We start from the raw sequence: 230,686 nt of genomic DNA on the forward strand, positions 1-230,686 counted from the left end.
TTCCTTTGCTGTTTTAATCGGGTTTCCTCCGCACGTTTCCTCACCGTCTGTCAGCAGATACACCACTTTTTCTCCTTTTGCATCAAGCTGGTCAAAAGAAGATTTCGCCTCGTTCAGCGCTTTGGCAATTGGCGTCCAGCCAGTCGGCCCAATTGTATTGAGAGAATTGAGGAAGCTTTGCTCATTAAAGCTTTGGAAGCCGTATACGTTGCGAATGGCTTCACATGACTGAACTTTTCCGGAATTTTTATTGTTTCCTTCAGAGCCAAACACGCTCATTTTCACCTGAGTTCCTTCTGGCAGTGAGCTCGCAAACTTTGAAATTTCTTTTTTGGCTGAATTAAATTTAGATACACCGTCTATTCTTTTCGCCATACTTCCGCTGGCATCAAGCAAGACCGCCACGTTCGCCGGCGCTTTAGCCTCCGTTTCTGTCTTTTCAGCTGCAAAAGCAGGTGAAGTTAATCCAAATAGCAATCCTGTCATCATGATCAGTGAAAATCTTTTCTTCATGTTCGTACCCCTTTACCAATTTGTTTCTGCGTGCAGATGTTCAACGCTGAACATAATCTATCGTAATCAACAAAAACCGAGAAATAAATAGGGCGGGCTTCCCCATTGCTGTTGTTTACTTTTGCATAGAAACCTATGTTTTTATTAGTGATTTCCACCTAACGCCCCTATGAAAAGAGAAGATTGTCCGCCTTTCGGCTTTCGTTATATGAGTCTGTCGAAGTCTGTCGACAAATGTGGATGACTTTACCACAATCTCAAAGCCTGAAATCAGGAAAAAAGGACTGATCCTTAAAGACGGTCAGAAGCTCCTCTAAACCGTTTCAGCTGCTCTTAGATAAAAGATATTCAGGAACAGAAAAAGACGCCCAATGAGCGTCTTTTTCTACTTTTTCGCCATATATTTATTCAAAAACGAATCTGCCTCAGAAATTTGTGTGCCTTGGTAATAGTACTTTACAATGTCATCAACCGTTTTGCCTTCTTTGGCCATAAAATTCGCTCCGTATTGGCTCATCCCCACACCGTGGCCAAATCCTCTCGTCGTGACTGTAATTGTGTCTCCATTTCGCTTCCATTCAAAATCGGCGGAGTTGAGACCCAGCTTTTCACGTATGTCTCTTCCTTTCAGCGTCTTGCCGTTAATGACGGCAGTTGCGACCTGGTGGCCCGGTGTCTCGCCGGTAATCTTCCCTACTGCGCTAGATCCATCCAGCTTGACGCCAAGCTTTTGCTGAAATTCTGCCGCTGTAAAGGTTTTCGTTGCCTTATATTTCGGAGACTTTTTATCCCATGGGCTTTTGACGCTTTTTAAATATGGGATAGCACTTGTCCAATAAGCTTCTGCATTCTCTGTGTAGCCGTTGCTTGTGGAGAAAAAGGAGGCTTCAATCGGCTGGTTGTTGTACGTTAAGATTTTGCCTTGCGTACTGGCTACCGCAGCTGTGATTTTCTTCAGTTTTGTCTCATAGCTTGTGCCCCACTGTTTTTTCAGCTCCGCTTTGTTTTTATACACCTGGAACATTTGTGTATCATCCACCAGTGAGCCTTTAGGAGCCTCAACCGCTGAATTTGACACCATCAGTCTGACAATAAATGTTCTGGCGGCGAGGGCCTGGGCTTTCAGTGCTTCAGATTCAAAGGTTGCCGGCATTTCGGAGGCGACGACTCCAATCACATACTCTTCAAGCGGAATGTTTTCTACGGATTGATTTGCGGTTCGATAGACGGGAATAGAAACAGGTGATGCTTTCAATGTTTCTGCTCCTTTCGATGCTGGTTTCGTGCTGACTGCTGTCTTTTCTGATTCTACGCTGGCCCCCGCTTCCTTATTATGCTGGAATGGTATAACCAAGAGTGTGGGAACCAAGAGAATCAATGCACATAGTACGGATAGTGTGATTGCGAATTGTTTCATATTCAGCTGCCTCCTGCTCGGGATTCGACTCTAGTCTAGTCTATGGGCAGGGACAAGCTAATATGACTCTCGTTTTGGACAGAAACTTTATTTGTCATTTACGTATTCTTTTTTGCTATTTTGCGCATAATGATGATAATACACAAAAAATAAAAAACCAGTATGCCAGAGTGACATACTGATTTTCAAGTAAGTTTATGCATTTAAGTCAGAAACGACTTCTTTATTCTCTTGCCCAGAAGCAGACTCATCATTTACACGTTCGATGTCTGCGCCCAGAGCGGCAAGCTTCTGATGGAAATCAACGTAACCGCGGTCTAAGTGCTTCAATTCAGTAACACGTGTGTGACCTTCAGCCACTAACCCCGCAAGAATCAGCGCTGCACCTGCACGCAAATCAGTCGCTGCAACTTCAGCTCCCTGAAGCTGTACAGGACCGTTAATGATGACAGAACGTCCTTCAATCTTGATATCACCATTCATACGGCGGAATTCTTCCGCATGCATAAAACGGTTTTCAAAAACGGTTTCTGTAATCATGCTTGTGCCGCTTGCACGAAGCAGAAGCGCCATCATTTGTGACTGCATATCAGTCGGGAAGCCCGGGTGAGGCATTGTTTTGATGTCAATCGGTTTAAGTTCTTTCGGACCGATGACACGCAGACCTTCACCTTCATCCTTAATTGTTACACCCATCTCTTCCATTTTTGCAATTAAAGAGGTGAGGTGTTCAGGAACCGCTCCTTTTACTAATACGTTTCCTTCAGTGATTGCAGCAGCAACCATAAATGTGCCCGCTTCAATGCGGTCAGGAATAATATGATGTTTTACGCCGTGAAGCTTTTCGACTCCTTCAATTTTGATGGTGCCGGTGCCAGCTCCGCGGATTTTTCCGCCCATGCCGTTGATATAGTTTGCTAAATCAACGATTTCGGGTTCTTTTGCCACGTTTTCCAGCGTTGTTGTTCCTTCAGCTAGAGCGGCTGCCATAATCAGGTTCTCTGTAGCTCCTACACTTGGGAAGTCCAGATAAATTTTTGCGCCTTGCAGTCGGCCTTTTACTTCAGCTTCAATGAAGCCATTACCGACTTTGATTTCTGCGCCCATTGCTTCAAAACCTTTTAAATGCTGATCAATCGGTCTGGAACCAATTGCGCATCCGCCCGGAAGTGCAACTCTTGCATGACCTGTACGCGCAAGAAGCGGCCCCATGACAAGCACAGACGCACGCATTTTACGAACATATTCAAAAGGTGCTTCAGTTTGCAAAGCGTATGAAGCATTTACAGTCACTTCATTATTTTCAAAATGCACATCTGCTCCTAAATGACGCAACACTTCGTTAATTGTATATACATCGGAGAGCGTAGGTACATCACAAATTACGCTTTTTTCTTCACTTGCTAATAAAGATGCAGCGATAACAGGTAAAACGGCATTTTTAGCGCCTTCAACTTTGACTGTGCCGTTTAACTTCTGACCGCCGCGGACGATGATTTTTTCCAAGGTATTCCCCTCCGCGTCCCTAAATTCTCTATATTAATATTCAGTCGTAACGATTGGTGTGCCAACCGTAACGGTATGTTTTCCGCCCATTCCTGCACTTCTAAGTGCAATTTGCAAATTCATTTTATGTTTCGAGGTCATAATGTACTCTTCCCACTCATCTGTAAACGCAGAAATAGAAACGAAATTTGGCTCAACTACATGTTCTACTGATCTTGCTTGAAATTCATTTAATAACTGATTTGCTTTTTTTTGCAAAACAATATTCATATTATCATCTAAGTGACCATTTAGACAAGTAAAAATAACTACTTTTTCTTGGAATATCCCAAGTGTCTCCCGTTCAAACTGTTCATATGTATCATTCCAGCTATCCGGTGTCTCTAGACTCATTTGCTCATATAATAAATACGAAGTTGGATTGTGTTTTTTGAGGGTTGTGACAAGCTGCAGTCTAAAAGAAGTACGATTTTTTTTGTCAGTATATGTGCCAATTGCCTTTACGACTTTATCTTCCCGTGCAATCACCCAATCATATTGACGATACTCTGATTTTAAACGTTGCACTTTTTGATAAAATTCTTTTTCGGTCAGTGACATGTTTTGTTTTGCATGCAATGTCCACTTATCTATTGACACATCTTGGCGTTCCATCCCCTCTGCCATTTGTGCTAACGGCGTTAATTCACTCGCATGAATGGTATGGAAAACAGCAATGACGAAGCTTAACATGACGGAAATGATAATAGCGTGGCTTACTTGTTTTTTCTTCATGTTCATCTCTCCCCCTTATCCCCAGTTTTACCGGAGGCAAGAGTCGCCATACGTAAAAATCTTCGTCAAAACTCGAGCTATTCGCCTTAACCCGCTTCTCCCAACCATTTAATGATAATAATGTTCAAAACCTATTAAAATAGATAGGGAAGCTGCTGTGAATAATTGAGGTAATCTAAAAAGAAATTGGCAACGGCCGTTCCAATGGCGATTGTCAGCAAAATCATCAGGAGTCTTGCCTGCACGACTTTGCCTTTTTTGATTAACGGATCTATATTGACGGCTTGCAACGCCCACCAAGTCACTGCTATAAAAATCAGGTGAACGACAATGCCGATTGCAGCCTGCTGTCCCAATACACTCATCTATTACACTCCTTTCTCTGCGTTCATACCCTTTCTTATTATATAAGAAGCACAGATAAAGATGATACATTTTATACAGAACGGAATATTCACCCAAATCTAGGGCTAATCCCCGCTTAAAGTGCGATTCTTTTACATGGTATACTTTATTGGAAAGGAGCTGGCAAATGTGAATCATTCTTTTTTTCAGCCTGAAAAGCAATATGGTGAGGACCTGCCAATTTTTGATCAGGAATGGGAAGCAATTGCATTCTATTATGATTATAGACAGTCACAGATTGAAGAACTGAATGAATTGTGTCAGTTTTTTAACATTTCTCTTACTTATACGAGAGAAAGCCTTGAAGAGCTTGAAAACCTCTATTTTCAAAGTATACAAGAACTTTTGCTTGCTGATTGGAATCTTCCTATTGAAGAATTCGAGAAAATGATCAGTGTTTATCTTATAGATTGCGTGATTGCCCGCCATGAAGATGCTGAATGGGTTGTAAAACCTTATCCCTATAAAGACGGCGCTTATACACTTGGCTTTAGAAGACATCGCAAATCGTGGCATACAATGAATGCCTGTGATGGTTTATACCTGCGCCAAAAAGAGGATCGCCCGCTGCTGTCGCTGTTTGATTCTCTTGTTCGTTCATAAAAAAATCCTTCTCATAAAGAGAAGGATTTTTTCTTATTTCCCTGCTACATCCAATCTGTTCAAAGCCCGCTGTAACGCAAGCTCAGCCCGACGAATGTCAGTATCATCTGATTGAGTATTCAAACGCTCCTGCGCCCGCTGGCGTGCAGCTTCAGCGCGCTCTTTATCGATGCCTTCCGCTGTCTCGGCAGCCTGGGCAAGGATGGTGACCTGATCAGGACGGACTTCTACAAAACCGCCGCTGACGGCAACCATTTCAGTCTGCCCGTCTTTTTTCAGACGGACAGCGCCGATTTTAAGAGGAGCCACGGTTGGAATATGGCCTGGCAAAATACCGAGATCGCCGCTTTCGGCTCTCACACTCACCATTTCGATATCCGCATCGTATACTGGGCCGTCGGGAGTAACGATATTGACTTTAACGGTCTTCATGCTTTTACCCTCCTAGGACCAGATTAAACTTCTACACCCATTTCTTTTGCTTTCTCAACAACTTCTTCGATACGGCCTACAAGACGGAACGCATCTTCTGGAAGATGGTCGTATTTACCGGCTAAGATTTCTTTGAAGCCTTGTACCGTCTCTTTTACAGGCACGTAAGAACCTTTTTGTCCAGTGAACTGTTCAGCCACGTGGAAGTTCTGAGAAAGGAAGAACTGGATACGGCGTGCGCGGTGAACGACAAGTTTGTCTTCCTCGCCTAATTCATCCATACCGAGAATCGCAATGATATCTTGAAGCTCTTTGTAACGCTGAAGCGTTGACTGTACTTCACGCGCAACTGCATAATGCTCTTCTCCGACAATTTCAGGAGCAAGGGCGCGTGATGTAGATGCCAACGGATCAACCGCAGGGTAAATACCCATTTCAGTTAATTTACGCTCAAGGTTTGTTGTCGCATCCAAGTGAGCGAACGTTGTCGCCGGCGCCGGGTCAGTGTAGTCATCGGCAGGCACGTAGATCGCCTGGATAGATGTAACTGATCCAACGTTCGTAGACGTGATACGCTCTTGGAGCTGACCCATCTCAGTTGCAAGCGTCGGCTGATAACCAACCGCTGAAGGCATACGGCCAAGAAGGGCTGAAACCTCTGAACCCGCTTGTGTGAAACGGAAAATGTTATCGATGAAGAACAGTACGTCCTGTCCTTGTACATCACGGAAGTGCTCAGCCATTGTAAGGCCTGTCAAAGCAACACGCATACGTGCGCCCGGCGGCTCGTTCATTTGTCCGAATACCATGGCTGTTTTGTTGATTACGCCAGAGTCACTCATTTCGTAGAAAAGGTCGTTCCCTTCACGAGTACGCTCTCCTACGCCGGCGAATACAGAGATACCGCCGTGCTCTTGCGCGATGTTGTTGATTAATTCCTGGATTAATACGGTTTTACCTACACCGGCACCACCGAACAATCCGATTTTACCGCCCTTAATGTAAGGAGCAAGCAAATCAACAACTTTAATACCTGTTTCAAGAATTTCAACTTCTGTTGAAAGCTGATCGAATGAAGGCGCCTGTCTGTGAATCGGATCCTTTTTCGCATCCGCAGGAACCGGCTCATTCAAATCAATATTTTCTCCGAGAACGTTAAATACACGTCCAAGTGTTACATCACCAACCGGTACTGAGATTGGCGCTCCTGTATCTACAGCTTCCATACCGCGCTGAACACCATCCGTAGATGCCATTGCGATTGTACGGACTGTATCATCACCTAAATGAAGAGCGACCTCAAGCGTTAAATCAATACCTACTTCGTTTTCACTTGCAGCTGGCTGTGAAATTTTAATCGCATTATAAATTTCAGGCAAGTGACCGTCTTCAAAACGCACGTCGACGACCGGTCCTAATACCTGGCTAACGCGTCCTTTCTTCATCGCTATCCCTCCTGACAAAATCTTTCTATTCTAAAGCGGCTGCTCCGCCGACAATTTCCGTAATTTCTTGTGTGATGGCTGCTTGGCGAGCGCGGTTGTAAGAAAGCGAAAGTGAATCGATAAGTTCCTTCGCGTTGTCTGTCGCGTTTTTCATCGCCGTCATTCTTGCAGCGTGCTCACTTGCTTTACTGTCAAGAAGCGCACCGAAGATTAAGCTTTCTGCATATTGAGGAAGCAAAACCTCCAGAACCTCCTCTTCAGATGGTTCAAATTCATAAGACGCCGTTCTTTTTCCGCCGCCGCTGCCCAAATCAGATAACGGCAGAAGTTTTTTCTCCGTTACTTCTTGAGTAATGGCGCTGACAAAATGGTTATAAACAAGGTGCAATTCATCAAACGCACCGTCTATAAACATTTGGATCGTTTGACGGGCAAGATCTTTAATTTCTGTAAACGTTACTTCATCCCCAAGTCCTGTTAACTCGGAAATGATCGGAATCTCCCGTTTCTTAAAGAAATCACGGCCCACTCTTCCGATGGCAATCACCGCATACTCATCCTTAGACTGATGACGTTCTTGCATGGCCTGATAAGCACTCCGTAAAACCGAACTGTTAAAAGCGCCGGCAAGACCGCGGTCAGACGTAATGACAAGGTATGCCGTTTTTTTCACTTCTCTGCTGAGAAGCATCGGATGCTTTACGTTGCCGGAAACTCTTCCGACGTTTGACACAACCTCTTGGATTTTATCCATATATGGCACAAATGATTTTGCATTGTTTTCAGCACGATTCAGCTTAGCCGCAGATACCATCTGCATGGCTTTTGTAATCTGACTTGTTTTTTTCGTTGACGTGATCCTTGACTTAATATCGCGTAATGAGGCCAAAGATTTCACCACCTTTTCTCTTCATCTGCGTAAAAAGAGAGAAAAAGAGAACCTTTTTCTCTCATCAGCATTCGAGTTAGTTGCTTGGTGCAAATGTGCGTTTGAAGCCTTCGATTGCAGCTTTGAAGTCTTCATCAGCAGGAAGGTTTCCTGTTTTCGCAATTCCGTCAAGCAGGTCTTTATGGTTTTGGTCAAGGTACATGTAGTACTCATCTTCAAAACGTCTGATATCCGCCACAGGAATATCATCGAGATATCCTTTTGTCAGCGCATAAAGAATGGCTACTTGCTTTTCAACCGGAAGCGGCTTGTTCAGATCCTGCTTCAGCACTTCAACTGTACGTGCACCGCGGTTCAGTTTTGCCTGAGTCGCTTGGTCGAGGTCAGAACCGAATTGAGCGAATGCTTCCAGCTCACGGTATGACGCAAGGTCAAGACGCAAAGTACCTGATACTTTTTTCATCGCTTTGATTTGCGCTGAGCCGCCGACACGGGATACAGACAATCCGGCGTTGATCGCTGGACGTACGCCTGAGAAGAACAAATCAGATTGCAGGAAGATCTGTCCGTCGGTGATGGAAATGACGTTCGTCGGAATATAAGCAGAGATATCTCCGGCTTGTGTTTCTACGAACGGCAGAGCTGTAATTGATCCTGCGCCTTTCGCGTCGCTAAGCTTTGCTGCACGCTCAAGCAGACGGGAATGAAGATAGAATACATCCCCAGGGAACGCTTCACGGCCTGGCGGACGGCGAAGAAGCAAGGACAGCTCACGGTAAGCAGCCGCTTGTTTAGAAAGATCATCGTATACAACAAGAACGTGCTTGCCGCTGTACATAAATTCTTCTGCCATTGTAACCCCAGCATACGGTGCCAGGTACAGAAGCGGTGCCGGCTGTGACGCAGACGCCGTTACAACAATTGTATAATCAAGCGCGCCGTGTTTACGCAATGTTTCTACTACGCCGCGGACTGTTGATTCTTTTTGACCGATCGCAACATATACGCAGATCATGTCTTGGTCTTTTTGGTTCAGGATCGCATCGATCGCAACAGATGTTTTACCTGTTTGACGGTCACCGATGATCAGCTCACGCTGGCCGCGGCCGATTGGAATCAGTGCATCGATCGCTTTGATACCGGTTTGAAGCGGTTCATGAACGGATTTACGGTCCATAACGCCTGGTGCAGGGCTTTCGATCGGACGAGTTTTGCTTGTCAGAATCGGGCCTAGTCCGTCAACCGGCTGGCCTAGCGGGTTTACAATACGGCCGATTAACTCTTCACCAACAGGAACCTCCATGATGCGGCCTGTTCTTTTTACTTCGTCTCCCTCACGGATCTCACTGAAAGGTCCTAAGATGACGATACCTACGTTTGATTCCTCAAGGTTTTGAGCCATACCCAAAACACCGTTTGAAAATTCGACAAGTTCACCGGCCATACAGTTGTCAAGGCCGTGCACACGTGCAATACCGTCACCGACTTGGATGACTGTACCTACGTCTTGAACTTCAATATCAGATTGATAATTTTGTATTTGCTGTTTTATCAGCGTGCTAATCTCTTCAGCTTTGATGCTCACTTAGGTTTCACCCCTTCTATCGATTTTCCCCGGCTAATTGACGTTCAATGCGCTGAAGCTTCCCGCTTACGCTGCCGTCATAAATCCGGTTTCCAATGCGGACTTTAATGCCGCCTATTAAATCCGTCTGCACTTCATTTCTGATTCTCAGTGAAGCGACTCCGGCTTTTTTTGCAAACACTTGTGATAATGGTAAAATTTCAGCATCCGTCAGCGGTTTCACTGAATATACGATTGCGTCTTCTGTTTGACGGGCCTCATTTGCGAGTTTGATAAACTCATCTGTGAGCTCAGGCACAATCGCGGCACGATGGCGGTCAATCAAAAGAAAAATCGTATTAAGCACGGACTGTGACAAAGAGCCAAATGCATTTTGGATCAGCTCTTTTTTCTTCGCAGCCGGCACCTTCGGATGGTTCAACACATCATTAAGCGCTTTTTCATTTTGAAATACTTGTTTTACAACAGTTAGCTCTTCTTCTACTTGATTCAGCTGAGCGGACTCATTGGCTATATCAAAAAGAGCTGATGCATATCGTTTAGAGACAGCTGATCCACTCATCGGCTTTCTCCTACCTCTTTAAGATAGTCCTGGATCAATTTCTCTTGCGCTTGTTCATCCAGTTCTTTTTCGATCACTTTCGATGCAATCATGACAGAAAGAGACGCTACTTGCTCACGGAGAGCAGAAACCGCCTGTTCTTTTTCCTTCACGATTTCAGTTCTTGCTGCTTCTTTCAGACGTTCAGATTCTGCACGTGCAGCCTGAATAATCTCTTCTTTTTGCTTCTCTCCCAGTTTCTTTGCGTTTTCGATAAGAGTTTGGGATTCCTGTCTTGCTTCTTTTAAAAGAACGCGCTGCTCTTCAATCAGCTGCTGCGCTTCTTTATTTTTTTCTTCAGCAGACGTAATTTCTCCAGCGATGTGGTCTTCACGCTGTTTCATTATGTTTAATAGCGGCCCTAAAGCGTATTTCTTCAGAAGCGCTAATAAGATTAACATAGCTAACAGTTGGAACAGGATATCTCCGCCGTTAAACGACAATCCTAGTTCAAGTGGTAATTGAGACATCTACTACGGCAACTCCCTTCTGCAGGTTTTTCTTTGCTGATCCAGCAGCCGCACTTGTCTCTTTTCAGCCGGCAAGGCGGGATGCTTATCAGACATAAAGCAATGGCGAAGGTTCTCTTGGAATGATCTTCGCCATTTTTAGTTCATATAAGGCTTTTATGCTTAGCCAAAGAACGCTAAGAATGCGATAACGACAGCGATAATAGGAAGGGCTTCAACTAATGCGATACCCATGAACATAAGAGTTCTCAGTTCTTTACCTGCTTCCGGCTGACGGGCAATCCCCTCTACCGTACGTGAAACAATCAAACCGTTACCAATACCTGCACCAAGTGCGCCTAAACCAATTGCAATCGCAGCTGCTATTAAATTCATGAAAAAGTTCCTCCTTTAAAATGTTATCCGTTTGGATATAATGTTTTAATGATCATGACTGATTTTATGAGACATGTACACCATCGTCAGCATTGTAAAGATAAATGCCTGGATAGCACCAATAAATAAACTGAATGCTTGCCATGCCAGCATCGGCAGAATGGCACCGATTGTACCGACAAGACCGAGAGCCACGCTTTGCGAATAATGGCTTGTTGCTAATCCCGCAAGCAGGCCCAGAAGAATCTCACCGGCGAAGATGTTACCATACAGCCGCAAACCTAGAGTCAGCGTATTCGCAAACTCTTCGATGATTTTCATCGGGAGCATGAATGGAACAGGTCTTAAATAGTCTTTGGAATATTCCTTGAGCCCTTTCATCTTCACACCATAGTAGTGGGTTAAAGCAACAACCATCACGGCTAGCGTTAATGTAATGGCAGGATCGGCTGTCGGAGACTTCCACCAGAGCTCATGTCCGATTGTAATAGAGAACGGCAGCCCCAGCATATTCGACACAAATATGTACATCAGCAATGTGACACCAAGTGCCAAGAAGTTAGCCCCTGTTTTTAAATCCATTGTACTGCCAATAATATTGCGGACGAAATCAACAATCCATTCCATAAAGTTCTGGGCTTTTCCGGGACGGATCGAAAGCGTTCTTGTCGTCAATATAGCAATCAATAAAACAATCACACTCGCCACAGTAATCATCAGAATGTTTGTCAGATTAAAAGTAAGACCTAGAAATTCTATAGTTCTGTAACCATGATTCAAAGGGTTTTCACCTCTCTTCCATTGATGAACGTTTAAGCTGGATAAAGGAATCTATCATAATGACAGGGTATATTGTCATTAATCCAATAACTGTACTTGCCATATGAAAGTATTCGGGATTTTTATAGGCAACAGCCACAGCAAGAATCGCATTGCACCACCGCGCTGCGCTCCCGAGAGATCGTATGGACTTTCCTTTCTCAACAGCTCTGTCAAAAGCATTCATTCTTCTGACGAGCAGTAAAAAATTAAACAAACTGAAAACAGTTCCCAGAATAAGGCCTAAAAAAACGGTTTTATACGCTGTTAAACCATAACCCAGTACATACACTGCCAAAATGAACAATAAATATTTGCGTTGTCTGCTAAATGTAAGCTTGGGATCGTCCATCAATTATCTGTCTCCTGATGAAAAAATAATGTATAGCTTGGATACGGCAAAAATCAGCGGTTAACCCTTAGTAGAAGACCTTTTTTGACCGGCAAAACGGGCCTGTTCGAAAAAATCATTCATCCGCAAGCCTTGCAGGGATGCTGTTTCATTCGCTTAAATAAATCCTCATAATACGGGTTTGCTGAGAGGATTTACATTGAGGATGAGGACTATAATGAAAGCTATGAAAACCTTCTCATAATACCCTCGTTTAGCATACAATAGCCCCTAACATGTGTCAATCTGTTTAAAGTTAAAAAACTTTTTATACTTTACGTCTCCACAGAATGTTCACATTTTCACCTATAATTGTATACAGATTCACCGAATAGCAAAAAACTGGATAAAAAAATGAAACCCCCTTTTGGGGATTTCATTTTTTATTTTGTTCCAAACATGCGGTCACCCGCATCTCCGAGACCTGGAACAATATATCCTTTTTCATTTAATTTTTCATCTAGCGCCGCAATGTAAATATCAACGTCCGAATGATGCTTCTGCAATTCTTCCACACCCTCCGGCGCTGCTACAAGACACATGAAACGGATATTTTTCGCACCGCGTTTTTTAAGGCTGTGAATGGCTTCAACTGCGGAACCGCCTGTAGCGAGCATCGGGTCAACCACGATGAATTCACGCTCTTCCACATCAGAAGGAAGCTTGACATAGTATTCCACGGGTTTTAAGGTTTCTGGATCACGGTAAAGGCCGACATGTCCCACTTTTGCCGCAGGAATCAGCTTTAAAATGCCGTCAACCATTCCCAATCCTGCTCTGAGGATAGGAACCACTCCGAGTTTTTTCCCTGAGATGACTTTCGATTTCGCAGCCTGAACCGGTGTATTGATATCCACTTCTTCCAGAGGAAGATCGCGGGTAATTTCAAATGCCATGAGTGTAGCCACTTCATCTACTAGCTCTCTAAAATCCTTCGTACCTGTATTTTCATTCCGTATATATGTCAGCTTGTGCTGAATTAAAGGATGATCAAATACATAAACCTTTCCCATACTGTGTTTCAGCTCCTTTTTTATTGTCCCATCAACAATTACACACTTCTATTGATTCTACAAAAAAAGACATTGAGTTTCAAGAACATCGTCAAAAAACCCGCCGGGCATAAGCCCCAGCGGGTTTTAGGATCTTAATAATCTAATTCTTTATATAAAGGAAATTTATCAGTCAGAGCAGCTACACGCTGTCTTGCTTCTTCAAGTTTTCCTTCATCTTCGTGGTTTTTCAATGCAAGCGCAATGATAGCACCGACTTCTTCTAATGCGTCACCGTCAAAACCGCGGCTGGTTACAGCAGCTGTACCAAGACGGATGCCGCTTGTTACGAAAGGTTTTTCAGGATCATATGGAATCGCGTTTTTGTTAGACGTAATACCGATTTCATCAAGTACATGCTCCGCAACCTTACCAGTCAGTCCGAGCGAACGAAGATCAACAAGGATAAGGTGGTTGTCTGTTCCGCCTGAAACGAGCTGGATGCCCTCTTTCGTTAAGGCTTCAGCCAGACGTTTCGCGTTTGAAATGACGTTTTGTGCATATGTTTTGAAATCGTCCTGCAATACTTCACCGAATGAAACAGCTTTTGCGGCAATAACGTGCATCAGCGGGCCGCCTTGAATTCCAGGGAAAATCGATTTATCAATTTTCTTGCCAAACTCTTCACGGCAAAGGATCATACCGCCTCGAGGACCGCGAAGTGTTTTATGTGTTGTTGTTGTAACGAAATCAGCGTAAGGAACCGGGTTTGGATGAAGGCCTGCCGCAACAAGTCCTGCGATATGTGCCATATCCACCATGAAGTAAGCGCCGACTTCATCAGCAATTTCACGGAATTTCTTAAAGTCGATTGTACGAGGATACGCACTTGCTCCTGCTACGATAAGCTTCGGTTTATGAGCGAGGGCTTTTTCACGCACGTCATCGTAATCAATATATTGAGTTTCTTTATCTACGCCGTACTCAACAAAGTTATATTGAACACCGCTGAAGTTGACTGGGCTTCCGTGTGTTAAATGGCCGCCGTGGGAGAGGTTCATCCCAAGTACAGTATCGCCTTGCTCCAAAATCGTGAAGTACACTGCCATGTTTGCTTGTGCGCCTGAATGAGGCTGAACGTTTACATGCTCCGCTCCAAAGATTTCCTTCGCGCGGTCACGGGCGATATCTTCAACGACATCGACGTGCTCGCATCCGCCGTAGTAGCGTTTGCCCGGATATCCTTCTGCGTACTTATTTGTCAAAACAGATCCTTGTGCTTCCATAACCGCTTCACTTACAAAGTTCTCAGAAGCAATCAATTCGATCTTAGTCTGTTGGCGTTCACGCTCATTTTTAATGGCGTTAAACACTTGTTCGTCTTGCGCAGGTAAATGTTTCATCAGCGAGATCCTCTCCTATCCGTATCCTGTTCTTTGTTTTTACCATCACTATTGTACATGGTTTTTAAGGCCGATGTAAAAGATTATTTTTAAAAAATCTAAATTTTTATTGGTAAAAACGAATATTAATAACTTAAATTTAATTTAAAGTTCGGAATTTATTTCACTGTCTTAAAATAAAAGAAAAGACTGGCTATGCAGTCCTTTCATTCGCACTCATAAACCGCCCGCACTCCGCCGATTAGTTTCGGCCGTGTACGCGCCAATGTCACATGAGCTGAACCGAGGCTGTTTTGAGAGACACGCACAGGGACAGCCACCGGCTTCAGATGCATGCCGATAAACGTATCGCCTATATCAATTCCGGCGTCAGCCTGAATGGTTTCAACAAGAACAGGAGACTTCATCTGCTTAAACGCATAAGACGCCATCGCTCCGCCCGCTTTTGGAACGGGCACGGCAGAAACGGTTGGAAGCCTGAACAGCTTGGCTGTTTCTGCTTCGACGACAAGCGCTCTGTTTAAATGCTCGCAGCATTGAAACGCCAGATGGATTCCCGTTTTTTCCCGGAGCTCAGCAAGTCCGCTGTAGATGCTTTCAGCGATATCTCCACTGCCCGATGTGCCGATCCGGCTGCCGGCCACTTCGCTCGTGCTGCATCCAAGGACGAAGAGCTGATCTTGTTTCAATTCCGCTTGGTCCTGAAACTCAGACAGCATCGTCTTCCACGTTTGTTTCAACTCATTCATTAAACAGCACCCCTACAGGTTTTTCTCTTCATAATCTGAGATTTTTCCAATACGCGTTTGGTGTCTTCCCCCGGTAAACTCAGTAGTCAGCCAGATTTTTGCGATTTCCCGAGCCAAACCAGGTCCGATCACCCGTTCACCCATCGCAAGGATGTTTGTGTCATTATGCTCCCTCGTCGCCTTCGCGCTGAAGGTATCGTGCGCCAGCGCGCAGCGAATCCCTTTTACTTTATTAGCGGAAATGCTCATGCCGATGCCTGTCCCGCAAATTAAAATGCCTCTGTCAACTTCGCCGCTAACCACTTTTTCGGCCACCGGAAAAGCATAATCCGGATAATCGACAGAGCCGCTGCCGCAGTCACAGCCCATATCAATATATTCAATTTGCAATTCGTCCATTAACTCTTTGATTTCATTTCGAATGTGAACGCCGCCATGATCCGATGCAATGGCTACTTTCATCTGCTTTTCCTCCCAGCGTGTGTGATGCGGCCCGCCCGCTTTATTGACCGCGCAGCCTGTCCGCTCTTTGATTCACACCATATGATGTGCTTTTCACTATATTCTACTCCTTCACGCAGGATTTGCAAATGACCTGTTTACAGATTTTCTGACAACTTATCTGCGGTCTTTTTTCAGCTGTTTTGCCAGCTGCCGAAGAAGCTCTTCAAGCTCATCTCGCGTTTGTTTATAGATGTCAATTGAGCCGCCGAACGGATCGATGACATCACCATGGCTGCCTGTGACATATTCTTTTAACGTAAACACTTTATCACGATAACGTCCAAATTGGCTGGCAATGATCTGCTTGTGCTGATGGGTCATAGCCAGAACCAAATCAGCCGACTCCATATGTTCTTCAGTTAATGGAGAAGACACATGATTAAGGGCAATGTGTTTTTCAAACAGCGCTTCGACTGCATGAGGCGTCGCTTTCCCATTAGGTGAAGCAAACACGCCTGCCGAGCGGACATTGACATTCAGCCCTTCCATTTCTGCAATTGATTTAAAAAGCGCCTCAGCCATTGGGCTGCGGCACGTATTTCCAGTACAGACAAAAATAATATCCATGTCAGTCACCCCTTATTTTTCTCTATTATATATGAAGAAAAAAGAAACGGCGACTTCGTTTCTTTTATTGGTATATTAAATTGGCAAAAGCAGCTTTAATCCAAACACGATTAATATGATGCCCCCGAGCGCTTCGCTGTATGTGCCAAGCCATGACTGCACTTGTTTTCCGACCAGCAGGCCCAGCCATGTCAACATCATGCTGAACAGCCCGAACAGGGTAATTGTGAGGAGCGGATGCGAGCCGTATATCCCCAAGCTCAAGCCGACGGAAAAGCTGTCAAGGCTGACGCCGATGGCAAACAGCAATAAGCCCGGCCCTGCCGGTGACATGAATCGTTCTTCTGACTGTTTAAAAGAGGCCATAAGCATTTGAACCCCAAGAACAAAAAGCAGCGCCCCACCGATATAAACCGCTAACACGCCGAGGAGCCCTGACAGCATGTTACCGGCCGCCATCCCTGCGAGAGGCATGATGACGTGAAAGAGGCCGATGATGAAACCAATATAGAATATCTGCTTCTTTCTAAGTTTGACCATGCCCATTCCAAGGCCGACAGAAAAAGCATCCATCCCTAAAGCAAACGCCATGATGCTTAATGTAATCAGTTCGCCTATAAACAAATCCGACATACATAAATAACCCCCTTGGACACGCCCCGCTTTTTTAGCCTATGCGTGTCCAAAAAGGGTTAGAACATCTGACTGCTTTCAGCGAATCACTCTTCCTCCGGCGGCTTTCATCAGCCTGTTCATAATAGCAAGACCGACACCTGTGTCCGGAAAGGATTCCGCAATAATGAAATCCACCTTATTCTCATCAAAGCTGCGCAAAGCATCATACAGCCCTGCCGCAACAGTCTCAAGCTGAGCCCGTCTTCCGCAGCTCTTCACATAATCAGCGGAATAAACGCCCGCGTTTTCTTCTGTCGTCAGGACACCGACCCGTCTTCCGCCCTGTTGATATTCTTGAATGAGGTGCTGAATGCGCTCTGGGCTGCCTTCGCAAATGGCAAGAGGCGCTGTCGGCGCATAATGTGTATATTTCATCCCTGGAGAAATCGGCTTCTCGTTTTGGTCGCTGAGCCCTTTATCCACATGGATCGGCCCGATCACCGCTTCAATTTGTTCCTTCGTAATGCCGCCAGGACGCAAGAGAACAGGGATGTCGTCCGCACATGAAAGCACGGTTGATTCGACCCCGATTCCGGTAGGGCCTCCATCCATAATACCGGCTATGCGGCCATCCAAGTCGTGAGCCACATGCTCTGCTTTTGTGGGACTTGGCTTGCCTGATAGATTGGCGCTCGGTGCTGCAATCGGCAGTCCCGATTCGCGAATCAATGCAAGGGCAAGCGGATGATCCGGCATTCTAATGGCAACCGTTTCAAGACCTGCCGTTACACGAGGTGAAAGCGCATCAGGTTTGCAAGGCAGAATGAGCGTAAGTGCTCCCGGCCAAAACCGTTTCATCAATGTTTTCGCCTTTTCCGGCGCCGGGCCCGTTAAATCCTCAAGCTGGCTGATATCCGCAATGTGGACAATCAGGGGATTATCGCTCGGCCGCCCTTTCGCCTCATATATTTTTTTGACGGCATCCGTATTTTTTGCGTTTGCGCCTAGGCCATATACTGTTTCTGTCGGAAAGGCAACGATCTCATTTTCTCGGAGCAAAGCGGCTGCTTGTGCAATTTGTGGATCATTTGTGGATAACTCGTCAGTTACATCCACAAACCATCTTTTCGTTTTCATTTCTGACCAAACTCCTTATTCACAACAATAAAACGATTGTTTTACGCGTGTAATCCTTTTGAAAGTATAAAAGATGTCCTGTAATAAAACAAGCGTTATCCACAAATTGTGGACAACGCTAATAAAGAAGTGGATAAGTATGTGTATAAACTGCACTTATCCAGACGCTTTTTTCATTAAAACGGCTCCTTCTGTTTGCCGCGATTCACAGAAGTGATCAGAAGAAAACAGCTCCTCCGGTACACTCTCAGCTCTTTCAAAACCCATAGCCGTCAGAAAGTCCGCAGAGGAATGCTGATTTGCTACTAGGTACACGGTTTTGATCTGATGCTTTTCGCACAGCACCTCCATGCTTTGAAAAAGCGTGACAATGTGGCCTTGGTGAAGCTTGTCCGATATGACAAGTGATCGCAGCAGCCCCTGGTCACAGCTTATTTTTTCAATACCGAGGCATCCGGCAATGTTTTTCTCACTGTCCTCCAGCATAAGAAATTGAGTGAAGCCTTCTTTCACGCCTTCATAGCTGGTTTTTGCCTGTTTTAAAAATGCCTCGAGCACATCTCCGTCTTTTTCCCTTGCCACCCGCAGTTGATAAAACATCCGTTCACCCCGTTTTTGCGTTCTTTCTTCCAATCTATGAGGCAAATCTATTTTTAGACCAGAGAATTAGGAAAAAAGGTCGGAAATCCATTCGACTAAAAAGAATTTCACTTCTGTGCCGTCTTCTTTTTCTTCGTTCTCTTCTTTTTTGGCTTTTTCCGCTTTAGCGGTTACGTCCTCAAGCACTTTTTCAGTCTGCTTTTTTGAGGCTTCTTTATCTTCTTGTTCTTTGACGGCTTCCCCGTTAGAAAAATCGAGAAAGCAGAGGGGCGGGAACAGCACACACCACCAGTTGGCGCCGTCTCCTTTTCCAAGCGTAATCAAAATCGCTTCATACTCACCAGCGGGATATACCATGTTGCCGTAAAGCTTTGTCGGAAACGAGATTTTGTCAAAATCAACGGATATCGACTGATTCGCTCCTTCTTTCTCCATTGTTTCCTTTGCAATTGCTTTGATTTCAGGCAGCTTTGAACGAATCACGCGACGCGCTTCTTCAATAGAAGTAATATCCTTTACCCAAGTTGTGATTTCTTTATTCACCGCGTCTCTTATATGACGTTTTAATTGCTGATCTTGGTCACTATCGCTGTTTGCCAATATTCTCAGACGAATCGCCTGATCCGGTATGACCACCGGCTGATTTTCCGATTTCTGTGCCGTCTCTTCTTTTGCCAGCCCTACGAGCGCTCCAGATAGTAAAAGAAAGATATATATACAAATGATTACTGTTTTTTTCATCGGTCCCCACCGTTCCTCTCCGTGCTTTGTTTCTAGCCCTATTATGGACAAGTAGAGCCAGGGGTAAACGTGCAGGGTGAAAAAAATCTAGCAAGCTGTTAATCTTATTTATGGTACGATAGTGTTTTAGGAGGTTTAAGATGAAATACAATTATACAGTGCTGTTATCAGCATTCACGATGTCCGTTCTTTATTCAGTAATTTATATTCATTCATTTATCATTGCCGCTCTCATCACAATGGCATTTTATTTTCTGTTTCCTTATTTGATCTTCGCACTGCCGCTTCAAATCATGATGAATAAAAAGCCGAAACGGTTCAGCCCTTTGTATCTGCTGTATTACCTTGCCGCTGCTTTTATTGCCAACGCGATCATTTTCGGCGTGCTTCAGCCTTCGGGACAATCTTTGTTTCAAAATACAGCCTTCTATCTTTTCGCTGTATTAACAGCTCTTATCTATTGGATATGGGACTCTGTTTTACTGCAAAAAAAGGAAGCCTAAGAGGCTTCCTTTTTTATTAAAACAAAATCGTCAGCAAATAACATAGAATGGAAGGTATCGCCGCAACAAAGAAAGCGGCCGCCATTTTCATGCGAGATGTACGGCCTTCTTTGGTTTCTGAATGGTAGTTTGCCCGCTGATCGCTTCCGCTTACAGCCAAACCCGATGTAATGATCGCGAGCCCCACTAAAACGAGAGACGCAACGCCAAAAATCGCTTCATATGAAAGAGCCTGCGGAAAAATGGTGCCAATCATGCTCTCAATCGCAATGAGCAGGATTCCTGCTGTCAGGGCCTTTTTCATGTTTACATCCCCTTTGCTGGTGTTAAACAGCTTGATCCATTCACTCGCCAGCAAGCTGCTTATTTATTTTTATGAATCAGAGCGCATATGGTTCTGTCTTTTCCATTAATATCTTTCAGCACTTCCACTTCCGCTCCCTTAAACGCCTTGAGGATCAGGTCTTTGACCGCCGCTCCCTGTTTCCACCCGATTTCAAAAACAACAAATACTTTATCCTTCATGACAAGCGGAATGTCTTCCATAAACCGCTTATAAAATTTCAGCCCGTCTCCGCCATCAGTGAGCGCGTGCAGCGGCTCATGAAAACGGACAATTTCCGATAGATCAGCCATTTCTTCCTCTGATATATATGGCGGGTTTGAGACAATGATATCCGCTTTTTTTCCCGCCTTAATAAAAGGCTCAAGCAGATCGCCCTGATAAAAGCGCACATTTGCTCCGAGTTTTTCTGCATTGGCAGAGGCGACTTGCAGCGCCTCTTTCGAAATATCGACCGCCGACACAGAAAAGTTTTGGTTTTCAAGCGCAAGCGTGACGGCTATTGCGCCGCTCCCTGTACCAACGTCAACAACTTCGAGCTTGCCGTCTTCAGAAAAGACACTCCGATATTTTTCAAGCAAATGAAAGACAACTTCTTCAGTTTCCGGCCGCGGGATCAGCACATCATCATTCACCATAAATTCCCGTCCATAAAAAAACTCTTTTCCTATAATGTATTGAACCGGCACGCCCTCTTTATGCATCTCAACGTGACGCTTAAAGCGATACAGCTCGTCTTCACCAATCGGTTCCTGTAAGCTTGCGAGCAGTTTGCTTCTCTCCATTCCGGTATCATAAAGCAATAGGAGCTCGGCAGCATTTTCTTCTCTTCCCGCTTCGGTTAAATAAGAAGAAGCCCATTTCAGGGCTTCGAATATCGTCTTCATCTTAACCTTCCGACTGCTGAAGCTTGCTTGCCTGATCTTCAACAATCAGCGCTTCAACCACTTCGTCAAGTTTTCCTTCAAGAATCTGATCAAGCTTTTGAATCGTCAAACCGATTCTGTGATCCGTCACACGGTTTTGCGGGAAGTTGTATGTGCGGATACGTTCAGAGCGGTCACCAGATCCGACTGCTGATTTCCGTGTTTGATCATATTCAGCCTGGGCTTCCTGCTGAAATTTATCATAGATTCTGGCACGGAGAACCTTCATTGCTTTTTCTTTGTTCTTAATTTGAGATTTTTCATCCTGGCATGATACAACTACACCTGTCGGCAAGTGAGTCAGACGAACCGCAGACATTGTTGTGTTAACGCTTTGTCCGCCCGGTCCGCTTGAAGCAAACGTATCGACACGGATATCCTTCTCATGGATGTCAACCTCTACCTCTTCTGCCTCAGGAAGACATGCTACTGTTGCAGTGGATGTATGGATGCGTCCGCCTGATTCTGTTTCCGGAACACGCTGTACGCGGTGGGCGCCGTTTTCATATTTGAGTTTAGAATACGCGCCGCTTCCCGTAATCATAAAGATGATCTCTTTGTAGCCGCCTGTTCCGGTTACATTCGCTTCCATGACCTCTGTTTTCCAGCCCTGAAGCTCGGCATAACGGGAATACATTCTGTACAGGTTGCCCGCGAATAAAGCGGCTTCCTCGCCTCCCGCGGCTCCGCGGATCTCCATAATAACGTTTTTGTCATCATTAGGATCTTTCGGGATCAAGAGCACTTTCAGCCGTTCTGACAGTGTTTCCGTTTCCTTCTGAAGTTCAGAAATCTCTTCCTTCACCATGTCGCGCATCTCAGCGTCCAGCTTCTCTTCAAGCATCGCTTTTGCATCAGCCAGCTGTTCTGACGCATCTCTGTATTGTCTATATACGTCAACTGTTTCTTGTATATCAGATTGCTCTTTTGAATATTCTCTCAGCTTTTTCGGATCGTTGACTACTTCTGGATCGCTCAAAAGCTCATTTAATTTCTCGTATCGTTCTTCAATTGATTTTAAACGGTCTAACACGGTCTTCACCTCTGTTTTCCTGTGCGTAACATTCTCATTATAGTATAGTGATTAACCCCAGTCAAAAGCATTTCAATCCCAGCTGGAAAAGCCCCCTCTGCTATACTGGAATTCGAGGAGGGATGATGTTGCTGAAATCCATACATCATATTGCAATCATATGTTCAGATTACGAAAAGTCGAAAGCTTTCTACGTACATAAGCTTGGTTTTCAGGTGATTCAAGAAACGTACCGCGAAGAGCGCGACTCCTATAAGCTTGATTTGTCGCTTAACGGCTCGTATGTCATTGAGCTGTTCTCGTTTCCCGATCCGCCCGAACGACAAACCCGGCCTGAAGCCGCAGGCCTGCGCCACCTCGCCTTTACAGTCAGCAGCTTGGATAAAGCGGTTCAGGAGCTTCATGAAAAAGGAATCGAAACAGAGCCAATCAGAACAGACCCGCTGACCGGCAAGCGTTTCACCTTCTTTTTTGATCCTGACCAGCTTCCATTAGAACTGTATGAACAATAACAGTTTTTGAAGAAAAAAAGGAGATACCCACTTTCTTTGCCGAATCTTTTCTTGTTTTGTCTAACGGGAAGGGAACCTCATTCTATGGTCGAATACCTAGCTTAAAAGGAGGTATGGGATCATGAATACAAATATGGTAGCAAGTGAACTCGGCGTCTCCGCAAAAACGGTGCAGCGGTGGGTGAAGCAGCTGAATCTTCCGGCCGAACGCAATGAGCTCGGACACTATTCGTTCACGGCAGAAGACGTGAAGGTTCTAAAATCCGTTCAAAAACAAATCTCTGAAGGCACGGCGATTCAGGATATTCATCTGCCGAAAAGCGCTAAAAAGCGCACAGGCTTCCTTGTCCAAAAAACAAATAGCGACACAGAACGAAGAATCGAGCAGCTTGAACAAAAGCTGGACACCCTTTTACAGCAAAGGCAGGACGAAAGCGAATTGATGGCAAGGTTGTCGGAACTGGAACGCCAGCTGAAACAAAAAGCCGATGAAGGTGTATCTTACCAGCTGCTTCAGCACCGCAGAGAAATTGACGATATTCTTGCAGATCTGCAATCACTGACCTCACAAATGAAAGAATTCACCGCTCAGCCGATCCCCGAGACCGCTGCTGCTTCTGAAAAAAACAAAACAAGAAAAAAACCGCTGCTGTCACTGTTCAAATTTCAAACCTAAAGCAAAAAGCTCCCCGTAAAGGGAGCTTTTTTTGTTACGCAGTAAGCGCGATAATGATTGGAAGTGAAATCAATGACAGAATCGCACTGACCACAAACGCAGTTGCAGTTTCTTCTTCTTGTTTCTCGAAACGAGTCGCAATCATGGCTGCAACGGCAGAACCAGGGAATGCAACAAGAAGGATTGCTTTTGTTGTTTGGTCAGCCGGAAGTCCGATAGCAAGAGCAATCAAGAACATTAATGCAGGCTGAACCGCAACTTTTAGTAACGCAATACCGATAGCCGGCATACTGAGTTTAATTTTACGAATACCAACGGTAACACCGACAGCAAAGAGAGCAACACCAGATGTTGTGCTTCCAAGCTGATCAAGCATTTTAACACCCAGCTCAGGAAGAGTGAAATTGAAAACCAGCACTAAAATCATACTGATTAACGGAGCAGCTGCAAGCGGCTCACAAAGACCATGCAGGATTGATTTTCCTGTCATCTTCCAGAAGCTGTCGCCACTCTCTTCGTTTTTCTTAGAAGACTCACCAACAGTAGCGATAATGATCGCGAGCGGATCAAGAATCGCGTTAACCACGATACCTGTGACCGCGATCGGAATCGCAACTTCATTCGCTCCGAATAAGCTTCCCAATACCGGGATACCCATAAATGCGAATGTCGGCTGTGCAGAGTTCAAAGAAAATACAGATGAGTTCGTTAAATCATACTTGAAAATAAATCTGCAAACCAAAAGAATGATGATATAGAAACCAACAATCCCAATAATTAAAGAAATCATTAAAGGTACTTGTGATAAAAATTCACTTCTGGAAGTTGTCAAAATACCAGCGATAAAGTGAGCTGGAAGTGCGTATTTCGTTACTAACGTACTTACCCCTTTTGCCGACTTGGCATCATAACTTCCAAAATGTCCTGCAAACCAACCCAGCACGATAACAAAGAAGATCGGCGCCAGGAGGATTAAGATATCTAAGATGCTCAAAATATTCTCCTCCAAATCCTATGTCCGTATACTTTAGCTTTACAAAAAGCTTTCCCTCGGACAGAAAAATTTACTCGCTAATTATTTCGCGATGACTTTTTTGTATTCAGGTGTCCACATTGCATCAAGTACCGCTTGTTTCACATCTTCAGGCTGACGATTTGCCACGCCGTCTTTAATTGCTGCTTCAGCAACGGCAATCGCAACTTGGATAGAAACCTCTTGAAGCTTATCAATGCTTGGAAGCAATCCTGCTCCAGGTGTTTCAAGATCAACCATTTCAGCAATCGCATCAGCAGTTGCAGCAAACATAGCAGGTGTAATGATACGCGCTTCAGCTACAATTGAACCAAGTCCAAGGCCAGGGAACGCGAATGCGTTGTTAGATTGTCCGATTTCATAAGAAACACCGTTGTATTCTACATTGTCAAATGGGCTTCCTGTTGCAATAAGCACTTTTCCGTCAGTCCATTTGAACAGATCTTCAGGAACAGCTTCAGCAAGGTGAGTCGGGTTAGACATCGGCATGATAACCGGACGGTCTACGTGAGATGCCATTTCTTTTACAATTTCCTCTGTGAATGCACCTGAAACCCCTGAAGTACCAATCAAGATTGTTGGTTTCGCTTGACGAACCACTTCATCGAATGGAATTTGACCTTTTTCATCGCGCTTCCAGTCTTTCACTTCATCCGCATTGCGAAGGTAAGGTTTTTGGAAATCAAGGATGCCTTCGATGTCTTCAGTCAGCAAGCCTCTGTAATCAAGTGTGTAGAAACGTTTGTTAGCTTCTTCTTCAGATAATCCGGCTAGCACCATTGTGTCACGGATTTGGTCAGCAATACCGATACCAGCAGAACCAGCACCGAAGATAACAACACGCTGATCTTTAATAGAAGCGCCGGTTTTCTTCATAGCGGCAAGCACACCTGCAAGTGTAATCGCGCCAGTACCTTGAATATCATCATTAAATGTCAAGATTTCATGATTGTATTTTTTCATGATGTTGCGTGCATTCTTGTTGCCAAGGTCTTCCCAGTGAAGAAGCGCTTTAGGGAAGAATTTCAATGCAGCTTTTACATAAGCGTCAATGAAAGCTTCGTAGCGTTCACCTTGAACACGTTCATGCTTGTTACCAATATATAAAGGATCGTTTAGAAGTTTTTCGTTGTTCGTACCGACATCAAGCACAACCGGGATAACACGGCTAGGGTCAATACCAGCTGCAGCAGTGTAAACAGCCAATTTACCGATTGCGATATTAATACCGCCTACACCCCAGTCACCGATACCGAGAATGCTTTCGGAGTCAGTAGCAACGATAAGATCAATATCGCCTGCTGTCGCATGAAGGTTTTCAAACGCTTTTTCAATACCGTCAATGTTATCGATTGACAAGTAGATTCCTTGAGGTCTTCTATATTCATGGCTGTATTCCTGAATCGCTTCACCAACTGTTGGCGTGTACACAACAGGAAGCATTTCGCGAAGATGGTTTTTCAGCAATTTATAGAAAAGAACTTCGTTACGGTTTGCAAGATCACTTAAGTAAACATTTTGACGAAGGCGGTCAGGCTGCGCTTGGAATTGCTCGTACGCGCGTTGTGCTTGTTGATCAAGAGAAAGTACAGTTGGCGGCAGAAGCCCTTCTAAGCCGAGTTCTTGTCTTTCTTCTAGTGAAAAAGCAACGCCTTTATTTAAAGTAGGAATAGATAAAACTTCTTTTCCTCTAAGAGTTGTTTCTAAGTGGCCTTCTTTCGTTTTTTTTATGTTATTCAAGCAAATCTCCTTCTTTCTTGAAATAGTTAACCAAGTTAAGTAATAACCCATCTAAAATATGACCGATCATGATCTTTATGCGACTTTGTGACAATTATTCGAACAATGTCTCAAAACTATTTACATTACGTAAGCTATTGTATGCCTGTCAAAATCAAAATTCAAGGGAAGAAAATTACTTAATTTTTTAATATACTTATTTAAATTTTTTAATTGAATATTATCAGAATATAAAAAAAACACCGGTGTTTTTAGCCGGTGCATTCTATCTTTATACCCATGTTTTGGACTATTTTTTAGATTTACCTGGGACTTCGTGATGATGTCTGCATCTTGCTTCATATGATTCAGATGCACCAACCAAAATGACCGGATCATCGTAAGAAGCAGGTTTGCCGTCAATGAGGCGCTGTGTTCTGCTCGCCGGTGATCCACAAACAGAACAGACGGCTTGCAGCTTTGTCACACTTTCCGCAATCGCCATGATATTCGGGACGACACCGAACGGCTCTCCCCTAAAATCCATATCAAGGCCTGCTGCTATCACACGGTAGCCTTTATCGGCAAGAGATGATAAAACCTCAACAATTTCCTGATCAAAAAACTGCACTTCATCAACCGCAATCACATCTGTACTTTCACTGATGTGATCCCAAATGTCCGCAGCAGACGAAATGGCATAGCTCGTCATCGATGTTCCATTATGGGAGACAACAGCAGCTTCGCTGTATCGGTTATCAATTACAGGCTTAAATACCCTGACTTCCTGCTTGGCATAAGTTGCTCTCTTCACTCTTCTGATCAGCTCTTCAGATTTCCCCGAGAACATGCTGCCGCAAATCAGCTCAAGCCACCCGCTTTGTTTCATTATGTACATAGGCTTCGCTCCCCTCTCTCTGCCAGCTGTGTTTTAGACAATATAAAAAACAGGCAAGACTGCTGCTTGCCTGTTGAGAAATCTATTATTACTTAAGACCGTATTTTTTGTTAAAGCGATCAACACGACCATCAGCAGAAGCGAATTTTTGACGGCCAGTGTAGAATGGGTGGCATTCAGAGCAAATCTCAACGCGTACCTCTTCTTTTACTGAGCCTGTTTCAAATTCATTTCCGCAAGCGCATTTAACTGTTGCTTTTTTGAAATTAGGATGAATTCCTGCTTTCATTGTATCCATCTCCTTCCGCCCTGAATCCCGTGTGGAAACAGAGTTATTATTTCGGAGCATTGTCCGAAACGCATATGAGAAAATTATATCAGTGATTTACTTCTTTTGCAAATACAATTTACCTTCTTGCAGATGATAGATTTGCCTGTTTCCATTCTTGATTGAGAATATCGAAAAATTCCTGGTTTGTTTTGGTTTTTTTCATTTTTCTCATGAACTTTTCTGCGAAATCAGGTGAATCAGACATCGTTTTGCGGATAGACCATAAACGATCAAGATGCTCTTTAGGCACAAGCAGTTCTTCTTTGCGCGTTCCTGAACGGCGGATATCGATGGCAGGGAAGATGCGGCGCTCGGCAAGAGAGCGGTCAAGATGGAGTTCCATGTTGCCTGTTCCCTTGAATTCTTCATAAATGACATCATCCATACGTGAACCTGTATCAACCAGAGCCGTAGCAAGGATGGTTAAGCTGCCGCCCTCTTCGATATTTCTCGCAGCCCCAAAGAAGCGTTTCGGACGGTGGAACGCCGCTGGGTCAATCCCCCCGGAAAGCGTTCTTCCACTTGGCGGAATCACTAAGTTGTAGGCGCGGGCAAGCCGTGTGATGCTGTCCATCAGGATAATGACGTCTTTTTTGTGTTCCACGAGACGCATCGCACGTTCAAGCACAAGCTCGGCCACTTTGATATGGTTTTCCGGCACTTCATCAAACGTTGAGCTGACGACATCCCCAGCTACAGAGCGCTCGATATCGGTTACTTCCTCAGGTCTTTCGTCAATTAAAAGCACGATCAGCTCTGCTTCAGGCTGGTTCGCTGTAATGCTGTTGGCAATTTCCTTCAGCAGCATCGTTTTTCCGGCTTTCGGCGGCGCAACAATCAATCCGCGCTGCCCAAATCCAACCGGCGCCATCATGTCCATAATTCTTGTAGACAAGAAGTTCGGCTTTGTTTCAAGCACCATTTGACGATCCGGATAAAGGGGCGTAAGAGCCGGGAAATGCACACGCTCTTTTGCAGATTCGGGATCATCCCCGTTTACTGCTTCAACGTGCAAAAGTCCATAGTAACGCTCATTTTCTTTTGGCGGGCGAACCTTGCCAGATACTTTGTCTCCGTTCCGCAAATCGAAACGGCGGATTTGTGAAGCTGAGATGTAAATGTCTTCTGAGCTTGGAGAGTAGTTGATCGGTCTCAGGAAGCCGAAACCTTCAGACTGGATGATCTCAAGAACGCCTTCCATAAACAGCAGATCTTCCTGTTCTGCATTCGCTTTCAGAATGGCGAAAATGAGTTCTTTTTTTGTCAGTTTGCTGTAATAGGAGATTTTATAATGTCTTGCAAGTTCATAAAGCTCTTTCAATTTCATATTTTCCAAAGAGGAAATAGATACGTCTTTCATAAAAACACCACGCTTTTCATAGTCAATATCTTACTCTGAACATGTCATCTGCTGCTTTTGCACAACATCCGCCAAAGCACATTCTTTTTTTAACATAAAGGAACTTCTATCGGTAACACTTCCACCCATGATCGGCGCTTTTGTTAAAAGGATTGTCTTAATGAGTTTTGAAGGAAGCGAGGACAAAAACATGAGAAGATCAATACTTATATCGTCTGTATGCGGTAGAAATTGAAACTTTCCTAGTGCTTAAAAGAAGGTATTACGCAGAAAAATTCGCAGCACTCTTTATTTTTACCTTATTTCAAAAAATTATTCAACTGAAATAAGGTTTTGACACGGAATTGATAGAGTTGACGCTTTTCTGCAAAAGTTAAAGCGGGCTCACACCCGCTTTTTCTGTTTGTTATGGACGGATTACAAGATTTGGTTTCTTTTTCAAGCTGTGTCTGCCGTCAACGAAACGAACAGTGCCTGATTTTGCACGGATAACTAAGCTTTCAGTTGTACCGACAGAGCCTTTGAATTGAACTCCTTTTAACAGCTCGCCGTCAGTAACCCCTGTAGCTGCAAAAATCGCGTCATCACCCTTCACAAGGTCTTCCATGCGAAGGACTTTGCTTAAATCAAGGCCCATTTTGTGACAGCGAGTGATTTCTTCTTCGCTTTGCGGAAGAAGTTTACCAATGATTTCTCCGCCGAGTGCTTTTAGCGCAACAGCGGAAAGCACACCCTCAGGAGCGCCGCCTGATCCGAACAGGATATCAACGCCCGTGTGGTCGAAAGCCGTGTTGATGGCGCCTGCGACATCGCCGTCATTGATCAATTTGATTCTGGCGCCGGCCTCACGAAGCTCGGAAATGATTTTTGCGTGTCTTTCACGGTTTAAAATTGTGGCAACGACGTCCTCAACGTCCTTGTTTTTCGCTTTTGCCACCGCTTTAAGGTTGTCAATGACAGGTGCTTCGATGTCAATGCAGCCCACCGCTTCCGGACCGACTGCGATTTTTTGCATATACATGTCAGGAGCATTCAGAAGCGTGCCGTGGTCTGCGACCGCGATCACCGTCAGCGCGTTCCAGCCGCCGCTTGCTAAGATGTTTGTGCCTTCAAGAGGGTCAACTGCGACATCCACGCGAGGGCCGTACCCGTTTCCGAGTTTTTCCCCGATATACAGCATCGGCGCTTCGTCCATTTCCCCTTCACCGATTACAACGGTCCCTTTCATCGGCACTGTATCAAAAACGTCTCTCATTGCACTTGTTGCCGCTTCATCAGCCTCATCTTTTTTTCCCCGGCCCATCCATCTTGCTGATGCCAATGCCGCAGCCTCGGTTACACGTACCAATTCCATTGATAAACTTCTTTCCATTTCAACACGATCTCCTCTCACAAGAAACCATTATGAATTTTGAAGCTGTTCTATTTCTTCGTCAGTCATTTTTTCACGCCAAATTGTCGCTCCAAGCCCCTCAAGCTTCTTCTCAAGGCTGCTGTATCCGCGGTCAATATGCTCCAGTCCCGTAATTTCCGTGACGCCATCAGCCATCAGTCCGGCTACCACCAAGCAGGCTCCGGCACGCAGATCACTCGCCTTCACTTTTGCGCCTTGAAGCTCGACAGGACCTGTGATGATGGCAGATCTGCCTTCTACTTTCATATTGGCACCCATTCGTCTCAGCTCATCAATGTGCTTGAATCTTGCCGAGTAGATGGTGTCTGTGACGACACTCGTCCCTTTCGCCCTTGTCAGTAGCGCCGTCATCGGCTGCTGTAAATCAGTCGGAAACCCCGGGTATACGAGGGTTTTAACGTCAACCGGCTTTAAGTTCTTCTGCCCGCCGACAATGAGGAGCTGGTCGTCGCTTGTTTCGATATGATAGCCCATTTCTCTCAGCTTTGCCGTTAACGACTCTAGATGAGTGGGAATGACGTTATCGATAATGACTTCCTTGCCCATTGCAGCCCCTGCAATCATAAATGTCCCGGCCTCAATTCTGTCCGGAATGATCGTATGCTTGCAGCCGTGCAGTTCCTTCACGCCGTCGATTCGAATCACATTGGTGCCCGCACCTTTGATTTTGGCGCCCATGCTGGTAAGCAATGTCGCGACGTCAATGATCTCAGGCTCCTTGGCAGCGTTTTCGATGATCGTTTTCCCTTCTGCCAAAACAGCGGCGAGCATAATGTTAATCGTTGCCCCAACGCTTACGACATCTAAATAAATCCGTGCGCCTCTCAGCCTTTCAGCTCGCAAATAAATGGCGCCTTGTTCATTGGTTACTTCAGCTCCGAGTGCTTCAAAGCCTTTGATATGCTGATCAATCGGACGGGGCCCTAAGTGACAGCCGCCAGGCAATCCAATGACCGCCTGCTTGAAGCGGCCGAGCATCGCCCCCATTAAATAATATGACGCGCGAAGCTTTTTTACTTTCCCGTTAGGAAGCGGCATGCTGATCATCGACGTAGGGTCAACAACCATTTCCCCATTCTCAAAATGCACGTTGCCGCCGATTTCCTTTAACAGGTCACGCAGCGTTTCAATATCTGAAATCTCTGGAAGCCCTTCAATTGTCACCTCGGAATTTGCCAAAATGGTTGCAGGTATTAACGCAACAGCGCTGTTTTTAGCGCCGCTGATATGTACTGTACCGTTTAACGAGTCACCGCCGGCAATATTCAACTTTTCCATGATAGTCTCCTTCCATAAGAAGATAGCTGCGGAGCTAAATAAAATGTCATTTTATTCTGTCTCTGCAAATAAAGCTCATGTCCAAAATCTAGCCAATTCGAAGAGAAAGAATACAACACATTGTAAAATATCAGGAAGAAAATAGCGAAGCTTTGGGGGGTACAGGTTTCAAAAGATGCACAGAGACCCGCCGGCTCGAGAGACATCGTCGTCATCCGGCAAAAGCAGTACGCATACCCTTCATTCCGATATCAGCTTCTGCAGCCCAATGATTCCTTCTCTGTAAAGCGGCGTCAGCATCTGAAGATCCGCTGTATCAGGTCGGTGAAATACAAAGGCCGCGGCAAACAGGCATAAAGCTGTTTGCCGCCCCTTTCATTATTTGTTCCAGTCTGCCAGGAATTGTTCGATTCCTTTGTCTGTTAACGGGTGTTTAGTGAGCGCATGAATGACTTTCAGCGGCATTGTGCCGATATGAGCCCCTCTAAGAGCAGCTTCTGTCACGTGCTGCGGATGGCGGATTGACGCTGCAATGATTTGCGTGTCAAGGCCGTGAATATCAAAAATCTGTTTAACTTCTGAAATCAGGTCAAGCCCGTTGTGGCCGATGTCATCTAAACGTCCCAGGAATGGAGATACATATGTTGCCCCCGCTCTGGCAGCAAGAAGCGCCTGGTTGGCATTGAAGATCAATGTAACGTTTGTTTTGATGCCTAAGTCAGTAAGTGCTCTTACCGCTTTTAAACCGTCAGACGTCATTGGGATTTTCACCGTAATGTTCGGAGCGATCTTCGCCAGTTCTTTTCCTTCCTCGATCATTTCCTCAGCTTTCAAAGAAATAACCTCTGCGCTTACAGACCCTTTCACGACGTCTGTGATCTCGCGAAGACGGTCGTGGAATGATACGTTAGCTTCCTTTGCTACTAAACTAGGATTCGTCGTTACACCGGCGAGAATTCCTAATTCATTCGCTTCTCTAATTTCATCGATATTGGCTGTATCAACAAAGAATAACATTTTCAAAAAGCCTCCCTGATTAAGAAATTTTCTGAACTGCGAATATGATTGCGCTTTCTAAAGATAGACGGAAAACCGCCTGTCAAGCTGTCAGGCGGCTATAAAAAGTTCCAATTGAATTAAGCTTGGTTTGAAGAACCAAATTCACGCATTTTACCGATAACTGTTTCTTTGATCGCTTCACGAGCTGGTCCAAGGTATTTACGTGGATCGTACTCGTCAGGCTTAGCTGCCAATGTTTCGCGAACAGCTTTTGCAGAAGAAATTTGGTTTTCAGTATTCACGTTGATTTTAGCTGTACCAAGTGAAATTGATTTTTTGATGTCAGCAGTCGGAATTCCAGTACCGCCGTGAAGAACTAGCGGAAGACCAGTTGATTTTCCGATCTCTTCCATTTCTTTGAAGCCAAGGTTTGGCTCACCTTTGTAAGGGCCGTGAACAGAACCTAATGCAGGTGCAAGGCAGTCGATGCCAGTGCGCTCAACAAGCTCTTGGCACTCTTTAGGATCAGCGTAGATTACGCCTTCAGCGATAACGTCATCTTCTTGTCCGCCTACTGTTCCAAGCTCAGCTTCTACAGATACTCCGTGGAAATGAGCAAGCTCAACAACTTTAGCAGTTGTTGCTACGTTTTCTTCAAATGGATGGTGAGAAGCGTCGATCATTACAGATGTGAAACCTGCATGAATCGCTTTCGCACAAGATTCAAAGCTTGAACCGTGGTCTAAGTGAATCGCAACAGGAACTGTCACTTTGTACTCTTCCATAAGTGCTTTTACCATAGCAACGACTGTTTTGAAGCCGCCCATGTAGCGTCCCGCACCTTCGGAAACACCAAGGATCACTGGAGATTTTTCTTCTTCAGCTGCTTGTAAAATCGCTTGAGTAAACTCAAGGTTGTTTAAGTTAAATTGTCCTACAGCGTACCCTTTTTCTTTAGCTGTATTCAACATTTCCGTCATAGAAACTAAAGGCATGTCGAATGTCCTCCTTATGTAGCCTGATTGTCTTCTAGCGAAAAAAGCTTTCCACCCTAGCATGACCCATATATTGCTGTCATATGTAAATACTCAGATCGCTTTTTCTCCATAACTAGGATACCAACTTTTCGACAAATCGGCAACATAATGACATGATTCATTTGTTTCTTCTTTTTGTCAGTTAGACTTCAGGGGCAGATATTTTTTGACGGCGTCTCTGATTTCGTCGATGTCAAACGGCTTGGCAAAGTGCGTCAGGGCGCCCAATTCCTTCGATTCTTGGATCATGTCGAGCTCTCCGTATGCCGTCATGATAATGACCCGGATGTTTTCGTCAATGACCTTCATCCGTTTTAAGATTTCGATTCCGTCCATGCCGGGAATTTTCATGTCCAAGAGCACAAGGTCGGGCCGTTCTTTTGTCACAATGTCAAGCGCCTGCAGGCCGTTCGCAGCCTGAAACGTCTGGTAGCCTTCTTTATTGAACACTTCATTTAGCAAAATACGAATGCCGTATTGATCATCAACGATTAAAATTTTTTCATTCATCATTTTACACCCCAATATTATGATTTTCGTCAAAAGTAAGCAGTATTGTATGTATTCTGTTTGATTTTCCTATTTCCTTTAATTATAATAGTCTACTTTACGACATTTTCTGAGCATTTTCTCTTTTGTTGTATACTGATATTGTACGTTATAAAGGAGGATTCACTTATGTTGAAAATATTCACGACGCAGTTAACAGGTATTTTTTCCCGCATTCAGGATAAGGAATCTGACGCGATTGAAGATGGGGCGCGGCTGCTTGCTCAAGCGGTGATCAGCGGGCATTCCATTTATTTATACGGAGCGAATGAGCTTCAGGGCGTCTTTTTTGAGGCCACCGAAAGCAAAGAACCCTTCCCATCTGTCAAAGCCTTTCCAGAAAGCGCTGAGGAAGTGACAGAAAGCGACAGGGTGCTGATGTTTTGCTCAGGGACGGGCACAGCCGAAGAACAGGCCCTCGCAAAAGAGCTTTATGAAAAAGGTGCGGGAGTCGTATGCGTATCGCCCGCAGCCAAAGACAGTGCTGGAATAGAACAGTATTGTGATGTGCATATTGATTCTAAATTAAAAATGCCGCTTGTTCCCGATGAAGACGGCACCCGTTACGGGTTTCCCTCTTTAATGACAGCACTGTATGTCTATCACGCTTTATCGTTTACACTAAAAGAAATTCTGCAAGAGTATGCATAATATCTTATTGTACATGCTGGAACTTGCCGGAAACAAATAAAAAAGACTTGCCCGCTTTTGAAAAACGGCAAGTCTTTTTTATTACTTCTGATTTGCAGCTTCGACAGACGCTCCGATAAAGCCTTTGAATAGAGGCTGAGGTCTTGTCGGTCTTGACTTGAACTCTGGATGGAACTGAGAAGCCACGAACCAAGGGTGGTCTTTTAGCTCGATGATTTCAACAAGGCGTCCATCAGGGCTTGTGCCTGAGAATACGAAGCCTTGCTCTTCCATTTGCTGTCTGAATTCATTGTTAAACTCATAGCGGTGGCGGTGGCGCTCGTACACCACTTCATCCTGATACACTTCAAAGGCTTTCGTGCCTTCTTCAAGCTTACAAGGGTAAAGGCCGAGACGAAGCGTTCCCCCGAGATCCTCCACATCCTTTTGTTCAGGAAGAAGATCAATGATCGGGTATTGAGTTGACGGATCAATTTCCGCTGAGTGAGCGCCTTTTAAGCCCAATACGTTTCGTGCGTATTCAATAGATGCCACCTGCATGCCCAAGCAAATGCCCAAGAACGGAATGTTGTTTTCGCGCGCGTATTTTGTCGCGACGATTTTGCCTTCAACACCGCGGTCTCCGAATCCGCCCGGCACAATGATGCCGTCTGTTCCGCTTGTGAGTTCTGCGATATTGTTTTCTGTCACTTCTTCTGCGTTGATCCACTTCACTTTTACATCTGTGTCAAACGCATAGCCCGCATGGCGGAGAGACTCGACAACAGAAATGTATGCGTCAGGAAGCTCAACGTATTTGCCGACAAGGCCGATTGTAATCGTTTGAGACAGGTTGCTGACTTTGTTAACAAGCTCTTTCCACTCGGACATTTCCGCTTCTTTGCATGCCAATTTCATGTGCTCGCAAACAAGCTTATCAAGCCCTTGTTTTTGAAGCTCCAGCGGAATGGAGTAAAGGTTGTCCGCATCTTCACATTCAATAACCGCTTTTGTATCGATGTCGCAGAAAAGCGCGATTTTATCTTTCATATCTTGGGAAATCGGCATTTCTGTACGAACGACGATGATGTTTGGCTGAATGCCCAAGCTGCGCAATTCTTTTACGCTGTGCTGTGTCGGTTTTGTTTTTAATTCGCCAGCAGCTTTAATGTAAGGCACGAGCGTACAGTGGATGTACATTACGTTTTCACGGCCGATGTCGCTCTTCATTTGGCGGATCGCTTCAAGGAATGGCAGTGATTCGATGTCTCCGACAGTACCGCCGATTTCTGTAATGACAACATCTGCGTTTGTCTCTTTCCCTGCGCGGTAAACACGGTCTTTCAATTCGTTTGTGATGTGCGGAATGACCTGTACGGTTCCTCCAAGGTAATCTCCGCGGCGTTCTTTTTTAAGAACTGTTGAATAGATTTTACCTGTTGTCACGTTGCTGAATTTATTCAGGTTAATGTCGATAAAACGCTCATAGTGACCAAGGTCCAAGTCTGTTTCAGCGCCGTCATCCGTTACGAATACTTCACCGTGCTGGTACGGGCTCATTGTTCCCGGGTCAACGTTGATGTATGGATCGAATTTTTGAATCGTCACGTTCAGTCCGCGGTTTTTCAGCAAACGCCCTAATGAAGCTGCTACAATACCCTTTCCAAGTGAGGATACAACTCCCCCGGTTACAAAAATATATTTCGTCATTTCGTTTGCTCCTCTCTTCGCTCTTAGCTACATTTTTAAAATGTACTATTTTATAAAAAATCATTTAGCCTTTTAAATGATTTATAAGAAAAATGAGGGGTGAAAATAAGAAAGCTCCCTTTCAATTTCTTGAAAGGGAGCATAACGTACTATGTTCTCTCTTCGTTTTTGAAGAGCCCAAAATACATACTACATAGTTCGACTATGAAAGTCAAGATCGTTTTGAAGATGAAATCTGATACTATTTAATTTCCTCTTCTTCATCATCATAGTCTTCATCATCTTCATCAACAATATCTTCTTCGATCTCAAGATCGTCGTCGTCTTCGTCAAGATCTTCATCGTCAAAATCGTCGGCTTCAAGATCGAGTTCTTCCTCAACTTCATCCAAATCAAGGTCGTCTTCGTCGATCTCTTCAAACTCGTCAAGATCAAGATCTTCTTCGACTGCTTTCTTCGCTTTTTTCTTTTTCGCCTTGACTGTCGGCTGAGTTTCTTCATCAAGCTGATCATACGGATACCAGCTGCGAAGCCCCCACGTCTGGTCAGAAAGCGCCAGGAAGCGGCCGTCAATGTTTAAATCTGTATAAAATTGAGCGATGCGGTCTCCAAGCTCTTCTTTTTTCACGCCGAGCAAAGATGCGATTTCATTTAAAAGCTCCTGAAAAGGAACTGGTTTTTTATGTTCTTCAAATAATTCGTGAGCGATTTCAACTAAAGCCATTTCCTTTAGCTCTTCCTGTGAATATTGTTTGATACCCAAGGTCGGACACTCCCTTTCTATTACTTATATGTATCTGTTTTATCAATAATGAAAGCGATTTTGTATCGTTCTTATACAAACCATACCTCTCATTATAAACAAAATAAAACAGAATATGCTACCCTTAACAGCGTTAATTTAAATAATTTTACAAGAGTGATCCGACTGAGAGATGTTTTCCGTTAATCCGCGAGCATTCTGGAGATGACCAGTCTTTGAATTTCTTGAGTGCCTTCATAGATTTGCGTGATTTTTGCATCACGCATATAGCGTTCTACCGGATAATCTTTTGTATAGCCGTAGCCGCCGAAAATCTGCACGGCTTCGGTCGTTACCTTCATCGCCGTATCCCCAGCCATCAGTTTGGACATGGCGGAAGCTTTTCCATATGGAAGGCCCGATGATTCTAACCACGCAGCCTGATAGGTCAATAGCCTTGAAGCTTCTATCATTGTCGCCATATCCGCGAGTTTAAAAGCGATGCCCTGCTGCTCGGCGATCGATTTTCCGAATTGCTTTCGCTCTTTTGCATATTGAAGCGCCGCATCAAGCGCTCCTTGAGCGATGCCTACGGCTTGTGCAGCTATGCCGTTTCTGCCTCCGTCAAGCGTCTTCATCGCGATTTTGAAGCCTTCTCCTTCTTCTCCGAGACGCTTTGATGCGGGCACCACACAATCTTCGAACATGATTTCCGTTGTCGGTGAAGAACGGATGCCCAGCTTCTTTTCTTTCTTGCCTGTAAAAAATCCTTCAAAATCCTTTTCTACTATAAAAGCGGTAATGCCTCTTTTCTTTTTCTCGGGATCGGTGACGGCAAAAACAATGTAAATATCAGCAACACCGCCGTTTGTGATAAACACTTTGGAACCATTTAACACATAGTCATCGCCGATTCGTTCAGCAGTTGTTTTCATGCTGCCGGCGTCAGAGCCAGACCCTGCTTCGGTCAAAGCGAATGCGCCGATTTTCTCTCCGAGGGCCAGCTGTGTTAAGTACTCTGTCTTCTGTTCCTCCGTCCCAAAGGCAAACAGCGGCCAGCTGCAAAGAGAGATATGGGCGGAAAGCGTCACTCCGGTGGAGGCGCACACTTTTGACAGCTCCTCCACCGCGATGACGTAGGCCAAATAGTCACTTCCGATTCCGCCGTAATCTTCAGGCCATGGAATTCCCGTCAGCCCCAGATTTGCCATTTCCCGAAACAGCTCGCGATCGAAGCGTTCTTGTTCGTCCCGTTCTGCCGCTGTCGGGGCCACCTCATGCTTCGCAAAATCGCGCACCAATTTTCGTATCATCTGGTGTTCTTCTGATAATGAAAAATTCATTGCTTCTCCCCCATTTTCAGATCAGCGCCTAAAACGGATTGAGCCAGAAGCTCGACGACGTCGTACGTTTTGACTTGGTCTTCAGCTTCCTTCGCCTTTGTGCCGTCCCCAAGCATTGTGAGACAGTACGGACAGCCGGAACTGATCACCGATGGGTTGACTGCGAGCGCTTGCTCTGTCCTGGCGACGTTAATCCTGTTGCCTGTTTCTTCCTCCATCCACATTAATCCCCCGCCGGCTCCGCAGCACATGCCGGTTTCCCGGTTTCTCTCCATTTCAACAAGCTGCACGCCCGGAATGGCTTTCAAAATCTCTCTCGGCGGATCATAGACTTCATTGTACCGGCCCAAATAGCATGAATCATGGAAGGTAATCGTCTCATGAAGCGGGTGCTGCGGCTTTAATTTTCCGTTTTTCACAAGCTCGGCCAGCACTTCTGTATGATGATAAACCTCGCCTTCAAATCCGAAATCCGGATATTCGTTTTTAAATAAATTGTATGCATGGGGATCGATCGTAACGATTTTTTTGACATCATTTTTTTCAAATTCAGAAATATTCTTCTCAGCCAGCTCTTGGAACAAAAATTCATTTCCGAGGCGGCGCGGCGTGTCTCCTGAATTTTTTTCTTTATTGCCGAGGATCGCGAAGGACACGCCCGCGTGATTGAGCAGCTTGGCAAAGGAAATTGCGATTTTCTGACTTCTGTTGTCGTAAGACCCCATGGAGCCTACCCAGAAAAGGTACTCAAATTCTTTTCCTTCTTTTTTCATTTCTTTTACAGTCGGAATCTCAGCATCCGGCGCCTCGTCACGCCAATTTTCACGTTCCTTGCGGTTGAGTCCCCACGGATTCCCCTGCCGCTCAATACTTGTCATTGCGCGCTGGGCGTCACTGTCCATTTTTCCTTCTGTCAGTACGAGGTAGCGGCGGAGGTCGATGATTTTATCCACGTGCTCATTCATGACCGGGCATTGATCCTCACAGTTTCGGCAAGTGGTGCATGCCCAAATTTCTTCCTCTGTGATGACGTCGCCGATCAAGCTTGGATTGTAATCAAGCGCCGCTGCGGCTTCCTGCGATCCGCTGCCCGCTGACGCCGCAGCCAGCTGATTGCCTCTCGTATGCCGAAACGCTGCTGCGGGCACCCATGGGGAGCGCGAGGTGACGGCAGCGCCTTTTTCCGTGAGATGGTCTCTGAGACGCAAAATCAAGTCCATCGGAGAAAGCATTTTTCCGGTGCCTGTTGCAGGACACATATTGGTACAGCGGCCGCACTCGACACACGCATATAGATCAAGCAGCTGAGACTGTCTGAAATCCTCAATTTTTCCCGCTCCGTAGCTTTCTTTCGTTTCGTCGGTAAAATCAATTTTTTCAAGTTTTCCGGCAGATTCCATTCGATTGAAAAAGACGTTTGCCGGGCCGGCGATTAAATGGGCATGCTTCGACTGAGGCACGTACACTAAAAAGCTAAGCAAGAACAGAAGATGGATCCACCAAGCGATATAGAAAATCACCGCCGCGCCTGTTTTCCCGACACCGCTAAGCATAAACGCAATACCTGAGGCAATTGGCTCGCTCCAAGAAAGCCCATGCTCATGCCAAATCAGATTCATCCCGTTCCCAAGCAGAACGGTCAGCATTAATCCTCCGATAAAAATGAGAACGAGTCCGGCTTTGAAACCGCGTTTCAGCCTCACGAGCTTTTCGATATAACGTCTGTAGAATGCCCACCCAACAGCAATTAAAATGAGAAACGTAACAATTTCCTGAAAAAAGGTGAAGGCGGGATAGACAGGGCCAAGCGGCAGATTCCGGCCGGGAGCCAGTCCTTTGATGATAAAGTCAATTGCTCCGAACTGAACCAATATAAATCCGTAGAAAAACATGACGTGAATGATTCCGCTTTTCTTGTCCTTGAGCAGTTTTTTCTGTCCGAATACATTCACCCATATGGCGTGAAGCCGTTCCTTGAACCGTTGATCAAATTGTTCTTTCTGGCCGAGCTTGATGTAGGCCAGTCTCGTTTTGACCAAGTACACAAACAAATAGACAGCGTAAGCGGTTACAATCAGAAATAATAATGCATTTGCAATGAGAAAGCCGCTCATTCCAATTCCCCCTTTTTACTGATAAAGACCGCGATCCCCTACCCCCGAATCTGTATAAGATTATCTTTATGATAAATAATGAATGAGTGTTCAGTCAATAATTAAATTCCTGCTGTTCGGGCACACTACCTTTACTACGGAAAGGAGTGCCGGTATGAAGGTATTTATCGTGATTATGATCATTGTCATTATTTTCTTTGCCTTGATTCTGCTTGATATCTTCATGGGCCGTACCAGATACAGAAAAAAGGCGTACGAGCCTGTTTTTTCAAAAAAGAAGAGTGACATCGAATTGATCCACTGCGGCGCTGATCTCGTTGAGCGGATGATGAATGATATTCGCCAGTCCGCCTCTTCTGTTCACATGATGTTTTTTATTATGAAAAATGATGAGGTCAGCCACAATATGTATACCTTGCTGAAAACAAAAGCCCAAGCTGGCGTCTCCGTTTATTTGCTTCTGGATTGGGCTGGCTGCCGGGCAATTAAAAAAACGGCGCTGCAGACGATGAAAAATGCCGGCGTCCATGTCCATGTGATGAATCGTCCCCGTTTTCCTTTTTTCTTTTTTCACATGCAAAAACGGAATCACCGGAAGATTACAGTGATAGACGGAAAAATTGGTTATATCGGCGGGTTTAATATCGCCGAAGAATATCTTGGAAAGAAGGCGAAGTTCGGCAATTGGGAGGATTATCATCTGCGCATGATGGGAGAAGGCGTACATGATCTTCAAACGCTTTTTGCTTCTGATCTAAAACGAAATACCGGAATCCAACTGGGTTCGGATGTTTGGCCAAAGCTTCAGCAAGGGACTATTTCTCACAAGATATATGCGACCGACGGTTATTCCCTTGAAAACAAATACTTGGCCAATATTACCCAAGCGAAGAATCGCCTTACGGTTTGCACGCCTTATTACATTCCATCAAAACCGCTTCAAGAGGCCCTCATTAACGCAAGAAAAAACGGCGTATCCGTGAGAATCATTGTACCGATGAAATCAGACCATCCGCTGGTACGAGAAGCAGCTTTTACGTATTATTCGGAGCTCTTGGATGCCGGCTGTCTTATTTATCGGTATTATCAAGGGTTTTATCATGTAAAAGCCCTCATCATAGACGACCATCTCAGCATTATCGGAACAGCCAACTTCGATAAACGAAGCCTGTTTTTAAATGAAGAGGTGAATGTCGAAATTGATGACGAAGCGTTTACAAGTGAAGTCTATGCCACGATTGAGGAGGATATGAAAAAGTCGGAGCGGCTGACGATGGAGGATTTCAGCAAGCGCACATTCAGGCAGCGCCCGGCGGAATGGCTCGGCAGGGCATTATCTTATTTCTTATAAAGGAGAGTTCCTATGATTTTCAGATTCGGGTTCGTTTCAAATGCGATGAGCCTTTGGGATGCGTCTCCCGCTAAAACATTGACATTCGCGCGTTATTCAAAGCTTTCAAAGACTGAAAGAAAAGAAGCGCTTCTGACTGTGACAAAAGCCAATTTGCGCAATACGATGAGAACCCTTCACTATATCATCGGACACGGCATCCCTTTGTACCGTTTTTCCAGTTCGATTGTGCCGCTGGCTACGCATCCCGACGTGATGTGGGATTTTGTAACACCGTTTCAAAAAGAGTTTCGGGAGATTGGAGAGCTTGTTAAAACCCATCAACTGCGAACAAGCTTTCATCCAAATCAATTCACTCTGTTTACGAGCCCGAAGGAATCCCTCACAAAAAATGCGGTAACCGATATGGCGTATCACTACCGCATGCTTGAAGCCATGGGCATTGCTGATCGCTCCGTTATCAACATTCATATTGGCGGCGCTTACGGAAATAAAGACACCGCCACTGCGCAATTTCATCAAAATATAAAACAGCTGCCGCAGGAGATCAAAGAGCGGATGACACTTGAAAATGATGATAAAACATATACAACGGAAGAAACGCTTCAGGTCTGTGAGCAGGAGGATGTTCCGTTTGTCTTTGACTTTCATCATTTTTACGCCAATCCAGACGATCACGCCGACCTGAATGTAGCACTGCCCCGCATGATCAAAACGTGGGAGCGGATCGGCCTTCAGCCAAAGGTTCACTTGTCTTCCCCAAAATCGGAGCAAGCGATACGCAGCCATGCCGATTATGTTGACGCCAACTTTTTGCTGCCGCTGTTGGAACGCTTTAGGCAATGGGGAACGAATATTGATTTCATGATTGAAGCAAAGCAGAAAGACAAGGCGCTTCTCCGCTTGATGGATGAATTAAGCTCCATCCGTGGTGTCAAACGCCTCGGGGGCGGTGCGCTGCAATGGAAATCATAAATGTGCAAAAATAGGTTTACGACTTGTCAGCTTTGGGAACTTAGGCTATATAAGACAACAATCGATGGAGGAGAAAGATCATGAAAAATATCAAGTCTCTGAAAGTAGCCGCACAGGCCTTTACTTTAAGAAATTTGATTCATCTTTATAAAATGTGCCATTCCGGAAGTCACGAGGTTTATATTTATTCAAAGAAAACGATGTGCAAAATCAAAAGCTTAATTGAGCTTGAAACGTTCCGCATGGCTCATAATGAAAAGGAATATTTGATCGTAGTTGAAGGAACAAAAGCATCACAGCTCATTGAAAAATTCCAAAATCTCATCGAGCCTGCTGAGAGAGAAGCGCTCTAACTTACATACAAAAAAGGATAGACATCTGTCTATCCTTTTTCTTATGCTCTTACATAATGGAGCTGAACCGCTTGTCCAAATTGTTTTGTCCCTTTTAACCGCAGTTTTGTTTCATTTGTTAGTTCGTGAAACAGCGGGATGCCGCTTCCTAAAACGACGGGAATAACAGTGATGATGAATTCGTCGATGGCATCTTCTTTCATAAAGTCATTCACAAGCTCTGCCCCGCCAGCTATCCAGATGTTTGAGCCTTTTTCCTGTTTCAAACGGGCAGTGAAAGCTCTGGCTCCCTCATTGATAAACGTCACATGTTCATCTTGATAACTGTCGGGCGATCCTGTAAAAACATAGCAGGTTTTATCCTGATACGGGAAAACCGGTGTTAGCACTTTAACGTGCTCATATGTGCTCCGCCCTAGAATGACTGTATCAACAGTCTGATAAAAATCACTGTAGCCGTTGTCACCTTCACCTTCAAATTCATCCAGCCAATCGATGCTTCCATCTTCTTTTGCGATCATCCCGTCCAATGAAACAGCAATGTACAGCACAGTTTTTCTTTCCATGTTCTCCTCCTATCGATGCACCATTTGCCCGAATTGCGCTTGATGCAGCCTGCTGTATAGGCCTCCGGCTTCGATCAGGTCTTGATGACGGCCTTGTTCTTCAATACCGTTGTTTGTGACGACTACAATTCTGTCCGCGTCTTTGATTGTTGCCAGCCTGTGGGCGATGACAAGCGTCGTGCGCCCCTCAGACAACTCTTGAAGCGCCTTTTGGATCGCCGCTTCCGTCTCTGTATCAAGGGCTGAGGTGGCTTCGTCGAGAATCAAGATCGACGGATTTTTCAAGAACATCCTTGCAATTGACAGACGCTGTTTTTGCCCGCCGGAAAGCTTCACGCCGCGTTCGCCAATCATAGTATCCAACCCATCGGGCATGTTATGGACGAGTTCTTCCAGATGCGCCTGCTTCACAGCTTGCCAAATGTCTTCTTCTGATGCGCCTAATCGGCCGTAGGCGATATTTTCTCTAAGCGTGCCCGAGAATAAGAAAACGTCCTGCTGCACGACGCCAATCTGCCCGCGCAATGAAGAAAGCGTCATGTCTTTTATACTGATGCCGTCAATCGTAATGTCGCCCTCCGATGCTTCATAAAAACGCGGAAGCAGACTGCAAAGCGTTGATTTCCCCGCACCTGACGGACCGACGAACGCCACCGTTTCCCCCGCTTGAATGGATAGGTTGATGTCATTGAGGACATTGTGATGGTCATCATAGCCAAACGAAACATGTTTATAGCGGATATTGCCCTTCAGGCCGGAAACATCTCTCGCATCAGGTGAATCCTGAATGTCCGGCTCTGTCTCCATGAGCTCCATATAGCTTTTGAAACCCGCGATCCCCCTCGGATACATTTCGATAATGGCATTAATTTTGTCAATAGGCCTGAACAGCACATTCGTCAGGAGCACAAACGCCACAAATTCCCCGTACGATAAGGAGCCGCGAATGACAAACCACGTCCCGCACAAAAGGACAAACAGCGTGACAAACCGGGTCAGCATATAGCTGATTGAACCGTTTTTCGCCATGATTTTGTAGGAAGAAAGCTTTGTGGCACGGAAACGCTGGTTATTGACGGCGAAACGTTCTTTTTCAAACGCTTCATTTCCGAACGCCTGCACAAGCCGGATGCCGCCGATGTTATTTTCTACACGCGCGCTGAAGTCTCCGATATCCTTGTTCAGCGTGGTAAATGCTTTGGTCATTTTTTTGTTGAAATAAAGCGCTAGCCAAATGACGATCGGCATAATGATAAACGTTAATAAAGCAAGCTGCCAGTTAATAAACAGCATCACTCCGAACGCCCCGAGAATGGTCATGACCGCAATGAATAAGTCTTCCGGTCCGTGATGGGCGACTTCACCGATATACATTAAATCGTTCGTGAGCTTCGACATCAGCGTTCCCGTCTTGTTGTTGTCGTAAAATTTGAACGAGAGCTTTTGCAAATGGTCAAAAAGCGACTTTCTCATATCAGTCTCAATATTGATACCAAGCATGTGTCCCCAGTAGGTCACGATATACTGAAGAGCTGAGCTGAGCGCGTACACCGCAAATAACCCGATTGAGGTCGCGATGATCAGCCCCCAGTCCCTGCCCGGCAGCAAGGTATCAATAAAATAATTGACGATCAAAGGAAAACTCAGCTCCATTAAACCTCCCGCGATCGCTGAGAAAAAGTCGAGAAAGAACAACGTTTTATATGGTTTATAATATGAAAAAAATTGCCTCAGCACCCTATCTTCCCCCAATGTATAAATAACTGATAATATTTCTCAATTATACTATACACGGGCTGTTTTGAAAGATCAGATTTCTTTTTTCTTACAGAACACCTGAAAACAGGCGGGCAAATGACTCTTTTGTCCGGTCAGCCACGCCTCTTTTATAAAAGCCGACAGGGCTGAGCTTTTCACTTTCCTGCATATCCTCTTCAAAATGGGTCTCAAGGATTCGGATCGCTTCGGCATCCGTGAAGAACACATTCACTTCAAAGTTGAGCTGAAAGCTGCGCATGTCCATATTCGCGGTGCCGACGGAGGCGAGATCACCATCAATGATCATGACTTTTTGATGCATGAAGCCTTTTTGGTAGGAGTACACTTCAATGCCCTCAAGAAGCAGCTCCGGGAAATAGGACCTCGACGCGTATTGGGTCAAAAAGCTGTCGTTCTTCTCCGGCACCATAACCCTTACCTCTACCCCCTTTGTCGCCGCTGCTTTTAGCGCCGTGCGAATGGATTCATTGGGGACAAAATAGGGCGTGGCGATCCATATTGATTTCTGCGCTGAAGAAATCATTTCATAATAAAGGTCGCTCATGCTTTCCTTCATGTCAGGGCCTGTCGCGACAATTTGATAAATGCCTCCTCCTTCCACAGGAACCGGGGTATTGTACTCCTCTTGATCAATTAGCACTTCATTGGAGACGTATTCCCAATCCAGCATAAAGATAGCGTGGAGCGTTTGCACAATTTCCCCCTCAAGCCGCAGGTGTGTATCTCTCCAAAATCCGATGTACGGATCTCTGCTGATATATTCCTTCCCAACATTTAATCCGCCCACAAAACCGGTTTTCCCATCGATGATCACGATTTTCCGGTGATTTCTGAAATTCAGCTTCTGGTTGAAAAACCCGTATTTCAGCGGAGAAAACGGGACGATGTCCACCCCCGCTTGTTTCATTCTCATAATATCTCTTCTTGCCAGCTTCATGCTTCCTGCCGCATCGTATAAAAACCTCACCTCGACACCCTGGCGCGCTTTCTCCATCATAATGTCCATCATGCCGCGTCCGAGCATGTCTGATTTAAACATGTAGTATTCAATATGTATGTAAGATTCCGCTTTTCTCATCGCTTTGAAAATGTCCGGGAAGGTTTCTTCGCCGTTTTTCAGCACTTTGATGTTGCTTTTCGTATTGATATTCATATGGGCAGCCCTGATGGAATATGTAAAGAACCTCTCTTGATTGTCCTTCAGCCCTGTCACTTCGGGCGTTTCCTCCTTGTCAAACAGCTTCCTGAGCTTTTCCCTGTTGTACATTCGTTTTGTCTTAAACAGCTTTCCCTTTACATAAAGCTGTCCCGAAAACAGATAAAACACGTAGCCGGCGATTGGAAAAAAGACAAGAATATGGATCCATAGCAGCGTGTGCTGCGAGGTGCGGTTTTCAAGAATTAATGAATAGATGCTGAACAAAATAATGCTTATATAGCAAAGCAATCCTCCGTAAAACTCAAGCCTGGAAACCGGAAAAAACCAAATGACATATGCCCCGATGAGCATCATATATAAAAAGAAAAATTCCAGTCTCCTTTTCAGCATCCTGATTCTCTCCAATCTGATTCAATTACCTCTGTATTACCTCTTTTTTCTAATCGATAAACCTTGTAAGTAAATAACCTCTCCGCCAAAGGAGGAGAGGTTTAGAGAAAACTAACTGTCAAGGGGTTCATCCGCATCGTTTCTGCAGAAATAAAGCAAGACTATTGGCAACGCCGAGTGAAGCCTGATGCTACAACATGAACGGCAGGCCGAACCCGCTCAGCACTCCGGCAAGCGCCGAAAAAGAGGCGGCGCTGTGACTGCAAATACGGTGGATAGAGTGAATTTGATACCCATTCTGATGAGAGAAAATATATAAAACGGGAAATTGATCAGAAAGATATAAGGAGTTAGTCAGGCTGAGTCATAATCTGCTGTTCCGCCGGTTTAAAATGAATAAAATCCTTGATGTTATTTCCATATACAAACATAACAGGATTCCCAGCCGCCCAGCCATTACCTTTGCAGAAGATATCTTATGTTTTCATCAAGAAAAAAATCCCCCTCTTTCAAGGGGGATTTTCACGAGCGTTTCCGATATACAACGTAGCTGCGGGTCAGATACTTGAGCGGCAGACTGAACACATGAACCAATCTCGTAAACGGCCACAGGATAAAAACGACGTATCCTATCACAATATGAAACTTAAACCATAGCGGGACACTCTCCATCAAAGAGGCGTCAGGCCTGAACAAAACGATTTCCCTGAACCAGGGCCCGACTGTGGTCCGGTAATCAAATCCTTTCGAATCAATGTTGAGAAACGTGGCCGCAACGCCTGACAGCATCATGAACAGCAGCAGGAGGAGCGTAAGGATATCGGATGGCGAGCTCGTTTTGCGGATTCTTTTGTCAAACAGCCTTCTGTACGTCAGGATGACAAGTCCGGTACATGCCGCAATGCCCGCTGGCAAGCCAGCGCCAATCGCCATTTTGTGATACATATGCTCTGAAATGCCAAGGGAAGCATACACGCCTTCCGGGATCAGAATCCCCATGACATGCCCGCCGACAACGCACAGCAGTCCCCAGTGAAAAAGTGTGCTGCCCGCCGCAAGTTTTTTCTTTTCTAACAGCTCGCTTGATTTCGCCGTCCAGCCAAATTGGTCATGCTGGTAGCGGTAAATATGGCCGCCGATAAAGATCGTCAATACAATGTATGGCATAATACCCCAGAGGATCTGCCCGCTCATGCCTGAACAGCCCCTTCAACGCTTTCACGTACGCCGATGTTTTCAAGCGCGGCCAGCAGCACGTGCAGCAGTTCAGCGTATATACTGTCATTTTTTTCGAGACGGGATGCCAGCTCCCTCACATTGGACAGATATTTCTCAAACACGCTTCTCGCTGCTTCAATTTCTGCAGCCGCAGCAAATTCCAGCATCAGCGGCAGATAATCAGGCAGCTCTTTCTCTGTCGGCAGGAAACCGGATTGCTCGTATGTGTTTTTTAAATGCAGCAATTCAATGCCGCGTTCCCTTTGCTCGCCCGAGTTAAAGTAGGTGACATACATATTTGTTTTTTTCCCAAAGTCGAACGTATAGACATAGTGTTCAATCAGCTCTTCCGGTGAAAAGCTGGCTGACGCCTCGAAAAAGTGCAGCAGCTTCTCCCGGATTTGCCGGTTGCTGATTTCATGGATAAGAGCCTTCCAATCGGGAATCTCGGCTCTCCACTCTTCATCCGGATAAGAGAGAAGAGAGGAAAGAGCGGAGAACGTAATTTGCCGGTCTGTGGTGTTCATCTTGTTACACCTCATTTATCAAAAGTTAGAAACAGGAGCCGGGGCCGCCTGAAAATGATAAGCCGCAGCTCCCTTGTTCAGCATATAAATCTGAAACTTCTTCTCGATGACTGCTCGGTATCACAAAGCGGTCATCATATTTGGCAATCGCAAGCAGCCGATACATATCTTCAATTTGCTGTTCTGTTAAGCCGACACTGGAGATCAGTTCCGGGTCGATTGATTTATTCGTCTGGATCGCTCTCATATACTGGCGCATGACAGACATTTTCTTTAACGTTGACCGAATATGATCCGTATCACCGGCTGTTAACAGCTGCGCCAAATAATCTATCGGGATTCTCATTTGGTCGATAGCCGGAAAAATATCTTCCGCGGATTGCCGGCTGCCTTTTCCTTCAAAGAGATTCATAATCGGACTGAGCGGCGGAATGTACCACACCATTGGCAGCGTGCGGTACTCAGGATGAAGCGGCAGCGCAATCTTCCAGTCAATGATCATTTTATAGATCGGCGATTGCTGCGCAGCCTCTATCCATTCAGCCGGAATGCCTTGTTCTTTTGCCAGTTTGGCAACCTCAGGATCATTTGGATCAAGAAAAACGTCCAATTGGGAATGGTAGAGATCCTTTTCATTTTCAACAGATGCCGCTTCCTCCACTTTGTCCGCATCGTAAAGCATGACGCCGAGGTAGCGGATTCTGCCAACACACGTCTCAGAGCAGATGGTCGGCAGTCCCGCCTCCAAACGCGGAAAGCAGAGTGTGCATTTTTCCGCTTTGTTCGTTTGCCAGTTAAAATAGACTTTTTTATAAGGACAGGATGAGACGCAATATCTCCATGAACGGCATGCGTTTTGATCCACAAGCACAATGCCATCCTCCTCGCGTTTATACATGGCGCCGGATGGACAGGAGGAAACGCACGCCGGGTTGATGCAGTGCTCGCAAATACGGGGCAAATACATCATAAAGACCTCATCGAATTCTGTTTTGATCGATTCCTCCATCTTTTGTACGTTGGGATCTTCAAGTCCCGTTATGTGGCCGCCCGCGAGATCATCCTCCCAGTTCGGTCCCCATTCGATATTCATAAAATCCCCCGTCAAGGACGATTTCGGGCGTGCTACCGGCTGGTGTTTTTTCTGCGGGCTGTTCGTTAATGTTTCATAATCATAGTTCCAGGGCTCATAGTAATCATCAATCGACGGCTGATTCGGATTATAGAAAAGGCCTGCAAGCCGATTGGTTTTCGAGCCCGATTTCAGCTCGAGCTTTCCTTTTTTCAATGTCCAGCCGCCTTTATATTTGTCCTGGTCCTCCCATTGCTTCGGGTAGCCGATGCCCGGCTTTGTTTCTACATTATTGAAGTACATATATTCCGCACCGGAACGGTTTGTCCACGTGTTTTTGCAAGTGACGCTGCACGTGTGGCAGCCGATGCATTTATCCAAGTTCATGACCATACCGATTTGCGCTTTAATCTTCAAGCCAATCGACCTCCTTCAGCTTGCGGATGACGACGTTCAGGTCGCGCTGATTCCCCGTTGGACCGTAATAATTAAAGCCGTAGCTGAGCTGGGCGTAGCCACCGATCATCTGTGTCGGCTTGACGTGAATCCTTGTCGGGCTGTTATGGGTGCCTCCGCGGTTATTCGTCAGCTTTGTGCCGGGCACGTTGATGTGGCGGTCCTGGGCATGGTGCATAAACGCCATTCCTTTAGGAATCCGATGAGACAAAACGGCTCTCGCGACGACAACACCGTTTCGGTTAAAGCATTCAATCCAATCGTTGTCTTTGATATCCGTGTCCTCTGCATCATCTTTATTCATCCACACGGTTGGCCCGCCGCGGAACAGCGTCAGCATTGGCAGAGAATCAAAATACATGCTGTGGACAGACCATTTATTATGCGGCGTCAAATAATTGAGGACGATTTCTTTTCCCTCTTGATCAGGCCGCTTGCTCAGAAACGGGCGATGCTGGAGGATCGGTTTGAATGTCGCCATCGTTTCACCGAATTCCATCATCAGTTCATGATCGACATAATAGGATTGTCTGCCTGTCAGCGTCCGCCACGGAATTAATTTTTCAACATTTGTTGTAAACGGCGAATACCTGCGTCCTCCTTTTTCAGAGCCGGAAAACGCTGGAGACGTGATCACCGTTTTCGGCTGGGCTGTAATTTGTTCGAACGTAAAGCATTCTTCCTCGCGTTCTTCCGCCAGGTCTTTCAGCTTCAGGTTCGTGATGTTTTCAAGTGATTCCCATGCTTTTACTGCGACCTTTCCATTCGAAGTGGATGATAGGGTTAAAATCGCTTCTGCTGCCTGCTTTGCTTCACTTATATTTGGACATCCCTTTGCGACACTGTCCGAGGTGATTTCTCCCAATCTCTGTTTGAGTGATTCATATTCATCGGCTATTGACCAGCTCATCCCTTTTGTTCCGCTCGGCTTTAAAGCAACGTTCGGACCAAGTGCAGTCATTTTATGAAAAATGTGTTTGTAATCCCGTTCAACGACTTGGATGTTCGGCATCGTTTTTCCCGGAATGGCTTCACATTCGCCTTTGCTCCAGTCATTGATTTTGCCGAATGGCTGGGCCAATTCCTGCATGGTGTCATGGAGGAGCGGCGTCGCAACCACTTCTTTCACGGGCTCCATATCGACTTCTTCTGCCAGATCGGAAACGGCTTTTGACAGCGCCTTGAAAATATCCCAGTCTGACTTCGATTCCCACGGAGCCGAGATCGCAGGAGCAAATGGATGAATGAACGGATGCATATCTGTGCTGCTGAGATCGTGTTTTTCATACCATGTCGCCGCCGGCAGCACGATATCGGAATACAGCGCCGTACCGGCCATTCGGAAGTCAAGATTGATTAACAAGTCGAGCTTTCCTTCCGGCGCCTGCTCCCGCCATTTAATTTCTTCAGGGCGGATGCTGTCGCTGTCGTCATTCATCAAGCCGTTTGTCGTCCCCAACAAATGCTTGAGAAAATATTCATGCCCTTTTCCTGAGCTCGAGATCAGATTTGCCCGCCATACGAAGAGATTTCTTGGGAAATTCACTTCATTATCAGGATCTTCAATCGCGAATTTCAGTTTTTTCTCTTGGAGCTGTGAGGCCACGTACGCACCAACGTCTTCAGGTGTTTCTGCCCCTGCTTTTTCAGCTTCTTTATACAGATCGATGCCATTTTGATTGAAAGTCGGGTAAGACGGAAGCCACCCCAGCCGCGCGGCCAGCACATTGTAATCAGCGTGGTGCTTGTAGCGGGATGACGCAGCAATCGGTGATGCCAAATCACTGATCGGCTGGTCCTCATAACGCCACTGATCTGTCGCAAAGTAGAAAAATGAGGTGCCGTTTTGCAGCTTGGGCACGCCCTCCCAGTCCTTTGCAGTTGCAATCGTCTGCCACCCTTCAGCAGGTCGGAGCTTTTCCTGCCCCACGTAATGGGCCCAGCCTCCGCCGTTTACGCCTTGGGCGCCTACAAGTAAAACAAGATTTAACACCGCTCGGTAGATCGTGTCGGAGTTGAACCAGTGGTTAATGCCGGCCCCTACGATAATCATGGACCGGCCGTCTGTATCGATCGCATTTTGAGCAAACTCTCTGGCAATCTTAACGACAGCTTCTTTTTTGATTCCCGTCATTTGTTCCTGCCAGGCAGGCGTAAACGGCTCAGGATCATCATAGGAGACAGCCGATCGTTCGCCGATACCCCGGTTCACGCCGTAGTTAGCCAGTATCAAGTCAAACACGGTCGTGATGTACGTTTCTTCACCGTTCAGGTTCATTTTTTTAATAGGAAGATCCCGCTCGAGCACTTTGTTTCCGTCATTTGAAAAATACGGGATGCGCACCGTGCCGATTTCGTCCTCTATTCCCAGCACAGAGAGACGGGGTTGAATCGGTTCCCCGGTTTCTTCATCAATCATGTGCAGGTTCCATTTCTGCTGCCCGTCCCAGCGCGAGCCCATTGTCCCTTGGGGTATGGCAAATGAACTTGTCTGTTCATCCCAAACCGCAGGCTTCCACTGATCATGCTTTGTCTTCCGCCCGATGTCCTTCGCATGCAGAAACCGTCCCGCTGTGTATACGCCATTTTCTTTTGACAGGGTGACGAGAAATGGAAAATCAGTGTATTGCTTCGCGTACTCAATAAAACGTTCAGTTTCTTGGTTCACGTAAAATTCCTGCAGAATGACATGACCCATCGCCATCGCAAGTGCCCCGTCAGTCCCTTGGCGAATACTCAGCCAGTCATCCGCGAACTTTGAGGATTCCGCAAAATCCGGACTGATCGAAATGACCTTAGCGCCTTTATAGCGGGCCTCCGCCAAAAAATGCGCGTCAGGCGTTCTCGTTAACGGAACGTTGGAGCCCCATGTGATAATATAGCCGGAATTGTACCAATCACTGCTTTCCGGAACGTCCGTCTGGTCACCCCAAATTTGCGGGGATGCTGGTGGAAGATCCGCATACCAGTCATAAAAACTGAGCATAGGGCCTCCGATTAACGACATAAACCGGGAGCCTGATGCATGGCTGATCATGGACATGGCCGGAATCGGAGAAAAACCGACGTTTCGGTCAGGCCCGTATTTCATCACTGTATACAGCAGAGAGGCTGAAATCAGCTTCAGCACCTCCGGCCATTCAGCGCGCACAAACCCGCCTTTCCCTCTCGCCTGTTTATAGGACTTCGCTTTTTCAGGGTTTTCGACGATCGATTTCCAGGCTTCCAATGGATTTTGATGTTCTTGCAGTGCCTCCCGCCATAAATTAATCAGTACACCGCGCACGTATGGATATTTCACACGCAGCGGGCTGTAGATATACCATGAAAAACTGGCCCCCCGCGGGCAGCCTCTCGGTTCAAAATCAGGCATATCCGGGCCTGTTGATGGATAATTCAAATTTTGCCCTTCCCACGTGACAATTCCGTTTTTCACATAAATATTCCAGCTGCAAGACCCTGTACAGTTGACACCGTGGGTGGAGCGAACGACTTTGTCGTACTGCCATCTGTTTCTGTATACATTCTCCCAATCGCGATCTTCGCGGGTGGTTTGGCTATGTTTATTTGAATGGTGTTCGATAGGAGAGAAATAATTCAATCTCCTAAACAACGGACTCCTTTTCTTTTTCTTCATGAGAGTTCACTCCTTCCGAGTCAGGTGATGCTAAGTTCACTATAAACAGAGACAGCGTGTTTCCTTGTGAACTATGTCACACACTCTGCTTTTTTCACAAAATGTTCACACAAAGGAGAAGGAAGGCTGCGTTCAGGCAGAACGCTTGGGTCATTAGCCGCCTTTCATTCAAAGATCAAAAAAACCGGCTCTATTTAAGAACCGGGCTCAGCGTTTTCATCCTGTGATGTATGCAGATACCGCAAAAATAATTGATAGGAACAAAAAACATTTTGCTGAAGCATAGCCAAAAAGTTCATTTGCAGCTGCGGATGGTAAGACATCATTTTCTTAAATATGTAATATGGGATATTGAGAATCAGAATGTCTGAAGTGGCATTGACTGAGATAAAGGGCGATAAATAAAGCCCGCCTTTTTCATCAATCGGAAACACATCGCCTTTTTCCCACAGCGCAACGGTTTTCGACCCTTCAGGGAGCCTGCTGTCCACGAAACGGACACTGCCTTTTAATACAATATAGACAGATTGAGAATGAAGAAAAGATGGAGACTGATCACATGAGCCGCGGATAAACGTGCCGTTTTTCAGCAAGGTTTCGACAATGGATAGAGGCACTTCATTAAACATAGGAAGTTGTTTCAGAAATAATAAATAGTCACACTGATTCATAGGAAAACCTCCTGTGCTAAGGATAGCTTTAGTGTAGCTCGACTGAGCCTGTACAGCAGTGATGTATTTCACAGCCTGTATGATGAATGTCACTTATCAGGAGGGTGACTGCATTTATAATGAAAGAAAAAAGGAGGATTTCGATGAAGGCGCTGATTCCGAAGCAGCACGGCGCGTGGGCGATGCTGCTGATCCCATTTTTACTCGGCATGGCCAAGGGAGGCCCCGTTATTTGGCATATTCCGCTCTTCCTAGGCTGGCTTTTCCTATACTTAGCGGTTTATCCCTTTACGCTTGCCTTAAAAAAGAAACAAAGCAAACCATATCAAAAGTGGATGTGTTATTACGGTTTTCCCGCCTGCTGCTTTTTGATGATCTCGGTCTTTCATAAGCCGCCTCTCATCTGGGTGGGCGTTTCTTTACTGCCGCTGTTTCTCATACATATGTATTTTGCCCGCCGAAAAAACGAACGAGCCCTATTGAATGATGTTGCAGGTGTCTTGTTCTTTTGTTCGGGCGGGTTTGCGAGCTGCTGGCTGGGGATGGGAACCCTCGACGGCTGGGCTTGGTTTATTTTCTTGCAGTCTGCTTTATTTTTTATCGGGAGTTCCTTTTATGTGAAATCGGTGATTCGTGAAAGAAAAAACAGGACATTTGCATACTGGTCATGGGGATATCACCTGCTGCTCCCCTTTTTATCCGCTCTTTTCGGAGCAGGATGGGCGTTTCTCGCTTTTATCCCGAGCAGCTTGCGGGCATGGTTTTTTCATGGAAGAGATTGGCCCGTAAAAACGATTGGCATTCTGGAAATCGTGAATGCCTGCTTCTTTTTTGCCGTCATGTGCCTCTTTATGACAAGGTAAAAAAACAAGGACACCGCTGTCCTTGTTTTTTTCAGTCAATATTGCAAATCTCCAGCGGGCAATTTTCACACTCAATCTCACATCGTAAATAGTCCCGCTTATGCAAAATAATTTTTCCGGATTCGTCTATCGAAATAACCCCTTTTTTGCGGAGATCTCCCAGCATACGGTTGATGCTTTCCCGTGCAGCCGCGCAAAACTTTGCCAAATCCTGATTTGTCAGGACAATGTTAATCAGAATGCCGTCGCTTCGCTCCACTCCGTAGCTGTTTGATAAGCGGATAAGGGTAGAATAGAGCGCCCCCTTTTTGCCATGAAGAAGCAGATCCCTGATTTTGGACTGAATCTTCCGGAGGTGCGTGCTCATCCATTTCATGAACTCAAATGTCAAAGCGCCGTTTTGGATTAATTCTTTTTCCAGCTTATTTTTATTAATGACGAGCACCTCGCCATCCTCTAGCACTTTTGCACTGAGCATATACCTTGGTTCTTCAGTGAAAAGTGTTAATTCTCCGACGATATCATGCTTTTGGCAGATTCTAAGCGTCAGGTCTTTTCCGTCAGATGTCAGCTTGCCGATTTCAATGAGTCCTGATTGAATCAGATAAAGCTCTTCTGCATCCATTCCTTCTCGAAACAAATACGTGTGTTTTTCCATTTTTCTTTTCGTGCTGATCGATTCCAGCAATTCATGCAGATCGCTGGAAATAAGATCACTATCAGATGGTCGAACAGAGAGAAAATTCATGAGCTCACCTCGAAGAAAGTCACGTTGTGTGTTTATTGTAACGTGAATTGATTTGTACCCATCGAGAAAAAAATAACAATCTTGTGAATGCCCCAGTGTTAGTTGATGCTCTGGCTGTTTCTCTCCGTGTGTGTTTTCATTCTTTCCTGCCAATACATCCATATGACAAGGACAAAACTGGCTAACGCCACCTCTGAAAGCGCCATAAACCCGATCGCGTACTGGCCTGTTGCCTGAAACACACTCGCCAATATGAGCGGAGGAAAAAAGCCGCCTAATCCGCCCATGGCAGACACAATCCCATTGGCAATCCCCGCTTGCTTGGAAAAATAGAAAGGCACCAGTTTAAAAACAGTCCCGTTTCCTATGCCTGAGCAGACGGCCACGGTTAATGATCCAAACGTATAAAGGCCAATTGTCGGCGAGAACGATAGGATAATTCCTGATAATGTAAGCCCGGCAAAAACAAACATTAAGATGCGGAGCGGGCTCATTTTATCAGCCAGGAATCCGCCCGCAGGCCTGAGCAGCGTAGAAACCGCAATAAAGCCAGCCGTCCGCAAGCCGGCATCTGCAGGATTCAGCCCAAAATGCTCGACCAGAAAGTTCGGCAGATAGATAGTGAAGGCGACAAAGGCACCGAACGTAATAAAATAAAACAGGCTCAGAAACCATAGCACATGATTTCGGTAAACGGCTTTGATTTGAGTCTTAACAGAAACTTTGACCTTCTTCTCATGCCTGTCGCCGAACAAAACGTGCAGTAAGGCAAAGACAGCCAGCAAAACCAGATACATCTGCACGGTTGTTTTCCACCCGACGGCTTGAGCGATAACCGGCGCTGCAAATGTCGTAACGGCTGTCCCGATATTTCCTGCACCGTAAATCCCATTGACGACACCGTGCTTTTCTTTCGGATAATATTTCGGGAGGGAGGTCACTCCAATGGAAAACACCGCTCCCCCGATCCCTAAGAAAAAGCCGCCTGCGATTAAATCAAACAGAGAGTCCGCGATACTGATCCAAAATACAGGAAATAAAAGCAGGATGAAGCTGACCATAAACATGAGCCGCGCGCCAAACCTGTTCGTTAAATACCCTAAAGGAATGCGGAGAAGCGACCCGAGGATAACGGGAATCGCCGTCACCAAAGAAATCTCGCCCTTGCTTAAATGAATATCTAATGTGATTTGGGAAATGAGTGATGAAATCAGCACCCAAACCATAAACCCTGCCACCAAGCTTAATGACTGTAACGATAATTGAATGTGTTGACGGTTGATCATTTGGCTTGCCCCTTTCAATGATTCAATAATCAGTCTTATCATACAAAAACTCGCCAAACAGGATTGTGAATTACATCACACGTTTTTCTCATAAAAAAAGGACAAAGCCCGAAGACTTTGTCCTTTTGATCGTGATTACATTTTTTCCGGAGCCGATACGCCGATCAGCTGAAGCGCATTGTTCAGCGTAATTTGCGTTGCCTTCATTAAAGCCAGGCGCGCGCGGCTTTTCTCTTCATTTTCAGGGTCGATGACTTTCTCTGCGTTGTAGAAGCTGTGCAGAGCAGAAGCCAGATCATAAATATAGTTTGTGACACGGTGCGGAATTCGTTTTTCTGCTGCTTCCGCCACTGCCTCTGGGAAGCCGCCGATCGTTTTCAGCAGATCGTATTCTTTTTCTGATTGAATATGGCTGAAATCAAGATCTGCCGCCGGTTTAAGTCCCTGCTCTTCCCCTTGGCGAAGCATGCTGCAAATACGGGCATGCGCGTATTGTGCATAATACACAGGGTTTTCGTTAGATGTTGATACAGCAAGATCTAAGTCAAAATCCATATGGGTGTCCGCACTTCGCATTGCAAAGAAGTAACGAACAGCATCCAAGCCGACTTCTTCAATCAGGTCACGCATCGTTACGGCTTTACCGGTCCGTTTGCTCATTTTCATTTTCTCGCCGTTTTTGTAAAGGTGAACGAGCTGAATGATTTCTACTTCAAGCGTTCCTTTTTCATAGCCCAGTGCTTCGATTGCCGCTTTCATACGCGGGATGTAGCCGTGGTGATCGGCGCCCCAAACATTGATCAGCTTATCAAAGCCGCGGTCAAGCTTGTCCTTATGATACGCGATATCAGGAAGCAGGTACGTGTACGTGCCGTCCTTCTTGATCAATACGCGGTCTTTATCATCGCCGAACGTCGTGGAACGGAACCAAGTCGCGCCGTCTTCTTCATAGACATGGCCTTTTTCGCGGAGCGCTTCAAGCGCCGTGTCGATTTTTCCATTTTGGTACAGTGATGTTTCTGAATACCACACATCAAACGGCACACGGAAGTTTTCCAAGTCCTTGCGAAGCTTTTCCAGCTCGTATTTCAGGCCGTATTCACGGAAAAACGCGAGGCGTTCACTTTCCTCTTCGTTAACGAAACGGTCACCGTATTCCTCAGCGAGACGCTTTCCGATCGCAATGATATCCTCGCCGCGGTAGCCATCCTCCGGCATCGGTTTTTCCAATCCGAGTGCTTCAAAGTAACGGACTTCAACAGAAAGCGCCAGATTGTTGATTTGGTTTCCCGCATCGTTAATGTAGTATTCGCGGCTTACATCGTAACCCGCTTTTGAAAGCACGTTGCACAAGGAATCGCCGACAGCCGCCCCGCGCGCATGCCCGAGGTGAAGGTCTCCCGTCGGATTCGCTGATACGAATTCTACCTGAACTCGTTCACCGTTTCCGATGTTTGTTTCCCCGTATGCTTCCCCTGCTTCCAGTACAGACGGAATCAGCTTTGTTAAATACTGATTGTTCATATAGAAATTGATAAAACCCGGGCCGGCGATATCCAGTTTTTCAATCGAAGCCTTTCCTTTATCAAAATGGGCGACAATCTCTTCAGCGATTTGACGCGGCGCTTTTTTTGCCACTCTTGCCAGCTGCATCGCCATATTCGTTGAGTAGTCGCCGTGTGTTTTATCTTTCGGTGTTTCTAAAACAACATTGGGAATCTGGCTTTCTTCAGCCAGTCCCGCTTTCAGAACGGCCGCTTTAATTTCTTCTTTCAGCACGTCCTTCATTTGTTCCGCAATGTTCATGCGTGAGTTCCTCCCTCATACGTGATCGTCATATTATGTAAATGCTCCTGCTCGTCTCCGACATGCATGTCATATGCGATGCTGATACGGCCTTTTTCTTCATCGAGATCAGATTGAATCGATTTTGTGCTTGTTTTCAGCTCAAGCTCACCAAATGACATTTTATATTTAGCAATTGTGGAAGCTCCCGTTACGAAACGCTGATTCATTTTGACAGCGCCTGACCTCATGACCAGGACTTCGCCTTCGCTTACTTTCACAATCGTTTTGACTTTGCCTAAGTCGTGTTCTTCATAATAAGATAGATACACTTTATTTTGTTTTACATAGTAAAATCCGGTGGTGCGGAATTCGATGACTTCTTGGTTTCCGTCATCCTCGATCACAGACTTCACATGGAGTGTTATCGGTGTCTCTTGCTTCATTCTGACACGTCCTTTTCATCATTCCACTTTGACTTGAATAGTATAATCATTCGGTTTGTAAACTTCAACTGCTTCTATCTTACCATCATTGCTCATCAGATTTGAAGATAAACCTCATAAAAAGCATTTCCTTATATAGAAGAGAAAATCATATCACTAATTACCCTTAGGAAATGTTACATTTTTCCGAAATCTATCATTTGCTTTTCACATTTTTTTCAAATTATATGTATTGAATTAGTAATTTGATAGTTTTAAGATAAAAGTACAACATAGATCTGCTAGAAAAACAAAAAAAAGGGAGGATTCAATTATGAAAAAAGCTGTCATTGTAGAAAACAAAGGTTGTGCAACATGCTCGATCGGAGCCGCTTGTCTAGTGGACGGTCCTATCCCTGATTTTGAAATTGCCGGTGCAACAGGTCTATTCGGTCTATGGGGGTAAGGATCTCCCAAAAGGGCATAGTCATTCTACTATGCCCTTTTTAAGTAAATTACAATTTTTAACTAAAATCTACCTCTTGGATATACATACACAACCGTTTTTCATTTGAATCATATGTATAGGGGATGGTATTTTGTTTATAGAGCAGATGTTTCCATTTATTAATGAAAGTGTAAGAGTTCACCAGCTTCCTGAGGGCGGCGTGTTAGAAATCGACTACTTGCGCGATAATGTCTCCATTTCTGACTTTGAGTATTTGGATCTCAACAAAACGGCTTACGAGCTCTGCATGCGCATGGATGGCCAAAAAACAGCTGAGCAGATTTTAGCTGAGCAATGTGCAGTGTATGATGAATCACCGGAAGACCATAAAGATTGGTATTACGACATGCTCAACATGCTCCAGAACAAGCAGGTTATTCAGCTTGGAAACCGGGCCAGCCGCCATACAATCACCACGAGCGGAAGCAATGAATTTCCGATGCCGCTCCACGCCACCTTTGAACTGACGCACCGCTGTAATTTGAAATGCGCCCACTGTTATTTGGAAAGCTCACCTGAAGCGCTCGGCACCGTGTCGATTGAGCAATTCAAAAAAACAGCTGATATGCTGTTTGATAACGGTGTATTGACATGCGAAATCACAGGCGGAGAAATTTTTGTCCATCCAAACGCCAATGAGATTCTTGACTATGTGTGTAAAAAGTTCAAAAAAGTCGCTGTCTTAACAAACGGAACACTCATGCGAAAAGAGAGTTTGGAGCTTTTGAAGGCTTACAAGCAAAAAATCATCGTCGGCATTTCTCTTGATAGTGTCAATTCCGAGGTCCATGACTCCTTTAGAGGGAGAAAAGGCTCTTTTGCCCAAACTTGTAAAACGATAAAATTGTTGAGTGACCACGGTATATTTGTCAGAGTCGCCATGTCTGTCTTCGAAAAAAACATGTGGGAAATCCACGATATGGCCCAAAAGGTTCGGGATCTCGGGGCGAAGGCGTTCTCTTACAATTGGGTTGACGATTTCGGAAGAGGCAGGGATATTGTCCATCCAACGAAAGACGCCGAGCAGCACCGCAAGTTTATGGAATACGAGCAAAATGTGATTGATGAGTTTAAAGATCTGATTCCGATTATTCCTTATGAACGAAAACGCGCGGCAAATTGCGGCGCTGGCTGGAAGTCCATTGTGATCAGCCCGTTCGGCGAAGTACGTCCTTGCGCCCTCTTTCCAAAGGAATTTTCATTGGGAAATATTTTTCATGATTCCTATGAAAGCATCTTTAACTCCCCTCTCGTCCATAAACTGTGGCAAGCGCAAGCGCCGCGGTTCAGCGAACATTGCATGAAAGACAAATGCCCGTTCAGCGGCTATTGCGGAGGCTGTTACTTAAAAGGGCTGAACTCTAACAAATATCACCGGAAAAACATTTGCTCTTGGGCGAAAAATGAACAATTAGAAGACGTGGTCCAGCTTATTTAGGAGGGAAACGATTTGTCACCAGCACAAAGAAGAATTTTACTGTATATCCTTTCATTTATCTTTGTCATCGGCGCAGTCGTCTATTTTGTCAAAAGCGATTATCTGTTTACGCTGATTTTCATTGCCATTGCCATTCTGTTCGGGATGCGCGCGCGGAAGGCTGACTCGCGATGAGCATTTTGGATATACACGATGTATCCGTTTGGTATGAACGGGACAACGTCATCTTAGAACAAGTGGATTTACATTTAGAAAAAGGTGCCGTTTACGGGTTGCTTGGGGTAAACGGCGCCGGAAAAACGACACTGATTAATACGCTGACAGGCGTGAACCGCAATTTCAGCGGGCGCTTTACACTGTGCGGAATTGAAGCGGAGGCCGGCATGCCGCAGAAAACATCAGATCAGCTGAAGACTCACCGTTACTTCGCCGCCGATTATCCGCTGCTATTTACAGAAATTACGGCGAAGGACTATGTGTCTTTCGTCCATTCGCTTTATCAAAAGGATTTTTCAGAGCAGCAGTTTGCCAGTTTGGCCGAGGCCTTTCATTTTTCGAAATACATCAACAGGAGAATTTCGGAGCTGTCCTTGGGGAACAGGCAAAAGGTTGTATTGATGACAGGCTTATTGCTGCGCGCTCCCCTGTTTATTTTGGATGAGCCGCTCGTCGGTTTGGATGTGGAATCGATAGAGGTTTTTTATCAGAAAATGCGCGAGTACTGTGAAGCAGGCGGGACCATTTTGTTTTCTTCTCATCTGCTCGATGTCGTGCAAAGATTTTGTGATTATGCGGCTATTCTTCACAACAAACAGATCCAAAAGGTCATTCCGATTGGAGAGGAGACCGATCTGCGGCGGGAATTTTTTGAGGTGATCGGCCATGAATAACATAATCCCTATCATGTCTTTGCTGTTCAAACAGCTTTACAGCCGGCAAGGGAAAAAGGACGCCATCCGCATTGCCGCAGGCCTTGTCATTCTGGCCGTGTTTGAAATCGGGCTGATCCGCCAGGCCGGCATTGATGAATCGGTGTTGCGCAAAACGTATATCATACTCGCGCTTCTTTTGATGAACACATATATGGTGTTTCTTTCCGTGACATCTCAATGGAAGGAATCTTATATGAAACTGAGCTGCCTGCTGCCGATTTCTTCACGGAGCTTTTGGCTCGCCCAGAGTGTCGTTTTGTTTGTCGATACCTGTTTGAGAAGAACTTTATTCTTTTTTATTTTACCGCTGTTCTTATTTGGAAACGGAACGCTGTCAGGGGCGCAAACATTGTTTTGGCTCGGCAGGTTTTCGTTTTTTACCGTTTACTCCATTATTTTCGGAGTTGTGCTAAGCAACCACTTCGTCAAAAAGAAGAACTTGATGTTTCTGCTGCATGCGGCGATATTCGCCTGTGTATGTCTCAGCGCCGCTTTGATGCCGGCCGCCACGCTTCCGCTTTGCGCGGTGCATATGCTGTGGGCGGTGATCATTGACTTTCCTGTCTTTCTGCAGGCGCCTCCGCAGCAGGGCAAGATGCATTCATTTATGCGGCGATCTGAATTTTCGTTTTACAAAAGAGAATGGAACCGATTTATCTCTTCTAAAGCGATGCTGTTAAATTACGCGGTAATGGCGGTATTCAGCGGCTTCTTTTCGTTCCAGATGATGAATACCGGCATCTTCAATCAGCAAGTGATTTATATCGTGATTTCCGCGCTTTTGCTCATCTGCTCGCCGATCGCCCTTTTGTACTCGATTGAAAAAAATGACCGGATGTTGCTCATCACGCTTCCGATCAAGCGGAAAATGATGTTTTGGGCGAAATATCGCTTTTATTCAGGCCTATTGGCAGGCGGATTTCTCCTTGTCGTGATGATTGTGGGTTTCATCAGCGGCCGTCCGATTTCAGTTCTCACTTTTTTGCAGTGTATTGAGTTGCTGCTGGCGGGAGCTTTTATCAGGTTAACTGCGGATGAAAAAAGGCCCTCCTTCAGCTGGCAGACGGAGCAGCAGCTATGGAGCGGTTTCTCAAAATATCGGTCTTATCTGTTTTGTCTTCCCCTATTCTTAGCCACATTAGCCGGCACCGCTGTATCCTTGGCGGTCATTCCGATAGCCGGTCTGGTCATAGTCTATTACCTGCAAAAACAGGAAGGTGGTTTCTTTGATACAAGCAAAAGAGAACGGCTTGGAAGTTAACCTGCTGAAGACTCATCAATTTTCAACTATTTCAATCGCCGCGAGCTTTCTGAAACCAATCGAAAGCGCGGTGGAACCTGAGGAAGAAACAATTTATTTTTACGGCGCCGCCGCATACCTGAAGGAGCAAATCATTGACGCTTTTGGTTGTGCTGCCGGCAGCCGTTTCATGTACTCAGCGAATCTCTTTTTTGATCAGCAGCTGAAAACCTGCGGGACCCGTTTGATTCACCCATTATATAACGGGAATCTTCATGTTGACGCCCTGCTGAAAACTTTTGCAGACTTGTCTTTCCCTTCTTCTCTTTCATTCGAAGCAGTTGAAAAGGCCAGGAATGAGCTGCTGCTGAGAATCGAAAAGAAATTCACTGATCCTTTCTCCTACTCGGCGGCGCGCTTGGCTGAGGAGGTCTTCGGAAACCCGATGTACGGCACAGGCATGTTTGGCCGGAAAGACAGGATAAAGGCGATTCATCCTAAACGGTTTCTCGACGCAACGGACTTTATCGTTGATTTAGTGTCCCAACAAAAACAGCTGAACATATTGGGACAAGTACAAGCATGTGATGTTCGGGGACATGCCCCGCAAACGTCCGCTGTAACGTCCGGAAGAATACCCGTAAACCGGCATGTTTTTGAAACAGAGACACGCAGCGCTGCAGGTCCTTCCGTCTTGACACTCGGATTTGACTGCGGAGAGATGAAAGATGCCAGCGATTATATCAAAATACAGCTAATAGACGGATTACTGGGAAAGTACGGCCATTCCGCTTTATTCAAGCACTTCAGAGAGAAGGATCTGGCAGTCTATCACGTTATCACCCGTTACGATGTCATGAACAATTTGCTGCTTGTTTCAATATGTACAGATCAGCTTCATGAGATAGACATTCCCCCGCGCGTTTTGGAAGCTGTCTCAGCTTTTCATACAGATGAGCGGGAACTAGAACAGGCAAAGCAGTTTTTACGCAATGAATTGCTGCTGCAATTCGATTCTCCCGAAGGTCTATTGGCCTATATGGGGATCCTGCGCCGCTTCTCCTGCACGAAAGAAGCCTTGCTGGATGGCATCTCAGCGGTTACATGCCGTGATGTATTGCAATTCATAGCGACCATCAATTATATCGGAGCTCATGTAGTAAGGGGATGAAGAGATGGAAAAGAAAGCCTTTTTTCAACAACTGGATGAACGAACCGATATCAGATACACAGACAGCGGACTAAAAATATTCAGATTTAAATTCCCCCGCACCCACCTGCGGCTGTGCAATTTAAAAATCGATTTTGGAAGCCGGGATGTATGTATACGGGCAGAATCCGGTGATACACTGCTTCCGTATGGCACAGCGCATTTTTTAGAGCATCTTCTCTTCTGGCATAACGGCCGCAATCTGTACAGTGATTTTTTTGCGCATGGCGCGCTTTTAAACGCATTCACTACCTACACCGATACCAATTTCATGTTTACCTCATTACCGGATCGGCTCAGACAAACGATCCCCATCCTGCTTGATGCTTTATGGAACCACTCATTTGACAAGAAGATTGTCGCTCAGGAAAAAGCTGTGATTACAAGCGAAATTCAAACAGCACACCTTAACCATCAGCTCTCATATCATTATCAGCTGATCAGCATGCTTTCTCCCTCCTCACCAGCTGCCGTTTTCCCCGCAGGCAGAATCGAAGATATTGAGGCGCTGGACATCAATGATTTACAAAAAGCCTATAAGGCTGCCTACCAAGCCCATCGGATGACACTGTTTTTGATTGGGGGCTCAGAAAATACAGAAACGCTTTTGCCTCCTCACCTCCAGCTGGAAAAGCGTCCGGATTATCATGCTGAAAGAAAAATCATCCCGGCATGCCCTCCAGCCCTCTCACAAAAAATGGTGCTGGGTGATGAGGAGCGGATGGAAGATACCTGGACCGGATTACAGATCGGCGCACTTCCCGGGCAAAACGATCTGTTGTCGATAAAGCTTTATTGGGATATCGCGGCTCGTATTCTATTTCAATTAGATTCACCATTTTTTCAAGAGATTCAGCAAACGTACCGTCTGGAAATCGATCGCTTGTCAGCCGAGACTTATATATATGAGGATGGCGGTTTCTTGATCCTTCACAGTCAAGGGACCCATTCTTCAGCTTATATCGATGTGGCTTCATACTATGTCACACAGAAGAAAGAACAGGTTGCCGCCTGGCTTCAATACGGCAAGGACTCTTTGACAGACGCGATCATTTATGACAGCGATTATGTGCGTAAATGCTTCGAGTGGGCAGCCGAGTGTGACAGGTGCGATTGCTCGTTTCTTGACATGTACCACATCATTCAAGATATGGATGCGCAGGTTTTCTTGTCTCTCATTGATGCAATTGCATCTTCTAACAAAGCGATCATTCACGTTTCTCAGAAAGAGGCGATCAGACAATGAAAAAAAACACTGTCTTTACCCTTTTATTGCTGCTTATAGGTATGGCGGCTTATTCCTTCGGCTGGGTTCAGGCCGTTGCCGAAGCCGCCGCCCAATATGTACAGATGATCAACAATGATGCTGTGCGGCTCGGACTGCTGGCTTGTACCGCTGCCCTCCTGATGCTGCCTGCTTTTCTCTATCTTCATTATGTCACCCAATCCGTGAAAAACATGACAGCAGCTTTTCAGAAACTCACACAGTCTCATCAAAGCTGCTGTGACTTTCAGCAACACAACTTGTGCAGCCGATATGCAGAAGACGTCAAATCGCTGCGTGACAGCTATAAAAACGTCCGCCAAACATACGTGATGGCTGCCGTGTTGTGCCAAGTCTTCATATTCGGCTGCATGTTCGAAATCGTTAAAGCCGTCCCTTTCCGCCTTCATACGCCCCCTGCCCTTTCAATGGGACTTGCGATGCTACTGATCCTGTATTTATTGTTTTGCATGCGAACGTATTTGCGGCAGCTTTTCCGGCACGGCAGCCTGTTCAGAAAAGTGTTTGCGGGAGTGCTGGCAGCAGCCGGGATTTGGTGGATGCTCAGTTTCTCTATAAGTGAACTGCTGTTTCTTATTATCCTGGCTGCCATTCAGCAAATCGGATCATTTATTTATAAACGATTCTCTTATCGCAGCACCGCTTCTCTTGATCTATAAAATAGCTACATCGCAATCGCAGACGGACCCGCGCCAACCGGAATCACCGTCACGGCTGTATAATCACTTGTGCGGTACACGGTCACAGCATTGTCGTTGGGCTGTGCCGCATAAATATACTGTTTGTCCGGCGTTACGGCGAGGTCAAAGGCGCCGGGGAGAGACACGTTTGCAATGATCCTCTGTCTGGCTGTATTAACTACATATAAGTTATTAATGAGAAACGGTTCACTATATGGCTCTAGAAAATAAGCTCTAGTACTATCGAGAGAAAATACAATCGCCATCAGCGTTTCAAATAAACGGCTGAAGTCCCCTCCCCTGCTTAATGGAGACAAACTAATCTCCGTTACACCTTTCGGCCACAACTCACCATTCAACACGTACGCAAAATTTCCAGCGTAAGGAGTTGCAATTAAACTGGGAAATTCAAATGAATCTATGATACTTTCTACCAACTGCCCAGTATTTACATCATATTTATCAACCGACCAACTGCTTCCATTAGCGGTATAGACATACTGTCCATTCGGATCAAGAGCAAAGTCTAAAGCGCCGGGTATCGGAATGACATCAATGACCGATTGAGAGGCCGTGTTAATCACATATATAGATCCGGCGGCCATCACGTATGCGAACTCATCTGTTGGATCAAATTCGATTTTTCTCGGCCCTCCTCCAACAGTAATGGTATTTATGATAGTTAATGTTTTATTATCAATCACTGAGACAAGGTTGGTATTTCCATGGAGGATATACGTGAATGCTTTATCGAAAGTAACGCCTAGATTAGTTGGCACAGCAGAAAACGGGATTGTTTTTACAACAGTGTTTAAATCTGCATCAATGACCGAAACCGTGCTGTCTCCAGTATTGGCAGTAAACACATATGATTGAGGGTCTGGCGATGGCGGTAAAACAAGTGTCCCGGCCACCGTAAGCGGACTGCCGTAGAAAGGCGGTACAATGAGAAGATCTTCCACTGTCATTTGACTAAAATCAGGACAGCGGTCAGACTGTGCTGCATAATAAACAACTTGATCAATCTCTTCGGTATGAATCACCGAAACAGCCCCGTCTCCTTGTCCATATTGATTTCGTACAGGCGACACACTGACAAGAAGCGTAATGGTCCCTTGTACTCTCACGGCATATCGAACACCGATACCTTCTGGTTCCGGCCCAGTCTGGATTAAGCAAGGCTCACTGATACAGGACAAATTGTCTGTACTCCATGTAACAGCCGCTGACGCTTCTGCCGAATCAACCTTGAAGCCCTCAGGGATATCTATCGGCACTTGAAACGGCGCTTCCCGGCTAATTTCCTCATCACAAAAACAGAAACAATTTTCCTGTAAAGCAGAAAGATCATTCTTTTTCATGATTTCACGTCCTTTTAGAAATGCACAACATGCAGCGGTTAAATCGTAATGGCACCCGGTGAAACCCCAAGAGATATCACAGTTTCCTCAGAATAATCATCTGTGTTGTAAACAATGATGCTCTGCTCTATAAAACGAGTTGCATACAGAAAATCGCCATTCGGGGTAAACGCATAGTCTGTTGCTGATTGCGGAAGATTTCCAATTACACCTGCTCCATTCGGACTGACAGAATATAAATTGCCAGTGAAGCTGTCATGTAAATACACCTCTGATCCACTCGTAAACATTACATATAGCCCGTCAGGCTCCAGCTCTTGGGTATCCCTGATCGTAAACGTATTTAAATCAATAACCGTCAAATAATTGAATAAGAATTCTTGTTCTAATACATACGCATACCGCTCCGTAGAATCTGTTTCTATGGATGATACGATAAGCTCTCGTTCAATCGTTCCTAAGACTTCACCGGTAGATAAGTCCACTTTTTGCACTAACCCAAAATTAAGAACATAGGCGAACAACCCATTGGGGTCAATTGCAATATCAAAACCTTCTACAGGAATAGACCTCTCAACAGTCAACGTATCAATTCCAATCACATAAATGGCAGTACCGGTGAAAACATAAGCAAACTCATGATTAGGGATAAATCTAATCAATCGAGGCGGCTGATCCAGCAATATAGTTGCTGTCACTGTTAATGTGTCATAATCGATGACAGAAATCACATTATTGTTGGGATGTAAGACAAACACAGCGCTTTTATCTGGCGTAATTTCAATACCTGCCGGATTGTACGGAAGAGCAATCGTTGTCACAACAGTATGGGTGTTTGTATCAATCACAGAAACTGATTGATCATTTGGATTCGCTGTAAACGCGTAGACGGGTTCCGGCTCCGGTACAAGCACAATCGTCCCCGTCACCGATAAAGGACTGCCGTAAAACGGCGGAACAACAACAAGGTTCTCAATCGTGATGTCACTGATATCCGGGCAATCATCCGGTTCATCGGAATAATAGACGACTTGATCGATTTCTGCATTGTGAATGACGGAAACAGCCCCGTCCCCTTGTCCATATTGATTTCGCACAGGTGAGACACTGACGAGTAGCGTAACGGTTCCCTGCAGGCGCACTGCAAATTGAACACCGACCTCATCAGGCTCTGGCCCCGTTTGAATTAAGCAACGGTCACTGACACAAGAAAGGCTGTCTGCATTCCACGTCACGTTTGCAACAGCTTCAGCCGGATCAACGACAAATCCTTCAGGTAATTCAATCGGCGCTTGAAACATGGCTTCTCGGCTTGCTTCTCCCTCACAAAAACATAAGCACTCTTCTTGTTCTGCTCCTGCTTTTTCTTTAAAGGAAAGCTTATTTTTTCTCATTCCTTCACTTCCTTTTCAGACATACACTGCTCACGCAGATATAACAGAATATGGAAGAGTAACGTGTTTGCTTGTACAAATTACTGAGGGTAAAAGCTTCTTTTTGAAAATATATCTCCAAACATGCGGTGTAACGAAAGAAAAAATTGCGGTTTTTTTGCGCTTCTCACAAGAATGTTGATGATAAAATATGACATATATAGAATTATGAAGGGAGGGATTTGCAAACGTGACAGGTGTCATATCTTCTTCTTCCATCGGAGAAAAGATTAACGAATGGTATATGTACATACGCCGATTCAGCATACCCGATGCAGAATATTTGCGACGAGAAATCAAGCAAGAGCTGGATCAAATGGAAGAAGATCAAGACCTTCATTTGTACTATTCACTGATGGAGTTTCGGCACAACCTAATGCTTGAGTACCTTGAACCGTTAGAAAAAATGAGGATTGAGGAACAGCCGAGACTGTCTGATCTGCTGCTTGAGATTGATAAAAAACAGGCTCGTTTAACTGGTCTGCTTGAGTACTATTTTAATTTCTTCAGAGGCATGTATGAGCTGGACCAGCGGGAATATCTGTCGGCTATTAAATTTTTCAAAAAGGCCGAAAGCAAGCTGATATTCGTTAAGGATCGGATAGAGAAAGCTGAGTTTTTCTTTAAGTTGTCTGAATCTTATTACTATATGAAACAAACGTATTTTTCAATGGACTATGCACGGCAAGCATATGAAATATACAAAGAACATGAAGCTTATAATATAAGATTGCTGCAGTGTCATTCTTTATTTGCCACCAATTTTTTAGATTTAAAACAGTATGAGGATGCCATCTCACATTTTCAAAAAGCTTATTCTATGGCAGAAGCTGAAAAGCAGCCCCAATTAATGGGGAGAACTTTGTACAATATCGGGCTTTGTAAAAACAGCCAAAGCCAATATGAGGATGCCATACCTTATTTCAAAAGAGCAATAGCTGTTTTTGAAGAATCAAATATTCTTCCTTCCTTACCTCAAGCGTATTTTTTAATTACACAGATCCATTATAAATTAGGAAAAATGGATAAAGCTCATGAATATCATAGTAAGGGAATGGCTTATTCACAAAAGGCCGGAGATGTAATATATTTATCAGAGTTTGAATTTTTGAAATCTTTATACTTATCAGGCCCGGATGAAGAAGCAATTCAAGGATTTTTTAATTTTCTCGAAAGTAAAATGTTGTATGCTGATCTTGAAGATTTCGCTATTGATGTGGCAAAATATTATCATGAACGTAAAAATTTTCAAAAAGCTTCTGCTTATTTTTTGAAGGTGGAACAAGTAAGGCAACTTATTCAAGGAGGAGTGAGTTTGTATGAAATTGAAGTCTAAACTATTACTCTCTTGTCTGGCTCTAAGCACTGTGTTCGTGGCAACAACTATTGCAAATGCACCTACACACCAAATTGAAGTTGCACAACGAGGAATGATTTAATGAATACAACCGGTTTTCACCGGTTGTTTTTTTGTTAAATAAACAATCGGGACAAAAGTTTTATTTTTTGAATCTCTAAATATTATTACTAACTAATTCAAATTGGTTACCTAACCCACAAACATAGGAAACAAGATAATTTTTATTATACGAAAATAAAAATATGTTTACTTTTCCTTTTTTTTGAACTAATATATATATGACTTAAGTTCAGTATCACTTCAATTGAAGTTTAAAAATGGAGGATTTATTTTGAAAGTTCAATTCAAAAAAAGGATTAGTTTACTCATCATCATGTTTGGGATCGCAGTTTCCTCACTGGGTGTTACACAGGCGGTTCATGCAAAAGCAAATACGAGCGATTCAAGGGTGCATTTTACTTTCAGATGGTACAGCCCTTACGACTATACAACTGCTCGAAGAAAACAAAATAGAAGCTACATGTATATGCATCTCCTAAAGAAAGATGATGGAGGTAAATTTAATGTATGGGCAGAGGCAGATAAAAACGTTCACTCTGGCGGGCGCGACTGGCACAATGTATCCGGTGGTGGAACTCACGAAGGAACAGTACACCCGGGTCATACATACTTATTTTCCAACACTGCTGTTGAAGATTACGGGAGAAATGTACCCGTAAGGTTTGGCGGTTACAGCCGCAGCAGTGATTCCTTCTCAACTGATTGGAGTCCTGACAGCGTAAAACCTAAGGGAAATTACACAATCTATTAATAGCTTTCTCAAAACAAAGCGATCTTACATTAAACATGTAAGATCGCTTTTTAAGGTAAAAATAATATCCACTCTTCAAGATTGTTTATTAAAATAAAACTATCCAAAACTCACACAGAGTTTTAATAAAAAAACAGGAGCCTCGCACATGATTTCTTTCTTTTTAAAGCGTTTATTGAAAAATAAAGAGATTTATTTTTCTTTATTCATTAGTATCGTTCTTATGATCGTCAGTTATCTAGGTATACTCTTCTTTCATCAGAAGATCAATCTTCCTTATGAAATCCATAACTCACCGTTTTTATCGAATATTGCAGAAGGAAATACAACCTCAGCTCAGACTGTCTGGATTCTCATTCTTCCGTTATTAGCATCACTTCCAATGTCCGGTATGTACCGTGAAGATAAAAATACTGGATTTTTTATGAATGTTATAACAAAAACAACTAAAAAGAAATACTTTACAGTATTATTCGGATTGAATGTTGTGATTTCTTTTTTGGTTATTTTTTTACCGTTATTATTAAACCTTTACTTGCTGATGATGACATATCCTTCAGTAAATCCGGACGGAATCGTCAATTATATGGACCCAATCGTTTTGGGCGGAACTGATTTAGCAAACCTTTATTATGAAAACTCGCTGATTTATACTCTCATTTTATTTATACTAAATGGTTTGTACGGTGCCATTCTCTCTTCCATTGGATTAGCTTTATCATTTTTTATTAAAAAGAAATATTTTGTTTATATCATACCTTTCTTAATTAATTTGATAGGCTTTACTTTACTCAACAACCATTACAATCCAATGAAATATATTGTTAACGATGGAGGGTTTTTGAGTGTAGATAAGTTTATTTATTTGAACCTTAGCGTGTTCATTGTAACTACTTTACTTTATATGTGGGGAAAAAAACGCCGTGTTTTATTATAATACTCTAAAATCAACATTAAGAATGAAGTGGCCGGGTATCACCGTCGCATTACTGCTGCAGTTAATTGCTGTTTATTTCTTTTTTCATCAAGAAAATGGTAGTGATGATAGTTTTGTACTGGAAAATATTTTTTCCTATTGGCATCTCGTTTCTATTTTATGCCCTGCTGCCGTTGTATTTTCTGTTTTGATCTCATCCGATTACTTTTCAATTTATACTGTAATCCGAGTAAACAATGCACCTTATCTAACAATGATATACCTTTTAAAAACACTTTTATTTTCAGCAGTATACGGGATTATCATTATGGGTGAATTATATACTTTATGTGTATTCAATGATACGGGACTATTGTATATGACCCCGATATCTTTCATCACTCATGTCTTTGCATTTATTTTCATTTGTTATGTTGTTTCATTTATTTTACTGTATTTGAATCAAATCATTGTAGTTTTTCTATTCATTCTTTTATTTTTGATTGATTACCTTGCATGTAATGGTATGCTCTTTTTAAATGGTTTTGTACTGGAATTAAGTGATTCGGCTGAATTATTATTGATTAGATTAGGGATTATGTTGTTATTATTCGGGATTTCTATAGAATCTATAAAGCGACGCAATTATTTACAGCAGGTTGAGGAGAAAGGAGCAAACTGATTGTCTTTTATGAATATGCTGAAACGTGATATTGTCATGCGTTTCAATGAAAGTAAGATTACATACTTTGTCATTAGCTTAGCTGTTGCCCTCCTTCTTTTATGCTTCCTCTGGAATAGCAATAAGACGGGACAGCTAGAACATCAAAGTTTTTCCGACAGCCTGACCACACTATTTCATTCGATGAATTTCTTTGATCTACATATCTTATATACACAGCATAGATTATCTATCCCTCTACAATGGATTAGTTTTCAAGTGCTGCCTTTGTTGATTGTGGGTAATTTTATGTTTAGTGACATTCAAATTTCTGGAGCTTATATCCTTCCAAAACTCCCCAAAAAAGGAGTATATATATTCAGCAAACTTCTGTCACTGTTTGTTCTGATTGGATCTATTTGGTGCGTATGGCTTTTTATATACATTATGTTATTTACCTCATTTAATGGCTTTACAGCAGAACTGAACAGCAAGGTAATATTATTTATGTTAATTCAAATCTTAGTTTCGTTTATGTATGCAGTTTTGCTAGAAACTTTAACTTTCATGATATCTTTTATATCAGCATTTATTATTATTGTTGCTTATATTGTAATATCTATTTTTTTTCACAGCTCTTTATTCATCGCTTCATTTGCTATGGCTGGAAAGTGGGCTTTTATTGATTATTCGCGCATGAACATTAACTACTCAGATGGTCGTTTTTTTCATGCCTCTGACTTTTTATTGATTGCACTTATTTTCTGTGCAGCTTGTACTTTTATCAGCCTAGTTTTTATTAAAAAAACAGATATTTTAGGAGAGTAATTATGACGTCGTATATCGAGTGTAAAAATATAGTAAAAAAATTAAAGGGAAATCATGTATTAGATGATATCAGTTTTTCAATTAAAGAAAACGAATTTGTCGTGTTAAGAGGCCATAATGGATCTGGAAAGACAATGATTTTAAGAGCCATCGCCGGACTGCTAACATTAACAAAAGGCGAAGTTTCTGTTAACGGCCTCGTGATCGGAAAAGATATTGACTTCTCTGAACATACAGGTCTGTTAATTGAATACCCGAGCTTCATCCCTGTCTATTCGGGATTTCAAAATCTGAAATTCCTTGCTTCTATCAAGAAAAAAGTATCTGATGAAGAAATCAAAGAAGTAATAAGAAAAGTTGGGTTAGACCCCGAAGATAAGCGTAAAGTCAAACGCTATTCTTTAGGGATGAAGCAACGCTTAGGAATTGCTCAAGCAATAATGGAAAAACCCAAATTACTTCTTTTAGATGAACCGACAAATGCCTTAGACAAAAAAGGGATTAATCTTATACTGGATATCCTAAAAACCGAAAAAGAAAACGGCACAACGATTGTAGTGGCTAGTCATGATGATACACTATGTGAAAATAGTGTTGTCGACAGAATTATTGATATTAGTGAAGGTAAACTGGAGGATACAGATGAATAAACGTTGGATTTTCTTTATTGTTTTATTAATAATAGTAACATTCAGCTGTGTTCGTTTCTATACAGTGAATGCCCAAAATGATAAATATACTCCAAAAAATATTAATATTGCCGCAAACCAAACAATCGATACAGGGAAAGGAATAAAATTCCATATTTTAAAACCATTAAAGCCGGTCAAGTCATTTGATAAAGATACAAATTCCATAAAATATATATACATTTTGCCTTTTAATGCTGAAAATACTTCTAATCATAAAATTACTCTAGAAGATCTTTCACCGGACGGAAAAAACTTTTTATTTTTTGGTCAGTATCAATATAATAAACAATTGATGCCTTATAATTATGATTTGCCGGATAAGTATCAATTCAATACAGAGATTCCACCAGGGAAAACAGTACTAGGATATGTAGGATTAAGTTTGTATCCCGACGAAAAAGTAAATTATAAAAATTTCAATCCTGAATCATCAAAAGTATCTGCTTATTATACTGTAATAGACGACGAATCTAATAAAAGAATTTCTTATAAAATGACTTTAAATAATTAAAAGATAAAAAAGGGCCTGGATGTAATTCAGACCCTTTTTTATTAAAAACTATTTCACAAACCCAAGCAGCATTTCACGGATGATTTTGCTGGCTGTGTTTGCCGTTTGCTCTGAGTGGTCATACACCGGTGCGACTTCCACTAAATCAGCGCCCTTTACGTTTACCTCTGAACGCGCAATTTCATGGACGGATGCAAGCAGTTCTTTAGACGTGATGCCGCCGGCGTCAACCGTTCCTGTACCCGGTGCGTGTGCAGGGTCTAATACGTCAATGTCAATTGTGACATAAACCGGACGGCCCGCCAGCTTCGGAAGCACCTCTTTCAGCGGTTCAAGCACTTCAAATTTTGAGATGTGCATGCCGTTTTCCTTCGCCCATTCAAACTCTTCTTTCATGCCGGAACGGATTCCGAATGAATACACATTGTGCGGTCCGATCAATTCTGCCGCCTTACGGATCGGCGTGGAGTGAGAAAGCGGTTCTCCCTCATAATCAACACGAAGATCTGTATGTGCGTCAAAATGGATAATCGCAAGGTCTGGGTATTTCTTGTACATCGCTTTAATGACAGGCCATGACACGAGGTGCTCCCCGCCCATACCCATTGGGAACTTCCCTTTTTCTAAAATGCTGTCCACGTACTCTTCAATCATATCCAGGCTTCGCTGCGGATTTCCGAACGGCAGCGGAATGTCGCCGGCGTCAAAGAAGTTCAAGTCAGCCAGATCGCGGTCTAAATATGGGCTGTATTCCTCAAGGCCGATTGACACCTCACGGATTCTGCTTGGACCAAAGCGTGAGCCCGGGCGATAGCTGACTGTCCAGTCCATCGGCATGCCGTAAAGAATGGCGTCCGCCTCTTCCCACTCGGGACGGCTCGCGATAAATACTTTTCCTGAATAAGCTTCATCAAATCTCATCTATAATACCCTCGCTTTCCTGTAAAAAAGCGCAAGATTCGCTCCTGCGCCATACCTTCATTATTTAATCAGGTCACTCACAAATTTCGGCAGAACAAACGCCGCTTTATGAATATCTTTTGTGTAATATTTCGTCTCAATATCGAAGAAACGGCTGTCTTCCACTGCAAGCGGATCATATTTTTTCGAGCCAATTGTAAATGTCCACAAACCGCTCGGATATGTCGGAATGTTCGCCGTATACAGCTTCGTAATCGGGAAGATTTCCTTCACGTCGCGCTGTACATTTGTGATTAATTCCGGTGTAAACCATGGGTTGTCCGTCTGCGCAACGAAAATACCGTCTTCTTTCAGCGCTTTTGCGATTCCTGCGTAGAATCCTTTTGTAAACAGGTTTACAGCCGGTCCGACTGGTTCAGTCGAATCTACCATGATGACGTCATATTGATTTTCAGATTTTGCAATGTGCATAAATCCGTCATCTACCTGCACGTCAACGCGCGGATCATCCAGTTTGCCTGCGATAGAAGGAAGGAACTTTTTAGAGTATTCGATAACCTTGCCGTCAATATCTACAAGTGTCGCTTTTTTCACGCTTGGGTGCTTCAGGATTTCTCTGATAACGCCGCCGTCACCACCGCCGACTACGAGAACGTGCTCCGGATTTGGGTGCGTGAATAATGGGACATGCGCCACCATTTCGTGATAAACGAATTCGTCTTTTTCAGATGTCATCACCATGCCGTCCAAAAAAAGCATGTTGCCGAACTCTTCTGTTTCCACCATTTCTAAATGCTGAAACTCCGTTTGTTCTGTATGTAACGTCTTGTTAACCTTCATCGTAATGCCAAAGTTTTTCGTCTGCTTCTCTGTGTACCAAAGTTCGCTCAATTGTCATCTCCCTTTCGAGGCTGTATTCATTTATTGTAAGCGTCTTATCAGCTTTTATTCTCGGTTGAAATCTCATTTTCACCTAAGGAAAAAGTATAGAGGATGGCGGGGAAAAAGTAAAGATGCGTCCTGTTCTGCGATGTTTAAAAACGATCTTTTTTTCTCATAATAGTAGAAACATAAAAAAAGGGGGAACCCGTTGTGGATGCAATGACAAATAAACGGCTGAGACTGACGCTGAAAACCGTTCGCGCCTTTATCTTTTTAGGGGCTTTTGCGGCCTTGGCGGCAGCTGCCGTGTTTATGACTGTCATTTTGATAGCCAAATACCAGGGCGCTCCCTCGGTGCAAGTGCCGCAATCCACGATTTTGTATGCGAGTGACGGCTCAAAGCTCGGGGAAACGAACTACGGCGAAAAGCGCTATTGGATCCCCTTAAAGGACATGAATCCGACGATCGTAAAAGCGACAGTGGCGATTGAAGACCAAAATTTCTACGATCATCACGGCTTTGATTATAAACGCATGGCCGGCGCGGCGCTTGCTGACCTGAAAGCATTTGCCAAGGTTCAGGGTGCAAGCACCATCACCCAGCAATATGCGAGAAACTTATACCTTGAACACGACAAAACGTGGAAACGGAAATGGAATGAGGCGTTCTATACGATCCGTCTGGAACAAAACTATTCTAAGGACGAGATATTAGAAGGCTATTTAAATACGATTTACTACGGACACGGCGCCTACGGCATTGAAGCAGCTTCCCGCCTGTATTTCGGCAAGCATGCCAAAAACCTGACGGATGCGGAGGCGGCGCTTTTGGCAGGTATCCCGAAAGGCCCTTCCGGCTATTCACCGTATGTCAATGAGACGAAGGCCAAGGAACGCCAGAAAACGATTGTGCGGATGATGGAAAAGCAGCAGATGATCAGCCAAAAGAAAGCGGATGAATTGATCAAGGAACCTCTTTCCTATCAGCCTTTGAATAAACAAGTTTCCAAGAGAAAGGCTCCTTATTTCTACGACAATGCGATGAGAGAGCTGGAGAAAAAGCTCGGCATGACACGGGAGCAAATTGAAACGAGCGGGTTAAACGTCTATACAACGGTAGATAAACGGATGCAGCGCATCGCCGAGGAGACCATTACCGAAACGGTTAACGCGGGCTCTGACATTCAAGTCGGGTTTTCAGCCATTGATCCCCGCACCGGAAACGTTCTCGCCCTTGTCGGCGGCAGGGATTATCAAAAAAGCCCGTTTGACCGGACGACACAGGCGAAGCGCCAGCCTGCTTCGACGATCAAGCCGTTGCTGTACTATAAAGCGATTCAGAGCGGATTTACGCCAGTCACTTTGATGAAAAGCGAAGAAACCGAGTTTCAAATTGATGCAAAGGGAGAAACCTATTCTCCAAGCAACTATAACGGATACTATGCCAACAAGCCGATTACGCTTCTGCAGGCGCTGGCGCTTTCCGACAATATTTACGCTGTGAAAACGCATCTTTTTCTCGGCACGAACAAACTTGTAAAGACGGCAAAGGAATTCGGCATTACCGCCCAACTTCAAGCACTGCCGTCCCTGGCACTCGGCACCGAACCCGTACGTCCGATTGAGATGGTCAACGCCTATGCCATGCTCGCAAATGGCGGAAAGAAAATCGAACCGACTTTTATTTCAAGAGTAACGGACGCAGCCGGCCACGTGCTGTACGAAAACCCGAATCAGCATAAACAGGTGCTTGATGAAAAAGCCGCTTTTGTCACAGCGAGTATGATGACAGGCATGTTTGATACCGATTTAAATGGATATACGTCGGTTACGGGGCGAACGATAGCCAACCGCCTGACAAGAACGTATGCCGGAAAATCAGGAACCACCAGCGCAGACAGCTGGATGATCGGCTTCAATCCGAAGCTGGCCGCCGGTGTTTGGACCGGCTATGACAAAAACAGCACCATCGACTCGGTCGAAGAAAAAAGCTATGCTAAAACCATTTGGGCGGACTTCATGGAGGACGCGCTCAAAGGCGAACCGGAAACCGCGTTCAAGCCACCAAAAGGCGTAACCGGTGTGTACATTGATCCGGAAACAGGCTACTCATCAGGTCCCGGCTGCGCCGCTAAGCATTACACATATTTTGTGAAAGGGACAGAACCCGCAAACGTGTGCTACGGGGCAGAACCCGCAAAACAAACAAAAGACCGGCTTCCATCCAAAGAAAAGCCCGCTTCCGAGAAAAAGTGGTGGGACAAATGGCTGGGGCGACATCATTGAAAATAACCCGGCTCCTCGGAGGCCGGGTTATTCGTATGGTTGGTCAATGACCCATGGAAGAAGCGTAACACAATCGAGCTGAATAATTGGTTTTGGAAAACCCTTAGGAATGTAAATTTGGTGTTGCGGCACTGAAAATGAAATATGCCACGAGAAATCAATCTTTTTCGGATTCCATTCTTGTTTTCCTTCAACAATACGGCCTACTATAAAATAACTCGCTATATAAAAGTGCAGATGATCTTTTACCCCATGATAATTTATATCTGTGCATTTGGACGGAATGAGGCCGAAACTTTCTAATACTTGTGCTTTTTGGACTGGCAGTTCATTCACTGCCTCGTAATAGTTAAGACAGTTACCGCATTCACACATATCCTCTATATCTTTCTCATATTGCTTTCTCGTTTCTTCCACGTCGGCTTTTATCAACCAATCGCCGACTCGAATGGTTTCGAACATCATATCCCCCTAAAAATGAAAAACCCCGAGTCTTGTTTCGGCTCGGGATTTTCCATGTCCTATTTCTGTATCACCAGTTTACTCAATGTTTATGAAAAATATCTCAAATACTTTAAAAATTCACAGAAAATTCATAAATTAATTGTTTTCCGGAAGCAGGCTCTTTTTTAACTCATCTGAGGAACGGTCCCATAGGCCCTGATCATGCTTTTTCAGAAATTCGCCTAGTACACGCTTCGAGCTGTCGTCCATTTTATCAACGATGATTTTCCGTTTCATGGATTTATCCATCAAATTCACATGCTCAGGCAGCGACTTGTAGCCTCTTCTGATACTTCTGTCGACCGTCATTTCACAGGCTGTCACACCAGCGTAATAAGGCCCCTCTTCTTTTCTGTCAATCGTTACCCACACAAGCCAGTATGGTTTTCCGTTCGGCACTTCTTCTTTATTCGGGAGAAATTTAATTCCTTTTTCAACGGTGCTGCGGGCATGCATGGCGCCGATGTCTACGAACGCTTCTTTTTCTTCTACATCAACGAATACGGGAGAAATGTTATCAAGGCTGAGTGCCCCTACGCCAAAACCGCCGTGTCCGTCTGTCGGATCACTTTTGATAATATTAAACCCGATTGATTTTTTCTTTTTTTCTTCCATGAAGTTCTACCTCCTACAAAAGCGGTTGAAATATCGCTGAAAACAGCTTTAAAATCGAATCTCTTCCTGCATTGAGCATCGGCCACAGCACGTAAGATCCTAGCGGTGTCACAAACAGCACCAAAAATACGATAAAGCCGTAGCTCTCCGCCTGCGTCATTTTGGCACGCACGCCCGGCGGAACGAGATCTTCTATAATTCGATAGCCATCGAGCGGAGGAAGCGGCAGCAGATTAAATAAAAACAAGACAAGATTCAGCTGTATCCAAATAGAAAAAAACTGATCCAGCCCCGTGCTGAACGCCGCAAGCATTTCCATTCCGTACGCATGCATCAACACTAACAAAAAGAAACCAATAAACGCAAGAATCAGGTTACTGACGGGCCCGGCTATAGATACGAGCACACCGGCAAGCCGAGGCTTCTTAAAGAAGCGGCGATTCACGGGAATGGGGCGCGCCCACCCGAAGCCGGCCACCAAAATCAAAATGGTTCCGAACGGATCAAGGTGTTTAATGGGATTCAGCGTCAGTCTTCCTTGTTTTTTCGCCGTATCGTCACCGAATTTGTATGCGACATAAGCGTGGGCAAGCTCGTGCATCGTAAACGACACAATTAGCGTGATGACGAGATATGGCATTAAAGATAACGGATAATATAAAAAACGGTCCAAGTGAGATATCCCTCTTTCTCAAAATGCAAGAATTTACTTTATTCAGTATACTATAAGAAGCCTCTTTTTCTAAAGAGAGGAAACGAGATAAAGGAGGATTCAGCACCCATGCCATACGTAACTGTCAAAATGCTCGAAGGCCGTACAGACGAGCAAAAACGCAATCTTGTCGAGAAAGTAACAGAAGCCGTAAAGGAAACAACCGGTGCTTCTGAAGAAAAAATTGTTGTCTTTATAGAAGAAATGAGAAAAGACCATTATGCCGTCGCAGGCAAACGCCTGAGCGATATGGAATAATCTCTATAAAGCCGGCGCTTCGCGCACCGGCTTTTATTATCCCTATTGAGCCAGCTTCGCAATAATCGCCAAGAACGTCTCTTTCTCTTCGGCTGTTAAACGTTCAAACATGCCGTCAATCAGCTGCTGGCGGTTTTCGATCATTTGTTCAGCCGCTCCCCGGCCCGATTCAGAAAGCGTAATCCATACAGTGCGGCGGTCATTATTATTTCTGGATCTCTCAATAAACCCTTCCTGCTCTAAATGATTCAGAGCTGTGGTCGTGGCAGAGGGAGACAGTGTGACCTCCTTCAAAATATCCTTTATGGTGCAGCTCCCATGTCTGTATATGATCCGCAGAATAAATCCTCTTACATTATTCACGTGTTTCGGAACGGTGGCTTCATCTAATTGCTTCGTGCTTTTCAAATATTTTGTAAGTGCGTGATCCAGCAAATTTGCTTCCAGTTTGTCATGGTCCATGTAAATTTCCCCATTTCGAGATGCATTCATAACATACGAACGATATGATTTACTTATTATTTTACTGATTCCGAATAGGGAAAGTCAAAAAAGCAAAATGTGAATTCACAGCTTTTATCCTACATGCCTCGATTTTCCACCTGTTTCACAAGCTTATCTTTGAATGTCTGAAAAGAAACGTGTTCATTCTGCTGATGTCCGAATCGGCGGACGTTTACCGCATTCTCCTGCTCCTCATGATCTCCAAGCACCAGCACGTACGGAATTTTTTGCACCTGCGATTCTCTGATTTTATAGCCCAGCTTCTCATTGCGCTCATCAATGCCGGCTCTTATCCCCACCTGCTTCAGCTCCGCCTGTACCTTTCTGCAATAGTCTAAGTGAACGTGAGAAACCGGTATGATTTGAACCTGGAGCGGTGCGAGCCAGACTGGAAAAGCCCCGCCGTAATGCTCGATCAAAATGCCGAAGAAACGGTCGATTGAGCCGAAAACCGCTCTGTGGATGACAACGGGACGAACCTTTTCATTGTGTTCGTTGATATATGTTAAATCAAATTTTTCCGGCATTTGAAAATCAAGCTGAATTGTCGCACATTGGTGGCTCCGTTTCAGGGCATCTTTTATATGGAAATCAATTTTCGGCCCGTAAAACGCCCCATCGCCTTCATTGATCTCATAAGAGAGGCCAAGCTCCTCAAGGACGCGTGCTAAGGCACGTTCCGACGCTTCCCAAAGGCTGTCATCGCCTAATGAATCCTCCGGGCGAGTCGAAAGCTCAACTGAATACTCGAAACCAAATGTCCGATATACCTCATCAATCAGCCGAATCGCTTCTTTGATCTCACTCTCAATCTGATCCTCCCGAACGAAAATATGGGCGTCATCCTGACAGAACGTCCGAACGCGAAGCATTCCGTTTAAAGCGCCGCTGTATTCATGGCGATGCACCTGTCCGAATTCCGCCATGCGAATCGGCAGATCCCGATAAGAATACAGGCTGTTTTTAAAGATGAGCATGTGGCCGGGGCAATTCATCGGCTTCATTGCGAATCTTGTATCATCCACTTCTGAAAAGTACATATTGTCGCGATAATGGTCCCAATGGCCTGACTGCTCCCATAACCGCTGATTCATCATAAACGGCGTACGCACCTCATCGTAGCCGGCATTTGTTTGCAGCTCACGCGAGAAGCGCTCCAGCTCATTACGGACAATCTGCCCTTTCGGCAAATAAAACGGCATCCCCGGCGCTTCTTCAGAAAACATAAACAGCCCTAACTGTTTGCCGAGCTTGCGATGGTCTCGTTTTGCCGCTTCTTCCAGCATATGCAGGTGCGCATCCAAATCTTTTTTCTTTTGAAACGCAACCCCGTACACCCGCTGCAGGACTTCATTTTTGCTGTCTCCGCGCCAATAAGCGCCTGATACTCTTGTCAGTTTGAACGCCTTGATCATCCCTGTAGAAGGAAGATGTGGCCCTCGGCACAGGTCAACGAATTCCCCTTGCTGGTACAGTGTGATATCCTCCCCGCGCGGAATATCCTTTAAAATCTCAAGCTTGAGCCGCTCGTCTTTTTGTGCAAACAGCTCTTCAGCTTCTTCGTAAGAAACCTCTATACGTTTGATTTCAAGGTTCTCATTTATTATGTTTTTCATTTCTTTTTCGATGGCCTCTAAGTCTCCTGATGCCAAGCTTTTCCCCAGCTTCATGTCATAGTAGAAGCCGTCTAAAATCACAGGCCCTACCCCCAATGACACTTCGCCGTACAGCCGTTTTACTGCTTGGGCCAGCACGTGCGCTGTTGTGTGGCGAAGCACCTGCAAGCCTTCTTGTGAATCGAGTGTGACAATCGAAAGCTCAGCATCCTCCTCCAGCTTGAAACTGAGATCAACAAGCTTGCCGTTGACCTGACCTGCGGCCGCCTTCTTTTGCAGACTGGAACTGATAGAACCAGCCGCTTCTTTGATTGTGATGCCTTTCGGATATTCCTGGATCTGTCCGTCCGGAAGCTGAATGTGTACATGTTTGCTCATTTTAGAACACTCCTTATTCATTGTTGTATATAAAAAAACACACCCGTCCCGCAGATAGGGACGAGTGTGTGATTAACCCGTGGTTCCACCCAAGTTCCCGACAAATACTATGTTGTCGGCTCGGTGCTGTAACGCAGCATAGACGGCATTGGTTACTTCAGTTCCCCAATGCTGCTCCAAGGCGGTAAATGATATTCCTAAGCTGGGAAGCTCTCACCTTTCCTTCCCTCTCTGAAAACCGTAACTATCATTCATGTCCTTTTCATCGCATGTATTCAATTCATAAAAAAACACACCCGTCCCACAGATAGGGACGAGTGTGTGATTAACCCGTGGTTCCACCCAAGTTCCCGACAAATACTATGTTGTCGGCTCGGTGCTGTAACGCAGCATAGACGGCATTGGTTACTTCAGTTCCCCAATGCTGCTCCAAGGCGGTAAATGATATTCCTAAGCTGGGAAGCTCTCACCTTTCCTTCCCTCTCTGAAAACCGTAACTATCATTCGTGTCCTTTTCAACGCATTTATGTAGTTCATATAAAAAAACACACCCATCCCTCTAAAAGGGACGAATGTGTTGATCATCCGTGGTTCCACCCAAATTCCCGATCAATTACACATGGTGATCGGCTTAAAGATGCTGTAACGCAGCATGACGGTATCAGATACTTGTTTTCCCCGATACGGCTCAAAGGCGGTAAGCTGCTTTCCCTGCGTTAGGAAGATCTCAGCTGTCCTTCCCTCTCTGGAAACCGTAAAAAGCATCTCGTGTCCTTATCAGTGCCTGTTGTTTCAATAATTTTTTATATCTTACTATATATTCCCACAAAGCGCAATCAGTGATTTACATTTTTTTCTGACGCGGCAGTCCCGTTATGGGCAGCCAGAAACAGCCATACAAGCAATGCAGCGAGACTGTATGCCGCTCCCATCATCAAAAACGTAAACCCGGCACCAGCATACCAAGTGGCGGACAGATGAATGATCACCCCGGTTATCGCTACGCCGACCAAGGCTCCGATTTGCCGGTTTGCATTTAACGCCGCACCGGCGATATTCGTATGTCTTTGCCCGGCAGCCTGCATGATCACAGTTGTCATGGCAGGAACTGTAATACCGGTACAGAGGTTCATAACAGACATCAACACCGCCAGCTGCCAATAAGGAAAATCCGGAGAAATCAGCACAAACAACAGCAATGCAATGATACAGCTGACCGCCATTGATACAAACATAAGCTGACCGGCTTCAAACCGATTCGCCAGACGGGCAAACAGCAGATTGCCGATCACGAAGACCGCCATCATCGGCAGCAACTCCACTCCAGCCATAAAGGAACTTGCGCCTCCTGCTTCCTGCAAAAAAAGGCTGAGCATAAACATGCCGCCAAAAAGGGCGAAATTCAGCAAAAACCCGATAAATTGGGCAGCTGAGAAGCGGCCGTTTTTGTATAAGGACGCCGGCAGGATGGGTGCTTTTGCAGAAATTTCCCGCAACAAAAACAGCACAAATGCCAAAATCGTTGCAGTAAATGCTGCAAGAATCACTGGCGAGCGCCAGCCCGCTGAAGGCCCCTGTATCAAAGCATAGGAAAGAAACCCGAGAGCCATCATGCCAAGCAGATGCCCGATGATGTTCACGCGGCTGCTTTTTCCCGGAACACGGCTGAGGATTCGGTAAGCTGAAATGAGCGCAGCAGCCCCTATTGGCACATTGATTAGAAAAATACTCTGCCAGCCCGCCAACTCTACCAGCACGCCCCCGATAAAGGGCCCAAGGCCTGAAGCGGCGGAAACAAGCGCGGCCCACAGCCCAAACATTCTCGCCCGCACCCGCTCATCAGGGTAAGAGGCAGCCAAAAGGCTGAGTGAGCTTGGCATAAACAAAGCTGCTCCAATTCCCTGTATGAGACGTCCGGCAATCAGCATCTGCCCATTTATAGATGCAGCGCATAGACAGGAGGCCAGAACAAAAACGGCTAGACCCAAGATATAGATCGTCTTCGAGCCGAAACGGTCAGCCAAGGCTCCGCCCGCCAGCAGAAGCGACGCAAAAGTAAGAATGTACCCGTCCACAACCCACGTTACACCTGAAAGTGACATTGAAAGAGTGTTTTTCATATCAGCCATCGCCACATTCACAACGGTCACATCAAGAGTTGCCATGAGGAAACCAAGTGCGAGCACGATCAGCACGGATATGCCTGTTGATGATGTTGATTCTTGTATAGACACGCTATTTTTCATTACAATTGCCCTTTCACTTGCTTGATTACCCAATCATCTATTTTTTCAAGATCATACAATTCCCCGACTCTGTCCATGACATGCTGCAAGGATTCTTCTCTCATAAGATTGGACCATTTATCCTCGATTTCCCCCATGACTGTCTCCAGCACACAGTGACTTTCACCCTCAAATACAGATTGCAGCAGGCCTTTCCCCTGATACATCGAACCTCTGCCTTCGACCGCTTGATAAACATCATAAAGCGTAATGTCAGCCAAAGGCTTCGTCAGGGTAAAACCGCCCTTCGTCCCTGGTAAGGATTCTGCCAAATCGGCTTGAACTAATGTTCTCATCAGCTTCTTCAAGTAAGACGGAGACACACGCAATCGCTGGCTTATAGCCTCTGACGTCAAAGAAGCCTGTACCGGCAGCCGTGACAGTAACAGCAGCACAGAAACCGCCTGCTCCATTCCTGATTTCATTTTCATCCTATTCACTCCTGATTCATTATAGATAACTATTATCCATAATGAATCTCTTAGCAGCTTTTGTCAATAAAAAAAGCAAAAGAAACGATTCATTTCTTTTGCTTGGTATGGTTAACAAATCTGCTTCAGTTCCTCTATGTATTGAAGCGCTTCGTCATATTCTTCATTTGTATATTTTTGCTTGCTTTTGATGGTAAAGACTTTTTCTTTCTTTTCCTCATCCTCAAGCCCGTCAAAGTAAAGGATCGTGGAAACCAGCTCTAAAAACCGTGATGAACGGCTGTTTACACTGTCGATATAGCCTTTCATATCCGGCATGTCCAGATCAGCATGGTCTAAAAATGCGGAGCCTGTCTCAGTCAGCGAATACCGGTATTGAAAGTAGCCGCCCTTTTTTTCCTTCACCTCATGCAGAAATCCAAGGTTGCACAGCTCTTCAATCTGGAGCGTCAGTTCCTCTGAATATGGTCCGTAAAAGTGAAAATCATATTTCTCATAGAAAGGAAACTGCATTTTCTTGGCGATATAAATCATTTTCTGCAGCTTCTTTCGCCCGATGATTTCTCCAGAATCCGAGAACACCTTCATCAGTTTTGCATGTTCTTTCAACAAATTCCCGACATCTCCTTTTTCCTTCTTTCCAATTTCTATGTCAGTCCCAGCAGCTGCCGGATTTTCATTTTCGCTTCCGGATGTTTAGTGCCGTCACAAATCAAGTCCTTTGGATAGTACAGCTTGTGGTCCGTCCGCCGTTTACCTGAGATGGATTCCACAATAGCCGACTGCCTGGACAGCTCTTTAATTTGGCCGTTTTGCGTCAAGAGATGGATCGGCAGACGCTCCTCTTCCTCTCCCGGTCGGTAAAAATCGTATGGCAGATCTGATGAAGAATCAACGACCAAATAATAGCTCGGATCGATCCCCGCCTCTTTGAACAATGAAGTCAGCTCAAAATAAGCCGACATTTCTTCATTCGGATTGAATTCAACGTATTGGAAAAGCTGGCGGTTAATGAATCTGCGGCACAAGTCGGATAAAATCGCGTCTTCTTCATCCTCCCAGGCCTGGAAGTAATACAAAATAATAGATTCATCCAGCTTTACATAATCCTCCAGTGTCAATTTCCCTTCAAAAATAGAATAGAAATGAACCGGAGCGTGAGTGAAGACATAGCCTTCATCGTGCAGCTGCTTCGCCCTGTGAAGAATCTTCGTTAAAATGACCTCTGCACTTCTGGTCACAGGATGGAAGTAGACCTGCCAGTACATTTGGTAACGGCTCATGATATAGTCTTCGACAGCGTGCATTCCGCTTTCTTTAATGACGATCTGATCCTCGCGCGGCCGCATCACCCGAAGAATCCGCTCCATATCAAAATGGCCGTAGCTGACGCCCGTATAATATGCGTCGCGCTGGAGGTAATCCATGCGGTCTGCGTCAATCTGACTCGAAATCAGGCTGACCACTTGCTTGTTTTTATATGTTTTGGCAATGACTTCAGCAACATCCTGAGGGAAACCCGGGCTCACCTTTCTGAGCACCTGATTAACCTCCGTGTCTCCCAAAATGATACCTCTTGTAAAATCCTCGTGGTCAAGGTGAAAGACCTTTTCAAATGAATGCGAGAACGGCCCGTGCCCGAGGTCATGAAGCAGCGCCGCGGCCAAACAGAGTTCACGCTCACTGTCATCCCATTCAGGGCGGCCTTTAAAGACGTCATCAACCATTCTTCTGACAATTTCATAGACACCGAGAGAATGGTTGAACCGGCTGTGCTCAGCCCCATGGAACGTCAAATAGGTCGTGCCGAGCTGCTTAATTCTGCGGAGACGCTGAAATTCACGGGTTCCGATTAAATCCCATATCAGCTTGTCCCGAACATGAACATAGCGGTGCACCGGATCTTTAAACACTTTTTCTTCTGATAATTTTCCATTTGGATACGCCATCGTCATTCCCTCTTTTTTTTAGCCGTGTTTCTATTATATCGACTCTATTCTTTGAAAACATCCTTGAATTTGCCCGGCGATTTGTTCCATCTTCATGAAAAACACATCTTGTGAAGCAAAAAAGCCTGACCTGAGGGCCGAGGCTAAGAAAAAATATGTTTTTACTTTTTTATTTTCTTTTTTACTTTGTCAATCAGCTCATCCTCTGTCGGAGCTGACAGCGGGCGATTGTTCACAAAAGCAAATGATTTTTTCCGTCCGGGCCCGCAATAAGATTGGCATCCTACCTCAACCTTTGCGTCCGGGTCCACTTCTTTCAAACGCGGCAGCAATGTTTTGATATTAGTGGCTTGGCAATCATCACACACTCGAAATTCATTAGCCATGACGTACGCTTCCCTTCATTTCTATGTTCATCTATGTGAATAACCTAAAATCACGTTTCAAAAAAAAATCACATCACTCTTCATTTTACAAGGATTCGACTGTTCCTGCAAGCCGCTCCACCCTTCGTATCTCCTATTCTTTCAGCCAATTTGTATAAATATTTTCCAACCTGGACATTCTAATACCATGAAAAGAAAAATGGGAGTTGAGATAAATGACAAAACAGCGACAAGACGCTTGGTCAGAGGAAAACGATCTGCTTTTAGCCGAAACAGTGCTTCGGCATGTGAGGGAGGGCAGCACTCAGCTGAACGCCTTTGAAGAAGTCGGCGATAAATTAAACCGGACATCTGCAGCCTGCGGATTCAGATGGAACGCAGTGGTCCGCCATCAATATGAAAAAGCGCTTCAGCTTGCGAAGAAACAACGAAAACAGCGGATGAGAGCGCTCGGAAACGGTCAGCCTGCGAAAAAAAGATTATTATATCAGCCTCCTGCCGTGGATCCTGAAATCATTCAAGAAACCGCTGCAGAAGAGCCGGTTAAAACGGAAACACCTTCTGTCGAAAATGAGCAACCTTTAATGTCTGGCGAACATATGCCTTTTGTTGATGAAAGCTTTAAGGAAGAGTTAGCTAGTCTATCACACTTATTGTCTCCTCAAACGCCTGCAGCTGCGCCTGAGATGACGATGAATGATGTGATCCGCTTCCTGCAGAATTACGAAGGCAATAACGAACAATCATCAGCATTAAAAATGGAAAACGAGCGTTTAAAGAAAGAAAATCAGGAATTGCAAAACAAAACAGAGCAGCTAGAGGCAGAAGTTCAAAAGCTTGAAAAAGACCAAAAAACGATCCAAGAAGATTATGAAACCTTGGTGAAAATTATGAACAGAGCCAGAAAGCTAGTTTTATTTGAAGAAGATGAACATGCCTCTCCGTCCTTCAAAATGGACCGGAACGGCAATTTAGAAAAATTAGCGGAATGACATATAAAAATCCCAAAACGGGCAGCTGTTTTGGGATTTTCGCCATGTACAAAATCCTCTTTTCTATTGAGAAAAGAGAATTTCCTCATTTTGCAGCCGGATCAGCTATTCTTGTAAAATGAGGCCAAGCTTATGTGAATCTATTAAGACATGTGAGCTGCCTCGGCCGTTTTTTGTTTCCGAGGCGCAGCAGAAATGACCAAAAGCCCCAGCATCATAAGCGCAATGCCCAGCCACGAGGAAGGCGAAAGCATTTCCCCTATGAAAAACACGCCAAGCAATGAAGCCGTCAGCGGTTCCGCTAAAGACAGCGTGACCGCCGCCGAGGCCGGAACCCCGGTAAGCCCTTTCGCAAACAAAAAGTATGCGGCACATGTTGCAATTAACCCGATGTAAAGGCTCGTTCCCAGCCCTCTAGGGGTCAATACCCACGAGATATCTGACTGCCATAATAGCGGCGTCAGCAAGATGGCGCTGAGCATGAATACAACGGCAGAAGTCGCTCGAGGAGGCTGGGTTTTCATCATCGCTTTACTGATGAGCGTATAGCCTGCAAAAGAAGCACCCGCTCCAAGCGCCATAAAAACACCAGCCACATCAATCCGAACATTGGAACTGTCGGAAAACAGAAGCCAGCAACCCGCTAAAGCCAGCACAGTCGCAATCCACCAGGAGTTTCGCGGGCGTTTCTTCAATACAGCCCATTCGAGGGTCCCGGCAATGATAGGCGCACTGCCGATGGCAATCACAGTTCCCACTGCAATTCCCGTTTCTTTAACCGCTGTGAAAAACAGCGGCTGGTAACACGCCATACAAACAGCGGCTAAAAATACGAGCGGCCATGACCAATTTTTCACGTGAAGCTCTCGGCTGATCCAAACCGCAAGCAGCATGGCGCTCCCTCCTATTAATAACCTGAACGCCCCAAATGCCAGCGGTGTGGCGCTTTCTGGAGCCAATGCCTGAACGGTTCCCGTGGTCCCCCAGAAAAAAGCCGCAATCAATACAAAAAGGCTGTAAATATTCCCTTTCATCTGCCTCTCCCCTTTAATATGGATGCTGATATCATTTTATCGTTTTTCTTTTTGCTGTGGTTATCTGTATGTAAGAAGGATTTATCTGAAAATAAGATTATTGGGGTAAAATGCCGCTTGTGATAAAAAATGCATGCCGGCATATACAGCCGGCATGCGAAGAACGTTCACCCAAATACCTTTGCATTCCGCTCAGCCATCCGGGCGAGGTTTTTCTCAAATTCCATTTCCTCATCAATGGACAGTCCGGCAGAGTAAAGATGAGTGCTTAACGCTTTTAATTCCGTCAATAAAGCGAACATTAAGTCTTGTACGGAGATGTCTTTTTGCAGAAGCTCACTTAAGGACGCCATCGTTTCCGGACGTATTTCCGGATAGACGCCTTTTTTATCGTTTTGTTTGTCTTTCAGCGCCGCTTGATAGAATCGTCTGATCAAGTCGGCCCTTTCACTGCCGCTTTTATCCGCACAGAGATAAATTTGAACAGCAACTCCGCCGCGAACGCGTCTCTGAGAGATGCCGGCGAACTTTTTGCCATTTATACTGAGGTCATAGCTGCCGGGACAATAAGACCCTTCAATTTCATAGGCTTCGATCTTTGCGTTGTACGGTCTCAGCATTCGTCTCATCAGCTCGACCATCGCTTCATATCCTTTGTCTATATCGATGCCTTTCTTTTCGTCCTCGAATATGAGAGAGATATTTAAAACACCGTCATCCAATACGACGGCAAGACCGCCGGAATTGCGTACGATCACACGGTATCCTTCGCTCTCCAGCAAGGAGATGCCATCCTGCAAAAACGGGAGGCGTGTATCCTGTATTCCAAGGACAATTGTATCGTGGTGCACCCATGAGCGCGCTGTCGCCGGCGACACGCCTTTTCCGACGGACATGCACAGCGTATCATCCATTGCGAAGGATTGCTTCGCATCAAATAAAGGGCCGAGACTGGATTGGTCAATGACTCTCCATTTCGGCTGCATCAGTAAATCAATCGGTTGGTTTGCCATCTATGTAAAACCCTTTCATGTTAGGCTTATTGAACGAAAACTATTATATCATTTCAGCAGCTGTGATTGATAATTGCTTTTCAGCATCGTAATAAAAATTTCTTTATTTTTTGTATTCTCCATGAGAGGAGAATGAATGTAAGACAGCTTGCGCTTTAACGAGAAATCTTTAATATGCAGAATTGAGATTTCGCGGTGGATCAAATCCTTATGCAGTACGCTTCTGGATAGAACCGAAAGTCCCATGCCGTTAATCACCGCTTCCTTTACACCTTGATTGCTGCTGATGGTGAACATTGATTTCGGCCGAAGTCCATTTGAACTGAGTACATGATCGAGATATTCTCTCGTCCCGGAGCCTTTCTCTCTTGTCACCCACGCTTCGTTCTGCAAATCGCTGATCGAAATCTCTTTCCGCCCGGCGAGCGGATGCTGATTTGGAGCGGCAATGCACATTTCATCCTCCATGAACGGTTCAATTTCCAGCTCATTCTCGTTTGTATGTCCTTCAATCAGCCCGATATCAGCCTGAAGCATCCGCACACGCTCGCTGACCTCCTCTGTATTGCCAATCATGACATCTAGATTCAGCTCTGGATACAGCTTTTGCAGCTGGGCCAATAGCGGCGGAAGAATATACTCACCGATTGTAAAGCTTGCAGCTATTTTCAATTCGCCCTTCACATAGTGATGATGCGCATAGATTTCAGCCTTGGCTTGTTCGTAGAGAAACACCATTTGCTTTGCTCTTTGATATAAAATGTCTCCTGTCGGCGTTGTCGTAAAGTGTTTTGGCGACCTGTTCAGAAGAGCCGTTTGAAATTCTTTCTCAAGATTTTTGATATGCAGACTGACGCTGGGCTGGGAGATCATCAGCTTTTCCGCCGCTTTTGTGAAGTTTTTTTCTTCTACCACCGCTATAAACGTTTTCAGCACGTCGTAATACAAAAACCCCACCCCTGTCATTAATGAAATATATGGTTATGATTAGTTTTCTTTATTGTACTCATATCATCCGTCTTGGTAAAGAAGGCTATACGGAAGCGCAAAAAAGGCAGCCCTCGGTCGAGAGCTGCCATCGTCTTCATTTTTATTACAGTGCTTGCGCCGCTGTAATTAATGCGAGATTGTAAACATCTTCAGCGTTACATCCTCTTGAAAGGTCGTTTACAGGCATATTTAAACCTTGCAGGATTGGTCCTACCGCTTCAAAGTTGCCCAAACGCTGAGCGATTTTATAGCCGATGTTTCCTGCTTCAAGGCTTGGGAATACGAATACGTTAGCGTCCCCTTTGATTTCGGAATCCGGCGCTTTTTTCTCAGCTACAGATGGAACAAATGCAGCATCAAATTGGAATTCGCCGTCAAGTGTCAGTTCAGGCGCTTTTTCTTTCGCGATTTTCACTGCATCCGCTACTTTTTCTGTTTCATCAGATTTTGCTGAGCCTTTTGTAGAGAAGCTGAGCATTGCCACGCGAGGCTCAATGTCGAACATTTTTGCCGTATTGGCACTTTCGATCGCAATCTCGGCAAGATCTTGGCTGTCAGGCGCAATGTTGATCGCGCAATCTGCGAATACGTATTGCTCTTCTCCGCGAGCCATGATGAACACGCCGGAAGTCTTTTTCACGCCTTCTTTTGTTTTGATGATTTGAAGAGCCGGGCGGACAGTGTCAGCAGTTGAGTGAGCAGCTCCGCTTACAAGTCCGTCTGCAAGTCCTTTATACACCAGCATTGTACCGAAGTAGTTCTCGTCTAATAACGCTTTGCGAGCCTGTTCTTCTGTCGCTTTGCCTTTGCGGCGTTCTACGAATGCTTGTACAAGGTCTTCCATGCCTTCATATGTATGAGGATCATAAATCTTAACGCCGTCCAGCGTAAGGTTCAATTCTTTTGCTTTTGCTTGGATCTCATTTTCATTGCCGATCACAATCGGATTCAGCACTTTGTTTCCTGCAAGCTTGCTGACCGCTTCTAAAATACGCTCGTCTAAGCCTTCAGGAAATACAATTTTAACGTCTTTTCCAGCTACTTTTTCTTGCACTGTTGAAAATAAATCTGCCACAATAAAACCTCCTCAAAAAGTTACAAAAACGCTTTCTTTTACTAGCATACTCTTCTTCCAATCAAATTCAAACAGCCAACTTTCATTATAGCGCTTTCATAAAAAAATCTTATTTTTCTAACTAATTTAAGTGACTCAATCTTCCCTTATAGGTTCTTCTATTTTGATGGAGTTATACGGAAGGGATGTTCAAGGTTTCTCCACAGTAGAATCGGATAAACTATGGTATAGTGAAGGCAATCATGAAAAGATAATGGGAGTGAAGATAAATGAGTGAACAGCAAATGACGAATGAAGCGGCAAAAACGCTTGACGGCTGGTATGCGCTTCATGATTTCCGCACAATGGATTGGGCTTCCTGGAAGCTTCTGTCCAGTGATGAGCGCCAATCTATCATACATGAATTCACCGGGTTGCTTGAAAAATGGGGCGTAGCCCAAAAAGAAGGAAAAGGATCGCAAACTCTTTACAGCATCGTCGGCCAAAAAGCTGATTTTATGCTGATGATCCTTCGTCCTACAATGGAAGAATTAAATCAAATTGAGCTTGAATTCAACAAATCAAGACTTGCTGAGTTCACCATTCCGGCATACTCCTACGTATCAGTGGTAGAGCTGAGCAACTACTTGGCAAGCGGTGACGGCGATCCTTACGAAAATCCGCATGTGCGCGCGCGCCTTTACCCTGAACTGCCGGAATCAAAATATGTATGCTTCTATCCAATGGATAAAAGAAGATCCGGCAACGACAACTGGTATATGCTTTCAATGGAGGAACGCAGAAACTTGATGAGAAGCCACGGTTTAATCGGCCGCAGCTATGCGGGCAAAGTCAAACAGATCATCACCGGCTCTGTCGGCTTTGACGATTACGAGTGGGGCGTTACATTATTCAGCGATGATGTCCTTCAATTCAAGAAGCTAGTGTACGAAATGCGTTTTGACGAAGTCAGCGCTCGCTATGGCGAATTTGGTTCATTCTTTGTCGGCAATCACCTTTCGCTTGATACACTTCCTCAATTCTTATATGTATAATATCCCCTCCCGCCCTATCCGGCGGGAGTTTTTCAATTCTCCTTTATCAGAATTTAAATAAAATTTGCTATTTTCTTCGTTTTTTCTTACGATGTAGATAATAATCCATTTTTTTCAAAGGGGTGCAGTTATTTGTCAAAACGAACCGTATTTGTTATGGGAGCCAGTCAAGGGATTGGGAAAGCAATCGCTCTGAAATTAGCAGACCAGCACTTTTCCCTCGTCATTAATTCGCGAAATTTGGATAATATTGAATCTGTCAAAGAAGACATTTTGGCCAAGCATCCTGAGGCGAGCGTCATTGTCCTTGCGGGCGATATGTCTGACCAGCATACGAGAGCGGCCATTTTTCAGGCAATCGAATCTCAATGCGGACGGCTTGATGTTCTGATTAATAATATCCCGGGCGGCGCGCCTGACACATTTGATAACTGCAATATAGAGGATATGACGGCCACGTTCACTCAAAAGACCGTTGCCTATATTGACGCAATCAAGCGTGCTTCCTCACTGATGAAACAAAACGAGTTTGGCAGAATCATCAACATTGTCGGAAATCTGTGGAAGGAACCCGGCGCCAACATGTTCACAAACAGTATGATGAATGCCGCTTTAATTAACGCCAGTAAAAATATTTCCATCCAGCTTGCTCCTCACAACATTACTGTCAACTGTCTGAATCCTGGTTTTATCGCTACAGACCGTTATCATCAATTTGTGGAAAATGTGATGAAAAAGAACAGCATATCCAAACAGAAAGCAGAAGAACAGATTGCTTCCGGGATTCCGATGAAACGGGTCGGATCAGCCGAAGAAACCGCAGCGCTCGCCGCATTTCTTGCCTCTGAGGAAGCCTCCTACATCACGGGGCAACAAATTTCCGCTGACGGCGGCAGCATGAAAAGCATATAAAAACATCCCGCTTTTTAGCGGGATGTTTCTTGTAATGACCCGAACGGCAGGTTCAGCTTTTGAATCCGCGTGACAAATTCCCGCAGATCCTCCTGCTTCGACACCATTGAGATTCTGACATGCCTTTTTCCGTTGCTTCCAAAAATTTCGCCCGGTGTGACTACGACATGGGCATGCTCCAGCAAGTAATCGGAAAATTGGTGAGATGTCTCAAACGTATTCGGAATTTCAGCCCATACGTAAAAGGTTCCTTTTGGCTTTTCCATCTTCCAGCCCAGTTCCTTTTCGCAAAGCGCCGTAAAAAAGTCAATTCGTTCCTTATAAATTCGTTTCAACGATTCCGTATGCTCCGGATCTCCAGAAAGCGCCGCACTCGCTGCCTGCTGCAGCCCGCCGAACATGCCGACAAATACATGGTCCTGAAATTCATTGACGGCCTGAATGATCTTTTCGTTCCCAACCGCAAACGCCATTCTCCAGCCGGCCATGTTAAATGTTTTTGAAAATGAATAAAGCTCTGCTCCGACAATTTTGGCATCCTCTGCCTCAAGAAAGCTGGCCGGTTTTTGATCGAATTCAAACGCTCCGTATGCAAAATCATGAATCAAATGGATATGATGCTCTTTTGCAAAAGCAGCAGCTCTTGCATAAAAAGCCGCATCAGCCACAGCTCCAGTGGGGTTGTTCGGATAGTTTAAAAACATAAGCTTCGCTTTTTCCAGCACGGCTGGATCAATCTTTTCAAAATCCGGCAGATAGCCATTTTCTTCATACAGCGGCATTTCGTAAAGCTCAGCTCGCGCCATCGTAATCCCTGATAAATATTCAGGGTAGCCTGGATTCGGGACTAAAGCGATGTCTCCCGGATTGAGCAGGCATTGTGTCAGCACATACAAACCGGCTTTCCCGCCTCCGAAAAGCGCGACCTCCGTTTCAGGATTGATTGTCACGTCGTATTCTCTTTTATAGAAAGCAGCGATTGCTTCCTTCAAAAAAGGATAGCCCCTGAAAGGGCCGTATCCATGAAACGAAGGATTCAAGGACGCCTCCCGCAAAGCCTCCACAATATGCGGCGGAGTGGGAAGGTCAGGGTTCCCCTGTCCGAGATTAATGATATGGGCCCCCGTTTTTTCCAATTCCTTTACCTTTTGAAAAACGAGAGAAAACTCCTGCCTTGGAAGTGTCTTGATGACATCGGACGGTGTTATTTCCATCTAAAAGACTCCTTTTTGCTCCGTTTTGTTATCCCGTTCCAAAAACGATTTGTTGACGAGCTTCGTATGCAGAAACAAACCGCATACGATCACGACAATCAGCCCCATAATGACCGGAGCGCTGAGGATGTTAATGAACATTGAACCAATAGAAATGCATAATCCGATAGACGCTTCAGCCACTGAAAAAATGCGCCCTTGAATCTGGTTTGCCGCATTTTCCTGAACCTTCACTTTTGCAAGCACTTCCCCGTATTCCATCGCGATGAAAAAGAGGATCGCCGCGATGACAGAAACAGCGAAAATCGGCGTGAATAAAAACAGCGCCAGCGAGACAATGGATAAAACGGTAAAGTACGTCAGGCCTCTATTATTGTTAAAGCCCCATTTGCCGACAAGCGCCGCTCCGATAAAGCCGCCGAAACCGATGCAGAACGTGAGAATAAAGTTGCCGATTTCCCCGTCACCCAAAAAGCGGCTGACAATCGGAAAATAGCTGTACACAACTCCCCACAGCAAAGCCATTGTAATCATCGTAAACATGGCGTTTAATACGAATGCATTGGTTTTGATTTCCTTGAGTCCTTCCTTAAAAGACTGAAAGGCCTCTTTAATGTTTTCAGATTGAATCGGCACAAATTGCAGCTTGATACGGCTGATAAAAAATGCCGAAACCAGGTATGTCACACCGTTAAAGGCAACAGCCAGCTCTACAGATCCCCCTAACAGAAAGAGCCCTCCGGCAGCCGCCCCGACGATAATGGAGATGGTTGTCGCTTTTGCAAATAACGTGTTGATGCTTTTAATATCTGATTCCAAGGACGACATGACAGCGAGACGGGCGGGATTAAAAAACACGCCGCTTCCATAAGAAATAAACAGCAGGGCCAGAAAAATCAGCGGATACTCGCCTTTTGGAAGAAATGTGAGCCCCAAAAAGATGATGCCTCTGATGATATCCGTCCACAGCATGATCTTAATTCTGTCTAACCGGTCGACCAGAACCCCCAAAAACGGCTGAAACACCATCGGAATGCTTCTGACCACGATGACCCCGGACGTCACCCAATAATCGTGATAATATGTAGACAAAATGAGCAGGGCAGGGAGAACACAATAGTCTCCCATGAACGATAGCGCCTGCCCGTAAAGCAAGTATTTAGAGTTGGGTTTCAGCTGTTTCATACTGGCAGCACATACTTTGCCGTCAGCTTTGCATGCTGCTGAATTTGTCTGATTGATTCAGCCACATCCTGTGAATTACTGCCTTTCAGTTCAAATGCAGCAATGGAATTGAAAGCTTCAAACAATGTCAAATCAACTGAAGTGCCTGGTGCTGCGGCCGAAAAAGAAACGATTTCAGTATCCCCTTTTAAAAGCCCGTCCGGAATATCGATCGCTTCAATGACCAAATCCTCAGCAGTTTCAGGAATTTGGCCATTTTGTTTGAAATGCTGCGGGTACAAATGGCAGTCGGCAACATAATAAGGCTCTTGATCCAATAATCCGTCCGGCAGATCGGCGTCTTTTCCGAAACAGAGGACATCTAATAATAATTGCGCCATATCAAGGCCGAAAACCTTTTTAATGTTAGGGATCATATTCCAGCCGGCAAATCTGGCTGCCGATTCAATTAAACCCGGTTCTCTGTTTTTCATTAGCTTGATCTCTGTATGTGTTGCGCAATTTTGCAGGCCAAGCCCTTCATTTGCCTTTTTGGCAGCTTCGACAATTTTCTTTTTTGCCTCTTCATCCAGAATGGACGGCGTAATGTGGGATGTCTCTGTAAACCCGATTTGCGGCGTTTTATCATGAATGGCGATCGGGAAATACTCACCGTCAGCCATGATGCCTTCTATACTGATATAGTCGGAGTACCCTTCTGTTTGATACCAGTCTCCGTACTCACCCTGTAAAAATTCTTCAGCGATAAACGGCGCTTCAAACGTAACCGCCTTTGGCACGTTAATTGATTTCAGATAGTCATTGACTCTGTTAAATTCATCTTCTGCCGTCTCAGTGTCCGTAATCAGCGTTACACCGATTGAACTCGCTAAGTATGTAGGCTTTAAGATAAGAGGTGTGCCGATCTCTTCAAGAGCAGCACGGAAATCTTCAAGAGTTGTGACTCGTTTGTTTTTGATCGATTTGACTCCGGCCTTATTAAAAGCGTCCCTCATTTTATTTTTATCTCTGGCATTTTCGGCTGCCTGCACGCCGGCACCTCTCAGGCCCAGACGTTCACAGGCTTTCGCCATCGGAGCAATGAATAATTCATTGTTTGTTGTGATGGCATCCGCCCCAAACATTTCGGCAACCTTGACGATTTGCTCGACGACCTCTTCCTCAGGCTTGTTATGATCCTCATGCGCCCAATAAATGGAATCAGGATGCTCAAAATCAGCTAAACTCTTAAAATAGTCTTTATCTTTTATGACCGCGACCGAGTATTTTTCAATCAATGCTGCATGAGAGGCTGTAATTGCAAAAGGTCTTGGAATAAAGCTGACCAGGTTATATTTTTCAGCAGCGCTTTTATAAAACATGTGCGGCGGGCAGCCTCCAAGATCAGCGATGACCAATACTGTTTTTCTCTCCATATGTAAAACACTCCTTCTCTATTGTGCGGTGTATCCTCCGTCTGCGGTGATGGCGCTTCCGGTCATATAGCTTGATAAATCCGAGGCTAAAAACAGCATCACGTTTGCGATTTCTTCAGGTTTCCCAAGCCTCAGCAGCGGATTTACCTTCGCCTTTTCTTTTTTGATCTCTTCAAGTGTGCCTTCGTTATTTTCAAGGAATGATTTTTCATTCAGCGGTGTGTCGATGATCCCCGGGCATACGCAGTTCACGCGAATTTGATGCTTCGCATAATCAACGGCCATTGATTTAGTCAGCTGCAAAACCCCGCCTTTGCTGGCGTTATAGGCAGGAATATCAGGCCATGCCACGAGTCCGCCGACAGAGCACGTATTAATGATGTTGCCCTTGCCGGCGGCCAGCATATGCTTGAGTGCATGTTTGCTCATTAAAAACATGCCGGTCAAATTGACTTGCAGCACCTTGTTCCAATCGCTGAGCTCCATCTCGTGAATGGGCGCCACGATTTCGATGCCTGCATTATTAATCAAGACATCGAGTCCGCCAAATGTATGAACCGCCGATTCAACTGCGTGCCGGCAGGCAGCTTCGTCTGTGATGTCCGTTTGCACAAAGTGCAGCCTGTCATTATTTTCTTTTCGTACCATTGCTTCTCCCTGCGCTTCATCAATATCCGCCACAACCACATTGGCCTGCTGGCCCAAAAAAGCCTGAACCGCAGCATAACCAATGCCTGATGCGCCTCCTGTTATGAGGACGGTTTTATCGGTGAGGTTCATGATCATTCATTCGCCTTCATTTTTTTTGCTTTTGCTCTGTTGTAGCGCGGCGGGAAGAAGATATTAATCGATTTTGATTCTTTTTCCGAACGGTTGATGGCACCGTGATCTTCACGAGGCTCACAGAAATAGGCTGTGCCGAATTTCATCTCGACTGTGCAGCCTTCGACCGTCATGTCATAGCCGCCGCCGATGCAGATGCCGATTTGTTCATTCCGATGTTTATGGAAAGGCATTTCTCCGCCATTTCCAGGGATTTTGGCAAGCATAATTTCTACCCAATCCTCAACAAAGAACGTGACTTCCATGCCCGGCAGCAGGTCTCTTGTTTTGAAAATATCCAAAAAGTAGTCCTCAGGACTTGTATATGTTTCATCAGCTTTCAGCCGCTTGATATCAATAGCAATCACTTCTTGGTCTGTGTCGTTTCTTGCCCCGTGAGGCACATGCGGCGGCGCGATATAGGCAGATTCCAAGGCTGTCATTTTTCTTGTCACATCTCCGACAGTCATCATCAGCTCGCCAGAAACGACCATGCCGATTTGGACCTCCTTATGCTGATGGGGTTCAACATTGGTATGCGGCGGGACGTAAGACATTAATACTTCAGTATCCCCTCGTACGGTTGAATACTGCCTCACTCCGTTTTCCCATTCAATTAATTTCGGTGTCGGGAAATAAAGCTCCTGCATATCTTCTTTAGTTTTCATCATCAACGTCTCCTTTTCCAAATAATGACCAGCTCATTGGAATGCTTTTGAATGTTTTTACAAAGGTTAGCCCGTACTTTTGCCGTGCAAGCTCATTGGTTAAGGCAATGTCATACAAACCTTCTTTTACTTTTCTTGCGGCTTGACTGGTTGAATTGACTAGTTTGAAACGAACATCTTTGCGGGTAAAATATTTGATTAAATTAATAGGTGAAGGATGTGAAACAATAACAGATGTATCAAGCATATCGTCTCTGAATTCAAAATCAGGACGAACAGCCAGGCCGTACATCGGTGTATCGCACCTGAAGATCTGCAATAGCTGCAAATCCGGCCTCATGTAGAAATGCTTAATGCCATCGTAAGCATGTGGGACGATGGTATATTCCAGCGGGCTTTGGAGCGTCCTTTCGATGCATGATTCAAAAGTATCATGCAAGGACAATTTACTGTTCAGCCCTTGTAGAAGAGTAAAATTGGAAATGAAATGCTTTGCTGCGTACTCACTGCTTGTCCCCTCAGGGCCGAGCGTGTTGACTGTAATGAGTTTGGATAGTGAATCAGTTCTTTTTTTTGTCTGAATGCTATTATCCAATATAATCATGAGCACCAACCAATCTTTTAAAATTTTAAGTAAATTTTATCCAGCGGCAATTGAACTGTCAATGTTTTTTGAAAATATTGATAATTATTCCCATACAAACAAAAAAACCCTTTATAAAGGGTTTTTAATTATAGGAATTTAGAAACTTTGTTTATTGAGATAAGGACTGATCGGCCTTCTGCTCAAGTTTGCCGTACTTTTTATATGCGAATATACTGAGCACAAATCCGAGGACTGTGATGGCTGCGCAAATCAATCCGACAGCTGCATAGCCGTATGCCACATAGACGGGTCCCATTAAAGCAGAACCTAATGTCACGGCCAGATTCGAGGCGAGGCTGTAAAACACCATGACTTTTCCGCGATGACGCTCTGAGCAGTCACTCAAAATGGTGCTGAGCAGCGTCACCGTCAAACTTTGCATTAATCCCCAAATAAATAGGCTGACGATTAACAGAAACATAGACGCCGGCGCATATGGTAAACACGCCAGCAGAACGCTGATGACCCCCAGCGCAATCAAAAGGGAGCGCATTTTTCCGATGCGGTCGGCTATCTTTCCTGTAATCACACTCATGGAAAACCCGATTCCATAAATCATGATAAATAAGCCCGCAGCCGTGTTTCCTCCGGTAAAAACGTCTTGAAGATAGGTGCCTAAAAAGGAATACATACCGTAAAAACCAATCATATTACAAAAAGTTATCGTGATATAAACAGGTACACGAGGGACTTTCAGCGCATCCCGGAATGTTCCTGCCGGCTCTTCTATTTCTTCCTTGCCGCTGTTTTTATGTTGGGCATGGCGGCGCATTTCAAGGAGAATCAGCAGGACAACTAAAACACCCATCAGGGCGAAAATCCAAAACGTCCATCTCCAATGCAGGACGCCGCCGATAAATGATCCGAGCGGCACTCCGAAAATCAGCGCCAGCGACCAGCTTGAAACGATCAGTCCCATCACCTTGCCCCGGTATGTATAAGGAACACGATCACCGACAACTGCGTAAGCGGTCGGAACAAACGCTCCCGCAGCCAATCCCGAAAGCGCCCGGCCTAAAAAGAAGAAAAAAATATTTTGAGCCAAAGCGCATATCACCGTTCCTATGATAAAGATCATAAGCCCGGCCAATAAGCTCAGTTCTCTGGAGTATTTATCGCCTAATGGAACCAAAAGCGGCGCACCGATAAAAATCATAATGCCGTAAATACTGATAGATAATGCAAGGACACTGACATCTGAGCTGAAGGCTTTTGCTAAATCCGGCAGCAGCGGTGAGATCACAAGCTCTTCAGATCCGGCTGCAAATACCCCCATCGTTAAAGCCAGTGCCAACAATAACGGAAAATGATGTTTTGTTTTGGTGTCATTGTTTTGATTGCTGTTCATTCTTTCTCAAACACCTCTTCCATAATCTTCTTATCATAAAAGTTGTATTATAGTTTAGCATTGTTTTTTCACTATTTACAATTCAAACGAAATATTTATAGGTTTTATTATTTTCATTTAAATCCCATTATATATTTCTATATTTCATTCTAAAAATACATGAGGATGTAACGCGTAAAAAAGCTCTCCGGCCTCCCGGAGAGCTTTTTCTATTGCGCCTCTGTCTGCTTTTTTTCAATAAGTTCATGATTTATACGCTTTTTGATGCTTAGATGATAGTATGCATAGCAGAAAATAATGATCGGCACACCGCAGTATAAGCCGATTCTTTGATCCGGAATGAAAATAAGGCTGATCAACACGCAGCCATATAAACAAAATCCGAGCATCGGGACTAGCGGATAAAGCGGCGTTCTGAACTCCAGATCATTCACATTTCCGCCTTCGGCAAGGAAACGTCTGCGAAAGAAAAATTGCGACGCACAAATGGACATCCACGCGACAACTGTCACCATGCCCGAGATTGAGATACACCATAAATACACTGTTTCTGCGGCCATGACACTTGTCAGCAGCGAACAGCCTGAAATGCCCAACGTAATCAGCAGGGCATTCATCGGCACGCCTTTTTTTGTCAGTCTGGTGAGAAAGGATGGACCCATTTGATTTGATGAAAGTGACCACATCATACGCGACGCCGCATACAACCCCGAATTAGCAACAGATAAAATGGCTGTTAAGATGACAAAGTTCATGATATCTGCCGAAAATGGGATGCCGATTTGATCGAGTACCGCTACAAATGGGCTTTCAATCACCCCCGCCGTTTTGTACGGAAGGATGGCAACCAAGACGAACATAGCGAGCACAAAGAAAAACAGCGTGCGCCAAATGACATTTCGAATGGACTTTGGCAGTGTTTTTTCCGGGCTTTCACTTTCCCCTGCCGCAATGCCGACAAGCTCCGTTCCCTGAAAGGAGAAGTTCACCATGACCAGCGTAAACATAACGGCCAGCACCCCATTAGGGAAAAGTCCTCTATCAGTCATAAAGTTAGACAAAAAGGGTGTCTCCTGTCCGCCTTTAAAGTCAATCAAGCCAAACACAGCGGCTCCGCCAATCACAATAAATAAAATGATCGCCGCCACTTTGATGCTTGAAAACCAAAATTCCATTTCTGCAAAGCTTCTGACAGAGAGCGCATTAATCAAAAAGATGACGATGCCGAACACGAGGCACCATATCCAGATCGGAACGGAGGGCAGCCACCTTTGCATCAAAATGCCTGCTGACGTCAGCTCTAACCCCACTGTATTCGCCCAGCTGAACCAATACAGCCAGCCAATCATAAAGCCTGTCGACGGTCCCAGAAATTTAGTGGCGTAGGCCTGAAACGATCCGGCCACCGGCATGGCAACAGCCAATTCTCCTAAACAAAGCATGACGAGATACATTAAAAATCCGCCGATGATATAAGCGGCAATGGCGCCGAGCGGTCCCGCCTGGCTAATGGTAAAGCCAGAGCCTAGAAACAGCCCAGTGCCAATCACCCCTCCCAAAGCAATCATAAACAAATGCCTGCTTTTCATGCTGCGCTGCAATTCATTTTTATGATTCTGCATCATCCTTCCCCCTTTGGTTCTTTTGCCGTGATGGTCATCCGGTAGCTCTGCAAAAGGTGAACGGTGGTTTGCTGTATGAGGAGAGGCAATACATGAAATGTGTACGGTTTATAGACTCGTTCTGTCCATTTATGGCCGTCTTTTCCGTACACACCCATATTAATGGATGGAATATTCAGCTTGCGTATGTCTTTGAACGGAATGGTCCCAATCCTATTCCACCCAGGAAAGTTCCTGATAAAAGAATCAATTTCGCCATCGGTTTCGTGCAGTGATAAAAAACTGCCGTCTGCCAAGTAGGGGAAAAACTTTTTGAAGACAAATGTTTCGCCTGTCGATTCAGCGGTTTTGTCAGCCGCTTCTTTAATCACATGCTGCAAAAGCTGATCTCTTGCGCTATCTTCTTTCAAATAGTTATGCGGCAGGTAAGGAGGTGCGAAAAATAGAATGACTTTTGCGCCTTGATCGGGGTCAAGCTTTTGAAGCTCTTCGATTGCCTGAAAGCATCTCATGCGAAGTTCAAGGTGCTCGTTGGCTTTGAATGTCTGCTCGATACACTGCTCGGGATCTATCCCCCGGTTTCTCAGCTTTTCTAAATATTGCTCCAGGCTATACACTTGAATGTCCCATGATAAATGTTTCTTTGGCAGGTTGGCTCTTTTTGCATATTCTTCATAATAATCTGATAATTTTTGTTGTGTCTCTCGACATGCTTCCTCAGTGACTTCAATAAGCAAATCCATCATTTCTTTTGCTGTTCTTTCATAAATAAAACAATTAAAATACAAGCTGGTGCTGACAGCCGTTTGCACATTATAGGATTCCTTGTTATCACGCTGATACAAACAGGATGGGGGCAGAACCAACTCCCCTTCAACCTTTTCTGCCAGATGGATGTTATTGTGGAGACGGCTTGTGATTTCAGATGAAATGAAATTTGGGTCAATCCCTGCCAGTGTATCGCCAACATGGACTTCACGCCCGTAAATGTAAAAGCAAGGCAGCAGTTTTCCCGCGGCTCCGGTATAGATATATCTTGTCTGATCACCATCGTAAAGCGGGGTAATAAAATCCGTATTAATAGCAGCCAAATAGTGAAGCTGTTTTTCTTTTTTTAGCCGGTTCAGTTCTGAAATGCTGGCGAGAATGCCCGAATGCTGGCTCTCCTCATCGGGATTGGCCATAAACAATACATTTCCCGGCAACGTCTCAAGGTTCTCCGAAAAATGCAGGAGATTGGCTAAATGCACGGCGATGCCGCTTTGCATATCGACAGATCCTCTTCCGAACATCCAATCGCCTGATTTGGCATCCCGCTGAACCTCCTGATCGAACTCATAGCGGCTGAAATACTCGGCCAATTTCTCACAATCAAAAGCGATATCCTTTAAAGGGCCGAAATCTTCAATTCCAACTGTATCCAGATGGGCATGGTAAATGACTGTATTTCGGCTTTCTCCATGTCCTTTAATAAACGCAAAAATATTTTTGCGATTGTATGGGTCATTGGGAATGGCCTGTTCCCACACATGACTGGGGTTTTCCTGAAAATAAGGATAGCTCGTGATCACTTCTTTGATGAAATCTGCTTTTGTCCCTTCTCCAACGGTGCCGTTCACGCTGCTGAGGCTGACCAGAGATGCTGTCAGCGCCTCCACTCTTTCAGCCGGATTCATGTGACTGATTTTTGTATACTGCATAAATTGTCCTCCTGATCAAAAAGTTGAAATCGTGCGATCCTCTAAAGAATCGCACGATTTTATTTCTCTCAAATCAAAAAGCTTCGGACGTTGTTTTGGCTTGCATATGAAGAATTAAGTAATCGGGACCGCCTGCTTTTGAGTCTGTTCCTGACATATTAAAACCGCCGAACGGCTGATAGCCGACAATTGCTCCGGTACATCCTCTGTTAAAATATAGGTTTCCGACATGGAAATCCTCGCGCGCACGTTCAATGTGCGCACGGTTTTTCGTCAGAAGCGCACCTGTTAATCCGTATTCCGTGTTATTGGCAATCTCCAGCATATGATCGAAATCACGCGCTTTGCAAATCGCAACAACCGGGCCGAAAATTTCTTCCTGCATCAAGCGGGCGTTTTCATCAACATCTGCAAAGATCGTCGGCTGAATAAAGTAGCCTTTTGAATCATCGCCTTCTCCGCCGGCCAATAGCTTGCCTTCAGATTTGCCGATTTCAATGTATTTCATCACTTTGTTGTAGGATGCTTCATGAATCACGGGACCCATATACGTATCAGGATCTTCTGGATTGCCGACAGTCAGCGTTTTGGTCAGCGCCACAGCTTTTTCCACCACATCATCATAAACATCCTGATGGATGACCGCGCGGGAGCCCGCAGAACACTTCTGTCCTGAATATCCAAATGCTGAATACACGATAGAGGATGCAGCAAGGTCAAGATCAGCGTCCTTGTCGACAAGCACTGTGTCTTTTCCGCCCATTTCTGCAATTACCCGTTTGAGCCATTTTTGGCCCGTCTGCACTTTGGCGGCTCGCTCATAAATCCGGCAGCCGACTGCACGGGAACCTGTAAATGAGACAAACCGTGTCTTCGGATGCTCAACTAAGAAGTCACCGATCTCCGCTCCATCTCCCGGAATGTAATTCAGAACGCCGTTTGGCAGACCCGCTTCCTCCATGACCTCGACAAATTTTGCTGCCACTACCGGGGCTGCGTCAGCCGGTTTTAAGAGAATCGTATTTCCTGTCACAATCGCTGCCGCCGCTGTTCCCGCCATAATCGCGAGCGGGAAGTTAAATGGAGAAATGACGATGCCGACGCCAAGCGCTTCGTAATGATATTGATTGAACTCGCCAGCACGGCTCTTCACCGGAGCCCCTTCCTTGAGCTTTAACATTTGGCGCGCATAGAACTCTAAAAAGTCTATCGCTTCAGCCGTGTCCGCATCTGCTTCCTTCCACGGTTTTCCCGCTTCCTTCACAAGATAGCTTGAAAATTCATGCTTTCTTCTGCGCAAAATAGCCGCTGCCTTAAAGAGAATATTCGCGCGGTGCTCCGGTCTTTGTTTTTTCCAGGAATCAAATGCCTGTAATGCGGCTTGCATTGCTTTTTCAGCAAGCTCTTGATCTGCTGTAGACGCGTACCCAATGATCTCTTCTTTATTTGCCGGGTTAATGGAAATGATTTTGCGGTCCGTTTCAATTTTTTCTCCATTTATGACAAGCGGATAATGTTTGCCGAGCTGAGTGTTTACAAAGGCCAATGACTCCCCAAATGCAGTTTTATTCTTTGCTTCCGTAAAATCGGTAAATGGTTCGTGCGCGTATGTGACTGTCATATGTAGTCCCCCTCGTGTTATGAAATATATCTTCGCATATGAATAAAAATGCAAGAATCATGCCATTTTCTTGTCTTTTGCTGAAAAAACTTGTTGAATCGAACAGAAATTTGTCTAACAGGTGATCATCTTTCTCTATTTCCGATCTTGAACGCAAATTTATTTTGCGATTTTTGCTCTTTAGGCAAAAAACAAACGCAAAATTATTTTGCGGAGGCTTCTCAAATTAGACCCATCCGCGGAATCGCGATGCTTCTGCCGATTTTCTGATGCCCGTCATGTAAGCCGCCAAACGCATATCCACTTTATGTGTTGCCGCTGTCTGATAAATTGTTTCGAACGAGCTGACCATGACGTTTCTCAGTTTTTCTGCAACCTCTTCTTCTGACCAATAATATCCTTGGTTGTTTTGCACCCATTCAAAATAAGAAACCGTGACGCCGCCAGCACTCGCCAGGATATCCGGCACAAGCAGCACGCCTCTTTCATTCAGGATCTTAGTGGCATCAATGGTTGTCGGGCCGTTCGCCGCTTCGACAACAATTGACGCCTGAATGTTATGTGCGTTTTTGGCTGTGATTTGATTGGAAATCGCGGCAGGCACTAAAATATCGCAATCCTTTTCAAGCAGCTCCTCATTTGCGATGACGTCAGTAAATAAGTTGGTGACCATACCGAAGCTGTCCCGTTTATCGAGCAAATAAGGAATATCAAGGCCGTCCGGGTTGTAGAGCCCGCCATTGGCATCAGAAATCCCGATCACCTTCGCGCCCGCATCGTGCATGAATTTGGCCAGGAAGCTACCCGCGTTTCCAAAGCCCTGTATGATGATGCGCGCGTTTTGCAGCTTGATCCCTTTTTTCTTCACCGCTTCTTCAATACAAATCGTGACGCCCTGTGCCGTCGCCGTTTCCCGTCCTTGCGACCCTCCCAAAACAAGCGGTTTACCTGTAATAAAGCCCGGAGAATCGAATTCCCGCAGCCGGCTGTACTCATCCATCATCCACGCCATAATCTGCGAATTTGTGTATACATCTGGAGCTGGAATATCCTTTGTCGGACCGACGATCTGGCTGATGGCACGGACATACCCCCTGCTCAGCCTTTCCAGTTCTCCAAATGACATTGTCCGCGGATCACAAATAATACCGCCCTTCCCGCCGCCGTAAGGAAGATTGGCAATCCCGCATTTGAGCGTCATCCAAATGGATAACGCCTTTACTTCCTCTTCATTGACTTCTGGATGGAAACGTACGCCCCCCTTTGTCGGACCGACAGCATCATTGTGTTGTGACCGGTAGCCTGTGAACACTTTGACGCTCCCATTGTCCATTTTGACTGGAATGCGGACAGTGAGCATTCTCTGCGGCTCTTTCATGAGTTCATACATATCGCCCGGATAACCCAGCTTCCGAAGGGCTTCCTTAATGATTGTTTGGGTAGACAGAAATAAGTTAAGAGCTTCTTTTTCTTCATCTTTCGAGACTTGCTTTGCTGACATCTTTTTCACCTCATTGTTTTTTTGGCCGGCTGTAATGTAAGCGCTTTAAAAAATCAGCCCGCCAATTCCTTTCTGCATTGGATTCACCCTTATCATCATGCAAGATCCGTACCAGCTTTTTTAATCAACAAAAAAGAGACTGAAAACATCTCAGTCTCTGATTAAAAATCTATTTATTAACGAGGGTCAATCACAAGCTGCGTTTCAGCATTTAAACTACCGATTCCCAAACCGTTTACTACATCGCCTTTAATCGTGTAAGTGCCTGCGCGCGGAAGGGTTTTGCGCACCATGACGAGGTCAAATTCGGATGCGCCTAACAAATCAAGCGTAAGCGGGAGTCTGACTGTTTTTCCATCGTTTAAAATCTGTGTTTCTTTCAGTGTTCTTCCATTCACTGAATCTCTTGTCGTAGCATGAAACCCGTCAGGAAATTGAAATTCTACCGCTCCGAGAGAAAGCACCGCATTTGGTTTATATGTCACTTCAATATCAGAAGTGGTCCACTCTTTCGTGCTGTTAATTGTTTTTGCCTCGATTGATGCAGACTGTGCATGAGCTTGGCCCGAAGGAAGTAAGATTGATAGTAAAACAGCTGAACTGATGAATAATGAAGATACGAATGAAGTTCTTTTTAACATGACATTTCCCCCTAATTGATTGTTGAAATTTGGCCAGAGCGTCCTCTGCAGAAAAAGCGCCTTTTCGTAATTCGCGAATTACCAGTTCTTTTTCTTAAAAATTAATCTATCATCATTTTCCATGGAAGTAAATGCTTTTTAAGGAATATTAACACTTGGAATTCATTGAGAATTCCTTCCTGTTTATACAAGGTTCAAATGGACGATTTCTCTCTCTTTTTCTAGTAACATCCGCCTGACATTTCCTATCTTTTATCCTATTTTAAAAAAGGACAAAAAAAGTCGAAGATGCCTCTGCTCTTCGATTGATCACGTTCCTATTTTTATCTGAATTCAGTGTTCCAGTTAAAACCGATCGTCTCATCATTCCACGGAATTCTTTTTTCATCAGGCTGATCCGGGTTATACGACATGGTGGTAAAATAGATAATTGTCAGCGGCGTCTCTCCCAGCACTCTGTATCCGTGAGCCACCCCTTTTGGGATTAATAACAGCATCGGGTTGTCTTCGCCCATATAATAGACGTCCGTTTCTCCTTTTGTCTTTGAATCCTCTCGAAGATCGTATAGGACAACCTGAGCGTGGCCGGTTGGGAAGAACCAGAGATCATCCTGCTTCTCATGATAATGAAATGCCTTAATCACACCCGGATAGCTTTTCGACCAAGAGGCCTGCCCAAAATGCTCAAGGAGATTCTCATCGTCCCGGACCAGCTCAGCAAAAAAGCCTCTGTCATCGCTATGCTTTCTCAATTTTTTTACCTTGACTCCATCAATCACACGCACTGCTCCTTTCCTGCAAATACTCCCGTAACGCTTCCCGCCAGTGGCGGGGACGGATGCCGGCTTCTTCAATGGCCCGATGGCTCAGCACAGAGTAAGCCGGACGGGGCGTTTTGTTCCCGTATTCCTCTGTCGTTACAGGCAAAATGGCTGTTTCCAGCCCGCTTTCTTCCATAATTGCCGTCGCAAACTCATACCAGCTGCATATGCCTGAATTGCTGACATGATAGATGCCCGGCGGATGGCTGAACAGTTTGATGACCGCTTCTGCTAAATCCTTCGTATAAGTCGGCGAACCAATTTGATCGCTGACAACCCGAAGCTCTTGTTTCGTTTCAGCAAGCTTCAGCATGGTTTCAACGAAATTACTGCCGCCATGTCCATACACCCACGATGTTCTGATGATCGTGCTGTCTTTTGTCGTTAATCGTATCAGTTCTTCTCCGAGCCTTTTGCTTTTGCCATAAATGGTTTTCGGATCGAGGGGATCGTCTTCCCTATATGGCTGGGTTCCTTTCCCATTGAATACATAGTCCGTGCTGATATGAACATATTGAGCTCCGATGCGGGTTGACTCAAGCGCTGTATAATAAGCGCCGATTCCGTTAATCAAGTACGCTTTATCAAGCTCTTTCTCGCATTGATCAACCGACGTAAACGCGGCGCTATTGACCACGATATCCGGCTGATAATGGCCAAACGAATGCCGTACTGAGCGCTGGTCAGCAATGTTCATCATCTTCTTTGTTAACGCAATGACCTCATATCCGGCTTGCTTCAGCTGGCGGCATAGTTCCAAGCCAAGCTGTCCTCCCGCCCCAGTCACCAATACCTTTGTCAATCAGATCACCTTCTCATCGGTCATTGTCTGTATACCACTGAATCGTACGCGCAATGCCTTCTTCAAACGTCACTTCCTGCCGCCAGCCCAGTTCGTTTTTCAGCTTTGATGCATTGATCGCATAGCGCCGGTCATGCCCTTTTCGGTCTTCCACGTGGGCGAACAATTCCTCACAGCCCAGATGCTTCAAAATGGCACTCGCCAGCTCTATATTCGTGCGTTCATTTCCACCTCCGATGTTATACACCTCGCCGTCGGTCCCTTTTTCTAAAATCAGCTTGATCGCGCGGCAATGATCCTCCGCAAACAGCCAGTCTCGGATCTGGAGTCCATCGCCATACAGCGGAACAGGCAGGCCCTGCTTCGCATGACGGATAATCGTCGGAATCATTTTTTCGCTGTGCTGATAAGGTCCGTAATTGTTGCTGCATCGTGTAATGATGGCCGGAAGCTTGTGGGTTTTCACATAAGACAACACGAGCAAATCAGAGCTTGCTTTGCTGGCTGAGTATGGGTTATTAGGAGAAAGCGGCGTCGTTTCTGTAAACGCGGGATCATCCGCTTTTAAATCCCCGTATACCTCATCTGTTGAAATATGAATCAGCTTCTTGGCTTTTCCTTTCAAGACCGCTTCCGCCAATCGGTATGTCCCCATGACATTTGTGGTGATAAACGGCTCCGCTTGGGAAATGCTTCTGTCCACATGCGATTCTGCTGCGAAGTGAATGACGCCATCGTAGGTCTCGTCAAAAGCGCGGTCGATATCCTCCTGAACGCTGATGTCCCCTTTTACAAAGCGAAAACGGCTGTTTTGCTTTAATTTTTCCATTTCCTCCGGGTGGCTGGCATACGTCAGTTTATCTAAAACGGTAATGCGCGCATCCGTTTCCCTCAGCATGAGCTTTGTAAACGTGAGCCCGATGAAGCCGGCCCCGCCTGTAATTAAATATGATTTTGCCATCACTTTTCGTCCTGTCCTTTCCGTAAATCCTGGTGTACAAGCTGGGAAGCGAGATAAAGCGATTCGTGAGTTCCGGCATCTACCCACCAGCCTGATAACACATCATACGTAAGCTGGCTGTTTTCGATGTATAGATTATTCACATCGGTGATTTCCAGCTCGCCGCGCTTTGATGGTGATATTTGTTCAATATACGAAAACACCTCTGCATCATACATATAAATGCCGGTAACACAAAGGTTGGTCGGTGGCTGTTCGGGCTTTTCGATGATGGAACGAATCCGCTTGTTTTTCTCATCAATCTCAGCAATCCCGAAGCGTTCTGGGTCATCAACTTCTTTCAGAAGCACTTTTGCTCCTTTCCCCTGCTGTTCAAAGCGTTCTGTATAAGGCTTTAATGAATCTTCAAAAATATTATCACCTAATAATAAAATGAAAGACTCTTTTTTCGTAAAGCGCTTTGCATAAGACAGCCCATCCGAAATGCCCGATGCTGCCGGCTGTACTTGATAAGTGATAGTAACGCCAAGCTCTTCTCCGTTTCCAAGCAGTTTATAAAATTGCGGCATATGCTCTTTTTGGCTGATGAGTAAAATGTCTTTTATTCCGGCTTCCTCCAGCTTCATAATCGACCAGTATATCATCGGATACGGGCCTACAGGAAGCAAATGCTTGTTGACGGCTTTCGTTAAGGGCATAAGGCGTGAGCCGTTTCCTCCGGCTAAAATAACACCTTTCACATTAACACTTCCTTACATGCATTTTTATATCTTTTGTTCATATAAATCTTGAAGAATAGCTGTTACCCGCATAATGCCTTTGCCATCCACGAGCGGCCTTCCTCCCTTATGCAAAGAAAGGCGAAGAGGATAGCTGCTCATAATGCGTGACATCTGATAGATGAGTGTTTCATCCGGTACAAGCTCACCCAAACCAAGATCAAGAGCGGCGCCTTGGCCAGCAAATGTTTTTGCTGTTGCCGTTTGATGCTCAACCTGAGAAAGAACAAGGCACGGCACGCCGATGCAAATGGCTTCATATAGAGAGATGCCGCCGGCGACAATGGCTGCGTCCGCTTGTTTCATCAAACCTGCCATATCATTTGTCTGTTCGATCATCTTGTACTGCGGCTTCTTTTCGATCCGCCTTCGGACTGCCTCTTGATGCGGTGAAGCGCTCCCCATTACAAACATTATGTTTTTGTCTTTTATGTCGGGGACTTGATCAGCGGCAGCCAGCACTTTAAAAATAAGCTGCTTCGGATCACTTCCTCCTAATGCAACAAGGATATTGCGGCAGTCTTTCTTAAGTGTGTAATCCTCTCTTGCGGCCTGAAAGGCGGGGTGAAGAATAAGATAGTCCGGGCCTTCATAGATGCGTGTGTTTCCCTGAACGTACACCCTGCTTCTGATGTCACCGTAAATTCCGTTAATGACTGCGTCACTATATTGAATCGATTTACCGTTTTTCTCTTCAAAAAGAACAATTTTCGCATCTGTCTCCGTCTTTATTTTCTTTAACAGCTCTGCAGGCGCGCCTAGAATATCAAACAAAAGCAAATCAAGCTTCTTGCTTTTTATTTCCCGGAGAATAAACTCGTGCTGCTGCAGCTCCGGCTTTACGATGACCTGCCAATGCTCTTCATGAAGAAACGCTTCAGAATCCTGATTCGTATAAAACGTAATCAAGCATCGCTGTTTGAGCCCCTCCGCAAGTCTCTTCATCCGGACAACATGGCCCATTCCCTTTTCATAGCCGCCGTCTGCGAAGATCCCAACATGCATGGCTATTCAGCCTCTCGTTCGATTGCCGCATCGGGATTCCGGTTCAGAAGGGTGATAAGCTCTGAGGCGGATACATCGGGGCGCTCGCCTGCTTTTTGATAGAGAGCCTTTATCGATTCATAGTCTTCCTTTGTATCAATGGTCAGCCGATATTGAGGGGCGCGAAATCGTTCCGGCGCCTCTAAAAACTGCACACGATAAAGAGCTGGATGATTCCTTATATATAACGTGACATGCTCCTGATATTGATCCTCCATATTCTGAATACGGCTGATGTCAATTAACAGGTTGGCGTTGACCACTTCGCCGCAAATCCCTAATGGGGCATTCAGGATATACGTATAATCCGACCCTTGATCAAAATGCGCCTTAATCATTACATCGAGCAGCTCCGGATCGACAAACGGATTATCACCCGTTAACCGGATGATGACTGACGGTTTAACAGCTTCTATGACCTTCACAAACCTATCGAGGACACGTTCTTCGCTCCCGCGGAAAACACGAAAGCCTTGTTTGATACAGTGCGCCTCTAATATGTCGTCAGTTTCTTTGTCAGACGTGGCGATGACAAGATTATCCCGATCCTTTTGGTAAAACGCGCTTTGCCGGACACGGTGAACGAGAATATCAAGTAAACGATTCGATCCGAGCGGCCGAAGCACTTTTCCCGGAAGCCTTGTTGAACCCATTCTTGCTTGAATGATAAAGAGAATATCATTCATGAAACGGGCTGTCCTTCAGTAAAATGTCATCCCAGACAATGCCTGTGTCGGCCGGAATGTCTCTTACAGCCCGAACACCGCTGGTCAGCAGTTCAAAAAATCTCGGGTGCAGCCCCTGCGGCTTTTGTCCGGGCCGAAGCACTGCGATATTGTCTTCACTAAAGGCTTCACCTTTTTGAATCGGAGCTGTTGTAAAAATGCCTCTGTATGCAAAGTTTCTGATTTCTCCTTCGATGGCGGTCGTTGTTTTGTATGAACTGCCAAGCAGTTTTTCTGAGACCGGCTTTGTGATCCCCTGTTTCAGCTCAGCTTCCGTTTTCCTGATGCCATTGACCATTTCTTTCAATTCATCCGGATTTAATGCAAACGAGTGGTCGGCACCCGGCAGATTTTTATCGATCGTAAAATGCTTTTCTATCAGTTTTGCTCCGAGCCGAACCGCGGCACACGGCGCTTCTGTCGGATGCTCGCTATGATCGGAGAAGCCGATTACCGCCTCAGGAAAAGCGGCGGCAAGCATCGGAATGACGCTGAGGTTGCTGTACTCCGGCGGTGCTGGGTATTTCGCCACACAATGCATTATGGCAATTTGATTGTTTCCCTCTGCCCTGATGGTGCGCCAAGCTTCGTGAACATCAGAGATTTCAGCTCCGGCTGTCGAGAAAATCATCGGCCTGTTCAGCCGGGCGACATATTTAAGCAGCGGGAGATGGTTAATTTCATAGGATGCGATTTTAAAAGCGCTCGGCGAGGTAGACTGAAGCAGATCAGCTGACCCCTCGTCACATACCGTACTTAAAAAGATCACCTGCTTTTCGCGGCAGTAATCCAATAGCGGTAAAATCCACTCAGCAGGCATTTCCATAGATTGAACCAAAGAAAAAATAGAGACGTCCTTGCCCGCTGCCGTCTTGTACAAACCAGGATCTTTCTGGTACATCCTATCAGCTTGGAACATTTGAAATTTCACGGCATCCGCTCCCGCTTCCGCCGCGGCGTCTATCAGCGCAAAAGCCTGATCAAGCTTCCCGTCATGATTAATCCCCGCCTCAGCAATAATAAAAACAGGAGCGTCTTTGCCTACAGTTTTATTCGCGATCTGAAACGCTGCCATTATTTCGCCTCCTTGCCCGGCCAAATATGATAATAGTAATACGATTGTTCAGCGGTGAAGCCCATTCGTTCATAAAGGCGGATCGCCCTTACATTGTGAAGCTGCGTCCCCGCTGTTACCGTTCTATGCTTCTGGGTCTCCGGTTGTTCTATGAGATTCGCCAATAAATGAAACGCAATACGTTTCCCTTCAAATCCCGGCTTTACAGCCATCAAATCGAGAATGCACTCATCATCTCTTGATAAGCCCTGAAGATAGCCGATGACCTCGCCATTGTGTTTAGCGACAATATTGACCGCCGCCCTTCCATTCAGATTGTTTCGTGTCCACTCCTGAAATATTTCGTTTGCTGCATCGCGGCTGAGATGAGGATCCTGAAAATATCTGCTTTTTGTAAACGAGTCTCGGGCCAGCTCACATATCGCTTCTGTGTCTCCGGGCTCAGGCGGGCCCAGTTCAAAAAATGGCGGTGTTTTGTCATAAAAAGACGGAGGCATCGCCAGCTTCAGCAAACTCCCGACAAAGTAAGAGGATGGCTGCTGTTGTATCACATGCGCGGCTCCGATATCTTCAGCCGGAACACGGACAAAGATAAAATCCGTTTCATCCATTTGGCGTACAGTATAAAAAGCTTCAAACAGCCTCTTTAGCTGCCCGGTACTATTTGCCGCAAGAAGTTTGACGTTCATGACTTTCTTCTGAAGCACCTTGCTTTCCCACAAAGAATCTTCGTAAAGCAATACGCCTTGGAGCCTGCTGTTTTCAAAAAGGCCGAGGGAAAATTGATACGGAACATCCAATGTAAGCTTTCTGCTTTGGAGAAATTCCTCAATTGCCTCTTTGGAGACATTTTCTTTTACCGTATACACTTAATCAGCCCCTTTTACGATATCCCGCACAGCTTCAATGACATCATCTACATCGTCGTCAGACATTGATGGATAGAGCGGGAGAGAAAGGGTTCGTTTATAGTAATTCATGGCATTCGGAAAGTCCGCTTCCTTATATCCAAATTGCTTTTGATAATACGGATGAATGTGTACTGGAATAAAATGAACGCTAGTGCCGATATTGTATTCATCCTTTAAAGCCGTAATCATTTCGCTGCGCGTAACCCCGGCCTTTTTTTCATCAACTTGCAGAACATATAGATGCCAGGCGTGCCTGCCGTCATCATGGACAAACGGCGTGATCAGCCCAGGAATCTGCTGAAAAGCGGTTTGATAGCGGCCGGCAATCTCTTCTCTCCGTTTCTGCATATCATCCAGCCGTTTCAGCTGATGAAGTCCGAGGGCCGCCTGCAAATCAAACATATTCATCTTATAGCCGGGCGATTCGACTTCATAGTACCAGCTGCCATTTGAAGAATAACGGTTCCATGCGGCTTTACTCATGCCGTGAAGGCTTAGCACCCGTATCTTATCGGCAAGCTCCTCATCATCAGTCGTCAGCATGCCGCCTTCCCCTGTCGCGAGGTTTTTGGTGGCGTAAAAGCTGAATGCCGTTGCATCCCCGATAGAACCGATCATTCTTTGCTTATAAGTCGTATATACCGCATGTGCCGCATCCTCCAGCACGAATAAACCATGATTTTGGGCAATAGCCAATATTGCATCCATATCGCAGGACTGCCCGCCAAAGTGGACGGGCACAACTGCTTTCGTTCGCGGTGTGACGGCCGCCTCAAGCTTTACCGGGTCAATATTGAGCGTGTTTTCGTCAATATCCGCAAACACAGGCGTCGCTCCCGTATGAATAATCGTATTGGCAGTCGAGCTGAACGTAAGCGGAGAGGTAATGACCTCGTCCCCGGGTCCGATCCCTTTTGCTTTCAAAGCCAAAAATAAAGCTGCGGTACATGAATTCACCGCCACGGCGTGCTTCGCCCCGACAAACGCGGCAAACTCTTTTTCAAACTGCTGAACCTTCGGGCCTTTAGAGAGCCATCCCGATTCAAGCGTTTCTGTAACCTCCTGAATTTCTTCCTTACCGATTAACGGCAATGAGTAAGGGAGAAAATGATTTCTCTTTTGCACCATTTCTTTGCGCTCCTATCATTTTATTCAGTATCTTCCCGCCTGTAATCAACTCCTGTTTTGGCTTTCAGTTCCGCAAATAAAGCATTTGTTGATTCTGCCACCGGATAATTAGCCGCTATGAATGCCAGGCGCGCCTCTTCTGCTTTTTGATGCACGTCGGGACTTCGAAGAACTTCAACCAAGGTGTGCGCCAGTTCATCCGGCTGGTCAAACATAAAATCGCCAAGAGACTCATAATACGGATACGAGCGATTTCCGGACGATTTTCCGATCAGCACAGGCTTTTGAAACAGCATTGCTTCAAGACCGACTGTCGAGGTTTGTGTCACTGCGGCATCAACATACGGCAGCAAATCATAAAGCTCCAGCTCCTTTTTGATGACTCTGCATGCCTTATGTTTTTTCGCCGCCTCGTGATACAGATCAAGCTTGTTTTTTCCGATTTCCCACGGGTGAGGTTTGATAATAATCTGCAGCTGCTTCTGATCAGAAAGCCCCTGCAGCACACCGGAATAAAAATCTTCTGAAAAGGGCTGAGTGGCAATGAGCACAATTTTTTTAGTCGGCTGAAAAGCAAGTTTTCGATAGAATATGGACATATCCATAGGCGTTCTGTTAAAAATCTGATCGAAGCGGGGATGTCCCGTTACGAGAATCTGCTCGGGTTTACAGCCTTTTCGTATGAACCACTCTGCTTCATACGCACCAAAAACAGCTTGATAGGTTGTAAAAACAGGAATGAAGGCTTCATCTCCCATCAATGCGCCATGCTGAAGACAAATGCTGACGGCCCCTTTTCTTTGACACATGAGAGCGAGCACCCTGCTGTAAATGTCTTCTGCCGTTCCGACAATAACAGCTGAAATCTTTTCCTGTTCAAACAGCGCATCAACTGTATCAATGGCCTCTATAAATAAAGGAATATCTTTGAAAAGCCGGTCGCGAAACGCTTGATCACCAAATGCCGGGTGATCATCATAAGGGGCGAGAAGCGAACAGGCTGTTTCGAGATACTGCTTCGAATCGCCTTTTTGGCATGAATCCGCAATCTCCCGCTTGCTAATTACAGGCAGATCACAATAATGCGGCAAACTCCATCTGGCCAAAACAGCCGTTTTTTCAGGATCAAATTGATAGTAATTTTCGTTTGAAAAACGCAGGTAATCAAAGTGCAAAATGACTTTCCCTTTAACAGGTTTGACATTTGTTTTAACGATTTTTCGGATTCTTTCTTCAAAAAACGGCTGAATCTGTCCCTCATCGATATGCTGATCCACCGATCCGAATAATTCCGGTTCTTCTTCCATCATCACCCTCAGCTCAGGGCTGATGTATTGATAAAAATTACTGATAAGCCCAAGCGGAATCCCTTTGTAGCGAAGTTTGTCAAAAAGCTCCACGTACTTCCGGTACAGCACCCAATAATTGCTTAAATAGGCCGACAAGCTCTCACCCCATTCCAAGCTTTTTTAATGATTCACGCAGTTCTCGGCAATTTCGCTGCGGAGGAAGGTTCCTGACAAATTCATTTTTTTCTGATTCAAACAGCTGAAAGTGAATCGATTGGTCGGTAATATAATTCAGGTCCAGCTCCTCATCCAGTGGGTAAAACGGATAAAAATGATTGACTCTCCAAAAGAACCGGGCATCTCCTATACGGTAAAACGCCGGGCTTTCATCCCAATAGGAGCCAAACTTCCCCTTTACCTTCTCAAGCACCGAATACCTGTGCATCACCGAGCAATGATCAATTGCGCACGGTGCGTTCCATGTCACTTGAGCGGCAGGCCTGACAGTTTCTTTTACAATGTCGCGATTCTCGTTTAAATGATAGGTTTTGGAGGCTGAGTAAATCACAGCCTTTTCAGGATGGGTATCGAGCTCCCGCACCATTTTCAGGAGGCGGTCCGGCATATAGATGTTGTCATCCGTCGCATAGGTGATATATTCACCCTCCGCCATCCCAATCGCCTGATTGATCAGTGCCGCGTATCTCGTTTTTTCTGTTCTTTCCTTCACTCCAGATATATCGCTTTGATAAAAACGCACTCGGTTATCATTCAAAAAAGGACGGATTACATTCAGCGTCTCTTCATTGGAGTTGTCATCCATAATAAACAATTCAAAATCTGAAAACGTTTGTGAGAGTATGCTAGAAATGGACTTTGCCACATAATCGCTTTTGTTATAGCTCGTCATAATGACTGATACTTTAGGCAAATCCTACACCTCCTTCTTGGAACTTCACACCTGAAACTATCGTTATCTTATGTTGCTTATGCTCAAGTTGCGCTAGGGATACAAACCAATATGCGAAAAGTTTGTGTATGTCTCTGAAAAACAGCGGCTGCCCAGAGCGAAATCTGATCGGTCCGCTGTTCTTTTTCAGCATAATCCAAGCATCAGCCTCATAAGGTGAAAGAGATAAAAATCGCACCAGCGACTAAGATCGTTTTCCATCGGAGGTGAGTCATCGCGGAGCGTTCACCTATACATCCAGAACATGTTTTGAATGGTTTTCATAAAAAGGAGGAACGATATGAAACCGAAAAAAAATCAATATCAGCAAATACAGGCATTTGATAATATGCAGGGGTATCAGCCTCAGTTTGGCGCCAACCCGTACCCGCAGCAAGGCCAAGGCTCACAAATGCAGACAATGGGGATGCAGCCAATGATGCCAATGCAGCAGGGACAGCAAGGACAACAAGGACAGCAGGGATTTGGATTCCCGGGCCAGCAGCAGGGCGGTGGTTTTCAAATTCCATCGGGGCCTACACCGTCAGGACCGGGCCAAAGCGTTCCCGGCATGCTGCCTGTTGAGGAATCTTACATCGAGAATATTTTGCGCCTGAATCGGGGAAAAACGGCCACCATTTATATGACATTTGAAAACAGCAAGGAATGGGGCTCGAAGATTTTTCGCGGCGTCATCGAAGCTGCGGGCCGGGATCACATTATTATCAGCGACCCGAAATCAGGAACACGCTACCTGCTCCTGACAATCTACCTCGATTACATTACATTTGATGAAGAAATTGCTTATACGTATCCATATTCCATGGCGTCCTATTCGCCAAGATAAGAAAAAAGCCAATCACTCATATGATGAGGATTGGCTTTTTTGTTTATAGATATTTGACGGCTGCGACAACGATCATAATCCAAGAAATAATAAACGCCACACCGCCGAGCGGGGTGATCGCTCCAAGAATGGAGATTTGCGTCACACTTAGAATATATAAGCTTCCGGAAAACAGCACAATTCCCGCAAACATCAGCCAGCCGGCTGTCGTGACACTGCCTATGCCGGATAATTTATCAGCCAGAAACGCGACAACGAATAACCCAAGGGCGTGATACATATGATACTGCACGCCTGTGTGCCAAACCTGAAGATACTTATCAGGTATTTTCCCTTCTAATCCGTGAGCGCCGAATGCTCCGAGTCCCACGGCAAGCAGGGCGTTAATGGCCCCTAATATGATAAAAACTTTCATCTATCTCTCCCGCCTTTTCGTTAAACTCATATCATTTATCTTATCGCACCTGCTCCAAAATTCAATGTTTGTTCTCCGTTGACACGAGATTGTCGGATTTTCTCCTGCGCCAAAGCTGGAACTGGTCAGCTGCTATTGCAGCAAGCGTCCCTAATACGAGCCCGTTGCTTAATAGAGAAATAAATACCGGATGCAATCCCTTTAACGCAGTTTCAGGAACAAACATGATACCGACCCCTGTCAGCAGCGAGATGCCGATGATAGACCTCACCCTTTTTGATTCTTCTTTCTCATATGAATCAAATTCGGCAAAGGCCAGACCGCCCATTGCGGAGAACACAACAAAATTCACCGCAAATCCAACGGGTGACGGCAGGCTCGCAAACGTATTCATAAAAAACGGGATCACGCTGATCACGATAACCAGAATACTGCCGAGCATAAACGGTTTTTTAGAAGGCATTTTGGTCGTTTCAATAAAACCTGCGGCTCCCGAAATCGGAACAGGCGCAATGGCTCCCGTCAAACCGCTAAGCAGATGGCTGAATGAAGCGGCAAAACCGGCATGGCGTTCATGATGCTTTCCATCAGGCTGTTTGCTGAATTTTTTCACGGCGATGTCCACGACCTTCATGCTCGCCAGCATATTCACGATCAGCAAGATGGTAATAAAAATAGAAGTGATGATCAGGCCGCTGTTAAATAATGGTGTCCCAAAAGGAAACAGGGAAGGCAGCTGAAACAGCCGGTCCGGCATTTCAATCGGCTTTGCCGCTCCGGCAGCCGCAAACAGCACCCATCCGCCGAACAAGGCTAATAAAATAGAATATTGCTTAAAAAACATGATGTTCGAATTTGTCATTATAAAGGCGGCTGCGATCACAACAAGCGCCAGGCCAAATACAAGACCGTCCACCCCGTCCTGTCGATAACCGATTCCGAGAATTCCTTTTATAATGGGCTGACTCAGCTGCATGACAAGAAGCAATAAATAGACGCCCGTTACAACCGGAGTAAACAATTTTGCAAGTCTGTCAATGACCTTGAAAACACTTAACAAAAAGAAACATACAGCGCTTACAAGAAGAGCTCCCTGCAAACCCCGCAGTGTGTCTCCATATGTCGCAAACACAGTTCCCGTCAGCCCTGCGTAGATCGTATACACTCCCCACCACAAGCCGGCTGGGCTTTCATTAATCGGCAGTCTGTGGCCTTTCAAACACTGAATGACGGCGGCAATTCCCAGTACAAAAAAAGTGCTTTGAATCAATCTTGCAGAATCTGAGTGATCCAGATGAAACGACTGGGCAACCGCCACCGGAACAACTATCGCCGCAGCAATGATAAACGCTGTCCATTGCAGCGCGCCAAGAACCAATTTCACGTAAGCTCAACCTCTCTCTTTAAAAATCAAATAAAGACTCTCCGTTTCCATCCTCTTCCTGCTTCTCTTTTTCTTGCTTTCGAAATTTGTTTAATCCCGCGCTCCCCATCATTTTTTCCATCATCAGCTGGTCTGTCGATGGCGGCGCGGCAGGACTTGGCGTAACGCTCGGCTGTATGCGGGGCGCGCTCACGTTCTCCGGCTGATCAAGCACGACATCACACAGAGAACGGACAACCGCTACATAACGCTTCAGCTCCTCATCCCGTTCAGCTGTTTTTGCTTTTTTCAGCTCCTCTTCCATCTTTTGAATTAATGCAGATATATGAATGTTCATGAAGCACCCTCCAAAAAAATAAATGTTGTCTTCCTGCATTTTATCAAATTCCTGCTGTAAACGCAGATATGAGTTTGTTATTTTTTCTGACAAACCTTGCGCGATTGACAAGCAGAAGAGATTTTTCACATAATAAATCACCATACCTTACAAAAAGGAGAAACGGAATGAACAGCATCCCCTCTATCATCAGCAAGCATAAAGCCTATTTTGCGGCGGGACATACGAGACCGCTTGAATCGAGACTGAACATTTTGCGAAAGCTGAAACAAGCCGTCAGAACTCATGAAGCCGATCTCATAGCCGCTCTCTACCAGGATCTCCACAAATCCGAGCAAGAAGCATACTCAACAGAAATCGGAATCGTCTTGGAGGAAATCAGCTTTGTCATGAAACGGCTGAGAAAATGGTCCAAGCCGAAACGAGTCAAAACGCCGTTGACTCATCTAGGCTCCAAAAGCATCATCATCCCTGAGCCGTATGGAACCGTTTTGGTGATTGCGCCTTGGAACTATCCCTTGCAGCTGGCGCTTTCTCCGTTGATTGGAGCCATTGCGGCGGGGAACACGGTCGTTCTCAAGCCATCAGAATATACGCCGGCTGTTTCCGCTGCACTTTCGAAACTCATCAGCAGCGTTTTTCCGACCGATTATGTCGCTATGGCAGAAGGCGGGCCCGACGTCAGCACAGCATTATTACAGCAGCCCTTTGACTACATTTTCTTTACAGGCAGCGTAGCCGTGGGAAAAATCGTCATGGAGGCCGCCGCCAAACAATTAATTCCCGTAACCTTGGAGCTCGGCGGCAAAAGTCCCTGCATCGTCCATAAAGATGCTGACATTCAGCTTGCCGCCAAACGCATCGTCTTCGGGAAATTTACAAATGCGGGACAAACCTGCATCGCACCGGATTATTTATTTGTCCACGAGGACATCAAAACGAAGCTCACAGAAGAAATGAAGCGTGCGATCAGAGAATTTTACGGTCCTAAGCCGGAACGGAATCCGCAGTACGGCAAAATCGTCAGTGAACGGCACTATCAGCGGCTGCTCAGCTTTCTGAATGACGGCATCCCGCTCACAGGCGGACAATCTGATCCCAATCATCACAAAATTGCGCCGACCATTCTCGAACAAGTGAGGGATGACTCTCCAGTGATGCAGGAGGAGATTTTCGGGCCGATTCTTCCGCTCTTTATATACCGCAATATCGGGGAAGTCATTGAAAAAATCCAATCGCGCCCTAAGCCGCTCGCCCTGTATCTCTTCACCACAAACCAAGAAATTGAGCGCGCTGTTTTAGGAAATCTGTCGTTTGGCGGGGGCTGTGTCAATGATACGTTAATGCATGTGGCGACGCCGTATTTGCCATTCGGCGGCGTCGGGGAAAGCGGCATCGGCAGCTATCACGGGTTTGACAGTTTTAACACATTCACGCACAAAAAAAGCGTCGTCAAACAAACGAACCGCTTCGACTTCGCATTTCGTTATCCTTCCTCCAAAAACGGGCTGCGAATGATTCGAAAAATACTCAAATAAAAAAGCGCAGATCACCTGCGCTTTTTACAAATCCTTAATACACCAATCAATCGGCGCCTCTCCCATTTTCTCCAAATAGGCATTCGCCCGGGAAAACGGTCTGCTCCCGAAAAATCCGTTTCTCGCCGAAAACGGGCTGGGATGCGTCGATTCAATGATAAAATGCTTGGACGTGTCGATCCGTTCTTTTTTCATTTGGGCATGCCGTCCCCATAAAATAAAGATAACCGGCCGCTCCCTTTCATTCAGCACGTCAATAATTCGGTCCGTCAGTCGCTCCCAGCCTTTTCCCTTATGGGAATTCGCCTGTCCGCGCCTTACTGTCAGCACAGTATTCAGCAAAAGAACACCTTGCTTTGCCCAGCTCACAAGCGACCCGTGATTCGGGATGCTGCACCCGATGTCCTGCTGCAGTTCAAGAAAAATATTTTTTAACGAAGGCGGCTGCTTTACACCGGGCTTGACAGAGAAGCTTAAACCTTGAGCCTGTCCCGGCCCGTGATACGGATCTTGTCCCAGAATGACGACCTTGACATCATCATATGATGTATAATGCAGCGCATTGAAAATATCCCGGCTGTCCGGATAAATCGTTTGCTCCGCGTATTCCCGCTTCAGCATTTCTCTGAGCTCTTGATAATACGGTTTCTCAAACTCTTCCTTTAGCTGATTCCACCAGCTGTCTTGTAAAAGCTGTTTCAAGATTCAGGCCCCCTTACGAACGATGAAGTCTGGAATAGACAGGCTCGCCATCCCAAACCATTTCACTTTTCGCTTCCCGCCTCTTCATCTCAGGCTCTTCAAGCAGGACGGCAAAGTTTTTCGTCGGCAGCTCCCCGAGTCCGTGCTTTTCACTTAAACGATCCAAATATTGCTTCCGCTTGGCGCCAAGGTCCGCAGACTGATTGTCTCCCGCGTCACTGAAGGCATAAATCACACTGGCGCAAGGGACACGCTTCACCCGGTAATCCTTGGCCGCGCGCAGATAAAAATCCCAATCCCAGTAATTGTGCACATCAGCATTGAAATACCCGATTTCATCATGCAGAAAACGTCTGTACATGCTGCCCGACGGCACGTATGTAGAAAACACTCTCATATCCTCATAGTCAGCGGTATAAGCAAACAATTTCCGTGACACTGGATATCTTGTTCCGTATTTCTCTTCAAACGAAACTATTTCCGCATCAGAATGAACGAAGTCAGCCGTTTCTATTTCCTTTGCCATTTTCTCGATATGCCCTGGCGTAAAGAAATCATCGTCATCACACAGCATAATGCAATCGCCAGACGCCTCTTTTACACCGGCATTTCTCGCAGCCACATGCCCCGAGTTCTTTTCTAAATTGATGACAGCAATCGGCAGCTCCGGATACAGTGCTTTGACCGGCACGACCGATTCCCCGGCATCATTCACAATAATAATTTCATACGGCTTCAAGGTCTGGCGGGAAATCGACTCCAAAAGCTCACACAAAGCCGGAATCCGATTATAGGTCACAATTACGATAGAAATCTTCATGATGCTCTCCTTCTCATTTTCATAGTCATGTACTATTAAAACATATATTGAACAGGAGATCAGTGGGAATATCCTACTGAAACGGCATACTACAATGATAGAAACAGCAAAGTGGCTCCGATCAGAAGCACCATGATCAGCATCAGATCTCCAAAGACATGAAAGATATCTTTCATGCGGACGCCATTCGGAAGGATAAGACGCCACAGCTTAGATTGATAGACCGGCAGCAGCACCAGTGCATAAGAAAGACACAAAAATGTAAAAGCCGGCGGCACAAAAGCACAGCCTGCATCGTCCCAATTCATCATGATGTCTTTCATACTAGATCCATCCAATAAAAACAAAGATATCATGAGGGCTAGCAACACAAAGGACCCCAATTGAACCTCAAACAGGCGCATTTTCTGGTTATATGCAAATCGGACCGCCCAAAACCAGACATAAGCATATGAACATAGCAGCGTAAGAATGGCACCTGCTGTAAAGACGACATCAGGCAGCCGATCAAGCAGAAAAACAAAAGGCAAGCTGGCTGCCATAGCCAAGAGCATGCAGCCACCAGTAAACAAAAATACTGCCCCATGAGCTACAAAACCATATAAACAAGAGCTAATCCTCACGACATACACCTCCTTTACATAGAAATTCTATGTATATACCTAAAAAATCAGACAAGCTGACGCCTGCCAATATAACAGCCCATTCGGCCAAATAACGGAAATAACAGCGTTGCAAAAGCACAAGTTCCAACAAACCAAGGTGTCAACAAGGATTGAAACAGCGCAGCAGGAATTACATTGAATAGAAAAACAAGCATAAAAATGACGTTTGGCACCATTGAGATCAGAATCGTATGTAGAACAAGCTTTTCTCCACGTTTTCCAAACTCCTTCACGCCTTGATACCCAATCAGCACCCAGTAGATCATATATGCAGCTAAGATCAGCCAAACAGAAACAGAAATGCCTTTCCATACTGCTTGAACAAACGGTGATTCAAGCCATACATGCATTATTGTAATCGCAATGCCGACAGCGAATAGGGCACTGTTACAGAAAAGATGGAACATCAAAAACGCACGGAACGTTACTGGCTGTATTTTCTTAAACGAAGAAACAATGTCAGTTGGTGTTCCAAACGCCTGCAATAAAGTCTGCATAGCTTCCTCCTCACTCTTTCCTTCCTGAAAAGAACGAAACAGATGATGTTCAATATGACTCTCAATCTCTTCTATCATCGCCTCACCCTCAGGAAGCCCTTTAAGCCCGCTTTTGATTTCGGATACATATGTTTCTTTATCCATTTTGTCCGCTCCACTTCAGTATTCGGTCCATCATGGCTGAAAATACGCTCCATTCCTTCGTGCGTTCCGCCAGCACTTCTTTGCCTTCGTCTGTAATCCGGTAATATTTGCGGTCCGGTCCTTTCTCCTGCTTCTCCCAGTAGGAAGAAATATATCCTTGGCGTTCAAGCTTGTGAAGAGAAGGATACAAGGTCCCTTCTTTCATCTGCAGTTCGTTTCCGCTGCGGCTTCCCATTTCTTTTACAAGCTCATAGCCGTACATCGGCCGCTCGTTCAGAAGCGTCAATACCAATATAACCGTGCTTCCCTTAACCAGCTCACGATTTAACATCTCAAAACCCCTACCTAGTTTTCTTATGTAGCATTTTACGAAAGCACCTTGAGATTGTCAAATGATTCCTATAGATCTTCTATATTGTGATACAGAGAAAATCTAACTATAATGAAAGACAAAACACGATGGAGGTTCAAGACATGTCTATGCACAAAGCACTCACCATTGCCGGCTCAGATTCCAGCGGCGGTGCTGGGATTCAAGCTGATTTAAAAACATTTCAAGAAAAAAACGTATACGGGATGACCGCCTTAACGGTGATCGTTGCGATGGACCCAAAAAACAGCTGGGACCATCAAGTATTCCCGATCGATACTGATACAATCCGCGCCCAGCTTGCAACAATTACGGACGGCATCGGTGTGGACGCCATGAAAACAGGAATGCTGCCAACCGTTGACATTATCGAGCTTGCGGCAAAAACGATCAAAGAAAAACAATTAAAAAATGTGGTAATTGACCCGGTTATGGTTTGCAAAGGTGCTAATGAAGTCCTTTATCCGGAGCACGCCCAAGCCCTGCGTGAGCAATTGGCTCCGCTAGCCACTGTCATTACGCCAAACTTGTTTGAAGCCAGCCAGCTCAGCGGCATGGATGAACTAAAAACAGTTGACGATATAATCGAAGCCGCGAAAAAAATTCACGCACTCGGCGCTCAATATGTCGTCATTACAGGCGGAGGCAAACTCAAACACGAGAAAGCCGTTGATGTTCTCTATGACGGACAAACAGCGGAAGTCCTTGAAAGCGAAATGATCGATACGCCTTATACACATGGCGCAGGCTGTACATTCTCAGCAGCCGTGACAGCGGAGCTTGCCAAAGGTGCGGAAGTCAAAGAAGCCATTTACGCAGCAAAAGAATTCATCACTGCTGCCATTAAAGAATCCTTCCCGCTAAACCAGTATGTTGGTCCTACGAAGCATTCTGCACTGCGCCTGAATCAACAATCATAAAAAAAGGGGCTGCCTTACAGAGAGGCAGCCCTTTTTAAATCACCGAAGACTTTTCACAGAAAAAACTGCCGATCCCATCGGCAGCCTGTTTATTTGATTTTTAAATTGTTTGCAGATTTCCTCAAAAATGTTTCTATCGACTGAACAAAAAGTGCATATTCCTTCATTTGTTCATATGCCCGCGTGAGAATTTCCGCCGTTTCACTGTGCGGCGTTGTTCCGCCAAGCATTTTTTTCAGCTGAAGCAGCACATCCTTATATTCTTCTCGCTTATCTTCAACTTGGTTAGCAGCCTTTTCCAAACATTCCGGTGTTATCTTCTGTTCATGTATATTCAAGAAAACAACTCCTTTTACAGAAAAAAATAGTAGGTTATCGTTGAAGAATAGCACAGATGGCTCAGATTTCACATAAGAAAATAGAAGGATTTTCTACATAAGTGTCCAAATTCCGACATTCATTTCAGATTTCCCGGTCGCACTGGCTGTTACTTCATGATTTCCCGGGAAAGGAAAATATCTTGCACTAAAGACCTCTTCTCCGTTATTGATAAAGATTTCCACAGATGACGCGTCGAGAAACATGTGTACGGTATGCAAATCCTTGATGCGGCAATGTCTCGCTTCTGTTCTTTTTCCGTCAAAGCTCTTTCGTTCCAGCGTAACAATCCCCTCGTCTTTATGGAAGGAAAACGTAGCCGTTCCGCGGATACTGATTGAAAAGCCAGACTCCGTATGAATGTCTTCCAGTAGAATCTCAGTTCTTTCAGGTTTTTCCACTGGAAGCGCACCAGATGATCCATGCATGTTGATGTGTATTTTTTTCTCATTTCTGCGCATGGCTTTTAGCTCAGGCAGCGGCTGCTGAATCAGCTTCTGGCCTGAAAGCGTCAGCTGTCTCGGCAGCGTCATGCAGTGAATCCAGTGGTAGTCAATGGTCGGATGGGACCCTTCATCCTGATCAGGCACCGCCATCCATGCAAACAAAATCCGCCTTCCCTGATCGTCTTCAAGTGTTTGCGGCGCGTAAAAATCAAAACCTTGATCAAGCTCCGTAAATTCACCATGCTTCAGTTCAGGCTTGTTATAATCGAGACGGCCGACAAAATAACCTGATTGATATACGTTCTGATAACGAAAACCGTCAGCCTCAAGCCCTTGAGGCGAAACAATCAGCACATCCGATCCTTGAAGGGAAAACAAATCAGGGCATTCCCACATGTATCCAAATTCGTCCAGCCCGTTGAAGCCCGCGCCGGTTATCGGGCCAAGAAATCTCCACTCACTCAGGTTATCAGAAGCAAACAATACAGCCTGCCCTTTCAAATTCTCTGTTTGCGCACCAATCACCATATACCATGTGCCTTCATGCTCCCATACCTTCGGATCGCGAAAATGCGCCGTGTATCCTTCAGGGAGGCGGGCGACGACACCCTTTTTCTCAAAGGACAGTCCGTCGTCAGATACAGCAAGGCATTGATACGTTTCCCGGTTTCCATCCTGATCCCTGACATTTCCTGTGTAAAACAGATAGAGCCGATCGTCTTTCGTGACAGCGCTGCCCGAGTAGCAGCCGTTTTTATCAAACCAATCACTCGGAGCCAGCGCAATCTCTTCCCGCTTCCAATTCACAACATCCTGTGTCGTATAATGCCCCCAAAATTTTGCGCCGTGCCCCGTCTGAAACGGCTGCCACTGAAAGAATACATGATAGCTGCCCTTCCAATAAATCACGCCATTCGGGTCATTCAGCAGCCCAACCGGCGGCATGATGTGAAAATGCTGGCGGTGCGGATCGCTGTTAGCGATGGGCTCTTTTTTCTCCACTTCTTCATAAGCCCGGCGACGAAGCTCCTGGTCATGTGCTGTCATTTTTTCCTCTCCTCATCCTCATTAATCTTCATGACAAATGCTGCAATGAACGCTGACACTGCCGCAATCGCCATGCCAATCAGATAGTGAATCAAGTTGCTGACGCCAAACGGAGCCGCAATGGCGATCATCGGAATTCCCGTTAACCCGTAAGCGTTTGCAGCTACATGTGTAAAGACGACATATGCCCCACCCAATGCGCCTCCGATCATCGCAGCGATAAACGGTTTTCGGTAGCGAAGATTGACTCCGAATATGACGGGCTCAGTAATGCCGAGAAAAGCGGAAAATGCTGCCGGAAGCGCGATTTCTTTTGTCTTTGCCTTTTTCGCCATAAAGAAGACGGCAAGACCTGCCCCGCCCTGTGCGACATTCGCCATTGACCAGATCGGCAGTAAGTAGTTTTTGCCTATATCTGCAATAAGCCCAGCCTCAATCGCATGGAAGCTGTGATGAACACCTGTCAGCACGATGAGTGAATACGTGCCCCCGAAAATCAAACCTGCCACAAAACCGGCATGGTCATACACATAAGTTAAAGCAACCGTAATCCCGGAGCCAAGCGCTCTTCCCAGAGGGCCAATCGCGATAAAAGCAACAAACCCGGTGACAATTACAGTAACAAAAGGTGTAACAAGCAAATCTACCGCATGCGGAACCACTTTTCTCGTCCATTTCTCTACCTTGCTCATCACATACACCGCAAGCAGGACAGGGATGACAGTTCCCTGATAGCCTAGAAGCGCGATATCAAATCCAAAAAGATGCATATAATCAGGTGTCGCTTCAGCCAAACCCCATGGATTCAAAAGGTTTGGATGAATCATGATTCCCCCAATGACCGCTCCCAAGTACGGGTTGCTGCCAAATTCTTTTGAAGCGCTTACTCCGATTAGAATCGGCAAGAAAATGAATGCTGCACTTGAAAACATATCAAGCAGCTGAAAAACTGCAGAATCCTTGCTCATCCAATGAAACGCATTGATCATACCCAGCAATCCCATTAACAGGCCGCTGGCCACAATAGCCGGGATAATTGGGACAAAAATATTAGAAAGCGTTTTCGCAAATCTCGCAGCGGGATTCAGCTTTTCTTTTGCCGCATCCTGATGATTGACGTGTTCTTCACGCTCGATATCAGCTTCTTTAGAAAAGGCATCGAATACTTTATTCACAAGGCCTGTTCCGAAAATGATCTGGTACTGGCCAGAGCTGCTGAAAGCCCCTTTAACGCCATCAAGCTCTTCTACTTGTGCTTGATCTATCTTTGATTCATCTTTCATCACTAAACGCAGTCTTGTTGCACAATGAGCCGCGCTGATAATATTTTCTTTCCCTCCGAGAAGCTCAATGAGGCGTTTTGCAGTCTCTTTGTAATCCATCTATTTCTCCCCCTTTTATTTAAACAAAAAAGACCTAAAATTCGCCAACGAATAAAGGACACAGCGATCCTTTTTCATTTACGCAAATTTTAGGTCTTGCCTGCTTTACCAGTCACAATCCCGCTTATTCAGATTAAGAATACGCTTTCATCATAAATCATGATAGCGTTTTCGTCAACTATTTTTTTAGTTAAATAGTTTGATATAACATGTAGACAAAAATTCGTAAAAATTAATTGTGAAATACTTCACAATATCGTGCTATACTATGCTCAATCATGAAAGAAAGCAGGAAAAGACAATGGAAACTCAAGCATTACAAAAGGTTGAACAGTATGCTTTGAAAAAACAAAACATATTCGCTTCAAGCAAAATCCGTTATGTGCTTCGGTCCATTTTGGCCAGTATATTTATTGGTTTTGGCATTACAGCCGCAAGCAAAACAGGCAGCTATTTCTTTATGGCTGATTCTCCGTTTGCCTTTCCGGCAGCCGCTGTCACTTTCGGGGCCGCTATTCTGATGATTGCTTACGGAGGCGGAGATTTATTTACCGGCAACACCTTTTATTTCACCTATACCGCGCTCCGGAAAAAAATCAGCTGGCGCGACACCCTATACTTGTGGATGTCAAGCTATGCCGGCAATTTAATCGGCGCCATTCTGTTTGCCATCCTGATCAGCGCGACGGGACTTTTTGAGGAGCCTTCTGTTCATTCCTTTTTGATTCATTTGGCAGAGCACAAAATGGAGCCGCCGGCTTCCGAATTGTTTTTCAGAGGAATGCTGTGCAATTGGCTTGTGTGCCTCGCCTTTTTCATTCCAATGTCTCTCAAAGGGGAAGGAGCAAAGCTTTTTACCATGATGCTTTTCGTTTTCTGCTTCTTTATTTCCGGCTTTGAACACAGCATTGCCAATATGTGCACATTCGCCATCTCGCTTTTGATCGAGCACCCTGATACAGTGACACTGATGGGAGCAGTCAGAAACTTAATCCCCGTTACGCTCGGCAATCTGACCGCGGGAATAGTTATGATGGGCTGGATGTACTACACACTGAATCCTGATCAATAAAAAAACTTCCAGAGATCACTCCCTGCAAGTCAAAGCGGTTATTCCGAGAGATCTTGAAGACGCTGGACATGCAGCGTGATATAGCCGGCCTCGGATTCCGGCAAATGTAATTGATATTCATTTTTCAAAAACTCCGCCAGCTCCAGCGCACATTGATAGGCGAATGAATACTTTTTTTGGATGAAATAAAGCATCTCCTCGTCCATACGATGGAGCGCTTCATTTGATTCCAACCGGCTGACCGCGTATCGCAAATGCGTGACAAGGCGTTGATAGGAAATGCTGTTTTCATCCACCTTTCGATTAAAGTATTGTTCTATTTTCTCTATCATTTCTTTGATCATGGTCGTATGCTTCAGCGCTGAATACATGCTCTCCGCATCCATCTTCGCCGTATGGATGTGAAGGGCAATATAACCCGCTTCATCTTCAGGCAGAGACACGCCCAATGTCTCTTTTACATGTCCGATCGCCCACAGGCCGATCTCATATTCTTTTTTATAGAGCGCCTTTATCTCATGCAGCAATTTATTCTGCACAAGCAGCCCATTTTGAATCCTTTCGATCGCAAAGGACAAATGGTCGGAAAGCGCGATATGAATGTGATCGCTCAGCGGCGCCGCGAGCTCTCCTTCCGCATAGCTGATGATATCCTCAGCTATTTCTATATGCTCCTCCGGCAGTGTTTGCAGGATTTGTTTGAACTTTTCATTCTCGTCGCGCACGACAAAGATCTTTTCCACTTTATTCATAGGGATGAGATCATTTTTCTTTTTTTGAAAAGCGATTCCCGGTCCCATCACGATTTTTTCCTGATCATCCTCTTTTATTAAAGCCGCATTGTTGTTTAATACTTTATAGATTTTCAAGAGGTTATCTCTCCCGCCAATTTGCTTTTGACTGGGATTTTACCTCCTTTTGACCGCCATGTAAAGATGCGGGCCCGCTCTCTCCTGCTTTGGCGATTCCTTGAAGGCTTGCAAACATCTTCTTTTATAAAGCGCGGCGGCTTTCGCTTTCTGCTTTTCTTCCTCATTCACAGCCATCCGCCATTCATAAAACGAAACGAGTCCTGCGGCCTGCACAGCCGCCTTTCTTTGGTATGTACGCTGAGCCGAATAGACCGCGGCAGCCGCAGTTTTTCTGTCCGGCGTCACCCAGTTCATCAAAAAGACCATCCACACCCGTAAAGATACAAGCAAACGTTTCATAGAAAAACATCCCTCCGCTTCTTTTTGGCAGGCAGCCTTTTTAGCAGCCCGTTTTCTCAGCCGCAGCCCGCAAGAAAAGACGGCCGATTTCTTTTCTCGCAAACTAGCGGCTCTAGCAAAACTCATGACTCTATGATAGACCGTGGAAAGAGAATTCTTTGTCACAATATGAGTGAAAAAACCAACTAGTTTTTAGAAGTTTTGTTGAAAGCTGAAAGAATTGAAATGAAAATTGGAGAACCGCTTTGAAAACTTTATACACAAGTTATCCCAAAGATAAGAACAACTTAATCACAAGAGATATCCACATGTCCACAAACTCTATCTATATTTTGTATACGAACGTATATTCCTAACTATATATATACACAGGTTTATTCACTTATACACAGGGTTCTGTGTATAACTCCTTCGTTATACACAAACAAAATCCAATAAATGGTCCAAATGACACAAGGATTTTTTTGAATTTTCAAGAAATATATACTAGATCTTTCACATTTTTTCTAAATACAAAGGGGGAAACACATTGAAAAAGGGGATCATTCGCTTTCTGCTTGTAAGTTTCGTCTTATTTTTTGCGTTATCCACAGGCATTACGGGCGTTCAGGCAGCTCCGGCTTCTTCAAAAACGTCGGCTGATCTGGAAAAAGCCGAGGTATTCGGTGATATCGATATGACGACAAGCAAAAAAACAACCGTTATAGTGGAATTAAAAGAAAAATCCTTGGCAGAAGCGAAGGAAGCGGGAGAAAGCCAATCGAAAAGCAAGCTGAAAACCGCTCGCACCAAAGCAAAAAACAAAGCAATCAAAGCAGTGAAAAACGGAAAAGTAAACCGGGAATATGAGCAGGTATTCTCAGGCTTCTCTATGAAGCTTCCAGCTAATGAGATTCCAAAACTTCTAGCGGTAAAAGACGTTAAGGCAGTGTACCCGAACGTCACATATAAAACAGACAATATGAAGGATAAAGACGTCACAATCTCCGAAGACGCCGTATCTCCGCAAATGGATGACAGTGCGCCTTATATCGGAGCAAACGATGCATGGGATTTAGGCTACACAGGAAAAGGCATCAAGGTGGCGATTATTGACACTGGGGTTGAATACAATCACCCAGATCTGAAGAAAAACTTTGGACAATATAAAGGATACGATTTTGTGGACAATGATTACGATCCAAAAGAAACACCAACCGGCGATCCGAGGGGCGAGGCAACAGACCATGGCACACACGTAGCCGGAACTGTGGCTGCAAACGGAACGATTAAAGGCGTAGCGCCTGATGCCACACTTCTTGCTTATCGTGTGTTAGGGCCTGGCGGAAGCGGCACAACGGAAAACGTCATCGCGGGCGTGGAACGTGCAGTGCAGGACGGGGCAGATGTGATGAACCTGTCTCTCGGAAACTCTTTAAACAACCCGGACTGGGCGACAAGCACAGCGCTTGACTGGGCCATGTCAGAAGGCGTTGTCGCTGTTACCTCAAACGGCAACAGCGGACCGAACGGCTGGACAGTCGGATCGCCGGGCACATCAAGAGAAGCGATTTCTGTCGGTGCGACTCAGCTGCCGCTCAATGAATACGCCGTCACTTTCGGCTCCTACTCTTCAGCAAAAGTGATGGGCTACAACAAAGAGGACGACGTCAAAGCGCTCAATAACAAAGAAGTTGAGCTTGTCGAAGCGGGAATCGGCGAAGCAAAGGATTTTGAAGGGAAAGACCTGACAGGCAAAGTCGCCGTTGTCAAACGAGGCAGCATTGCATTTGTGGATAAAGCGGATAACGCTAAAAAAGCCGGTGCAATCGGCATGGTTGTGTATAACAACCTCTCTGGAGAAATTGAAGCCAATGTGCCAGGCATGTCTGTCCCAACGATTAAGCTTTCATTAGAAGACGGCGAAAAACTCGTCAGCGCCCTGAAAGCTGGTGAGACAAAAACAACATTCAAGTTGACGGTCTCAAAAGCGCTCGGTGAACAAGTCGCTGATTTCTCATCACGCGGCCCTGTTATGGATACGTGGATGATTAAGCCTGATATTTCCGCGCCAGGGGTCAATATCGTGAGCACGATCCCAACACACGATCCTGACCATCCATACGGCTACGGATCAAAACAAGGAACAAGCATGGCATCGCCTCATATTGCCGGAGCGGTTGCCGTTATTAAACAAGCCAAACCAAAGTGGAGCGTTGAACAGATTAAAGCCGCCATCATGAATACCGCTGTCACTTTAAAGGATAGCGATGGGGAAGTATATCCGCATAACGCTCAAGGCGCAGGCAGCGCAAGAATCATGAACGCAATCAAAGCCGATTCGCTCGTCTCACCTGGAAGCTATTCATACGGCACGTTCTTGAAGGAAAACGGAAACGAAACAAAAAATGAAACGTTTACGATTGAAAATCAATCTTCCATTAGAAAGTCATACACACTTGAATACTCATTTAATGGCAGCGGCATTTCCACATCCGGCACAAGCCGTGTTGTGATTCCGGCACATCAAACCGGGAAAGCCACTGCAAAAGTAAAGGTCAATACGAAGAAAACAAAAGCTGGCACCTATGAAGGAACGGTTATCGTCAGAGAAGGCGGAAAAACGGTCGCTAAGGTACCTACATTGCTGATTGTGAAAGAGCCCGATTATCCGAGAGTCACATCTGTCTCTGTCAGCGAAGGGTCTGTACAAGGTACCTATCAAATTGAAACCTACCTTCCTGCGGGAGCGGAAGAGCTGGCGTTCCTCGTCTATGACAGCAACCTTGATTTCGCAGGCCAAGCCGGCATTTATAAAAACCAAGATAAAGGTTACCAGTACTTTGACTGGGACGGCACGATTAATGGCGGAACCAAACTTCCGGCCGGAGAGTATTACTTGCTCGCATATGCCGCGAACAAAGGCAAGTCAAGCCAGGTTTTGACCGAAGAACCTTTCACTGTTGAATAAGAAAAAGCCCTGCCGATTCGGCAGGGCTTTTTAAAGATCAGTCAGCAAACGCCTCCTGCAATAAGCGATACGATCGGAGCTTATCTTCAAAATGATGCGTAATGGTCACCACCATGATTTCCTCTGTTTCATACGCGTTACTCAAAGCTAACAGCCGCTCCTTAACCTGTTCTTTCGTACCAACAATCATTCGATTTCGATTATCAGCAATTCGTCTCTGTTCATAAGGAGAATACGTATTTTTCCGAACAGCTTCATACGAAGGAACTCCCTCTAAAGGAATACCCTGCTCTCCCGCCAAAAGTGTAAAATCAAGCACAGCCCCAAGCTCCTCTGCCTTCTCCTCCGTGTCAGCACAAAGAACAAAAACAGCAACTGCCGCTCGAGGCGTATCTCCTAACACAGACGGTTTGAATCGCCTCTTATACTGTCTGACAGTACCCTCTCCGCCCTCTCCATTGATAAAATGGGCAAACATATAGCCAGCGCCAGATTCAGCTGCGAGCAGCGCGCTTTCTCCAGATGAGCCGAGCAGCCACACATCCGGAGCCGTTGAAATATGCGGCGCAGCGGTCAGATTCGGAAAACGGTGTTTGTCATCCGCCAAATCATGCAAATACATGGTCAGCTCCTTAATTTGCTGCGGATACTGATCAGCATTGCGCTTACCACCGTCATTCAGCGCCCATGATGCAATCGGCATTCCCCCCGGTGCTCTGCCAAGCCCCAGGTCAATTCTTCCTGGTGTCAGCCCCTCCAGAACACGAAAGTTTTCAGCTACTTTATAAGCACTGTAATGCGGCAGCATGACTCCTCCTGATCCAACACGAATTCGCTTTGTTTTCGCTGCTATATGACTGATTAGCACCTCAGGACTGGACCCTGCCAGCCGTTTTGAAAAGTGATGCTCAGAAACCCAAAATCTCTTATATCCAAGGTCCTCAGCAGCTTGGGCAAGCGCAACGGTTTGCTGTAAGGCCGTTTCTGCATTGCTGCCCTCTGATACTGGAGATTGATCTAATATACTTAATGAAACCATCCCTACCACCTCATCCTCATCGTATCACTGATCCCCTATTTTTTCTCCAAAGCCGCTCACACTGCTTATCAGTGTCCCCTATCATTCGCCATTTATTTGTGAAAGCATGTCCCTATTTGTCGGAATATGTTACACGTGAAACATAAAAACCCCTCCAGACGGAGAGGTTTGCTTTAGTTTTTATTAAAGCCCTTTTCTTTCACGTAGTCATTTAAATACGTACGCGGCTTTTGCTTCATAAAGTTCAGTATTTGATCGGACCACGTTTCTTCCCGCTGCCCGTTTGTTCTTTCTCTATAGTAATCAGAAATGGTTTTGTCATACGTATTCATAGTATGACGGAAATCGTCTGTGTTCACATTATACGTATTTTCATGATAAACGGCCTGCTTTGGCAATCTCGGTTTTTTGCCGGAAAGGTTCGCAGGATGGCCTACTGCCAGTCCGAAAAGCGGGAGCACATGGTCAGGCGTTTGCAGCACCTCTGTCACCTTGTCCAATTCATTCCGAATGCCGCCGATATAGCAAATGCCAAGCCCCATGGATTCAGCGGCAATGCTCATATTTTGCGCTGCCAGCGCCGCATCAATCAAGCTAACCATAAACATTTCTGTATTCTCGAGCAGCTCAGAAATATGTTCACCTTTTTCCTCAGCCAGTTGTTGATGGCGGTACAAATCCGCACAAAATACAAAAAAGTGTCCGTTCTTCTCAACGTAAGGCTGATTCCCAGCAAGCACCGACAGCTCACGTTTTTTCTCAGGATCAGAAACCCCGATAATCGAATATGCCTGCACATAGCTGGATGTAGACGCAGCCTGCGCACTTTTCACTAATGTATCAATTTCTTCAGCTGTCAAAAGCTGATCAGTAAAAGACCGGATTGACCGATGATTCAAAATGGTTTCGATTGTGTTATTCATCACAAAAACCTCCTTATCACTTTTTATCATATCCGAAAAAAAGTGATCTCAAAAGTGAAATGCTCTGCACAAAAAAAGACAGCCTCTGTAAAGGCTGTCTGCATATCAAGAATTAAAAAGATAACTTCTGTATTTCGTCAGCTGCACACTTGCATTATATACAATCCCAAATCCGATTAACGTGGAAAGTGTCGAGCTTCCCCCATAGCTGACAAACAGCAGCGGAATCCCGGTAACAGGCATAATGCCAATGTTCATTCCGATATTCTGGAATGTGTGGATCACAATTAACGCCGTATAGCCAACGCAAAAGAAAGAAGCGAAACGGTTAAACGGATGTATTTTATCTATCAGAACGACAAGCCTGTAGATTAAAAAGAAGAACATGATGACAACAATTGCACAGCCTATAAAGCCAAATGACTCACCTATTATAGAAAAGATAAAGTCAGTCGTACTCTCTGGAACATAAACCTTCAAATTAGAAATACCATTCCCTAAAATACCACCAGATCCTATTGCCATAATGGCCTGGTCAACTTGCCAGCTGTCATTTGAATCTTCCTGTGTCTCATTTGAAGCAGACACCCAAGAAGTGACCCGCTTAATTTGATAATCCTGTATTCCAACTGATTTAGCAACGTCAGGAAAGTTTATCATTACTAATAAAATTAATGAAATGAGTAAGATACCTGAACCAGCTATGATCGCAATCAATTTCCAATTTATCCCTGACATAAAAACCATTACAAGAACGATAAACATACATATTCCCGCAGTCCCAGCATCCTGCATCAAGATAAGACCTACAGGAATAACTGCGACACCCGCAATCTTTAATAACAAGTGGATATCATCCCTAAGCGTCCGAACTCCTTTAGGATTTGCTTTTCCAATAACTGAAGCAAGCATCATAATCAAACCAACCTTCATAAACTCTGACGGCTGTATTGTTATTCTACCGATCCTAAACCAACTTTTTGCCCCTTTAATAACAGGTGCAATAGACTCGGGACTGATTTTAAGAATAATCAAAGATAAAATACCAATGATAAAAATATATAAACTTAACTTTTCAAGCTGTTCTAAATCAAAGTACAAAAGAACTGTAATGGCAACAGCCCCCAAAAGATAAAACACAATTTGCTGAATCCAATCCGTGTTCCCATACTGCCCAAACTGACCGGCAGCATAAATTGATACTACGCTTATAATAAAAAACACACCAAATATAAAAATCAAATCCCCCTGGTAAAAGGGGCTTTGCTGTTTCTTATATCGACTCATTCTATCCCGCCTTACATTTTCATCGGAAAATCACTAATGTTTATTATACATGAACCACGTTCAAGATGACACGTGAAGCTCGCTTCCTTTTATGTTTTTTCAGCATTTGCGGCGCTTTTTCAGCTACACGAAATATGACGTATCATAAACCGAAATGTTTCGATTGACACAAAACTTTTCAAATGAAAAAAACGCCATACCAAAAGAATTTGTTAAAAAACGAATGCGATAATGTGTTATGTTCCCAAATAATGTATACCTCATAAGAAACAGCTAAAAATTCAGAGCCCCATGCCCATACATTCTCCTAGCACATTAAACAAAAAAAATAAGACGATAGATCCAGTCCATTTCTGCAAAAACACGTATCAATTTCTGGAAAACATGGTATAATAATTGTAACAGAATGTTCAAAAAACAATCACAAAACAGACACAACTCAGTTCCTCTATTTCATTTTTGTAAACGTTATCACAAAATGAAAGGAGACGGGTATGATGGACATGTTTTTTGCTTACTTATTGGTTGCCAGCGCAACGCCTCTCTTTATTTGGCTTGATAACAAAAAAGTCGCACTCTCAGCTATTCCGCCAATCATCTTAATGTGGGTATTCTTCTTCTTTTACGCAACAGAAAGCCTTTCTCCACTAGGACACACTCTCATGATTATCTTGTTTGCCGTCAACGTCATTGTCGCTCATATCGCCGCATTTATCATTTACGGCCTTCCGTATCTTCGCAGAAAGCGAAGCAGCTGAAGACAGCAAAAAACCCTCTTCCAATGAAGAGGGTTTTTGTATTATTCGTTATGGCCTGAATGCTCTGAGTGTTCAGCGCCTCCAGGAGGATTTCCGTCCATATGGTCACCATGGTGATAGTGAGCCGCAAAAATCCAGATGGATCCAAGTACGATAACGATCGCGCCAAAGAATCCGAACAGCGTGTTTCCGACTTGGATCGTGCCGTTTTCGCTCTCTGTCATATGCATGAACATGAGAAGCTGCAGCGCCGCCTGAATGAAGGCGAAGCCGAAGATTATCCAAAGTTTTGCTGATGAGCTCAGGTCAGTATACACTGCAACCCATAGAGCCAGCAGGGTCAAAACGATAGACAGGATAAAACCTACAATGTGTTTCCATGGAAAGTGACTGTGTTCAGCAGATTTGTTTGCCATTTTACAGACCCCCCAATCCCATGAGATAGACACCTGTAAAGATGAAAATCCATACAACATCTAAGAAGTGCCAGTACAAGCTTGAGATAAAGATTTTAGATGAAGTTTGCGGAGTTAAGCCGCGTTTCTTCAACTGAATCAGAATTCCTGTGATCCAGAAAATCCCGATTGTTACGTGAGTTCCGTGAGTTCCAAGTAAAACAAAGAATCCAGACCAGAACGCACTTGTACTGAGAGCCGCTCCTTCATGTACATAGTGAACAAACTCGTTGATCTCGCATCCGACGAAGCCGGCACCGAGAAGAAGAGTGATAATTGTCCAAATGACTACGCCTTTTAAACTTCCGCGGCGCATTTCATGAACAGCGATCCCGCAGGTAAAGCTGCTGATCAGCAGCAAGAACGTCATAATCATTACCAGATTGACTTCAAATAGTTCGTCTGGCAAGACACCTCCAGCTGTTCTGTTTTTAAGAACGAAGAAGGTTGCAAATAGTGTTGAGAACAACACAATTTCTGCCCCTAAAAAGATCCAAAACCCGAGAATATTAAGTCTGCCGGTTTCAGATTGATATTCCATAGGCGCGTTAGAATTGCCGTGTTCTGCATGTTCCATAACTCACGCCTCCTTATTCGGAAATCTTTCTTTCCGTCTCTTTTATTTCATCAACACTAATGTAGTAGCCGTTGTCGTATTCGAATGAACGCAGAACCATGCAGAGCAGGACTCCGATCAATCCGACTACGCCCATCCAGTACCATTCAAATACCAGTCCAAAGCCAGCGAGACCGAAGGCAACAGACATAAAGAACGGTCTGCCTGAGTTGCTTGGCATATGGATTTTCTTGAATTTGCTTTCAGGGTATAATTCAGTTTTTTCTTCTTTCATATGCAGGAATGCATCTTGAGATTTGACTTCAGGAAGCACCGCAAAGTTGTAATGCGGCGGAATCGCAGAAGAAGTCGCCCAATCAAGCGTACGTCCCACACCCCATGAATCTCCGCTGATTTCACGAGTAGAGTAACGGAAGCTGTAGTAGATGTTATAGCAAAGGATTAAGAATCCTACACCCATCATGAAAGCTCCGACAGTTGAGATAAAGTTCAATGTTGTCCAGCCGTCGTTCGGTCCGTATGTGTAAATACGGCGAGGCATGCCTTGAAGCCCCAAGAAATATTGCGGGAAGAAACAAATATTGAACCCGATCATAAAGATCCAGAAGAACCATTTTCCGATTCTTTCGTTCAGCTTGTGGCCGAACATTTTTGGATACCAGAAAATAAATCCGGCGAAACAAGCAAATACAGTACCCGCGATCAGCACATAGTGGAAGTGAGATACAAGGAAGTACGTATTATGGTATTGATAATCCGCTGCTGCCATCGCAAGCATAACCCCTGTAACCCCGCCGATAACGAAGTTAGGAATGAACGCAAGCGCCCACAGCATAGGTGTTGTAAAGCTGATTCGGCCTTTATACATTGTAAAGAGCCAGTTAAAGATTTTAACCCCGGTTGGGATTGAGATTGCCATTGTCGTAATTGAGAAGAATGAGTTAACGGACGCACTGTTCCCCATTGTGAAGAAGTGGTGAGTCCAAACTAAGAAACTCAATACAGAGATGGCGATAATAGAACCAACCATCGCTTTGTAACCAAACAATTGTTTTCTTGCAAAGCTTGAGATGATTTCTGAGAAAATACCAAACGCCGGAAGAATAACGATATATACTTCAGGATGTCCCCAAATCCAGAACAAGTTAGCCCAAAGCATCGGCATACCGCCTGCTTCCAATGTAAAAAAGTGAGCGCCGAACAAACGATCAAATGATAAAAGTGCTAATGCTACTGTAAGTACAGGGAAAGCAAACACGATAATAACCATTGTGATCAGTGTTGTCCATGTGAACATTGGCATACGCATTAATGTCATGCCTTTTGTTCTCATTTTTAAGATTGTTACCATAAAGTTGATCCCTGTCATCAGGGTACCGATACCGGCAATCTGAAGTCCGAGGAGGTAGTAGTTCTCACCCGGCCCAGGGCTCATGTCGTTACTTGCAAGCGGCATATAACTCGTCCAGCCTGCGTTCGGAGAACCTCCGATAACGAAAGAAATATTGAAAAGCATCGCCCCTACAAAGAACGTCCAGAAGCTTAGGTTGTTCAAGTAAGGGAACGCAACGTCGCGGGCACCGATTTGAAGAGGTACAACAACGTTGATAAGACCGATTAAGAACGGCATCGCCATGAAGATGATCATGATTGTACCGTGAGTTGTAAAAATTTCATTATAGTGGTTTGAGTCTAAAAAACTGTTATTCGGAAGCGCTAGCTGGGCACGCATCATCAGACCGTCGACACCGCCGCGGAATAACATAATTACAGCAGATATAATGTACATGATTCCGAGTTTTTTATGGTCAACAGTAGTTATCCATTCAGACCACAGCCATTTCCACTTTTTGAAGTAAGTCAGTACAAAAATAATGGCAATGGTTGAAAGCGCAATGGAAACTTGTGCGCCCAGAATTAATGGGTCACCAGTTACGAAAAATTCGTCCCATTTGAATTTCATGCAGGCTTCCTCCTTTCCTGATCAATATCATTCTTCTGTATCATCAGACTTCTTAAATTCGTTTTTCTTTACGTTTTCAAACGGATCTGTTTTAGAGTGCGGTGAAACGGCTTGATAGCCAAGGCGTTTGCGCGCCTCCATCGCGTACTCAGCGTCTTGTCCGTGATCAACGTATTTCAAGTGAGTAGAAGAGAACGTTAATTCGTCCACATTTTCAGGAAGCATCAATTCATCATACTTCTCTTTTGTCAGCTTAGGAGCCTCGTTCTGAGTCTTTTTCACCCAGCTGTTAAAGTCTTTTTCTGTGACTGCATTCACATCAAACTCTTGGTCTGCAAAATGTTCACCTGTGAAGTTCGCGTTGCGGCCTTCGTAAGTACCCACTTTGTCAGCCTGTAAGTATTGATCCATCAGCATTCCTGCCATCGCATATTTTTGCCCTCCAAGCTGAGGAATCCATAGCGAAGCCATTGAATCTGCAGATGAGATTTTGAACAAGATCGGGCGGTCGACAGGAATGTTTAAGTAGTTGACCGTTTCAATATCCTGTTCAGGGTAGCTGAATACCCATTTCCAGTCTACCGAAGTAGCATAAACAACAAGAGGCTCTTTGTCTTTTGTTGCTTCAGGAGCTTTTTCTAACGAATATATCGTCTGTACTGTTGGCACAGAAAGTGCAATGACGATTAAAATTGGGATCACTGTCCAGACTACTTCTAAAAACGTGTTACCGTGAATTTCTGGGTTATAAGATCCATTATCTTTGCCTTTACGGTCGCGGTATTTTACTAAAATAATGGTAAATAGAACAAAGACGACCCCGACGATAAACAGCATAAATCCGATAGATAACAGGATTAAATCACTTTGCTGTTCAGCTACAGGTCCTTTCGGATCTAGTACTGAAGCATTGCTGCATCCCCCAAGGACGAAAACCACAGTTAACAGCGCTAATACAAGCAACGGTTTTAATGCTCTGAACAAGAAGATCACCATCCTTCCTATTGATGTAATAAATCTGAAGTGCATACTTCCTCAAAATCTTTTCTCTACTTTGTTATGCTATCAAAAACTTCACTTATTAGCTTTATTTTTTTATAAACTTCATCCCATTTTCGCTTAAATGTCATAAAATCGACAAAAATTGCTCCAACTTTATTCACATCTATCGCTTAAGATGAAAAGTTTCTAGTTATTTCCGCATATAAGTAAAGAAAAGATGATGAAGAACTAATTCTGACAAATAAAGGTTTACCACAATAAAAAACTTAGGTCAATCAAAAATTTCATTTTGTTAAACTTTCTAGATAGGAATTATTTTTTCCTCGTCTAGCATCTTTTCACACGGTTACCATTTTAACGCATCAAATATTGAAAGAAAAGGCGCAATGAAGAGCCAATATGCTCTGAATTGTCCGTATTTTTTAATGAGAGCATCCAGTTGTTTATCTTATACAAAAAAGAGGAATGATATAAGCAAATAAATAAAAAATAGGATGTGTTGAATGATGAGTTTTCTTATTTCACTTATCGTCGCTATTATTATCGGATGGCTTGGAAGCCTGTTTGTAAAAGGAGATATGCCCGGAGGAATTATCGGGTCTATGATCGCAGGTCTTATTGGCGCCTGGATCGGACACGGGCTGCTTGGAACATGGGGGCCGCACCTAGCCGGATTTGCCATTATTCCAGCGGTAATCGGTGCAGCCATTGTTGTCTTTCTAGTAAGCCTGTTAACCAGAAAAAGAGGATAAAAGCAGCAGCACCCGAAGCGTCAGCGCTTTGGGTGTTTGTTTTGCCATAAAAATCGAAAAAGCCTCAACCCTAGCGGTTGAGGCTTTTGACTGGTTTGACGCCCAACTGGTCGATAAACCTTCTGAAGGCCTGTTTTCCTTCTGTTGTCTGTTTAAACACACCGGCGTGTTCAAGAATGCGAGCGAATACATGTCCCAGCTCTTCTTTTATGACTAGATCTGCATTCTCTTTTGTTATGGTTCTTTTTCCCATCATCCGAATAGCCCACTCACTATGTTTTGCCGTGAGCGGATTTTGTTCTAAAGCTGTTTTCGGATCAGCAGAGCATAGCGCCGCTGCCGTTTCTTTCATTTCCTCCTGTAAGCGGCCCGGCAATATCGCCAATCCCATGACCTCAATCAGGCCGATATTTTCTTTTTTAATATGGTGAACTTCCTTATGGGGATGAAATATCCCTAATGGATGCTCCTCATCCGTCCGGTTGTTCCTCAGTACGATATCGAGTTCGTACAAGCCTCCCCTGCGCCGCGCAATCGGTGTGACCGTATTATGGGGCGTATCGCCTGTATAGGCGGCAATGGCGGCTTTTTCATCGGAATACATCTGCCACGTGCGGAAGATATGGTCAGCAGCTTCGGCGACATGACCCGGTTCGTCTCCTTGGAGCCTGAGCACAGACATCGGCCACTTCACTAAGCCCAGCGACACGCCGGGATAATCTTTTAATTCATAAACGTCTTCCGCTTCTGCACGTGCCATTGGAAAATCATGCGCGCCGCCTTGGAAATGATCATGGCTTAGGATGCTGCCGCCGACAATCGGCAGATCCGCGTTTGAACCGATAAAATAATGCGGATACTGCCCGAGAAATGACAGCAGCCTTTCAAATGTTTTTTTGCTGATCTCCATCGGTTCATGTTCACCTTTTAAGACAATGCAGTGCTCCGGATAATAGACATATGGCGAGAATTGCAGGAACCATTGTTCGTCCTCAAGGATGACCGGGATGATTCTGTGATTTTGCCGGGCTGGATGATTCACGCTTCCCTCGAACCCGACATTTTCTTTACACAGCAAACACATCGGATAATTTGTCTGTTCCTGCTCTTTTGCAGCCGCAATCGCTTTCGGGTCCTTTTCAGGCTTTGATAGGTTAATGGTCATTTCCAGTTCGCCATATTCGGTCGGCACCGTCCAATGAACATTTTTGGCGATTCTGTCAGTCCGTATATAATAGACATCCTCTGAATATTGATAGAATTCCTTTGTCGCCTGTTTTGGGCCGTATAATGCTTTTGTCTCTTCAAATTTGCGAATGACCTCTGACGGAGCAGGTACAAAACAGCCCATCAGCTTTGCGCTGAGCAGGTCACGGTACGTATCTGTATCCGCTTCCATTCGGCCGGTTTCGGCAGCCCATTTATAGATGGGAGCGAGCAAGTCCGGCAGGCTTTGTGACTGCTTGATGCTGGTGCTGGAGACCGGCTCGGGATGTGTGATGCCCAGCGCTTCATAAAGACGGTTTCTCGTATATTCCCGATCCCAGATCGAAATCAATTTTCGTTCCAGGCCATACTCAAGCAGCTGTTCCAGATGTTCAATAATACTCATATGTCACTCCCCCTTTAGTTCTCTCGCTCCCTCTCCGATATCCGCGACATAAAAATCCGCTCGGAGCCCTGTTTTTGCTTGATATCTGTCTCCAACCTTCTGAATAAAATCATCAACGAACTCATCTTTTACAATGCTGATGGTGCATCCGCCAAAGCCTGCTCCCGTCATTCTTGATCCAATTACACCTTCGTGATCCCATGCCGCAAACACAAGCTCATCAAGTTCAGGGCATGTTACTTCATAGTCATCCTTCAATGAAAGGTGGGATTCCTTCATTAACTGCCCGATTTCATCTATATTGTTCTCTTTGAACATATGGGCCGTTCTAATAGCACGATGATTTTCGTATACAGCGTGCTTTGCCCGGCGTCTGTTCGTTTCATTTTGGATCAGGCTGGAATGCGCATCGAAATCAGAAGGCTTGATGTCGCCCAGTGCGGCAATATCGAGGCCTTTTTTCAAATCAAGCAATGCATCATTGCATTCTTGGCGTCTCGTATTATAGCTTGAGTCAGCCAATGTCCTTTTTTTGTTCGTGTTCGCGATGACCAGCGCGAGGCCTGAGACATTGAGTTTGCTATATTCATAGTCAAGCGTGTCGCAGTTCAGCAGCATCGCATGATGTTTTTTCCCCATTCCAATTGCAAATTGGTCCATAATTCCGCAATTGACGCCGATAAAATGGTTTTCCGCATGCTGCGCCATTTTCACAAGCTCAAGCGCATCTACTTCAGGATGAAAATAGCTTTGGAGCACGACCCCCATCAGCAATTCAATAGAAGCGGAAGACGACAGCCCCGCCCCGTTTGGAATATTCCCTGAAAATACAATGTCAAAGCCATGGGGAACTGCATATCCCCTCTGTTGAAATTCATAAATCACGCCTTTTGGGTAGTTCGCCCAGTCGTCTTCTTTTTGATAGCGAATGTCGTCAAGGCTGCATTCCTTGATGCCTGCGTTTCTAAAGTTATCTGAATACATCCGGACAAGCCCGTCGTTTCTTTCTGCAACAGCAGCATATGTACCCATTGTCAGCGCGCACGGAAAGACATGCCCGCCGTTATAGTCTGTATGTTCTCCAATCAGATTCACTCTTCCAGGTGCGAAAAAAAACCGTAACCCCTCTTTTTCTCCGAATACACTTGCAAATATCCCCTTTAGCTCTTCCCGCATGTGCAATCACCTTTCTGGTTTTTATTTTTTATTCCCCTTATTTCTTCATAGAAAACGGCAGATCATATGCTGCAGTCCTCTCATACCCCTTCTTCTTTTGTTTTTTTAAAGACGAGCCATTTGCTCGCAACATAGTTGACGACAACAATGACCGCGTTGTCGAGTATTTTGGCCAAGGTTTCATTTGTATTAAACTGGCCGACAAGAATGATCATCATGCCTAAATCTATGCCGAGAGACAGGACCCGAACGCTGAAAAAAGCAGTGAGCTCTTTCAGCAGGCTCTGCAGATCATGTGTTTTTTGCTGAAACACATATAATTTATTTGTTATGTAAGCAAACAGCACGGACAAAATCCAAGCGGCAACAGTGGCGGCTTTGTAATCCACATTCATGATCTCTACCAATATATAAAAGCTGGCGATATTCACAATGGTTGTGAAAACCCCCATAATGATATACATAATTATTTCTCTATACTTCACTGATGTTCCTCGCTTTCTGAAAAACTTTTCAAAATTCTTGGCGTCTCGTGCTCTCTGTCTAAAGTAAAAAATACCGAGAGTGCGTCTAAAAAGCTGCGGAAGGTGGCTGGCTGGCCCAATACATATGATTGTTTGATGATTCCGTCGAGGACTGCACATATTATTTTAGCCGTATATTCAGGATCAATACAGGCGTCAATCAGCTTTCTCTCCTTCAGCCACTTAATATATAACACATTTTCTTCCACCCACAATTCGTACAGCCGGACATAGGCCTTGCATTTCTTTAAGACTTTATATGTCGGCATGTTCATGGCAAACGAGGTGATGTCCCACGACGGCTTATTTATGTAATAGGAATAAAGCAGTTCTGCAGCGTGTTTTGCAGCCTCGTCCAATGTCAGCGATTTCACTGACTCCCGCTCCATTTGATCAAGATACCCTATAATGATCTTTTTTTTCATCTGACGTTTTTCGAGAAGGTACAGCAGAAAATCGTCCTTGCTGACAAAATGAACATAAAATGCTCCTTTGCTGTACCCGGCGGCTCTGCTGATATCTTCTACAGAAACCGGATCATACGCTCGGTCAATCAACAAATTCACGCCAGCGTCTATAAAACTTTCAAATGTTGCTTCTCTTTTAATTTGAAATTTGTTTTTTTTCATATTTTTCTCCTGGCGGTAATGATTACCCTTATCTTACACCGGATCAATCTTTAGCGGTATTTATTTCTTTGAACGGTTATGCTATTCGGTTTCCCAGGGGTCATTTTTAATAGGCTAAATGATTTATTTTCATTTACATACTATCCAGTCAGTATTTAATTGTTTATTATTATAAATAAGGTCCATTGGTTATATTAGTCATTTTTTTAGGGAATAGGTAGGTGGTTTTTCCTTCAGTTTGTGAACACCGAGCAACTATGTGTGAAATTTGTTGTACTCGCCTCATCATCGCGCTGGCTTGTCTTTTATTGCCCGCATGTTGCAGGAAAACATTTTATACAATTGGAGGTTACTATGAAAACTCATGTTAAAAAAGATTTGGACAAAGGTTGGCATATGTTAATTCAAGAAGCTAGATCCATTGGATTAGGCATTCATGATGTGAGGCAGTTTTTAGAATCTGAGACAGCATCGAGAAAGAAAAACCACAAAAAAACCGTCCGGCAAGACTAGTCCGAACAGGCGGATCTATTTACCTCTGGCTTTTCTATCACCTGATCTGAGTTTTCACCATATCCTCTATTCAAAAGCAAATCGCTGCGCTGAGCTTGAGGACAAACGGTGTGTCAGCTAACTACGACAGACAGCCGGTGATGCGATCACCTCTTGGCACATGCATTGTCATAAAGAGGTGATGCGAACATGATAACCGTGCTCTGGTAAACAGCAGCTTTGCTGAGAACAAGCTGCATTCGGTGAGGTTTTGAAAGCAAACTCGTTTATACACGGCCGAGCTTGAAAACCTTCGCCTGTCTTTAGACCACTGTGTTCACCTCTTCACGACTTCCTTCTTTTTTCATCCTCCAGATATTGTTCAACGCATAAATCGGACTTTCAGTACATACCTATTGGTGTACCTTTTTGCTTACGTTTAGCGAATAAAAGGAGGAAAGCCATGTACAAAGCTGATTATAAACAGATTGCTGCAACGCCGTCTTTTCAAGCTTTTTTAAAGCAGAAACGCGCTTTTATTGTTCCTTCTGCGATTTTCTTTTTTGTTTTTTATTTTTCACTCCCTGTTTTGACATCTTATTTCACCTTTTTGAATGCACCGGCCATTGGAGCTGTTTCATGGGCTTGGCTGTTCGCCATCGCCCAATTCGCTATGACCTGGATACTGAGTACTGTGTATTCCCGGAGAGCCGCCCATTTCGATAAGTATGTAAGCGCTTTAAAAGAGGATCTGAAGGGTGAACAGACATGAATATGACTGCTTTTTTATTATTTTTGGCGATTGTTGGCCTGACGCTTATTATCACGTATTTTGCCGCGAAGCGGACGAAAACGACGAGTGAGTTTTATACGGCGGGCGGCGGGCTCACCGGCGTTCAGAATGGACTGGCAATTGCCGGTGACTACATGTCTGCCGCCTCGTTTCTCGGGATTGCCGGAATGATTGCGTTATATGGATTTGATGGCTTCTTTTACAGCATCGGTTTTCTGGTGGCTTATCTCGTTGTCTTGTACATCGTGGCGGAGCCGCTTCGGAATCTTGGAAAGTACACGATGGCAGACATGATTGCCGCTCGCTTTAAAGAAAAGAAAATCCGCGGTGTCGCGGCTCTCAATACCATTGCCATCTCTACTTTTTATATGATCGCCCAGCTCGTGGGAGCGGGCGCGCTGATCAAACTGCTTCTAGGGCTGGATTATACCGCGGCTGTCCTCATCGTCGGAGTGCTGATGACCATTTATGTCGTGTTTGGCGGCATGATCGCGACAAGCTGGGTTCAAATTATTAAAGCCGTTTTGCTGATGGCCGGCACACTCGTGATTTCGATTATCGTGTTTTCAAAATTCGGCTTTAGCCTTAATACCATGTTTGAACAGATGAAAACGGCTACTCCGCTGGGCGCTGATTTTTTGAACCCCGGAAACAAATACAAGGTGCCGCTTGAGACCTTGTCGTTAAACTTGGCACTCGTGCTGGGAACCGCCGGGCTTCCGCATATATTGATCCGGTTTTATACCGTTAAGGATGCCAAGACGGCCCGTACATCCGTTGTGTCAGCGACATGGATTATCGGTGTGTTTTACATTATGACGGTGTTTCTCGGCTTTGGTGCCGCGGCATTTGTCGGTTTTGACGCGATTATGGCGGCTGATCAAGCGGGAAATATGGCGGCTCCGCTTTTAGCAAAAGCGCTCGGAGGAGACTTTCTGTTCGCGTTTGTATCAGCCATCGCCTTTGCCACCATTTTGGCTGTCGTGACAGGGTTGGTGCTGTCTGCCGCCTCAGCATTTGCCCATGATATTTACAGCCAGATCATCAGAAAGGGAGAAGCAACTGAAAAAGAACAAATGAAAGCGGCCAGATGGGCTTCTGTCGCCGTGTCAGTACTCTCGATTCTCCTTGCGATTTTTGCACAATCCTTAAATGTGGCGTTCCTTGTTGCACTCGCGTTTGCGGTAGCCGCCAGCGCAAACCTTCCGCTGATTGTGTTTACAGTCTTCTGGAAACGATTCAATGCCTCAGGCGCTTTATGGGGCAGCCTGACAGGCCTGATCAGCGCGCTTGTGCTGGTGTCGATGAGCCCTAGTGTGTGGGACCCGGCCGGAGGTGCTATTTTTACCGGTGATCCGCTCATTCCGCTGTCTAATCCAGGGATTATTTCTATCCCGCTCGGCTTTCTCGGCGCGTGGCTCGGAACGGTGCTGTCGTCTGATAAAACAATTGATGAGGATACGTTTGCAGAAATACAGGTGAAAGCGCATACTGGCGTCCATATGGAACAGGAATAAAAAAAGCTCTCTTTATCGAGAGCTTTTTCCTTACTTTTTCTTCTGCTCGTCAGAAATCGCTTTTTCAAATACATCCTTGCCGGCAGCACCCGGAATTACAGTGTCACCGATAATAAAGGTTGGAACGGCTGTGATGTCAGCCTCTTCATAGGCGTGCTTCAAGGCTTGGCGCTGCACGTCCTGATATGTTCTTGTTTCCAGTGCTGATTTGAATGATGCACCGTCTAATCCCACTTCCTCGGCGAGCTTCGTCAAGATGTCAATATCGCCGATATTTTGGCCCTCCTGGAAAAATGCCTGAAAGACACGGGTGTTGTATTCATGTCCTTTATTGTATTCCTTCGCAAAATGGAAGCCTTCAAACGCGAGGTCTGTATACGGATGGGGCGAGACGTTTGGAAAATTGATCTCGACCCCTAATTTCTCCGCCATTGGCTGAATAGATGTCTGCCACATGTACTGTTTGGAAGGATCATTGACCGGATCAAGCTGAGGAGATGGGCTTGGGCGCAGTTCAAACGGCATCCACTCGACTTCAACATCCTTTCCTTTTATCGCTTCTTCAAAAGCGGCTTTTCCAACAAAACAAAATGGGCAGACGTAATCTGAATAAACTTTAATGTGTACTGTCATGATAATCTCCTTTCATACTAAATTGATTTTAAACTGTAACAATTAAAGTTACAACTGTTTTTTAAATAAAGAAGCCGATTTAGGCTTCTTTCAGATTGATGACAAAATCCTAAAAAGTTTTAGGATTTTGTCATCCTTTCAGCGTGATTGAAAACCCTTGAAGTCTAGGAAAGCCGAGCATTGGAGCGGAGCGAATGCTCTAATTCGTGAGCACCAACGCACAGGCTTGACAACGAATGCGAGGGTTTGTCGACACGCTGAAAGAAGCCTGTAAAGGCTTCTTCTATGATTCCAGCAAACGCTGGGCAATATATTCTCCTTTTTTGCAGCCGCCTGGGCATGCATATAAAGCAGAACCGATTGTTTGTGTATATTCGTTTAACGCATCCTTTGCTGAAAGAGCCTTCAGCATCGGGATAAACTGATTGTCGGGATTTTTTTGAAAACTGATAAACAGAAGACCTGCATCCATATAGCCGGTTTTCGGATCAAGTCCTTCTGTGTAAGAGAAAGCTCTTCGCAAAATTTGTTTTCCCGTAGATTTCGCTAGACTGACGTGTGAATTAGACGGAATTTGATTCAGCTTCACGGGATCTGTTTCCTTCTTCTGTCCGAAAGGCGCCCCTGAGCTTTTTCTGCGGCCGAAGGTATCCTCTTGGTCCTTGAGGGAAGAGCGGTCCCATATCTCAAGGAACATTTTGATTTTCCGGAAAGCCATATAGGTGCCGCCCGTCATCCAGTCAGGCTCACCGGACTGAACCCACACGATCGAGTTCATCAAGCTGTCATCCTCCGTGCTCTGGTTGCCTGTTCCATCTTTAAACCCGAAGAGATTGCGCGGTGTTTCGCCATTTTTTCCTCCGCTTAAAAAGCCTTTGTTCACAAAGCGGACCTCACAAGTGCCGACCGCTTGATTTAGCAGGTTACGCAGCGCGTGAAACGCCACTTGCTCGTCGTCTGCACATACTTGAATGCAGATGTCCCCGCCTCCCTGCTTTTCATGCAGGTTGTCATTGGGCATCGCTGGAAGAGCGGCTAGGTGCTTCGGCTTTTTGCTTTTCAGCCCGAAGCGGTCCTTTCCGTCTTTTTCAAAAAAGCCAGGCCCGAATCCGAATGTGACTGTTAAGTTGGAAGGGGGTAAATCAACAGACTCACCTGTATCCTGCGGCGGCAGATATTGATTTTTCTGCTCAGCCGACATTTTCTTGCCAGACGTCAGCATCTGTGTGAGACTTGTCCAGTTTCTAAATAATGTAATGATGTCGCTTTTGTCTTTTGCTGTCACATCCAGCGCAGCAAAATAGACATACGTTTGATGAGCAGTTGTGATTCCGGCCTGATGCTTTCCGTAAAACGGAACAATCTGCTCCTCCTCTTTTTCATCCTTTTTCGATGGCTTAGCCGCAGTCTGAACAAGCGGAGCGAGACCGCCGAGTCCGCTGGCACCGATCGCAACGGCTGCCCCCGCCATTGCCCCCCATTTTAAAATGTCCCGTCTGTGAATTTGTTCTGGCTTTTTTTGTTCATCGCTCATGCTGTTACAAAACTCCTTTTATAGCACATTCGCAATCTTCGACATGGTTTCAGAAAGAGTCGTCAGCTTTGTGCTCAGCTCTCTGATTTGCTTTTCACTTAATTTATCATAAGACGTATAGGACTGATCATTTGTTTTGTATTTTGCCATTAAAACTTCAAATTCGCTGAACTCCGTATCCAGTTTTTCCGTCAAGTCGGAGTGATCTTTTACAAGCGCGCTTTTCACTGTTTGATAAACGGCTTCGGAGCCTTCCACATTTGCCATAAGGTCCACTAAATCAATTCGTGAGTAGCGCTCTTCTTCTCCCGTGATTTTCGAAATTCCGGCTTCGTTCAGAAGCTCCATCGCGCCTGCAACAATTTGTTCAGGTGTTAATTTCAGTGATTGAACTGAACCGTCAAGCTCTTTTACATCCTTGAGAAGCTGGTCAGCTGTTGCCTTTTCCCCGGAAATATCTTGATCCTTCCAAATGGCCTTCTCAAGCTTATGGAAGCCTGTCCATTTGTCTCCTTCTTCAACATCGTTTTCTCGTGCGTCAATTTTCGGATCAAGATCTCCGAGGCTTTCAGCGATCGGTTCGATTCGCTCGTAATAAACACGCGCTTTCGCATATAACGTTTTGGACTTTTCGATATCGCCGGATTTCACAGCACCCGTAAATGCTTCAGTCGCTTTGACAAGCTGGTCACTCTGCTCTTTGACATAGCCTTTATACTCATCCGCTGCTTTTGCCAGCTGATCGCTAGCCTTTTTGCCGCTCTTCTTCGCTTCTGTCAGGTCTTCTAAGGATGCTTTCAATGACTCGGATTCTGTCTTGATTTTTCCTGCATCCGGTTTGTCTTTTTGCGCTTCTGTGTAGATTGGCTGAAGATGCTTTTCGATTTCTGTATATTCGAATGGATAGTCGCTGCGAATATCGTTTTCAAAGGAAAGCCAGTAGCTGTTTAACTCTTTCCCCTTCTTTTCAATCTCTTTTTGGTCTCCTTTTTCCACTGAGTCATTCAGCTTAGAAATGATGGTTTCCATTTTATTTACGGATGCGGTGATTTCTTTAGTGACCCCGCTTTTTTCAGATGAAGCTTTTTCTTTAGTTGAAGATGTGTCATTGGCTCCGCAGCCTGCGCACAGCGCAAGGATGCATCCGGCTGATACAGCGATTTTTGTGAAATTCATTTTGTCAGTTCCTTTCCGTTTGTAAAATGTTTTGCCGCTTCTGAAACAAGCGCAATCAGTAAATAGAGTAAAATCAACATTTGCGGAATCGTGCTGTACACAGACGGATAAATTCCTAGCACCGATACAGACGGCAGCCAGCTTTCTGCATCAGACGGAAGAATGCCCGCCAGTTGAAGGCTGTGAACGCCGGTTCCGAGAAATTTCACGCACATATACAGGACAACCGCCATTGATAGAAGAAAAAACGGCTTCAATGGAATGCGCATTCCGAGCTTGATCATCAGAACACCGACGATGACGAGAACGATAAGCCCTGCGGCAGTTCCGCCGATCAGTTCAGTGAGCGGGAGCTTCCCGACAAGCCCGATGAAAAAGATGACCGTTTCGAGACCTTCTCTTACAACTGCCAGAAATGCAATGAGCGCAAAGGAAAGCAGGCTTCGTTTTTTTAGTGCCTGTGACTTCTGGATATTGATTTTTTCTCTCCATTTATCCATTGAGGCGTTTCTGTGCAGCCACACCCCGACATACAAAAGCATGACAGCGGACAGTACGCCGGTAACGCCGCCAAGCAAGAAATTGTTTTCTCCGAATACACTGGAGGAGAACAGAACCGTGACACCGATGCCGGCTGCTAAGGAAACAGCCATGCCGGCGGACGCCCCGCCCCAGATCCATGTCGAGGAACGCGTAACCCGCGCTTTTTTTGTCATGGTTAATAGCGCTCCGATGACAAGGAGGGCCTCCATTCCTTCACGAACCGGGATCAGCGCCGCATCCCACCAGCTGTAGCTGCTTGAAGCGATCGGCTCGAGCAATTGAATCATTTCGTCAATTTGCTTTGATACCTTTTCAGGATGGCTGCCGATCTCCGCCTTCATCAGCGCCAGATTTTCCTCCGATGTCGTATAGGCTTCTTTCGATTGGGACACGACATCTCCCTCAACAGCGAGCCAGGATGTAACTAAATTGTCGATTGCGGATGACGCTTCATCCAATTGTTTTTTTTCTATGAACTGTTTTGTGTCTTTCAAGCTTTGTATATAGGCTGTTAAGGACGCCCTTGATTGACCTGAGGATGTCTTTTTCAGCACGACAGCCTGCTGATAGGTTTCTAAATGAGACGCAAGCTCTTCAAGCTGTGTTTTGAGCTTACGTGCGTCTTGATTGATAAAAGAAAGAGAAATCATCGCGATATTCGCGTCCATTTCACTGTGAGAAGAAAGGTTTTCTTTCTTAATAGAAGGTTCTTCTTTTTTCCACTTCGCTTTGAAGGTGTCAAACGTTTGTTGTGCCGAATCCATATCCCCGTCTTTTACGGATTTGATCATTTGCTTGTTTAATTGAATTAATGCGGCGATCGGATCATCTTCCGCATGTGCCGCAGAACCGAAAACCATCAACAAGCTGAATAGAATAAGTGCCAGCCCCCGAGCCATCATGTTCCTCCTATAATTGAAAATGATTATCATTGTATAACATAATCATAGCCAGTTCCTGTCCTTTGTCAATTAAAATTTGAAGGTCTGAAAACCTTGATGGACAGCAAAAAAGCTGTCCTTTTACAGAACAGCCCTTTGAAGGAAAATGAACGATTATCTTCCTGTTTTATACGTTTGAATTTCCTCACGAAACTTGCGTGCAGCACTCTCAGGATCCTCCGCCTGACTGATGGCGCTGATCATACTGACGCCATCGGCCCCCGCTTGGATAACAGGTGCGGCATTATCTATTGTGATTCCGCCGATGCCGACAATTGGAATGCTGATGCCTTGGCGGCGCACTGCTTCGATAAGAGATACACCCTGTACCGCTCTCGTATCTTTTTTCGTTTCAGTCGGATAGATCGGCCCAAGCCCGACATAATCCGCTCCGTCTTCTTCGGCTTGCTTCACCTCAGACATCGTATGGGCAGAAACGCCGAGAATCATATCACCTATGGCAGCTCTTACCTCTTTCGCATTTGCGTCTTCCTGGCCGATGTGGATACCATCAGCTTTCAGATTCAGAGCCAATTCCACATCATCATTGACAATGAACGGAACACCAGCTTCACGGCAAGCTGCCTGCGCTTTTTCAGCAAATTTAATCCGAGCCTCTCCTGTCAGCGCATCCCCGCCTTTTTCACGGAACTGGTACAGGGTGGCACCGCCTTTTAACGCTTTTTGTACAACTGTAACAGGATCGGCTTTCGTATTGTTTGACCCCATAATGAAGTATACAGATAATAACTCTTTCATCATTTCCCGAGAAATACGAGTCATGAGACAGTCACCCTTTCTATAGTCGCCCATTCTTGGACGTCTTGTTCAGTAACAGTTGAAAGCTTGTTCAGCAATTCAATCTGAAAGCTTCCAGGGCCTTTGTCAGCCGTCTGCTGTGCGGCAAGCTGAGCGGCGACCCCATACGAAGAAATGGCCGCAATAGCAGCAAACAATGGATTTTCTTCCACAGCGCAAAACGCACCGACGACGGAAGTCAGCAGGCAACCGGCGCCTGTCACTTTTGTCAGCAGCTTGTGGCCGTTATGAAGGGTGTATACATGTGACGTGTCGGCTATGACATCAACTTCACCAGTTATCGCAATGACCGTGTTTAGCTTTTGTGCCGCCTGCTGAGCCAGCCGGATGATGTCGCCTCCGCCTTCACCCGCATCAACACCTTTGATCAGCCAATCGGTCACGCCGACGGTATGGGCAATTTCCGCCGCATTTCCTCTGATTGCAGCAAGGCGCACCTCACGAATGATGTCACGTGCCGATTCAGTGCGGAACGGTGTTGCTCCGGCACCGACAGGATCAAGAATGACGGGAACGCCATGTTCATTAGCTGATTTCCCCGCGATGATCATCGCTTCGACTGACTCCTTGCTCAGCGTTCCGATATTTAAAACGAGTGCACCCGCAATCTTCGCCATATCGGCGACCTCTTCTTTTGCGTACGCCATAACGGGCGATGCGCCGAGCGCGAGCAGGCCGTTTGCTGTGAAATTCGTTACGACATTGTTGGTTATGCTATGCACCAGTGGGCTATGCCGGCGGACAGCCGTAAGACATTTTGCTGCTGATTGTGCATCCATGTTTGCATCATCCTTTACTATCTTTTTTCGGGTCCCATAAATACGATTTCGTATGTTCGAGCCAAGCTCTGGCGGCAAACGACAAGTACCTGTCCTTTCTCCAAATAATGGCGAGGTGCCAAGGGATGACCGGATCGACAAGCGGAATGACTTTCACTTTTTCCGGGTCAAGGCCGCGGCAGATCCGTTCCGGCAAAAGCCCGATCCCAAGGTTGGCTGATACCATCTCACTAATAAAATCCCATTGTGATGTTTCATAAATGATATGGGGCCGGAACCCAGCCTTGATACATTCCGTCATAATTCGGTTGTGCAGGACAAAATCCTCTCTGAAGAAAATAAAAGGCTCGTCCTTCAACTCACGCAGCTGACATTCTTTCTCATCAGCCAGCCGGTGGGAAGGGTGAACGACAAGCATTAAGGTTTCTTTTACGATTGTAAACGAATGAAAGATATCTTCGTTTGCGGGAAGGACCACAACGCCGATATCAAGAGAGCCGTCCCCGACACCTTCTTGAACTTTTATAGAACCGTCTTCGACTAGCTGAAAGGTGACATTCGGATAGTTTTCACGGAAATCGCCGAGCACTCTGGGGAAAAACCCCGATCCGATCATCGGCGGCAGTCCAATCCGTACGTGCCCTTTCTTGACTTCCATAATATCATTTAATTCTGACGTCAGGTTTTGAAATGATTTAATGATTTCCTGCGCCTGCACATACATGCTATGACCGGCATCAGTCAGTTCCACCTGCCTGCCGTTTCGGTAAAACAGTTCAATTCCGAGCTCTTCTTCTAAATTTTTGATCATTTTTGATATCGTCGGCTGAGAAACATAAAGGGATTGGGAAGCCTTCGTAAAACTTTTTAAACGGGCGACTTCCAAGAAATATGTTAAATGGCGGATATCCATGCGCTTCACCCTTTCTATAGACAAAAGGAATACTTCTTATTCTTAATATATATTTTACCTATAGAGAGACCTTATGTACAATAAGTATATAAGGGAGGCATCAATATGAAAAAACTGTTGCTAACCGTTATTCAAATTGCTCTGTTATTTATATTTGCTCGGCTGATTAATTGGGTGACAGCCCTTCTTCATATAAATATTCCCGGCAGTATAATAGGGATTGTGATTCTTTTCACATTATTGCACTTTAACATTATCAAGCTTGAATGGATCGAGCTTGGTGCAGCGTGGCTTCTCGGGGAGCTGCTTTTATTTTTTATCCCGTCTGCCGTCGGAGTGATTGAATACGGAGACATTATGTCGAAATTTGGTGTCAGCATTCTGCTTGTTGTCATCATCAGCACGTTTGTCGTGATGGTGTCTACAGGAACGCTTACACAACTCATCGCAAAGAGAAAGGAGAAAAAGCATACGTGTTCATCGGAATTGTAAGTTTGTTTTTAACGGTTTTGGTGTATTTAGGAGCAAAAAAGGTATATCAACGCTTTCCGCGTGTTTATACGTCGCCGCTATTGGTGACGCCCGCTGTATTAGTCGGTCTGCTGCTGCTGGTGAATGTCCCGTACGAGTCCTATAATCTCGGCGGCGGATTGCTGACCGATATGCTACAGCCGGCCACCGTGGCATTCGCGATCCCGTTATATAAATATTTCCCTGTTTTAAAGAAATACGCAGTGGAAATTATTTTGAATGTGGCCGTCGGTTCATGCATCGCGATTATTTCTACCGCTCTTATTGCGAAATGGCTTCACCTCGGCACCGGCTTAATTGACAGCCTCGTCCCGAGATCAGTGACAACGCCGATCGCGATGAACGTATCTGAAATGATCGGCGGAATGCCTGCCGTCACAGCTGTGTTTGTGATTTTAACCGCTTTGTTTGGCACAGTGATTGGCCCGATGGTCATCCGTTACTTCCGCATTGATAACGAAATCGCGCGGGGCGTGCTGCTTGGCACAAGCGCCCACGGAGCGGGAACGTCAAAGGCATTTGAGCTCAGCTCTGTGTCCGGCACGATTTCCAGTGTGTCGATGATCTTAGCTGCGATTATGACGCTTTGCGCGGCGCCGTTTTTACTTTCATTTATGTAAAAAACTGTCCTCTCGAGGGCAGTTTTTTTATGTGCTTCCCCTTATTGAAAAGCTGGCGAATTCCAATATAATGTATTTGTGGATACCAAAGGAGGCACCCTGATGCACAACTTGCAGGTGAGGCGGCATTATGCCGCGTTAAAAGGATTTTATTTGTTTGCTTTTCTCGGTACGGGCAGCATAATTCCCTTACTCAGTATGTATTTAACGAAGGAACAGCATTTAAGTGGATCACAGGTCGGCTTGATCATGTCACTGGGCCCGATTGTGATGATTTTCTTTCAGCCGTTTTGGGGCATGCTGAGCGACTATACGCAAAAAACGAAAGGCCTGCTGGCGGTTTGCACATCAATCACAGGCATCATTGGATTAGCCTATATTGCATTTGACAGTTTCCCTCTGTTTATTTTGATTGCGGCCTGTTTTGCAGCCTTTCAAAGCACGATTATTCCACTTTCGGACAGCATTTCACTAAGGTACACACAAGAAACAAACGGCAATTACGGCGGAATCCGGCTGTTCGGTTCTCTCGGCTTCGGTGTCGCGGTGTTTGCCATGGGACAGGTGACGAACCGGCTGTATCCCATTCATGTGATCTTTATCTTCGGCTGTGCCTTTCTATGCATTGCCGCCATATTGGCTTCTCAAATGCCGGGCCAGCAGAAAACAACAACAAAGGTCAATATCCGCAAAGGATTCCGGGAGCTTATCAGCAACAAAACTTTCCTCATCTTTATGATCATCACCTTTACGACATTTGCTCCAAACTTAGCGAACAATACGTATTTCAGTCTTTTTCTGGACAAAAGCGGCGCGTCACTTTCCGCTATCGGCATTTTATTTTTCATCGGCGTGATTTCAGAAATACCATTTATGCGATTTGCCCAAACATTTATAGATAAAATGGGGCTGCTCAACGTCATTATGCTGTCAGGCGGAGTCTCATTATTCAGGTGGGCGCTCTATTTCACGGCGCCTTCACTATGGATCATTTATGCGACGGTCTTTCTTCAGGGAGTGGCCATCGGTTTATTTATCCCGGCGGCGCTTCAATATGTGAAAAAGATTACCCCTAGACACGTTGAAGCGACGGCGCTGACCATGTACGCCGCCATCGGCAACGGGTTCGGCAACTGGTTCTGCACATTTGCAGGCGGGTACATTTTTGACTACGTGTCGATCTTCGCAGTCTACTTGCTTTTCGGCATTCTGAGCATAGCAGGCTTTGGCCTGACATTATATTTAATGAAGGCTGAAAAAAACAAACATACACTTCATCAGCCGGCTGTTACTTTTAAACCATAATGACTATAATGAACAAAAGAAAGGATGTGCGTTATGAACGGGCAAGAGCGAAACAGCATTTCGAAAGGGTTGCAGGTTGATATTGTATTGAAAGCAGATCAAAAAACAGGAAAACTGACGCGAGGGACAGTGAAGGATATTTTGACGAAATCAAACTTTCATCCGCATGGCATTAAAGTCCGGCTTGAAGATGGCCGCATCGGCCGCGTCCAGCAGATCATTTCTACATAAAAAAAAGCTGCCTCTGAACAGGGCAGCTTTTTCATTATTTTTTCTGCAGAAGGACCACTTTCAGGTAGTTGCCTTCCGGAAATGCCGAAATCGTTTTGAAATCCTCCGGCAGCGTAAATTCCTCAATGATGGTGTAGCGTTCGTTTGTCTCTTTAAATGCGGCATCGATAAAGCCTTTGAATTTCTTCATGCCAAAGGCGCTGCTGTTTGTAGAGGCAACAATGACACCCTTGTCAGCAGTGATGGCGATCGTTTCCTTCAGCAGGTTTTTATAATCCTTGGCCGCGCTGAAGGTGCGTTTTTTTGTGCGCGCAAAGGAAGGCGGATCGAGAATAATCAGATCAAAGCGCAAATCCTTTTTTGCAGCATATGAAAAATAGTTAAAAACGTCCATCACTTTAATGTCGTGCGCTTCGTAATCCAGCTTGTTCACGCTGAATTGCTCGATCGTTTTGGCCAGACTTCGGTTTGCCACGTCGACGCTTGTTGTTTTCTCCGCTCCGCCAAGCGCCGCCGCCACGGAGAATGCACCCGTATAAGAAAACGTATTTAAAACGGTTTTCCCGTTTGCATAGCGGTCTCTGATCGCCTTGCGCACATGTCTCTGATCCAAAAAGATGCCCGTCATGGCGCCTTCATTCAGATCCACCGCATATTGAATGCCATTCTCCTGGATGATGATCGGGAACTCGCCTCTTCTCCCTTTCACGAAGTCATCATCTTCAACGTATTGTCCAGCTGTGTCGAAGCGTTTCTTCTCGTAAATCGCTTTATAATCAAGATCCATCTCATCCAATGCGGAAATCAGCATGTCTTTAAAGGTGTAAATTCCCTTGCTGTACCATTGAATCAGCAGGTAGCCGTCATAATAGTCGATGGTGACGCCGCCGACACCGTCACCCTCACCGTTGAACAGGCGGAAAGCTGTTGTATCTTGAGCCTCAAATAGTTTGGCGCGCGCTTGGGCCGCTTTTGTTAATTTGGTGAGAAAAAATGCTTGGTCAATCTGTTCATGTTTATTGCAGGTAAGCGTCCAGCCAACCCCTTTGTTTTGCAGGCCGTAATAGCCCCGCGCGAGAAACTCGCCGCCGCTCTCAGACACGATATCAACGAGGTCTCCTTCTTTCATGTGCCCCGCACTCCCTGCGAGAGCTTCTTTTTCAATAAGGGGATAGCCTTTTTTTATTTTGGCAGCGTGTGCTTTTTTTAGGGTGAGTAGCTTCATATATGTCGTCCTCTTTCCGTTTGCTTTCTCTTATGGTACCACAAAACGCCAAGATGTCTGCATTGACAGAAAGGAAAGGTTTTTCTACGATAGACAAAAAGAGTTACGAGGAGGAGCAGCATGGCAAAACGAATTGACCATACAGGCATCATGGTAAGAGATATTAACGCGTCCATCACATTTTATGAAGAGGTACTAGGCATGAAATTGAAGGATCGCATCACTCACACGAACGGTGTAATCGAGCTTGCTTTTCTTGGCTTTGAAGACGGCCCGGAAACAGAAATTGAACTGATTCAAGGCTACAGCAGCGAGCTTCCCGCTGAAGGAAAAGTGCACCACATTGCCCTGCTGACGGATGACATCGCGGCTGAATATACAAAAGCGGAAAAAATGAACGCAAAATTTATCGACGAGGAGATCACAACACTTCCAAACGGATACCGTTATTTCTATATCGAAGGCCCTGACGGTGAGTGGATTGAGTTCTTTCAGCGGTAAAAATAAAGAACGTACATTTTGTGATGTACGTTCTTTTTTATCTATACCAACTGATATACGTTGACTCATCGCAAATCATAGCTTCCCAGCCCATACGCTCAACCAATTCATGGATGTTTTTATCTTTGGCTAAAAAGACATTAATGAATGAGTCATATACACTCATAAACACAAAATCCATTTTCTCATCAGTTAAAACGAGCTCTGCTGCGGCTTCATCAAGAACCGTCCGCAAGTTGGCTTCAGTTATGTCCAAAACGCCGCGGTTTTCCACAATCGGTTCTGCGTAATAAAACCGATTGGATCCGTTCGCACCTAATACCTTTACCAAACTCAGAATATGAAAATTTGAAATATGATCCTCACTGGGATAATAGAGGTCTCCATTTATGTTTTCATATAACACCTCAGCCAAATCCTCTCTCGCGAACTCGTCCCTTAAAGCGCCTATCGACGTCATTAAAGCTAGCGCCAGCTCAGCATGTGTTTGAAAGCAACAAGAAGACATAACCTTCTTCCAGGAAACAGCCTTGCCTATTCCTCTTATTTCATCATCGTTTGGATAAATATGTTCATAATCATTTTTTCTTTTTGCATTTCCCCATCCTTCAGGCATTTGGATAAAAGGAGAAAAGATAATAGCAGCAGATGAGTATTCAACTGGTACTTGTTGTAAGATTGGTGATTCGTCATCTAACCATATATAATCTAGCATGCGCACCTCCTTTACATATTCTAACATTCTCTTTCGTTTAAAAGGAGATGATCAGCCCTATGACAGGCTGGTCATCTATCACATCACATTTTTATCCCCAGATTCAACCGCACTCTCTTCCCGCCATTTTTGATAATCCCATATTCTGAAAAACGGATAGTAGATAGCACAGGTGATCAGCAGATTTACCAGCTGCATAACGGCGCCCGACACCTTTCCGCCTGTCGCCAGGTAACCTGATATGAGCGGCGGCATCGTCCATGGCACCGCGATTCCGGCCGGTCTTGCCACCAGCCCGGTGCTCATGCCGATATAAGTCGCGGTAATCGTGAGGAGCGGTGCGATGATAAATGGGACAATAAGGAGCGGATTCATGACAATCGGCATGCCGAAAATGATCGGCTCGTTGATATTAAATAGCGCAGGGCCGATTCCTAATCGTCCAAGCTGCTTCATTTGTTTGCTCCGGGAGCGCACAAGCATCGTCAGGACAAGCGCCAACGTCGCCCCGCTTCCGCCGACATTGATCCAAATTTGAAAAAACTGAGTCGTAAAAATACTCGGCAACGCCTCGCCCGCTTGGAAGGCAAGACGGTTGGCATCCATCGCGCCGTACCAAATCGGCGCCATGATTCCGCCAATGATGGAAGCCCCGTGAATCCCGCACGACCAAAGCAGCATCTGCACAAATTCAGCGATCAGGCTTCCGCCGAGACTGCCGCCAAGGATGGAAAGCGGTGTGCCAAGCAGGTCTCCTACGACATTGTGCAGACTCTGAAAAGGTGTCATTTCAATCAGAAGACGCGCCAGCCATACGAGAAGCACAATGATAAAGCCGGGAATCAGCGCGACAAATGATTTGCTTACCGCAGGCGGCACACCGTCTGGCATTTTGAAGACGATATTTTTTTGAATAATGTACCGATAGATTTCGGTTGAAAACAAGGCGATCAGCATGGCGACAAATAAGCCCTTGCTGCCGAGCAGCGTGATCGGAATTCCGCCCCCTACCATGATGGGTTCCGTTGAGCCATCCGGTGTAAACGGCACCTCAAACGGCGTTGCCAGCAGAAATGCGGCAATTGAAATCGCTCCGGCAGAAAGGGCATCGACACCATAGCTTTCTGCCAGCCGATAGGCGATCCCAAAAGCGGCAATCATCGCCATAATATCAAACGAAGCGTTAACAGGATATCCGAGCTTATCAGCCCACTCTTTCCCAAACACACTCGCCATGAAATCAGCATACCCCGGAATCGGCAGGCTCGTTAAAATCAAGAAGACAGACCCGATAATAATCAGCGGCATGGTCAGGATAATTCCGTCACGCAAAGCGCTGAGATGCCGCTGCCCGGCAATTTTCCCGGCGACAGGCATTATTTTTTCCTCCATCACCCGAGTGAATGTGCTCATCTTAAAAGCCCCCTTTTCTCATTGCTTTGTGAACAACCTCCGCAATGTTTTCTTTATCTTATTTTGAAAACGCTTACAAATTCATTTGGAAAATTTCCTCTTCATGCGGAAAAAATCTGCATTTTGCTAAACAACCCTGCCCATGAAAAATTTTTTCCTTCTTACTATCAATCTCTCTTTTTTTCTCCGATATATATATCAAACATCATAGAAAAAGGAGATGAATCATGAAAAACATATCTTGCAAACTTGTTGTATCAGTCACTCTGTTTTTCAGCTTTCTCACCATAGGCCCTCTCGCTCATGCGCAAAACAGCAGCGAGAAAGAGGTTATTGTGGTTTATAAAAACAAGGCCGGAAAGGAAACCATCCTGGACAGTGATGCTGATGTTGAACAGCAGTATAAGCATCTTCCCGCGGTAGCGGTCACAGCAGACCAGGAGACAGTAAAAGAATTAAAGCAGGATCCTGATATTTTGTATGTAGAAAACAACGTATCATTTACCGCAGCAGACAGCACGGATTTCAAAGTGCTGTCAGACGGCACTGACACCTCTGACAACTTTGAGCAATGGAACCTTGAGCCCATTCAGGTGAAACAGGCTTGGAAGGCAGGACTGACAGGAAAGAATATCAAAATTGCCGTCATTGACAGCGGAATCTCCCCCCACGATGACCTGTCGATTGCCGGCGGGTATTCAGCTGTCAGTTATACCTCTTCTTACAAAGATGATAACGGCCACGGAACACATGTCGCAGGAATTATCGGAGCCAAGCATAACGGCTACGGAATTGACGGCATCGCACCGGAAGCACAAATATACGCGGTTAAAGCGCTTGATCAGAACGGCTCGGGGGATCTTCAAAGTCTTCTCCAAGGAATTGACTGGTCGATCGCAAACGGGATGGACATCGTCAATATGAGCCTTGGCACGACGTCAGACAGCAAAATCCTTCATGACGCCGTGGACAAAGCATATGAACAAGGCGTTCTGCTTGTTGCCGCAAGCGGTAACGACGGAAACGGCAAGCCAGTGAATTATCCGGCGGCATACAGCAGTGTCGTTGCGGTTTCAGCAACAAACGAAAAGAATCAGCTTGCCTCCTTCTCAACAACTGGAGATGAAGTTGAATTTTCAGCACCGGGGACAAACATCACAAGCACTTACTTAAACCAGTATTATGCAACGGGAAGCGGAACATCCCAAGCGACACCGCACGCCGCTGCCATGTTTGCTTTGTTAAAACAGCGTGATCCTGCCGAGACAAACGTCCAGCTTCGCGAGGAAATGCGGAAAAACATCGTTGATCTTGGTACCGCAGGCCGCGATCAGCAATTTGGCTACGGCTTAATCCAGTATAAAGCACAGGCAACAAATTCAGCGTACGCGGCAGCAGAGCAAGCGGTGAAAAAAGCGGAACAAACAAAAGCACAAACCGATATCGACAAAGCGCGAGAACTCGTCAGCCAGCTATCGGGCTCCGACGCCAAAACTGCCCTGCACAAAAGACTGGATAAAGTACAGTCATACAGAAATGTAAAAGATGCGAAAGACAAAGTCGCAAAGGCAGAAAAATATAAAACACAGCAAACCGTTGATACAGCACAAACTGCCATCAACAAGCTGCCAAACGGAACAGACAAAAAGAACCTTCAAAAACGCTTAGACCAAGTAAAACGCTACATCGCGTCAAAGCAAGCGAAAGACAAAGTTGCGAAAGCGGAAAAAAGCAAAAAGAAAACAGATGTGGACAACGCACAATCAGCAATTGGCAAGCTGCCTGCAAGTTCAGAAAAAACGTCCCTGCAGAAACGCCTTAACAAAGTGAAGAGCACCAATTTGAAGACGGCACAGCAATCCGTATCTGCGGCTGAAAAGAAATCAACTGATGCAAATGCGGCAAAAGCACAATCAGCCGTCAATCAGCTTCAAGCAGGCAAGGACAAAACGGCATTGCAAAAACGGTTAGACAAAGTGAAGAAAAAGGTGGCGGCGGCTGAAGCAAAAAAAGTGGAAACTGCAAAGGCAAAAGTGAAGAAAGCGGAAAAAGACAAAACAAAGAAATCAAAGACATCCGCTCAGTCTGCAGTGAATCAATTAAAAGCATCCCATGAAAAAACAAAGCTGCAAAAACGGCTGAACGCCGTCAAACCGAAAAAGTAACCAAAAACCTTTAAGACTTGCATTCCAGGTCTTAAAGGTTTTTTACATTCTAAGAACATCACACACAACCTTTTTCCCATCCATTGTACAGGCTTTTCATACTATTGCTATACAGCCATGAACAGCATAAAATGAACGTTATTACAGTTATCACCACATATGGCGGGATTGTGACTGGGCAGGCAGGCAAGACCCAATGATGCAAAGGGAGTATTAGTGCCTAAAAAGCAGGGCATTTTAACTCTTCTTTTCGTGTTGGACTCATAACGGCGCCTTGGACAACCCCTATTTTCATGCTCCGTCGTCGACGCGGGCATTTTTGTCATTTTCAGCCGGTATTTCTCACTTTTTTCATTTTGATTGTCAACTTTTCATTTGATACGATGAACAAGCCGACTTTTCTTCAGCAAAGGAGGTTTTGATTGCTTGCATAAAGAGATTGCAAAAGAATTACTGCTGCTCGCAGGAGGAAAAAACAATATTATCAGCATCAGCCATTGTACGACCCGTCTTCGTTTTGATGTAAAGGACGAGACGAAAATTGATATACATGCCATTGAGAACCTGCAAGGTGTGCAGGGCACCTTTTTCCGCTATGGGCTTTTCCAGATTATCTTCGGAGCAGGCGTCGTCAACAAAATATATAAAGAAGTCGTTCATGTATGGGAGACCGCGCCTTCTGAAGAGCCTGTCCACCAGAAAAAAGCCAGCCGGAAGCTGAACCCTGCCGCAGCTTTTGCGAAAACACTGTCCGATATTTTTGTGCCGATTATTCCGGCAATAACAGCAAGCGGCCTGCTCATGGGGCTGATCGGCATGATTAAAGTGTTTCACTGGTTCGCTGCCGGCAGCCCATGGATTAAAATGCTCGACCTCGTGTCCAGCACAGCCTTTATTTTACTGCCGATTTTAGTCGGCTTCAGTGCTGCACGGCAATTTGGCAGCAACCCATACCTAGGGGCAGTGATTGCAGGGCTTTTGACGCATCCTGATCTGCTGGACCCGTCTATGCTCGGCAGCAAAACCCCGTCTTCTTTAGACATATGGGGGCTTCATATCCCAATGATGGGCTATCAGGGTTCCATGATACCGATTCTTCTTTCCGTTTTTGTCATGAGCAAAATTGAGAAGCTATTAAAATCGATTGTGCCGAAGTCGCTTGATGTCGTGATCATTCCCTTTATTACGGTCATGGTGACAGGATGCCTCGCACTGATTGTGATGAATCCCGCCGCGTCCATCATCGGCCAGATCATGACACAATCTATAGTCTATATTTATGATCACGCCGGCATTGCCGCCGGAGCTCTTTTCGGCGGCATCTACTCCACCATCGTCCTATCTGGATTGCATCATAGCTTTTATGCAATTGAGGCAACTCTGCTTGCTAATCCGCATGTCGGTGTCAACTTTTTAGTGCCGATATGGTCGATGGCGAATGTGGCCCAAGGCGGAGCGGGGCTTGCGGTATTCCTCAAAACGAAACAATCAAGCCTGAAAAAAATTGCGCTCCCCGCTTCTCTGACCGCGTTTTTAGGCATTGTTGAGCCGATTGTATTCGGGGTAAATCTCAAATTGATCCGTCCCTTTATCGGAGCAGCCATCGGCGGTGCTATTGGCGGAGCATACGTGGTTGCGGTACAAGTTGTGGCAAATTCCTACGGGCTGACAGGCATTCCGATGATTTCAATTGTGCTGCCGTTTGGCGCCGCGAATTTTGTTCATTATATGATCGGTTTCTTGATCGCAGCCGTCTCTGCTTTTATAGCTACATTGTTTCTCGGGTTTAAAGAAGAGACAGAATAACTGGATTTATTCGTTTTCATTCATAAAACGGGGGATGAAAGGACAAAAAAGCTATGAAAATTAAAAGAATCTTAAATCATAATGCTATCGTCGTAAAGGATCAAAATGAAGAGAAGATTCTCTTGGGTGCAGGAATTGCGTTTAACAAAAAGAAGAATGATATTGTCGATCCGTCAAAAATAGAAAAAACCTTTATCAGAAAAGATACACCTGACTATAAGCAGTTCGAAGAGATTTTAGAAACATTGCCTGAAGACCACATTCAGATTTCTGAGCAAATTATCTCTCATGCCGAAAAAGAGCTGAACATCAAAATCAACGAGCGCATTCATGTCGCTTTTTCAGACCATCTTTCTTTTGCGATTGAACGCCTGAGCAATGGGATGGTTATCAAAAATCCGCTGCTGAATGAAATCAAAGTCCTTTATCCAAAGGAGTTCCAGATCGGCTTATGGGCCAGAGCACTGATTAAAGATAAACTGGGGATTCACATTCCTGATGATGAAATCGGCAATATCGCCATGCATATCCACACAGCAAGAAACAATGCCGGCGATATGACACAAACGCTTGATATTACAACAATGATCCGTGATATTATCGAGATTATCGAAATTCAATTGTCTATTAATATCGTTGAAGATACCATCTCTTATGAACGGCTTGTGACCCATCTCCGCTTTGCCATTCAGCATATCAAAGCAGGCGAATCCATTTACGAGCTGGACGCAGAAATGATTGACATCATTAAAGAGAAGTTTAAGGATGCCTTCCTGTGTGCCCTAAGCATCGGCACCTTTGTGAAGAAGGAATACGGCTTTGAGTTTCCTGAAAAAGAATTGTGCTACATCGCCATGCATATTCAGCGGTTCTACCAACGGTCAGTCGCACGCTGAGACAAACCAAAAACGCTTTTGATCATCTCAAAAGCGTTTTTTTATCTGATTTATTGGTTGATCGCCGGATTCCCAATCGTATTCCACTTCGTATAGGACATGTAATGGAAATACTCATCGCGATACGGATGTTTTGTATTGGAGTTCCAAGGCTTTTCTCCGCCGCAGAAGTGCACGATTGCCGGGTTTTCTCTTGTTTCATTATATTGCTTCCGCCCTAACAAAGTCGGTGGGGTTTTCAGCTTTAACATGATATAGGTTTGAGCGTTCCAGCGCGGATGAAGTTCATACCACTGATCATACAAGATCGCATTCAGTGCATCTTGGTCATGCAGCACAAGAAAGTCTTCGTCTGGGTGTTCATTGATAAAGTTGATGACTTTTTCTGTGATGTTTTGCTTTCTCCAAGACTCAAAATCAATAATCATGATACCTGAGTTAAAATACTTCCCTGTATCAGTGACGTTCATTTCTTTCAGGCGTTCATGCTGCCCCGCATCCTCAACAGCGGCTACGGTGTATGGCGCAATGTCTAAATCCCATAACTTAGAAATATCCTCTACGACAAGCGCATCACAATCGATGTAAATCATTCGTTTGATGCTTTCATCCTTAATTAAGTCGGGAATCGAAATGCGGTAATACGCGGCTTTTGTAATATGGCTGCTCTCTACCGCATGTTCATACATGTTGGTATCCACTTCTAAAAACTCAATCGGCACTCCGAATTTCAAAGTGGTTTCTTCCAGTCTTTTTTTGTTATCAGGCTTAATTCCGCCATCAATGACGTATAATTTTACCTCTCTCTCCTGATCCATGTTAGTCAATAAAGAAACGAACATCCCACCTAAATGACGAGCATAATTATCATCTGCGCATGATACGATATGCATGATTTCATCTTTCCTCAATGGTATTCATCTCCCTTTTTGTTGTACAAGTTACATACCCTTTTTCAAAAAAATAAACACGTTCTCCGACATTTTTTTAAACAGAATGTGTGATACAACAAAAAAGGTGTCATTTTTTGAAGATGCGATAAAGCCAATAAAGAATGAAAAAGCTGGCGATCGTGATGGCTTCAGCCGAGACGATATACCAAGGCCATGGCCCGAGAACATCTAAGAGAGAGGATTCGCCCGGTTTTTTCGTCAAATACATATAATTCGCGCCAAGCCAGCGATCAATCAGAAAAATACAGACGCCGTACACATTAACAAGCAGGACTGTCACCCATAACGAGCGCTGGCCCATTCTGTAGGTGCCAATCACAGCCATCAGCAGACAGGATAAAAACACAGACCCGTGAGAAATAAAAAAGAGGATATATCGGATATGCGGAAATGAAAACATACCGAGGTCAGGAGTGGCAAGAGCCTGAATCGAACTGCCGATGCCGACAAAAAACAAAAACACAAACAGCTTTCTGCTTTTTGTCACTAACATAATAGCTGACAAATACACCGACAGGTCACTAAGCTGGAGAGGCAATGAAGTGCGCACCGACCACCTGTCCGTGGCGACCATCCATATTTGATAGCCGATTTGCGAACCAAGCAAAAGAAACACAAACAGAGAACGCAAAAACCGGCTGGCCCTCGGCTGCTTGACCTCATCTTGGAACAAAAACAACAGAATGGCCAAAAGGGCGATAATCGCTAACGTCACTACATGCTCTGTCGAAAACAGATGAAACGGATCATGCTTATAGACGGATTGAACATATTTTTGCAAAACTGCACCCCCGTTTTCGGGTTTTTGTTTATTTTGGCGTTGTTTGGGCTTTTTTTATTCAACGATATATGGGCTTGAAGTTCACACCAGACTCTGTTAAAATTCGTTTCACAGCTAATGATTCTGATAATTTAAGGCAGGCCTAAAAAATGGAACGTTCACATCAACATCAGCAGCTTCGGAAGGAAGAACACGATACACTTTCTAAGCTCAAACAAATGCCCGTCGAGTCACTCAACCTGGAAGCCATTTCGATCGCTACGAATCTGTATCGGTCTGCACAAAGGCTCCGTGTCAAAATGGAGACTGAGGTTCTTTCTTCCTATAACCTTTCTTGGACCGCTTTCTCCATTCTTTATGATCTATGGGTATGGGGAGCGCTCGAAACGAGAAAAATCGCTGAGCTGTCAGGGATATCTACAGCTACAGCAAGCAACGTGATCAAAACGCTCGAAAAAAAGAGTTTTTGCCGTAAAAGCATCGACACAAGAGATCGGCGACTCGTGGTTGTCTCTATCACCGATTCCGGCAAACAAGCGATCGAAGAACTCTACCCGGAGTTTCACAAAGGGGAAACAGAGCTCATTGCGGGAATGACGAAGGACGAACAGAAAATATTGACAGGGCTGCTTAGAAAGGTAGCTGACAATCTTCATACAACATAAGCTTTGACGGGAATCCAGTAGCGGTTTGTCTCCCTGTTTCAGAGAGCCGGCGGAAGGTGCGAGCCGGCACACAGCAAACGTGAATTACCTCCCCGAGCTTTCTTTGTGAACCTTATAAGTAGCAAAGAACGGGAAACCGTTATTCGAATGAGCGGAAGACGATGTCTTCAACCAGGGTGGTACCGCGTGCATTGAGCCACGTCCCTTATCGGGATGGGCTCTTTTTTGTGTTTATAAAAAAGGAGGAAGAATGATGCAAACATTTGAGCAGCTCACAGCAGCACAGCAAAAAGAGGTAGAAAGACAGCTACAGCTATACATGACAGGCGCCCACGAAGTCATACCGCCGGAGGAATTAAAGGCAAAGCTCGTGAAATCAATTTCCACGGGCACGCCGCTTAAAATTAAGCTCGGATTAGATCCGTCTGCACCGGATGTACATTTGGGCCATACGGTTGTGTTAAATAAGCTTCGCCAATTTCAAGAAAACGGCCACATTGTCCAGCTGTTAATTGGGGATTTTACAGGAAAAATTGGTGATCCGACCGGAAAATCGGCAGCCAGAAAGCAACTGACTGATGAAGAAGTTCAGCACAATGCCAAAACCTACTTTGAGCAATTCGGAAAAGTGCTTGATCCAGAAAAAGTCGAGCTTCACTATAACTCAAAATGGCTGAAAACATTGAATCTGGAAGATGTCATTGAATTAGCAGGGAAAATAACGGTAGCCCGCCTGATGGAGCGCGACGACTTTGAAGAACGCATCGCCATGCAAAAACCAATCTCACTGCATGAATTCTTTTACCCATTGATGCAGGGATATGATTCTGTCGTTCTCGAAAGTGATATTGAATTAGGCGGAACGGATCAGCATTTCAATGTCCTCATGGGACGGCATTTCCAAGAACGATACAACAAAGAAAAACAAGTCGTCATCCTTATGCCGCTCTTGGAAGGCTTGGATGGCGTCGAGAAAATGTCGAAGTCGAAACACAACTACATTGGCATTAACGAACATCCAAACGACATGTACGGAAAAACGATGTCACTGCCCGACAGCCTGATGAAAAAGTACATCCACTTGGCGACAGACTTAGAGCTTGAAGAGAAAAAACAGCTCGTAAAAGACTTAGAAACCGGCGCCGTTCATCCGCGTGATGCCAAAATGCTTTTAGCCAAAACAATCGTCCGAATGTATCACGGAGAGAAAGCAGCAGAAGCTGCCGAACACTCGTTTAAAACAGTCTTTCAGGAAAACAGCCTGCCGGAAGATATACCAGCCGTAAACTGGAAAGGCGAAAAAACGATAGCGATGATTGATCTGCTCGTCAAGCTAAAACTCCTTTCTTCGAAGAGCGAGGCGCGCCGCATGATTCAAAACGGCGGTGTACGCATCGACGGAGAGAAAATAACAGATATTCACGCCAAAGCAGAGATAAGAGAGAATATGATCATCCAAGTCGGCAAACGCAAGTTTTTAAAGCTCCAATAGTTTGATATTCCGAAACGCTTATGACCCTTCATTCATAAGCGTTTTTTTGCAGGTATAAAGCACTGTCTTTTCAAAAACGCTCTCCATCTTGCAGGAAACTCCTTTAGCATCCCGAAATATTCCCCAACCATACATTTAGGGGAGGTTTATTTTTGATGAAAAAGCTTTTGACTGTCATGACGATGGCTGTTTTAACTGCCGGCACACTGCTCTTGCCGGCACAGAGTGTCACCCCTGCCGCGCACGCTTTACAAATATCAAATAGCGAGCGCGAGCTTCCATTCAAAGCAAAGCATGCGTACTCTACCATTTCTCAGCTAAGTGAAGCAATCGGCCCCAGAATAGCCGGAACTGCAGCTGAAAAAAAGAGTGCCCTATTGATCGCCTCATCCTTGAGAAAATTAAAGCTTGATGTGAAGGTTCAACGATTCAACATTCCTGACCGGCTTGAGGGTACACTGTCTTCAGCAGGACGCGATATTCTTCTCCAAGCGGCGTCGGGCTCAGCTCCGACTGAGGAACAAGGGCTGACGGCCCCGCTTTACAATGCGGGATTGGGCTATCAAAAGGACTTTACCGCTGACGTCAAGGGCAAAATCGCCTTGATTTCCAGAGGAGACCTGACTTATTACGAGAAAGCCAAAAATGCCGAAGCCGCCGGAGCGAAAGCTGTCATCATTTATAACAACAAAGAAAGCCTCGTGCCTATGACGCCAAACCTGTCGGGAAATAAAGTCGGCATTCCGGTCGTCGGCATTAAGAAAGAAGACGGCGAAGCACTTACCCAGCAAAAAGAAGCCACCTTAAAACTAAAAGCATTCACAAACCAAACCTCTCAGAACATCATCGGAATTAAAAAACCAAAGAACATCAAACATCCAGACATTGTGTACGTGACGGCCCATTACGACAGTGTTCCTTTTTCGCCCGGAGCAAATGACAACGGCTCAGGAACCTCTGTTATGCTGGAGATGGCGCGTGTCTTAAAAAGCGTTCCATCTGATAAAGAAATCCGCTTTATCGCTTTCGGCGCCGAAGAGCTCGGCCTGCTCGGCTCCTCTCACTATGTAGATCATCTATCGGAAAAAGAGCTGAAACGAAGCGAAGTGAACTTCAACTTAGATATGGTAGGCACAAGCTGGGAAAAAGCGTCTGAGCTGTATGTCAACACATTGGACGGCCAATCTAACTATGTTTGGGAATCCAGCCATACGGCTGCTGAAAAAATTGGGTTTGACAGCCTGTCTCTGACACAGGGAGGATCATCTGATCATGTGCCATTCCACGAAGCCGGCATTGATTCCGCCAACTTTATTTGGGGAGACCCGGAAACAGAAGAAGTTGAGCCGTGGTATCATACCCCTGAAGACTCGATCGATCATATCAGCAAAGAACGCCTCCAGCAAGCAGGCGATCTTGTGACAGCCGCAGTCTATGAGGCTGTGAAAAAAGAGAAGAAACCGAAAACCATTAAGAAACAAATGAAGGCCAAAGCATCTGACATTTTTGAAGATATCAAATAAAAAAAGACGGCACTTGGGTGCCGTCTTTTTTTATAATGATCAGCTGTTTAGCCGTCTATAAGTAAAGCTTTCAGTTTATCAACTGTATTTTCTTTTTCTAACGGGCGATAAATGGTCAGTTTCAAATCAGGAGAGTCATATATTTGTAATGTCATATGCTCCATCACCATTTTTCCGGCTGCCGGGTGATGAAGTACTTTTTCTCCTGCGTGTGTGCCTAATACTTCGTGGTGGTTCCACCACTTTTTAAATTCCGGGCTTCTTTCAGTTAACTCATCGATCAGCTCTTTTATCCATGCTTCCCCAAGAAACCGGCTGGCTGTCGATCGAAACTGTGCGATAAGTTTTTTGGCGTGGCTTTCCCAGTCGTCAAGCAGATCCCGATACTCCTTCGAGGTGAAACATCGCCATATGGCGTTCCTTTCCTTACTGCCCATTTGGCCAAAATTGCCGAACACAGCACAAGCTGCTGTGTTACAAGCAATAACGTCCCACTTTTCGTCAGTCACATAAACAGGGCAATTGGTTAAATGATCAATAAAGTGCCGCACAGCCAGAGGAAGGCTCTTATTATCTTCATCCTGATCATCTAAAGGAACATGATGGCCAGCCAACAGAAAGACATGACGCTTTTCCTCATAATTCAATTTGAGCACTCTCGATATGCTTTCCAGAACCTGTGTCGATACCCGAATATCCCTTCCCTGCTCCAGCCATGTGTACCATGTGACACCTATACCGGACAGCTGGGCTAATTCCTCTCTTCTCAAGCCTGTTGTTTTCCTTCTGGTGCCCATAGGCAATCCAAACTCTTGCGGAGAAAGCTGTGCCCTTTTCAGTTTTAAAAACTCCCCTAGCTCTTTCCGTTTTTCTGCCATACTGTCCACATACACACTCTCCTTCTGCATAGAATTTCCTATTAGTATTCTACATAAAAAGGAGAAGGTTTTTATATTATTTGTTTCGTTCTGCAAATACTTCCGCGGCCACAGGAAGAATGGTATTGAGTGCATTCGGGAAACCTGAGTAAATAATCATCTGCATCATGACTTCTATGAGTTCTTCTTGTGTCCATCCGACATTCAGGGCTCCGTTAATATAGAATTTCAGCTGCTGGGTATTGCCCAATGCAGTCAATCCAGCAACGGTTGCTAATAATCTGGATTTCAGATCAAGACCTGGTCTTGAAAAAATCTGACCGTAGTTAAACTCCACGGCAAGCACACCAAGGTCCGGAGCGATGGAATGTTTAAAATTGTCCACGATCGCTTCATAGTTCTTCTCATCAATTTGTTTCAGAATATCTAACCCTTTTTTATAACGTTCACTTGTTCGCACCAGCTTCTATCTCCCTTCCAATATCGTTTTTTTAGTAGTACGATTTATGGTAATCCTTGAACTGAAGGCAATACCGACCATGATCATCCCCAGAATACAAACACCGTTCCAATGAAACAGCATCCAGACTGCACCTCCTGCATACGATCCCAAGGCGCCGCCTAAAAACGTGCTGACCATAAAGAGGCCATTCAATCTGCTTCTCATTTCAGCCGACAATTGGAAAATCTCCGCCTGACACGCCACCTGATTCGCCTGAATGCCCATGGTGATGAATAAAGCGCCCAATACAATCACAATCAATGAAGTCTGGCCTGCCATTAATAAAACAAATGACAATAAGGTAAAAGACATACAAAGCTTGTTGGAAAAAGCAGCTCCTTTTTGATCAATAATCCGGCCGATCAGCGGAGTTGCAAAAGCCCCGCCAATTCCCACCAAACCGATTGTTCCGGCAGTCTGGCTGCCAAACGAGAATGGAGGTTCACTCACCATAAACACTAACGTCGTCCAAAATAAACTGAAGGCGCCGAACATGAAGCCTTGGTTTACACATGCTTTTCTTAACACTTTCTCCTTGATCAAAAGCGGAAATAATGAAGAAATGAGTTTTCCGTAATGAAATGCATGTGTCCCTTTGCTTTTCGGAAAGCAGAAGTGAATAATCAACATAATGATGACGGCTGCTGCACAGGCAATCCAATACATCACGCGCCAGCCATAATGGGCATCTATCGCCCCGCTGACCACTCTCGCCCCTAAAATTCCGCAAACCAAGCCGATGGCTACGTTTCCGAGTACTTTTCCTCTGTTCCTGTCATTTGCTAAACCTGCCGCAAACGGCACAAGGATTTGAGGAATAATCGTGAAGAATCCCAATAATAAATTTGTGATGACTAGCCATGGAAAGCTTACAGCTAACGCTGAAGCGGCCGAACAAACCCCCACTAAGAATAGCAGGCTCACAATTAAGCGGCGGCGTTCAAAAAGATCTCCCAATGGAACAAGCAGAAGGTTCCCCGCCGCATAGCCAATCTGCGCCAATGTAGCAATCATCCCAGCCTGTGCCGGCGTCACATGAAACGTGCCTGCCATGCTGACAAGCAATGTTTGATTGATATAGACATTGGCTACCGTAAACCCGCTAGTCACCGCGATAAGAAAAATCAAACCTCTCGATAATGAAATGGAATGGTTCATGTTTACCTCCTTTCTTCATGCATGATAAAGCAGGTTCAATCATGGAAACAGAAGTGAGTTTATACTGGTATAAAAAGTACTAGCAAGCAAAGCAAAAAAGCGAAACCCTGTCAGGCTTCGCTTTTGTTATCAATCCACTTCTTTCTTAATCCCCAGCATTTTCTCATCTAGGTAATGGGCAATCTCCGCGGCTTCTTTCAGCTCATCTGTTAATTGCTTAGGAACGTCATTGTTCAATTTATAATAAATTTTATGTTCAAGGCTCGCCCAGAAATCCATCGCGATTGTCCGGATTTGAATTTCTGCTTTGACGTATTCCACACGGTTCGTTAAATTCACAGGCATCTCAATGATTAAATGCAGGCTTCGATAGCCATTCGGTTTGGGTGTCTGGATATAATCCTTTACCTTTACGATTCTCAAATCTTCATGCTGCTTCAACACATTCACGACATTATAAATGTCAGAAATAAAGGAACAGATGATGCGCACGCCGGCAATGTCGTGAATATGCTCCTTCATTTCCTTCGTCGTAATCTCACAGCCCTTTCTCATTAACTTATTCACGATGCTTTCAAAGCTTTTGACACGGGATTTTGTATGTTCAATCGGGTTGTGTCCGTGAATGAGGTTATATTCCTGGCTGATAATTGAGAACTTTGTATCGAGCGCATCTAGCGCAAATTTATAAACTAATAATTCATTTTTCCAATCTTCCATTACTGTTTTTAAATCGTCCATATGTGTTACAGATAAATCCATGTTCGTCATCTCCTTTAACGGAACTTTATCCGCTGTCCATGTACTAGACGTCCCTGTCTGCTGCAAGGTTCTATGAATTTTTTTACAAAATGCGGTCGATTGTAACAAAAAAAGACCGCACGAAACGAGCGGTCTTTTTTATTATCGGAAATAGCTGATCAATAATCCGATCGAGAGCAGGAATCCGAAAAATGTATTTGTTTGGGCTGTTGATTTCATTGCGACAATCATATTCATCGGCATTTCGTTCTGGACGAAGCCCTTCACTGCCTGAACCGGCTTAGGCACGCTCAAAAAGACGACAAACAGCCATGGGCTTGCGGCACCGGTAATAACCAAGCCGACAACCCAGATATAAGCGACGGCAAACGACGCAGCTAACAGAGTAACAGCTCCCTTATGCCCCATCAAAATCGCCAATGTTTTGCGTCCGCCTTTTTTGTCCTCTTCAATATCACGAATGTTGTTCGACAGGTTAATCGCGCCGACAAGAATCGCAATCGGGATGGAAATCAAAATGCTCTGCATATTGATCTTATCTGTCTGAATGAAAAACGAAATCAGCACAAACACCGAACCCATGCAAATGCCTGAGAATAATTCACCGAACGGCGTGTACGCAATCGGGAGCGGCCCGCCTGTATACAGGTAGCCGATCGCCATGCCGACAAGGCCGATCAGCGCAAGCCACCAGCTGCTGCTCGCACAAATATAGACACCGAGCAAAATGGCAATCCCGTATGAGGCCAGAGCTAATTGCAAAATCGTTTTAGGCTTCATTCCGTGGCGTACAATGGCCCCTCCGATTCCGACTGATTCTGCTGTATCTAACCCGCGTTTAAAATCATAGTATTCATTAAATAAGTTCGTCGCGATCTGGATCCATAGGCAAGAAAACAGCATAGCCAAAAACAGCAGCAGATCAACCTTCACATAAAACATCGCCAAAACGGTTCCGAGCAGCACAGGCACAAACGATGCGGTTAACGTATGAGGACGGGTTAACTGCCAAAGGATCTGCCCCATGCTTTCTTTTTGCGGCGCTGTCTGACCCTCACCCTTATTTGTTTGGTTCATCTTCCTCTTCCTTTCTATTAAAAGGCTTACTTTTTTTCAGCCGGCAGCTTAATAAAAAACTCCTTTTGCTTCCTTATCTATCATAATGACTTCTCCCTTATTTCACAAGATACCGCAAGAAGGCGTTTTCTTTCTTATTATACGCTTCTCGCCCTGATTTCATTAGGTTTCTGCTTTCACTTGAACGAACAGGTACAGAAAAATTTTTTTAAGTACATTACACTTTTTAAAAGTTAAAAAGATCTTTTGACTCCAGCTATCTTTTCCTTTATTATGAATCAGCTCGAAACATTCCATTCTTGCCCTTGCAGGTATAAAGATTCATTTTCAAAAACATACGCCGATATATTAATTTGAGGGAGATTAGGGAAAAAATGAAACTTTTTGAGCATCTGATCGTCAAATAATCATGTGATTGTCGAAAAAACGGGAAGGGAATTTTTGATATGCTGCAATTAATGAAACAGCTGTATGAAAAACCCGCTGTCAAGTGGACATGTCATACAGGCTTTTATTTGATGATACTGCTTGTTTTGTTTTTTATGTATGGTTTTCACACCGCGAATACCGGTTCATATATTTATAACGATTTCTAATTGGAGAGAGAATAACTATGAAACTTTTACATGCTATTCAAACACATGCGGAAACTTATCCGCAAACCGATGCCTTCCGCTCTCAAGGCCAGTCGCTCACGTATCAGGAATTATGGGAGCAGTCTGACCGCGCGGCTGCCGCGATCCAAAAACGCATTTCTGGGGAAAAGAAATCTCCTATCCTTGTGTACGGCCACATGGAGCCGCACATGATCGTTTCCTTCTTGGGAAGTGTCAAAGCGGGACATCCTTATATTCCGGTTGACCTGTCTATTCCGTCCGAACGGATTGCGAAAATTATCGAAAGCTCTGGAGCAGAATTGCTGATCCATGCAGCAGGACTCTCAATTGATGCAGTCGGCCAGCAGATTCAGACAGTTTCTGCGGAAGAACTGCTGGAAAACGAAGGCGGCTCTGTCAGCCAAGATCAATGGGTCAAAGAACACGAAACGTTTTATATCATTTACACTTCCGGAAGCACAGGAAATCCGAAAGGCGTGCAGATTTCCGCTGCGAATCTTCAAAGCTTCACAGACTGGATTTGTGCAGACTTTCCAGTCAGCGGAGGAAAAATATTTTTAAACCAAGCGCCGTTCTCATTTGATTTGTCTGTCATGGACCTATATCCGTGCCTTCAATCAGGCGGGACATTACATTGCGTGACAAAGGATGCTGTGAACAAGCCGAAAGTCTTATTTGAAGAGCTGAAGAAGTCCGGGCTGAATGTGTGGACATCAACACCTTCCTTTGTGCAAATGTGCCTGATGGATCCGGGTTTTTCACAGGATCTGCTGCCTCATGCGGACACATTTATGTTTTGCGGAGAGGTTCTTCCGGTTTCTGTGGCAAAAGCGCTGCTTGAGCGTTTTCCGAAAGCAAAGATTTTTAATACTTACGGCCCGACTGAAGCGACAGTGGCTGTCACATCGGTTGAAATTACGGACGACGTCATCAGCCGCAGCGAATCGCTTCCAGTGGGCTTCGCCAAACCAGATATGAACATTTTCATTATGGATGAAGAGGGACAACCGCTTCCTGATGGAGAAAAAGGAGAAATCGTCATTGCAGGGCCGAGTGTAAGCCGAGGCTACCTTGGTGAGCCAGAGCTGACGGAAAAAGCGTTTTTCTCTCATGAAGGCCAGTGGGCATACCGAACTGGCGATGCCGGCTTTATTCAAGACGGTCAGATTTTCTGCCAAGGACGTTTGGATTTTCAGATTAAACTTCACGGCTATCGAATGGAGCTGGAGGAAATCGAGTTCCATGTCAGACAGTCACAGTACGTTCGCTCTGCTGTCGTGATTCCTTATCAGCCAAACGGAACAGTTGAGTACCTGATCGCTGCTATTGTGCCTGAGGAGCATGAGTTCGAGAAGGAATTCCAGCTGACAAGCGCTATTAAAAAAGAGCTTGCCGCTTCTCTTCCGGCATATATGATCCCGAGAAAATTTATCTATCAGGATCACATTCAAATGACGGCTAACGGCAAAATTGACCGAAAACGCATTGGCGAAGAGGTTCTTGTATGACGCCTTACAGCTCGTTTTTATTCTTTATACTGCTTGGCATTCTTCTTCTGCCGACGATCATTCTCGGCTTAAACGGAAAAAGATTTCAAGCATACAACATGTTCATATCTATCATTATATTGGCTTTAATTTTTTCGCACGACTTACACGGGGTCATCGCGCTGTGCCTGTTTACAATATGGCAGGTGCTCCTGATCAGCGGCTATCTGGCATACCGGCAGAAAGCGAACAGCGGCTTTGTCTTTTGCGGAGCTGTTATCGCGTCTATTCTGCCTTTATTTCTGTCAAAAATATGGCCGTTTCTGTCACACCCGCAGCCGCATCATCCGCCGCATAACCTGATCAGCTTTTTAGGGATTTCATATTTAACCTTTAAAGGCGTTCAGCTGATTATGGAAGCAAGAGACGGACTGCTGAAAGAACAGCTGCCATTGCACCGCCTGCTGTATTTCATCCTGTTTTTCCCGACGATTTCCTCCGGCCCGATCGACAGATACCGCCGGTTCGTCAAGGATGAACAGAAGGCTTGGACGAAAGAAGAATACGCCGACCTGCTGTATACGGGAATCCATAAAATCTTCATCGGTTTCCTGTATAAATTTATTATCGGCTACGCGATCAATACGTACTTCATCATGAATCTTCCCGCAATCACGCACAATAAGATTCTTGGGAACCTGCTGTACATGTACGGCTACAGCATGTATTTATTCTTTGATTTCGCCGGCTACACGATGTTTGCCGTCGGGGTCAGCTACATTATGGGCATTAAATCACCAGAAAACTTTAATAAACCGTTTATCAGTAAAAATATTAAAGATTTCTGGAATCGCTGGCATATGTCTCTGTCATTTTGGTTCAGAGATTATGTGTTTATGAGATTCGTATTTTGGATGACTAAGAAAAAGTGGATCAAAAACCGTATGGCCGTCTCAAACATCGGGTATTTCCTGCTGTTTATGCTGATGGGGGTTTGGCACGGGCTCGCGCCGCAATATATCATTTACGGCCTCTATCACGCCGTTCTGATGACGTGTTACAACTTTTTCGAGAAGTGGAATAAGAAATATAAATGGCTGCCGTCCAACCGCTGGACAACCATTCTCGCGATTGTGATCACATTCCATTTCGTTTGCTTCGGGTTTTATATTTTCTCAGGAAAACCATTTCATCACCACCATTAAAGGAGATTAGAAAGCTATGGATTTTAAACAAGAGGTATTAGACGTTTTAGCAGAGGTTTGCCAGGATGACATCGTAAAGGAAAATCCTGATATTGAAATTTTTGAAGAAGGTTTGCTTGATTCTTTTGGAACAGTAGAATTGCTGCTTGCGATTGAAAACCGTTTTGATATTTTAGTGCCGATCACTGAATTTGACCGGGACGTTTGGAATACACCTAACAACATTGTAAATCAGCTGTCTGAGTTGAAATAATGAAAAAGCGTTTTTTCGGTCCAATTATTTTGGCGTTTATTCTATTCGCAGGCGCCATCGCAATTCCATCTTCATGGCTGACAGGCTTCATCACCGATAAGCGTGTGAAAGAGTCAGCAACAGCCTTGAATCCGAGTATGTTTCAAGGGCTATATTTACAAGATCAGATGCTCAAAGATCCGACATATCTTCCGATTTACGGGTCTTCTGAGCTTTCTCGGCTGGACGAGTTCCACCCATCTAATTATTTTCAGGTAAACAATGAGGGATTCACGCCATACCTTGTCGGCAAAGGCGGATCCCAGTCATTGATTCATTCTTTAAACTTCGCTGCCCATATGGATCAGCTGAAGGGCAAAAAAATCGTATTCATCGTGTCTCCGCAATGGTTTATTAAGCGCGGGTCTGATGAACAGCATTTCGCGCCGAACTATTCTGCGCTGCAAGGGCTTGATTTGGCATTTAACGATCAGATCGATCCTGAAATTAAAAAGAAAATGATGAAACGCATGCTGCGCTTTAAGGCTGTGCAAAACGATGCCATTCTTTCTGAGCTGTACAAAGCAATGGTAAACGGCCAGACGTGGAAAGTGAACGCGCTGAAGCCGGCGGCCAAAGTGTATTACAGCATGCTGGAAAAGAAAGATCTGTATTATTCAACGACAGAATCATCCGGGCCAAAGCGCTATATCTCGCAGTCAGTAAAGGATAAGTCATGGTCTGAATTGAATAAACTAGCGGATCAATCAGGCAAACGCCACTCCGGTTCTAACGATTTTCACATCGACAACCCTGTCTATAAAAAGCTGAAGCCGAAAGTGCCTAAGCTGAAAGGGAAAAACAAAGGAAGATCGTATGCGGTGTCACCGGAATATGGCGACTTTGAAATGATGCTCGATATCCTGAAGGATGCGGGCGCAGAGCCTATGTTTGTCACCATTCCTGTTAACGGGAAATGGTATGATTACACGGGCTTCCCGAAAAAAGGACGCACTGACTATTACAAAAAGGTAAATAAACAAATCAGAGCGAAGGGCTTCCAGGTTGCTGATTTCTCAGGACATGAATATGACCCGTATTTCATGAAAGACACCATTCACATCGGCTGGAAAGGCTGGGTGTATGTCGATAAAGCAATTGACGAATTTTATAAAACCGGAAAAGTCACTTCATCCTGAGCATCTCATAGGACGCGGCTGCATATTTCCTGCTAAGATTTGAAATAGTAAAGGAATCACAGCCAACTTAATTAAGAGGTGTTACATCCAATGAAGATGACAAATAATACGGTTTTAATCACAGGGGGTTCTGCTGGCATCGGGCTTGAACTGGCCAAGCGCCTGCTGGAGCTCGGCAATGAAGTTATCATTTGCGGACGCAGCGAAGCACGTCTTGCAGAAGCGAAGCAGCAGCTCCCAAACATCCATACAAAGCAATGTGATGTTGCAGACCGTTCGCAGCGGGAAGCATTGTATGAATGGGCTTTAAAGGAATATCCGAACTTGAATGTTCTCGTCAACAACGCCGGCATTCAAAAGGAAATTGACTTTAAAAAAGGGACAGAGGAGCTTTTTGTGGACGGTGATGAAATTGAACTTAATTTCCAAGCGCCTGTCCATTTATCCGCCCTTTTCACACCTCATTTGATGAAGCAGCCCGAGGCGGCAATCGTTCAGGTCACATCCGGGCTTGCGTTTAACCCGTTAGCTGTTTATCCGGTGTACTGCGCAACAAAAGCGGCACTTCACTCGTTCTCGCTTACGCTCAGACACCAGCTCCGCGACACGAGCGTGGAAGTGATTGAAATGGCACCGCCTATGGTGGACACGGGCTTAAACCAAAAATCACGCGATAAACAAGGCCTGACGTACCGGGGCATTTCATCTGAAGAATATGTTCAATATTTCTTGGACGGCTTGAAGGAAGGCAAACAGGAGATTACAAATGAACGTGTTGAAGGTCTTCGGGATGCCACTCGCGCCGATTATGACAGGTTATTCGAGCAAATGAACACGCAGGAGAATTAATTTCTCCTGCTTTTTTCATATGAATTTCTTACAAATTTGAGCAAACCTATTGCGATTATTTGTTGAAGGTATACAATAGAATATAATTATTTTCAAATAAGTTTGATAATATAAACAATTTAACAGCAGGGAGATTGACCATGACTAAACAAACGATTCGCGTTGAATTGACATCAACAAAAAAACCGAAACCAGACCCAAATCAGCTTTCGTTCGGAAGAGTGTTTACAGACCACATGTTTGTAATGGACTATGCGGCAGATAAAGGTTGGTACGATCCAAGAATCATTCCTTATCAGCCCTTATCAATGGATCCGGCCGCAATGGTCTATCACTACGGCCAAACCGTGTTTGAAGGGTTAAAGGCTTACGTGTCAGAGGATGACCATGTTCTGCTTTTCAGACCGGAAAAAAATATGGAACGCCTGAATCAATCAAACGACCGCCTCTGCATCCCGCAAATTGATGAAGAACAGGTTCTTGAAGGCTTAAAGCAGCTAGTCGCAATTGATAAAGACTGGATTCCAAATGCGGAGGGCACGTCCCTTTACATCCGTCCGTTCATCATCGCAACCGAGCCTTTCCTTGGTGTTGCGGCATCTCATACGTATAAGCTCTTGATCATTCTTTCTCCGGTCGGCTCTTATTACAAAGAAGGCATTAAGCCGGTCAAAATCGCTGTTGAAAGTGAATTTGTCCGTGCGGTAAAAGGCGGAACAGGAAATGCCAAAACCGCAGGGAACTACGCTTCAAGCTTAAAAGCGCAGCAGGTCGCCGAAGAGAAAGGATTTTCCCAAGTGCTTTGGCTGGACGGCATTGAGAAGAAATACATCGAAGAAGTTGGAAGCATGAACATCTTCTTCAAAATCAACGGTGAAATCGTAACGCCGATGCTGAACGGAAGCATCCTGGAAGGCATTACGCGCAATTCAGTCATCGCCTTGCTTAAGCATTGGGGCCTTCAAGTTTCAGAACGGAAAATTGCGATCGATGAGGTCATCCAAGCCCATAAAGACGGCATCCTGGAAGAAGCCTTCGGAACAGGTACAGCAGCTGTTATTTCCCCAGTCGGCGAGCTGATCTGGCAGGATGAAACACTTTCGATCAACAACGGTGAAACAGGAGAAATCGCAAAAAAACTATATGACACGATTACAGGCATTCAAAAAGGCGCTGTCGCAGACGAATTCGGATGGACGACCGAAGTTGCAGCGCTGACTGAAAGCAAGTAAGAAAAAAGCCGGCCCATTACAGGCCGGCTTTTTTTACGCTTCAATTTTGTTGAAAAACTGCGGCAGATACGCTTTGTGCGCCTCCAGCATTTCGTCTAAAATCTGTTTGGCCACAGTATCGGACGGGACAAGCGGGTTAATCGTCATGGCAAGGAGTGCAGTTTGATAGTCACCTGTAACTGCCGCTTCTGCCGCGACACGTTCAAAGGATTTGATTTGCTGGACAAGGCCGCGGACAGACACCGGCAAGTCACCGACAGCAATTGGCTTAGGGCCGGTTTTCGTCATCACACAGTTCACTTCAACTGCGGAATCGTCTGGAATGCTCGCTATCGCACCATTATTGATCGTGTTTACCGGCTGAATGTCATGTTTATCATTATAAATGGAGCTGATTAAGTTACATGCTGCATCACTGTAGTAAGCCCCGCCCCGTTTTTCCAGCTGCGGCGGTTTGATCGCAAGGTTCGGATCTTTATAAAGCTCGAACAGCTCTTTTTCGACCTTCTGTACGACTTCAGCGCGGGTGCCCTCCGTTTGTGATGCTTCCAGTTCGTGCTCCAGCATCTCTTTTGTTTTGAAATAGTAACGGTGATAGCCGCAAGGGATCACATTGAGCGCTTTTAAGAAATCTGGTTCCCATTCGGCGCCTGATATATTTTTCATCGTCATCGCGTTTTTCGGGTCACCCATCGCCTCGATGACTTGCTCTTTCACACTTACGCCGTCCAAGAAAACATCCAGCCCGAATACCATATGGTTCAGTCCGGCAAATTGGACTTCTACGCGGTCCACATCTACATCAAGCGCTTTGGCTACGCCCATTTTGATGCCGATTGGAACATTGCAAAGACCGACGACTTTCTTCAGGTTGGAGTAGCGAAGCAAGGCTTCTGTTACCATGCCGGCAGGGTTTGTGAAGTTAACAAGCCAAGCGTTCGGGCAAAGCTCTTCTATGTCCTTTGCGATCTCAAGGATGACCGGAATTGTGCGCAATCCTTTAAACAGGCCTCCCGGGCCGTTTGTTTCCTGGCCTATTACACCGTATTTTAGCGGAATGCGCTCATCCTTTGCTCTTGCCTGCAAAAGTCCGACGCGGAATTGGGTCGTAACAAAGTCTGCGTCTTTCAGCGCTTTTCTCCGGTCGAGCGTAAGATGAATGTCAATCGGGACGCCAGCTTTTTCAACCATCCGTTTGGCGAGTGTGCCGACAATATTCAGCTTTTCTTCGCCCTCAGGGATATCGACGAGCCATAATTCGCGCACAGGCAGCTCATCATACCGTTTAATGAACCCCTCCACTAGCTCGGGCGTATAGCTTGAACCTCCGCCAATCGTTACAATCTTCAATCCTTTTGTCATATGCTTGCTCCCCTTTGCTCGGTGATTTTTTCATATAACTCAATGATCTCTGCAGCCATATCCTTCACTGTCATTGCATTCATTAAATGATCCTGTGCATGAACCATCAGAAGCGTCATTTCCGTCTTTTCTCCGCTCGCTTCATTTTGGATCAGCTCTGTCTGATAATGATGGGCTTTTGACAATTCTTCAGCAGCGTCTTGAAGCTTTTTCCGCGCTTCTTCTGCGTCACCGCTTTTCGCAGCGGCAATGGCCTCCATTGCGGAGCTCCTACCGTTTCCTCCGTGAAGGATGATTTGAAAAATGATTTGTTCCATTTCCTCATTCACGCGATTCACTTCCTTTCTCTACAGAGCCGCTTCTTTGTCATCTGATGCTGCAGGCGTTTGAACCAGCTCCAGATCGTTTTCTTCTTTCAGCTTCTGCTTATCCCACATTCTGAAGAACGGGTAGTAGACAACAAAGGATACGACAATATTAATGGCTTGCATGACCGCGCCTGAGACTTTTCCTCCTGTCGCCAAGTAGCCTGAAAAGATCGGCGGCATGGTCCACGGCACTGCGATACCCGCCGGTTTTGCGACAAGGCCGGTGCTCATTCCGATGTACGTAAGTGTCACTGTGACAAGCGGTGTGATGATAAACGGAAGTAAGAGCATTGGGTTCATGACGATCGGCATTCCGAATATAATCGGTTCGTTAATATTGAAGATGGCCGGGCCGACCGCAAGCTTCCCGAGCTGCTTCATTTGTTTGCTTCGGGCGCGCAGAAACATCGTGACAACCAGTGCCAATGTGGCGCCGCTTCCGCCGATATTGACCCAGATATCGAAAAATTGCTGGGTGAAAATCTTAGGAAGCTCCTCACCGGCTTGGAATGCGATCCGGTTGGCATCCATTGCGCCGTACCAAATTGGTGCCATGACGCCTCCGACAATGTTTGCACCGTGAAGGCCGCAGGCCCATAAAAGCATTTTGACGGCTTCGGCGACAAGGCTTCCTCCAAGGCTTCCTCCCAGAATGGAAAGCGGAGTCCCTAATAAAACGCTTACAATATTATGAAGGCTTTCAAACGGTGTCGCTTCAACAATCAGCCGGGCTGCCCAAATTAGGAAGATGACGGCAAAGCCGGGGATTAACGCGACAAATGACTTGCTTACCGCCGGCGGGACACCGTCCGGCATTTTGAAGACTAAATTGCGCTGGATAATAAGGCGGTAAATCTCTGTGGACACCATTGCGATAATCATGGCGACAAATAAGCCTTTGCTTCCCATGAGCGAAAGCGGAATCCCGCCGCCAACCATGATTTCTTTCGTCGCGCCATCCAGCATAAACGGCACTTGATAAGGTGTTGCTAATAAAAATGCCGCAAGGGAAATGGCTCCGGCCGACAAGGCATCAACACCGTATTTCTCGGCGAGCCGGTAGGCGATGCCGAACGCGGCGACAAGACCCATAATTTCAAAGGTCGCGTCGACTGGGTAGGCCAGTTTTTCAGACCAGGAGCTGCCAAACGTTTTTGCCATAAACTCAGCGTATCCCGGGATCGGGAGGTTGCCAATGATGAGGAAAAAGGAACCGATGATAATCAGGGGCATCGTGAGGATGATACCATCACGCAGCGCCTGCAAATGACGCTGTCCCGCAATTCTTCCCGCTATAGGCATGACCTTTTCTTCTAAGATCTGATTGACTTTATTCACATAGCCCGCCCCTCTCTATGACACATGTCCAAGCTGTTCAGCTGATTTCAGCACTTCCGCCCCGTTGCACGTGCCATAATGGACGGTATTAATGACGTCTACCGGAACCCCCTTTGACTCTCCTAATTTTTTGAGCTGCGGAAGCATGTAACGGACTTGCGGACCGAGAAGCAATACATCCGCTTTATCGATATGATTTTGTACAGAATCGCCTGAAACTGCCCAAATGGTATAGTCTTTTCCCTGTTCCTGCGCACTTTTTTCCATCTTGCTCACCAGTAAGCTAGTAGACATGCCTGCTGCACAAACGAGTAATATATTCATGTAAAAGACCCCCTAGAGTTTGATCAATTTTGTAATGTCCTGCTGTTGCTATCATCATATTATGAAATCGCTTTCATAAACACTCAGGGTTTTTCCGCATGCAACGGAAAAAAGGTATATACAGGCTGTCAGCTCAGCATTTTTTGGTCAAACACATCCGAAAGCTCTTGATATGAACGACATTTGATCAGCTGGTTCACCGCCGCCGGGTCATCCAAAATGCTGCCAAGCAGTTTATACATGCTTTGCAAATCCGCTTTGTTCTCCTTTTCGACACAAAGCAGACAGACAAATTGAACTCGCTGACTCTCCCAATCGATCGGTTTTTTGAGCGTACAAACGGCCCAAAACGTTGTTTTCGTCTGCGGAACAAGCGGGTGCGGGATGGCAACAAGATTGCCAAAACACGTTGGCGACATGTCTTCTCTTTCAAAAATGGAATCTATGATTTCTTCATCGGCAAAGCCGCATTCGACCGCTTTCTGCCCTAAAAATTGAATCACTTCTTCTTTTGAGCGCAGATCCTCCTGAAAAAAAACGAGTTCTTTTTTTAGGTAGCGATTGGCTTTTTCCTTTTCATCACTCAGAATAGATTCTATTTTTGTAAAGTCAGTTCCGCCTAAGATGGTGTTAACCTTCAGTACTGGTACAGGGAGCTCTTTTTTAATCGGAATGGTGCTGATGACAAAATCAATTGATTCGTAGGACATTTGTTCAAGACTATAATACTCAGCCGTTCCAAGAATATCGAGCCGCTTGCCGAAATGGGAACGCAGTTTTTCGCGCAGAAGCTGGGCGCTTCCGGCACCCGATGCGCATACAATGATACAGCGTTTCGGCGGGCTTTCTGTTTTTTTTCGTTCAATCGCGGCGCCAAAGTGGAGAGCCAAATATCCAACTTCGTTTTCATGAATCTCAATACCCGTTTGTTCCTTTATCACGATTCCGGCAATGATCCCGGCTTCAAAAGCGAGTGGATAATGTTCCTTGATCGCTGCCAGCATCGGATTTCGAAGATTCATGCCGTATCGGTTGCGGCTGATCGCCGGCTTCATATGCAGGGCCAAGCCGATTTTCAGCTCTTTGTCATGCAGGATGCCAAGCTTCAGTTCACGATCAACAGCTTTGATCATGGCAAGTGTCAGCTGATCGGTTTCCTCTTCTATTGAAAATGTGTCCTCTCCGCATTGTGATTGTGTCATTCGTTTTGTGCCAAGGAGATGCATGGTGATGTAGGCCGTCTCGTCTTTCGGAAACGTAACGGCAAGCGCTGATTCCAGCTCTTTTACGATGGCTTCTGCAGCCTGGTACTCCTTTTGATGCAGGATATGATCCATATCTTTCGGGAAAAGAGATACATAGTTTTCCGTTCTGATCCGTTTACAGGCGATAGCGATATGGATAATGAGGTTATTCAGTCCCATGTTGGACAGAGGGATGCGGTCGTTTTTCATTTTTTTCAAGATGGCGGAACGGATGATCTCAATTTCTTCTTTTGGCAAAATATCAGCCTTTTCATTTAAAACATCTATCTCCGTTTCTCTTTCATCGACAATGTACTCCGCCATGCAGTACCTCATCTGCACCTCGTCTCCGCGCAGCTTGAAGCCGTAATTCGGACGTGTTTCCATGACAATGCGGTAAGGCAGCAGACGTTTCTTTACTTCCTTTAAATCCGTTTGGAGTGTAGATTTTGAGATAAATAGTTCTTCAGCAAGTTCATCGAGCTTGAGATAATGGTCCGCCAGCAGCAGACGTTTCATAAGATAGGCCATTCTCTCCTCCGGCAATACCGGCAGGCCCTTTTTTTGCTGAAATTCATCTTGCAGCAGTGTTCTGAATACTTGCTCGTCATCAATGCGGAGCTTGTAGCCGGAGCCTCTTACAGATTGTACAAAGGCACCGTGACCGCTTAGCACACCTTGAAGTTCCTTTATATCATTGCGGACTGTCCGCGTCGTTACGTTTAATTGCGCGGCAAAAAACGAACTTGTCACCGGGGCTTCAGCCGCCATCAGCAAGCGCAGAATATCACGTAGTCGCCCATGAAGCATGAGAAAAACCTCCTAACTAGTAGATGCAGGGATTCAGTGAATAGGCAGAAAGGATGATGAAGGGATGCGAAATGTATATAAATTCTATAATGGAGAGAATGGCAAGTCAATGAACATCCGGAGGACTAGAGGGAAAACTGACCTATAAAAAAACAGCCGGGATCAGCCGGCTGTTCTAGATGCGGACATATTCTTTTGTTTAGACGCCTTGCGATCCTTCATGATTTTTCGAACAATCGGGTAAATGACCGGCGCCCATTTGATAACGGTTTTGATCATCTTTTTCAAAGCTCCGATTCTCCCTTCTTTTTTCTCAACCATTCCCCTGATTGCCTCTTCCTTAAACATTCTAACGCGACACGTACCTGTTTCCCGTCACCCAGAAACGCCATGGATAATCGCGTGCCTCCCCGCTGTTGTCAATGCCGATGCGCGGGCCGGTTGAAATTGCTTCCGGTGTGTACCCGCTTTCGATGTAAAGCGGCTGTTCCGTGATCCAGCGTCCGTAGTCATTCATCGTGACGCCAAGCGCTTTCGTCAGCTTTCCTGGTCCGTTTGTCCATTCCCTCGGACTCCTGCCCGGCCTTCTCTCCTCCATTAACAGCTGGCCTTCATGCGGCTCAATCGCCCTGATTAATACCGCTTGCGGGACATCCTCTTCCGCGGCAACGACATTCAGCAATGTATGGGTGTGCATCACGTATGTATATACCCGCCCAGCTTCTGCAAACATGATCTCAGTCCGCTTCGTCCGGCGGTTGTTAAAGCTGTGTGCCGCTCTGTCTCCAGCACCCATATAGGCCTCTGTTTCCACAATATAGCCTGACGCTGTGCCTTCGTCTGTTTCTTTTACAAGAAGGCAGCCCAGAAGCGATGGGGCAAGCTCAAGAGCGGTTTTTTGATAAAACGTGATGGGCAGCAGATTTTTTTCTCTCGTCACGAATCGACCTCTCCTTTTACCGATTTTTGTACATTGTACCATTCCCGAAGCAGATCAAAAAAAACGGCTGTTTTAAAATCTTTCCATTCAGGGAATATTGTTACCGTTCAAAAAAGGAGGGCCAACCATTGAAAGATGATCATCAAAACAAGCAGCACCAATCAAATGCCCAAGGGAGCGAGGAAGCGCTTTCCCACAAGACATCCGGGAAAAACGAGTCAGAGGATACCTTAACGAATAGGCAGGGGCATCCTGTTACTGACAACCAGAATGTGAGAACCGTCGGGAATAGAGGGCCTACAACACTTGAGAACTATGATTTTCTCGAAAAGATCAGCCACTTCGACCGGGAACGCATCCCTGAGCGGGTTGTTCATGCCAGGGGAGCAGGTGCACACGGGTATTTTGAAGCGTACGGAAGCTTCGGAGACGAACCGATTTCAACATACACACGGGCCAAGCTCTTTCAGGAAAAAGGCAAGAAAACACCGGCATTTGTCCGTTTTTCAACTGTGAATCATGGAAAACACTCGCCTGAAACATTGAGAGACCCGCGCGGTTTTGCTGTAAAGCTATATACAGAAGACGGAAACTGGGATTTGGTCGGGAACAACCTGAAAATCTTTTTTATCCGCGACCCGCTGAAATTTCCGGATCTTGTACATGCATTTCAGCCTGATCCAGTGACCAACATCCAGGATGGTGAACGTATTTTCGATTTCATTTCTCAATCTCCAGAAGCGACACACATGATCACCTTCTTGTTTTCGCCTTGGGGCATTCCGGCCAACTACCGGCAAATGCAGGGTTCAGGCGTACATGCCTATAAATGGGTGAATGAGGAGGGCAAGGCCGTTCTCGTGAAATACCATTTTGAACCGAAGCAGGGCATCCGCAACCTGACACAGAAGGAAGCAGAAGAGATTCAAGGGAAAAACTTTAACCATGCCACACAGGATCTATATGACGCGATTGAAAATGGCGATTATCCAGAGTGGGAAGTATATGCTCAAATCATGAGCGATGATGAGCATCCTGAACTGGACTTTGATCCTCTTGATCCAACAAAACTGTGGTATAAAGACGATTTCCCATGGAAACCGATCGGTAAATTGGTTCTGAACAAAAATCCGGAAAACTACCATGCGGAAGTGGAGCAAGCTTCATTTGGAACGGGAGTGCTTGTCGACGGGCTTGATTTTTCAGACGACAAATTGCTCCAGGGGCGTACGTTTGCCTACTCTGATACGCAGCGCTACCGTGTAGGCGCAAATTACCTGCAGCTTCCGATCAACTCGCCGAAAAAGCATGTCGCCACCAACCAGGAAGGCGGGCAAATGCAATATCGGGTCGATAGAGCAGAAGGACAAAACCCGCACGTCAACTACGAGCCATCCATTATGGGCGGGCTGAAGGAAGCGAAGCAAGACGGAAAAGACCATACGCCGCATGTCGAAGGTGATGTAAAGCGTGAAGCGATTGACAGAACAAACAACTTCGGACAGGCTGGAGAAACGTACCGGAGATTTACTGAATTTGAGCGGAACGAATTGATTACGAATTTGGTGAATACGCTTTCTACGTGCCGAAAAGAAATTCAGGATCAAATGATTGAGAATTTCACAAAAGCTGATCCTGACTACGGAAAACGCGTAGCAGAAGGGCTAAAAAAGGTTTCCGAAAACAACAGCAACGGGCCGATCGGCACAACTGAAACGGAACAGGCTGCAAAGCAGGCTGAACAGGAGAGTCATCCGTCTGATCCGTATTAACAACAGCGAACAGGGCTTTTTTAGAAGCCCTGTTTTTTTATTTTTCTATTGAAACGCTTTCAATAATTGTGTTGTACTTGGAAGGAAAGGGGTGGAGAGATACGATGGAATTACAGCAGGACTTGATTCCTCAGAAAAAAACAATCGGCGCTTTAGATCACGCCGTTTTTTTATGCATGGTATTTTGTTTCTGGTTTTCAGGCTATATTTACGTTCCTGTATTCAGTCTGTATTTGGAGGATCTGCACTTTTCATATGGCGCAATCGGCATCATTCTCGGCAGCTACGGGGTCACGCAAATCCTTCTGCGATTCCCGCTCGGCCTTGTGTCAGACATCCTGTTTTCCTTGCGCAAGCAATTGTTAATTGCCGGGTTCGGCTTTTCCGTCCTCAGCAGCCTGCTTTTTCTGATGTTTGATTCTTTCTTCTTCGTGCTGGCCGCCCGGCTTTTCGCGGGAATCACTGCTTCTATGTGGGTGATGGCGACCATTTTATACGCACATTATTTCAACAATGGCAATGCATCAAAAGCAATGGGCATCATGCAGTTTTTTACCGTCATGCCTCAGTTTGCCAGCATTGTGTTCTGCGGGCTTGCGGCAGCCCATTTGGGCAGGCAGGTCCCTTTTTGGATGGCGCTGGCAGCCTCGGTCGCAGGTCTGGTGATCTGCTGCTTTATTAAGGATCCGTCTGCTCCTCCCGCAAACCGTGACACCATTCGTGTCAATCAGTACATCAAAGATACATTGCGGCTGCCAAAGCTGAAGCTTTTCACCATCCTGTCTATGACGGCCCATGCCGTATTATTTATCACAGTGTTTGGTTTTACGCCGCTTTACATGAATCAGCTCGGAATGGGCGACGCGGAGCTGCTTTGGGTGATGAGCGCCTTTTTCCTCCCACACGCAGCCGCCACATTAAGCTTTGTGTTTCTGCGATTTACAAGCCGTATCGCTTACTCCGTGATGCTCATTAGTTTCGCAGTCACCGGGGTCTGTCTGCTATACGTTCCTTTTTCAGCTGCATTGTTCACGGTTTGCATCACACACGCCTGTATCGGACTGGCGCTCGGCTTCGTTTTTCCTCTGCTGCTAAGCCATGTCGTCGAAATCAGTTCTGCCCGTTTAAAAATGTCAGTGATGGGGTTTTATCAATCATTTTATGCGCTAGGCATCTTCCTCGGGCCCCTTCTTGCCGGAAAAATCGCACAGCTTATCGGGCTTGCGGGAGTTTTTTATGGAGCCGGGTCTCTGGCATTTGCCGCCTTTTTTGTGATGCTCGCGCAAAAACGTAACATGATCAATTAATAGCTTTCATACCGCCGGAAGCGCCACACAGAAAACACGGCCAGAAGCATGATGCACAGAATGGAGAAAGTGAGTGACCATCCGAAAAAATCTGCCCGCTCTCCATGAAGAAGGATATGCTCCGCCTGCTTGCAAATCTCAGCCGGAAGCCACTTCGCACCATCTGGAAATAGTGAAACAGCAAAGGAAACGGCTGCTGTGAGCCCGATCCCGCAAGCCGCAGCTGCTCCGACAGACCGGAATATCGTACTTCCGGCAAGGCCGGCGGTCACAATAAATATCACCCAAAGCGCGTAAAGGCCAAGGCTTGCAGCAAAGCGGCTGAATGATGCGTCCTCAAACAGCAGCCGAACGTAATAATAAGCAAGCCCGTATCCAGCTGCAAACGACATAATGCCGATCACGCTTTGGATGAGCCATTTACTCACGATATAATGGGCTGCCGTCACAGGCCGCGACATAATCAGCGCTGTTACCCCTTGATTTCTTTCATTGGCTACACTGCCCATCACGCTAAAGATGACCAGAGCCATGCCAAGCGTGTTGAATTGAGAAAGCGTGCTGACCATCACTTCAGACCCGGAGGGCGTCGTAAAACTAATTTTCATGCCGTCAGGAAGGTTCCCTCCATGTGCGATGATTTCCGGCATATAATAAATGGTCAGCGGCTGTGTCAGCCCGACGATCATCATCGCAATCGGCAGCCAAATCAGCTTGCCGCTTTTCCATCCTTCCAGCCACTCCTTCTGCAATAGCGCCATCATCACCTTCATGCGTGCACCACCTTTAGATAGACGTCTTCTAGAGACTCCGTTTTCTGTTCAAATCGGGTGACGGTCAATCCCTTACGGATACAGTCACTTAATAATGACCGGCCAGCGTGTATATCAGGCAGCTCGAAAACAGCTTGGGACGGATTCTTATAGACAATAGCTGAGACGTAAGGCTTCTCTTCAAGCCAGCCTTCCAGCTTCTCTTTCACTGAAAGGGTAAAAACGTTCGTTTGCTGCTGTTGTTTCAGCTCCTGTAACTCGCCTTTCCATGAAATTTCACCGTTTTTCATAATCACCACTTGATCACACACCTGCTCTGCATCGTGCAAAACATGTGTAGAAAACAGAACGGCCATATGCTTTTTCAGCTCACGCATCATGTCCAGCACCTCGAACCGCCCTGTCGGATCAAGTGCAGACACCGGTTCATCCAATATCAAAAACTTCGGTTTATGGAGCAGTGCCTGTGCCAGACCGAGTCTTTGTTTCATGCCTCCTGAATAGCCCCCGATCCTTTTGTGCGCCGCTTCGTGCAAACCGACAAATTTTAGCATCTCACCGATTTCCTCTTGGCATTTTCTCTTCGAAAGGCCGGACAGTCTCCCCGCAAATGTCAAAAATTCATTTGCGGTCATCCACGAATAAAAAGCAGGATACTGCGGGAGGTACCCAATCAAACGCCGATCCAGCTTTTTCTCTCCTAACAGCTTTATGGTTCCAGAGGTTGGCGAAAGCAGTCCGGCCAGCATTTGCAGAGTCGTGGTTTTGCCGGCTCCATTAGGTCCTAATAGTGCGACACACTCATTTTCATTCACGTGAAAACTGACATTCTTTACAGCTTCATGGTGCCTGTACGATTTGCATAATGATTCAATAGACAGCATATCGGCTTACCTTTGCTTTCTGCCGACGGTAAAAAACAAAATCGGCCCGATAATATTGATACATACAATGATCGCAGCCCACATCCACTTTGGCCCGTTTGTCCGCTCTTCTTTTATACAGCTGATAAGGGCAAACACCGCCAAAGCCAGCTGTAATACAACCAGCGGCAAAATCATTTCCCAAGAAATATTCATTGCTTGATCCCCCTTTTCTTCCGATCCGGCCTAATGACAAAAAAGTAATAACAAATCAGAGGCATCGGTGCTGTAATCAGTCCGACAATTCCCCAAATCCATGCCATGCGATTTCGTTTTTTCGCATCAATAAATAAAAAGATTCCCTGCGCCAATACGATGAGATAAGCCGCAACCGTTATGACAATTTCTGTTTGTGTCATCTGCGTTTCACCTCGCATTCGCCGAGATGCCTTTTTTTCTCAGCCGCAATCAAAATCGGCAGCACCGCAAGCACACAAACCTGAAGCACAATAAACACAGCAGGAGCTTGAGTGAAAGCAAAGATTGCAGCACTCACAACCATCAGCGCACAAAATACAAATAAAATGATCTCTTGAAGAAGTTTTTTTCTGTATTCAGCTTTCATTTGTGACAGCTGGTGAAGCAGTTCTTTTTGAGTCGGTATAGAGGGATTGGCTGTTTGATCAATTTTTTTCCATTCTGACTTTAAATGATCAGGAAGCTTTTCTTTATTCATCGTCCCACTCCTTTCTGATTTGCTGGAGCCCTTTATGAACTCTGGACTTTACAGTGCCTTCTTTGATTTGAAGCATCATCCCGATTTCGGCGTAGGTATAGCCGTAGTAATGCCTTAATAAAACTGGTGTGCGCAGTTTAGGGTCCAGCTTTGAAAACAGATCGAGCGTTTCGCTCCACTCTGCCCCTTTCGCCGACACGTCCCACTTGATCTTGCGGATTGTTTCCTCCGTAACTGTCTGATTCCTTTTCCATTCTCTCTTTCTCTTTTTCCAGTGATTGAGGTAAATCCTGAATGCAATAGAGATCAGCCACATGGAGAATTTGGAACGGCCCTGAAAGCTTCTTAAATGGATGTACCCTTTCAGAAAGGTTTCCTGAACAAGTTCCTCGCTGAGATCGGGGTGAAGGGAAAGCTTTAACAAGTATTTATATAAGAAAGAATAGTGATAGTGGAAAAGGGCTGTAAACGCCTCGTCGTTTCCCTCTTTCGCCTGCTGTATCAGCCGCTGTTCTTCTTGTGTATCCAATGACCATGATCCCCCCTTTTTTGTTTTTCTGCCTTATGAGACGACACCGGATTCAAAAGCGTTCATCTTTTTTACAATTCTTTTCAGCCATTGACAGATCAAGCTTCCCGGCCGTTTGGCTGCATATCCTTATTTGTAAACCCCCTCATAGTCTGTTAAGCTATGACTTTATGTCGATTTCAAAAAAACATCCAATATGGAGGACGATGCATTGAAAGTAGAAAGGCGAACGATTGAATATATTCCGAATGAAGAAAGACATGGTAAAGCGAAAGATTTATTTCCCGTATGGTTCGGGGCTAATATGCATATCACCACGTTAGTGACCGGCACGATTCCCGTTGCAATGGGACTTAATCTGTTTTGGAGTGTTGCCGCTATTATTTGCGGAACCTTAATCGGTGCCATATTTATGGCGTCTCATTCCGCGCAAGGCCCTCAGCTAGGCATCCCGCAAATGATTCAAAGCCGTGCCCAATTCGGCGTAATCGGAGCGATTCTTCCCCTCTTCTTAGTCATGTTTATCTACCTTGGTTTCTTCGCAAGCAGCACGATTCTGGCGGCCGGAACCTTAAGCAGCTTTGTTCCCATCCCGGGAACATGGAGCATTATAGGCTTAAGCGCCGTATGTTTTTTACTCACCATTTTCGGCCATGATTTGATTCACAAAATGCAAAAAATCCTTTCTTGGACCTCTTTTGCTGTATTTTTTGCTGCAACGATTCTCATTTTTCAATTGCCGATTCCGGCAGGCAGCTGGATTCCCGGAGCGATTGATCTGCCAATTTTCTTGGTGGCAGTCAGCGCAGTTGCGACGTGGCAGCTTGCCTACGCGCCGTATGTTGCCGATTATTCAAGATATCTGCCAGTTAAAACACCGGCTTCAAAAACATTTTGGTACAGCTATGCAGGTACATCTGTCAGCTCCATCTGGATGATGCTGCTCGGCGCATTGCTGACAACCTCACTTCCTGACTTTACGGCAAACTCAGGCAGCCAGATTGTCCAATTGTTCGGTCCCTTCTCGTTTATTATGCTGATCATTGTGCTATTTGGGCAAATGGCAATCAATGTTTTTAACCTGTATGGGGCTTTCATGTCCACGACAACAACGCTGGAGCCGTTTCTGAAATTAAAAGTCACGCCCAAAGTCAGAATCATCATGATCCTGGGTGTCACGCTTGTCGGCACAGTCTTAAGCCTACTGGGACAGAGCAATTTTATGGAACTGTTTTTGAATTTTATCTTTTTCATCAGTTATTTCTTAATTCCGTGGACGGCAATCAATTTAGTCGATTACTACTTCGTCCGCCACGGAAAGTATCAAGTCAAAGCCATGTTCGACGTAAACGGGCCTTATGGAAAGGTCAATTGGATCACCACAATTGCGTTCGTTCTGTCTATCTTGCTGGAAATTCCGTTTATCAACACAAGCTTTTACATCGGACCGCTTGCCAAAATGTTTGGCGGCGGAGACATCGCATGGATTATCGGCTTGGCCGTGCCTTCTGTGCTTTACTATGCATTAATGAAACCGCGTCTGAAAAAACGGGCGGGGTATCAAGAAAAGCTGTCTTCTCTCTGAAGACAGCTTTTTTATCATTCAAATCGTTTCCACACGCGGGGCAGGATGTCAGATAGCTCATGAGCGAGCAACGTATGGGCGGAGTGCTCGTCCGTCCAGAGCTCGGCGCACGCACCATGCAAATAGACCGCGTTTAATATGGCGTGCTTTGGATCTTCATGGCAGCAGAGCATCCCCAATATCATGCCCGTCAGTGTGTCACCGGTTCCGCCCTTGGCGAGCGCCCCGTTTCCGGTTGGATTGAGCCAGCAGTCTCCATCAGGAAACGCGATGACGGTTTGGTTTCCTTTTAACACAATGACAGTCTGCAGCTGAGCCGCCCACTCCTTTGCATATTCCGCTCTTTTTTTCTGCAATTCGTTCACGGGCACCCCTGTCATTCGGGAAAACTCGCCCGGGTGCGGCGTGAGGATGACGGGGGCCTCCCGTTTCGGATATTTGCGCTTCGCCAGCGCTCCGGCATCCAAAATAACAGGACAATCAGCCGTAAGCACATGATCGACTGCCTGCTGTACGCTTTCCGTTTGCGGAAGGCCCGATCCGATGGCAATGGCCCGGTACGTCTCTTCAAGCTGAGCATCCGCCGCCTTTTTCCAGCCGTCACGCCAATAGGTCGCCTCGGGCAAAACAGGAACAATTAGCGGGATTACGCTTTCTGATGTACCGATGACAAGCTTGCCGAGACCGCTCCGCATGGCCCCAAGCCCTGCAAGCAGCGCTGCCCCCGGCATGTCGTCACTTCCAGCCAGCAGCAAAGCCGTACCGTACGTGCCTTTATGGCTCTCCGCATCTCTTTCAGGAAGCGTGGCCCTTACATGCTCTTCCGTCCAAAATGGAACATTCATCTCTATCCCTCCTCTGCTTTCTTTTCCTATTTTTCCTGTCCCTTTTCTTTTTCAAACAAAAAAGACAGCCTTTTAGGGCTGTCTTCTATTTTACAGGAACATCAAGGTGATATAGACGGCGATATCGTTCGTTTGCCGCCAGCAGCTCCTCATGGGTTCCTTCCATTTCTGTTTTGCCGTTTTCGAGAAATACGATTTTATCAGCCGCTTCCACTCCCGCGAGATGGTGGGTAATCCATAAAATCGTTTTTCCTTTCAGCACCTCAAACACCGTTTCCATCAATTCACGTTCGGTAATAGGATCGAGGCCGACTGTTGGCTCATCTAGGATGATGATCGGTGTATCCTGCAGTAAAATCCTCGCAAGCGCGATCCGCTGGCGCTCTCCACCGGAAAAACGGATGCCCGTTTCCTGTACAGAGGTATGATATCCGTCAGGCAATGACTCAATGTAGTCATGCAGCTTGACCTGCTTTGCGGCGCGGCGCACATCCTCGTCGCTTGCTTCTCCGTTTCCGAGCCTGATGTTGTTCAAAATACTTGTATCAAACAGGTGCGGTTTTTGATTTAACACGGCCACCGCATCCGCAATCTGATCCTTTAACAGCGCTGTCTCCACTCCGTTTAACGTAACAGAACCGGAGTCCGGTTTCAAGGCGCCTTCGATTAATGCAAGCGATGTTGATTTCCCAGAGCCGCTTCGGCCAAGCAGCGCCATTTTTTCTCCTTGGCGCAGCGTAAAGGAAAAGTTGTCAAGCACTTGGCTGCTGTTATCATAAGAAAACGTCACATCACGAAAGGCCAAGGTGACATCTTGAAGATCGAGCATTTGAGCCCCTGATTCTGTTTGTGACGCCTCCGGCTGAGGAGCCACCTTGTTCATGCGTCTGATAGAATCCTGATAGCCCGGCACTTCGCCTAAGGCATCCGAAAGCGGCAAAAAGGCTTCCGTCAACGGAAACACCACTAGCACAAAAGCGGCAATCATTGTTTTAGCAAGCTCGCCGTCTGCTTGCTGTCCCGCCGTCCAAAACAGCATCAGCAAAATAAGGCCGGCGACAAGGCATTGCGCGGCAAAGTCCCGCCATCTCGTATAGCGTTGCTTTTTCCGTTCAAGCTCAAACCAATCATGTTCTTCTTTTTCATAGGCATCAATAAACGCATGCCGGCGTCCGCTGAACATCCAGTCGCTGACACCCATCACGGCATCTGTCAGACGGCTGTACAGCACATTCCGCCCGCTTTTCAGCTTCGCATTCTTCGCTCTCGTCACGAGCAAAGACACAACCGGAAACAATACAACAAGAACAAACAAATACAGCGCAAGCAATATGGCAAACGGCCAAGAGAAGAAGCCGAGCGCTATCACTGACACAGCATACAGGAACAAGGCTGAGATCGCAGGAAAAATCGTTTTTAAGAAAGCATCCTGCAAATGCTCAATATCCTCAGACAAAATGCCGAGCATATCCCCCGTGCGAAAACGGGAACGCAGCATCAAAGCACCCGGCTCAAGCATATTGTAAAGGCGGACGCGCATGTCGGATACGATTTTCAAAATGATGTGATGCCCGACGAGCCGTTCCACATATCGCGACACAGAGCGCGCAATCCCAAAGGTGCGCACTGCGACAATCGGCACATAAATGAGCAGAATGTTTTCCGGCCTTGTCGCCGCTTTAGAAATCAAAAACCCTGAGGTGAACATGAGAAAAGCAGCAGAAAAAATCGTCACCGCGCCCAAAAAGATAACCAGAACAAACAGGCGGGCATTTTGCTTGATATACGGCAAAATCCATTCTTCTTTCTTCATGCTCTTTCCCCCAGTTGTGCCTTCACGAGTTTGGTATACACACCGTTTTTCTCCAGCAGTTCATTGTGAGTCCCGATTTCCGCAACCCTGCCCCCGTCCAGCACGATAATTTCGTCCATATCGAGCATCCAGTGAAGGCGGTGAGTCGCGAGAAAGACAAGCTTATCCTCAAATAAATCCAGCATCGTTTCTTTTATTTCATATTCTGTTTCGATATCAAGATGGGCGGTCGGCTCATCCAGCAGCAGGATCGGACGGTTTCCCAAAAAGGCGCGGGCCAGCGCGACACGCTGTGCCTGGCCGCCGCTGAGCGCCCGGCCGCCTTCCCCGATCCGCCCCTCTAATCCTTCAGGAAGGCTATCCACCAGCTCCGCCAGTCCCGCCGCCGCAGCAGCACGGGCTGTATCCTCTGCCGAAGCGCTTGGATGGTAGAAGCGAATGTTGTTCCCAAGCTTGTCATCAAAAATGTACGAATGCTGAGGGATGTAAAGAAGGTTCTTCTGCCAGCTGCCGTCCTGCAAATGGGACCGGCTTGTACCATTAACCTCAATCATCCCGCCATCCGGCTCTAAAAATCCGCCGAGAATATCAATTAATGTTGATTTTCCGGCGCCGCTTGCACCGATAATGCCGATTTTTTTCTTGCCCTTAAATGAGAGATGAATATCAAACACCGATCGGCCGACTGACACGCCTGACAGCTTCAGCTCATCCTGATCGGACCAAGCTTCGAGCTGAAGCGGCGTCTCTTCTTTAAAACCAGGCTGCGACAAAATCTCTTGAATGGTTTTTCCTGCTTCCTGGCCGTTCAGCGTTGCATGATAATCATTCCCCACTTCCCGCACCGGCAGAAAATACTCAGGTGCCAGAATAAGCGCTGTTAAAGCGGGGCCAAGCAAAATATCGCCGTCAATGAGGCGCAGGCCCAGAAATACTGCGACTGTCGCCACCGACAGCATCGTGAAAAAATCGAGGGCAAATGATGACAAAAACGCTACCCGGAGTGTGCTCATCGTTGCCTTGCGATACCGCTCACTCACATAGAAAATATTTTTGCTGTGTGACTTGCTCAAACCTAGGAAACGCAATGTCTCCAGCCCGCGAAGAGAATCAACAAAATGATTGGAAAGTCTCTGATAGGATTTCCACTGACGATCCGCTTTTCTCTGCGCGACAAGGCCGAGAAGAATCATAAAGATGATCAGAATCGGCATAGCAGCGACTAAAATGATGGCTGATGTGCGATCCTGAAAAAACACATAAATGACAACTGCCGCAGGCACAATCGCCATGCTGACCATTTTCGGCAGAAACAGCTCCAGGTAGCGGCGGAACTGGCTGATGCCTTCCATCGCCAGCGTCACCATTTGCCCCGTCCCCTCTTTCTTTGCAAAGCGGGGGCCTAATCGGAACAGCTGATCAAGAAAACTTTTTCTCAAATCTGCTCCTGTCCGGGCGGCGTATTGATAGACGATTTTCTGTCGCGCCACCGTCACCCCGTGCCGGGCGATAAAAGCGATGAGGAAAAAGCCGATCACAGGAAAAAGGGAGGTAATGCCCTTCCCGTTGAACAGTCCGGTTACGGCCTCACTCAGCCACTCTGCCTGCATAATAATGGCGGCTGTCTGAATCAGCGTTAAACAAGTAATCACGGTGAGAATCCGCTTCATTCCTTTATATCGAAACAGGTCTTTTCCCATTAATAAGTCATAGGCTCCTTATGGCTGACGCGCTTCCGGAAGACATAATAGCTCCAGATCTGGCTGCCGATGACGAACGGCAGTAGCGTTAATGCTGCAATTGACATGACTTTAAGCGAATAATCTCCGGAAGAAGCGTTAGCTACTGTTAAATCGTATGCGCTATGAAGCGAGCTGACCATTACGCGAGGGAATAGGGAAATAAAGATCATTCCCACGGTCAGCGCCAGACCAGCGCCTGTCATCCCAAATGTCCAGCCGTCTTTTTTCTTGCGAATAAATACAGCCGCGAGCATAAAGCAGATGACAATCAAAACAGCGAGCGGAATGGTAATCTCGCCGCGGCGTGTAAACATGTCTGTCTGATACGCAGAAAGGGCCGCGAAGGCAAGAACCGCTACAAAAACAACACCCATTATCTTTTGCGCCATTTTCCGGGCGCGGTTTTGCAAATCACCAATCGTACGCAGCGTGATAAACATTAATCCATGCTGGAAGCAAAGAAGTGTTACCGTCACACCGCCAAGTATAGAATATACATTGATATAATCAGATACATGTGCGTGAATGTTCATGTCGGCATCAATCGGCATCCCGCGGAATAATGTCGTGAACAGCACACCAAGCACAAACGGAGGAATCAGACTGCCGAAGAAAACGACCCAGTCCCAAACCTTTACCCATTTTAAATGATCCACCTTGCCGCGGAACTCAAACGCGACCCCGCGGCCCATTAACGCAAGCAGCACTATGACAAACGGAATGTAATAACCGCTCAGCATCGTTGCATACCAGTTTGGGAATGCCGCGAAAATGGCGCCTGCACCAGTCAAAAGCCAGACTTCATTCGCGTCCCAGAACGGCCCGATCGTGTTGATCAGCACTCTGCGTTCTAATTCATTATGGCCAAGAAAACGGGTCGCCATGCCGACCCCGAAATCAAAGCCTTCCAAAAAGAAGAATCCTACAAACAATACAGTAACGAGTATAAACCAAAGATCATGAAGAGATGCCATGGTATACCTCCTGACTAAATGGATCTGTTGATACAGGCACATCATGATGATTATCATGCTCCGCACCTTTTTTAATCTCACGGATAAACAAGAAGACAAGCAGCGCGCCCAGAATCATGTACATCACACCGAATGCGATAATTGAGAATAACAAGGAGCCCGCTGTTACGTTAGGCGACACGGATTGAGCCGTTGTCATCAAGCCCATAACCGTCCAAGGCTGACGTCCGATTTCTGTCATAATCCAGCCCGCGGAGTTCGCAAGAAACGGGAAGGAAATCAAAGCAATCATGATGCGCAAATACCATTTGCTGTTTTCAAGCTTTTTGCGGCGGTTTAACCAGAGGCCGCCTAATGCAGCAAGGATCATGACAACGCCTGCGCCAACCATGATACGGAAGCTCCAGAATGTCGTTTTCACTGGCGGAATGTAGTCGCCTTTTCCGTATATTTTTTCGTACTCAGCCTGAAGGGTTTTCATCCCTTTGACACTTCCGCTGAATTTCTGATAAGCCAAGTAGCTCAAGGCATAAGGAACTTTGATTTCGTTTGAGCTTTTTTCATTTTTTGTATCGATCGTCGCAAAAGCGGTCCAAGCAGCAGGGTCACCGCTGTCTTCCCATAGGCCTTCACTGGCAGCCATTTTCATCGGCTGTGATTCCATCAAGTGCTCAGCCTGCATGTGTCCGCTAAGGCCGACGCCAAGACCGGCACAAAGGCCGACGATCATTGCGAGTTTAAAAGATTGCTTAAAGAACGGCACTTCTTTTTTCTTCAGCAGTTTAAAAGCACTCACTCCGGCAATAAAGAAAGCTCCAGTGGCAAGCGCACCGAAAATAACGTGCGGGAATTCAACCCAAAGCTGAGGGTTTGTAATCAACGCGCCAAAATCATTCATTTCCGCGCGGCCGTTTTTGATCGTAAAGCCGACCGGCTCCTGCATAAAGGAGTTTGCTGTTAAAATCCAGAAAGATGACATGATCGTTCCGAATGATACGAGCCATATGCAGAGAGCGTGAATTTTCTTCGGCAGGCGGTCCCAGCCAAAAATCCATAATCCGATAAAAATAGACTCCATGAAAAACGCCAATAATGCTTCAATCGCAAGCGGCGCACCAAATACATCTCCGACAAAACGGGAGTAATCAGACCAGTTCAGTCCAAACTGGAATTCTTGCAAAATCCCTGTTACAACACCGACTGCGAAATTTATTAAGAATAAGTGTCCCCAAAACTTTGCCATTTTGAGATACAGCTCATTTTTCTTTACAAGATAAAGAGTCTCCATCAACGCAACCATAAACACAAGCCCGATAGACATCGGCACAAACAAGAAGTGAAACAACGTTGTTGATGCAAACTGTATGCGGGCTAATACCAATTCACTCATGCTTTCTCCTCCATTTCCGGTTAAAACTGTAATTTGCTCACTACTTCACAAATAGAACCGAGACTTTGATCAGTAATTCACAAAATAGACGAAAAAAATATTGCTCAATATTTCACAAATGTGTCAAAAAGTCATCCAATATGATGCAAGATTGCCAGACTGACCAAATGACACAATCTCTGACTGGTTCATATTAAGTACTTTACAACGATTCATTTCAAAAATAAAGCCTAAAATACCTAAAAAGTCCCGCCCAATGTGACGGATTTTTGTCTATTTTGTTGCTTATTTATGTCGGCTGCTAGGATAAATGACCCTTTATTATCGTACATCAACACATCGTTCCTTGCGAACAAAATGCTTGCCCTGCACCAGCACTCGTTTCTCAGCACTCCGTCATAAACAGATTTTAGGCAGGATGCCTCTTTTCATTTGAACCGGCAAGTGGAGAAAAGTTGAATAGTAAATTTTTAATATATTAATAATTTCAATTTTTTAGTATACTTAACATAGTGAACAATTTCACTGCATCAAGAATAGGGGAGGTTTTTCAATGGGAGAGCTTCAAACACAAATGCAATTGCAAACGGATACAATTCACGAAGGGGTTCGAAAAGAGAATTGGTTTGCGAAAGCCATGAATATAAAAGTAGGCATCATACCGCTTCCTGTGTATGCCTTGCTGTTTATATTAATCACTGTTTTTGTTATGCATCACGATGTAAAAAGTGACATTTTGACATCCATTGCCGTCATGGCGTTTTTCGGGTTTACCTTTGCCCAAATCGGCAAATCGATACCGATTGTGCGTTCTATCGGCGGCCCGGCCATCCTAGCTACTTTTATTCCGTCCGCTGTCGTGTACTATCACCTGCTGCCTAATGATATCGTCAAATCCACCACAGAATTTACAGAAAACTCAAACTTTCTATATTTGTTTATCGCCGGTATTGTCGTCGGAAGCATTCTCGGCATGAAAAGAGAAACACTCGTAAAAGCATTCATGAAAATTTTTATTCCGCTTATTGTCGGTTCTGTCACAGCCGCTATTGTCGGACTGGCTGTCGGGACATTGCTCGGACTCGGATTTCAGCATACCCTGCTGTACATTGTCATTCCGATTATGGCTGGAGGAGTCGGAGAAGGCGCTATCCCGCTGTCCATCGGATATTCTGACATCATGCCCATTTCTCAAGGGGAAGCGTTTGCACTTGTTCTGCCATCGATTATGCTGGGCAGCTTGTGCGCGATTATTCTAGCGGGATTGCTGAACCGCATCGGAAAGAAAAAACCGGAATGGACAGGCAACGGCAAAGTGGACCGCTCCGAAGAAGAGTCCCCTGCGCTGGAGGAATCTCAAAGCGGACAGCAAATGTTCAACCTTTCTTTATTTGCGTCAGGCGGTATCCTTGCTGTTTCTTTATACTTAGTCGGCATGCTCGCTCACGATTTTTTCGGTTTTCCGGCACCCGTTGCCATGCTGTTACTGGCTGTTCTCATAAAGCTGTTCAGATTGGTGCCTGCCTCAATTGAAAATGGTGCGTTTGGAGTGTCCCGCTTCTTTTCAACAGCTGTGACCTACCCGCTTCTCTTTGCGATTGGGGTATCCATGACTCCGTGGGACAAGCTTGTCGCCGCTTTTAACCTCAGCAATATTATCACGATTCTGTCTGTCGTTGTGACCATGATGGCAGTTGGCTTCTTCACTGGAAAATGGCTGAACATGTATCCGATTGAAACCGCCATAATCAATGCGTGTCATTCTGGGCAAGGCGGCACCGGTGACGTTGCCATTTTAAGCGCCGCTGAAAGGCTTGAGCTAATGCCTTTCGCCCAAGTGTCTACCCGCATCGGGGGCGCGATTACAGTATCCTTAACCTTATTGCTGCTGCACCAGTTTTATTGATCCCCGCAAGCAAGTTCTTCGTCAAACGAAAGAGCTTGCTTTTTTGCATGTCCATATTTTTGCAAGTTCCCGCCTCATGCTATAGTAATAGTTGGAAATACTAGATAGAAAGGAATATGGCATGCCTATGGGAACTCATCTATTTCTCTTTATGCTTCTCGGGCTGGGATTTTATTTGATATCAGCCCTGGCAGCAAAATTCATTCCGGCCGTAGACTTCTGGATTGATATTGTTCTTTGGGTCGGCGCTGCGGTTTACATCTTCTCTCATCTCTCATTCATGGACGGCATAGTCTCGATGGCGACAATGTTCTTCTGCTATTGGACCGCAATGGATCTCATTGTTTCAGAGCGTGCGGAAAAACCTTCGGGAGACTGGCAGGAAATCGAGCTGGCCAGAAACAAAACACGTCTCCTGTCAGACATTACGCTGACGGCCATTGTGTTTGCAGGGGCTGTTATTTTTTTCATCTATGGACCTGACACAAGCCCTCTCAAATATGTGATCCTTCTCGGCATGATCTCCGGCGGAGGGGCACTGGTGAAGCGTATACTGAATGTTTTCAGCGTAAAGGTTTTTTATTCAGCAGCCTTAGAAAAATTGCATATCAGCTCACACTATGAAACCCGTACATACCCGCTTTCCGATTTGAAGGCCATTCAGCTTGAATCAACGGCTGATCTCTTAAAGCTCCATCCGCTTCTGACGATGTATTCATCACGTCTAGATTTAACAACAAGCTTTCAGCAAGTCATTAAACTGTCTCTTCCCGGCGAAACACTGTTTTTGACGGTGAAGGAACCGCAAAAATGGAAAACAATTCTCCAGGAGTACACAGATGCAGAAAACGATGTGGACAATGTAATTTCTGTTTTGCCGTTTTATCATAGAAAAAATGTGAAGCGGCTGCTCGGTAAGCTTTATTTTGCCGCCAGCGTAAAAGGGGTATCCGCTTACGCCTTATTGGTGCTCGCGTTATACGCATTACACGCCTCTCCATGGGTCATGGCTGTTGCCGTAATCCTGTATTGGGTATTCAACATGTATATGTCAGACCGTGTGTTGCGGGCGGCGATGGACGCCAAGCCTTGTCATCATCCGCATGTACAGGCAGCGGCCGATAAGATTTTCCGATCGGCCGGCATTTCCCATGTCCGCATATACGAAACGGAGAGTGATGATTACAACGGAATGGCAGTAGGCATGAATGTCGGGAGGTCAATGGTCATCCTGACAAGCGCCACACTAACACTTCCACAGCGTGTCATTGAAGGCATTCTGGCCCATGAGGCGATTCATATCAAAAAACGTGACGTTCTGTCATCACAGCTTTTGCGTTTTCTATATCTTGGAGCTGTCGTTGGGATTTTCCTCTTGTTTGAGCAGCATATCACCCATCCCGAGGCCCACAAAATTGCGCTTTGGGCTTTCATTATGGCAATCATTATCCTGTTCCAGCTCTATCAATCCTTTTGTTCACAATGGATGGAGGTGCGTGCTGACAATCTTGGCGCATCATTGCTGGAGGGCGGTTACAAACAAATGGCTGAAGCCTTGAAAATCTTGGCGGTTCGGCAGGATGAGGACATACAGAAACAAAGTGCCTACAGCTCTGAAGCAGGTGAAGACGAGCTTCAAATTGACTCTCTCACCCGTGATAAAAGCTGGTTTTTCAGATTGATTGATTTTCAGTTCGCTCCTCATCCCCCTATGTATTGGCGTGTCGGCACTTTATTGTCAAACAAAGGACGTGGGGTGCTAAAGCGCTGGCTCAGAGACCGCCTGAAAGAATCAATCACTTTGAAATGAAACCGGTCAGCGTTTCATCCGTATAACAGATATGGTGAAAAAAGGGAGTGACCAGAAGTGATAGTGATCTTATTGATAATAGCTATTATTGTTTTTCTTTCAGTCATTCAGCCGCAGTCATCGGATAATAAAAGCCGCCAGCAGGCGGACAGCGGGTATTTCGGTTATTCAGACAACGGCTCATACCATGATGGATGCAGCAGTGACGGAGGTTTCAGCGATTCCGGCTGTGGCGGCGGAGGGGGCGGCGATTAAACGCCGCCTTTTTATTTCATTGATTCGATGTACGCACCAAAAGCCGAGCCCGACATGCCTGGGGACACGCGCACACGATGGAGGGCATACATTCCCTGGTCTCTCGAAGCCGCGCCCGGTTCTGTCGTCACGCCCATTTGATAGCCTGTTTTTTCAGCGGCCTTCAGCGTCTCCTCATTGTAGCGCCCTACCGGATAGCTGATGATGGTGGTTTGCTGATGAAACATGTTGTCAAACAGCTTTTTCGAATCAGCCATCTCACTTTGCTGCTGTTGAGGCGTTAATCCGTTCAGCTCAAGGTGGTCAATCGTATGGCTTTCAATCGATATGCCGTGCTGTGCCATTTCCTTCATTTGTTCCTCTGTCAGATGGTGCTTATGTCCGATCGATTTGCCGATCATAAAAATCGTTGCCTTCATCCCGTACTTTTTCAGCACCGGATACGCATCTTGATAATTGTCGGTGTACCCGTCATCAAATGTGATCAGCACGCACTTCTCACTCGGTTTTTTATCCTGCGTCAGCATGAGATACGCCTCTTTCGGCGTTAATGTCTGATAGCCGTTATCATGAAGCCACTTCATATGCGCCTCGAATTCTTTTTTTGGCACACGGAGGCTGTTTCCTGAAGAAATGCTGTGGTACATCAAAATCGGCAGCTTTGCCGGTTTCTCTGTTTTGATCCATGCAGATGTATCGTCTTCTTTTTTCTGAACTTGTACTGCCTTTTCTTCCGGTTTCTTTTGTTCCGCTTTTGGCATCGGCTGCTCTGCATTCGCCTCTTGATCAGCGCAAGCCGCAAGCGCCAAACAGCTGCCCAAAAGAAAGACGCTTAAAAACAATCGTTTCATCGTTCTCCTGCTTTCTGTCTATTTCTTCCTCCTTTTACATCGGTTTGATTCTGAGATTTTCAATAGCAAAAAACCGGACATCCCCATGTCCGGTTTTTTGTTCTTATCGAATTCTCACTTCTGTCTCACTGTCAAAGAAATGGCCTTTATTCATATCAAATGCGACCGTCAGTTCATCGCCCGATTGAATATCGAGGCGGGCGTCGATCCGCGCAATAAAGTCTTGGTTGTCGATCTGCGAATAAATCATGATTTCAGAACCGAGTAGCTCTGCAACATTGATTTTCGCCTTAATCGAAGAGTTCTTATATGATTCCACGACAATCAATTCATCATGTATATCCTCAGGACGGATGCCGAAGATGACCTCTTTGCCGATGTAGCCTTTTTCACGCAACACTTTCATTTTTCCTTCCGGGACGGTTAATGCCGCAGAACCGATTTTGATTAAGCCATCCGTGAGCTTTCCTTTGAAAAAGTTCATCGCCGGTGATCCGATAAACCCGCCGACAAAGACGTTTTCAGGGAATTCATAAACATCCTTCGGCGTCCCGATCTGCTGAATTTTCCCATCTTTCATGACTACGATCCGTGTCGCCATCGTCAGCGCTTCTGTCTGGTCATGCGTCACATAAATCGTAGTAGTCTGCAGTCTCTGGTGGAGCTTAATGATTTCCGCCCGCATTTGCACCCTCAGCTTCGCATCCAGGTTTGACAAAGGCTCATCCATCAGGAACACCTTTGCATCCCGCACGATTGCCCGGCCCAGCGCAACCCGCTGTCTCTGTCCACCTGACAGCGCTTTCGGTTTACGGTGCAAATATTCCTCCAGCCCGAGAATTTTAGCAGCTTCCTCTACTCTTTTTTTGATTTCAGGCTTCGGCATTTTCCGAAGCTTGAGCCCGAACGCGATATTATCGTAGACCGTCATATGCGGATAGAGCGCGTAGTTCTGAAATACCATCGCGATATCCCTGTCCTTTGGCGCTACATCATTGACCCGTTTTCCTTCAATATAAAAATCGCCTTTCGAAATTTCTTCAAGTCCTGCGACCATTCGCAGCGTCGTTGATTTCCCGCAGCCGGACGGGCCGACGAATACGATAAATTCCTTATCGGCAATATGAAGGTTAAAGTCATCAACCGCCGGTTCCTTTTGATCATAAAATTTATAAATGTGCTCCATCCGCAATTCAGCCATCTAACATCCCCCTTTGTTATTGTAAACGCTTTCTTATATTGAGTGTAACAGCAATTCTCTCTCGCTAAAATGGGCAGCGTTCATAAAATCACCCAGCCATTTTTCGTGCATATTTCCAATTTATTCTGAACTTTCATTTTGCAGACAGATAAAATAGGCAAGAAGTGCGCCTTTGTACGATTTGATATCTATCCCTGACCGCTCAATAAATTTATCAATCCGATATTGCAGGCTGTTGCGATGCAGATGCAGCTTTTTCGCTGTTAATGTGACGTTTGAGTTGTTTTCAATAAACAGCTTAATGGTCTTCCTTAGCTCAGCTTCACTTCCAAATAAAAGCTCAGCTTCTTCAGAGAGCAGCGTTTCCAGTTTTTCTTTTTCTGTTTCTAATAATAGAAAAGGAAAGATCATCTCAAAGGTCACACTCTGCACCTGAGGCAGCCGTTTTTCAGCAAACAGGAAATACGCCTGTTCACGAGCGTAATGTTTTCGCAGACACTCATCCGGCTCGTAAAATCTTCCGGCGTAAAAACGGACACTGAAGTAGAAATCACTTTCAAGAACCTTAGCGAGCGATTCCAGTTCGTCCTTCTCCGCCGCCGCTTCACTTTCCTGCTCGACAATCACGCCTCTGTCCTCATGGATCCACACAATCACAAAAGACACCGGCCAAAAATGGCGAACCGCTTCCGTAAAGGACGTCCTTTCTATTTTGCCGAATAAATGAAAGTGAACAAATCTCGTCCGTTTCTTTATATACGCCGGCAATTCCCCTCTGGAAAAAAGGAATGAAAACCACTTGTTTTCCTCAGGTGATTTCATAGACAGTTGATTGCCCTCATCCGCAGGCGTCAAAAATGACTGCAGCACCAATACTTCTTTTTCACTGATCTCTGTTTTCGGAATGGAGATATATCTCTGACTGCTTTCATCAAAAAAACATAGACAGCCTTCCCTTATGCAAAGCTCCTCAGACACAATCGAACCGGGATAAATAGCCAGCAGCGATTTCATAGAGTCTCCTCTCTTATGTAAGGATCTGTATATTCAGTATAAGGCGAAACACACATGTTCTCCACTAAAAAAGAGTATATCCAGTATAGATAGACGAGAAACTGAAAGGGAAACCTCATTCGTTTACATATTGGCTTCAGCGGAAATAGAAGAGGACATGCAGGACCAAAGGAGGGTCATCTTATGAGTTTCGAAACGTTAAACAAAAGTTTTATCAACGGAAAATGGACTGAGGGAGAAAGCGGACGTACGGAGGACATTTTGAATCCGTATGACCAGTCTGTGATCACAACAGCATCTTTGGCAACGGGCAAACAGCTGGAGGATGCGTTTGACATTGCACAGAAAGCCCAAAAAGAGTGGGCCAAGAGCACAACGGAAGACCGAAAAGCCGTCCTGCAAAAAGCGCGCGGCTATTTACAGGAAAACCGTGATGACATCATCATGATGATCGCCCGCGAAACTGGCGGAACGATTATTAAATCAACGATCGAGCTGGAACAAACGATTGCGATTTTAGATGAAGCCATGACGTATACTGGTGAATTAGGCGGCGTCAAAGAGGTGCCATCCGACATTGAAGGGAAAACCAATAAGATTTACCGCCTTCCGCTAGGTGTCATTTCATCGATTTCTCCATTTAATTTTCCAATGAATTTATCTATGAGATCCATTGCGCCCGCAATTGCGCTGGGTAACAGTGTTGTTCACAAGCCTGATATCCAAACTGCTATTTCCGGCGGGACCATCATTGCGAAAGCGTTTGAACACGCCGGTCTTCCTGCCGGTGTCCTTAACGTCATGCTGACGGATGTAAAGGAAATCGGGGACGGCATGCTCACCAATCCAATCCCGAGATTAATCAGCTTTACGGGATCAACCGCAGTCGGGCGCCACATCGGTGAAATCGCCGGTCGCGCCTTCAAACGAATGGCCCTTGAACTCGGCGGCAACAATCCATTTGCCGTTCTTTCAGATGCGGATGTCGATCGTGCTGTGGATGCCGCGATTTTCGGAAAATTTATTCACCAGGGACAAATCTGTATGATTATCAACAGGATCATCGTTCATCAAGATGTGTACGATGAGTTTGTAGAAAAGTTCACCGCCCGTGTCAAACAGCTTCCGTACGGCGATCAAACCGATCCGAAAACCGTTGTCGGCCCGCTGATCAACGAGCGCCAAATCGAGAAAGCGCTAGAGATCATTGAGCAGGCAAAGGCAGACGGCATTGAGCTTGCGGTTGAAGGAAAACGCGTCGGAAACGTGCTGACGCCGTACGTCTTTGTCGGTGCGGACAACAACAGCAAAATTGCCCAAACGGAGCTGTTTGCCCCAATCGCAACCATTATTAAAGCTGGCAGCGACCAGGAAGCGATTGACATGGCAAATGATACTGAATACGGCCTCAGCTCTGCGGTTTTCACTTCTGATTTAGAAAAAGGCGAAAAGTTCGCCCTGCAAATTGACAGCGGCATGACCCATGTCAACGACCAGTCCGTCAATGATTCGCCGAATATTGCCTTTGGCGGCAACAAAGCAAGCGGTGTCGGCCGTTTCGGCAATCCGTGGGTCGTCGAGGAATTTACCGTGACGAAATGGATTTCGATACAGAAGCAATACCGCAAATATCCGTTCTAAATGAAAAAATCCCTCTGTTTCAAGTACAGAGGGATTTTTCTTTATTTAGATATATCCACAAACCCTTCGCCAAACACATCGCGTACGTCATGTACGATCACAAACGCTTTTTTGTCGCAGCTTCTAATGATTTTTTTCAGCATAGACAGCTCCTGTTTGTTAATGACGATATACAAAATCTCTTTTGACTGGCCCGTATAATTTCCCTTCCCTGATAAAATCGTCACGCCCCGATCCATCAAGGTATTTACCTGCTCTGCAATCTCACTCTTATTTTCTGAAATGACCGTAATGGCTTTTTTCGTATTCAAACCTTCAATAATGAAGTCCATCACTTTGGTACCGATATACAGCATCACGATCGTAAACATCATTTTTTCTGCACCAATAATAAAATAAGAGCTAAATACTACGATTAAATCAAAAAACAAGAGTGCATAGCTGATATTCCAGTCTAAATATTTATTAGCAATTCTGGCCAGAATCGCGGAACCGGCCGTCGTCCCGCCGACCCGGATAATCATGCCGATCCCGACTCCGGCAAATACACCTGCGAAAATCGTATTAATGATCAATTCATCAGACGGAATGCTCCACCCATGTGTCAGATGAAGAAAAAGCGAATTTGCCGCAACCGCAATGATCGTATAAACCGTTGTTTTTCCATCCAGAAACTTGTAGCCGATTAAAAGCAAAAACGCATTTAAGATAAAGTTCGTGACACCAGGAGACCATTGAAACAGATAATACAAAATCAGCGTAATCCCAGTGACTCCGCCTTCCCCAAGATCATTGGGAATCGCAAATAAATTAACCGCAAGCGCGAAGAAAAAAGCGCCAATCACAAGCATAAGTACATCCAGCATTCTCTTTTTCATCACGAAAACACTCCTTCTCATTGTTCTGTTCTAGCAAATAAAAAAACCCAGGAGAACGCTCTCGAAAAAGAGCAGAAACTCCTGGGCTTTTATCCCACCGTGTCATAACAGCCAAGCTGCTATGTGTTTTCTCTCGGTCACAGTCCAATTCGCATTGCGGAACCCTAGAAAACCACTGTTTTTATCATATCCTTTTCACTTTCCAATATTAGCATTATAAGGGACGGTTCGAATTGGTTCAAGGGGTATTTGCGGAGATTTCATCAGATAAGCTGGAAGAAAAAACGATTTATCTATTAAAAAAGAACAGATATAACCGATAAGAAAAAAAGCATATATTTTACAAGTGAATTTAACTATAAATGATAATAATTATAAGAAATTCATAATTTTATATTGACTAAGAGAAATAATATAGGCATTATAGTACATATGTTTCGTACATTTTATTACATAGGAGGAAATATAATGGCAGGAAAACTAGTACCCTGTAAAGCTTGCGGTCAAGAAATTGCAAAGGGTGTAAAAAAATGTCCTAACTGCGGTAAGGATCAACGTAACTTTTTTATGCGACATAAAATCATTACGTTTATTCTCGCAGTTGTTGTCATCATTATTATCGGTAATATGATTGGCGGCGGAGGCGGCTCAGAAGCCACTTCCAAAACATCAAGCAGCAGCAAAGCAGAAACTGAAAAAACATACAATATCGGTGATACCGTAAAAACTGAAAAAACTGAAGTGACGGTTACGAAGGTAGAGGACAGAGATACTGTCGGTACTCAATATGTTGAAAAGAAAGCATCTGAGGGAGGTACAATTGTAGCTGTTCAATATACAATTAAAAACGTATCTAAAAAGCCGATTAGCTCTTTTTCAATTCCAACTGTTAAATTAGTTGATGCTGATGGTACTTCTTATGATTCTGATATTGATGCTTCTGTAAACTATGCAACTGAGACAAAAGTTGATAACTCTAAAATTTTGAGTGATCTAAATCCTAATATTAAAGTAACAGGTGTAAAAGCATTTGAAGTTGACAAGGAAGCTTATGCAAAAGGCACTTGGAAACTAAAATTCAGTAATGATGTTATTGTGAAAATCAAATAACAGCTAACAAGGGTGCCTGTTTAGGCACCCTTGTTCTTTAAAAAAGGCCTTCTCTATTGAGAAGGCCTCCATTCTTATTCCGCACTCTTATACCCATTCACATTAGAAGACTGCCATCTCCAGGAATCAGCACACATTTCCTCAAGGCCGCGTTTCGCTTCCCAGCCTAGTTCCCGCTTGGCTTTCGCAGGATCTGCAAAGCATGTGGCGATGTCTCCCGGACGGCGGTCCGCAAAACGGTATGGAACCTCTTTCCCTGACACTTTTTCAAAGGCTTTGACCATTTCCAGCACGCTGTAGCCTGTGCCTGTTCCAAGGTTGTATGCATCGGCTCCTGTAGAGTTCAATACTTTTTCCAGCGCCTTGACGTGGCCTTCTGCGAGATCAACGACGTGAATATAATCGCGTACGCCTGTCCCGTCTTTTGTCGGATAGTCATTTCCGAATACGCTTAATTGCTCGAGCTTCCCGACTGCTACCTGTGCCACATACGGCATAAGGTTATTTGGGATTCCGTTCGGGTCTTCACCGATCCGTCCGCTTGGATGCGCGCCGAACGGGTTAAAGTAACGAAGCAGCGCAACGCTCCACTCATTGTCGGCTGTATGCAAATCACGCAATATTTGTTCAAGCATGAGCTTCGTCTGCCCATAAGGATTTGTCGCGCCTAATGGAAAGTCTTCCGTAATCGGCGATGTTTCCGGAACGCCGTATACTGTCGCAGATGAACTGAATACGATTTTCTTGACGCCGTATTTCTCCATGGCCTCGCATAAAATAAACGTTCCTGTCAAATTGTTATGATAATATTTGAGGGGAATCGCCACAGATTCGCCGACTGCTTTTAACCCTGCAAAATGAATCACAGCTTCGATTTCATTTTCAGCAAAAACGGAATCTACCGCTTCCCGGTCCAATAAATCCGCTTCGTAGAACGTTAAATCTTTTCCTGTAATCTCCTTGACACGGTTCAGCGCTTCAGCTGAACTGTTGGACAGATTATCAAGAACAACAATCTCGTAGCCGCTGTTCAATAGTTCAACACATGTGTGGCTGCCAATGTACCCGGCACCGCCAGTAACAAGTATTGCCATGATGTAAACCCTCCTAAAAAATGACCTGTTTTCATTATATAGTGTTTAGAACCGGTCCACATCCATTTTTAAGAAGTTTAATCGTTTATTAATAGTTTTTTCATATATTATCAGCATTTTCATACCTTTATGCAGCGCGAACAAGTATAGCTGCTGAAAAATCAATCTGCCGGTTGACGTTTCCCTTTCCCTTTTTCGCTATGCTTAATGCAGAAAGGATTTGATGACATGGCGATGAGCCCATATATTTTTATTGTATTGATTCTTATTATTTTATCGATGTACCGAGAGAAAGCTGTCAGACCCGGGAAGTTGCTGATCATTCCGCTGCTGCTCTTATGGGGCGTATCAGCATCGTTTCAGCCGGCGTATTTTCATTCCGTATTACATGTGGCGATCAGCGGCATTTTATTACTGATCGGGCTGGTCTGCGGGTTTGGCATTGGAAAGATGGTAAACGTGCGGATTCACCCGGAAACCGGAAAGGTCACTTCACGCGGCTCCCTTGGAAGTGTTATTCTCATTCTAGTGATACTTTCTTTGCGTATGGCCGCGAGAACATGGCTGCCTGAGAGCAACGAGATGTTTATTGCCATTATTCATTCTATGTTCTTCATTCCCCTCGGCACCATCACAGCCCGTAACATCATGCTTTATAAAGCTTACAGACGGCTGACCGCTGGCAAAGTATCCATTCAATAACTGAAAGAAGGACCAGCATGAACGGACAATCTCCGGCTCGGCACTACAAGAAGCTTGTGCCGAGCCTTATTCTCATTTTGAATTGCATACAATTTTTATCTCATCCAACTAAGGCTGATCCCATTTTGTTAGCATTTGTATTTGCGGTATACTTAGCATTCATTTGGATCATTCCCTATGTGGTATCCACTGCTGTTAGTTTGAGCATATTCATCGGACTCTGGCTCCTGACCGATTTCTTTTGGGCTGTTTCCGGCCAAGAGCAGGGTGCCGCCTATTTTTTGATTGTATTTTTAATGATATATGCCGCCTTTAGACTCCCTTCACGGCTATCCTTGATCTTCACAGCATGTTTAATTGGAGGCAACATATTACTCCTATCCTCACATGGAGGAAGCTTGAATACCATCATCAGCAACATCTCGATCATGATCGGACTCTACGTCTTCTTCTCCTCCATGCGTTTCAGACGAGAAGCAAGAAGGGAGGCTGAACGGAATCATGCTGAATTGGCAAAAATGCATGTGCAGCTGGAGCATGCTCATAAAGAACTCCAGAAAGCGCATGCAGAGCTGCAGGAGGCTTCTGTTCTTTCATTAAGGTATGCGGTCCTTGAGGAGCGTACAAGAATTGCCCGCGACATTCATGACAGCATCGGTCACGAGCTGACTTCTGTGATTGTTCAGCTTCAATCCCTTCCCTATATCCTCAAAAGCAGCAAGGAGGATTCAGAAAAAGTCATTCAAAATGTACTGAGTGTCGCCAGGGAATGTCTTCAAGAAGTACGGTCTGTCGTTCACCAAATGGGCCGTAGTGAATCGATGGTGGGGCTTACCGCTTTGCGGGGGCTCATTCATCAAGTGGAGGAACGGAGCGGCTTGCACGTTTCTTTAGATACTGCCGGACTATCAGAAGAGTCTTGGCCTCCAAACGTGAGCGAAACGATCTACCGCATCTTGCAGGAAGCGCTGACCAATATCATTCGTCACGCTGACGCTTCCCATGCGGCGGCCGTCATTTCTAACGACAAGTCCCATCTCTATGTCACAATCACCGACGACGGACAATTCACCGGCATCCTTACTTATGGATTTGGCCTGACAGGAATGAAAGAGCGCGCAGAAAAAGCAGGCGGTTCCCTTACTTTCAGTGCCGTACAGCCGAGCGGCCTGAAAATTGAGCTGTCATTGCCGCTCATGACAACGAATAAGGAGCAAAAAGATGAACAAAGATAAAATACGCGTCGCGCTTGCCGATGATCAGCCGCTTGTGCGTGAAGGCTTCCGCTACGTCATCAACGCACAGACGGATATGACGGTTTCTGGCGAGGCCGGCGACGGTCACGATATTATAGCACTCGCAAAACAAACAAAACCCGATGTCATCCTCATGGATGTCCAGATGCCGCATTGCTCAGGCATCGAAGCGGCGAAAGACATCATGTCCGCCCTTCCAGATACAAAGATTGTCATTTTAACGACCTTTGACACGGAGGAATACGTATTTGAAGGCATCCGTGCGGGCGCAGTCGGCTATCTGCTGAAGGATACACTTCCTGAAGAGTTGATAGATGCGATTCGCGCTGCGGCCAGAGGCGAGGCGATTTTCCGTACAGTCACAGCTGCTAAAATTATCAGTGAGACATTTCGGGCGAAGCAACAGCCCCATCCAGAAGAACTGGCAGAGCCGTTCACCAAAAGAGAGCTTGAGGTTCTTCAGCAAATGGCCTACGGACTGAGAAATGAGGATATTGCTGAAAAGCTTTTCGTCAGTGAAAGCACAGTGAAAACCCACGTGCACCGCATCCTGCAAAAATGCAATGCCCAAGACCGGACACAGGCAGTCGTTTTTGCCATTCGAAACGGTATTGTGCAATAGAAATCTCTCATCCCGCCATGCTAAAATAAGACAAAGGAGATGATTGGAAATGAAAGAAGAAATCATTGAACGGTTTACTACATATGTAAAAGTCGACACACAGTCCGATGAATCCGTTGACACTTGTCCTTCCACACCCGGCCAATTGACATTAGGAAACATGCTCGTTGATGAATTGAAGTCCATCGGCATGCAGGATGCAGCCATTGATGAAAACGGCTATGTCATGGCAACTCTTCCCTCCAACACTGAAAAAGACGTGCCGACAATCGGTTTTCTCGCTCACGTCGACACCGCTACAGACTTTACCGGCAAAAACGTGAATCCGCAAATCATCGAAAGCTATGATGGAAAAGACATCGTTCTTAACGAAAAGCTGCAGGTCACCCTGTCACCTGATCAATTTCCTGAGTTGTCCGGCTATAAGGGCCATACACTCATCACCACAGACGGCACCACCCTTCTCGGCGCAGACAATAAGGCCGGTATCGCTGAAATCATGACAGCCATGGATTACCTCATCAAACACCCTGAAATCAAGCACGGCACAATCAGAGTCGCCTTTACGCCTGATGAAGAAATCGGAAGAGGGCCGCACAAATTTGATGTGAAACGGTTCAATGCATCCTTTGCCTACACGGTTGACGGCGGGCCGCTCGGCGAGCTTGAATATGAAAGCTTCAATGCCGCTGCCGCAAAAATTACGATTAAAGGCAACAACGTACATCCCGGAACAGCTAAAGGAAAAATGATCAACTCTGCGAAAATCGCGATGAAGCTGAACAGCCTGCTGCCGGCAGACGAAGCGCCTGAATATACGGAAGGCTATGAAGGCTTCTACCACCTGCTGTCGATTCAAGGAGACGTAGAGGAAACAAAGCTCCACTACATTATCAGAGACTTTGACAAAGAGAATTTCCAAAACAGAAAAGAAACAATGAAGCGTGCCGTTGAAGAACTTCAAAACGAATACGGGCAAGACCGGATTCTGCTGGATATGAACGACCAATACTACAACATGGGAGAGAAAATTGAACCTGTCATCGAAATCGTCAACATTGCCAAGCAAGCGATGGAAAACCTCGGCATCGAACCGAAGATTTCCCCCATCCGCGGCGGCACCGACGGATCACAGCTGTCCTACATGGGGCTTCCGACGCCAAACATCTTTACAGGCGGGGAAAATTTCCACGGCAAATTTGAATACATCTCAGTTGATAACATGGTCAAAGCCGTAAATGTCATCGTTGAGATTGCAAAGCAGTTTGAAGCGCAAGCATAATGCCAAAAGCCAGTCCAAAAAAGGACTGGCTTTTTTGTGTGAAAGTGAAACATTTTAAACACGTCCTCCGTAAAACAAGTATCAACAAATGAGGAGGAAAAACAATGACAAAACATGCAATCGCTGCAAAGAGTCTCTTGAAAAAATGGATCATTTCCAGGCCGCTTAACATGCAAAAGAAATCCAGCCCATTTCAAAAAATTAGAAAAATGTTCAAACGCTTCTTCAAATAAAACATTCAAATCCCCTAAATACAATCCGTATTCACCCGTACCGCCCAAATGCTCCGTAATTTGGGTTTTTTGTGTTCAATTCCGCAAAATAGGGTATAAACCAAACAAGCAAGAAAACAGCACCCAAAAACAGGTAATTAGAATTACGTAAACTTAGGTTAAAAGTTATATAAAGGAATTTATTTTATCGTCGATAGTAACTATAGAACCAATCATCAACAAGAGCAAACAGCGTGATTCAAGACTATTTTCAGGTCATCAGGTTATACTGTTTTAGAGGGACAGTTTCTCGTTATTTATTGATTTAGAATTTTTTGAATACTTTTTGACTTTTTATCCGTACAATAGAGAGTACCAAAACTTTTTTTGGGAGGTATGTAATATGATCCTATTTATTATCATCGCATTATGCGGCTATCTTCTTTTTTCTTTCAGCAAGGACAATCGCCGCAAACCGCAAAAGACAAGCCCTCTGCCAGCAGCCGCACCTCATCACAACAACCTAATCGACCTTGACGCCATCCGCCAAAAACGCCGGATGCATCTTTCCTAATTCTATATTTCAAATGAAAAGGCTGCTGAATCACGCAGCCTTTTAAAATTGTTTTGATTTAGAGCCTGAAACCTTTTCGCCACCTATCCGTAATTTCATACAAGGCAAACCCAAAGGAGACTTCAGCAATGATCGAGTTATTTATGAAACAAAAAATGTTCTCATTTAAAGATGCATTTCACATTTATGACCGGGATGAACAAGAAACATTCAAGGTGGAGGGGCGTTTTTTCTCGTTAGGAGACTCATTACAAATGACAGACTCATCTGGGAAAACGCTCGTTTCCATAGAACAAAAACTAATGTCTTTATTGCCGCGCTATGAGATTTCAATTGGCGGGAAAACAGTTTGTGAGGTAACGAAGAAAGTAACGTTTTTCAAACCGAAATTTGTGATTTCCGGGCTTAACTGGGAAATCGATGGTGATTTATGGAGGGATGAATTCCAGCTGACGGACGGGGAAAATGTCCGGATGTCAGTGAGCAAAAAGTGGCTCAGCTGGGGTGATTCCTATCACTTGCAGATTGCAAACGAGGAAGATGTTCTGATTTGCACTGCCATCGCTATCGTGCTTGATATGGTTTTATATAACGATGAAGATGAAAGTATTTTCTAAAAAGCATTGACAATTGATGCAAAAGTAATAATATTAAGATAATTGAAATCTGAATATGAAGTTGTACCTTATCAAGAGAGGTGGAGGGACTGGCCCTATGATACCCGGCAACCGCTGTTTCAAACAGAATGGTGCTAAATCCTTTAGAACATTGCGTTCTTGCAGATGAGGCGGAGATTTGATCGTTCAAGCTCTTCCTTACACAAAGGAAGAGCTTTTTACATGCTCATTATTTCAGAAAAGAGGCGAATAACATGGCTCAACAAACGAATGTTGCAGGACAAAAAACAGAAAAACAACGCAAAGCACCTTTCCGCGCCGATCATGTCGGCAGTTTGCTTCGTTCCGTTCCGGTGAAGGAATCCCGGCAAAAAAAAGCGGCTGGTGAGATGACAGCGGAACAGCTTCGTGATATCGAAAATCAAGAGATCACCCGCATCGTGGAAAAACAAAAAGAAATCGGTCTCGATGTGGTAACAGACGGGGAATTCCGACGTTCCTGGTGGCATTATGACTTCCTGGAAGGGCTTGACGGTGTGGAACCGTTCATCCCGGCTGAGGGAATTCAGTTCCATAACACAAAAACGAAAGCGCGCAGCATAAAAGTGAAGGGAAAACTCGATTTTACGAGCCACCCAGCGCTTGCTGATTATCAATTTTTACATGAGATTGCCGGTAACGCGACGCCAAAATTGACCATTCCCAGCCCAAATATGCTGTTTTTTGGCGAAAAGGCGGATAAAGGGATTTATGACGATCAAGAGGAATATTTTCATGACCTGGCCCAAGCATACAAAAAAGCAATCAAAGCCTTCTATGATGCTGGCTGCCGTTATCTCCAGCTCGATGATACGTCATGGTCTCTCTTCTTTGAGGAAAAAGGCAGAGAGGTTGTCCGGGCGCTCGGCGGCGATCCAGAAACATTGCCAGCCATATTTGCCAAAACAATTAACGATGCCGTCGCAGACCGGCCTGACGATTTAACGATCACAATGCACATTTGCCGCGGCAACTTCCGCTCAACCTGGGCAGCATCAGGAGGGTACGACGCTGTAGCGGAAACGATTTTGGACGGCTTAAACCTTGACGGCCTTTTCTTGGAATACGATGATGACCGCTCCGGAAACTTTGATCCGCTCCGTTTTGTGAAGCGCAAGGATCTGCAAATTGTGCTCGGCTTGATCACATCGAAATACGGCGAGCTTGAAAATCCTGAGGATGTGAAACGCCGTATCAATGAAGCCGCGCGTTTTGTCAGCTTGGACCAGCTATGCCTGAGCCCGCAGTGCGGTTTCGCCTCTACAGAAGAAGGCAACCTTCTGACAGAGGAGCAGCAATGGGCAAAGCTTCGCCATGTCATCGACATTGCCAACGATGTGTGGAGATAATCTATCATTGACAGAAATAGAAAATGTGTGAATAATAGATACTATCAGAAAATTTCATAAAAAGGTTTTCCTTATCAAGAGAGGTGGAGGGACTGGCCCTGCGATACCCGGCAACCGCTGTTTAACAGAATGGTGCTAAATCCTTTAGAGCAATGATTGCTCTTGAAGATAAGGTTGAGATTGTCACGCAAGCTCTTCCTTATCCAAAGGAAGAGCTTTTTTATATTTGAATGGAAAGAAGGAATGGACAACATGTCACAACAAACAACACCCGCAGAACAAAAATCACTTCAAAGAAAAAAACCGCCGTTTCGCGCGGATCAAGTCGGAAGCCTGTTGAGATCTGAGCCCGTTAAAAAAGCGCGGCTGCAAAAAGCGGCCGGCGAAATGACGGCTGAGCAGCTTCGCCAAATTGAAAACGATGAAATCATCCGCATTGTGGAAAAACAGAAGGAAATCGGCCTGAACGTCGTGACAGACGGTGAATTCCGCAGAGCGTGGTGGCACTTTGATTTCCTGGAGAACCTAGATGGCGTTGAGCCGTTTACTCCTGAGCAAGGCATTCAATTCCATAACGTACAGACAAAAGCACGCGGCATTAAAGTCACAGGCGATATCGACTTTTCAACTCACCCAATGCTTGAAGATTACTCATTTCTCCATAGCATTGCCGGTGACGCGACGCCAAAGATGACGATTCCAAGCCCGAATATGCTGTTTTTCCGCGGAAAACTGGAAAAGGATGCGTATAAAAACGACTATCACCTTTTCCAGCATGATGTATCCAAAGCATATAAAAAAGCGATTCAAGCGTTTTATGACAGAGGCTGCCGCTACCTCCAGCTTGATGATACAGCGTGGGCCGTTTTCTTATCAGAAAAAGGCTTAAAACAAATCGAAGCGTTCGGAACAACGCCTGATGAGCTTCGCCAGCTGTTTGCGAAATCGATTAACGACGCGATTGCAGACCGCCCGGATGACTTGACGGTAACCATGCATATTTGCCGCGGCAACTTCCAGTCCACTTGGACAGCGGAAGGCGGCTATGACGCAGCCGCCGAAACCATTTTTGACGGCTTGAATCTTGACGGACTTTTCTTAGAGTATGATGATTCACGCTCAGGCGGATTTGAGCCGCTCCGTTACGTAAAACGGTCTGATCTTCAGCTTGTTCTTGGCTTAGTGACATCTAAATTCGGTGAGCTTGAAAATCCGGATGACGTGAAACGCCGTATCGAAGAAGCGTCCCGTTATGTAAGCTTAGACCAGCTTTGCCTCAGCCCTCAATGCGGATTTGCTTCAACAGAGGAAGGCAACAAGCTGACTGAAGAACAGCAATGGGCGAAGCTCCGCCATGTGGTTGAGATCGCTAATGATGTTTGGAAATAAGAAAAGAAAAAACACACTTGATTCCCTAGCGGAGCAAGTGTGTTTTTTATGTCACTGTGCGGTGTAGCCCCCATCAAGGACGACAGCCTGCCCAGTGACGCCCTTCGCCTTCTCGCTTGCCAAAAACACGGCATAATCCGCAATTTCCTTGACAGAAAGCAGTCGCTTTTGCGGCACAAGCGGAAAAATGACTTGTTCAAGTACAGAGTCGTAAGGGACATTTCTAGTTTTTGATAGATCGCTAAGCTGATTGCGTACAAGCTGGGTATCGACATAACCCGGACAGAGCGCATTGACTGTAATGCCGTGGGGCGCGCCTTCCAGCGCCCCTACTTTTGTGAGTCCAATGACGCCGTGCTTGGCGCTATTATAAGCGGATTTCCCTGCAAAGCCGACTAATCCATTAACAGACGCGATATTAATGATTCTGCCAAACTGCTGTTTTTTCATGATCGGAAAAACATGCTTCATTGCAATAAAAGGGGCCGTCAGCATGACCTTGATCAGCTGTTCAAAGGTGTCTGTCGGAAACTCTTCAATCGGAGCGACGTGCTGAATACCGGCATTGTTCACCAGAATATCCAAGCGGCCGTATTGTTTTTGGATGACGTTCACCGTATCAGCAACTTGCGCTTCCTTTGTCACATCATACGGAATGGCCGCCGCGTCAAAGCCTTCTTCTGCAAGCTTGGAGGCTGCTTTTTCACATGCTTCCGGACGGAGGTCTGAAACG

General features: G+C 45.3%; 236 protein-coding genes, 2 pseudogenes, 3 riboswitches and 4 other annotated features (2 of these 245 cut by a window edge). Of the genes and pseudogenes, 76 read left to right on the forward strand and 162 right to left on the reverse strand.

What is annotated here, in order from left to right; translation table 11 throughout:
• The 5 genes from NYE20_RS20030 to NYE20_RS20050 all read right to left on the reverse strand — a co-directional run.
• Positions 1-513, reverse strand: partial view of a VWA domain-containing protein gene (locus tag NYE20_RS20030; RefSeq protein ID WP_003227700.1) — the 5' portion only. Its footprint begins 171 nt before the window's first position; the window shows 513 of its 684 coding nt (coding positions 1-513); its start codon is at positions 511-513; its stop codon lies off the left edge, out of view.
• A gap of 385 nt (positions 514-898) precedes the next feature.
• Positions 899-1,930, reverse strand: coding sequence for a stage II sporulation protein D (spoIID, locus tag NYE20_RS20035; RefSeq protein ID WP_116315752.1), 1,032 nt, complete (start codon positions 1,928-1,930; stop codon positions 899-901).
• A 195-nt stretch (positions 1,931-2,125) separates the two neighbouring features.
• Positions 2,126-3,436 carry a UDP-N-acetylglucosamine 1-carboxyvinyltransferase gene (gene murA, locus NYE20_RS20040; protein WP_116315751.1) on the reverse strand — a complete coding sequence of 437 codons (1,311 nt, stop codon included), beginning with the start codon at positions 3,434-3,436 and terminating at the stop codon, positions 2,126-2,128.
• A gap of 33 nt (positions 3,437-3,469) precedes the next feature.
• On the reverse strand, positions 3,470-4,210 hold the full coding sequence (locus NYE20_RS20045; protein ID WP_024571494.1) for a YwmB family TATA-box binding protein: 741 nt from the start codon (positions 4,208-4,210) through the stop codon (positions 3,470-3,472).
• A 134-nt stretch (positions 4,211-4,344) separates the two neighbouring features.
• Complete coding sequence (locus tag NYE20_RS20050) at positions 4,345-4,575, reverse strand: DUF1146 family protein (protein ID WP_003227691.1); 231 nt, start codon at positions 4,573-4,575, stop codon at positions 4,345-4,347.
• Between the two features lie 169 nt (positions 4,576-4,744).
• Between NYE20_RS20050 and NYE20_RS20055 the strand changes: the two genes are divergently transcribed.
• On the forward strand, positions 4,745-5,218 hold the full coding sequence (locus NYE20_RS20055) for a hypothetical protein (protein WP_043940215.1): 474 nt from the start codon (positions 4,745-4,747) through the stop codon (positions 5,216-5,218).
• 33 nt (positions 5,219-5,251) lie between these two features.
• Here NYE20_RS20055 and NYE20_RS20060 read toward each other — a convergent pair whose 3' ends face one another.
• The 18 genes from NYE20_RS20060 to spoIIR form a co-directional block, all read right to left on the reverse strand.
• Positions 5,252-5,650 (reverse strand): F0F1 ATP synthase subunit epsilon, encoded by a 399-nt coding sequence (locus NYE20_RS20060; protein WP_021480810.1) that lies wholly within the window; start codon positions 5,648-5,650, stop codon positions 5,252-5,254.
• A gap of 23 nt (positions 5,651-5,673) precedes the next feature.
• A complete protein-coding gene (gene atpD, locus NYE20_RS20065; protein WP_003227686.1) occupies positions 5,674-7,095 on the reverse strand; it encodes a F0F1 ATP synthase subunit beta in 1,422 nt (473 codons plus the stop codon).
• A 25-nt stretch (positions 7,096-7,120) separates the two neighbouring features.
• Positions 7,121-7,984 carry an ATP synthase F1 subunit gamma gene (gene atpG / locus NYE20_RS20070; RefSeq protein ID WP_003244388.1) on the reverse strand — a complete coding sequence of 288 codons (864 nt, stop codon included), beginning with the start codon at positions 7,982-7,984 and terminating at the stop codon, positions 7,121-7,123.
• 76 nt (positions 7,985-8,060) lie between these two features.
• Positions 8,061-9,569 carry a F0F1 ATP synthase subunit alpha gene (gene atpA, locus NYE20_RS20075; RefSeq protein WP_003227681.1) on the reverse strand — a complete coding sequence of 503 codons (1,509 nt, stop codon included), beginning with the start codon at positions 9,567-9,569 and terminating at the stop codon, positions 8,061-8,063.
• A gap of 16 nt (positions 9,570-9,585) precedes the next feature.
• A complete protein-coding gene (locus NYE20_RS20080; protein WP_003227679.1) occupies positions 9,586-10,131 on the reverse strand; it encodes a F0F1 ATP synthase subunit delta in 546 nt (181 codons plus the stop codon).
• Positions 10,128-10,640 carry a F0F1 ATP synthase subunit B gene (gene atpF, locus NYE20_RS20085; protein ID WP_003244051.1) on the reverse strand — a complete coding sequence of 171 codons (513 nt, stop codon included), beginning with the start codon at positions 10,638-10,640 and terminating at the stop codon, positions 10,128-10,130. Before atpF ends, NYE20_RS20080 begins: the two co-directional genes overlap by 4 nt.
• A 162-nt stretch (positions 10,641-10,802) precedes the next feature.
• Positions 10,803-11,015 carry a F0F1 ATP synthase subunit C gene (gene atpE / locus NYE20_RS20090; RefSeq protein ID WP_003151167.1) on the reverse strand — a complete coding sequence of 71 codons (213 nt, stop codon included), beginning with the start codon at positions 11,013-11,015 and terminating at the stop codon, positions 10,803-10,805.
• 45 nt (positions 11,016-11,060) lie between these two features.
• Positions 11,061-11,795, reverse strand: a complete 735-nt coding sequence (gene atpB, locus NYE20_RS20095) for a F0F1 ATP synthase subunit A (RefSeq protein WP_003242621.1) — start codon at positions 11,793-11,795, stop codon at positions 11,061-11,063.
• A 7-nt stretch (positions 11,796-11,802) separates the two neighbouring features.
• Complete coding sequence (atpI, locus tag NYE20_RS20100; protein ID WP_003243159.1) at positions 11,803-12,186, reverse strand: ATP synthase subunit I; 384 nt, start codon at positions 12,184-12,186, stop codon at positions 11,803-11,805.
• Positions 12,187-12,608: 422 nt separating this feature from the next.
• Complete coding sequence (gene upp, locus NYE20_RS20105) at positions 12,609-13,238, reverse strand: uracil phosphoribosyltransferase (protein ID WP_003227670.1); 630 nt, start codon at positions 13,236-13,238, stop codon at positions 12,609-12,611.
• Positions 13,239-13,372: 134 nt separating this feature from the next.
• Positions 13,373-14,620 carry a serine hydroxymethyltransferase gene (gene glyA, locus NYE20_RS20110; RefSeq protein WP_003227669.1) on the reverse strand — a complete coding sequence of 416 codons (1,248 nt, stop codon included), beginning with the start codon at positions 14,618-14,620 and terminating at the stop codon, positions 13,373-13,375.
• Positions 14,621-14,826: 206 nt separating this feature from the next.
• Entirely contained in the window at positions 14,827-15,369 is a 543-nt protein-coding gene (locus tag NYE20_RS20115) for a TIGR01440 family protein (RefSeq protein WP_103804171.1), read from the reverse strand.
• Positions 15,370-15,381: 12 nt separating this feature from the next.
• Positions 15,382-15,831, reverse strand: coding sequence for a ribose 5-phosphate isomerase B (gene rpiB, locus NYE20_RS20120; protein ID WP_003221910.1), 450 nt, complete (start codon positions 15,829-15,831; stop codon positions 15,382-15,384).
• Between the two features lie 156 nt (positions 15,832-15,987).
• Complete coding sequence (gene prpB / locus NYE20_RS20125) at positions 15,988-16,440, reverse strand: protein arginine phosphatase PrpB (RefSeq protein WP_015384897.1); 453 nt, start codon at positions 16,438-16,440, stop codon at positions 15,988-15,990.
• A gap of 75 nt (positions 16,441-16,515) precedes the next feature.
• Positions 16,516-17,073, reverse strand: a complete 558-nt coding sequence (locus tag NYE20_RS20130; protein ID WP_003227661.1) for a manganese efflux pump MntP family protein — start codon at positions 17,071-17,073, stop codon at positions 16,516-16,518.
• Between the two features lie 78 nt (positions 17,074-17,151).
• Positions 17,152-18,192: an L-threonylcarbamoyladenylate synthase gene (locus tag NYE20_RS20135; RefSeq protein ID WP_161621158.1), complete on the reverse strand. Its 1,041-nt coding sequence runs from the start codon at positions 18,190-18,192 to the stop codon at positions 17,152-17,154.
• A gap of 156 nt (positions 18,193-18,348) precedes the next feature.
• Complete coding sequence (locus NYE20_RS20140) at positions 18,349-18,792, reverse strand: hypothetical protein (protein ID WP_003244265.1); 444 nt, start codon at positions 18,790-18,792, stop codon at positions 18,349-18,351.
• A 66-nt stretch (positions 18,793-18,858) separates the two neighbouring features.
• Entirely contained in the window at positions 18,859-19,533 is a 675-nt protein-coding gene (gene spoIIR / locus NYE20_RS20145) for a stage II sporulation protein R (RefSeq protein ID WP_015714872.1), read from the reverse strand.
• A gap of 140 nt (positions 19,534-19,673) precedes the next feature.
• On the opposite strand from spoIIR, the gene NYE20_RS20150 reads away from it, so the two are divergent.
• On the forward strand, positions 19,674-20,036 hold the full coding sequence (locus tag NYE20_RS20150; protein ID WP_014478265.1) for a UPF0715 family protein: 363 nt from the start codon (positions 19,674-19,676) through the stop codon (positions 20,034-20,036).
• A gap of 16 nt (positions 20,037-20,052) precedes the next feature.
• Here NYE20_RS20150 and NYE20_RS20155 read toward each other — a convergent pair whose 3' ends face one another.
• The 3 genes from NYE20_RS20155 to prfA are packed head-to-tail and all read right to left on the reverse strand — an operon-like array spanning position 20,053 to position 22,338.
• A complete protein-coding gene (locus tag NYE20_RS20155) occupies positions 20,053-20,340 on the reverse strand; it encodes a DUF5316 family protein (RefSeq protein WP_003244050.1) in 288 nt (95 codons plus the stop codon).
• A gap of 59 nt (positions 20,341-20,399) precedes the next feature.
• Positions 20,400-21,266: a peptide chain release factor N(5)-glutamine methyltransferase gene (prmC, locus tag NYE20_RS20160; RefSeq protein WP_041850424.1), complete on the reverse strand. Its 867-nt coding sequence runs from the start codon at positions 21,264-21,266 to the stop codon at positions 20,400-20,402.
• Between the two features lies 1 nt (position 21,267).
• Complete coding sequence (prfA, locus tag NYE20_RS20165) at positions 21,268-22,338, reverse strand: peptide chain release factor 1 (RefSeq protein WP_003227645.1); 1,071 nt, start codon at positions 22,336-22,338, stop codon at positions 21,268-21,270.
• Positions 22,339-22,463: 125 nt separating this feature from the next.
• Between prfA and NYE20_RS20170 the strand changes: the two genes are divergently transcribed.
• Together NYE20_RS20170 and racA are read left to right on the forward strand one after the other, a co-directional pair.
• Positions 22,464-22,850: a VOC family protein gene (locus NYE20_RS20170; RefSeq protein ID WP_161621157.1), complete on the forward strand. Its 387-nt coding sequence runs from the start codon at positions 22,464-22,466 to the stop codon at positions 22,848-22,850.
• Between the two features lie 121 nt (positions 22,851-22,971).
• Complete coding sequence (gene racA, locus NYE20_RS20175; RefSeq protein ID WP_049140957.1) at positions 22,972-23,526, forward strand: chromosome-anchoring protein RacA; 555 nt, start codon at positions 22,972-22,974, stop codon at positions 23,524-23,526.
• A 34-nt stretch (positions 23,527-23,560) separates the two neighbouring features.
• Here racA and NYE20_RS20180 read toward each other — a convergent pair whose 3' ends face one another.
• From NYE20_RS20180 to spo0F, 11 genes are all read right to left on the reverse strand, one after another.
• On the reverse strand, positions 23,561-24,520 hold the full coding sequence (locus NYE20_RS20180) for an AEC family transporter (protein WP_003242497.1): 960 nt from the start codon (positions 24,518-24,520) through the stop codon (positions 23,561-23,563).
• Between the two features lie 81 nt (positions 24,521-24,601).
• Positions 24,602-26,299 (reverse strand): oxaloacetate-decarboxylating malate dehydrogenase, encoded by a 1,698-nt coding sequence (malS, locus tag NYE20_RS20185; RefSeq protein ID WP_003244309.1) that lies wholly within the window; start codon positions 26,297-26,299, stop codon positions 24,602-24,604.
• A gap of 289 nt (positions 26,300-26,588) precedes the next feature.
• A complete protein-coding gene (locus tag NYE20_RS20190) occupies positions 26,589-27,176 on the reverse strand; it encodes a thymidine kinase (RefSeq protein WP_014478269.1) in 588 nt (195 codons plus the stop codon).
• Between the two features lie 88 nt (positions 27,177-27,264).
• Complete coding sequence (gene rpmE / locus NYE20_RS20195) at positions 27,265-27,465, reverse strand: 50S ribosomal protein L31 (RefSeq protein WP_003151132.1); 201 nt, start codon at positions 27,463-27,465, stop codon at positions 27,265-27,267.
• Positions 27,466-27,583: 118 nt separating this feature from the next.
• Positions 27,584-28,867, reverse strand: coding sequence for a transcription termination factor Rho (gene rho / locus NYE20_RS20200; protein ID WP_003221939.1), 1,284 nt, complete (start codon positions 28,865-28,867; stop codon positions 27,584-27,586).
• 30 nt (positions 28,868-28,897) lie between these two features.
• Positions 28,898-29,059, reverse strand: a complete 162-nt coding sequence (locus NYE20_RS20205; RefSeq protein WP_003227632.1) for a hypothetical protein — start codon at positions 29,057-29,059, stop codon at positions 28,898-28,900.
• Between the two features lie 214 nt (positions 29,060-29,273).
• On the reverse strand, positions 29,274-30,239 hold the full coding sequence (gene glpX, locus NYE20_RS20210) for a class II fructose-bisphosphatase (RefSeq protein ID WP_003242962.1): 966 nt from the start codon (positions 30,237-30,239) through the stop codon (positions 29,274-29,276).
• A 30-nt stretch (positions 30,240-30,269) separates the two neighbouring features.
• Entirely contained in the window at positions 30,270-31,559 is a 1,290-nt protein-coding gene (locus NYE20_RS20215; protein WP_070547961.1) for a UDP-N-acetylglucosamine 1-carboxyvinyltransferase, read from the reverse strand.
• A 378-nt stretch (positions 31,560-31,937) separates the two neighbouring features.
• Positions 31,938-32,576, reverse strand: coding sequence for a fructose-6-phosphate aldolase (gene fsa / locus NYE20_RS20220; protein WP_003227626.1), 639 nt, complete (start codon positions 32,574-32,576; stop codon positions 31,938-31,940).
• Between the two features lie 119 nt (positions 32,577-32,695).
• Positions 32,696-33,553: a class II fructose-bisphosphate aldolase gene (locus NYE20_RS20225; RefSeq protein WP_003243339.1), complete on the reverse strand. Its 858-nt coding sequence runs from the start codon at positions 33,551-33,553 to the stop codon at positions 32,696-32,698.
• A 180-nt stretch (positions 33,554-33,733) separates the two neighbouring features.
• A complete protein-coding gene (gene spo0F, locus NYE20_RS20230; RefSeq protein ID WP_003227621.1) occupies positions 33,734-34,108 on the reverse strand; it encodes a sporulation initiation phosphotransferase Spo0F in 375 nt (124 codons plus the stop codon).
• 165 nt (positions 34,109-34,273) lie between these two features.
• Here spo0F and NYE20_RS20235 point away from each other — a divergent pair, with 165 nt between their 5' ends.
• The gene (locus tag NYE20_RS20235; protein WP_014481199.1) at positions 34,274-34,795 is read left to right on the forward strand and encodes a DUF2529 domain-containing protein; all 522 of its coding nucleotides are present in this window, start codon (positions 34,274-34,276) and stop codon (positions 34,793-34,795) included.
• Between the two features lie 81 nt (positions 34,796-34,876).
• On the opposite strand, the gene pyrG is transcribed toward NYE20_RS20235, so the two are convergent.
• The 4 genes from pyrG to NYE20_RS20255 form a co-directional block, all read right to left on the reverse strand.
• Positions 34,877-36,484, reverse strand: coding sequence for a CTP synthase (glutamine hydrolyzing) (gene pyrG / locus NYE20_RS20240; RefSeq protein ID WP_003227612.1), 1,608 nt, complete (start codon positions 36,482-36,484; stop codon positions 34,877-34,879).
• 241 nt (positions 36,485-36,725) lie between these two features.
• Positions 36,726-37,247, reverse strand: coding sequence for a DNA-directed RNA polymerase subunit delta (rpoE, locus tag NYE20_RS20245; protein ID WP_014665742.1), 522 nt, complete (start codon positions 37,245-37,247; stop codon positions 36,726-36,728).
• 182 nt (positions 37,248-37,429) lie between these two features.
• Complete coding sequence (gene acdA / locus NYE20_RS20250; protein ID WP_339183929.1) at positions 37,430-38,569, reverse strand: acyl-CoA dehydrogenase AcdA; 1,140 nt, start codon at positions 38,567-38,569, stop codon at positions 37,430-37,432.
• Positions 38,566-40,683, reverse strand: a complete 2,118-nt coding sequence (locus NYE20_RS20255; RefSeq protein ID WP_029318706.1) for a heterodisulfide reductase-related iron-sulfur binding cluster — start codon at positions 40,681-40,683, stop codon at positions 38,566-38,568. The genes acdA and NYE20_RS20255 overlap by 4 nt, the downstream gene beginning before the upstream one ends.
• 154 nt (positions 40,684-40,837) lie before the next feature.
• Between NYE20_RS20255 and cls (NYE20_RS20260) the strand changes: the two genes are divergently transcribed.
• The 3 genes from cls (NYE20_RS20260) (at position 40,838) to NYE20_RS20270 (ending at position 43,362) form a co-directional block, all read left to right on the forward strand.
• Positions 40,838-42,034, forward strand: coding sequence for a cardiolipin synthase (gene cls / locus NYE20_RS20260; protein ID WP_161621156.1), 1,197 nt, complete (start codon positions 40,838-40,840; stop codon positions 42,032-42,034).
• 12 nt (positions 42,035-42,046) lie between these two features.
• Positions 42,047-43,009 carry a UV DNA damage repair endonuclease UvsE gene (uvsE, locus tag NYE20_RS20265; protein WP_064671468.1) on the forward strand — a complete coding sequence of 321 codons (963 nt, stop codon included), beginning with the start codon at positions 42,047-42,049 and terminating at the stop codon, positions 43,007-43,009.
• An 80-nt stretch (positions 43,010-43,089) separates the two neighbouring features.
• Positions 43,090-43,362 (forward strand): hypothetical protein, encoded by a 273-nt coding sequence (locus tag NYE20_RS20270; protein WP_003227597.1) that lies wholly within the window; start codon positions 43,090-43,092, stop codon positions 43,360-43,362.
• Positions 43,363-43,403: 41 nt separating this feature from the next.
• Here NYE20_RS20270 and NYE20_RS20275 read toward each other — a convergent pair whose 3' ends face one another.
• From NYE20_RS20275 to arfM, 9 genes and pseudogenes are all read right to left on the reverse strand, one after another.
• On the reverse strand, positions 43,404-43,928 hold the full coding sequence (locus tag NYE20_RS20275; RefSeq protein WP_003227595.1) for a dihydrofolate reductase family protein: 525 nt from the start codon (positions 43,926-43,928) through the stop codon (positions 43,404-43,406).
• 9 nt (positions 43,929-43,937) lie between these two features.
• Positions 43,938-45,665 (reverse strand): ABC transporter ATP-binding protein, encoded by a 1,728-nt coding sequence (locus NYE20_RS20280; RefSeq protein WP_021480826.1) that lies wholly within the window; start codon positions 45,663-45,665, stop codon positions 43,938-43,940.
• Between the two features lie 88 nt (positions 45,666-45,753).
• The gene (gene cls, locus NYE20_RS20285) at positions 45,754-47,256 is read right to left on the reverse strand and encodes a cardiolipin synthase (protein ID WP_085185530.1); all 1,503 of its coding nucleotides are present in this window, start codon (positions 47,254-47,256) and stop codon (positions 45,754-45,756) included.
• Between the two features lie 130 nt (positions 47,257-47,386).
• Positions 47,387-47,595: pseudogene (locus NYE20_RS20290) on the reverse strand (YitT family protein); the annotation flags it as partial.
• A gap of 183 nt (positions 47,596-47,778) precedes the next feature.
• The gene (narI, locus tag NYE20_RS20295) at positions 47,779-48,450 is read right to left on the reverse strand and encodes a respiratory nitrate reductase subunit gamma (protein WP_003242665.1); all 672 of its coding nucleotides are present in this window, start codon (positions 48,448-48,450) and stop codon (positions 47,779-47,781) included.
• On the reverse strand, positions 48,447-49,001 hold the full coding sequence (gene narJ / locus NYE20_RS20300; RefSeq protein WP_038829822.1) for a nitrate reductase molybdenum cofactor assembly chaperone: 555 nt from the start codon (positions 48,999-49,001) through the stop codon (positions 48,447-48,449). The genes narI and narJ overlap by 4 nt, the downstream gene beginning before the upstream one ends.
• Positions 49,002-49,026: 25 nt before the next feature.
• Positions 49,027-50,490: a nitrate reductase subunit beta gene (gene narH, locus NYE20_RS20305; protein WP_014481212.1), complete on the reverse strand. Its 1,464-nt coding sequence runs from the start codon at positions 50,488-50,490 to the stop codon at positions 49,027-49,029.
• Positions 50,480-54,166: a nitrate reductase subunit alpha gene (locus NYE20_RS20310; RefSeq protein WP_326153618.1), complete on the reverse strand. Its 3,687-nt coding sequence runs from the start codon at positions 54,164-54,166 to the stop codon at positions 50,480-50,482. The genes narH and NYE20_RS20310 overlap by 11 nt, the downstream gene beginning before the upstream one ends.
• 194 nt (positions 54,167-54,360) lie before the next feature.
• On the reverse strand, positions 54,361-54,837 hold the full coding sequence (gene arfM / locus NYE20_RS20315) for a Crp/Fnr family transcriptional regulator ArfM (RefSeq protein WP_064671464.1): 477 nt from the start codon (positions 54,835-54,837) through the stop codon (positions 54,361-54,363).
• A gap of 143 nt (positions 54,838-54,980) precedes the next feature.
• Here arfM and NYE20_RS20320 point away from each other — a divergent pair, with 143 nt between their 5' ends.
• Entirely contained in the window at positions 54,981-55,700 is a 720-nt protein-coding gene (locus tag NYE20_RS20320) for a YwiC-like family protein (protein ID WP_049140949.1), read from the forward strand.
• A gap of 31 nt (positions 55,701-55,731) precedes the next feature.
• Here the strand turns inward: NYE20_RS20320 and fnr are convergent, their stop codons facing one another.
• The 4 genes from fnr to NYE20_RS20340 all read right to left on the reverse strand — a co-directional run bounded on the left by fnr (position 55,732) and on the right by NYE20_RS20340 (position 59,965).
• On the reverse strand, positions 55,732-56,448 hold the full coding sequence (gene fnr, locus NYE20_RS20325) for a fumarate/nitrate reduction transcriptional regulator Fnr (RefSeq protein WP_014481215.1): 717 nt from the start codon (positions 56,446-56,448) through the stop codon (positions 55,732-55,734).
• Between the two features lie 98 nt (positions 56,449-56,546).
• Positions 56,547-57,734: a nitrate transporter NarK gene (narK, locus tag NYE20_RS20330; protein WP_161621773.1), complete on the reverse strand. Its 1,188-nt coding sequence runs from the start codon at positions 57,732-57,734 to the stop codon at positions 56,547-56,549.
• Positions 57,735-57,869: 135 nt separating this feature from the next.
• Positions 57,870-59,540 carry an arginine--tRNA ligase gene (gene argS, locus NYE20_RS20335; protein ID WP_043858867.1) on the reverse strand — a complete coding sequence of 557 codons (1,671 nt, stop codon included), beginning with the start codon at positions 59,538-59,540 and terminating at the stop codon, positions 57,870-57,872.
• Positions 59,537-59,965: a DUF1934 domain-containing protein gene (locus NYE20_RS20340; RefSeq protein ID WP_003243604.1), complete on the reverse strand. Its 429-nt coding sequence runs from the start codon at positions 59,963-59,965 to the stop codon at positions 59,537-59,539. The genes argS and NYE20_RS20340 overlap by 4 nt, the downstream gene beginning before the upstream one ends.
• Positions 59,966-60,278: 313 nt before the next feature.
• On the opposite strand from NYE20_RS20340, the gene sboA reads away from it, so the two are divergent.
• Genes sboA through albG form a run of 9 tightly spaced genes read left to right on the forward strand, consistent with a single transcriptional unit; the run spans position 60,279 to position 67,216 of the window.
• Positions 60,279-60,410, forward strand: coding sequence for a subtilosin A (gene sboA / locus NYE20_RS20345; RefSeq protein WP_003222002.1), 132 nt, complete (start codon positions 60,279-60,281; stop codon positions 60,408-60,410).
• Entirely contained in the window at positions 60,367-60,519 is a 153-nt protein-coding gene (gene sboX / locus NYE20_RS20350) for a bacteriocin-like protein SboX (RefSeq protein ID WP_010886632.1), read from the forward strand. The genes sboA and sboX overlap by 44 nt, the downstream gene beginning before the upstream one ends.
• Positions 60,520-60,543: 24 nt before the next feature.
• Positions 60,544-61,890 carry a subtilosin maturase AlbA gene (albA, locus tag NYE20_RS20355; protein ID WP_015714887.1) on the forward strand — a complete coding sequence of 449 codons (1,347 nt, stop codon included), beginning with the start codon at positions 60,544-60,546 and terminating at the stop codon, positions 61,888-61,890.
• 12 nt (positions 61,891-61,902) lie between these two features.
• Positions 61,903-62,064, forward strand: coding sequence for an antilisterial bacteriocin subtilosin biosynthesis protein AlbB (albB, locus tag NYE20_RS20360; RefSeq protein ID WP_003222006.1), 162 nt, complete (start codon positions 61,903-61,905; stop codon positions 62,062-62,064).
• Positions 62,061-62,780, forward strand: coding sequence for an ABC transporter ATP-binding protein (locus tag NYE20_RS20365; RefSeq protein ID WP_003227564.1), 720 nt, complete (start codon positions 62,061-62,063; stop codon positions 62,778-62,780). Before albB ends, NYE20_RS20365 begins: the two co-directional genes overlap by 4 nt.
• On the forward strand, positions 62,773-64,083 hold the full coding sequence (albD, locus tag NYE20_RS20370) for an antilisterial bacteriocin subtilosin biosynthesis protein AlbD (protein ID WP_153257091.1): 1,311 nt from the start codon (positions 62,773-62,775) through the stop codon (positions 64,081-64,083). The genes NYE20_RS20365 and albD overlap by 8 nt, the downstream gene beginning before the upstream one ends.
• A complete protein-coding gene (albE, locus tag NYE20_RS20375) occupies positions 64,073-65,233 on the forward strand; it encodes an antilisterial bacteriocin subtilosin biosynthesis protein AlbE (RefSeq protein ID WP_161621772.1) in 1,161 nt (386 codons plus the stop codon). Before albD ends, albE begins: the two co-directional genes overlap by 11 nt.
• Positions 65,234-65,237: 4 nt before the next feature.
• On the forward strand, positions 65,238-66,518 hold the full coding sequence (locus NYE20_RS20380; RefSeq protein ID WP_049140946.1) for a pitrilysin family protein: 1,281 nt from the start codon (positions 65,238-65,240) through the stop codon (positions 66,516-66,518).
• On the forward strand, positions 66,515-67,216 hold the full coding sequence (gene albG / locus NYE20_RS20385) for an antilisterial bacteriocin subtilosin biosynthesis protein AlbG (protein ID WP_085185518.1): 702 nt from the start codon (positions 66,515-66,517) through the stop codon (positions 67,214-67,216). The genes NYE20_RS20380 and albG overlap by 4 nt, the downstream gene beginning before the upstream one ends.
• Positions 67,217-67,221: 5 nt before the next feature.
• Here albG and NYE20_RS20390 read toward each other — a convergent pair whose 3' ends face one another.
• The 3 genes and pseudogenes from NYE20_RS20390 to NYE20_RS20400 form a co-directional block, all read right to left on the reverse strand.
• Entirely contained in the window at positions 67,222-68,598 is a 1,377-nt protein-coding gene (locus NYE20_RS20390) for a YncE family protein (RefSeq protein ID WP_161621153.1), read from the reverse strand.
• A gap of 38 nt (positions 68,599-68,636) precedes the next feature.
• Positions 68,637-69,992 carry a YncE family protein gene (locus NYE20_RS20395; protein WP_015250986.1) on the reverse strand — a complete coding sequence of 452 codons (1,356 nt, stop codon included), beginning with the start codon at positions 69,990-69,992 and terminating at the stop codon, positions 68,637-68,639.
• Positions 69,989-70,219, reverse strand: a pseudogene (locus tag NYE20_RS20400) (hypothetical protein). The gene NYE20_RS20395 and the pseudogene NYE20_RS20400 overlap by 4 nt, the downstream one beginning before the upstream one ends.
• 2 nt (positions 70,220-70,221) lie before the next feature.
• Between NYE20_RS20400 and rapF the strand changes: the two are divergent.
• From rapF to NYE20_RS20440, 8 genes are all read left to right on the forward strand, one after another.
• Entirely contained in the window at positions 70,222-71,367 is a 1,146-nt protein-coding gene (gene rapF / locus NYE20_RS20405) for a response regulator aspartate phosphatase RapF (protein WP_032727072.1), read from the forward strand.
• Positions 71,351-71,470, forward strand: coding sequence for a phosphatase RapF inhibitor PhrF (gene phrF, locus NYE20_RS20410; protein WP_009968329.1), 120 nt, complete (start codon positions 71,351-71,353; stop codon positions 71,468-71,470). The genes rapF and phrF overlap by 17 nt, the downstream gene beginning before the upstream one ends.
• Before the next feature lie 252 nt (positions 71,471-71,722).
• Positions 71,723-72,202, forward strand: coding sequence for a hypothetical protein (locus tag NYE20_RS20415; protein ID WP_015714892.1), 480 nt, complete (start codon positions 71,723-71,725; stop codon positions 72,200-72,202).
• 148 nt (positions 72,203-72,350) lie between these two features.
• Positions 72,351-73,139 carry a membrane protein gene (locus NYE20_RS20420; RefSeq protein ID WP_015714893.1) on the forward strand — a complete coding sequence of 263 codons (789 nt, stop codon included), beginning with the start codon at positions 72,351-72,353 and terminating at the stop codon, positions 73,137-73,139.
• Positions 73,126-73,800, forward strand: a complete 675-nt coding sequence (locus tag NYE20_RS20425; RefSeq protein WP_021480844.1) for a hypothetical protein — start codon at positions 73,126-73,128, stop codon at positions 73,798-73,800. The genes NYE20_RS20420 and NYE20_RS20425 overlap by 14 nt, the downstream gene beginning before the upstream one ends.
• 9 nt (positions 73,801-73,809) lie before the next feature.
• The gene (locus NYE20_RS20430; protein ID WP_235701103.1) at positions 73,810-74,607 is read left to right on the forward strand and encodes a hypothetical protein; all 798 of its coding nucleotides are present in this window, start codon (positions 73,810-73,812) and stop codon (positions 74,605-74,607) included.
• Between the two features lie 2 nt (positions 74,608-74,609).
• Complete coding sequence (locus NYE20_RS20435; protein WP_015714896.1) at positions 74,610-75,257, forward strand: ABC transporter ATP-binding protein; 648 nt, start codon at positions 74,610-74,612, stop codon at positions 75,255-75,257.
• The gene (locus NYE20_RS20440) at positions 75,250-75,810 is read left to right on the forward strand and encodes a hypothetical protein (protein ID WP_015714897.1); all 561 of its coding nucleotides are present in this window, start codon (positions 75,250-75,252) and stop codon (positions 75,808-75,810) included. The genes NYE20_RS20435 and NYE20_RS20440 overlap by 8 nt, the downstream gene beginning before the upstream one ends.
• A gap of 48 nt (positions 75,811-75,858) precedes the next feature.
• Here NYE20_RS20440 and speB read toward each other — a convergent pair whose 3' ends face one another.
• Together speB and speE are read right to left on the reverse strand one after the other, a co-directional pair.
• Entirely contained in the window at positions 75,859-76,731 is an 873-nt protein-coding gene (gene speB, locus NYE20_RS20445; RefSeq protein ID WP_003227545.1) for an agmatinase, read from the reverse strand.
• A 60-nt stretch (positions 76,732-76,791) separates the two neighbouring features.
• The gene (gene speE / locus NYE20_RS20450) at positions 76,792-77,622 is read right to left on the reverse strand and encodes a spermidine synthase (RefSeq protein ID WP_003227543.1); all 831 of its coding nucleotides are present in this window, start codon (positions 77,620-77,622) and stop codon (positions 76,792-76,794) included.
• 201 nt (positions 77,623-77,823) lie between these two features.
• Between speE and NYE20_RS20455 the strand changes: the two genes are divergently transcribed.
• Positions 77,824-79,899 carry a transglycosylase domain-containing protein gene (locus NYE20_RS20455; RefSeq protein ID WP_077670951.1) on the forward strand — a complete coding sequence of 692 codons (2,076 nt, stop codon included), beginning with the start codon at positions 77,824-77,826 and terminating at the stop codon, positions 79,897-79,899.
• Positions 79,900-79,926: 27 nt separating this feature from the next.
• On the opposite strand, the gene NYE20_RS20460 is transcribed toward NYE20_RS20455, so the two are convergent.
• The 3 genes from NYE20_RS20460 to NYE20_RS20470 form a co-directional block, all read right to left on the reverse strand.
• Positions 79,927-80,364 carry a hypothetical protein gene (locus NYE20_RS20460; protein WP_231573525.1) on the reverse strand — a complete coding sequence of 146 codons (438 nt, stop codon included), beginning with the start codon at positions 80,362-80,364 and terminating at the stop codon, positions 79,927-79,929.
• A gap of 135 nt (positions 80,365-80,499) precedes the next feature.
• Entirely contained in the window at positions 80,500-81,018 is a 519-nt protein-coding gene (locus NYE20_RS20465; RefSeq protein ID WP_032727077.1) for a YwhD family protein, read from the reverse strand.
• A gap of 13 nt (positions 81,019-81,031) precedes the next feature.
• Entirely contained in the window at positions 81,032-81,691 is a 660-nt protein-coding gene (locus NYE20_RS20470) for a site-2 protease family protein (protein WP_003243167.1), read from the reverse strand.
• Positions 81,692-81,799: 108 nt separating this feature from the next.
• On the opposite strand from NYE20_RS20470, the gene NYE20_RS20475 reads away from it, so the two are divergent.
• Complete coding sequence (locus NYE20_RS20475) at positions 81,800-81,988, forward strand: 2-hydroxymuconate tautomerase (RefSeq protein ID WP_003222038.1); 189 nt, start codon at positions 81,800-81,802, stop codon at positions 81,986-81,988.
• A gap of 42 nt (positions 81,989-82,030) precedes the next feature.
• Here NYE20_RS20475 and NYE20_RS20480 read toward each other — a convergent pair whose 3' ends face one another.
• From NYE20_RS20480 to NYE20_RS20510, 7 genes are all read right to left on the reverse strand, one after another.
• Positions 82,031-82,450, reverse strand: a complete 420-nt coding sequence (locus NYE20_RS20480) for a MarR family transcriptional regulator (RefSeq protein ID WP_003227535.1) — start codon at positions 82,448-82,450, stop codon at positions 82,031-82,033.
• A gap of 119 nt (positions 82,451-82,569) precedes the next feature.
• A complete protein-coding gene (gene thrS, locus NYE20_RS20485; protein WP_161621152.1) occupies positions 82,570-84,486 on the reverse strand; it encodes a threonine--tRNA ligase in 1,917 nt (638 codons plus the stop codon).
• A gap of 53 nt (positions 84,487-84,539) precedes the next feature.
• Positions 84,540-84,761 (reverse strand) — a binding site (T-box leader).
• A gap of 31 nt (positions 84,762-84,792) precedes the next feature.
• Positions 84,793-85,014, reverse strand: a binding site (T-box leader).
• 33 nt (positions 85,015-85,047) lie between these two features.
• Positions 85,048-85,276, reverse strand: a binding site (T-box leader).
• Positions 85,277-85,322: 46 nt separating this feature from the next.
• Positions 85,323-86,732 carry an MFS transporter gene (locus NYE20_RS20490; protein ID WP_161621151.1) on the reverse strand — a complete coding sequence of 470 codons (1,410 nt, stop codon included), beginning with the start codon at positions 86,730-86,732 and terminating at the stop codon, positions 85,323-85,325.
• Positions 86,732-87,202 carry an Rrf2 family transcriptional regulator gene (locus NYE20_RS20495; protein WP_161621150.1) on the reverse strand — a complete coding sequence of 157 codons (471 nt, stop codon included), beginning with the start codon at positions 87,200-87,202 and terminating at the stop codon, positions 86,732-86,734. The genes NYE20_RS20490 and NYE20_RS20495 overlap by 1 nt, the downstream gene beginning before the upstream one ends.
• Before the next feature lie 111 nt (positions 87,203-87,313).
• Positions 87,314-87,814 carry a YwgA family protein gene (locus tag NYE20_RS20500; protein ID WP_003227524.1) on the reverse strand — a complete coding sequence of 167 codons (501 nt, stop codon included), beginning with the start codon at positions 87,812-87,814 and terminating at the stop codon, positions 87,314-87,316.
• A gap of 35 nt (positions 87,815-87,849) precedes the next feature.
• The gene (locus tag NYE20_RS20505) at positions 87,850-89,151 is read right to left on the reverse strand and encodes an HD domain-containing protein (protein ID WP_003243873.1); all 1,302 of its coding nucleotides are present in this window, start codon (positions 89,149-89,151) and stop codon (positions 87,850-87,852) included.
• Between the two features lie 161 nt (positions 89,152-89,312).
• Positions 89,313-89,537: a DUF1450 domain-containing protein gene (locus NYE20_RS20510; protein WP_003222050.1), complete on the reverse strand. Its 225-nt coding sequence runs from the start codon at positions 89,535-89,537 to the stop codon at positions 89,313-89,315.
• Positions 89,538-89,752: 215 nt separating this feature from the next.
• On the opposite strand from NYE20_RS20510, the gene rsfA reads away from it, so the two are divergent.
• Positions 89,753-90,529: a prespore-specific transcription regulator RsfA gene (gene rsfA, locus NYE20_RS20515; RefSeq protein WP_003227516.1), complete on the forward strand. Its 777-nt coding sequence runs from the start codon at positions 89,753-89,755 to the stop codon at positions 90,527-90,529.
• 143 nt (positions 90,530-90,672) lie between these two features.
• Here the strand turns inward: rsfA and NYE20_RS20520 are convergent, their stop codons facing one another.
• From NYE20_RS20520 to pta, 4 genes are all read right to left on the reverse strand, one after another.
• Complete coding sequence (locus NYE20_RS20520) at positions 90,673-91,563, reverse strand: carboxylate/amino acid/amine transporter (protein ID WP_124072628.1); 891 nt, start codon at positions 91,561-91,563, stop codon at positions 90,673-90,675.
• A 167-nt stretch (positions 91,564-91,730) separates the two neighbouring features.
• Positions 91,731-92,576, reverse strand: a complete 846-nt coding sequence (gene ywfL, locus NYE20_RS20525; RefSeq protein ID WP_014478310.1) for an octanoyl-[GcvH]:protein N-octanoyltransferase — start codon at positions 92,574-92,576, stop codon at positions 91,731-91,733.
• A gap of 48 nt (positions 92,577-92,624) precedes the next feature.
• Positions 92,625-93,524, reverse strand: a complete 900-nt coding sequence (gene cysL / locus NYE20_RS20530) for a cysJI operon transcriptional regulator CysL (protein ID WP_014481233.1) — start codon at positions 93,522-93,524, stop codon at positions 92,625-92,627.
• 145 nt (positions 93,525-93,669) lie between these two features.
• Positions 93,670-94,641 carry a phosphate acetyltransferase gene (gene pta, locus NYE20_RS20535; RefSeq protein WP_003235941.1) on the reverse strand — a complete coding sequence of 324 codons (972 nt, stop codon included), beginning with the start codon at positions 94,639-94,641 and terminating at the stop codon, positions 93,670-93,672.
• Between the two features lie 269 nt (positions 94,642-94,910).
• Between pta and hemQ the strand changes: the two genes are divergently transcribed.
• Positions 94,911-95,675, forward strand: a complete 765-nt coding sequence (gene hemQ / locus NYE20_RS20540; protein ID WP_003242896.1) for a hydrogen peroxide-dependent heme synthase — start codon at positions 94,911-94,913, stop codon at positions 95,673-95,675.
• A gap of 132 nt (positions 95,676-95,807) precedes the next feature.
• The gene (gene bacG, locus NYE20_RS20545; protein WP_161621149.1) at positions 95,808-96,587 is read left to right on the forward strand and encodes an NADPH-dependent reductase BacG; all 780 of its coding nucleotides are present in this window, start codon (positions 95,808-95,810) and stop codon (positions 96,585-96,587) included.
• Positions 96,588-96,601: 14 nt separating this feature from the next.
• Here bacG and bacF read toward each other — a convergent pair whose 3' ends face one another.
• From bacF to spsA, 23 genes are all read right to left on the reverse strand, one after another.
• Complete coding sequence (gene bacF / locus NYE20_RS20550) at positions 96,602-97,801, reverse strand: transaminase BacF (protein WP_161621148.1); 1,200 nt, start codon at positions 97,799-97,801, stop codon at positions 96,602-96,604.
• Positions 97,802-98,986: a bacilysin exporter BacE gene (bacE, locus tag NYE20_RS20555; RefSeq protein ID WP_019712823.1), complete on the reverse strand. Its 1,185-nt coding sequence runs from the start codon at positions 98,984-98,986 to the stop codon at positions 97,802-97,804.
• The gene (gene bacD / locus NYE20_RS20560; protein WP_003242921.1) at positions 98,983-100,401 is read right to left on the reverse strand and encodes an alanine--anticapsin ligase; all 1,419 of its coding nucleotides are present in this window, start codon (positions 100,399-100,401) and stop codon (positions 98,983-98,985) included. Before bacD ends, bacE begins: the two co-directional genes overlap by 4 nt.
• An 18-nt stretch (positions 100,402-100,419) precedes the next feature.
• The gene (gene bacC / locus NYE20_RS20565; RefSeq protein WP_047183594.1) at positions 100,420-101,181 is read right to left on the reverse strand and encodes a dihydroanticapsin 7-dehydrogenase; all 762 of its coding nucleotides are present in this window, start codon (positions 101,179-101,181) and stop codon (positions 100,420-100,422) included.
• Between the two features lie 2 nt (positions 101,182-101,183).
• Complete coding sequence (bacB, locus tag NYE20_RS20570; RefSeq protein WP_041850399.1) at positions 101,184-101,891, reverse strand: 3-((4R)-4-hydroxycyclohexa-1,5-dien-1-yl)-2-oxopropanoate isomerase; 708 nt, start codon at positions 101,889-101,891, stop codon at positions 101,184-101,186.
• The gene (bacA, locus tag NYE20_RS20575; protein ID WP_009968341.1) at positions 101,881-102,495 is read right to left on the reverse strand and encodes a prephenate decarboxylase; all 615 of its coding nucleotides are present in this window, start codon (positions 102,493-102,495) and stop codon (positions 101,881-101,883) included. Before bacA ends, bacB begins: the two co-directional genes overlap by 11 nt.
• Positions 102,496-102,646: 151 nt before the next feature.
• A complete protein-coding gene (locus NYE20_RS20580; protein ID WP_133954536.1) occupies positions 102,647-103,885 on the reverse strand; it encodes an MFS transporter in 1,239 nt (412 codons plus the stop codon).
• Positions 103,886-104,094: 209 nt separating this feature from the next.
• Positions 104,095-105,507 (reverse strand): amino acid permease, encoded by a 1,413-nt coding sequence (locus tag NYE20_RS20585; protein ID WP_128442099.1) that lies wholly within the window; start codon positions 105,505-105,507, stop codon positions 104,095-104,097.
• Positions 105,507-107,207 (reverse strand): M20/M25/M40 family metallo-hydrolase, encoded by a 1,701-nt coding sequence (locus NYE20_RS20590; RefSeq protein ID WP_161621147.1) that lies wholly within the window; start codon positions 107,205-107,207, stop codon positions 105,507-105,509. Before NYE20_RS20590 ends, NYE20_RS20585 begins: the two co-directional genes overlap by 1 nt.
• Before the next feature lie 73 nt (positions 107,208-107,280).
• Positions 107,281-108,828 carry an L-glutamate gamma-semialdehyde dehydrogenase gene (pruA, locus tag NYE20_RS20595; RefSeq protein WP_161621146.1) on the reverse strand — a complete coding sequence of 516 codons (1,548 nt, stop codon included), beginning with the start codon at positions 108,826-108,828 and terminating at the stop codon, positions 107,281-107,283.
• Between the two features lie 226 nt (positions 108,829-109,054).
• The gene (gene rocG / locus NYE20_RS20600) at positions 109,055-110,329 is read right to left on the reverse strand and encodes a glutamate dehydrogenase (RefSeq protein WP_161621145.1); all 1,275 of its coding nucleotides are present in this window, start codon (positions 110,327-110,329) and stop codon (positions 109,055-109,057) included.
• Positions 110,330-110,505: 176 nt separating this feature from the next.
• Complete coding sequence (gene bslB / locus NYE20_RS20605; protein ID WP_014478326.1) at positions 110,506-110,970, reverse strand: biofilm surface layer hydrophobin BslB; 465 nt, start codon at positions 110,968-110,970, stop codon at positions 110,506-110,508.
• Positions 110,971-111,293: 323 nt separating this feature from the next.
• A complete protein-coding gene (locus NYE20_RS20610; protein WP_032727110.1) occupies positions 111,294-111,749 on the reverse strand; it encodes a dTDP-4-dehydrorhamnose 3,5-epimerase family protein in 456 nt (151 codons plus the stop codon).
• The gene (rfbD, locus tag NYE20_RS20615; protein WP_015250965.1) at positions 111,742-112,593 is read right to left on the reverse strand and encodes a dTDP-4-dehydrorhamnose reductase; all 852 of its coding nucleotides are present in this window, start codon (positions 112,591-112,593) and stop codon (positions 111,742-111,744) included. The genes NYE20_RS20610 and rfbD overlap by 8 nt, the downstream gene beginning before the upstream one ends.
• Before the next feature lie 13 nt (positions 112,594-112,606).
• Positions 112,607-113,554 carry a dTDP-glucose 4,6-dehydratase gene (gene rfbB, locus NYE20_RS20620; RefSeq protein WP_161621144.1) on the reverse strand — a complete coding sequence of 316 codons (948 nt, stop codon included), beginning with the start codon at positions 113,552-113,554 and terminating at the stop codon, positions 112,607-112,609.
• Entirely contained in the window at positions 113,554-114,294 is a 741-nt protein-coding gene (locus NYE20_RS20625) for a sugar phosphate nucleotidyltransferase (RefSeq protein WP_017696230.1), read from the reverse strand. The genes rfbB and NYE20_RS20625 overlap by 1 nt, the downstream gene beginning before the upstream one ends.
• Positions 114,295-114,318: 24 nt before the next feature.
• Positions 114,319-115,338, reverse strand: a complete 1,020-nt coding sequence (locus NYE20_RS20630) for a PseG/SpsG family protein (RefSeq protein ID WP_159377125.1) — start codon at positions 115,336-115,338, stop codon at positions 114,319-114,321.
• A gap of 2 nt (positions 115,339-115,340) precedes the next feature.
• On the reverse strand, positions 115,341-116,063 hold the full coding sequence (locus NYE20_RS20635; RefSeq protein ID WP_032725144.1) for a spore coat protein: 723 nt from the start codon (positions 116,061-116,063) through the stop codon (positions 115,341-115,343).
• A complete protein-coding gene (locus NYE20_RS20640) occupies positions 116,056-117,177 on the reverse strand; it encodes an N-acetylneuraminate synthase family protein (protein ID WP_038828099.1) in 1,122 nt (373 codons plus the stop codon). Before NYE20_RS20640 ends, NYE20_RS20635 begins: the two co-directional genes overlap by 8 nt.
• Complete coding sequence (locus NYE20_RS20645; protein ID WP_003243179.1) at positions 117,177-118,046, reverse strand: GNAT family N-acetyltransferase; 870 nt, start codon at positions 118,044-118,046, stop codon at positions 117,177-117,179. The genes NYE20_RS20640 and NYE20_RS20645 overlap by 1 nt, the downstream gene beginning before the upstream one ends.
• Positions 118,047-119,216 (reverse strand): DegT/DnrJ/EryC1/StrS family aminotransferase, encoded by a 1,170-nt coding sequence (locus tag NYE20_RS20650; RefSeq protein ID WP_048654797.1) that lies wholly within the window; start codon positions 119,214-119,216, stop codon positions 118,047-118,049.
• Between the two features lie 20 nt (positions 119,217-119,236).
• Positions 119,237-120,661 (reverse strand): CDP-glycerol glycerophosphotransferase family protein, encoded by a 1,425-nt coding sequence (locus tag NYE20_RS20655; RefSeq protein WP_163117058.1) that lies wholly within the window; start codon positions 120,659-120,661, stop codon positions 119,237-119,239.
• Between the two features lie 4 nt (positions 120,662-120,665).
• Complete coding sequence (spsA, locus tag NYE20_RS20660) at positions 120,666-121,436, reverse strand: spore coat dTDP-glycosyltransferase SpsA (RefSeq protein WP_100505951.1); 771 nt, start codon at positions 121,434-121,436, stop codon at positions 120,666-120,668.
• Positions 121,437-121,755: 319 nt separating this feature from the next.
• On the opposite strand from spsA, the gene gerQ reads away from it, so the two are divergent.
• Positions 121,756-122,301 (forward strand): spore coat protein GerQ, encoded by a 546-nt coding sequence (gene gerQ / locus NYE20_RS20665; protein WP_128738353.1) that lies wholly within the window; start codon positions 121,756-121,758, stop codon positions 122,299-122,301.
• A 43-nt stretch (positions 122,302-122,344) separates the two neighbouring features.
• On the opposite strand, the gene NYE20_RS20670 is transcribed toward gerQ, so the two are convergent.
• From NYE20_RS20670 to NYE20_RS20680, 3 genes are all read right to left on the reverse strand, one after another.
• Complete coding sequence (locus tag NYE20_RS20670; RefSeq protein ID WP_003227446.1) at positions 122,345-122,716, reverse strand: DUF423 domain-containing protein; 372 nt, start codon at positions 122,714-122,716, stop codon at positions 122,345-122,347.
• 61 nt (positions 122,717-122,777) lie between these two features.
• On the reverse strand, positions 122,778-124,100 hold the full coding sequence (locus NYE20_RS20675; RefSeq protein WP_015384975.1) for a purine/pyrimidine permease: 1,323 nt from the start codon (positions 124,098-124,100) through the stop codon (positions 122,778-122,780).
• 19 nt (positions 124,101-124,119) lie between these two features.
• Entirely contained in the window at positions 124,120-124,437 is a 318-nt protein-coding gene (locus tag NYE20_RS20680) for a YwdI family protein (RefSeq protein WP_014481255.1), read from the reverse strand.
• A 167-nt stretch (positions 124,438-124,604) separates the two neighbouring features.
• Here NYE20_RS20680 and NYE20_RS20685 point away from each other — a divergent pair, with 167 nt between their 5' ends.
• Positions 124,605-125,975: an aldehyde dehydrogenase gene (locus tag NYE20_RS20685; protein WP_072175360.1), complete on the forward strand. Its 1,371-nt coding sequence runs from the start codon at positions 124,605-124,607 to the stop codon at positions 125,973-125,975.
• Positions 125,976-125,999: 24 nt separating this feature from the next.
• Here the strand turns inward: NYE20_RS20685 and NYE20_RS20690 are convergent, their stop codons facing one another.
• The 5 genes from NYE20_RS20690 to NYE20_RS20710 all read right to left on the reverse strand — a co-directional run bounded on the left by NYE20_RS20690 (position 126,000) and on the right by NYE20_RS20710 (position 129,134).
• On the reverse strand, positions 126,000-126,677 hold the full coding sequence (locus tag NYE20_RS20690) for a uracil-DNA glycosylase (protein WP_014478341.1): 678 nt from the start codon (positions 126,675-126,677) through the stop codon (positions 126,000-126,002).
• A gap of 13 nt (positions 126,678-126,690) precedes the next feature.
• The gene (locus NYE20_RS20695; protein WP_339183965.1) at positions 126,691-127,497 is read right to left on the reverse strand and encodes a glycosyltransferase family 2 protein; all 807 of its coding nucleotides are present in this window, start codon (positions 127,495-127,497) and stop codon (positions 126,691-126,693) included.
• Positions 127,498-127,586: 89 nt separating this feature from the next.
• Positions 127,587-128,120, reverse strand: a complete 534-nt coding sequence (locus NYE20_RS20700; protein WP_009968358.1) for a hypothetical protein — start codon at positions 128,118-128,120, stop codon at positions 127,587-127,589.
• Between the two features lie 47 nt (positions 128,121-128,167).
• The gene (locus tag NYE20_RS20705; RefSeq protein ID WP_003227434.1) at positions 128,168-128,803 is read right to left on the reverse strand and encodes a permease prefix domain 1-containing protein; all 636 of its coding nucleotides are present in this window, start codon (positions 128,801-128,803) and stop codon (positions 128,168-128,170) included.
• The gene (locus NYE20_RS20710; protein ID WP_003227432.1) at positions 128,796-129,134 is read right to left on the reverse strand and encodes a PadR family transcriptional regulator; all 339 of its coding nucleotides are present in this window, start codon (positions 129,132-129,134) and stop codon (positions 128,796-128,798) included. The genes NYE20_RS20705 and NYE20_RS20710 overlap by 8 nt, the downstream gene beginning before the upstream one ends.
• Positions 129,135-129,277: 143 nt before the next feature.
• Here NYE20_RS20710 and NYE20_RS20715 point away from each other — a divergent pair, with 143 nt between their 5' ends.
• Positions 129,278-130,093 carry a bifunctional hydroxymethylpyrimidine kinase/phosphomethylpyrimidine kinase gene (locus tag NYE20_RS20715; RefSeq protein WP_339183968.1) on the forward strand — a complete coding sequence of 272 codons (816 nt, stop codon included), beginning with the start codon at positions 129,278-129,280 and terminating at the stop codon, positions 130,091-130,093.
• 89 nt (positions 130,094-130,182) lie between these two features.
• Here NYE20_RS20715 and NYE20_RS20720 read toward each other — a convergent pair whose 3' ends face one another.
• The 3 genes from NYE20_RS20720 to scrA form a co-directional block, all read right to left on the reverse strand.
• Positions 130,183-130,431 carry a hypothetical protein gene (locus NYE20_RS20720; RefSeq protein ID WP_003243437.1) on the reverse strand — a complete coding sequence of 83 codons (249 nt, stop codon included), beginning with the start codon at positions 130,429-130,431 and terminating at the stop codon, positions 130,183-130,185.
• Positions 130,432-130,524: 93 nt separating this feature from the next.
• Positions 130,525-131,964 (reverse strand): sucrose-6-phosphate hydrolase, encoded by a 1,440-nt coding sequence (gene sacA / locus NYE20_RS20725; protein WP_041850386.1) that lies wholly within the window; start codon positions 131,962-131,964, stop codon positions 130,525-130,527.
• Complete coding sequence (gene scrA, locus NYE20_RS20730; RefSeq protein ID WP_029318665.1) at positions 131,961-133,346, reverse strand: PTS system sucrose transporter subunit IIBC; 1,386 nt, start codon at positions 133,344-133,346, stop codon at positions 131,961-131,963. The genes sacA and scrA overlap by 4 nt, the downstream gene beginning before the upstream one ends.
• A 301-nt stretch (positions 133,347-133,647) precedes the next feature.
• On the opposite strand from scrA, the gene NYE20_RS20735 reads away from it, so the two are divergent.
• On the forward strand, positions 133,648-134,418 hold the full coding sequence (locus NYE20_RS20735) for a formate/nitrite transporter family protein (RefSeq protein WP_003243563.1): 771 nt from the start codon (positions 133,648-133,650) through the stop codon (positions 134,416-134,418).
• 38 nt (positions 134,419-134,456) lie between these two features.
• Here the strand turns inward: NYE20_RS20735 and sacT are convergent, their stop codons facing one another.
• Both sacT and NYE20_RS20745 read right to left on the reverse strand, forming a co-directional pair.
• Positions 134,457-135,287, reverse strand: coding sequence for a sac operon transcriptional antiterminator SacT (gene sacT, locus NYE20_RS20740; protein ID WP_003227423.1), 831 nt, complete (start codon positions 135,285-135,287; stop codon positions 134,457-134,459).
• 39 nt (positions 135,288-135,326) lie between these two features.
• Positions 135,327-135,629, reverse strand: coding sequence for a hypothetical protein (locus NYE20_RS20745; protein ID WP_003222155.1), 303 nt, complete (start codon positions 135,627-135,629; stop codon positions 135,327-135,329).
• Between the two features lie 529 nt (positions 135,630-136,158).
• Here NYE20_RS20745 and vpr point away from each other — a divergent pair.
• Positions 136,159-138,579 carry a serine protease Vpr gene (vpr, locus tag NYE20_RS20750; RefSeq protein ID WP_003227419.1) on the forward strand — a complete coding sequence of 807 codons (2,421 nt, stop codon included), beginning with the start codon at positions 136,159-136,161 and terminating at the stop codon, positions 138,577-138,579.
• A 37-nt stretch (positions 138,580-138,616) separates the two neighbouring features.
• On the opposite strand, the gene NYE20_RS20755 is transcribed toward vpr, so the two are convergent.
• The 3 genes from NYE20_RS20755 to rodA all read right to left on the reverse strand — a co-directional run bounded on the left by NYE20_RS20755 (position 138,617) and on the right by rodA (position 141,828).
• Complete coding sequence (locus NYE20_RS20755) at positions 138,617-139,618, reverse strand: LLM class flavin-dependent oxidoreductase (RefSeq protein WP_003244349.1); 1,002 nt, start codon at positions 139,616-139,618, stop codon at positions 138,617-138,619.
• 173 nt (positions 139,619-139,791) lie between these two features.
• A complete protein-coding gene (nfsA, locus tag NYE20_RS20760; RefSeq protein ID WP_014478349.1) occupies positions 139,792-140,541 on the reverse strand; it encodes an oxygen-insensitive NADPH nitroreductase in 750 nt (249 codons plus the stop codon).
• A 105-nt stretch (positions 140,542-140,646) separates the two neighbouring features.
• A complete protein-coding gene (rodA, locus tag NYE20_RS20765) occupies positions 140,647-141,828 on the reverse strand; it encodes a cell shape-determining peptidoglycan glycosyltransferase RodA (RefSeq protein ID WP_003227413.1) in 1,182 nt (393 codons plus the stop codon).
• A 494-nt stretch (positions 141,829-142,322) separates the two neighbouring features.
• Between rodA and ywcE the strand changes: the two genes are divergently transcribed.
• Complete coding sequence (gene ywcE, locus NYE20_RS20770; RefSeq protein WP_003227411.1) at positions 142,323-142,586, forward strand: spore morphogenesis/germination protein YwcE; 264 nt, start codon at positions 142,323-142,325, stop codon at positions 142,584-142,586.
• 41 nt (positions 142,587-142,627) lie between these two features.
• On the opposite strand, the gene qoxD is transcribed toward ywcE, so the two are convergent.
• Genes qoxD through qoxA form a run of 4 tightly spaced genes read right to left on the reverse strand, consistent with a single transcriptional unit; the run spans position 142,628 to position 146,574 of the window.
• Positions 142,628-143,002 carry a cytochrome aa3 quinol oxidase subunit IV gene (gene qoxD / locus NYE20_RS20775; protein ID WP_003227410.1) on the reverse strand — a complete coding sequence of 125 codons (375 nt, stop codon included), beginning with the start codon at positions 143,000-143,002 and terminating at the stop codon, positions 142,628-142,630.
• Between the two features lies 1 nt (position 143,003).
• Positions 143,004-143,618, reverse strand: coding sequence for a cytochrome aa3 quinol oxidase subunit III (qoxC, locus tag NYE20_RS20780; RefSeq protein ID WP_003227409.1), 615 nt, complete (start codon positions 143,616-143,618; stop codon positions 143,004-143,006).
• 13 nt (positions 143,619-143,631) lie between these two features.
• Positions 143,632-145,581 carry a cytochrome aa3 quinol oxidase subunit I gene (qoxB, locus tag NYE20_RS20785; RefSeq protein WP_003227407.1) on the reverse strand — a complete coding sequence of 650 codons (1,950 nt, stop codon included), beginning with the start codon at positions 145,579-145,581 and terminating at the stop codon, positions 143,632-143,634.
• A 27-nt stretch (positions 145,582-145,608) separates the two neighbouring features.
• The gene (qoxA, locus tag NYE20_RS20790) at positions 145,609-146,574 is read right to left on the reverse strand and encodes a cytochrome aa3 quinol oxidase subunit II (RefSeq protein WP_010886637.1); all 966 of its coding nucleotides are present in this window, start codon (positions 146,572-146,574) and stop codon (positions 145,609-145,611) included.
• Between the two features lie 515 nt (positions 146,575-147,089).
• On the opposite strand from qoxA, the gene NYE20_RS20795 reads away from it, so the two are divergent.
• Positions 147,090-147,335 (forward strand): GlsB/YeaQ/YmgE family stress response membrane protein, encoded by a 246-nt coding sequence (locus NYE20_RS20795; RefSeq protein ID WP_009968363.1) that lies wholly within the window; start codon positions 147,090-147,092, stop codon positions 147,333-147,335.
• Between the two features lie 70 nt (positions 147,336-147,405).
• On the opposite strand, the gene galT is transcribed toward NYE20_RS20795, so the two are convergent.
• From galT to slrC, 4 genes are all read right to left on the reverse strand, one after another.
• Positions 147,406-148,947 carry a UDP-glucose--hexose-1-phosphate uridylyltransferase gene (galT, locus tag NYE20_RS20800; RefSeq protein ID WP_049140922.1) on the reverse strand — a complete coding sequence of 514 codons (1,542 nt, stop codon included), beginning with the start codon at positions 148,945-148,947 and terminating at the stop codon, positions 147,406-147,408.
• A gap of 3 nt (positions 148,948-148,950) precedes the next feature.
• Positions 148,951-150,123 (reverse strand): galactokinase, encoded by a 1,173-nt coding sequence (locus tag NYE20_RS20805; protein ID WP_049140921.1) that lies wholly within the window; start codon positions 150,121-150,123, stop codon positions 148,951-148,953.
• An 80-nt stretch (positions 150,124-150,203) separates the two neighbouring features.
• Positions 150,204-150,587: a GtrA family protein gene (locus tag NYE20_RS20810; protein WP_003227398.1), complete on the reverse strand. Its 384-nt coding sequence runs from the start codon at positions 150,585-150,587 to the stop codon at positions 150,204-150,206.
• Positions 150,588-150,604: 17 nt separating this feature from the next.
• Positions 150,605-151,276, reverse strand: coding sequence for a transcriptional regulator SlrC (gene slrC, locus NYE20_RS20815; RefSeq protein WP_014478350.1), 672 nt, complete (start codon positions 151,274-151,276; stop codon positions 150,605-150,607).
• A 354-nt stretch (positions 151,277-151,630) separates the two neighbouring features.
• Between slrC and slrA the strand changes: the two genes are divergently transcribed.
• The 3 genes from slrA (at position 151,631) to NYE20_RS20830 (ending at position 154,078) form a co-directional block, all read left to right on the forward strand.
• Entirely contained in the window at positions 151,631-151,789 is a 159-nt protein-coding gene (slrA, locus tag NYE20_RS20820; RefSeq protein ID WP_003243648.1) for a transcriptional regulator SlrA, read from the forward strand.
• A gap of 442 nt (positions 151,790-152,231) precedes the next feature.
• Positions 152,232-152,540: a DUF485 domain-containing protein gene (locus tag NYE20_RS20825; protein WP_003227392.1), complete on the forward strand. Its 309-nt coding sequence runs from the start codon at positions 152,232-152,234 to the stop codon at positions 152,538-152,540.
• Positions 152,537-154,078: a cation acetate symporter gene (locus NYE20_RS20830; protein ID WP_130572992.1), complete on the forward strand. Its 1,542-nt coding sequence runs from the start codon at positions 152,537-152,539 to the stop codon at positions 154,076-154,078. Before NYE20_RS20825 ends, NYE20_RS20830 begins: the two co-directional genes overlap by 4 nt.
• A 30-nt stretch (positions 154,079-154,108) precedes the next feature.
• Here NYE20_RS20830 and NYE20_RS20835 read toward each other — a convergent pair whose 3' ends face one another.
• From NYE20_RS20835 to NYE20_RS20865, 7 genes are all read right to left on the reverse strand, one after another.
• Entirely contained in the window at positions 154,109-154,711 is a 603-nt protein-coding gene (locus tag NYE20_RS20835) for a DsbA family protein (RefSeq protein ID WP_014481274.1), read from the reverse strand.
• Between the two features lie 283 nt (positions 154,712-154,994).
• Complete coding sequence (efeB, locus tag NYE20_RS20840; protein ID WP_339183977.1) at positions 154,995-156,245, reverse strand: iron uptake transporter deferrochelatase/peroxidase subunit; 1,251 nt, start codon at positions 156,243-156,245, stop codon at positions 154,995-154,997.
• 18 nt (positions 156,246-156,263) lie between these two features.
• Complete coding sequence (efeM, locus tag NYE20_RS20845) at positions 156,264-157,421, reverse strand: iron uptake system lipoprotein EfeM (RefSeq protein ID WP_339183981.1); 1,158 nt, start codon at positions 157,419-157,421, stop codon at positions 156,264-156,266.
• Complete coding sequence (gene efeU / locus NYE20_RS20850; protein WP_339185277.1) at positions 157,418-158,863, reverse strand: ferrous ion permease EfeU; 1,446 nt, start codon at positions 158,861-158,863, stop codon at positions 157,418-157,420. Before efeU ends, efeM begins: the two co-directional genes overlap by 4 nt.
• A gap of 156 nt (positions 158,864-159,019) precedes the next feature.
• Entirely contained in the window at positions 159,020-159,688 is a 669-nt protein-coding gene (gene thiE, locus NYE20_RS20855; protein ID WP_003244128.1) for a thiamine phosphate synthase, read from the reverse strand.
• Positions 159,685-160,503, reverse strand: coding sequence for a hydroxyethylthiazole kinase (gene thiM / locus NYE20_RS20860; protein ID WP_003244274.1), 819 nt, complete (start codon positions 160,501-160,503; stop codon positions 159,685-159,687). Before thiM ends, thiE begins: the two co-directional genes overlap by 4 nt.
• 7 nt (positions 160,504-160,510) lie before the next feature.
• Positions 160,511-161,416 (reverse strand): LysR family transcriptional regulator, encoded by a 906-nt coding sequence (locus NYE20_RS20865; protein ID WP_003227377.1) that lies wholly within the window; start codon positions 161,414-161,416, stop codon positions 160,511-160,513.
• A 105-nt stretch (positions 161,417-161,521) separates the two neighbouring features.
• On the opposite strand from NYE20_RS20865, the gene NYE20_RS20870 reads away from it, so the two are divergent.
• The 4 genes from NYE20_RS20870 to NYE20_RS20885 all read left to right on the forward strand — a co-directional run bounded on the left by NYE20_RS20870 (position 161,522) and on the right by NYE20_RS20885 (position 164,103).
• Positions 161,522-161,908 (forward strand): CidA/LrgA family holin-like protein, encoded by a 387-nt coding sequence (locus NYE20_RS20870; protein ID WP_003227375.1) that lies wholly within the window; start codon positions 161,522-161,524, stop codon positions 161,906-161,908.
• The gene (locus tag NYE20_RS20875; protein ID WP_014478359.1) at positions 161,890-162,567 is read left to right on the forward strand and encodes a CidB/LrgB family autolysis modulator; all 678 of its coding nucleotides are present in this window, start codon (positions 161,890-161,892) and stop codon (positions 162,565-162,567) included. The genes NYE20_RS20870 and NYE20_RS20875 overlap by 19 nt, the downstream gene beginning before the upstream one ends.
• Before the next feature lie 102 nt (positions 162,568-162,669).
• Positions 162,670-163,872 carry a major facilitator superfamily domain-containing protein 6 gene (locus NYE20_RS20880; protein ID WP_161621133.1) on the forward strand — a complete coding sequence of 401 codons (1,203 nt, stop codon included), beginning with the start codon at positions 162,670-162,672 and terminating at the stop codon, positions 163,870-163,872.
• Positions 163,873-163,905: 33 nt separating this feature from the next.
• Positions 163,906-164,103 carry a YwbE family protein gene (locus NYE20_RS20885; RefSeq protein ID WP_003227367.1) on the forward strand — a complete coding sequence of 66 codons (198 nt, stop codon included), beginning with the start codon at positions 163,906-163,908 and terminating at the stop codon, positions 164,101-164,103.
• A gap of 34 nt (positions 164,104-164,137) precedes the next feature.
• On the opposite strand, the gene NYE20_RS20890 is transcribed toward NYE20_RS20885, so the two are convergent.
• Positions 164,138-165,328 carry a class I SAM-dependent rRNA methyltransferase gene (locus tag NYE20_RS20890; protein WP_161621132.1) on the reverse strand — a complete coding sequence of 397 codons (1,191 nt, stop codon included), beginning with the start codon at positions 165,326-165,328 and terminating at the stop codon, positions 164,138-164,140.
• A 120-nt stretch (positions 165,329-165,448) separates the two neighbouring features.
• Between NYE20_RS20890 and glxA the strand changes: the two genes are divergently transcribed.
• A complete protein-coding gene (glxA, locus tag NYE20_RS20895; protein WP_003243380.1) occupies positions 165,449-165,829 on the forward strand; it encodes a glyoxalase GlxA in 381 nt (126 codons plus the stop codon).
• 37 nt (positions 165,830-165,866) lie between these two features.
• Here glxA and NYE20_RS20900 read toward each other — a convergent pair whose 3' ends face one another.
• Together NYE20_RS20900 and celB are read right to left on the reverse strand one after the other, a co-directional pair.
• The gene (locus NYE20_RS20900; RefSeq protein WP_339183991.1) at positions 165,867-166,544 is read right to left on the reverse strand and encodes a DUF2711 domain-containing protein; all 678 of its coding nucleotides are present in this window, start codon (positions 166,542-166,544) and stop codon (positions 165,867-165,869) included.
• A 78-nt stretch (positions 166,545-166,622) separates the two neighbouring features.
• Positions 166,623-167,957 (reverse strand): PTS cellobiose transporter subunit IIC, encoded by a 1,335-nt coding sequence (gene celB / locus NYE20_RS20905; protein WP_128740829.1) that lies wholly within the window; start codon positions 167,955-167,957, stop codon positions 166,623-166,625.
• A 227-nt stretch (positions 167,958-168,184) separates the two neighbouring features.
• Between celB and epr the strand changes: the two genes are divergently transcribed.
• From epr to sacY, 3 genes are all read left to right on the forward strand, one after another.
• A complete protein-coding gene (epr, locus tag NYE20_RS20910) occupies positions 168,185-170,122 on the forward strand; it encodes a minor protease Epr (RefSeq protein ID WP_161621131.1) in 1,938 nt (645 codons plus the stop codon).
• A gap of 426 nt (positions 170,123-170,548) precedes the next feature.
• Entirely contained in the window at positions 170,549-171,928 is a 1,380-nt protein-coding gene (sacX, locus tag NYE20_RS20915; protein ID WP_003243800.1) for a SacY negative regulator SacX, read from the forward strand.
• A gap of 53 nt (positions 171,929-171,981) precedes the next feature.
• Positions 171,982-172,824 (forward strand): transcription antiterminator SacY, encoded by an 843-nt coding sequence (sacY, locus tag NYE20_RS20920; protein ID WP_003244589.1) that lies wholly within the window; start codon positions 171,982-171,984, stop codon positions 172,822-172,824.
• 50 nt (positions 172,825-172,874) lie between these two features.
• Here sacY and NYE20_RS20925 read toward each other — a convergent pair whose 3' ends face one another.
• Both NYE20_RS20925 and NYE20_RS20930 read right to left on the reverse strand, forming a co-directional pair.
• Positions 172,875-173,735 carry a glycosyltransferase family 8 protein gene (locus NYE20_RS20925; RefSeq protein WP_161621130.1) on the reverse strand — a complete coding sequence of 287 codons (861 nt, stop codon included), beginning with the start codon at positions 173,733-173,735 and terminating at the stop codon, positions 172,875-172,877.
• Positions 173,736-173,844: 109 nt separating this feature from the next.
• Positions 173,845-174,558: a TIGR02206 family membrane protein gene (locus tag NYE20_RS20930; protein WP_161621129.1), complete on the reverse strand. Its 714-nt coding sequence runs from the start codon at positions 174,556-174,558 to the stop codon at positions 173,845-173,847.
• Between the two features lie 149 nt (positions 174,559-174,707).
• On the opposite strand from NYE20_RS20930, the gene ywaE reads away from it, so the two are divergent.
• From ywaE to ywaD, 3 genes are all read left to right on the forward strand, one after another.
• Positions 174,708-175,223 carry a tyrZ transcriptional regulator YwaE gene (gene ywaE, locus NYE20_RS20935; protein WP_161621128.1) on the forward strand — a complete coding sequence of 172 codons (516 nt, stop codon included), beginning with the start codon at positions 174,708-174,710 and terminating at the stop codon, positions 175,221-175,223.
• Positions 175,218-175,432: a binding site (T-box leader), on the forward strand. (Overlaps the previous gene by 6 nt.)
• A 41-nt stretch (positions 175,433-175,473) precedes the next feature.
• Positions 175,474-176,715, forward strand: a complete 1,242-nt coding sequence (tyrS, locus tag NYE20_RS20940) for a tyrosine--tRNA ligase (RefSeq protein ID WP_161621127.1) — start codon at positions 175,474-175,476, stop codon at positions 176,713-176,715.
• Between the two features lie 155 nt (positions 176,716-176,870).
• Positions 176,871-178,238, forward strand: coding sequence for an aminopeptidase YwaD (gene ywaD / locus NYE20_RS20945; protein ID WP_161621126.1), 1,368 nt, complete (start codon positions 176,871-176,873; stop codon positions 178,236-178,238).
• A gap of 47 nt (positions 178,239-178,285) precedes the next feature.
• Here the strand turns inward: ywaD and NYE20_RS20950 are convergent, their stop codons facing one another.
• The 6 genes from NYE20_RS20950 to NYE20_RS20975 all read right to left on the reverse strand — a co-directional run bounded on the left by NYE20_RS20950 (position 178,286) and on the right by NYE20_RS20975 (position 182,912).
• On the reverse strand, positions 178,286-179,125 hold the full coding sequence (locus tag NYE20_RS20950; protein ID WP_161621125.1) for a helix-turn-helix transcriptional regulator: 840 nt from the start codon (positions 179,123-179,125) through the stop codon (positions 178,286-178,288).
• Positions 179,126-179,192: 67 nt separating this feature from the next.
• Complete coding sequence (locus NYE20_RS20955; protein ID WP_064671787.1) at positions 179,193-179,576, reverse strand: carboxymuconolactone decarboxylase family protein; 384 nt, start codon at positions 179,574-179,576, stop codon at positions 179,193-179,195.
• A gap of 6 nt (positions 179,577-179,582) precedes the next feature.
• The gene (locus NYE20_RS20960; protein WP_017697251.1) at positions 179,583-180,776 is read right to left on the reverse strand and encodes an MFS transporter; all 1,194 of its coding nucleotides are present in this window, start codon (positions 180,774-180,776) and stop codon (positions 179,583-179,585) included.
• Between the two features lie 129 nt (positions 180,777-180,905).
• Positions 180,906-181,538 carry a GTP pyrophosphokinase YwaC gene (gene ywaC / locus NYE20_RS20965; protein ID WP_003244564.1) on the reverse strand — a complete coding sequence of 211 codons (633 nt, stop codon included), beginning with the start codon at positions 181,536-181,538 and terminating at the stop codon, positions 180,906-180,908.
• Between the two features lie 141 nt (positions 181,539-181,679).
• Positions 181,680-182,615: a 1,4-dihydroxy-2-naphthoate polyprenyltransferase gene (locus NYE20_RS20970; protein ID WP_009968370.1), complete on the reverse strand. Its 936-nt coding sequence runs from the start codon at positions 182,613-182,615 to the stop codon at positions 181,680-181,682.
• A gap of 162 nt (positions 182,616-182,777) precedes the next feature.
• Positions 182,778-182,912, reverse strand: a complete 135-nt coding sequence (locus NYE20_RS20975) for a hypothetical protein (RefSeq protein WP_021480955.1) — start codon at positions 182,910-182,912, stop codon at positions 182,778-182,780.
• Between the two features lie 149 nt (positions 182,913-183,061).
• On the opposite strand from NYE20_RS20975, the gene NYE20_RS20980 reads away from it, so the two are divergent.
• The 7 genes from NYE20_RS20980 (at position 183,062) to NYE20_RS21010 (ending at position 189,436) form a co-directional block, all read left to right on the forward strand.
• On the forward strand, positions 183,062-183,211 hold the full coding sequence (locus NYE20_RS20980; RefSeq protein WP_003227330.1) for a teichoic acid D-Ala incorporation-associated protein DltX: 150 nt from the start codon (positions 183,062-183,064) through the stop codon (positions 183,209-183,211).
• 17 nt (positions 183,212-183,228) lie between these two features.
• The gene (gene dltA, locus NYE20_RS20985; protein WP_015250915.1) at positions 183,229-184,740 is read left to right on the forward strand and encodes a D-alanine--poly(phosphoribitol) ligase subunit DltA; all 1,512 of its coding nucleotides are present in this window, start codon (positions 183,229-183,231) and stop codon (positions 184,738-184,740) included.
• Positions 184,737-185,924: a D-alanyl-lipoteichoic acid biosynthesis protein DltB gene (gene dltB / locus NYE20_RS20990; RefSeq protein WP_003227327.1), complete on the forward strand. Its 1,188-nt coding sequence runs from the start codon at positions 184,737-184,739 to the stop codon at positions 185,922-185,924. Before dltA ends, dltB begins: the two co-directional genes overlap by 4 nt.
• Before the next feature lie 16 nt (positions 185,925-185,940).
• Positions 185,941-186,177 carry a D-alanine--poly(phosphoribitol) ligase subunit DltC gene (dltC, locus tag NYE20_RS20995; protein WP_003227325.1) on the forward strand — a complete coding sequence of 79 codons (237 nt, stop codon included), beginning with the start codon at positions 185,941-185,943 and terminating at the stop codon, positions 186,175-186,177.
• Positions 186,177-187,355 carry a D-alanyl-lipoteichoic acid biosynthesis protein DltD gene (gene dltD, locus NYE20_RS21000; protein ID WP_003227323.1) on the forward strand — a complete coding sequence of 393 codons (1,179 nt, stop codon included), beginning with the start codon at positions 186,177-186,179 and terminating at the stop codon, positions 187,353-187,355. Before dltC ends, dltD begins: the two co-directional genes overlap by 1 nt.
• A gap of 90 nt (positions 187,356-187,445) precedes the next feature.
• Positions 187,446-188,204 carry an SDR family oxidoreductase gene (locus NYE20_RS21005; RefSeq protein WP_003242574.1) on the forward strand — a complete coding sequence of 253 codons (759 nt, stop codon included), beginning with the start codon at positions 187,446-187,448 and terminating at the stop codon, positions 188,202-188,204.
• 140 nt (positions 188,205-188,344) lie between these two features.
• Entirely contained in the window at positions 188,345-189,436 is a 1,092-nt protein-coding gene (locus tag NYE20_RS21010) for a branched-chain amino acid aminotransferase (RefSeq protein WP_003244231.1), read from the forward strand.
• Between the two features lie 33 nt (positions 189,437-189,469).
• Here NYE20_RS21010 and licH read toward each other — a convergent pair whose 3' ends face one another.
• The 7 genes from licH to NYE20_RS21045 all read right to left on the reverse strand — a co-directional run bounded on the left by licH (position 189,470) and on the right by NYE20_RS21045 (position 195,822).
• Complete coding sequence (licH, locus tag NYE20_RS21015) at positions 189,470-190,798, reverse strand: 6-phospho-beta-glucosidase LicH (RefSeq protein ID WP_003244285.1); 1,329 nt, start codon at positions 190,796-190,798, stop codon at positions 189,470-189,472.
• On the reverse strand, positions 190,795-191,127 hold the full coding sequence (licA, locus tag NYE20_RS21020) for a PTS lichenan transporter subunit IIA (protein WP_014478379.1): 333 nt from the start codon (positions 191,125-191,127) through the stop codon (positions 190,795-190,797). Before licA ends, licH begins: the two co-directional genes overlap by 4 nt.
• Positions 191,128-191,145: 18 nt before the next feature.
• On the reverse strand, positions 191,146-192,504 hold the full coding sequence (gene licC, locus NYE20_RS21025; protein ID WP_161621124.1) for a PTS lichenan transporter subunit IIC: 1,359 nt from the start codon (positions 192,502-192,504) through the stop codon (positions 191,146-191,148).
• 15 nt (positions 192,505-192,519) lie between these two features.
• Positions 192,520-192,828, reverse strand: coding sequence for a PTS lichenan transporter subunit IIB (gene licB, locus NYE20_RS21030; RefSeq protein WP_003218755.1), 309 nt, complete (start codon positions 192,826-192,828; stop codon positions 192,520-192,522).
• Positions 192,829-192,956: 128 nt separating this feature from the next.
• Positions 192,957-194,882: a transcriptional regulator LicR gene (gene licR / locus NYE20_RS21035; protein ID WP_161621123.1), complete on the reverse strand. Its 1,926-nt coding sequence runs from the start codon at positions 194,880-194,882 to the stop codon at positions 192,957-192,959.
• 162 nt (positions 194,883-195,044) lie between these two features.
• Complete coding sequence (locus NYE20_RS21040) at positions 195,045-195,203, reverse strand: hypothetical protein (protein WP_009968374.1); 159 nt, start codon at positions 195,201-195,203, stop codon at positions 195,045-195,047.
• 28 nt (positions 195,204-195,231) lie between these two features.
• Complete coding sequence (locus NYE20_RS21045; protein ID WP_128740837.1) at positions 195,232-195,822, reverse strand: DNA-3-methyladenine glycosylase; 591 nt, start codon at positions 195,820-195,822, stop codon at positions 195,232-195,234.
• A 128-nt stretch (positions 195,823-195,950) separates the two neighbouring features.
• On the opposite strand from NYE20_RS21045, the gene katX reads away from it, so the two are divergent.
• Together katX and NYE20_RS21055 are read left to right on the forward strand one after the other, a co-directional pair.
• Positions 195,951-197,594: a catalase KatX gene (gene katX, locus NYE20_RS21050; RefSeq protein ID WP_015385023.1), complete on the forward strand. Its 1,644-nt coding sequence runs from the start codon at positions 195,951-195,953 to the stop codon at positions 197,592-197,594.
• A 104-nt stretch (positions 197,595-197,698) separates the two neighbouring features.
• Positions 197,699-198,901 (forward strand): MFS transporter, encoded by a 1,203-nt coding sequence (locus NYE20_RS21055; RefSeq protein WP_021480960.1) that lies wholly within the window; start codon positions 197,699-197,701, stop codon positions 198,899-198,901.
• On the opposite strand, the gene NYE20_RS21060 is transcribed toward NYE20_RS21055, so the two are convergent.
• From NYE20_RS21060 to sigY, 6 genes are read right to left on the reverse strand one after another with little or no spacing between them, the layout of a single operon-like run.
• A complete protein-coding gene (locus tag NYE20_RS21060; protein ID WP_021480961.1) occupies positions 198,898-199,674 on the reverse strand; it encodes an ABC transporter permease subunit in 777 nt (258 codons plus the stop codon). The genes NYE20_RS21055 and NYE20_RS21060 overlap by 4 nt on opposite strands.
• Positions 199,671-200,558: an ABC transporter ATP-binding protein gene (locus NYE20_RS21065; protein ID WP_101502558.1), complete on the reverse strand. Its 888-nt coding sequence runs from the start codon at positions 200,556-200,558 to the stop codon at positions 199,671-199,673. The genes NYE20_RS21060 and NYE20_RS21065 overlap by 4 nt, the downstream gene beginning before the upstream one ends.
• Positions 200,559-200,564: 6 nt before the next feature.
• The gene (gene yxlE, locus NYE20_RS21070) at positions 200,565-200,753 is read right to left on the reverse strand and encodes a sigma Y negative regulator YxlE (RefSeq protein WP_014481310.1); all 189 of its coding nucleotides are present in this window, start codon (positions 200,751-200,753) and stop codon (positions 200,565-200,567) included.
• Positions 200,750-200,956: a sigma Y negative regulator YxlD gene (gene yxlD / locus NYE20_RS21075; protein ID WP_014481311.1), complete on the reverse strand. Its 207-nt coding sequence runs from the start codon at positions 200,954-200,956 to the stop codon at positions 200,750-200,752. Before yxlD ends, yxlE begins: the two co-directional genes overlap by 4 nt.
• Positions 200,953-201,273: a YxlC family protein gene (locus NYE20_RS21080; protein ID WP_021480964.1), complete on the reverse strand. Its 321-nt coding sequence runs from the start codon at positions 201,271-201,273 to the stop codon at positions 200,953-200,955. The genes yxlD and NYE20_RS21080 overlap by 4 nt, the downstream gene beginning before the upstream one ends.
• Positions 201,266-201,802: an RNA polymerase sigma factor SigY gene (gene sigY / locus NYE20_RS21085; protein ID WP_101502559.1), complete on the reverse strand. Its 537-nt coding sequence runs from the start codon at positions 201,800-201,802 to the stop codon at positions 201,266-201,268. Before sigY ends, NYE20_RS21080 begins: the two co-directional genes overlap by 8 nt.
• Positions 201,803-202,013: 211 nt before the next feature.
• Between sigY and NYE20_RS21090 the strand changes: the two genes are divergently transcribed.
• Complete coding sequence (locus NYE20_RS21090; protein WP_032725108.1) at positions 202,014-203,387, forward strand: cytosine permease; 1,374 nt, start codon at positions 202,014-202,016, stop codon at positions 203,385-203,387.
• A 14-nt stretch (positions 203,388-203,401) separates the two neighbouring features.
• Here the strand turns inward: NYE20_RS21090 and NYE20_RS21095 are convergent, their stop codons facing one another.
• The 5 genes from NYE20_RS21095 to cydA all read right to left on the reverse strand — a co-directional run bounded on the left by NYE20_RS21095 (position 203,402) and on the right by cydA (position 210,151).
• Positions 203,402-204,232, reverse strand: coding sequence for an NAD(P)H-hydrate dehydratase (locus NYE20_RS21095; protein WP_161621122.1), 831 nt, complete (start codon positions 204,230-204,232; stop codon positions 203,402-203,404).
• A gap of 85 nt (positions 204,233-204,317) precedes the next feature.
• Positions 204,318-206,045 carry a thiol reductant ABC exporter subunit CydC gene (cydC, locus tag NYE20_RS21100; protein ID WP_041850360.1) on the reverse strand — a complete coding sequence of 576 codons (1,728 nt, stop codon included), beginning with the start codon at positions 206,043-206,045 and terminating at the stop codon, positions 204,318-204,320.
• On the reverse strand, positions 206,042-207,745 hold the full coding sequence (gene cydD / locus NYE20_RS21105) for a thiol reductant ABC exporter subunit CydD (RefSeq protein WP_161621121.1): 1,704 nt from the start codon (positions 207,743-207,745) through the stop codon (positions 206,042-206,044). The genes cydC and cydD overlap by 4 nt, the downstream gene beginning before the upstream one ends.
• Positions 207,745-208,761: a cytochrome d ubiquinol oxidase subunit II gene (gene cydB / locus NYE20_RS21110; RefSeq protein ID WP_161621120.1), complete on the reverse strand. Its 1,017-nt coding sequence runs from the start codon at positions 208,759-208,761 to the stop codon at positions 207,745-207,747. The genes cydD and cydB overlap by 1 nt, the downstream gene beginning before the upstream one ends.
• Positions 208,745-210,151, reverse strand: a complete 1,407-nt coding sequence (gene cydA, locus NYE20_RS21115; RefSeq protein WP_003243795.1) for a cytochrome ubiquinol oxidase subunit I — start codon at positions 210,149-210,151, stop codon at positions 208,745-208,747. Before cydA ends, cydB begins: the two co-directional genes overlap by 17 nt.
• 553 nt (positions 210,152-210,704) lie before the next feature.
• Here cydA and cimH point away from each other — a divergent pair.
• The 3 genes from cimH (at position 210,705) to NYE20_RS21130 (ending at position 214,122) form a co-directional block, all read left to right on the forward strand.
• Positions 210,705-212,057 carry a citrate/malate transporter CimH gene (gene cimH, locus NYE20_RS21120; protein ID WP_015714950.1) on the forward strand — a complete coding sequence of 451 codons (1,353 nt, stop codon included), beginning with the start codon at positions 210,705-210,707 and terminating at the stop codon, positions 212,055-212,057.
• Between the two features lie 121 nt (positions 212,058-212,178).
• Positions 212,179-213,867, forward strand: a complete 1,689-nt coding sequence (locus tag NYE20_RS21125; protein WP_080121244.1) for a M56 family metallopeptidase — start codon at positions 212,179-212,181, stop codon at positions 213,865-213,867.
• A 57-nt stretch (positions 213,868-213,924) separates the two neighbouring features.
• On the forward strand, positions 213,925-214,122 hold the full coding sequence (locus NYE20_RS21130) for a hypothetical protein (protein WP_021480969.1): 198 nt from the start codon (positions 213,925-213,927) through the stop codon (positions 214,120-214,122).
• 11 nt (positions 214,123-214,133) lie between these two features.
• On the opposite strand, the gene NYE20_RS21135 is transcribed toward NYE20_RS21130, so the two are convergent.
• From NYE20_RS21135 to NYE20_RS21145, 3 genes are all read right to left on the reverse strand, one after another.
• Complete coding sequence (locus NYE20_RS21135; protein ID WP_064671773.1) at positions 214,134-214,973, reverse strand: polysaccharide deacetylase family protein; 840 nt, start codon at positions 214,971-214,973, stop codon at positions 214,134-214,136.
• 103 nt (positions 214,974-215,076) lie between these two features.
• Positions 215,077-216,174 (reverse strand): maltodextrin ABC transporter ATP-binding protein MsmX, encoded by a 1,098-nt coding sequence (gene msmX, locus NYE20_RS21140; RefSeq protein WP_003242648.1) that lies wholly within the window; start codon positions 216,172-216,174, stop codon positions 215,077-215,079.
• A gap of 120 nt (positions 216,175-216,294) precedes the next feature.
• Positions 216,295-217,188 carry a PucR family transcriptional regulator gene (locus tag NYE20_RS21145; RefSeq protein WP_161621119.1) on the reverse strand — a complete coding sequence of 298 codons (894 nt, stop codon included), beginning with the start codon at positions 217,186-217,188 and terminating at the stop codon, positions 216,295-216,297.
• Positions 217,189-217,371: 183 nt separating this feature from the next.
• Between NYE20_RS21145 and NYE20_RS21150 the strand changes: the two genes are divergently transcribed.
• Positions 217,372-218,829 carry an aldehyde dehydrogenase family protein gene (locus NYE20_RS21150; protein WP_021480972.1) on the forward strand — a complete coding sequence of 486 codons (1,458 nt, stop codon included), beginning with the start codon at positions 217,372-217,374 and terminating at the stop codon, positions 218,827-218,829.
• 41 nt (positions 218,830-218,870) lie between these two features.
• On the opposite strand, the gene NYE20_RS21155 is transcribed toward NYE20_RS21150, so the two are convergent.
• Positions 218,871-219,707 carry a YitT family protein gene (locus NYE20_RS21155; RefSeq protein WP_003242615.1) on the reverse strand — a complete coding sequence of 279 codons (837 nt, stop codon included), beginning with the start codon at positions 219,705-219,707 and terminating at the stop codon, positions 218,871-218,873.
• A 76-nt stretch (positions 219,708-219,783) separates the two neighbouring features.
• A riboswitch (guanidine-I (ykkC/yxkD leader) is annotated at positions 219,784-219,886 on the reverse strand.
• A gap of 388 nt (positions 219,887-220,274) precedes the next feature.
• Here NYE20_RS21155 and NYE20_RS21160 point away from each other — a divergent pair.
• Positions 220,275-220,817 carry a DUF4352 domain-containing protein gene (locus NYE20_RS21160; protein ID WP_119123080.1) on the forward strand — a complete coding sequence of 181 codons (543 nt, stop codon included), beginning with the start codon at positions 220,275-220,277 and terminating at the stop codon, positions 220,815-220,817.
• A 74-nt stretch (positions 220,818-220,891) separates the two neighbouring features.
• Here NYE20_RS21160 and galE read toward each other — a convergent pair whose 3' ends face one another.
• A complete protein-coding gene (galE, locus tag NYE20_RS21165; protein WP_003244356.1) occupies positions 220,892-221,911 on the reverse strand; it encodes a UDP-glucose 4-epimerase GalE in 1,020 nt (339 codons plus the stop codon).
• A gap of 228 nt (positions 221,912-222,139) precedes the next feature.
• Between galE and NYE20_RS21170 the strand changes: the two genes are divergently transcribed.
• From NYE20_RS21170 to NYE20_RS21210, 9 genes are all read left to right on the forward strand, one after another.
• The gene (locus tag NYE20_RS21170; protein WP_161621770.1) at positions 222,140-222,613 is read left to right on the forward strand and encodes a CcdC protein domain-containing protein; all 474 of its coding nucleotides are present in this window, start codon (positions 222,140-222,142) and stop codon (positions 222,611-222,613) included.
• A gap of 17 nt (positions 222,614-222,630) precedes the next feature.
• A complete protein-coding gene (gene yxjM, locus NYE20_RS21175) occupies positions 222,631-223,848 on the forward strand; it encodes a two-component system sensor histidine kinase YxjM (protein ID WP_161621118.1) in 1,218 nt (405 codons plus the stop codon).
• Positions 223,835-224,491, forward strand: a complete 657-nt coding sequence (yxjL, locus tag NYE20_RS21180) for a two-component system response regulator YxJL (RefSeq protein ID WP_161621117.1) — start codon at positions 223,835-223,837, stop codon at positions 224,489-224,491. The genes yxjM and yxjL overlap by 14 nt, the downstream gene beginning before the upstream one ends.
• 49 nt (positions 224,492-224,540) lie before the next feature.
• Positions 224,541-225,773, forward strand: a complete 1,233-nt coding sequence (pepT, locus tag NYE20_RS21185) for a peptidase T (protein ID WP_032725094.1) — start codon at positions 224,541-224,543, stop codon at positions 225,771-225,773.
• Positions 225,774-225,877: 104 nt separating this feature from the next.
• Positions 225,878-226,006, forward strand: coding sequence for a hypothetical protein (locus tag NYE20_RS21190; protein WP_003227241.1), 129 nt, complete (start codon positions 225,878-225,880; stop codon positions 226,004-226,006).
• A 298-nt stretch (positions 226,007-226,304) separates the two neighbouring features.
• Positions 226,305-226,559 carry a hypothetical protein gene (locus tag NYE20_RS21195; RefSeq protein ID WP_080344241.1) on the forward strand — a complete coding sequence of 85 codons (255 nt, stop codon included), beginning with the start codon at positions 226,305-226,307 and terminating at the stop codon, positions 226,557-226,559.
• A gap of 128 nt (positions 226,560-226,687) precedes the next feature.
• Positions 226,688-227,176 carry an LURP-one-related/scramblase family protein gene (locus NYE20_RS21200; RefSeq protein WP_032725093.1) on the forward strand — a complete coding sequence of 163 codons (489 nt, stop codon included), beginning with the start codon at positions 226,688-226,690 and terminating at the stop codon, positions 227,174-227,176.
• 65 nt (positions 227,177-227,241) lie between these two features.
• Positions 227,242-227,348, forward strand: a riboswitch (SAM riboswitch).
• Between the two features lie 82 nt (positions 227,349-227,430).
• Positions 227,431-228,564, forward strand: coding sequence for a 5-methyltetrahydropteroyltriglutamate--homocysteine S-methyltransferase (locus NYE20_RS21205; RefSeq protein WP_161621114.1), 1,134 nt, complete (start codon positions 227,431-227,433; stop codon positions 228,562-228,564).
• A gap of 68 nt (positions 228,565-228,632) precedes the next feature.
• Positions 228,633-228,739, forward strand: a riboswitch (SAM riboswitch).
• A gap of 77 nt (positions 228,740-228,816) precedes the next feature.
• Positions 228,817-229,953 carry a 5-methyltetrahydropteroyltriglutamate--homocysteine S-methyltransferase gene (locus tag NYE20_RS21210; protein WP_161621113.1) on the forward strand — a complete coding sequence of 379 codons (1,137 nt, stop codon included), beginning with the start codon at positions 228,817-228,819 and terminating at the stop codon, positions 229,951-229,953.
• 51 nt (positions 229,954-230,004) lie between these two features.
• Here the strand turns inward: NYE20_RS21210 and NYE20_RS21215 are convergent, their stop codons facing one another.
• Positions 230,005-230,686 carry the 3' portion of a 3-hydroxybutyrate dehydrogenase gene (locus tag NYE20_RS21215; RefSeq protein ID WP_014481333.1) on the reverse strand. It continues 92 nt past the right edge of the window, so the window shows 682 of its 774 coding nt (coding positions 93-774); its start codon lies off the right edge, out of view; its stop codon occupies positions 230,005-230,007.

The sequence above is a fragment of the Bacillus sp. FSL R5-0416 genome (assembly GCF_037975425.1).
Taxonomy (GTDB): Bacteria; Bacillota; Bacilli; order Bacillales; family Bacillaceae; genus Bacillus; species Bacillus subtilis.

What these genes read in the sequence shown, in the direction of transcription:
- NYE20_RS20745 (WP_003222155.1), bottom strand. Translation starts at nt 135,629, where the DNA reads ATGAAACGTTTGCTTGTATCTTTACGGGTGTGGATGGTCTTTTTGATG.
- ywaC (WP_003244564.1), bottom strand. Translation starts at nt 181,538, where the DNA reads ATGGATTTATCTGTAACACATATGGACGATTTAAAAACAGTAATGGAA.
- qoxB (WP_003227407.1), bottom strand. Translation starts at nt 145,581, where the DNA reads ATGAAATTCAAATGGGACGAATTTTTCGTAACTGGTGACCCATTAATT.
- NYE20_RS20505 (WP_003243873.1), bottom strand. Translation starts at nt 89,151, where the DNA reads ATGGCGTATCCAAATGGAAAATTATCAGAAGAAAAAGTGTTTAAAGAT.
- qoxC (WP_003227409.1), bottom strand. Translation starts at nt 143,618, where the DNA reads ATGGAACATGCAGAACACGGCAATTCTAACGCGCCTATGGAATATCAA.
- NYE20_RS20060 (WP_021480810.1), bottom strand. Translation starts at nt 5,650, where the DNA reads ATGAAGACCGTTAAAGTCAATATCGTTACTCCCGACGGCCCAGTATAC.
- atpD (WP_003227686.1), bottom strand. Translation starts at nt 7,095, where the DNA reads ATGAAGAAAGGACGCGTTAGCCAGGTATTAGGACCGGTCGTCGACGTG.
- NYE20_RS20885 (WP_003227367.1), top strand. Translation starts at nt 163,906, where the DNA reads ATGAACGGGCAAGAGCGAAACAGCATTTCGAAAGGGTTGCAGGTTGAT.
- NYE20_RS20880 (WP_161621133.1), top strand. Translation starts at nt 162,670, where the DNA reads ATGCACAACTTGCAGGTGAGGCGGCATTATGCCGCGTTAAAAGGATTT.
- NYE20_RS20635 (WP_032725144.1), bottom strand. Translation starts at nt 116,063, where the DNA reads ATGAATGATATTCTCTTTATCATTCAAGCAAGAATGGGTTCAACAAGG.
- narJ (WP_038829822.1), bottom strand. Translation starts at nt 49,001, where the DNA reads ATGAACACCACAGACCGGCAAATTACGTTCTCCGCTCTTTCCTCTCTT.
- NYE20_RS20650 (WP_048654797.1), bottom strand. Translation starts at nt 119,216, where the DNA reads ATGGTGCAAAAGAGAAATCATTTTCTCCCTTACTCATTGCCGTTAATC.
- NYE20_RS21060 (WP_021480961.1), bottom strand. Translation starts at nt 199,674, where the DNA reads ATGAAGGTGATGATGGCGCTATTGCAGAAGGAGTGGCTGGAAGGATGG.
- NYE20_RS20390 (WP_161621153.1), bottom strand. Translation starts at nt 68,598, where the DNA reads ATGAAAAAGAATGATCTTTCTGCTTTACAGGAAAATTGTTTCTGTTTT.
- thiM (WP_003244274.1), bottom strand. Translation starts at nt 160,503, where the DNA reads ATGGATGCACAATCAGCAGCAAAATGTCTTACGGCTGTCCGCCGGCAT.
- tyrS (WP_161621127.1), top strand. Translation starts at nt 175,474, where the DNA reads ATGATGCAAACATTTGAGCAGCTCACAGCAGCACAGCAAAAAGAGGTA.
- arfM (WP_064671464.1), bottom strand. Translation starts at nt 54,837, where the DNA reads ATGAATCAGTGTGACTATTTATTATTTCTGAAACAACTTCCTATGTTT.
- NYE20_RS21170 (WP_161621770.1), top strand. Translation starts at nt 222,140, where the DNA reads ATGGCGATGAGCCCATATATTTTTATTGTATTGATTCTTATTATTTTA.
- dltC (WP_003227325.1), top strand. Translation starts at nt 185,941, where the DNA reads ATGGATTTTAAACAAGAGGTATTAGACGTTTTAGCAGAGGTTTGCCAG.
- uvsE (WP_064671468.1), top strand. Translation starts at nt 42,047, where the DNA reads ATGATTTTCAGATTCGGGTTCGTTTCAAATGCGATGAGCCTTTGGGAT.
- prpB (WP_015384897.1), bottom strand. Translation starts at nt 16,440, where the DNA reads ATGGATATTATTTTTGTCTGTACTGGAAATACGTGCCGCAGCCCAATG.
- NYE20_RS21145 (WP_161621119.1), bottom strand. Translation starts at nt 217,188, where the DNA reads ATGAAATCGCTGCTGGCTATTTATCCCGGTTCGATTGTGTCTGAGGAG.
- atpI (WP_003243159.1), bottom strand. Translation starts at nt 12,186, where the DNA reads ATGGACGATCCCAAGCTTACATTTAGCAGACAACGCAAATATTTATTG.
- rpmE (WP_003151132.1), bottom strand. Translation starts at nt 27,465, where the DNA reads ATGAAAGCAGGAATTCATCCTAATTTCAAAAAAGCAACAGTTAAATGC.
- NYE20_RS20365 (WP_003227564.1), top strand. Translation starts at nt 62,061, where the DNA reads ATGAGCATTTTGGATATACACGATGTATCCGTTTGGTATGAACGGGAC.
- cydD (WP_161621121.1), bottom strand. Translation starts at nt 207,745, where the DNA reads ATGGGAAAAGACCTGTTTCGATATAAAGGAATGAAGCGGATTCTCACC.
- efeB (WP_339183977.1), bottom strand. Translation starts at nt 156,245, where the DNA reads ATGAGCGATGAACAAAAAAAGCCAGAACAAATTCACAGACGGGACATT.
- albG (WP_085185518.1), top strand. Translation starts at nt 66,515, where the DNA reads ATGAAAAAAAACACTGTCTTTACCCTTTTATTGCTGCTTATAGGTATG.
- glxA (WP_003243380.1), top strand. Translation starts at nt 165,449, where the DNA reads ATGGCAAAACGAATTGACCATACAGGCATCATGGTAAGAGATATTAAC.
- hemQ (WP_003242896.1), top strand. Translation starts at nt 94,911, where the DNA reads ATGAGTGAACAGCAAATGACGAATGAAGCGGCAAAAACGCTTGACGGC.
- rho (WP_003221939.1), bottom strand. Translation starts at nt 28,867, where the DNA reads ATGAAAGACGTATCTATTTCCTCTTTGGAAAATATGAAATTGAAAGAG.
- rfbB (WP_161621144.1), bottom strand. Translation starts at nt 113,554, where the DNA reads ATGGCAAAATCATATTTAATTACAGGCGGGGCCGGCTTCATCGGGCTC.
- NYE20_RS20970 (WP_009968370.1), bottom strand. Translation starts at nt 182,615, where the DNA reads ATGAACCAAACAAATAAGGGTGAGGGTCAGACAGCGCCGCAAAAAGAA.
- argS (WP_043858867.1), bottom strand. Translation starts at nt 59,540, where the DNA reads ATGAACATTGCGGAACAAATGAAGGACGTGCTGAAAGAAGAAATTAAA.
- glpX (WP_003242962.1), bottom strand. Translation starts at nt 30,239, where the DNA reads ATGGAAAGAAGTTTATCAATGGAATTGGTACGTGTAACCGAGGCTGCG.
- NYE20_RS20715 (WP_339183968.1), top strand. Translation starts at nt 129,278, where the DNA reads ATGTCTATGCACAAAGCACTCACCATTGCCGGCTCAGATTCCAGCGGC.
- NYE20_RS20835 (WP_014481274.1), bottom strand. Translation starts at nt 154,711, where the DNA reads ATGACAGTACACATTAAAGTTTATTCAGATTACGTCTGCCCATTTTGT.
- dltA (WP_015250915.1), top strand. Translation starts at nt 183,229, where the DNA reads ATGAAACTTTTACATGCTATTCAAACACATGCGGAAACTTATCCGCAA.
- qoxD (WP_003227410.1), bottom strand. Translation starts at nt 143,002, where the DNA reads ATGGCAAACAAATCTGCTGAACACAGTCACTTTCCATGGAAACACATT.
- NYE20_RS20755 (WP_003244349.1), bottom strand. Translation starts at nt 139,618, where the DNA reads ATGGTTTCATTAAGTATATTAGATCAATCTCCAGTATCAGAGGGCAGC.
- bacC (WP_047183594.1), bottom strand. Translation starts at nt 101,181, where the DNA reads ATGAACCTCACCGATAAAACCGTCCTCATAACAGGAGGCGCATCAGGC.
- NYE20_RS20495 (WP_161621150.1), bottom strand. Translation starts at nt 87,202, where the DNA reads ATGAAAATGAAATCAGGAATGGAGCAGGCGGTTTCTGTGCTGCTGTTA.
- ywfL (WP_014478310.1), bottom strand. Translation starts at nt 92,576, where the DNA reads ATGGCAAACCAACCGATTGATTTACTGATGCAGCCGAAATGGAGAGTC.
- NYE20_RS20205 (WP_003227632.1), bottom strand. Translation starts at nt 29,059, where the DNA reads ATGTTTTTGTCCTCGCTTCCTTCAAAACTCATTAAGACAATCCTTTTA.
- NYE20_RS20890 (WP_161621132.1), bottom strand. Translation starts at nt 165,328, where the DNA reads ATGAAGCTACTCACCCTAAAAAAAGCACACGCTGCCAAAATAAAAAAA.
- NYE20_RS20050 (WP_003227691.1), bottom strand. Translation starts at nt 4,575, where the DNA reads ATGAGTGTATTGGGACAGCAGGCTGCAATCGGCATTGTCGTTCACCTG.
- thiE (WP_003244128.1), bottom strand. Translation starts at nt 159,688, where the DNA reads ATGACTCGTATTTCTCGGGAAATGATGAAAGAGTTATTATCTGTATAC.
- NYE20_RS20810 (WP_003227398.1), bottom strand. Translation starts at nt 150,587, where the DNA reads ATGTATATCATTATGGGGGTTTTCACAACCATTGTGAATATCGCCAGC.
- phrF (WP_009968329.1), top strand. Translation starts at nt 71,351, where the DNA reads ATGAAATTGAAGTCTAAACTATTACTCTCTTGTCTGGCTCTAAGCACT.
- NYE20_RS20435 (WP_015714896.1), top strand. Translation starts at nt 74,610, where the DNA reads ATGACGTCGTATATCGAGTGTAAAAATATAGTAAAAAAATTAAAGGGA.
- licR (WP_161621123.1), bottom strand. Translation starts at nt 194,882, where the DNA reads ATGCTTCATGGGCGACTACGTGATATTCTGCGCTTGCTGATGGCGGCT.
- NYE20_RS20640 (WP_038828099.1), bottom strand. Translation starts at nt 117,177, where the DNA reads ATGGCAGCGTTTCAGATCGCGAATAAAACTGTAGGCAAAGACGCTCCT.
- NYE20_RS21205 (WP_161621114.1), top strand. Translation starts at nt 227,431, where the DNA reads ATGGCTCAACAAACGAATGTTGCAGGACAAAAAACAGAAAAACAACGC.
- albD (WP_153257091.1), top strand. Translation starts at nt 62,773, where the DNA reads ATGAATAACATAATCCCTATCATGTCTTTGCTGTTCAAACAGCTTTAC.
- NYE20_RS20865 (WP_003227377.1), bottom strand. Translation starts at nt 161,416, where the DNA reads ATGGATATCCGCCATTTAACATATTTCTTGGAAGTCGCCCGTTTAAAA.
- nfsA (WP_014478349.1), bottom strand. Translation starts at nt 140,541, where the DNA reads ATGAATAACACAATCGAAACCATTTTGAATCATCGGTCAATCCGGTCT.
- licB (WP_003218755.1), bottom strand. Translation starts at nt 192,828, where the DNA reads ATGAATATATTACTCGTTTGTGCAGCAGGCATGTCTACTAGCTTACTG.
- NYE20_RS20235 (WP_014481199.1), top strand. Translation starts at nt 34,274, where the DNA reads ATGTTGAAAATATTCACGACGCAGTTAACAGGTATTTTTTCCCGCATT.
- NYE20_RS20045 (WP_024571494.1), bottom strand. Translation starts at nt 4,210, where the DNA reads ATGAAGAAAAAACAAGTAAGCCACGCTATTATCATTTCCGTCATGTTA.
- spoIIR (WP_015714872.1), bottom strand. Translation starts at nt 19,533, where the DNA reads ATGAAAAAAACAGTAATCATTTGTATATATATCTTTCTTTTACTATCT.
- NYE20_RS20825 (WP_003227392.1), top strand. Translation starts at nt 152,232, where the DNA reads ATGTACAAAGCTGATTATAAACAGATTGCTGCAACGCCGTCTTTTCAA.
- fsa (WP_003227626.1), bottom strand. Translation starts at nt 32,576, where the DNA reads ATGTTATTCTTTGTTGATACAGCCAATATCGATGAAATTAGAGAAGCG.
- NYE20_RS20460 (WP_231573525.1), bottom strand. Translation starts at nt 80,364, where the DNA reads ATGATGTTCGAAACCATTCGAGTCGGCGATTGGTTGATAAAAGCCGAC.
- cls (WP_085185530.1), bottom strand. Translation starts at nt 47,256, where the DNA reads ATGCTGAAAAGGAGACTGGAATTTTTCTTTTTATATATGATGCTCATC.
- NYE20_RS21125 (WP_080121244.1), top strand. Translation starts at nt 212,179, where the DNA reads ATGCCTATGGGAACTCATCTATTTCTCTTTATGCTTCTCGGGCTGGGA.
- NYE20_RS20980 (WP_003227330.1), top strand. Translation starts at nt 183,062, where the DNA reads ATGCTGCAATTAATGAAACAGCTGTATGAAAAACCCGCTGTCAAGTGG.
- rodA (WP_003227413.1), bottom strand. Translation starts at nt 141,828, where the DNA reads ATGAGTCGATATAAGAAACAGCAAAGCCCCTTTTACCAGGGGGATTTG.
- NYE20_RS20705 (WP_003227434.1), bottom strand. Translation starts at nt 128,803, where the DNA reads ATGGATAAAGAAACATATGTATCCGAAATCAAAAGCGGGCTTAAAGGG.
- NYE20_RS20420 (WP_015714893.1), top strand. Translation starts at nt 72,351, where the DNA reads ATGATTTCTTTCTTTTTAAAGCGTTTATTGAAAAATAAAGAGATTTAT.
- cydA (WP_003243795.1), bottom strand. Translation starts at nt 210,151, where the DNA reads ATGAGTGAATTGGTATTAGCCCGCATACAGTTTGCATCAACAACGTTG.
- NYE20_RS20310 (WP_326153618.1), bottom strand. Translation starts at nt 54,166, where the DNA reads ATGAAGAAAAAGAAAAGGAGTCCGTTGTTTAGGAGATTGAATTATTTC.
- yxlE (WP_014481310.1), bottom strand. Translation starts at nt 200,753, where the DNA reads ATGAATATTTCTTGGGAAATGATTTTGCCGCTGGTTGTATTACAGCTG.
- NYE20_RS20510 (WP_003222050.1), bottom strand. Translation starts at nt 89,537, where the DNA reads ATGGCTAATGAATTTCGAGTGTGTGATGATTGCCAAGCCACTAATATC.
- narI (WP_003242665.1), bottom strand. Translation starts at nt 48,450, where the DNA reads ATGAGCGGGCAGATCCTCTGGGGTATTATGCCATACATTGTATTGACG.
- efeM (WP_339183981.1), bottom strand. Translation starts at nt 157,421, where the DNA reads ATGAATTTCACAAAAATCGCTGTATCAGCCGGATGCATCCTTGCGCTG.
- NYE20_RS20135 (WP_161621158.1), bottom strand. Translation starts at nt 18,192, where the DNA reads ATGAAAACGAAAAGATGGTTTGTGGATGTAACTGACGAGTTATCCACA.
- NYE20_RS21200 (WP_032725093.1), top strand. Translation starts at nt 226,688, where the DNA reads ATGATCGAGTTATTTATGAAACAAAAAATGTTCTCATTTAAAGATGCA.
- pruA (WP_161621146.1), bottom strand. Translation starts at nt 108,828, where the DNA reads ATGACAGTCACATACGCGCACGAACCATTTACCGATTTTACGGAAGCA.
- thrS (WP_161621152.1), bottom strand. Translation starts at nt 84,486, where the DNA reads ATGAGCAAACATGTACACATTCAGCTTCCGGACGGACAGATCCAGGAA.
- NYE20_RS20870 (WP_003227375.1), top strand. Translation starts at nt 161,522, where the DNA reads ATGAAAAAACTGTTGCTAACCGTTATTCAAATTGCTCTGTTATTTATA.
- dltD (WP_003227323.1), top strand. Translation starts at nt 186,177, where the DNA reads ATGAAAAAGCGTTTTTTCGGTCCAATTATTTTGGCGTTTATTCTATTC.
- sacY (WP_003244589.1), top strand. Translation starts at nt 171,982, where the DNA reads ATGAAAATTAAAAGAATCTTAAATCATAATGCTATCGTCGTAAAGGAT.
- NYE20_RS20695 (WP_339183965.1), bottom strand. Translation starts at nt 127,497, where the DNA reads ATGAAGATTTCTATCGTAATTGTGACCTATAATCGGATTCCGGCTTTG.
- NYE20_RS21065 (WP_101502558.1), bottom strand. Translation starts at nt 200,558, where the DNA reads ATGCTGTCTATTGAATCATTATGCAAATCGTACAGGCACCATGAAGCT.
- fnr (WP_014481215.1), bottom strand. Translation starts at nt 56,448, where the DNA reads ATGAATTTTCTCTCTGTTCGACCATCTGATAGTGATCTTATTTCCAGC.
- NYE20_RS21005 (WP_003242574.1), top strand. Translation starts at nt 187,446, where the DNA reads ATGAAGATGACAAATAATACGGTTTTAATCACAGGGGGTTCTGCTGGC.
- cimH (WP_015714950.1), top strand. Translation starts at nt 210,705, where the DNA reads ATGGGAGAGCTTCAAACACAAATGCAATTGCAAACGGATACAATTCAC.
- ywcE (WP_003227411.1), top strand. Translation starts at nt 142,323, where the DNA reads ATGATGGACATGTTTTTTGCTTACTTATTGGTTGCCAGCGCAACGCCT.
- celB (WP_128740829.1), bottom strand. Translation starts at nt 167,957, where the DNA reads ATGAGCACATTCACTCGGGTGATGGAGGAAAAAATAATGCCTGTCGCC.
- rsfA (WP_003227516.1), top strand. Translation starts at nt 89,753, where the DNA reads ATGACAAAACAGCGACAAGACGCTTGGTCAGAGGAAAACGATCTGCTT.
- atpE (WP_003151167.1), bottom strand. Translation starts at nt 11,015, where the DNA reads ATGAATTTAATAGCAGCTGCGATTGCAATTGGTTTAGGCGCACTTGGT.
- NYE20_RS21055 (WP_021480960.1), top strand. Translation starts at nt 197,699, where the DNA reads ATGGAATTACAGCAGGACTTGATTCCTCAGAAAAAAACAATCGGCGCT.
- NYE20_RS20130 (WP_003227661.1), bottom strand. Translation starts at nt 17,073, where the DNA reads ATGTCGGATTTGTTTATAGGCGAACTGATTACATTAAGCATCATGGCG.
- pepT (WP_032725094.1), top strand. Translation starts at nt 224,541, where the DNA reads ATGAAAGAAGAAATCATTGAACGGTTTACTACATATGTAAAAGTCGAC.
- NYE20_RS20430 (WP_235701103.1), top strand. Translation starts at nt 73,810, where the DNA reads ATGAATATGCTGAAACGTGATATTGTCATGCGTTTCAATGAAAGTAAG.
- NYE20_RS20490 (WP_161621151.1), bottom strand. Translation starts at nt 86,732, where the DNA reads ATGAAAAATAGCGTGTCTATACAAGAATCAACATCATCAACAGGCATA.
- NYE20_RS20480 (WP_003227535.1), bottom strand. Translation starts at nt 82,450, where the DNA reads ATGGACCATGACAAACTGGAAGCAAATTTGCTGGATCACGCACTTACA.
- NYE20_RS21095 (WP_161621122.1), bottom strand. Translation starts at nt 204,232, where the DNA reads ATGAATGTTCCATTTTGGACGGAAGAGCATGTAAGGGCCACGCTTCCT.
- NYE20_RS20155 (WP_003244050.1), bottom strand. Translation starts at nt 20,340, where the DNA reads ATGAAAAAGGCCCTGACAGCAGGAATCCTGCTCATTGCGATTGAGAGC.
- NYE20_RS21080 (WP_021480964.1), bottom strand. Translation starts at nt 201,273, where the DNA reads ATGAATAAAGAAAAGCTTCCTGATCATTTAAAGTCAGAATGGAAAAAA.
- NYE20_RS21150 (WP_021480972.1), top strand. Translation starts at nt 217,372, where the DNA reads ATGAGTTTCGAAACGTTAAACAAAAGTTTTATCAACGGAAAATGGACT.
- spo0F (WP_003227621.1), bottom strand. Translation starts at nt 34,108, where the DNA reads ATGATGAATGAAAAAATTTTAATCGTTGATGATCAATACGGCATTCGT.
- NYE20_RS20805 (WP_049140921.1), bottom strand. Translation starts at nt 150,123, where the DNA reads ATGCGGGAAGAGCTAAAGGGGATATTTGCAAGTGTATTCGGAGAAAAA.
- dltB (WP_003227327.1), top strand. Translation starts at nt 184,737, where the DNA reads ATGACGCCTTACAGCTCGTTTTTATTCTTTATACTGCTTGGCATTCTT.
- NYE20_RS20520 (WP_124072628.1), bottom strand. Translation starts at nt 91,563, where the DNA reads ATGAAAGGGAATATTTACAGCCTTTTTGTATTGATTGCGGCTTTTTTC.
- bacF (WP_161621148.1), bottom strand. Translation starts at nt 97,801, where the DNA reads ATGGAAATAACACCGTCCGATGTCATCAAGACACTTCCAAGGCAGGAG.
- NYE20_RS20685 (WP_072175360.1), top strand. Translation starts at nt 124,605, where the DNA reads ATGAACAGCATCCCCTCTATCATCAGCAAGCATAAAGCCTATTTTGCG.
- speB (WP_003227545.1), bottom strand. Translation starts at nt 76,731, where the DNA reads ATGAGATTTGATGAAGCTTATTCAGGAAAAGTATTTATCGCGAGCCGT.
- NYE20_RS20395 (WP_015250986.1), bottom strand. Translation starts at nt 69,992, where the DNA reads ATGAGAAAAAATAAGCTTTCCTTTAAAGAAAAAGCAGGAGCAGAACAA.
- atpF (WP_003244051.1), bottom strand. Translation starts at nt 10,640, where the DNA reads ATGTCTCAATTACCACTTGAACTAGGATTGTCGTTTAACGGCGGAGAT.
- NYE20_RS20270 (WP_003227597.1), top strand. Translation starts at nt 43,090, where the DNA reads ATGAAAAATATCAAGTCTCTGAAAGTAGCCGCACAGGCCTTTACTTTA.
- NYE20_RS20255 (WP_029318706.1), bottom strand. Translation starts at nt 40,683, where the DNA reads ATGAGCGGCTTTCTCATTGCAAATGCATTATTATTTCTGATTGTAACC.
- bacD (WP_003242921.1), bottom strand. Translation starts at nt 100,401, where the DNA reads ATGGAGAGAAAAACAGTATTGGTCATCGCTGATCTTGGAGGCTGCCCG.
- NYE20_RS21135 (WP_064671773.1), bottom strand. Translation starts at nt 214,973, where the DNA reads ATGAAACGATTGTTTTTAAGCGTCTTTCTTTTGGGCAGCTGTTTGGCG.
- bacA (WP_009968341.1), bottom strand. Translation starts at nt 102,495, where the DNA reads ATGATTATATTGGATAATAGCATTCAGACAAAAAAAAGAACTGATTCA.
- NYE20_RS20630 (WP_159377125.1), bottom strand. Translation starts at nt 115,338, where the DNA reads ATGCATGTTGGGATCTTCGCAGACGGCGGCTATGAAAAGGGAATGGGC.
- sboA (WP_003222002.1), top strand. Translation starts at nt 60,279, where the DNA reads ATGAAAAAAGCTGTCATTGTAGAAAACAAAGGTTGTGCAACATGCTCG.
- NYE20_RS20275 (WP_003227595.1), bottom strand. Translation starts at nt 43,928, where the DNA reads ATGGAAAGAAAAACTGTGCTGTACATTGCTGTTTCATTGGACGGGATG.
- NYE20_RS20380 (WP_049140946.1), top strand. Translation starts at nt 65,238, where the DNA reads ATGGAAAAGAAAGCCTTTTTTCAACAACTGGATGAACGAACCGATATC.
- galE (WP_003244356.1), bottom strand. Translation starts at nt 221,911, where the DNA reads ATGGCAATACTTGTTACTGGCGGTGCCGGGTACATTGGCAGCCACACA.
- scrA (WP_029318665.1), bottom strand. Translation starts at nt 133,346, where the DNA reads ATGGATTACAAAGAGACTGCAAAACGCCTCATTGAGCTTCTCGGAGGG.
- NYE20_RS20170 (WP_161621157.1), top strand. Translation starts at nt 22,464, where the DNA reads ATGTTGCTGAAATCCATACATCATATTGCAATCATATGTTCAGATTAC.
- NYE20_RS21040 (WP_009968374.1), bottom strand. Translation starts at nt 195,203, where the DNA reads ATGGTTGAGAAAAAAGAAGGGAGAATCGGAGCTTTGAAAAAGATGATC.
- bacE (WP_019712823.1), bottom strand. Translation starts at nt 98,986, where the DNA reads ATGAAACAGCTGAAACCCAACTCTAAATACTTGCTTTACGGGCAGGCG.
- ywaE (WP_161621128.1), top strand. Translation starts at nt 174,708, where the DNA reads ATGGAACGTTCACATCAACATCAGCAGCTTCGGAAGGAAGAACACGAT.
- acdA (WP_339183929.1), bottom strand. Translation starts at nt 38,569, where the DNA reads ATGAATTTTTCATTATCAGAAGAACACCAGATGATACGAAAATTGGTG.
- NYE20_RS20440 (WP_015714897.1), top strand. Translation starts at nt 75,250, where the DNA reads ATGAATAAACGTTGGATTTTCTTTATTGTTTTATTAATAATAGTAACA.
- bslB (WP_014478326.1), bottom strand. Translation starts at nt 110,970, where the DNA reads ATGTTAAAAAGAACTTCATTCGTATCTTCATTATTCATCAGTTCAGCT.
- prmC (WP_041850424.1), bottom strand. Translation starts at nt 21,266, where the DNA reads ATGAAGACGATATTCGAAGCCCTGAAATGGGCTTCTTCTTATTTAACC.
- rpiB (WP_003221910.1), bottom strand. Translation starts at nt 15,831, where the DNA reads ATGAAAGTAGCCATTGCATCGGATCATGGCGGCGTTCACATTCGAAAT.
- NYE20_RS20340 (WP_003243604.1), bottom strand. Translation starts at nt 59,965, where the DNA reads ATGAAGCAAGAGACACCGATAACACTCCATGTGAAGTCTGTGATCGAG.
- cydC (WP_041850360.1), bottom strand. Translation starts at nt 206,045, where the DNA reads ATGAAGAAAGAAGAATGGATTTTGCCGTATATCAAGCAAAATGCCCGC.
- NYE20_RS20465 (WP_032727077.1), bottom strand. Translation starts at nt 81,018, where the DNA reads ATGGAAGAAAAAAAGAAAAAATCAATCGGGTTTAATATTATCAAAAGT.
- cydB (WP_161621120.1), bottom strand. Translation starts at nt 208,761, where the DNA reads ATGGCATCTCTTCATGATCTTTGGTTTATACTCGTTACTGTATTGTTT.
- rocG (WP_161621145.1), bottom strand. Translation starts at nt 110,329, where the DNA reads ATGTCAGCAAAGCAAGTCTCGAAAGATGAAGAAAAAGAAGCTCTTAAC.
- racA (WP_049140957.1), top strand. Translation starts at nt 22,972, where the DNA reads ATGAATACAAATATGGTAGCAAGTGAACTCGGCGTCTCCGCAAAAACG.
- ywaD (WP_161621126.1), top strand. Translation starts at nt 176,871, where the DNA reads ATGAAAAAGCTTTTGACTGTCATGACGATGGCTGTTTTAACTGCCGGC.
- NYE20_RS20225 (WP_003243339.1), bottom strand. Translation starts at nt 33,553, where the DNA reads ATGCCTTTAGTTTCTATGACGGAAATGTTGAATACAGCTAAAGAAAAA.
- gerQ (WP_128738353.1), top strand. Translation starts at nt 121,756, where the DNA reads ATGAAACCGAAAAAAAATCAATATCAGCAAATACAGGCATTTGATAAT.
- cls (WP_161621156.1), top strand. Translation starts at nt 40,838, where the DNA reads ATGAAGGTATTTATCGTGATTATGATCATTGTCATTATTTTCTTTGCC.
- NYE20_RS20795 (WP_009968363.1), top strand. Translation starts at nt 147,090, where the DNA reads ATGAGTTTTCTTATTTCACTTATCGTCGCTATTATTATCGGATGGCTT.
- pyrG (WP_003227612.1), bottom strand. Translation starts at nt 36,484, where the DNA reads ATGACGAAATATATTTTTGTAACCGGGGGAGTTGTATCCTCACTTGGA.
- spoIID (WP_116315752.1), bottom strand. Translation starts at nt 1,930, where the DNA reads ATGAAACAATTCGCAATCACACTATCCGTACTATGTGCATTGATTCTC.
- NYE20_RS20475 (WP_003222038.1), top strand. Translation starts at nt 81,800, where the DNA reads ATGCCATACGTAACTGTCAAAATGCTCGAAGGCCGTACAGACGAGCAA.
- narK (WP_161621773.1), bottom strand. Translation starts at nt 57,734, where the DNA reads ATGATCAACCGTCAACACATTCAATTATCGTTACAGTCATTAAGCTTG.
- msmX (WP_003242648.1), bottom strand. Translation starts at nt 216,174, where the DNA reads ATGGCTGAATTGCGGATGGAGCACATTTATAAATTTTATGATCAAAAG.
- NYE20_RS20585 (WP_128442099.1), bottom strand. Translation starts at nt 105,507, where the DNA reads ATGCAGAATCATAAAAATGAATTGCAGCGCAGCATGAAAAGCAGGCAT.
- galT (WP_049140922.1), bottom strand. Translation starts at nt 148,947, where the DNA reads ATGAGTATTATTGAACATCTGGAACAGCTGCTTGAGTATGGCCTGGAA.
- NYE20_RS21010 (WP_003244231.1), top strand. Translation starts at nt 188,345, where the DNA reads ATGACTAAACAAACGATTCGCGTTGAATTGACATCAACAAAAAAACCG.
- upp (WP_003227670.1), bottom strand. Translation starts at nt 13,238, where the DNA reads ATGGGAAAGGTTTATGTATTTGATCATCCTTTAATTCAGCACAAGCTG.
- licH (WP_003244285.1), bottom strand. Translation starts at nt 190,798, where the DNA reads ATGACAAAAGGATTGAAGATTGTAACGATTGGCGGAGGTTCAAGCTAT.
- NYE20_RS20215 (WP_070547961.1), bottom strand. Translation starts at nt 31,559, where the DNA reads ATGGAAAAGTTGAATATTGCCGGCGGTGACTCGTTAAACGGTACAGTA.
- bacB (WP_041850399.1), bottom strand. Translation starts at nt 101,891, where the DNA reads ATGAAAACTAAAGAAGATATGCAGGAGCTTTATTTCCCGACACCGAAA.
- NYE20_RS20190 (WP_014478269.1), bottom strand. Translation starts at nt 27,176, where the DNA reads ATGTACATAATGAAACAAAGCGGGTGGCTTGAGCTGATTTGCGGCAGC.
- NYE20_RS20960 (WP_017697251.1), bottom strand. Translation starts at nt 180,776, where the DNA reads ATGAACCATTCCATTTCATTATCGAGAGGTTTGATTTTTCTTATCGCG.
- yxjL (WP_161621117.1), top strand. Translation starts at nt 223,835, where the DNA reads ATGAACAAAGATAAAATACGCGTCGCGCTTGCCGATGATCAGCCGCTT.
- epr (WP_161621131.1), top strand. Translation starts at nt 168,185, where the DNA reads ATGAAAAACATATCTTGCAAACTTGTTGTATCAGTCACTCTGTTTTTC.
- NYE20_RS20150 (WP_014478265.1), top strand. Translation starts at nt 19,674, where the DNA reads ATGAAATACAATTATACAGTGCTGTTATCAGCATTCACGATGTCCGTT.
- NYE20_RS21190 (WP_003227241.1), top strand. Translation starts at nt 225,878, where the DNA reads ATGACAAAACATGCAATCGCTGCAAAGAGTCTCTTGAAAAAATGGATC.
- NYE20_RS21210 (WP_161621113.1), top strand. Translation starts at nt 228,817, where the DNA reads ATGTCACAACAAACAACACCCGCAGAACAAAAATCACTTCAAAGAAAA.
- slrA (WP_003243648.1), top strand. Translation starts at nt 151,631, where the DNA reads ATGAAAACTCATGTTAAAAAAGATTTGGACAAAGGTTGGCATATGTTA.
- glyA (WP_003227669.1), bottom strand. Translation starts at nt 14,620, where the DNA reads ATGAAACATTTACCTGCGCAAGACGAACAAGTGTTTAACGCCATTAAA.
- NYE20_RS20680 (WP_014481255.1), bottom strand. Translation starts at nt 124,437, where the DNA reads ATGAACATTCATATATCTGCATTAATTCAAAAGATGGAAGAGGAGCTG.
- NYE20_RS20670 (WP_003227446.1), bottom strand. Translation starts at nt 122,716, where the DNA reads ATGAAAGTTTTTATCATATTAGGGGCCATTAACGCCCTGCTTGCCGTG.
- slrC (WP_014478350.1), bottom strand. Translation starts at nt 151,276, where the DNA reads ATGAAAAAAAACAAATTTCAAATTAAAAGAGAAGCAACATTTGAAAGT.
- NYE20_RS21160 (WP_119123080.1), top strand. Translation starts at nt 220,275, where the DNA reads ATGCGACATAAAATCATTACGTTTATTCTCGCAGTTGTTGTCATCATT.
- NYE20_RS20710 (WP_003227432.1), bottom strand. Translation starts at nt 129,134, where the DNA reads ATGTTAAATCGTGAGCTGGTTAAGGGAAGCACGGTTATATTGGTATTG.
- NYE20_RS20140 (WP_003244265.1), bottom strand. Translation starts at nt 18,792, where the DNA reads ATGTTTTATCAACTGCGGGTGGCAAGGGAAAAAGACGGAGATGTGCTC.
- NYE20_RS20115 (WP_103804171.1), bottom strand. Translation starts at nt 15,369, where the DNA reads ATGAATGAGTTGAAACAAACGTGGAAGACGATGCTGTCTGAGTTTCAG.
- NYE20_RS20975 (WP_021480955.1), bottom strand. Translation starts at nt 182,912, where the DNA reads ATGGAATGTTTCGAGCTGATTCATAATAAAGGAAAAGATAGCTGGAGT.
- NYE20_RS20580 (WP_133954536.1), bottom strand. Translation starts at nt 103,885, where the DNA reads ATGAACAGCAATCAAAACAATGACACCAAAACAAAACATCATTTTCCG.
- NYE20_RS20590 (WP_161621147.1), bottom strand. Translation starts at nt 107,207, where the DNA reads ATGCAGTATACAAAAATCAGTCACATGAATCCGGCTGAAAGAGTGGAG.
- NYE20_RS20900 (WP_339183991.1), bottom strand. Translation starts at nt 166,544, where the DNA reads ATGCTAGATTATATATGGTTAGATGACGAATCACCAATCTTACAACAA.
- yxjM (WP_161621118.1), top strand. Translation starts at nt 222,631, where the DNA reads ATGAACGGACAATCTCCGGCTCGGCACTACAAGAAGCTTGTGCCGAGC.
- NYE20_RS20320 (WP_049140949.1), top strand. Translation starts at nt 54,981, where the DNA reads ATGAAGGCGCTGATTCCGAAGCAGCACGGCGCGTGGGCGATGCTGCTG.
- NYE20_RS20735 (WP_003243563.1), top strand. Translation starts at nt 133,648, where the DNA reads ATGGAAACTCAAGCATTACAAAAGGTTGAACAGTATGCTTTGAAAAAA.
- NYE20_RS21155 (WP_003242615.1), bottom strand. Translation starts at nt 219,707, where the DNA reads ATGAAAAAGAGAATGCTGGATGTACTTATGCTTGTGATTGGCGCTTTT.
- sacA (WP_041850386.1), bottom strand. Translation starts at nt 131,964, where the DNA reads ATGACAGCACATGACCAGGAGCTTCGTCGCCGGGCTTATGAAGAAGTG.
- yxlD (WP_014481311.1), bottom strand. Translation starts at nt 200,956, where the DNA reads ATGACACAAACAGAAATTGTCATAACGGTTGCGGCTTATCTCATCGTA.
- NYE20_RS20080 (WP_003227679.1), bottom strand. Translation starts at nt 10,131, where the DNA reads ATGAGTGGATCAGCTGTCTCTAAACGATATGCATCAGCTCTTTTTGAT.
- NYE20_RS20830 (WP_130572992.1), top strand. Translation starts at nt 152,537, where the DNA reads ATGAATATGACTGCTTTTTTATTATTTTTGGCGATTGTTGGCCTGACG.
- efeU (WP_339185277.1), bottom strand. Translation starts at nt 158,863, where the DNA reads ATGGCTCGGGGGCTGGCACTTATTCTATTCAGCTTGTTGATGGTTTTC.